Below are 227,580 nucleotides of genomic sequence, written 5' to 3' on the forward strand. Positions count from 1 at the left end.
CTGGGGGTACGCCTGGATCCCGGTCGTGGGCCCGCTGGTCGGCGCCGCCGCGGCCGCGGGTATCTACTCCCTCGCGTTCGCCGGCTGAGCCGAGCCGACCCGACCCGTCCACCGACCTGACGAGGAGCACACCCCATGACCGCCACGATCTCCCACGGCACCGGCCCCTTCATCGCCGCCATCGACCAGGGCACCACCTCCAGCCGCTGCATCGTCTTCGACCGCGACGGCCGCATCGTCTCCGTCGACCAGAAGGAGCACGAGCAGATCTTCCCCAAGCCCGGCTGGGTCGAGCACGACGCCGCCGAGATCTGGACGAACGTCCAGGAAGTCGTCGCCGGCGCCATCGAGAAGGCCGGCATCACCGCCGCCGACGTCAAGGCCATCGGCATCACCAACCAGCGCGAGACGACGCTGCTCTGGGACCGGCACACCGGTGAGCCCGTCCACAACGCGATCGTGTGGCAGGACACCCGCACCGACGCCCTGTGCCGGGAGCTGGGCCGCAACGTCGGCCAGGACCGATTCCGCCGCGAGACCGGCCTCCCCCTCGCCTCCTACTTCGCGGGCCCCAAGGTCCGCTGGCTGCTCGACAACGTCGAGGGGCTGCGCGAGCGCGCCGAGCGCGGCGACATCCTCTTCGGCACGATGGACTCCTGGGTCATCTGGAACCTGACCGGCGGCGCCGACGGCGGCCGGCACGTGACCGACGTCACCAACGCCTCCCGCACCATGCTGATGAACCTGCACACCATGCAGTGGGACGAGAAGATCCTCCACTCCATGGAGGTGCCCGCCGCGCTCCTCCCCGAGATCCGCTCCTCCGCCGAGGTGTACGGGCAGGTCAAGGGCGGCGTCCTGGACGGTGTCCCGGTCGCCTCCGCGCTCGGCGACCAGCAGGCCGCCCTGTTCGGCCAGACCTGCTTCGCCGAGGGCGAGGCGAAGTCCACGTACGGCACCGGCACCTTCATGCTGATGAACACCGGCGACAAGGTGATCAACTCCTACAGCGGGCTGCTCACCACCGTGGGCTACCGGATCGGCGACGAGAAGCCGGTCTACGCCCTGGAGGGCTCCATCGCCGTCACCGGCTCGCTCGTCCAGTGGATGCGCGACCAGATGGGCCTCATCAGCACCGCGGCCGAGATCGAGACGCTGGCCCTGTCCGTCGAGGACAACGGCGGCGCCTACTTCGTGCCGGCCTTCTCCGGCCTGTTCGCCCCGTACTGGCGCTCCGACGCCCGCGGCGTGATCACCGGCCTCACCCGGTACGTCACCAAGGCGCACATCGCCCGCGCCGTGCTGGAGGCGACCGCCTGGCAGACCCGCGAGATCACCGACGCCATGACCAAGGACTCCGGCGTCGAGCTGGCCGCCCTGAAGGTGGACGGCGGCATGACCTCCAACAACCTGCTGATGCAGACCCTCTCGGACGTCCTGGACGCGCCCGTCGTGCGCCCCATGGTCGCCGAGACCACCTGCCTCGGCGCGGCCTACGCCGCCGGCCTGGCCGTCGGCTTCTGGCCCGACACCGACGCGCTGCGGGCCAACTGGCGGCGCGCCGCCGAGTGGACGCCGCGCATGGACGCGGAGACCCGCGACCGCGAGTACAAGAACTGGCTCAAGGCCGTCGAGCGCTCCATGGGCTGGGTCGAAGAAGAGAACTGACGAGGAGAGAACGACATGACCACCCTGCACAGCGTCCCCGCCCTCGGGACGCGCCCGGCTGCCGGCTCCCTGCCGAGCCGCGCCGAGACCCGGGAGCTGCTGTCCAAGGCGACGTACGACCTGCTCGTCGTCGGCGGCGGCATCCTCGGCATCTCCACCGCGTGGCACGCCGCCCAGTCCGGGCTGCGGGTGGCCCTGGTGGACGCCGGCGACTTCGCCGGCGCCACCTCCTCCGCCTCCTCCAAGCTCCTCCACGGCGGTCTGCGCTACCTGCAGACCGGCGCGGTGAAGCTGGTGGCGGAGAACCACTTCGAGCGCCGTGCGGTCTCCCGGCAGGTCGCCCCCCACCTGGCGAACCCGCTCACCTTCTACCTCCCGGTGTACAAGGGCGGGCCGCACGGCGCGGCGAAGCTCGGCGCGGGCGTCTTCGCCTACTCGGCGCTCTCCGCCTTCGGCGACGGCGTCGGCCACCTGCTCAGCCCCGCGAAGGCCGCGCAGGACGTGCCGGAGCTGCGCACCGACAACCTGAAGGCCGTCGCCGTCTACGGCGACGACCAGATGAACGACGCCCGGATGGCGCTGATGACGGTCCGCGCGGCCGTCGACGCCGGCGCCACCGTCCTCAACCACGCCGCCGTCACCGGCCTGCGCTTCACCCGGGGCCGGGTCACCGGCGCCGACCTCGTCGACCGGCTCGACGGCACCGAGTTCGGCGTCGACGCCCGGCTCGTGCTCAACGCGACCGGCCCGTGGGTGGACCACCTGCGCCGGATGGAGGACCCCAACGCGGCCCCCTCCATCCGCCTGTCGAAGGGCGCCCACCTCGTCCTGAAGCGGACCTCCCCGTGGAAGGCCGCCCTCGCCACGCCGATCGACAAGTACCGCATCACCTTCGCCCTCCCCTGGGAGGACATGCTGCTCCTCGGCACCACCGACGAGGAGTACGAGGGCGACCCGGCGGACGTGGCGGTCAACGAGAAGGACACCGCCCAGATCCTGGACGAGGCCGCCTTCTCCATCCGCGACCAGCAGCTCGACCGCGACCTCATCACCTACGCGTTCGCCGGTCTGCGGGTGCTGCCCGGCGGTCCGGGCGACACGGCGAAGGCCAAGCGCGAGACGGTCGTCACGGAGGGCCGGGGCGGCATGCTCTCCGTCGCCGGCGGCAAGTGGACGACCTTCCGCCACATCGGCCGCACCGTCATGGACAAGCTGGCCGCCCTCCCCGGACGGCCGCTCAGCGACGACATGGAGCCGATGGCCCGGCTGCCGAGGAAGCTGCCGCTGCCCGGCATCGCCAACCCCGACGCGGTCGCGCACCGGCTCCTCGTCGACGGCGGCACGCCCGGCCCGCGCATGGCCGCCGACACCGCCCGCCACCTCGCCACGCACTACGGCTCGCTCTCCTTCGACATCGCGCGGATGGCGTACGAGAACCCGGAGCTGGCCGAGCGCATACACCCGGACGCCCCGGAGATCTGGGCGCAGGTGGCCTACGCCCGCGACCTCGAGTGGGCCGAGACGGCGGACGACGTGCTGCGCCGCCGTACGACGCTGACCATCCGCGGCCTGGCCACGGACGAGATCCGCGGCAGGGTCGAGGCCATGCTGGCCGAGCGCTCCTGACCCGCGCGGCGCTCACGAGGGCGGCTCCCCGGGGGGCCGCCCTCCGCGCGTGCCCGGGGTGGGGGCCGCGCGCCCGCCGGGGCGCCGACCGGGTGGCACGGGGGTCGCCCCGCGGGGGCGGGGTGGCGGGTGGCGCCAGGGGGACGCGGGGTGTTCAAGAGGCGCGGCTCGGGTAGTCGTGTGGGGGCCGCGAGGAGCATGCGGACGTCGACAAGTGGCTGCGGGCGGGGGGCTCGAACGCCGTAAGGTTGGTCCGTACGCACGGAACTTCGGAAGGAGGCCTGGGTGATCGAGCTCGAGGGGGTTCCCGAGCTGATCGACCCGGTCATGGTGGCCGCGTTCGAGGGCTGGAACGACGCCGGCGACGCCGCCTCCACCGCGGTCGCGCACCTGGAACGGGAGTGGAAGGGCGAGGTGTTCGCGGCGCTCGACGCCGAGGACTACTACGACTTCCAGGTCAACCGCCCCACGGTGTGGCTCGACGGCGGGGTGCGCCGGATCACCTGGCCCACCACCCGGCTGTCCGTGGTCCGCGTCGGCGGGGAGAAGCCGCGCGACCTGGTGCTGGTGCGGGGCATAGAGCCGTCGATGCGCTGGCGCTCGTTCTGCAACGAGCTGCTGGGCTTCGCCCACGAGTTGGGCGTGGAGATGGTGGTGATCCTGGGCGCCCTGCTCGGCGACACGCCGCACACGCGGCCCGTCCCGGTCAGCGGGGTGACGTCCGACCCGGACCTGGCGCGGCGGATGGAGCTGGAGGAGACCCGGTACGAGGGCCCCACGGGCATCGTCGGCATCCTCCAGGAGGCGTGCACGCACGCCGGTGTCCCGGCGGTCAGCCTGTGGGCGGCGGTGCCGCACTACGTGTCGCAGCCGCCGAACCCCAAGGCGACGCTGGCGCTGCTGAACCGCCTGGAGGACCTGATCGACCTGCGCATCCCGCTCGGCGAACTGGCCGAGGACGCCCGTGCCTGGCAGCTCGGCGTGGACCAACTGGCGTCCGAGGACAGCGAGGTGGCGGAGTACGTGCAGACGCTGGAGGAGGCGCGGGACACGGCCGAGCTGCCCGAGGCGTCGGGGGAGGCCATCGCCCGCGAGTTCGAGCGGTACCTGCGGCGCCGGGACGGCGGCCCGGCCGGGGGCCCGGCGACGGGCCACGCCACGGAGAGCGGCGACGCGTCGTATCTGCGCGACCCCTCGGGCGGGCGGACGCGCCCGCCGAAGCCCCCGGCGCGCGGCACCGACGACCGGGCGGGCGAGGGCGCCGGCCGGGACCGCGACGAGCGGGACGACCGGGACGGCGCGCGGGGCGACGACCGGCGGGAGGCGGGCGCGGACGGAGACCGGGACGGCTCCCCGGGCACCGGTACGGGCGCCGCCGGCGCGGACACCGGTACGGGTGTGGACACCGGTACGGACACCGGTACGGACACCGGTACGGGCAGGGGCCCGGAGAGCGGTGCCGACGGCGGTGCGGAGGGCGGGTCGGGTGACGGCGCCGGGGACGGCCGCCGCGAGGACCCGGGCGAGTAGGAGCGGGCGACCCCCGGGGTCACCGGGTGCCCTGCGGGGCGGCACCGTCACGGCGGAGCCGCCCCGCCGCCGTCTGCGCGGGCCGCGGCCGCGCGGTCGCCTGCGAAGGCCGCCTCGCGCACGACCGGCCGCCCGCGACCTCGTGCGGCACCGGCGTGCGTACGCCCGCCGCGTGCGGCCGCGGCTCGGCGTACGGCCGCGCGAGGCGAAGGGCCGCGCGAGGGGCGCCGCGCGGGCGGGGCGGGGCGGGGCGGGGCGGGGGGCAAACATGCGGCGGCCGCCGCGGGGAGTGGTCCCCTCGGCGGCCGCCGTGATCCGGTCTAGAGCGCCACGCCCATCAGGGCGTCGACGGCGCGCGACACGAGGCCGGGCGCGCTCTCGTCCGTGCCGCCCCCGGCGGCCTGGAGGCCGGCCCAGCGGTCGACGGCGGCGAGCGCCGCGGGGGCGTCCAGGTCGTCGGCGAGCGCCTCGCGGACCTCCTCGACCAACGCGTCCGCGGGGGGACCGTCGGGGCGGGAGACGGCGGCGCGCCAGCGGCCGAGCCGCTCCACGGCGTCGGCGAGGACCTGGTCGGTCCACTCCCAGTCGGCCCGGTAGTGGTGGGAGAGCAGGGCGAGCCGGATCGCGGCCGGGTCGACGCCCTGGCGGCGCAGCGCGGAGACGAAGACCAGGTTCCCCTTGGACTTCGACATCTTCTCGCCGTGCAGGCCGACCATCCCGGCGTGCACGTACGCCTTGGCGAAGGGGTGCTCGCCGGTCAGCGCGTGGGCGTGGGAGGCGCCCATCTCGTGGTGCGGGAAGATCAGGTCGGAGCCGCCGCCCTGGACGTCGAAGCCCATGCCGAGGTGGTCGAGGGCGATGGCGACGCACTCGATGTGCCAGCCGGGGCGGCCGGGGCCGAGGGTGCCGCCGTCCCAGCTCGGCTCGCCCTCGCGGGCGGCCATCCACAGCATCGGGTCGAGCGGGTTCTTCTTGCCCGGCCGGTCGGGGTCGCCGCCCCGCTCGGCGGACAGGGCCCGCATCACCCCGGCGTCGTAGTGGGACACCTCGCCGAAGTGGCGGTCGGCCTCGACGGAGAAGTACACGTCCCCGTCGAGCTCGTAGGCGGCGCCCATGTCGCGCAGCCGCTCGACCAGCGGGACGATGCCGGGTATCGCCTCGACGGCGCCGATGTAGTGCTGGGGCGGCAGCATCCGCAGGGCCGTCATGTCCTCGCGAAAGAGGGACGTCTCCCGCTCGGCCAGGCCGGTCCAGTCGACGCCGTCGCGCGCGGCCCGCTCCAGGAGGGGGTCGTCGACGTCGGTCACGTTCTGCACGTAGTGCACCTGCCGCTTGGTGTCGAGCCACACGCGCTGAACGAGGTCGAACGCGTTGTAGGTCGCCGCGTGACCCAGGTGGGTCGCGTCGTACGGCGTGATGCCGCAGACGTAGATACGGGCGACGGGGCCGGGGTCGAGGGTCACTCGTCCACCGGTCGCGGTGTCGTGGATCCGGAGGTCGCGGCCCTTGCCGGGCAGGGCGGGGACCTCAGAAGCGGGCCAGGCATGCATGCATCGAGCGTAACCGGACGGGTGTTCCGGATACGAACCGGATACGGGTTCATGACCGGTTGCGCACTCTTGCGCGCGGCGCCGCGATGTGCAGGCGGGCGGTCCCGGACGGGCCCGGCCCGCCGGGCGTCACACCGGCGGCCAGGGGATGGGCGGCCAGGTGCCGGACGGCTCGGGGTGGCGGCCCGTGGTGCGCAGGGCGGTGACACGGGCCCGCAGGGCGTCCAGCTCGGCCGGGGTGACCAGCTCCGCCACACGGGTGGCGAGCGGGGCGCCGGGCGCCAGCTCCGCGTCGAGCCGGGCCAGCGCCTCCAGCGCCTCGTCGGGCAGCGGCTCCCCCGCCCAGCCCCAGAAGAGGGTGCGCAGCTTGTCGTCCACGTGGAAGGTGACCCCGTGGTCGATGGCCTGGAGTCGACCGTCCGGGGCGGGCAGCAGGTGGCCGCCCTTGCGGTCGCCGTTGTTGATCACCGCGTCGAGCACGGCGAGCCGCCGCAGCCGCGGGTCGTCGGCGTGCACCAGCAGCGCCGTACGGCCGCCTCCCACGTCGGCGAGGCCCACCGGGCGCCAGCCGTCGCCTGCCTCCTCGCCGTCGACGAGGGTCAGCAGCGGCGGCGCCGCGGGGTCGGCGTCGACCCACAGCTGGACCATGCCGGGGCCGTAGGGGCCCTCCCGCAGGACGGTCGGCGGGACGAGGCCCCAGCCGGTCGCCTCGGACACGGCGTACGCGGCGGCCTCCCGCTGGGCGAGCGTCCCGTCGGGGAAGTCCCACAGGGGCCGCTCCCCCGCGACGGGCTTGTACACGCACCGCGCCTCGGCGCCCTCGTGGGCGACCGAGCAGAGCAGCACCGCGTTGGACGCCTCGGCCACCCGGCCGCGCACGGTGAGCTCGCCCTCGGTGAGCAGCTCCAGCACGTCGGCGGTGGCCGTCAGGCCCCGCGGCGGTATCCGTTCTGGCGCGGACATACGTGTCCTTCCGGGTCGAGCGGCAGGCTGCACAGGGGGCACGGCGGGCGGCCGGCGTTGACGACGTCGAGGGCGCGCTTGGCGAAGGCCCGCGCCTGGGCGCCGGTCAGCCGGACGCGGAGCATCGGCGGGCCGTTCTCCTCGTCCTGGAGGAGACGTTCCTCCGCCTCGGCGAGGTCCTCCTCGGAGTCCGCGTCCAGCTCGACGAGCGCCTGCGCCTCGACCACGAGCCGCTGCTCGTCGCCGTCCCAGGCCAGGGCCATGGTGCCGACGCGGAACTCCTCCTCGACGGGGGTGTCGAGCGGCGCGGTGTCGCTGACGTCGGCGGGGGCGACGGCCGGGACCGGGGCGTTGCCCCCGGTGCGGCGCACGACCTCGTCCAGCAGCTCGTCCATCCGCTCGGCGAGCGCGGCGACCTGGGTCTTCTCCAGGGCGACGCTGGTGACGCGGCCGCCGCCGGACGCCTGGAGGAAGAACGTCCGGCGGCCAGGCAGCCCGACCGTGCCGGCCACGAAGCGCTCCGGCGGGTCATAGAGGAACACCTGACGGGACACGTTCCCTCTCCCTTGGTCTTCTCGATCGTGAGTCCGGCGCTGCGGCCGCCTCGGCGGCCCGTCCAACCCTACTGTGCGCGGCGATCACGGTGCGCCCGCGCCGCCCCCGACCTGCGCCGCGCCCCCGTCCGCGTAGCCGGCCGTGCCGCCGGCCCCGTCGCGCGGGGCGAGCGCGCCGAAGTCGCCGGTGTCGCCGAGCCGGACGAGGAACGGCCGGGTGCGGGTGTAGCGGATGGCCGTCACGGAGCACGGGTCGACGTGGAGGCGCTGGAACAGGTCCAGGTGGAGGCCGAGGGCGTCGGCGACGAGCGCCTTGATGATGTCGCCGTGCGAGCACATCACGTACGCGGCGTCGTCGCCGTGCTCGGCGGCGACGCGGGCGTTCCAGTCCCGTACGGCGTCCACGGCGCGGGACTGCATGGCGCGCATGGACTCGCCGCCGGGGAAGGCGGCGGCGGACGGGTGGTGCTGCACGACGTCCATGAGCGGCTCGTCGGCCAGCTCGGCCAGCTTGCGGCCGGACCAGTCCCCGTAGTCGCACTCGCTGATCCGCTCCTCGGTGTGGAGGGCCAGGCCGGGGCGGGCGGTCAGGAGCGGGGCGAGCGTCTCGCGGCACCGCTGGAGCGGGCTGGTGACGGCGAGGGCGAGCGGCACCCCGGCGAGCCGGCCGGGGAGCGCGGCGGCCTGGCCGGCGCCGCGGTCGTCCAGGGTGACGCCGGGGGTGCGGCCGGCGAGGACGCCGGCGGTGTTCGCGGTGGACCGGCCGTGCCGGACGAGGATCAACGTCGCCATGCCCGCAAGGGTAGGCGGCGGGCCTCGGGAGTGGGGCGGCCGGGCCGGGGAAGAATACGCGCCGTGATCGTGGACTGTGCCATCTACCGGGGCGGGGCCCGCCTCCAGGGCCCCGCCGACGTCGCCGCCGCCCTCGGGGAGGCGCGGGACGCGGTCGACGCGTTCGTGTGGATCGGGCTGCACGAGCCGACCGCCGAGGAGTTCGACCGGGTGTCGGAGGAGTTCGGGCTGCACGCGCTGGCCGTGGAGGACGCGCTCAAGGCCCACCAGCGGCCGAAGCTGGAGGTGTACGACGACTCGCTCTTCCTGGTCCTGAAGCCGGTGGTGTACGAGCCGGAGGGCGACACGGTCACCACGGGCGAGCTGATGGTGTTCATGGGCGACTCGTTCGTGGTGACGGTCCGGCACGGCGAGGGCTCGCCGCTGACGGCGGTGCGGCGGCGGCTGGAGGCGGAGCCCGAGGTGCTGCGGCACGGCCCGACGGCGGTGCTGTACGCGGTGGCCGACGCCGTGGTGGACCGCTACCTGGAGGTGGCGGGCGAGCTGCACCTCGACCTGGAGGAGCTGGAGGCGGAGGTCTTCCAGCCGGCCGGGGGCGACGCCAAGGACACGGCGTCGCGGATCTACCGGTTCAAGCGGCAGGTGCTGGAGTTCCGGCGGGCGACGGTCCCGCTGGTGGCGCCGGTGGAGCGGCTCACGGCGGCCGGGGTGCCGTACGTGGACGAGGGGGCCAGGCCGTTCTTCCGGGACGTCGGCGACCACCTCACGCGGGCGGTCGAGCAGGTGGAGGGCCTGGACCGGCTGGTGACGGACATCCTGGCCGCGCACCTCGCCCAGGTGGGCGTGCGGCAGAACGACGACATGCGCAAGATCTCCGCGTGGGCGGCGATGGCGGCCGTCCCGACCCTGGTCGCGGGCCTGTACGGGATGAACTTCAGCCACATGCCGGAGCTGGGCTACGCGTGGGGCTACCCGGCGGTGGTGCTCCTCATGGCCGCCGTGGTGGCAGGCCTGTACGTGCTGTTCAAGCGCCGCGGCTGGCTGTGAGGCGGCCCCTCGGGGCGCGGGGGCGCCGCGGGTCCTGCCGAGGGGGACGGCGGATCGGCCGGGCCCGTGGGTACGGCGGGGTCCGGTGGCGCACCGGCCGGGGGCCGGTGGGTACGGCGGGGTCCGGGTCCGCCACCGGCCGGGGGCCGGTGGCGGACCCGTGCGCGACGGGCAGGGCCCGCCCTCCGGGTCGTGCCGACGGGCGGGCGGACGCTGTGCGCCCGCCCCTCGGCGCCGGTCAGAGGACGGGCGCGGTCTCGGCGGGGCCGCCGAGGGCGCCCAGCCGCTCCGGCACGGCCAGCCGGACCATGCGCCGCCAGCCGACCGCCCGCTCGTACGCGTAGACCGCGTGGGCGCCGGCCGCGAGGACGGCCGACTTGGCACGGGACCACCCCAGGAGGCGGCCCATGTGGTCCAGGACGGCGAGGCTCACGTCCCGGTGGACGGCGATCTCGGCGAGGGCGCACTCGCGCAGGGTGCGCTGGATGGTGCGGCCGTGTCCGGCGCGGGCGAGGCGCAGCAGCTCCTCGTGGCAGTACGCGAGGTGGTTGTCCTCGTCCTCGCTGATCTGCCGGACCGCCTTGCCGATCTCCGGGTGGCCGCCGAAGTGCCGGACGAGCAGGTCCATCTGCTCGGCGGCGCGCTGCTCGGTGACGCGGCTGTGCGCGAGGTAGACGACGATGTCGTGCTCGGTGAGGGGCTCGTCCCGGCGCAGCTTGTCGTGGGCGAGGCCGATGCCGGCGCGCTCCAGGAGCATCGTGTAGTCGGTCTCCGGCGGGACGGGCACGGGGGTGAGCCCGCGCTTCCTGAGCAGCCCGGTGAAGATCCGGCCGTGCTTGTCCTCGTCGGCGCCGTGCCGGGTGATCTTGGGGGCGAGGTCGCTCAGGGAGGGCGGGACGAGCGCGGCGATGCGGCCGTTCTCCCAGCCTCCCTGGGCCTCGCCGCTGGCCGCGATCGAACAGAACAGCTGGTAGGCCTCGTCGCTGTCGACGATCTCCTGGAACAGGCTGCGGGCCGAGAGCATGGCTGTCACCTCCACGTGTCGGGACGAGTCAACGTCCCGGCGCGGCGGGCGGCAACAGCTGAGAGCCGCCGCTGCGCCGAACGGGGGCGCCGGCGGCCCCGGGCGGGCGGCGGCTCCCGGCAGGGCGGGTGACGGGCCCCCGGCAGCTGCGGTCGGGGTGGGCCGGGTGGGCCCGGTGGGCCCGGTGGGCCGGGCCTCCGCGGGCCGGGCGGGCGGCAGCCGCGGGGTGGTGCGCGGGAACATCGGCGGAGGGCGTAACCGTCGGGCGGGTGGCGCGTTGTGCTGCGTGACGGCCGTGGCGGGGATGACCCCGAGCCCCCACCACGGCCGCAGACCTGTCCGGAGGACCGCCGCGCGGGCACCAGCCCCGCGCGGCGGGGACCCGACCGCCCCGCGCGGGGCGGTCAGTCGGCCAGGCCGGCGCGCTCCAGCGCCTCCGTGCCGGCGCGCAGCGCGGTGATCCGCTCCTCCAGGGTGAAACCGGCGGGGGCCAGCGTGAGCGTGGTGACCCCGGCCTCCGCGTACGCCCGCATCCGGTCCGCGATCCGCTCGACGGAGCCGAGCAGCGTCGTGTCGTCGATCAGCCGGTGCGGCACGGCGGCGGCGGCGCCCGCCTTGTCGCCGGAGAGGTACCGGTCCTGGATCTCGGCGGCCTCCTTCTCGTACCCCATGCGCCGGGCGAGCCGGTTGTAGAAGTTCTGCTCGCGGCTGCCCATGCCTCCGACGTACAGCGCGGTGTACGGGCGGAAGGTGTCCGCGAGGGCGTTCACGTCCTCGCCGACGGCGAGCGGGACGGTGGGGCACACGTCGAAGCCGTCCATGGTCAGCCCGGCCTTCTCGCGCCCGGCGCGCAGGTGCCTCAGGGCGGTCTCCTCCAGGTGGGCGGCGGACGGGAAGATCAGCAGGGCGCCGTCGGCGATCTCGCCGGTCTGCTCCAGGTTCTTCGGGCCGATGGCCGCGATGTAGAGCGGGATGTGCTCGCGCCGCGGGTGGACGGTCAGCTTGAGCGGCTTGCCGGGGCCGCCGGGCAGCGGCAGCGTCCAGTGCGCGCCCTCGTGGGTGAGGCGCTCGCGGGACATGGCCCGGCGGACGATCTCCACGTACTCGCGGGTCCGGGCGAGCGGCTTGTCGAACCTGACGCCGTACCAGCCCTCGGAGACCTGCGGGCCCGACACGCCGAGGCCGAGGCGGAACCGGCCGCCGGAGAGGGTGTCGAGGGTGGCGGCCGTCATGGCGGTCATGGCCGGCTGGCGCGCCGGGATCTGCATGATCGCGGAGCCGACGTCGATGCTCTCGGTCTGGGCGGCGACCCAGGCGAGGACGGTGGGCGCGTCCGAGCCGTACGCCTCGGCGGCCCAGCACACGTCGTAGCCGAGGCGGTCCGCCTCCTGGGCGACGGCGAGGTTGTCGCCGTCCATGCCCGCCCCCCAGTAGCCGAGGTTGATGCCGAGCCGCATGCCGATCCCCTTTTACTGATCAGTAACGTGTGTGGTGTGCGGACTCTAGCGCGCGGGCGGGCGCGGTGGCAGGGGGCCCGCGGGGCGCGTCGTCCACAGGGTGACCGGGCCGCCGGGCGCGGCCAGTAGTGTCGCGGCCATGGAGCAGAGGCATCTCGGCCGCACCGGCCTGCGCGTGTCCCGGATCGGGCTGGGCACCCTGACCTGGGGGCGGGACACGGACGAGCACGAGGCGGCCGAGCAGTTGAAGATGTTCTGGGAGGCGGGCGGGACCCTCGTCGACACGGCCGACGTGTACGGCGGCGGGGAGGCCGAATACCTCCTGGGGCAGCTGACGGAGCGGCTGGTCCCGCGCCGGGACCTGGTCGTGTCCACCAAGGCGGGGAGCGTGCCGGACCCGGACCCGGAGCGCCGCTTCGACGGTTCGCGCGGGCATCTGCTGGCGGCGCTGGACGCGTCGCTCGCGCGCCTCGGCACCGACTACGTGGACCTGTGGCAGGTGCACGCCTACGACCCGTGGACACCGCTGGAGGAGACGCTCCAGGCGCTGGACATCGCCGTGACCAGCGGGCGGGCCCGGTACGTGGGCGTGGCGAACTTCTGCGGCTGGCAGCTCGCCAAGGCGGCCACGTGGCAGCTCGCCGCGCCGGGCACACGGGCACGCCTCGCGGCCACGCAGATGGAGTACTCGCTCCTCCAGCGCGGCGTGGAGCGCGAGGTGCTGCCCGCCGCGCGGGACCTCGGTGTGGGCCTGCTGCCGTCCTCGCCGCTGGGCCGGGGCGTGCTGACCGGCAAGTACCGCGGCGGGGTCCCGTCCGGTTCGCGGGGGGCGACGGACCACATGGCGCCCTTCGTGGAGCCGTACCTGGACGAGTCGGCGCGCCGCGTCGTGGACGCCGTGACGACGGCGGCGGACGGCCTGGCGGTGACGCCGCTGCAGGTCGCGCTCGCCTGGGTGCGGGACCGGCCCGGCGTGACGGCGCCGGTGGTGGGCGCGCGCACGGCGCGCCAGCTCACGGCGGCGCTGTCAGTGGAGGGCCTTAGTCTTCCTGACGAGATCCGCAGGGCGCTGGACGACGTGTCGGCGCCCGTGCACCGCTACCCCGACCAGGACTGGAGCACGCTGTGACCGCGCACCCCCGGGGGGAGCACCCCGACTCCCCGGCCGCCGCCGACGACCCGACCGCCCCGCAGCCGCCCGGCCCCGCGGCCGGGGCCCCGGCGGACGGCGGGGCCGGCGCGGCCCCGGCCGGCGCGGACGAGGCGGGCGAGACCGCGGCGGTGCCGGAGACCGGGCCGGGCACCGACGGCGAGGGTCCCGCGCCGGACGGGTCGGCGGACCGGGCCCGGACCGGGTCCGCGGACGCGCCGGGGGCCGGCGGTCCGGCGACCGGGACGGGCCCGGCGGCGGCAGGCGAGGCGGTGACGACCGGGACAGGACCCGCGACCGCCGACGGGGCGGCGCCGGACGGTGGCGTGACCGGGGAGACGTCCTCCCCGGACGCGGCCCCCGGCGGGACCGGCGCCGGGGAGGCGGACGCGGGCGGCGCCCGCACCGACGCGGACGGCGGCGGCCCGGGGGAGGCCGACGGCGGCCGGGGTGCCGTCCGTGAGGAAGGCGGAGAAGGCTCTGCCGGTGGGGAGGCGGGCGGAGGCGCCGCCGGGGTGTCCGAGGCGGAGGCCGAGCTGGCCGCCCAGCGGGAGCTGCGGGAGCGGATCGAGCGGCGCAAGGCCGAGCGGGCGGAGCCCATCGCGGCCGGCACCAAGCTGAGCGGCCGGGCCGCCGACCTGCTGGCGGCCGTCCGCGCCGTGGAGAGCGGCCGGACGCCGGACGTGGCCTTCGAGGACTCCCCCGCACCGGCCGCCCCTCCCCGCCGGGTCGCTCCCCCGCCGGCGCCGCCGACGCGGACCCCGGTGGCGCCCGCCCCCTCGGGGCCCCGCGCTGCGGCGCCCGAGACGGTGGCGGCCGTACGGACCGTGCTCGGCCGGGGCGGCGCCCCCGAGGCGCTGGCGGTGCGGGTCGCCGGGACGCTCGGCGACACGGCCGCCGAGCGGCTGCGGGAGGACCCGTGGCTGCTCCTCTCGGTGCCGGGCGTACGGCCGGAGCAGGCGGACGCGTTCGCCCGCGCCCTGCTGGGCGCCGACTGCGGTCCGGGCGACGCCCGGCGTACGGACGCCCTGGTCGGCTGGCTGCTGGAGCAGGCCGCGCTGCGCGGGCACACGGCGCTGGACGCGCCGGCCGTGCGCGCGGGCCTGGCGGAGCGTGCCGTGCCCGATCCCGCGGAGGCCGTGCGGCACGCCGTCGCCGAGGGCGCCGTGCTGGTCTTCCACGACGAGGACGACGGGGACGACGCGGACGAGGAGCCCGGCGAGGACGGGGACGGCGCCGCCCCGGAGGCCGAGGGCGGCACCTCGCCGGTGCTGCTGGGGCTCGACCGGTACGCGCTGGCCGAGGAGAGCCTCGCGGACGGCCTGGCCCGGCTGGCCCGCTCGGGGCCCGAGCCGCGCTGGGCGGAGGCGGCGGGGCCGCCGGAGCTGGTCCGGGCGGTCGCCGCGCAGGGCCTGGTGGTCCACACGGGCGGTGAGGCGGCGCGCGCCGAGCCGGTGGCGCTGGCCGGGGCCGCCCGCGCGCTGGGGCTGCGCGCGGCCGTGGCGGTGCACAGCGAGAACGGGCGGCGCAGGCTCGGCCCCGAGGCGGACGCCGTCACGGTGGCGGCGCTGCTGTCGGGCGCCGCCGGGCCGGGGCGGGACGAGGACGGGATGCTCGCCCTCGACCTGCTGGTGGTGCTGGACGCCCCGCAGCTGGACGTGGAGGCCGCCGCGATGCTGGTGGAGTCCGTGCCGGACGGCTGCCGGCTCGTGCTGAGCGGCGATCCGTACGTGCTGCCGTCGGCGGGCGCGGGCCGGGTCTTCGGGGACCTGCTGGCGGCGCGGGTGTGCCCGCAGGTGGCGTCCCGGGTGCCGGACGCGGGCCCGATCGGCGAGCTGGTGTCCGGGATCGGCGCGGGCGAGCTGTCGCAGGTGGACGCGCCGGGCCGGGAGGTCGTGATCGTCCCGGTGCGGGACGCGGGCGAGGCCGTGCACCGGACGGTCCAGCTCGTCGCGGACTCGGTGCCGAGGGCGCTGGGCGTGCCGGTGGAGCAGACGCAGGTGATCACGGTCGGCCACGGCGGCTCGGCCGGTACGCGGGCGCTGAACGCCGCGCTGAAGCAGCGGCTGAATCCGGGGCCGGGACGGTTCGGGGGCTTCGACCCGGGCGACCGGGTGGCGTACGCGCGTACGCCGGGGCGCACGGTCCAGGGCCGGGTCGTGTCGGCGGACGCGGAGGGCCTGCACCTCGACTGCGAGGGGAGGCCGGAGCGGGTGGTCGTCCCCCGGGACCGGGTGGAGTCGGCGGTGCGCCACGGCTGGGCGCTGACCGCGCACCAGGCGGCCGGGATGCGCTGGCCGGCGGCGGTCGTGGTGCTGCCGGGCGACGCGGCGGGCGGACTGAGCCGCGCGTGGGTGTACACGGCGTTCGGCCGGGGCGAGCGGCACCTCTCGGTCGTGCACGGGGTGGACCAGGCCCTGGCGCGGGCGGTCGCCGGTCCGGCGGCCCCGGAGCGGGTGACGCGGCTGCGCGCCCTGCTGGAGGCCGTACCGGCGGCGGAGGAGGAGTAGGGGCGCCGCGGTCCCGCGGATGGGGGCGTTCCCGGCGCCGGAGGGGCGCCGGGGGGCGCTCCGTGCCGGGTGCGGGGCGCGGATTCCCCGGTACCGGCGGGGCGGGCGCGCGCAGGGAGCCCGGGGCGGGTGAGCGGCGGCGGAAGGGCGGGGCGCCGGCAGGCGGCTCCGTACCGGACGCGAGGCGTCGGCTCCCCGGTCCCGGCGGGCGCGCACGGGGTCCGGTGCCGGCGGACGGGACGCGGCGGGCGGGGCCGCCCGCGTCCGGGTCGGGCGGGGCGTCGGCGGGCGGGGGCGGGCGCGGGCGCGGGACGGCCCCGGCCGGAGGGGCCGGGGCCGTCGCGGTCGGGGGTCAGGGGTGCTCGTGGGAGCGGCCCGTGGAGTCCTCCTCGTACAGCTCGTCCTCGTCGAAGACGGCGCTGACGTCGAAGCGGCAGATGACGCGGCTCGGGTCCGCCTGGTCGAAGGGGGTGGCGAGCCACTCCCCCGCCTCGGGCAGTTCGTCCGCGGCGGCGACCCAGAGGGTGGAGTCGCCCTCCTCCAGGCCGAACTCCTTGTGGCGGGAGGCGATCTCGTCCGGCTCGTACTCGCCGAACAGCACCCCGATCGCCGCGTGGACGCTGGAGCCGACCGCGGCGGACGCGCCGGCCTCGCCCTCGTCGTCGCGTTCGGCGTCGGCGATGTGCTGGGCCTGGGCGAGCAGCCGCTGGGCGTCGGCCACCGCGTAGTCGCGGCGGATCAGCACGCTCAGGGCGTTGGGCTGCTCCGGTCCGGCGTACGGCGGCAGGGAGTCCTCCACGCCGGGGATCTCGAAGGGCGTGACCTCGTCGTAGCGGTCGTAGAGCCGCTCGTCGTACGCCTCGGCCGCGGCGGCCAGGTCGTTGAACGCGGCGTAGACCGCCGGGTCGTCGTCACCGGTGCGGTTCTCGACCGCCGCCAGGTGGCGGTCGAGGGCGGCTTTGACAGCCTCGGCGGCGGCGCGTACCTCGGCAGCGGTGGGCTGCGCAGCATCAGACATACCCCAGACGCTATCCGTACCGGGGCCGTGCACGCACAATAGATGCGATGCCGGAATATGAATTCGTCGATGTGTACGTGCCGCGGGGGGTCTCCAGGAAGGAGGCGACGCGGCTGCTGACCGACCACGCCGAGTACGGGCACTGGGAGTTGGACCGTCTGAGCCTGCACCGGGACGGGAGCCGCCGGGTGCGGCTGCGCAGGCGCATCATCCGACAGGTGCGCGCCACCTGGTGACGGACGGGGTGTGACGGAACGGGACGGAGCGGGCGCCGCCGTGGTGCGGGGCCCGCTCCGTCGTGTGCACGGCCGGAAGCGCGGCGCTTACGCGGCCGCGCGGGCGCGGCGGTACAGGATCGTGCCGCCGATGAGGGCCGCGGCGCCGGCCGGGCCGAGCAGGCCGAGCGCGGAGGCGCCGGTCTCGGCGAGCTGGTCGCCGCCGTCCGGCGTCGTACCGCCCTGCGGTCCCGGGGTGTTCGGGGTGCTCGGCGTGCTCGGCGTGCTCGGGGTGCTCGGCGTGCTCGGCGTGCTCGGCGTGCTCGGCGTCGGGGCGGGGGGCTCGCTGGGCTCGCCCGGGTTGCCCGGCTCGCCCGGGTGGCTCGGCGTCGCGCCGTTGCCGCAGCCGTTGCCGAACGTCGGGTTCAGCGCGCCGACCACGTTCACGCTGTTGCCGCAGGCGTTCACCGGCACGTTCACCGGGGCCTGCACGTTGTTGCCGGAGGCGACGCCCGGCGAGTTCGTGGCCGCGCCGTTCGCCTTCGCGCCGCTGGACTCGTTGACGCACTTGTTGCCGAACGACGGGTTCAGCACGCCGACGACGTCGACGGTGTTGCCGCAGGCGTTCACCGGGACGCTGATCGGCGCCTGCACGTTGTTGCCGGACGCGACACCCGGGGAGTTGGCCGCGACGCCGTTCGCCCCGGCGCCCGAGGACGCGTGGGCGTAGCCGCCGAGGGCGAGCACGCCGCCCGCCGCCGCCACAATGGTCAGGCTCTTGCGCGTGACCTGTCGCATAGCTTGTTCCTGCCTTCTTGGCTTCCGATTGCCGCCGCGCACCTCGCGCGGCGGCCGAATGCCCACCGGCCCCGGAACGCGTGGCGCGCGCTCCGAGGCCGGCCGGGCTCTGACCCAGTCGGGTCGGGCCTCAACGTGAGGCGGTGACTCAGGCGTTGACGCAGGTGTTGCCGAAGGCGGGGTTCAGCAGACCGATGACGTTGATCGTGTTGCCGCAGACGTTGACCGGCACGTGGACCGGAACCTGGACCACGTTGCCGGAGAGGACGCCCGGGGAGCCCACGGCCGCGCCGTTCGCCCCGGCGTCGGCGACGGCCATGCCCGCACCGGCCAGCACCAGACCACCGGTGGCGGCCGCGGTCGCGACGATCTTCTTGATCATTGTTCCTCCTATGTTGGCAATGCGGTCCCAGCCGCGGACCGCATCACCTGTAACGAGGAGGAGGCAGGCGGGCTACGAGGCGTGGCGCCCGTTCACCCTTTTCGGTCAGATGTGTACACGCGGACGATTATTGGAGGGTCGTTTCACCTGACTTTCAGCCCGCGCGGGGTGCTGTCGGGTGACGCCCCGGCTCGGGCTCCCGGCTCGGGCGGGGCTCAGCTCGCGTCGATGAACCGGTCGAGGACCCGGACGCCGAACTTCAGGCCCTCCACCGGCACCCGCTCGTCCACGCCGTGGAACATCCCGGCGAAGTCGAGGTCCGGGGGGAGCTGGAGCGGCGCGAAGCCGAAGCAGCGGATGCCGAGGTCGTCGAAGGACTTGGCGTCCGTACCGCCGGAGAGCATGTACGGCACGGCGCGGGCGATCGGGTCCTCGGCGCGCAGCGCCGTCTGCATCGCGTCCACGAGGGCGCCGTCGAAGCCGGTCTCCAGCGCCTTGTCGGCGTGGACGTCCTCGCGCCGCACGCGCGGCCCGAGGAGCCGGTCGAGCTCGCTGAGGAACTCCTCCTCGTACCCCGGCAGGAAGCGCCCGTCGATGTGGGCGGTGGCCTGGCCGGGGATGACGTTCACCTTGTACCCCGCGCCCAGCATGGTGGGGGCCGCGGAGTTGCGCAGGGTGGCGCCGACCATCTTGGCGACGCTGCCGAGCTTGTGGAGGGTGGTGTCCATGTCGTCCGGGTCGAGCGGGGTGCCGAGCGCGTCGGACAGCTCGTCCAGGAAGGTCCGCACGGTCTTGGTGACCCTGACCGGCCAGGTGTGGCGGCCGACCCGGGCCACGGCCTCGCACAGCTCGGTGACGGCGTTGTCGTGGTTGGTCATCGAGCCGTGCCCGGCCGTCCCGTCGACGGTCAGGCGCATCCAGTGCATGCCCTTCTGCGCCGTCTCGACCAGGTAGAGGCGCAGCTGCTCGTTGACGGTCAGGGAGAAGCCGCCGACCTCGCCGATCGCCTCCGTGACGCCCTCGAACAGGTCGGGGTGCTCGTCGACGAGGTAGCGGGCGCCGTACGTGCCGCCGGCCTCCTCGTCGGCGAGGAAGGCCAGGACGATGTCGCGGGGCGGCTTGCGGCCGGAGCGCAGCCGCTCGCGCACGACCGCGAGGGTCATCGCGTCCATGTCCTTCATGTCGACCGCGCCCCGGCCCCAGACGCAGCCGTCGGCGACCTCGCCGGAGAACGGGTGGTGGGTCCAGTCGGCGGCGTTGGCCGGGACGACGTCGGTGTGGCCGTGGATGAGCAGGGCCGGGCGCGAGGGGTCCTCGCCCTCGATCCTCGCGACCGTGGAGGCGCGGCCCTTGTGGGACTCCAGGAGGCGGGGTTCGAGGCCCACCTCGGCGAGCTTCTCCGCGATGTACTCGGCGGCGGCCCGCTCGCCGGGGCCGGAGTGGTCGCCGTAGTTGCTGGTGTCGATACGGATGAGCTCGCTGCAGAGGTCGACGACCTCGCTCTCCGCGGTGGTCTCGGGGCCGGTCCTGACCGGGTTCGGCTCGCTCACGCTGTTCCTCCCGCATTGTCGTACGTCGTGGGGCTGCTGGTCTGGCGCCATCCTGCTACCGACCGGGCCCCGCGCCCAAGGGCGCCACCGGGACACGGGCGCCGCGCCGGGGGGCGGGGGCGGGAGGGCCGGGCCCCGACCCGGTGCGGGCGCCCGGCGCGGGCCCGGCGCGGCGGCGTGATCGGCCGGGGAGCGGGGGCGGTCGGGGACGGTCGAAGGCGGAGGGCGGGTCGGGGGCGGTCGGGGCGGAGGGCGGGGGCGGTCGGGGCGGAGGGCGGGGGCGGTCGGGGCGGAGGGCGGGGGCGTGATCGGGCACGCCGAATGTTTGCTATGGTTTTCCACGTCGGAACGGCCCAGGGCCGCGAGACAGACACCTTGTCCGGGTGGCGGAATGGCAGACGCGCTAGCTTGAGGTGCTAGTGCCCTTTATCGGGCGTGGGGGTTCAAGTCCCCCCTCGGACACCAGTGAAGACCCCAGTCCATCTGGGGTCTTTCTGCTGTTCGGGGTCCCTCCGCCGGGCCGGCGGCTCCCGCGCCTCCGCCGGGCGGGACCCTTCGCTGCTGGGCGACTGCTGCGAGAGGCGATGAAGAACGAGACGGAACCCCTGGAGCCCAAGGCCGACAAGGCCACCGTGCGGCGTCACAACCTCAGCCTGGTGCTGCGGGCCGTGCACGACGAGGGCGAGGCGACGCGCGCCGCGGTGGCCGCGCGCGTCGGGCTGACCCGTGCGGCGGTGTCGTCGCTGGTCGAGCAGTTGCTCGACGGGGGGTTCCTGACCGAGTCGGGCAAGACGTTCAGCGGGCAGGCGGGGCGCCCGGGCACGGCGCTGCGGGTGGCGCGGACCGGGCCCGCCGGGCTCGGCGTGGAGGTCAACGTCGACTACGTGTCCGTGTGCGTGGTCGATCTGGCCGGTACGGACCGGGTGCGGCTCACCGAGCACCTGGACAACCGCGACGTGCCGCCCGGCGAGGTGCTGGCGCGGGCGGCCCGGATCGCGGCCCGCACCCTGGTGTCGGCGGCCGAGCAGGAGCTGGTCCCGGCGGGCGTGCGGCTCGCGCTGCCGGGCCTGGTGTCGGGCGGCACCGTGCGCCAGGCCCCGAACCTGGGGTGGAACCGGGTGCCGGCGGAGGAGCTGTTCGCCGGGGCGCTCGCCGCGCTGCGGCCCGTGCCGGGGGCGCTGCCGACCGGTTCCGACAACGAGGCGAACGCGGCGGCGCTGGCCGAGCTGTGGTTCGGCGGGCGGGGTCCGGGGGCGGCGGCCGGGTCGCCGGAGGGCGGGCCTCGCGGGGGCGGGGCGCCGGAGGGCGGGCGCGCGAAGGCCCGGAGCTTCCTGTACGTGTCCGGTGAGATCGGCGTGGGCGGGGCCGTCGTGGTCGACGGGGAGCTGCTGCGCGGCGCGCACGGGTTCGCCGGGGAGATCGGGCACGTACCGGCGGACGCGGAGGGCCCCCGGTGCCGGTGCGGGTCGCGCGGGTGCCTGGAGCAGTACGCCGGGCAGGCCGCGCTGCTGCGGGAAGCGGGGCTGGCGCCGGACGCGGGCGGGCCGGGCGTGGCCGAGCTGGAGCGGCGCGCCGCCGCCGGGGACGCGCGGGCGGTCGGCGCCCTGGAGCGGGCGGGGCGGATGCTGGGGCTGGTCCTGTCGGGCGCGGTGAACCTGCTGGACCCCGACGCGGTGGTGCTGGGCGGGGTGTACCGGGGGCTGATGCCCTGGCTGGGGCCGGCCGTCGACGCGGAGCTGGCGCGCCGGGTGGTGTCCGGGCTGTGGACGCCGGGTGGCGGGCGGCTGCGGGGCGCCTCGTCGTCGGGGGACGCGGCGCGGGGCGCGGCGGCGCTCGTCGTGCGCGATGTGATCGCGGACCCGGTGGGCCACGCGGCGCGGACGGGCGGGGCGGCTGCGGGCGAGGGCGGGTGAGGGCGGGGGCGTGACGACGTGACCGGCGCTGGCGGGCGTGACCGGCGTGGACCCGGAGGCCGGCCTGGGCGAGGGTGACCACGTGGGCCAGGGAGACCCCCGGGCCGGGGGTGACCACGTGGACCGGGGAAAGCGCCTGGGCCGGGGGTGACCGCCTCGGGCTGGACGTGCCCGCCCGGGCGGGGGCGGCGCTCGGCCGGGAGGGCCGGGGTGGCCGCGGGCCGCGAGGGGCGGGCGGTGACGTCCTGCGGCGGGCCGGGGCGGTTCGCCGGGTGGGAGCGGGCGCGCGGAGTCGGGGCGGCGCCTGCCGGGCCTGCCGCCGGGCCTGCCGGGTGCCTGACGGGCCGTGTCCGCGGGGCGGCGCCCGGGCGCCGCCCCGGGGCGGTCAGCGGGTGGCGAGCAGGTGGTCGAGGGCGAGCTGGTCGAGGTGCTCGAAGGCCATGGAGCGGGCCGCGGCCGCCGCCGGGTCGAACTCCTCGTAGGCCGCCGGGTCGGCGAGGAGGGCGGCCAGGCCGTCCTCGGCGGTGGGCAGCGCCAGTTCGTGGAGGCGGGACGCCCGCAGGGCCTCCTGGACCTCCGGGTCGGCGCGGAAGGCGGCGGCGCGCTCCCTGAGCACCAGGTAGTTGCGCATGCAGCCCGCCGCGGAGGCCCAGACGCCGTCGGAGCCGTCCGTGCGGGCGGGCTTGAAGTCGAAGTGGCGGGGGCCGTCGTAGCCGGCCGTCTCCAGGAGGTCGACCAGCCAGAACGCCTGGCGCAGGTCGCCGGCGCCGAAGCGGAGGTCCTGGTCGTACTTGATGCCGGACTGGCCGTTGAGGTCGATGTGGAACAGCTTGCCCGCCCACAGGGCCTGGGCGATGCCGTGCGGGAAGTTGAGGCCGGCCATCTGCTCGTGGCCGGTCTCCGGGTTGACCCCGACGAGCTCGGGGCGCTCCAGGCGCTCGATGAAGGCGAGGGCGTGGCCGATGGTGGGCAGCAGGATGTCGCCGCGCGGCTCGTTGGGCTTGGGCTCGACGGCGAAGCGCAGGGAGTAGCCCTGCTCGGTGACGTACTGGCCGAGCAGGTCGAAGGCCTCCTTCATCCGGTCGAGGGCGGTGCGCACGTCCTTGGCGGCGCCCGACTCGGCGCCCTCCCGGCCGCCCCAGGCGACGTAGACGGTGGCGCCGAGCTCGACGGCGAGGTCGATGTTGCGGATCGTCTTGCGGAGCGCGTAGCGGCGGACGTCGCGGTCGTTGGCGGTGAAGGCGCCGTCCTTGAAGACGGGGTGCGTGAAGAGGTTGGTGGTGGCCATCGGCACCTTCATGCCGGTGCGGTCCAGCGCCGCCCGGAAGCGCTTGACGGCGCTCGACCGCTCCGCGTCGGAGGAGCCGTGGGGGACGAGGTCGTCGTCGTGGAAGGTGACGCCGTACGCGCCGAGGGCGGCGAGGCGCTCGACGGTCTCGACCGGGTCGAGGGCCGGCCGGGTGGGGGCGCCGAACGGGTCGGCGCCCTGCCAGCCCACGGTCCACAGACCGAAGGTGAACCTGTCCTCGGGGGTGGGGGTGTAGCGATCCGGCATGGTCGGGATCCCTTGTCTCGGCATTTGTTTGCTTTGATTACTAATAGCTTAGGGCGGGCGGTGTTCCAAGGGTCCACGCCCCTTGACCACCTGCCGAATGGGTTTTGTTCTGTGTACGATCAAAAGATGGACACCCTCGTCATCGGCGTGGACAGCTCCACGCAGTCCACCAAGGCGGCCGTCGTGGCCGCCGCCACGGGCCGGATCCTGGCCGTCGGCCGCGCCCCGCACACCGTGACCGGCGCGGACGGCGCGCGGGAGAGCGACCCCGAGCGGTGGTGGGCGGCGCTCGGCGAGGCCGTGGCGGCCGGGCTGGCGCGGGCCGGCGCCGACCCGCGCGCGGTCGCCGGCGTCGCGGTCGCCGGGCAGCAGCACGGGCTCGTCGTCCTGGACCGCTCCGGCCGGCCGCTGCGCCCCGCCCTGCTGTGGAACGACACCCGCTCCGCGCCGCAGGCCGCCGCCCTCACCGCCCGGCTCGGCGCCCGGAGCTGGCTGGAGCGCACCGGCTCCGTGCCCGTGGCGTCCATGACGGCCGCCAAGTGGCGCTGGCTGCGGGAGAACGAGCCGCGCACCGCCGACGCGGCCGCCGCCGTGCGCCTCCCGCACGACTTCCTCACCGAGCGGCTGACCGGGACGGCCGTCACCGACCCCGGCGACGCGTCCGGCACGTGCTGGTACTCCACGGCGACCGGGGCGTACGACCCCGGCCTCCTGGACCTGCTGGAGCTGGACGCCGCGCTGCTGCCCAAGGCCGCCCCGTCCGGCGGCGCCCTCGCCGGCGGGCTCACCGCGCGGGCCGCCTCGGCGCTCGGCCTGCCCGCCGGGATCCCGGTGGCCGCCGGGACGGGCGACAACATGGCCGCCGCCGTCGGCCTGGGCCTCGGCGCGGCCGGGCTCCTCGACCACCCGGCCGTGTCGCTGGGCACGTCCGGCACCGTCTTCGCGGCGACCCGCGAGAGGCCCGCGAACCCGGCGCTCGCCGGGTTCGCGGCGGCGGACGGGCACGGCACCTACCTGCCGCTCGGCTGCACCCTCAACTGCACGCTCGCCGTCGACCGGGTCGCCGCGCTGCTCGGCCTGGACCGGGAGGACGCGGCGCCCGGCGGCGAGGCCGTCGTCCTGCCGTACCTCGACGGCGAGCGCACCCCGGACCTGCCCGGCGCCTCCGGGCTGATGACCGGCCTGCGCCACACGACCACCCCCCGGCAGCTCCTCGGCGCCGCCTACGAGGGCGCCGTCTTCGCCCTGCTGCGCGCCCTGGGCGAACTGCCGGGCGCCGCCTCCGACGCGCCGCTGCGGCTCGTCGGCGGCGGCGCCCGCGGCCGTGCCTGGGTGGAGACGGTGCGCAGGCTCTCCGGGCGGGCCGTGGTCCTGCCCCGCACCACCGAGCTGGTCGCCGTGGGCGCCGCCGCGCTGGCGGCCGGCGCCGCCGGCGGGGGCGACCCCGTGGCCGTCGCGGCCGGCTGGCGGACCGGCGAGGGCGAGACGCTGCCGCCCGTACCCCCGGACCGTGCCACCCTGGACCGGATCTCCGCCGTACTCGACCGGGCCACCGCGCTCCTCACGACACAGGGACACCGATGAAGTTCACCGACGGCTTCTGGCTCATGCGGGAGGGGGTCACCGCCTCCTACGCGACCGAGGTGCGCGATCTCCACGTCAGCGACGACCACTTCACCGCGTACGCGGCGGTCAGGCGCGTCGAGCACCGCGGGCACACCCTCAACTCGCCGCTCCTGACGGTGGAGTGCTTCTCCCCCGCCGAGGGCGTGATCGGCGTGCGCGCCACCCACCACGCGGGCCGGGCGCACCGCGGGCCGGACTTCGCGCTGCCCGGCGCCGGCACGGGCGGCGGGGGCTTCGCCCGCACCCGGCGGGACGGCTCCGTGACGGAGCTGACCAGCGGTCCGCTCACCGTACGGCTGGACCGGGACGGGCCGTGGGGGCTGGACTTCCTGGACGCGGACGGGCGGCGGCTCACCGGGGCCGGGCCGAAGGGCACGGCGTTCGTGGTGGACGGGGACGGGGCGCACCACATGGTGGCGCGGCTCTCCCTGGGCGTCGGCGAGGACGTGTACGGGCTGGGCGAGCGCTTCACACCGTTCGTCAGGAACGGGCAGAGCGTGGACCTCTGGCAGGCGGACGGCGGCACCAGCAGCGAGCAGGCGTACAAGAACGTGCCGTTCCACCTGTCGTCGCGGGGCTACGGCGTCTTCGTCAACCATCCGGGGCGGGTGTCGTACGAGATCGGCTCCGAGGCGGTCGGGCAGGTGCAGTTCAGCGTCGAGGACCAGTCGCTGGAGTACTACGTGGTGGCCGGTCCGACGCCGAAGGAGGTGCTGTCCCGCTACACGGCGCTGACCGGGCGGCCCGCGCTGCCGCCGGCCTGGTCGTTCGGGCTGTGGCTGACGACCTCGTTCTGCACCCCGTACGACGAGGAGACCGTCGCCTCCTTCGTCGACGGGATGGCGGAGCGGAGGATCCCGCTGTCGGTCTTCCACTTCGACTGCTTCTGGATGCGCGAGTACCGGTGGTCGGACTTCCAGTGGGACCCGGAGACCTTCCCCGACCCGGAGGGCATGCTGGCCCGGCTGAAGGAGCGGGGGCTGCGCGTCAGCATGTGGGTCAACCCGTACATCGCGCAGAAGTCCGCGCTCTTCGCGGAGGGCGCGGCGCTCGGGTATCTGGTGCGGCGGCCGGACGGGGACATCTGGCAGTGGGACCTGTGGCAGGCCGGGATGGCGCTGGTGGACTTCACCGACCCGGCGGCCCGCGCCTGGTTCCAGTCGAAGCTGAAGACGCTGCTGGACCAGGGCGTCGACTGCTTCAAGACGGACTTCGGGGAGCGCGTCCCCACGGACGTGGTGTGGCACGACGGCTCCGACCCGGAGCGGATGCACAACTACTACACCCACCTCTACAACCAGTGCGTGTTCGAGCTGCTGGAGAGGGAGCGGGGGCGCGGCGAGGCGGTGCTGTTCGCGCGGTCGGCGACGGCGGGCGGGCAGCAGTTCCCCGTCCACTGGGGCGGCGACTGCTTCGCGTCGTTCGAGGCGATGGCGGAGTCGCTGCGGGGCGGGCTGTCGCTGGGCCTGTCGGGCTTCGGGTTCTGGAGCCACGACATCGGCGGGTTCGAGGGGACGCCGGAGCCCGCGGTGTTCAAGCGGTGGCTGGCCTTCGGGCTGCTGTCGTCGCACAGCCGGCTGCACGGGAACATGTCGTACCGGGTGCCGTGGGAGTTCGGCGAGGAGGCGGTGGAGGTCGCCCGGCAGTTCACGGAGCTGAAGCACCGGCTGATGCCCTACCTGTACGGGGCGGCCGTGGAGGCGCACCGGACGGGCGTGCCGCTGATGCGGCCGATGCTGCTGGAGTTCCCCGCCGATCCGGGGTGCCGGACGCTGGACCGGCAGTACATGCTCGGTCCCGACCTGCTGGTGGCGCCGGTCTTCTCGGCCGACGGGGAGGTCGAGTTCTACCTGCCGGAGGGCACCTGGACGCATCTGCTGACCGGGGAGCGGGTGACGGGGCCGGTGTGGCGGCGGGAGCGGCACGGGTACGACAGCCTGCCGCTGTACGTGCGGCCCGGCGCGGTGCTGCCGCTGGGCGCGGACGACCAGCGGCCGGACGGCGACTGGCTGGACGGGCTGACCCTGCTGGTCCAGCCGGACGCGGACGGCGCGGCGGTGGAGGTGCCGGACCGGTCGGGGGAGCCGGCCGCGCGGTACACCGTGGCGCGGGACGCGGGCGGGGCCGTGCGGGTGGCCGCGCACGGCACGGCCGCGGAGTTCCGGGTGCGGGTGGTCGGGTCGGGGGGCGCGCGGGGCTCGGGCGAGGTGGTGGTGCCGGGCCCGGTGCGGTGAGCGGCGGGTGGGGCGGGGGCCTTGGGGGGCGCGGGGCGTCGTCGGTTAGCTTGAGGGGATGAGGCGTCGGGGTGGTCGCGGGGTCGCCGGGCCGTTGGGTCAGCGGGACGGGGTCGACGCGGTGCGCGTACGGCTGCCCGCCGGCGGGTGGGCGACCGTGCGGGAGCACCTCGTCGAGCGGTACGGGCCGGTCATCGGGGCCGACCGGGTGGACGCGATGCTCGCGCGGGGGGAGTTCGTCGGGGCCGACGGGCGGCCGGTGGCGGGCGGCGAGTCGTACGCGGCCGGGCGGACCCTCTGGTTCCACCGGGAGTTCCCGCCCGAGGAGCGGGTGCCGTTCGACGTGGGGGTCGTCCACCGCGACGAGCGGATCGTGGTCGCGGACAAGCCGCACTTCCTGGCCACGACCCCGCGCGGGCGCCATGTGACCGAGACCGCGCTCGCCAGGCTGCGCCGGGACCTGGGGCTGCCGCACCTGCAGCCCGCGCACCGGCTGGACCGGCTGACCGCCGGGCTGGTGCTGTTCGTCGTCCGGCCCGAGGACCGGGGTGCCTACCAGACGCTGTTCCGCGACCGGCGGGTGCGCAAGGAGTACGAGGCGCTGGCGCCGTACGACCCGGGCCTGGCCCTGCCCGCGACCGTGCGCAGCCACATCGTCAAGGAGCGCGGGGTCGTGGCGGCCTACGAGGTGCCGGGCGCCGAGCCGAACAGCGAGAGCCGCGTCGAGCTGGTGGAGCGGCGGGGCGCCCTGGCGCGCTACCGGCTGCTCCCGGAGACGGGCCGCACCCACCAGCTGCGGGTGCACATGAGCGCGCTCGGGGTGCCGATCCTCGACGACCCGCTCTACCCGCGGGTGCGGCCGGACGGACCCGACGACCACGGGCGCCCCCTGCGACTGCTGGCACGGGCGCTGGAGTTCACCGACCCGTACAGCGGCTCGCCCGTGCGGTTCGAGAGCCGGCTGCGGCTCGCGTGGCCCGCGGGGTGAGCCGCCGCGTGCCGCGGAGCGGACGCGGGGACGGCCGGGCCGTGTAGCGGCGGGTGCCGGACGGGGGTCACACGCCGGTGTGCGGCGCGGTGTCCGGCTCCGCGCCGGCGGGCGCGGCGGACGCTCCCGGTACGGGCCCGCCTTCCGCGCCGCCGGGTGCCTCCGGCCCGGACGCGTCCCCGCCGGTGGGCGCGTCCCCGCCGGTGGGCGCGGCGCCGCCGGTGGGCGCGGCGCCGTCGGTGGGCGCGGCGCCGTCGGTGGGCCGGGGTGCCAGGACGTCCAGCTCGCGGAGGGCGCCGAGCGCGATCTGCCGGGTCAGCTCCTCCGCGCGGGCCGCGTCCCGCCCCCGCACCGCCTCCGCGACCTGGACGTGGAGGGTGACAGCGGCCGGGTCGGGGTCGTCGAACATGACGTGGTGGTGGGTGCGCCCGGCCAGGACCTCCGCCACGACGTCGCCGAGGCGCGCGAACATCTCGTTGCCGGACGCGTCGAGCACGATCCGGTGGAAGGCGATGTCGTGCACCAGGTACGCCTCCAGCCGGCGGCCCCGCGAGGTGGCGACCATGCCCAGGGCCTCCTCGGTCAGGGCGCGGCACTGCTCGGGCGTGGCGTGCAGCGCGGCGAGACCCGCGGCGACCGGCTCGACGGCCGACCGGAGCACGGTGAGCGAGCGGAGCTGGCGCGGACGGTCGGCGCCCGCCAGCCTCCAGCGGATGACCTGCGGGTCGTAGACGTTCCACTCCTCGGTGGGGCGGACCGTCACGCCGACGCGCCGCCGCGAGGCCACGAGGTGCATGGACTCCAGGACGCGGACGACCTCGCGCACCACCGTCCGGGACACGTCGAACCGCCGGGCCAGGTCGTCGGTCCGCAGCACGCTGCCCGGCGGGTACTCCCCCGCCGTGACGGCCAGGCCCAGGGTGTCCAGCACATGCGTATGGAGTCCCCGGGCCTGTGTCGTCATGGGCCCAGCCTATGCGCCCTTGAAGATCACCCCTGAAAAGTATGACTTTTACATCACAGAGTCTTGAATACGTCGTACCCCATGGGTTTCAGTGTTCCGACGCCGCAGCCGGCGTCGTGCAGCGCAGACCTGGACAGTGAGGCACTCAGCCATGGACAAGCCCCTGGTCGTCGTGGTGATGGGGGTCGCCGGGACCGGCAAGACCACCATCGGGCCCCTGCTCGCCGAACGGCTCGGCGTGCCCTACGCGGAGGGCGACGACTTCCACCCCCCGGCGAACATCGCCAAGATGTCGGCGGGCGTCCCGCTGGAGGACGCCGACCGGTGGCCCTGGCTCGACGCCATCGGCCGGTGGGCCGGCGGGCGGGCGGGGCTCGGCGGGGTCGTGAGCAGCTCGGCGCTGAAGCGGGCGTACCGGGACCGGCTCCGTACCGCCGCGCCCGGCGTGGTGTTCCTGCACCTGAGCGGCGACCGGGCGCTGATCGGGGAGCGGATGGCGGGGCGGCGCGGCCACTTCATGCCGACGGCGCTGCTGGACTCGCAGTTCGCGACGCTCCAGCCGCTCGGCGAGGACGAGGCGGGGGTCGCCGTCGACGTCTCCGGCACGCCGGAGGAGATCACCGACCGGGCCGTGACCGCGCTGCGGCGGTGCCCTGCCCCCTCGAACGCGCCTCTCTCCTGAGGCTCCCCCCGGCTCGGCCGCGGCTCTCCTGAGGCTCCTCCCCCCTCGGCCGTGACTCCCTCCTGAAGGCCCCCCGCTCGGCCGCGGCGCTCCCGAGGCATTCCGCGCCTGGCCGTGCCCTCTCCTGAAGGCCCCCACGCCTCTGCTCCGGCCCCTCTCCCACCTACCGGCTCCCCGGAGCCCTCCCTCCCAAGGACTCACCGTGACCAGACTCAGCGTCGAGACGCTGGCAGCGGACGCCGCCGAACCGATCACCTCGGCGGGCGACGCGCAGCTGGGCGCCGCCGTGCTCGGCGGTATCGCCCTCATCGTCCTCCTCATCACCCGCTTCAAGCTGCACGCCTTCCTCGCGCTGACCATCGGGTCCCTGGCCCTCGGCGTGTTCGCGGGCGCGCCGCTCGACGCGACCATCGCCTCCTTCAGCGGGGGCCTCGGGTCGACGGTCGCGGGCGTGGGCGTGCTGGTCGCGCTGGGCGCGATCCTCGGCAAGCTCCTCGCGGACTCGGGCGGCGCCGACCAGATCGTCGACACGATCCTGGCGCGGGCGAGCGGGCGGGCCATGCCGTGGGCGATGGTGCTGATCGCCTCGGTGATCGGCCTGCCGCTCTTCTTCGAGGTCGGCATCGTGCTGCTGATCCCGGTCGTGCTGATGGTCGCCAAGCGCGGCGGCTACTCGCTGATGCGGATCGGCATCCCGGCGCTCGCGGGCCTGTCGGTGATGCACGGGCTGATACCGCCGCACCCCGGCCCGCTGGTCGCCATCGACGCGCTCGGCGCGGACCTCGGCATCACCCTCGCGCTGGGCCTTCTGGTCGCCGTGCCCACGGTGGTCATCGCGGGCCCGCTGTTCTCCCGGTACGCCGCCCGCTGGGTCGACGTCCAGGCGCCCGACGGCATGATGCCGCAGCGGACCTCCGGGGACGAGGGCCCGGTGAAGCGGCCCGGCTTCGGCGTCACCGTCGCCACGGTGCTGCTGCCCGTCGCGCTGATGATGGTGAAGGCGCTCGTCGACATCGTCGTGGACGACCCGGAGAACCCCGTCCAGCGGGTCACCGACACCGTAGGGTCGCCGCTGATCGCGCTGCTCGCGGCCGTGCTCGTCGCCCTCTTCACGCTGGGCCGGGCGGCCGGGTTCACCAAGGAGCGGATCTCCACGACGGTGGAACGGTCGCTGGCGCCGATCGCGGGCGTGCTGCTGATCGTCGGCGCGGGCGGCGGGTTCAAGACGACGCTGATCGACATCGGTGTGGGCCGGATGATCCTCGACCTGTCGCGGGACTGGGCGATACCCGCCCTGCTGCTCGGCTGGCTGATCGCCGTGGCCATCCGCCTGGCGACCGGTTCCGCGACGGTGGCGACGATCTCGGCCGCCGGGCTGGTCGCGCCCCTCGCCGCCGACATGTCCGCCTCGCACGCCGCGCTGCTGGTGCTGGCGATCGGCGCCGGGTCGCTGTTCTTCAGCCATGTCAACGACGCCGGGTTCTGGCTGGTGAAGGAGTACTTCGGGATGGACGTCGGCCAGACCGTCAAGACGTGGTCGGTGATGGAGACGATCATCTCGGTCGTCGGGATCGTGTGCGTCCTGCTGCTGTCGCTGGTGCTGTAGGGCGCCCGGAGCGGCGGGCCGTACCGGGCCGGGGCCCCCGAAAGCGGGGAGCGCCCCGGCCCGTCGGCATGTGAGGCTGCGTCGTACGAGTGACCGGAGGCTGTTCCGCATGAGCGACCAGAGGCTGTTCCGCATGAGCGACCAGAGGCTGTTCCGCATGAGCGACCACGAGGATCTGCCCCCCTTCGAGCTGGCCTTCCCCGGGCCGCTGCGCGACCGGCTGGTGGCGGCCGTGCTGACCGGGGCGAAGACGGCGACGACCGGGCTGCTGGCCGGGTACGAGGCGGAGGGCGAGCCGCTGCCGGAGCCCGGCGACCGGTCGGCGCTGGTCGACTCGGCGGGCCGGGCCGTCGCGGTGGTGGAGGTGACCGGCGTACGGGTGCTGCCGCTCGGCGAGGTGGACCCGCGGCACGCCGTGGACGAGGGCGAGGGCCACCGGACGGTCGCCGAGTGGCGGGACGCGCACGAGCGCTTCTGGCACGGTGAGGCGATGCGGGCCGCCCTCGGCGACCCCGGCTTCACGGTGGACGACACCACCCGTGTGGTGCTGGAGCGCTTCCGGGTGGTGGGGGAGCCCGATCCGGTCACCGCCGCCGTCGCGGGCGAGCTCCGGCTGCTCGAACCGGCGGTCAGGGCGTCGCGGGCGGAGGCGGAGAGGCTGCTGGACCCGGAGTTCACCGAGGTCGGCGCGTCCGGGCGGCGCTGGACGCGCGACGCGATGCTCGCCGCGCTGCCCGGGGACGCCGCCGCCCCGGGCGCGCCCCCCTGCCGGGCGTCCGGGATGGCGGGGGTGCTCCTCGCGCCCGGCCTGGTCCACCTGACGTTCGAGACGGTGGCGGGCGGTCGGCGGGCGCGGCGCTCCTCCCTGTGGCGCCGCTCCCCCGACGGCACCGGGGCGCCCTGGCGGCTCTACCACCACCAGGGGACGCCCGTCCCGGACGGCACTCCGTAGGGCGGGCTCCGCAGGCCGGACGGGCCGGGGGCGGGCCCCCGTGACGCGGCGCGGCCGTCAGGCCACGGCTCAGCCTCCAGCCGGGCCACCGGGGCCCATCGCGCGGGCCCATCGCGCGGGCCCATCGCGCGGGCCGTCCGCTCAGGCCGGCCCGGCCGCCGTCCGCGCCGCCGCGCGGCCGGGCCGTCAGACCGCCGCGCGGCCGGGCCGTCAGGCCACCGCGCGGGCCGCCGCCCGGCCGGCCGCGCGGCCCGAGAAGAGGCAGCCGCCGAGGAAGGTGCCCTCCAGTGCCCGGTAGCCGTGGACGCCGCCCCCGCCGAACCCGGCCGCCTCCCCCGCCGCGTACAGGCCCGGCAGCGGTTCGCCCTCCGCCGTGAGGACCCGTGACGACAGGTCGGTCGCCAGCCCGCCCAGCGACTTGCGGGTGAGGACGCGCAGCCGCACGGCGATGAGGGGACCCGCCTTCGGGTCGAGGAGCCGGTGCGGGGCGGCCGTGCGGATGAGCCGGTCGCCGAGGTACCGGCGCGCGCCCCGGATGGCGGTGACCTGGAGGTCCTTGGTGAACGGGTTGGCGATCTCCCGGTCGCGGGCGACGATCTCGCGGCGCAGCGCGGCCTCGTCGACGAGCGGCTCGCCGGTGAGCGCGTTCATCCCGCGCACCAGGGCGGACAGGTCCCGCTCCACCACGAAGTCGGCGCCCTTCTCCATGAAGGCCCGCACGGGCGCGGGCACGTCGGTGCGGGCGCGGCCGATGACGTCCCGGACCGACCGGCCGGTGAGGTCCGGGTTCTGCTCGCTGCCGGAGAGCGCGAACTCCTTGCCGATGATCCGCTGGTCGAGGACGAACCACGTGTGGTCGTGCCCGGTCCGCATGATGTGCTCCAGCGTGCCGAGCGTGTCGAAGCCGGGGAAGAGGGGCACGGGCAGGCGCCGGCCGAGGGCGTCCAGCCACAGGGACGACGGGCCGGGCAGGATGCGGATGCCGTGGCGGGCCCAGATCGGGTCCCAGTTCTCGATGCCCTCGGTGTAGTGCCACATGCGGTCGCGGTTGACGTGGTGGGCGCCGGCCGCCTCGGCGATGCCCAGCATCAGCCCGTCGACGTGGGCGGGGACGCCGGACAGCATGTGCTCCGGGGGCGTGCCGAGCCGTTCGGGCCACTGGGCGCGGACCAGCTCGTGGTTGCCGCCGATCCCGCCGGAGGTGACGACGACGGCCTGGGCGCGGTACTCGAAGGCGCCGGTGACCTCGCGGCTGCTGGCCGTGCCGCGCGGGGCGCCGGACGGCTCCAGGACCTCGCCGCTCACGGTGTCGACGGCGCCGCCGGTGCGGCCGAGGCCGGTGACGCGGTGGCGGAACCTCGCTGATACGAGGCCGCGGGCGACGCCCTCACGGACGCGGCGCTCGAACGGCTCGACGAGGCCCGGCCCGGTACCCCAGGTGATGTGGAAGCGCGGGACGGAGTTGCCGTGCCCGGTGGCGCCGTAGCCGCCGCGCTCGGCCCAGCCGACGACGGGGAAGAAGCGCACGCCCAGCCGGTGCAGCCAGGCGCGCTTCTCGCCCGCGGCGAAGTCCACGTACGCCTCGGCCCAGCGGCGCGGCCAGTGGTCCTCGGGCCGGTCGAACCCGGCCGTGCCCAGCCAGTCCTGGAGGGCCAGGTCCCGGCTGTCGCGGACCCGCATGCGGCGCTGCTCGGGCGAGTCGACGAGGAACAGCCCGCCGAACGACCAGTGGGCCTGCCCGCCGATCGACTGCTCGGGCTCCTGGTCCAGGAGGATGACGCTGCGGCCCGCGGCGGCCAGTTCGGCGGTGGCGACGAGCCCGGCGAGGCCCGCGCCGATCACGATCACATCAGCGTCGTAGGCCATCGGATTTCCGTCCTTCCGAGGGGATGATCCCAGTGCCCGAATCTTCCGTACGCGGCGGTAACCGCGTCAACCCTTAGAAGAGACCGGAGTGTGAAGGAGAGTGCGGATCGTGAACGCATCGCCCGCCGATGAGCTGCTCGACGTCGTGGACGAGCGCGACCGCGTGGTGGGGCGGCTGCCGCGCGGAGAGGTGTACGCGCGCGGGCTGCGCCACCGCTGCGTGTTCGTCCTCGTGCGCGACGCCGGGGACCGGATCTTCGTGCACCGCCGGACCGCGTCGAAGGCGGTGTTCCCCTCGCTGTACGACATGTTCGTCGGCGGGGTCGTCGGCGCGGGCGAGCCGTACGACGCGGCGGCGCTGCGGGAGGCGGAGGAGGAGCTGGGGGTGACCGGGCTGCCCCGGCCGGAGCCGGTGCTGTCGTTCCTGTACGACGACGGGCCCGGCGGGCGCGGCTCGTGGTGGTCCCGGGTGTACGAGGTGCGCTGCGACCTGCCGGTGGAGCCGCAGGCGGAGGAGGTCGCCTGGCACGCCTTCCTGCCGGAGGCGGAGGTGGAGCGGCGCCTGGGCGCATGGCCGTGGGTGCCGGACGGGCTGGCCGCGTGGGAGCGGCTGCGCGCGGCGCGGGGGCGGGGGCCGGGCCGTGGCTGACCTCGGGCGGAGCCTGCGGCTGTGGTTCTCGCCGCAGCGGGTGCGGGAGGAGGGCGAGACGCCGGACTACCGGTTCTCCCTGGCCAACGAGCGGACCTTCCTGGCCTGGCTGCGGACCGGGCTGGCGCTGGTGGGCGGCGGGTTCGCCGTGGACCAGTTCCTGCCGGACCTGCGGTGGGGGGTGCGGGTCGGGATGGCGCTCGTCCTGCTGGCCGCGGGGGCGCTGTGCGCGCTGCGGGCGGTCAACCACTGGGTGCGGTGCGAGCGGGCGATGCGGCTCGGCGAGGACCTGCCGGTGAGCCGGTTCCCCGCGGTGCTGGGCCTGGCGGTGGGGGTGGTGGCGGCGGCGATGGTGCTGGTGGTGCTGTTCGGGTGGACGGGGTGAGGCCCGGGGGGCGGGGGGCCGGTCGCGACCCGGGAGGCGGTTGCGAAGGCGGGCCTGGTCGCGGCCCCGGAGGCGATCCCGGGCGCCGATCAGGAGGCGGTCCCGGGCGTGCACCCGGGCGCGAAGCCGAGCGCGATCCCGGGCGCGCTGGGCGCGAGCGCGATCCCGGGCTGCAGCCGGAGCGGACCCGGCTGGCGTGGCGACGTACGACGCTGTCGTGCACCGTCGCCGCCGTGCTGGCCGCACGGCAGGCGGTGCACGGCGGCGACGCCGAGACGGCCGGGGTGCTGGGCGCGGGCCTCTCGCTGCTCGTGTGGGTGGCGTTCCTGGTGGTGGCGCAGCGGCGGATCGCCGCGCTGGGACGGCGGGCGCGGCCGGACCCGCTGGCGGCGCGGGCCGCGCTGGCGGCGGCCCTGTGCACGGTGGCGCTGGCGGGTTTCGGGGTGGCGGTGGTGTGGTGAAACGACGTCGCACGTAAGGGCGGGTTCATGCACCATCTCGGAGACACCTTCATCGAGCCGGGAGAACGGAGACGGATGATGGACCAGAGCGAAGCCCTTCAGCTCGCGGTGGCGTTTCTCGCGCGCAGCCAGCGCGATGACGAACCGCCTCTCGCCATCGACACCGCAGGGGTTCGCGAGAGCAACGGTCTCCTGATCGTGCCCTACAACTCCGTTCGGTATCTCGCCTCGCGCGATGTGGGACAGCAGCTCTTGGACTGCTGGCCCATCCTCGTCGACCTTGAGCGCGGAGAAGCGCGGTTCGGGACCCTGGACGAGCGGCACCTCTGGACGAGGCCGACACCTGGCCAAGCCGCGCAGGTCCCCTGGCCACAGTCACCGGCGGTGGGACGAGGGCCGGTCCCCGCCGGCCGCAGGGCGGGGCGGGGCGGTCAGTCCTCGTCGAGGGTGACGACGACCTTGCCGCCCAGGCCCCCGGCCATCGCCGCGCGCTGCGCGTCGGCCGCCCGCTCCAGCGGGAAGGTGCGCGCCACCCGCACCTTCAGCACCCCGCCCTCGGCCAGGTCCGCGAGGGCCGTCAGGTCGTCGGCGTCCGGGCGCACCCAGAAGTACAGGCCGCCCAGGTTCACCACCTCGCCGTCCGCGATGGAGGCGAGGCGGCCCTCGGGGGTGAGCACCTGCGGCGAGCTCCGAAGCGGCTCGCCGCCCACGGTGTCCAGCACGGCGTCCACGCCGTCGGGCGCCAGCTCGCGCACCCGGCGGGCGAACCCCGCGCCGTACGCGACCGGTTCGCCGCCCAGCTCCCGCACCCGCTCCGCGCCGGACTCGCGGACCCCGCCCAGCACCCGGGCGCCCATGTGCCGGGCCAGCTGCACGGCGAGCGAGCCGACCGCGCCGGCCGCCGCGTGGACCAGCACGGTCTCGCCCTTCCGCACGCGCAGCGCCCGGTGGAGGGCCTGGTAGGCGGTGAGGCCCGCCAGGGGCAGCGCGGCGGCCTCGGCGAAGTCCATGGTGCGGGGCTTGCGGGCGAGGGTGCGCACGGGCGCGGCAACGTACTCGGCGAAGGTGCCGTGGCACAGCGCGTCCTCCCGCACGTACCCCATCACCTCGTCCCCGACGGCGTACTCGGGCACGGAGACACCGGGCTGCACGACCACGCCGGAGACGTCCCAGCCGGGGACGACCGGGAAGAAGGCGTCCAGGATCGTGTCGAGATAGCCGGCCTGGCACTTCCAGTCGACCGGGTTGACGGCCGCCGCCCGCACCTTCACCAGGACCTTGTCGGGCCCCACCTTGGGGTCGGGCCGGTCGCCGTACTCCAGGACCTCGGGTCCGCCGTAGCGGCGGTAGCTGATCGCCTTCATGGAACGAGCCTGCCCCCAAGGGATCAATCGGGCAATCAGGGCTAACCTGGGAGTGTCAGCATCCTCCACACAGAGGCTCAGCCATGACGGCCCCGCATCAGGAACACCCCGCGCACCAGCACACCCACGGCCCGGCCTGCGGCCACCGCTCGGTGGTCCACGGCGACCACGTCGACTACGTCCACGACGGGCACCTGCACCGCGAGCACTCCGGCCACTGGGACGAGTGCGAGCCCGGCGAGCACATCGCCCACAGCGGCCACGCCCACGAGCACGGCGAAGGCTGCGGCCACCCGGCGGTCGCGCACGGGGACCACGTCGACTACGTCCACGAGGGACACCGCCACGCCGCCCACGACGGCCACTGGGACGACCACTGACGGTGGGGATCGGCGGTCGCACCGCCCGAGGCCCCACGACCCCCCTCTGTCCCCCGCGTCACCCGACTGGCAGGCTCTGTCCGTCCAGTTCGGTTATGACTCGGGGGGACCGCGGTGCCCGCACACGACCCGTACACCGTCCAGCTCGCGCCTGACGTGCACGCCTACGTCCAGCCGGACGGGGGGTGGTGCCTCAACAACGCCGGCTGGGTCGGCGGCGCCGACGGCAGCGTCCTGATCGACACGACCGCCACCGAGCGCCGGGCGGTGGCCCTGCGCGACGCGCTGCTGGCGCACGGCGCCGCCCCGCCGTCCCTGGTGGTCAACACCCACCACCACGGGGACCACACGTACGGCAACCACGTCTTCCTCCCGGAGGCGACCGTGGTCGGGCACGAGGCGTGCCGCTCCGAGGTGCTGGCGGCGGGGCGGCAGCTCCATCTGATATGGCCGCAGACCGACTTCGGCGACGTCCGCGTGACGCCGCCGTCGGTGACGTACTCCGACCGGATGACCCTGTACGCGGGCGGGACCGAGGTGCGGCTGATCCATCCGGGCGTGGCGCACACGACGGGCGACACCATCGTGCACCTCCCGGAGCGGGGCGTGGTCTTCACCGGCGACCTGGTCTTCCACGGCGGGACGCCGTTCCTCGCGACGGGCTCGCTGCGCGGGTCGCTGCGGGCGCTGGACCTGCTGCGCTCGCTGGACGCCGAGACGGTGGTGCCGGGCCACGGGCCGCTGGCCGACCCGTCCGCGTACGACGCGACGGAGGCGTACCTGCGGTTCGTCGCCGAGCTGGCGGAGGACGGCCACGCCAGGGGGCTGACGCCGCTGGAGGTGGCGCGGGGCGCGGACCTGGGGGTCTTCGGGGAGCTGCGCGAGCCGGAGCGGCTGGTGGCCAACGTGCACCGGGCGTACGCCGAGCTGGAGGGACGGCCGGAGGGGGCGCCGCTGGACGTGGCGGCGGTGTTCGGCGACATGGCGGCGATGAACGGCGGGCGCGCGGTGGCCTGCCACGCCTGAGGCCGCTTCGCGGCCCACGGTGGGGCGGCGGGCGGGCGGTGGGTGCGGTGCGGGGCCGCGGGGGTGTGAGGGCCCGGCGACGCGGGCGCGGTGGCGGTGAGAGCCCGGCGACGTCGCCGGGGTGGGTGAGGGCCCCGGCGCGCGGGCCGCGCGCGGGCCCAGCCGGGGCGGGCGCGGGTCCCGACCGGGACGGGGGACGGGGGTGGTTCCCAGCCAGGCCACGCGGGCCCCGCCGGGACGGGCGCGGGCCCCGCCGGGACGGGCGCGGGCCCCGCCGGGACGGGCGCGGGCCCCGCCGGGACGGGCGCGGGCCCCGCCGGGACGGGCGCGGGCCCCGCCGGGACGGGCGCGGGCCCCGCCGGGACGGGCGCGGGCCCCGCCGGGACGGGCGGTCGCCCGGCCCCGGCGGCAGCGCGGCACCCACGGCCGCGCGGCCACCGGCTGCCGTGCGGCGGCGGGCGGGCGGGCGGACGGGGGCGGTGCCGGGACCTGCCGTCGGCGGCGGGCGCGGCGGGCTCGGGGGTGGACGACATACCGACCAGTCGGTCATGATGCCGGGAGTCCCGTCCCCGCCCTTCGGAAGGTGCGCCCCATGAGCTCTGCCCCGCCGCCAGGCCTCGACCCCGAGCGGTTGCGCGCGCTGCTGGACCGGGAGCTGCCCGCGGGGGTGGCCGGGCCGCTCGACGCCCGGCTGATCGAGGGCGGGCGCTCCAATCTGACGTACGCCGTCACCGACGGCGTCCACCGGTGGGTCGTCCGCCGCCCGCCGCTGGGCCACGTCCTGGCCACCGCGCACGACATGCGGCGCGAGCACCGCGTGCTCAGCGCCCTGCACCCGACGGCCGTGCCGGTGCCCCGGCCGGTGCTGCTGTGCGAGGACGAGTCCGTGCTCGGCGCGCCCTTCTACGTGATGGACTTCGTGCCCGGCACCCCCTACCGCAGCGCCGCGCAGCTCGCCCCGCTGGGCGCCGAGCGGACCCGCGCGGCCGTGCTCGGGCTGGTCGACACCCTGGTCGAACTGCACGCGGTGGACCCGGAGTCGGTGGGCCTCGGGGACTTCGGGCGGCCCGACGGCTTCCTGGAGCGGCAGCTGCGCCGCTGGGGCAAGCAGCTCGCCGCGTCGCGCGGCCGGGAGCTGGCCGGGATCGACGAGCTGCACGCGGCGCTCGGCCGGGAGCTGCCCGTCTCGCCCGCGCCGGCGGTCGTCCACGGCGACTACCGCCTCGACAACGTCCTGATCGGCGACGGCGACCGGATCACCGCCGTCCTCGACTGGGAGATGTCCACCCTCGGCGACCCGCTCACCGACCTCGGGCTGCTCGTCATGTACAGCACGCCGCTGGACGTGCCGGGGTCCGTGGTCGCCACCACCGCGACGGCCGAGGGGCACCCCCCGGCGGCCGAGCTGGTGGAACGGTACGCGGCCCGGTCCGGGCGGGACGTGGAGCGGCTGCCGTGGTACACGGCGTTCGCCTGGTTCAAGCTCGCCGTGATCCTGGAGGGCATCCACCACCGGTACACGCTCGGCCAGACCGTCGGGGCGGGCTTCGACCGGATCGGCGAGCTGGTGCCCCTCTTCATCGAGCACGGCCTCACCACCCTGCGGGAGGGCTGACCCATGGACTTCGCGATGGACGCGCGCACCGAGGAGCTGCGGAAGCGGCTGCTGGACTTCATGGACGCACACGTGTACCCGGCGGAGGCCGTCGCCGAGGAGCAGCGGGCGGAGCTGGCCTCCCCGTGGGACACCCCGCCCGTGGTGGAGGAGCTGAAGGCGGAGGCGCGGCGGCGGGGCCTGTGGAACCTGTTCCTGCCGGACGGGGAGTACGGCGCGGGGCTCACCAACCTCCAGTACGCGCCGCTCGCGGAGATCACCGGCCGCTCCCCGCACCTCGCGCCGACGGCGCTGAACTGCGCGGCGCCCGACACGGGCAACATGGAGGTCCTCGCCCAGTTCGGCACGCCCGAGCAGCGCGAGCGATGGCTGGAGCCGCTGCTGGCCGGGGAGATCCGCTCCGCGTTCGCGATGACCGAGCCGGACGTGGCCTCCTCCGACGCGACCAACATCGAGACGCGGATCGAGCGGGACGGCGGCGAGTACGTCGTCACGGGCCGCAAGTGGTACATCTCCGGGGCGATGAACCCGGACTGCCGGGTCTTCATCGTGATGGGCAAGACCGACCCGGACGGCCCCGACGTGCGCCGCCAGCAGTCCATGCTGCTGGTGCCCCGCGACACGCCGGGCGTGGAGGTGCGGCGCGCGATGCGGGTGTACGGCTACGAGGACCACTCCCACGGCGGCCACGCCGAGGTGGTCTTCGACCGGGCCCGCGTGCCGGTGGCGAACCTGGTGGGCGAGGAGGGCGGCGGGTTCGCCATCGCGCAGGCGCGGCTCGGGCCGGGCCGCATCCACCACTGCATGCGGCTGATCGGCATGGCGGAGCGGGCGATCGAGCTGATGTGCCGCCGGGCGGTGTCCCGTACGGCGTTCGGGAAGCCGCTCGCCGCACAGGGGCAGGTGCACGCGTGGATCGCGGACGCGCGGGTCGCCGTCGAGCAGCTGCGGCTGCTGGTGCTGAAGACCGCCTGGCTGATGGACACGGTCGGCAACCGGGGCGCCCACACCGAGATCCAGGCCATCAAGATCGCCACCCCGCGCACGGTGGTGGACGTCATCGACCGGGCGGTGCAGCTGCACGGCGCGGGCGGGGTGAGCCAGGACTTCCCGCTGGCGGAGCTGTGGGCGGCGGCGCGGACGCTGCGGCTCGCGGACGGCCCGGACGAGGTGCACCAGCGGTCGCTCGCCCGGCGGGAGCTGAGGCGGTACGCCTGAGCGGTGACACCGGGGGCGTACGGCCGTCCGGGGCCCCCGGGGCCGTACGCCCCCGGGGTGCGCGGTCCGGAGGCCGTGCGTCCGAACGGCGCGCGGGACTCCCGAGCCGTACGCCCGGGTGGTGCGGGGTGCCCGAGCCGTACGCCCGGGTGGTGCGGGGTGCCCGAGCCGTACGCCCGGGTGGTGCCGGGTGCCGGGGCCGCGCCCCGCAGGGGCCCCCGGGGCGGGCGGGCTACGGACGCAGGGCGCGCAGCAGCAGGTCCGCGAGGTGGTCGGCGACCTCGCGCGGGCTGAGCGGGCCGTCCGGCCGGTACCAGGTCGACAGGTGGTGCACCGAGCCGAAGTGGTAGTCGACCACCAGGTCGGCCGGGGTGGCCGAGGAGAACACGCCGGAGCGCTGGCCCTCCTCGACCAGGGCGCGGAACCGCTCGTGGTAGCGCCGCCGCTCGGCGCGGACCTGCTTGTTCTTCTCCGGGCTCAGGTGGTGCATGGAGCGGAAGAAGATCGAGGCGTCGTCCAGGTTCTCGATGGTGGTGACGACCACGTCGGCCGCCGCGTCGCGCAGCCGCCGCTCGACGGGCGCGTCCGCGCCGGCGAAGGCGTCGAGCCGCTCCTGCTGGAGGCGCAGCACCCGCGCGTACACCTCGTGCAGCAGGTCCTCCTTGGACCCGAAGTAGTGGTAGAGGGCGCCCTTGGTGACCCCGGCCGCCTCCACGATCTCCTGGACGGAGGTCCGGTCGTAGCCCCGCTCGGCGAAGAGGCGGGTGGCGGCGGCCAGCAGCCTGCGCGGGACGGGCGTGGCGCCGTTCCCGTCCGTCGTCCTGGCCATGGGCCGCCACCTCTCCTCGTCGTCCGTCCGGCTGGTCGTCCCACCGATCTTCCCACTCGCCGGGGCGGGCCTCACCGCCCGGTCGCCTCCCAGGTGCGCTGGACGCGGTTCATCCCGCCGAGCCAGCGCTCCGGCTCGGCGGCGCGCGCCCGGTAGTAGCCGGCGACCTCGGGGTGCGGGAGGATCAGGAACCGGTCCTCCGCCATGCCCGCGAAGAGCGCGTCCGCGACGTCCCCGGGCTCGACGGCGGTGGGGGCGAGGACCAGTTCGCCGGCCGACCCGGCGGCGGCGAGCATGTCGGTGCGCACGCCCTGCGGGCAGATGGCGTGGACCTTGAGCCCCCGGTGGCGGTACGTCAGGGACAGCCACTCCGCGAAGGCGTAGGCGCCGTGCTTGGTGACGCTGTACGGGGCGGCGCCGACCATGGTGAGCAGGCCCGCCGCCGAGACGGTGGACACGAACCGGCCACTCCCGCGCTCCAGCCAGTCGGGCAGCAGGACGCGGGCGGCGCGCACGTGCGCCATCACGTTGACGTCCCAGGCGGCGGACCAGACCTCCTCGCCCGCGGCGGCGTCGCCGGGCGAGGCGAGCCCGGCGTTGGCGCAGTAGACGTCGACGGCGCCGCCCAGCGCGTCGCGGGCCTCCTCCACGACGGCGGAGGCGTCTCCGGGCACGGGCACGGCGCCGATGTCCTCGGCCACCGCCCGTACGCGGGCGGGGTCGAGGTCGTTGACGGCGACCCGCGCCCCCTCGGCGGCGAACCTGCGCGCGAGGGCGGCCCCGATGCCGCCGGCCGCGCCCGTGACGACCACGCGCGCCCCCTGGAACGTGCCCGTGCTGCCCATGTGAACCCCTCTCCGCCGTGCGTCCGCCGGTGGGACCGGCCGCGATGACCGGCCGCGGGGACGGGCCCCGGACCGGCCCCGGACCGGCCGCGGGCCGGCTGCGCGCCGACCGCGAGGACCGGCCGCCGACCGGCAGACTAACCGGTCGGTATGTCCTGCGGGAAGGGGCACCGCGCTAGCCTGCGAGGTCTCGTGCCGGAGCGTGACGGAACGATCACGGAGGTGTCCCATGGGCGTGTCCAGACGGGGTCTGCTGGCGGTGGCGGGCGGTGCGCTGGGGGTGGCGGGGGTGGCGGGGGCCCCCGGCGCCGCGTCGGGCACCGGGGCAAACACCGGGGCGGGTGCGGGGGCCGGGGACGGGCCCGCGTTCGACGGGACCGGGGCCGGGGCCGGGGGGCGCGCGGCGGGGCGGCGGGTGCGCACCGGCTTCGAACGGCTGGCGGCCGACGGGTACGCCCCGCTCGCCGGGCAGCGGGTGGGCGTGGTGACCAACCCGACCGGGGTCACCGCCGGCGTACGGCACATCGTGGACGTGATGCACGCCGACGAACGGGTGCGCCTCGTCGCGGTGTTCGGCCCCGAGCACGGCTTCCGGGGCACCGCCCAGGCGGGCGGCTCCGAGGGCCGGTACGACGACCCGGCGACCGGGCTGCCGGTCTACGACACGTACGGCAAGAGCGGCCGCGCCCTCGCCGACGTGTTCGCCGCGTCCGGGGTGGACACGGTCGTGTTCGACATCCAGGACGCGGGCGCGCGCTTCTACACGTACATCTGGACCATGTACGACTGCATGGTCGCCGCCGAGCTAGCGGGGAAACGGTTCGTCGTGCTGGACCGGCCTAACCCGGTGGGCGGGCGGGCGGCGCTCGGGCCCGTACTGGACCGGGCGTACGCCACGTTCGTGGGCCGGGAGCCGATCGCGCAGGTGCACGGGATGACCGTCGCCGAGCTGGCGCGGCTGTTCAACGGGGAGTTCCTGGCGCGGCCGGTGCGCCTGGAGACGGTGCGGATGACGGGGTGGCGCCGGCGGGACCTCTTCGACGCGACGGGGCTGCCGTGGGTGCCGCCGAGCCCCAACATGCCGACGCCCGACACGGCGCTGGTGTACGGCGGGACCTGCCTGTTCGAGGGCACGAACCTGTCGGAGGGGCGCGGCACCACCCGGCCGTTCGAACTGCTGGGCGCCGAGGGCGTGGACCGGCGGTGGGCGGAGGCGGCGAACGCGCTGGAGCTGCCGGGCGTCACCTTCCGGGAGGCGTACTTCGCACCGGTGTTCTCCAAGTTCCAGGGCAGGACGGTCGGCGGGGTGCAACTGCACGTCCACGACCGGGCGGCGTTCGACCCGGTGCGCACCGGTGTCGGGCTGCTGGTGACGGCGAAGCGGACGTGGAGCGGCTTCGCCTGGCGCGCCGACCACTGGATCGACAAGCTGACCGGCTCCGCGACGGTGCGGACGATGGTCGACGCGGGCGCCGGTCCGGACGAGGTGGCCACCGCGTGGCAGCGGGACCTCGAGGCGTTCCGCGCGGTGCGCGGGGAGTACCTGCTGTACCGCTGAGCCGCTGAACCGAGGGGCGCGCGGGTGGGCGCGCGGCCGCCGACGGACCGTCACCGGCGGTCCCCGGCCCGGCCGGCAGCCGCCCGCCGCCCCGTTCCAGGGAGGGAGGCGGGCGGCCCGTGCGATTTCGATGGAGCCGGAAGGGGCACCCGTACGTCTCTTCAACGACGCCGAAGTACCAGCGACGGAGGTGGCGGAGCGATGGCCGGTTTCCGGAGTCTCGCCAGACAGGTTCGTGACCCCGGGTGCGACGTGGCGCTGCGGCGCTACTCGCTGCGCAAGTGCCTGGAGCGGTTCGCTCCGTACGGGCACCGCGCGACCTGGGACCACCTGTGCCGGCGGCACGGGTTCGGGCACGAGGACCGGGACCTCGATCCGGCGCGGCTGGTGGCCGCGCTCGACGAGGTGGAGGAGGCGCGGGCCGTGTGGCTCGCCTACGAGCGGCGGTTCGCGGAGCGGCGCCGCCGCGAGAAGCGCCTGGGGCTGCGCAGTCCGGGCCCGGTGGACGACTGGCACCGGCGCACCTGGGGCGGCAACGGCGTGGCGCGCTGCGCCGACCCCGCCGTGCACCCCCGGCTCCCGCTGGCCGAGGCGCTGCGGCGGCTGATCGCCGCCCTGGAGGCCGGGCCGGGCGGGCGCTGCCCGGTGTGCGCCGGCGCCCGGTTCGTCTGGCGGTGGGACGGCGGCGACGAGGCACGCGGCCCGGTGTGCGCCGGCTGCGGGGTGCTGGTGCCCGCTCCCGTCCTGTCGGCCGAGGCCCTGGCGGCGGCACGGCCGGGTGCGGGGCGGGCGGACGCGCGGGCGGGGGCGCTGGCCGCCGTGGGGTGAGCACGGCGGGGCGCCTCTGCGCCTACGCCTGCGCCTCGGCCTCGGCCTCGGCGCACTCGGGCGCGCGGCCCTCTCCGGTGCGCTGCCCGGCCCCGCGCTCGGCCGAACGGCCCGGTTCGAGAACGCGCGTGCCGGGGCCCCGCTCCCCCTCGGCGCGCTCGCCCTCCGTGCACTCGCCCTCCGCGGGCTGGCCCTCACGGCGCCCGCTCCGGTCGCGCCCGCGCTCACCCCCGTCCCCGCGGGACCCGTCCCCGCGGGACCCGTCCTCGCCGCGCCGGCGGGGGCGCTCCGGAAGCAGGCGGGAGCCGGCGATCCGCTCGCCGAACACGTCGTCCGGGTTGGACAGGACGCAGGTGTCGAGGGAGAGGCACCCGCAGCCGATGCAGTCGGTGAGGTGGTCGCGGAGCCGGCCGAGCTGCTGGATGCGGGCGTCCAGCTCGGCGCGCCAGGCGCGGGAGAGCCGCGCCCAGTCCTCGCGGGTGGGGGTGCGTTCCTCGGGCAGCTCGGCCAGGGCGTCCCGGATGGTGGCGAGGGGGATGCCGACGCGCTGGGCCGCCCGCACGAAGGCGACCCGGCGCAGTGCGTCCCGGGTGTAGCGGCGCTGGTTGCCGCTGGTGCGGCGGCTGCTGATCAGGCCCTTGGCCTCGTAGAAGTGCAGGGCGGAGACGGCCGCGCCGCTGCGCGCGGAGAGCTGGCCGACGGTGAGCTCGTGGACTTTCCCTGGAATCTGCGGCACCCGCCGAACCCTACTGGTCCGTTGACAAGGGCAACCGCCCCCCGCATGCTAAGCAAGCGCTTGGACACGACCATGGCACACCGGGGACAGGACCAGGGAGCAGGGATGGCGGAGCCGAGGATCTTCACTACCGTCGACGAGCTGAGGGCAGCGGTGGGCGAGCAGCTCGGCCACAGCGACTGGCTGGAGGTGGACCAGAAGCGGATCGACCTGTTCGCCGACGCCACCGGCGACCACCAGTGGATCCACGTCGACCCCGAGCGGGCGGCACAGGGGCCCTTCGGCGCGACCATCGCGCACGGCTACCTCACCCTGTCCCTCCTGCCCGTGCTGACACCGCAGGTGATGCGGGTGGAAGGGGTGCGGATGGGCGTCAACTACGGCACGAACAAGGTGCGTTTCCCGGCGCCGGTGCCGGTGGGCTCGCGGGTGCGGGCGACCGCGCTGGTGAAGGCGGTCGAGGACGTGCCCGGCGGGGTGCAGCTGACGGCGGTCGTGACGGTGGAGCGCGAGGGCGGCGACAAGCCGGTCTGCGTCGCCGAGTCGGTGTCCCGCTTCTACCTCTGAGCCGTCGGCGCGGCGGTCAGGGCCGGGGTCCGGCCGCCGCGCCGGGGCGCCGGTCGCGGGCGCCCACCATGCGCAGGACCAGGCCGGCGTAGAGCGCGCCCACCTCGTCGGGGGTTCGGCTGCCCTGCGCGTTGAACCAGCGCGCCACGTCGATGCACAGGGACAGCACGGCGAGGGTGGTGCCCGGCACGTCCGGTACGTCGAACTCGCCCGCCGCGACGCCCTCGCCGATGATGCGGCGCACCGCCGCGTCGGTCCTGCGGCGCAGGGCGACGATCTCCGCCCGGTGCTCGGGGCCGAGCGCGTCCAGCTCGTACTGGACGACGCGGGCGGTCGTGTGGCGCTCGGCATGCCAGCGGACGAAGGACCGCACGGCGTCGGCGAGCCGCTCGGCGGCGGTGCCGGGGCCGTTCGCCGCCTCCTCCAGGATCTCCAGCGCCTTGTCGTGGCCGATGCGGCTGATCCGGTGGAGCAGCTCCTCCTTGGTCTTGTAGTGGATGTAGAGCGCCGCCGGGCTCATCCCGGCCCGGCCGGCGATGTCACGGGTGGTGGTGGCGTGGTAGCCGCGCTCGGCGAAGGCGTCGACGGCCGCCACCAGCAGCCGCCTGGCCGCGTCGGGGGTGACCTCCCCCCACGGCGTCTCGCCGCCGGCCGTCTCCTCCGCCGCGCCCATCGCTCGCCCCTTCCGTCATACAAGGACGAACACCATACCGCGACGGTGAGCAAGCGCTTAGGGCCATGGGGGCGGAGGCGACCGGGCCGGGCGGCTCAGAGCTTCTGGAAGGGGTCGTGCTCGGCCAGCAGCTTCTCCAGCCGGGCCTGGTCGACGCGGCTGACGATCTGCCCGGCCTCCTGGCGGTCGCGGACGACCTTGGCGAGGGTGAAGGCGGAGGTGGTGAGGTAGAGGACCGCGATGCCCAGGAAGGCGCGGACCCAGACGTCCGCCTCCAGGTTGCCGATGCCGATCGCCACGGCGGCGATGGCGATGGCGAAGGAGGCGACCGCCTGGGCGTAGTAGGCCGCGGTGTTCTGCTGCTTGACCGGTGTGTCACTCATGGCATCGAGAATGCGCCACTGTGGCGTACGCCACCTCCGTCCGCCTACTCAGACCGGGTACTCAGACCGGGCCCCGGAGGAGCCGGGGCCCGGGGTCCGGAGGGGCGCTGAGGGCCGGGGTCCGGAGGGGAGGTGGGAGGCCGGGCGGGCGACCGGGCAGCCGCACCGGCGGCGGTGGTCGGACACGCCCGCCGCCTCGCCCTGGCAGGGCGCCTGCGGCAGTCACTGCGGATAGACGGCAGCACGGATGCGCTCCCGACTCTCCACCACCGTGCCGCCCAGAGGCGCCGCCTTCAGCTCTGCGTCGAGTTCCTGGAGCCGGTCACCGACCCTGGTGGAGCTGACCGAGCCCATCAGGGCCAAAGCTGTGCTCGTCGCGACGTCCGCAGCCTCTGGCTCCCCCGCTCGTACGTAGGCGCGGGCGAGCGCGATGTGGTCGAAGGCCCGGCTGCGGACCCGTTCGGCAGGCCGGTGCCCGGTGCCCTGCGCGATGAGGGTGATGGCACGCTCCGCGCGCGCGGGGACATGCTCGGCGGCTAGGAACTCGCACACCCCGGCCGTGACGTGGAACTCCGCAGCATCGAACCAGGCGGCCCAGCTCGGCGTCGGCTCGCCGCTGTCGGCCGCCAGCGCCGCCTCGGCGGCCGCGGTCGCGCGCTCCATCTCGGCGATGTCGCCCAGGACAGCGTGGCAGCGCGCCTCCAGGGAGCACAGCAGCGCCCGCAAACGCCCCGGCGGCAGCTTCCGTGTGCCGTACTGGGCGGCCTGCACCAGTTCCAGGGCGTCCTCGGCGTGACCAAGGTGGTTGGCCTGCCGGGCGAGGCAGTTCAGCAGGTGCCCACCGATCCCGGCACCGTGCCGCCCGGCCTGCTTGGCGGCTTGCAGGCCCAAGAGCAGGTAGCGCTGCGCCTCGCCGTGGACGCCGGCGTCATGGGTCATCCACCCGGCGACGCTCGCCAGCTCGGCGACGGCCGCGAACAGCGCCCGGCCCGTGTCCTCCGTGAACGTGCACGTACGGGCGAGGTGGGTGACCTCCTGGAGCTGTCCGACGACGGCGAGCCGGGAAAGGGCGCCGCCGTGTTCGTTGTCCAGGCGCCGGAACGCGCTCGTGGTGGCGTGGATGCGGTCGACATCCGACAGGCCCAGCTGGCGTCCGGGCTTGGCGGGCTCCGGGAGTGGCTCGTCGTCGGGCAGGTGCAGCCACGGCTGCACGGCGGTGACGAGTTCGGCGCCGCGCAGCAGGCGGGCGCGGGGCGGGGTCCGGTCATCGGTCACGGCGTCGCTCCGAGTGGTGTCGAGGATGGCGGCTACGACCGCGCGGGCTGACCACCCCTCCCCTGCCCGGCGCGGTCGGCTGCTGGAGAACCCGAGGTCGGCGGAGGTCAGCTCGTACGGCTGGCCGCACAGCTTGGTCAGCGCCTGCGCCAGGTACTCCGGAACCGGCTGCCGGGGCCGCTCCCCCTTGTTGATCCACCGCGATACCCGCGAGCTGTCCGTCTGGACGTCGTGCCGCCCGTGGCTGGCCGCGACCTCGTTCACGGCCTTGGCGACGCGTTCGTAGCTCGCGCCGGACAGGCGCACCCAGTGGGCGAGGGCTTCGTTCGGGCGTCCTGCCGGATGCGACACCGGTGTCCCCCTGGTCAGAGGTGGTGAGGGGTGCTGGCGGCCAAGGTCGTACGTTCCTCCAGGCTACGCGCGAAAGCGCAACGCGGCGCTGCTCAGAGGCAGTTCGCAGCGATTCGCAGCGGCGTCGCAGGACAGCCGGGGTCGGCGGGCGCACGTGAGCGCAGCGGCTTCGCCGTGGAGACGCAGCGACGGCGCGCGGTCAACTGGTCTCAGCCCGGCCGACACGGCGCCGGGAAACGAGACGGAGGAACGGACATGGCCATCAACGCCACCACCCCGATCAACGAGCAGGCTGACGAGAAGGTCGCCCAGGGCTTCGCCCCGCACGTCGCTGCCCACGACGTGGACGAGGTGACCCTCGGCCGGCAGGACTTCAACGACTCGGACAAGACCAACTACTTCGAGGGCTGAGCCTCCGGCTCGTCGTCACCCATCCGGGGGTCCGGGACCCGGCGGCATCGTCCGCTCGGCGCCGGGCCCCCGGCCCGTACCTCGCATCAGCACACAGGGGAGGCACACTATGGAGCAGCAGAACGCGGCGGCCGTCCAGGAGCTGCCGAGGACGCGCGGCGAACCCACCAGGACGGTGTTCGACGGGCCGTGCCGTCTGACCGTGACCGGTGACTGCGGAGCGAGCCGGGACGAGCTGGCGCAGGCCCTGACGGCGGTCGCCTCCCACGACTGGATGCGGCTGACGAACTGGCCCGGCTCGTACTGGGTCAGCGCGCACGCCCCGGACGGCACCCGCTTCATCGGCGGGGACCTCGCCGGCACCCGGCCCGTGTACTACACGCGGCACGAGCATGGCGACCCGACGTGGGCTGTGCACCTGGGCGACCTGGTGGAGCTGACCGGGGCCGCCGCGGACCTGGAGCTGCTCGTGGCCCGACTCGCCTGCGGCGCACAGCACTGGCCGCACCGCACCCTGTACCGGGGCATCAGCCTGGTGCCCGGCGGCTACGGCCTGGTCATCGCCCGCGGCGAAGCGACCGTGGTGGACATCTCCGGTATCCGGCCGGCCGCCGATCTGCCCGCCGCCGCCGCGGCCTTCGGGCACGTCCTCACCGAGGCCGTGCAGCGACCGGTGAGGAACGCGGGCGTGGAGGTCGGCGCGGACCTCTCGGGCGGCCTGGACTCGGCCACCGCCGTCCTCCTCGCGGCCGCCGTCGGCCCGGTTCGCGCGGTCACCTACACCGACGGTCACACCAGCGGCGAGGACGCCTCCTATGCCGTACGCATCGCCGAGCACGCCGGGATTCCGCACGAGATCGCGGCCGGCCGGGACGAGCACCTGCCGTTCCGTCTTGATGGCGTACCGGACACGGACGAGCCGGCCGCCGATGTCGTGAACTGGCACATGGACCGCCTCTACCTCGCCCCCGTCGCGGGCAGCCCGCTGCATCTGACCGGCCACGGCGGCGACGTGGTCCTGGACGCGAGCAGCGCCGCGTGGGTCGGCATGATCCAGCAGGGCGAGGAACGCGCCGCTAAGCGCCACGTCGCGTCATGGGCGCGGCTGCGCGGTCTCGCGCCGCGACCGTACTGGATGGAGCTGCGCCAGACCGCGGCGCTCGGGCGGGCCGGTGTGCTGCTGCGTGCGGCCGACGCCCTGGAGTCCGCTGCGCCGCTGACGGCTGACGGCTCGTCCGGCTGGACGTGGTGCCGCCCGGGTGCGGCGGCGTCCTGGCTGACCCCGTACGCCCGCGTCCGTGCGGCGGCGATGCTGCGGGAGGCCGCCGGCGGCGAGCAGCCCGAGTCCGCGGACGAGGCAGAGCAGTGGGCCGCGCTGCGGGCCACAGGGGAAGCGGCGCGTACGGCGCGGGCGCTGCATGCGCCGATCGGCGTGCGCCCGGTGTATCCGTTCCTCGACAACCAGGTCGTACGGGCTGCGTTCGCCGTGCCGGCGTCAGTGCGGCGCGGGGTGGTTACCTACAAGCCTCTGCTGGCCGCCGCGCTGCCGTCGCTGCCCGACTGGCTGACCTCGCGCCGCACCAAGGGGAGTTTCGCCTCCCAGCGGATCGCCGGGCTGGAGCGGCATCGGTTCGCGCTCGCCCAGCTCATCGAGGACAGCCCCTTGGTGGCCGCGGGCCTGATCGACCCGGCCGCAGCTCGGCGCACGCTGCTGGAGGCGGCGCGGGGGCAGAGCGCGGCCCCGATTGCGGAGTTGCACCAGCTGATCGCCGCGTGCCAGTGGCTGACCGGCCGCGCCCGAAGCGGCCCGGCCGGAGCGCGGGAGGCAGCGTGCTGACCCCGGCGCCGGGCGTGCACTACGCCATCACGTTGGACGGCACGGCCGTGCTGGACACCATGGCAGGGAAGTGGCTCATGCTCGACGCGTCTGCCGCCATGGTGTGGCGGGCGGCTGTGACGACGGGCTCCGTCGCCGGGCTCGCCGACCGGATCGCCATCCCGGCGGGACTCGACCCCGCCGCCGTACGGGACGCCGTGCACGACTGCGTGGCGAGCCTCCTGGAGCGCGGGGTGCTCGTGGACACCGCCCGCCCCCCGGCACCGCGGCGAAGGTGGTGGCGCCGGTGACCGTCGTCGCCCCCGGCGCCCGCCCCACGGCGCCGCTGCACCTGCGCCTGGTCGCCACGGTCGCCTTGGCACTCTCCCTCGCCCTGTGCCATGTGCCTCTGCGCCGACGCATCGCCGTCGTCCGTCAGGCACGCCGCCTGCCCTACGTCTCGGCCCGTCGGCTCGACGCCCTGTACACCGCGACCACGGCGGCCGTGCCGCTGTGGTGGCCGGGCCGGGTCGCCTGCATGGAGATCAGCCTGGCCACGGTCATCGCCGCCGCGCTCACCGGGCGGCGGGCCCGCTGGGTGCTCGGCGCGCGGTTCCGGCCCGACGCCGCCCACGCCTGGGCGGAAGTGCCCGGCCATGCCGTCGGCCGCGACATCGGCGATGCCGTCGACCGGCCGTGGACCGCGGTCATGCGCGTCCCTTGACCGGCCGCGGGTAGCAGACTCCGCGCCCCGGGGGCGACCCTCCCCGCCCCGGGTCGCGGACATGGACAGGTGAATTCGTGGACGCAGGTTGACGGCTCGTTCCGCTGAACTGTGGGTTCACACCGGGCCGCTGGAATACACGTTGCCCCCGCCCGTGCGGGGGCCGCTTCATGTCCGCGTGACATCTCCCAGCACCGCACTGCCCGCGGCACCCGCCGGGCAGGCCCCGCACATGCGCCTCGCCTCCGACCGGCACTACGAGGCCGCCACCGCCCTCAGTACCCTCACCATCGCCAGCCGCTTGCCCCGCACCCTCCGGCAGGCCGCCGCCCTCGCATGGCAAGCCGACCGTACCGCCGTCGTCCTCCTCCTGGCTGGACAGGTCACGGGCGCCGTGCTGACCGCGCTTGCCCTGGCCGCGACCGCGCATGTCCTGGGCGCGCTGATGAACGCCGACGACATCGTTCAGGGCCTGCGGGGCAACCTGTCTGCACTGCTCGTGCTGGCCGGGGCGAGCGCGGGCCGGTACCTCGTGGACGCCTTCGCCCGCGCCGCCGCCGCCCGCCTCGCGCCGAAGGTCACCCGCGAGGCCGACCTCAAGGTCATCACCGCGGCCACGTCCGCCGAGCTCGTCGCCTACGAAGACCCCGACTTCGACAACGCCTACGCCGCCGCCGGAGACGGCGCGGAGAAGACCCGCGACCTCATCCTCGACGCCCAGGCACTCACCTCCGCCCTCGCCCAGCTCGTCGCCGCGGCCGCCGTCGCCTCCGTCCTTCACCCGCTACTCATCCCGCTGCTGCTCCTGGCCGTCGCCCCCTGCGCCTGGGGCGCCGTCCGCGCCGCCCGCATCGAACACGCCGCCCACCACCGCAACCTCTCCGACACCCGCCTGCGCGCCGTGTTCCGCAACTACTCCACCGAGCGCACCACCGCCGACGAAGTCCGCGCCAACACCATGGCCGCCTTCCTCATCCGCCAGTACCGAGTCGTCTCCGGCCGACTGGAAGCCGAACAGCTCACCGCCTCACGCCGCGCCCTGGTCGTGCAGGGCGCCGGCGACGCGCTGTCCGCCGCCGGAATGCTCCTGACCTGGGCTGCGCTCGTCGCCTTCGTCGCAACCGACCGGATGGACCTTGCGGTCGCCGGAACCGCCGCCCTGGCCGTACGGACCTCCGGCAACGCCCTGTCCTCCCTCGTGCGGGCCGGCGCCCGCCTGTTCCGCACCTCGCTCGCCCTGGACGACTGGGCCCGCTTCCTCACACTGGCCGGACAGTGGACCGGCAAACGCGGTACCAGGCAGATCACCGCCGCACCCCAGGTCATCACCGCTCGGACGGCCTCGTTCACCTACCCCGGCGCCGATGCCCCGTCGCTCACCGACATCGACCTGACCGTCCACCGCGGCGAAGTCATCGCTCTGGTCGGCGAAAACGGCTCCGGGAAGACGACGCTGTCCAAGCTCCTGACCGGTCTGTTCCTCCCCACGGCCGGGACCGTCTCATGGGACGCGCACGACCTCGCCGACTGCAACATCGACACCGTCTTGCGGCAGGTTGCCGTCGTGCCGCAGGACTACACCCGCTGGCCGCTCGCCGCCCGCGAGAACATCACCCTCGGCCAACCTCGCCCCGAAGGCGACAGCGCGGTACACGCGGCCGCCGAAGCCGCCGGCGCCGACAGCGTCATCGCCCGGCTCCCCCAAGGTCTCGACACCTCCCTGGCCCGCTCCTGGTGGGGCGGACACGACGTCTCCGGCGGCCAGTGGCAGCGCCTCGCCGTCGCCCGCGCCTTCCACCGCGACGCCCCGGTCCTCGTCCTGGACGAGCCCACCGCCGCCCTCGACGCGCGCGCCGAACACCGCATCTTCACCCGCCTGCGCGAACTGGCCTCCGGCCGCACCACCATCTTCATCACCCACCGGCTGGTGAACACCAAGCTCGCCGACCGGATCTACGTCCTCGACCAGGGCCGCATCGTCCAAAACGGCACCTTTGACGAACTCGTCAGCGAAGGCACCGGCCTGTTCCACGAGATGCTGAAACTCCAGGAAGACCGATGACTCCGCCAGGGGAAACCGGTGGCTTACAGCGACAGCGTGCCAAGCAGCAAGGCAGGAGCCCGAGGTGTAACGGATAACGGCCGTTGACGTTCCGGGAGTGAAGGGGTTGCGGCTTATGCCAACCCGCAGCGATCCGGAGGAACGGTGCTGAGGAGCCGCTCGCGCAGTCGCCCATCGAGTCGGAGCCGGACCTTTCCCATGTGTGGGTTGTCGCCGCGGAGATTGAGGTGGTACCGGGGATCGCCAAGGTGGCCGACTACCGGGGCAGCTTCAGGACGACTGAGGGCCAGCGCATCGAGGCGCTCGAGGTCTACTGCGAGGGCTGCTGCCGCCCGTACGACGAGCTTGCCGGCAAGGACTGCGCAGCAAAGATCGACAACCGGCACCTGATCGGCGGAGACCAGAGCACTCGCGCCAAGCGGAAGATCCCCGCCCCGCCGAAGAACGCCCGCGTGGTCGCCGGGGGGTGCATCCAGCGCCGCGGCATGCGCCACTGTCGGCTACGACGCCTCCGTCCGCCTACTCAGACCGGGCCCGGGAGGGGGGCGCCGGGCCGGCGTCCGGAGAGGCCGGCTCCGGTCCGGGAGGAGGCGGCCGGGGGCGGCAGCACGCCGGCGGGCGGGCGGCGGCTCAGAAGGCGGAGATCCCGGTGAGCGCGCGGCCGATGATGAGCTTCTGGATCTGGCTGGTGCCCTCGTACAGCGTCATCACGCGCGCGTCGCGCAGCAGCTTGCCGACCGGGTACTCGTCGATGTAGCCGTAGCCGCCGAAGACCTGCAGGGCGCTGTTCGCACTGCGCACGGCGGCCTCCGAGGCGAAGAGCTTCGCCTGGGACGCGGCCGTGGCGAAGTCCAGGCCCCGGTCGATCAGGTCGGCGACGCGCCAGGTCAGCAGCCGCGCCGCCGCCACGTCCACGGAGATGTCGCTGATCAGCTCCTGCACGAGCTGGTACGAGGCGATGGGCTTGCCGAACTGCTCGCGCTGCCCGGCGTAGCCGACCGCCGCGTCGAGCGCCGCCTGCGCGATGCCCACGCACCCGGCGGCGACGGACATGCGGCCCTTGGCGAGGGCCGACATGGCCACCGAGAACCCCTTCCCCTCGGGGCCCAGCAGCGCCCCGGCCGGGACGCGCACGTCCCGGAGGACCAGCTCCGCCGTGGGCTGGCCGCGCAGGCCCAGCTTGCCGTGCACCGGGCGGCGGTCGAGCCCGGCGGCGTCGGCCGGGACGAGGAAGGCGGAGACGCCCCGGTGGCCGGGGGCGTCGGAGGTACGGGCGAAGAGGAGGACCACGTCGGCCCAGGTGCCGTTGGTGATGAACATCTTGGAGCCGTTGAGCGTCCAGTCCCCGCCGGGCTCCCGGACCGCCCGGGTGGCCAGCGCGGCGGCGTCGGAGCCGCTGCCGGGCTCCGTGAGGCCGAAGCAGCCGAGCGCCTCGCCGGAGGCGAGGGCGGGCAGCCAGGCGCGCTTCTGCTCCTCCGTACCCCAGGCGGCGACCGTCTTGGCGACCAGGCCGAGGGAGACCGAGACGAGGCCGCGCACGGAGGAGTCGCCGCGCCCCAGCTCCTCGGTGACCAGGCAGTACGCCAGGTGGTCGCCGCCGGAGCCGCCGTACTCCTCGGGGAGGGTGAGGCCGAGGAAGCCGAGCGCGCCCAGGCGGCGCACGACGGCCGGGTCGACGCTCTCCTCGCGGTCCCAGCGGGCCGCGTGCGGGGCGACCTCGCGCCGGACGAAGTCCTCCGCCAGGCGGCGGACGGCCTCCTGCTCCCCGGTCAGCTCCAGGTCCACGGACCCCCCTTTAATTAGCGGCGCTAGTTTTATCGGGCAGCCCTACTATGTGCCGCATGGCCAGACCGCGCAAGCCCCTGCTCAGCCGAGACCGCATCGTCGCGGCGGCGGGCTCACTGATCGACGCGGAGGGGCTGGAGGCGGTGTCGACCCGCCGTCTCGCCGCCGAACTGGGCGTGAGCGGCCCGTCGCTGTACAACCACTTCCGCACCAAGGACGAGATCCTGGAGGCGGTCGCGGACGCGGTCAGCGCGCGGGTCGACCTGTCGATGTTCGACGCGTCCGACGGCCGCGACTGGCGGACGGCGCTGCACGACTGGGCGCTCTCCTACCGGGCCGCCCTCGCCGACCACCCCCACCTCGTCCCGGTGCTCGCCCGGGGCCCCGGCCGCCGGCCCGCCGGGCTGCGGGTCGCCGACGCGGTGTTCGGCGCGATGGTGCGGGCGGGGTGGCCGCCCGCGCAGGCGACCCACATCGGCGCCCTCATGCGGTACTTCATCACCGGCTCGGCGCTGGGCTCCTTCGCGCGGGGCTTCGTGGACGACGAGAGCGCCTACGACCCGGCCGACTACCCGCACCTGGGCCAGGCGCACCTGCTGGCCGAGCGGCGGGAGCAGGTGGACCGGGGCGCCTTCGAGACGGGCCTGCGGGCGCTGCTCGACGGGCTGGCGCTCCAGTACGCCGCGCTGGCGCCGGGCGGGCGGGGCGCGGCGGCCACCGGCGCGGCGGCGCGGGGCGGCGGACAGGGCGGTTAGGGAGCGGCGGGACGCGAGGCACCGGGTGCGCGGCCAGGACGCCCGGCGGGGGCGAGGGCGGATGGCGGTGGGCGGTGGGCGGCGACTCCACGGCGGGCGGCGGGCGAGTGCGTCGGTGCGGGGCCGGGCGGTGGCGGGCGGGCCGGGCGGTGGCGGGCGGGTGCGTCGGTGCGGGGCCGGGCGGTGGCGGGTGGGCGGTGGCGGGCTGCGGGCGGGTGCGTCGGTGCGGGGCCGGGCGGTGGCGGGCGAGTGCGCTGGTGCGGGGCCGGGCGGTGGCGGGCGGCGGGCGGGTGCGTCGGTGCGGGGCCGGGCGGGTGGCCCCGCGGCGGGGGCCGAACGGTGGACGCGCGATGCTGGAGGGATGACGACCCGCTCCCCCGCCGCCCGGGACCTCGCCGCACTCGCCGCGCTGCTGGCCGACGAGACGCGCGCCGCGTTCTGCCTCGCCCTGCTGGACGGCCGCGCCTGGACGGCCGGCGAACTGGCCCGCCACGCGCGCGTGGCGCCGTCCACGGCCAGCGGGCACCTGGGCCGGCTGGTCGCGGGCGGGCTGCTCGCCGAGGAGCGGCAGGGCCGCCACCGGTACGTGCGGCTGGCGGACGCGCGGGCGGCCCGGCTGGTGGAGGGCCTCCTCGCGCACACCGGGCCGGAGGCCGCCGCGCCGCCGCGCACCCTGCGGGAGGCCGGCGCGCGGGGCGCCATGGCGCGGGGCCGCACCTGCTACGACCACCTGGCCGGCTGGCTGGGCACCGCCATCACGGACGCGATGACCGCGCGGGGGCTGCTCGAACGGGAGGCCGGGTTCGCGCTGAGCGGGAGCGGCCTGCGCTGGTTCGCCGGCCTCGGGGTGGAACTGGCCGCCGGGGGGCGGCGGCCCCTGGCGCGCGGCTGCCTGGACTGGACGGAGCGCAGGCCGCACCTGGCCGGGGTGGCGGGCGCGGCCCTGTGCCGGCACGCGCTGGACTCCGGGTGGTGCGTACGCATCGGGACGGAGCGCGCCGTGAAGGTCACCGCCGAGGGCGAGCGGGCGCTGGGCGACCTGCTGGGCATCGCCCCGGCCGCCCTGCGCTGAACGGGGCGTCCGCCCGGGGTGGGCGCTGCTCCGGGGCCACGCCGTTCCCGGGGCGGTCCTGAGGGAACGTTTCGGCCGGGGGCGAACCGTCCCGGCCCTACGGTCGGGCCATGGTCTCCGCTCCCCTTCCCCCCTCCGCCCGTGCGCGGCGCACCGCCCTGGCGGCCGCCGCCGTCAGCGTCGTCCTGTGGGCGTCGGCGTTCGTGTCGATCCGCAGCGCCGGGTCCGCGTACTCGCCGGGCGCGCTGGCGCTCGGGCGGCTGCTCGCCGCGTCGCTCACCCTGGGCTGCCTCCTGCTGGTGCGGCGCGAGGGGCTGCCGCCGCGCGCCGCCCGGCCGGGGATCGCGCTGTCGGGGCTGCTGTGGTTCGGGGCCTACATGGTGGCGCTCAACTGGGGGGAGCGGGAGGTCGACGCGGGGACGGCGGCGCTGGTGGTGAACATCGGCCCGGTGCTCATCGTGCTGCTGGGCGCCCGGTTCCTCGGCGAGGCGGCGCCGCCCCGGCTGGTGGCGGGGATGGCGGTGTCGTTCGCCGGGGCCGTCGCGGTCGGGCTGTCGGTGTCGGGCGGGGGGCGGGCGCCGGTCCTCGGCGTGGGCCTGTGCCTCCTCGCGGCGGCGGGGTACGCGGGCGGGGTGGTCGCGCAGAAGCCGGCGCTGCGGCACGCGAGCGCGCTCCAGGTGACCGGGTACGGGTGCCTCACCGGGACGGTGGCGTGCCTGCCGTTCGCCGGGGCGCTGGTCGAGGAGGCCGGGCGGGCGCCGCTGTCGGCGACGCTGAACATGGTCTACCTGGGGGTGTTCCCGACCGCACTGGCGTTCACCACGTGGGCATACGCACTGGCCCGTACGCCCGCCGGGCGGATGGGGGCGACGACGTACGCGGTGCCCGCGCTGGTGGTGCTGATGTCCTGGCCGGTGCTGGGCGAGGTGCCCGGCGCGCTGACGCTCGCGGGCGGGGCGCTGTGCCTGGCGGGGGTGGCGGTGTCGCGCTCCGGGCCCCGGACGCGGACCGCTTGAGCGGTACGCGCGCCCGGGGCGGGGCGGACCGGGCGTCCGGAGTAGGGCGCCCCGGGCGAGCGGGGTGGGGCGGGGTGGGGCGGTGCGCCGGCCGGGCGGCGGGTCAGAAGACGACCAGGGCCCGGCCGCCCTTGCCGGCGAGCATGTTGGCGAACGCCTCGGGGATCTGGTCGAGGCCGATCCGGTCCGTGACCAGCGCGCCGAGGTCGAGGCGGCCCGCGCGGACGTGCCCGGCGATCACCGGCAGGTCGCGGGCCGGGTCGGAGTTGCCGTACACGCAGCCGGAGAGGGTGCGGCCCCAGTGGAAGATCTCCAGGGCGTTGAACACGACCTCCTGGTCCTTGCCGCCGATCCCGACGACCGTGGTGCGCCCGCCGCGCCGGGTGGAGTCCCACGCGGTACGGATGGTGGCGGCCCGGCCGACGCACTCCACGGCCACGTCGGCGCCCCGTCCACCGGTCAGCGCGCGGACCTCCCGCGCGGTCGTGGCGGAGGCGACGACGAAGTCGGTGGCGCCCGCGGCCTTCGCCAGGGCCTCCTTCTCCGGTGACACGTCCACCGCGACGACGGGCCCCGCCCCGGCGATCCGGGCCGCCTGGAGCGCGGCCAGCCCGACCCCGCCCACGCCGACGACCACGACCGACTCGCCCCTGCGGACCCGCGCCGAGTGGTGCACGGCGCCGTAGCCGGTGAGCACGGCGCAGCCGAGGAGGGCCGCGTCGGTGAGGGGGACGCCCTCCGGCGCGGGCAGGACGCACCGGGCGGGGACCACCGTCTCCTCCGCGAAGGCGGCCACGTTCAGGCCGGGGTGCAGCTCCCTGCCGTCCTCGGTGACGGCGTGCGCGCGGCCGACGCCGGACAGGGCGTCGGCGCACAGCCAGACCTCGCCCGCGCGGCAGTGGTCGCAGACACCGCACGACGGCGCCCAGTTGAGGACGACGCCGTCGCCGGGCGCGACATGGGCGACGCCCTCCCCGACGGAGACGACGGTGCCCGCGCCCTCGTGGCCGAGGACGGCGGGGACGGGCACGCGCATCGTGCCGTCGGACAGGGACAGGTCGGAGTGGCACACCCCGGCGGCGGCGAGGCGGACGCGGACCTCGCCGGGGCCCGGTTCGGGCAGGCGGATGCCGGTGATCTCCAGCGGAGAACCGACGGAGGGCAGGACGGCGGCGCGGACGACCATCGGTTTCTCCCGACGACTGGTGGCGGTCAGGCCCGGAGCGGGCCGGTGGGCGGTACGGAGGGGGCCGGCGGGCGGGGCCGGGGCCCGAGCGGCGCCCGAGGGCCCTGGACGGTGACCCAGGCGCCGGGCGGTGCGGCGGGGCTCGCGGTCAGAACTGGAGGGACTTGGTGTGGAGGTACTCGGCGAGGCCGTGGGCGCCCAGCTCGCGGCCGACGCCGGACTGCTTGTACCCGCCGAACGGGGCGAGCGGGTTGAACCGGCCGCCGTTGACGTCCACCTGCCCGGCGTCCATGCGGCGGGCGAAGGCGGCGGCGGCCTCCGGCTCGCCCCACACGGCCCCGGCCAGGCCGTAGACCGTGCCGTTGGCGATGCGCAGGGCGTCCTCCTCGTCCTCGTACCGCAGGAACGCCACCACCGGGCCGAAGATCTCCTCCTGGGCGATCGTCATGTCGGGGGTCACGTCGGCGAAGACGGTCGGCGCGACGTAGAAGCCGCGCTCCAGCGGCGGCCGGGGGCCGCCCGCGACGATCCGGGCGCCCTCGGCGACGCCCTTCTCGATGTACGCGACGACGCGGTCCCGCTGGGCGGCGCTGACCAGCGGGCCGATCCGGTCGCCCGCCGGGTGCTTCGCGGCGGCCTCGGCGGCGAGGGCGACGGCCTCCTCGTACCGGTCCGCCCGCACGAGGACGCGGGTGAGGGCGTTGCAGCGCTGGCCGGAGTTGGACATGACGCTGGCGACGCTCCCGGCGACCGCCCTCGGCAGGTCGGCGCCGGGCAGGATCACGCTCGCGGACTTGCCGCCCAGCTCCAGGGCGACCCGCTTGACCGAGCCGCCCGCGGCGGCGCCGATCCGCCTGCCGACGGCGGTGGAGCCGGTGAAGGAGACCATGTCGACGCCGTCGTGGTCGACGAGCGCCTGCCCGGCGACGTGCCCGAGGCCGGTGACGACGTTGACGACGCCCGCCGGGAACCCGGCGGCGTGCGCGCACTCGGCGAACAGGCGCGCCGTCAGCGGGGTCTCCTCGGCCGGCTTGACGACGACGGTGCAGCCCGCCGCGAGGGCCGGGGCGACCTTGGCGACGATCTGGTGCAGCGGGTAGTTCCACGGCGTGATCGCGCCGACGACGCCGACCGGCTCCAGCAGCACCGTGGAATTGCCGATCCGCTCCTCGAACGCGTACGTGCGGAGGAGTTCGGCGTACGAGCCGGCCACCGTGACCGGCAGTCCGGCGTGCACGGCGTGGGCGAGCTTCGGCGGGGCGCCCAGCTCGGCGGTGACGGTCGCGGCGATCTCGTCCTGACGGGCGGCGAGCGCGTCGCGGAGGGCGGCCAGCCGGGCGGCGCGCTCCGCGGGCGGGGTGGCGGCCCAGCCGGGGAAGGCGGTCCGCGCGGCCCGCACGGCGGCGTCGACGTCGGCCGCCTCACCGGCCGGGACGGTGGCGAAGGGCTCCTCGGTCGCCGGGTTCACCACGGTGATGGTGCCGGTGCCGTCGGCGGGCCGCCACGCACCGCCGATGTACATCCCGTCGTGGACCTTCATCGCTGTCTCCTTCGGCCTGCCGGCTGCGGTCGTCGTGCGCGTCGCCCACCAAACTAGCGGCGGTAGTTTTCCGCCGCCAGGGGTCGGCGCGTCACACTCCGCCGTCCGCCGCGGGGCGGGCGGGCGCCCGCGGGTGGCCACGATCCTGCCATCCGCCCCGCCCGGCGTCCGGCCCGGCCCACCCCGGCGTCCGGCCCACCCCGGCGTCCGGCCCCGCCCCGCGCGGACACCCGCCCGGCCGGGCGGGTGTCCGGCACTCCGGCGCGGCGGCACACCAGAGGCCGCCCGTCGGGGCGGCGGCACGGTCGGCGGGTACGCGCGCGGAACACCGCCGGCAGGCGCGGCGGCACGACCGGCGGGGGTGCAGGCGGCGCCACCGGCAGGCGCGGGCGCCCGCCTGCGCGGCACGACCGGCGGCGCGGGCGGCGTCCGGGCGGCGCGGTACGACCGGCAGCGCGGGCGGCGTCCGGGCGGCGCGGCACGACCGGCGGCACGGGCGGCGCGGTCCGGGCGGCGCGGCACGACCGGCGGCACGGGCGGCGTCCGGGCGGCGCGGTACGACCGGCGGCCCAGGCGGCGCGGTCCGGGCGGCGGGCGCACGCGCGGCGGACCCGCGTCAGGCGCGGGCCCGCCGGTCAGGCCCCCCGCGGACCGTCCGCCGGGATCGTGTCCGTGAGGTGGGCGAAGACCACGATGTTGGCGGCGTACCCCTTCTCCCTGTCGAAGGCGCCGCCGCAGGTCAGCAGGCGCAGCTCGGGGCGCGGGGCGGGCCCGTACACCTCCTTGTCCGGGAACCGCTCCTTGTCGAAGGTGCGCACGCGGTCGACGGTGAACACCGCGGTGACCCCGTCCTGACGGGTGATGCGGACGGTGTTGCCGGGCTTGAGCACGTCGAGGTTGAGGAACACGGCGGGGCCGGTGCGGGTGTCGCGGTGGCCGACCAGGATCGCGGTGCCCTTCTCGCCCGGCGTCGCGCCGTCCTCGTACCAGCCGGCCACCTTGGGGTTGTCGACCGGCGGGGACGTCAGCCGGCCGCTGCCGTCGAGGCCGAGGCGGACCAGGGGCGCCTCGATGGTGATGGCCGGGACGGCGACCCGTACGGGCGGCGAGGCGGGCAGCGGCGCGGGGGACGGCCTGGCCGGCGGCTTCACCGACGGCCGCGGCGAGGGCTCCTTCGGCGCCGGGGGCCGCGCGGCGGGCCGGCCCGGTCCGGCCCCCTGCACCGGCGGCCCCGCCTCCGCCGCCGCGCCACGGGCCGCCGGCCGGCCGGCCTTGGACTCGGTGGCGGGCGGCGGCGGGGTCACGGGCCCCGGCGGCGCCGCCGCCACCGCCGGGGCGGGCCCGGACGGGTCGCCGTCACGGGCCCACCAGACCCCGCAGGAGACGAGCGCCACCGCCACGACCAGCGTCCGGGTGAGACGGAGGAGGCGCCGCCGCCGGCGGGCGAACCGTGGATGCCGGGGCCTACGCGGCGCCATCGGCGCGACGGCGACGGCGGACGAGGACCACCCCGGCGGTACCCGCCAGGCCGGCCGCGAGCGCCGCTCCGACACCGAACGCCGGCGTCTCGTCGGCGGGCCCGGCGGCCGTGCCGCCGCCGCCCGCGCCCACTCCGCCGTGCGGGCCCTTGCCGTCGTAGTCCTGCTTCTCGCCCTTGTCCTTCTCGGTGTCCTTGCCCTTGTCCTTGTCGCCGTGCTTGTTCTTGTCGCCGTGGCCGTTCGGGCAGTCGACGCGGAAGACCTTCAGGTTGCCCGGCACGGTGGCGCCGGGGAAGGTCCAGGTGAGCCTGTACTGACCCTCGGGCAGCGTCAGTTCGGTGGTCTGGCCGGTGCCGGTCGGCGCCAGGTTGATGGCGCCCGTCAGCGTCGGGTCGCCGGTCTCCAGCGGCTGCGGGGTGATCGTGTACGTGACCTGCTGCAGGCCCGCGAAGTTGAAGGCGGCCAGGTAGAAGCGGCACACCTTGGACTCGCTGCGCTGGTCGAGCGGCGGGGTGTCGGTGTCGTGGATCGCGATGTCGCCGTTGTCGCCTGGTGCGGCGACGGCCGCCGGCGCACCGGCGAAGGCGATGCCGCCGAGGGCGAGTCCGGCGACGGCGGCGCGCAGGAGTGGTCGGGCTGCGGTCATGACGGGTTCCTCCGTGAGGATGTCGTACGGATCAACCGATAATCTGACTATCTGACACGGACTCGGCATATGGCGCATTGCGCGCGGCGCGGCGCAGGCGGTTCGCCCGGTCGGCCCAGAACGCCCGTCACTCCGGCTCCGGGGGCGCGGGCGGCGGCCCTCGAACCCCGAGGCCCCCTCCCCCGGAGCCGGGCATGGCACCGTGGCCCCGGAAGGCCGCCCGAAGGCCGTGACACCGGCCCCGCGGACCGCGATCCGGCGCCCCCACCCCGGAACACCGACGCCCGGAACCGTGATCCGGAAGCCGCCACCCCTCAGGCCCGGACCCGCAGGCCCGAACCCTCAGGCCCGGACCTCGCAGACTTCGCCCCTCAGGCCCGAACCCCGCAGACACCGCCCCTCAGGCCCGAACCCCGCAGACACCGCCCCTCAGGCCCGAACCCCGCAGACCCCACACCGCAGGCCCCGCCGCGGGAACCAGGCCGGCGCCGGCTCCGTCCCATCACCCCGGCCCCACGCCCGGCTTCACCCCGCCACCCCCGCCGCACGCCCCCCGTCGCCCCCACCTCGGCGAGGCGGCGGCCCGAACGGAACGGACCCCGGAACCCCCACCCCGTTGACGCGGGACACCCCGGAATCCTACGGTCATCCATAGGATTTCATGACAGGAGCGTGCGATGGGCATGGGCGGCGCCGCACAGGCGGACGAGCAGGCGAGGAAGACGGCCGAGAGCCTGGAGTACCTGACCGGCTTCGGCAACGAGCACCAGTCGGAGGCCGTCCCCGGCGCCCTCCCGGTGGGCCGGAACTCTCCGCAGCGGGCCCCCCTCGGGCTGTACGCGGAGCAGCTGAGCGGCAGCGCCTTCACCGAGCCGCGAACCCACAACCGCCGCTCGTGGCTGTACCGGGTCCGCCCCTCGGCGGCGCACCCGCCGTTCACCCGCGCGGACAACGGCGCGCTCCGCTCGGCACCCTTCACGGAGACGGTCCCCGACCCCAACCGGCTGCGCTGGAACCCGCTGCCGGAGCCCGCGCCCGGCACGGACTGGCTGGCCGGCCTGTGGACGCTGGGCGGCAACGGCGACGTGACGCAGCGCACCGGCATGGCCATACACCTCTATCACGCCAACGCCCCCATGGAGCGGGTGTTCAGCGACGCCGACGGCGAGCTGCTGATCGTCCCGGAGCGCGGCGGGCTGCTGCTCCGCACGGAGCTGGGCCTGCTGGCCGTGCGCCCCGGCGAGGTGGCGCTGGTCCCGCGCGGCGTCCGCTTCCGCGTACAGCTCCTGGACGGCACCGCGCGCGGCTACGTGTGCGAGAACTACGGGCAGCCCTTCCAGCTCCCCGACCTCGGCCCGATCGGCGCCAACGGCCTGGCCAACCCGCGCGACTTCCGGGCGCCGGTCGCCGCGTACGAGGACGTGGAGGGCCCGGTCGAGGTCGTCAACAAGTACTGCGGGAACCTGTGGCGGGCGACGTACGGCCACTCGCCGCTGGACGTGGTCGCCTGGCACGGCAACTACGTGCCGTACGTCTACGACCTGCGGACCTTCAACGTCATCGGGACGATCAGCTACGACCACCCCGACCCGTCGATCTTCACGGTGCTGACGTCGCCGACCGACACGCCCGGTCTGGCCGGGGTCGACTTCGTCGTGTTCGCGCCGCGCTGGCTGGTGGGGGAGGACACGTTCCGGCCGCCGTACTTCCACCGGAACGTGATGAGCGAGTACATGGGCCTCATCGAGGGCGCGTACGACGCCAAGGCGGAGGGCTTCGTGCCCGGCGGCGGGTCGCTGCACAACATGATGTCGGCGCACGGCCCGGACCGGGAGACCTTCGACAGGGCGAGCGCCGCCGAGCTGGAGCCCCAGAAGATCGACGACGGGCTCGCGTTCATGTTCGAGACGCGCTGGCCGCTGGCGGCGACCGGGCAGGCGGTGGACGCCGACCACCTGCAGCGCGGGTACGACGAGGTGTGGCAGGGTCTGGAGCGCCACTTCCGCCCGTGAGTACGCCGCCGTAGGGTCGTACGCCGCACACCGCAGTACGGAGATGCCGTGTCCGCCTTCGCCCCCGACTCCCTGGTCCTGAACCGGAAGCTCCCCCTCTGGTACCAGGTGTCCCAGTCCCTGCGCGCCTCGATACTGGGACGCTCCCCGGACGCGTCGCTGCGGCTGCCCACCGAGGAGCAGCTCGCGGCGCACTACGGGGTGAGCGTGCTGACCATGCGGCAGGCGCTCAAGGAGCTGGAGCAGGAGGGCCTGATCAGCAGGCACCGGCGGCGCGGCACCTTCATCGAGCCGGGCGCCCGGCGCAGCGCCCCGCGCCGGGTGCTCGGCTCGGTCGACGCGATCGTGGCGCAGCAGTCCGGTGAGCGGACGACGGTCCTCGGGCACGGCGCGGCGGGGGTGCCCGGGGATCTGGCGGAGTACTTCCCCGGCGTGGCGGAGGTCGTCACGTACCGCAGGCTCCGCCGGGACGTGGAGACGGACGAGCCGACGAACTGGGCGGAGAACGCGGTCCGCCCGGAGCTGGCCGACCGGATCGACGTGGCCGACCTGGAGCGCTGGCCGATGACGAAGGTGCTGCGGGACACGGTCGGGGTGCGCATCAGCCGGATCACCGACACGGTCGAGGCGCGGCTGGCCGACCCGGTGACGGCCGGGCTGCTGGACGTGCCGCTGCTGTCGCCGATCCTGCACTACACGGGCGTGACGTACGACGAGGACGGCCGGGTCGTGGACGTGGCCCGCATCCGCTACCGGGGCGACCGCTTCTCCTTCACGGTCACGGTCGAGGCGGACTGACCCCGCCGCCCGGCGGGGTGGGACGTGGCGGAGCCGCGGCCGGGCGTGAGCGGGGGCCCGACGACGGGCCGAGGACGGGGACGGGCCGGAGAGCGGGCACTAGCATGCGGCGCGTGAACGCGGACGTGTCCCCCGACGACGTGTCTCCCCCGGGCACGTCCCCCGACGACGTGCCCCTGCTGGACGACCTCATGCCGTGGTCCGTGCCGCCCCCTCGCTGGGGCCGGGAGTGGGTGGCGGCGCCGGACCGGGGGACGTTGAGGGCCCGGTGGGAGGCGCTGACGGCGGCCGGCGGCGCGGAGCGGGAGGCGCTGTTCCGGCCGAGCCGGGCCCGTACCCCGCGCAGCGCCGTGGCCGCCCTGCCGGGGCAGCGGACCGGGACGGGGCGCCTCGCTCGGGAGGGCGGGCCGTGCCCGGAGCCGGTGCGGATCGCGCACGGGCCGTTCGACACGCGCTGGCTGCTGCCGGACCACCGGCTGCTCGACGCGGCCCGGCCGGAGCTGTGGCGGGTCGCGGACGAGCGGCAGGTCTTCGCCGTGGAGCAGGGGTACGTGCCCGCGGCGGCGGGGCCCGCGCTGCTGGTGACGGCCCCGCTCCCGGACGGCCGCTCCCCCGCCGGGCGGCCCGGCCTTATCCGCCCGCTGTACCGGCGGCCCGGCGGCCGGGAGCCGAACGTCGCGCCCGGCCTGACCGGGCTGCTGGGCGGGCGCCTCGGGTGGGAGCCCGCCGCCGAGGACCTGCTGGCGTGGGCGGTCGCGGTCGCGGTGCCGTCCCCGGCCGGCTGCCGGGTGCCGCTGACGGGCGACCCCCGGCTGTGGGCGGCCGGGGTGGAGCTGGGGCGCCGCGTGGTGGAGGTCCAGCTGCGGGGCGCCCGCGGCGGGCGGCGCCCGAGGCTGCCGGGCGGGCGGCGCCCCTATGTGCGGGCGGCGCTGCCCGTGTGGCCGGACGCGCTCGCGTACGACGCCGGCGAGGAGGTGCTGCACGTGGGCTCGGGGCGGGTGGCTCCCGTACCGGCGGAGGCGTGGGAGTACCGGGTGTGCGGCGTGCGGGTGCTGCCCCTGTGGTTCGAGCGGCGGACGGCGGGCGCCGAACCGGGCACCCTGGAGGCGGTCCGCCCGGCGGCCTGGCCGCAGGAGTGGACGTCGGAGCTGCTGGAGCTGATCACCGTCCTGGCGCTGCTGGCCGCCCTGGACCGGGAGCGCGCCGCCCTCGCGGCCCGCCTCGGGTCCGATCCCGTCACCCGCACCGCCCTGCGGGCCGCGGGGGTGCTGCCGCACCCGCCCGCCGCGCGGCGCCCGGCATCGGTCCTGGACCACCGCGAGGAGGGCCCGGAGGGCCAGTTCGCCCTGCTGTAGCGCCGCCCGCGCCGCGGGCGCACACCCGGCGCACCCGCCGCCCACCCACGGCCCTCACCCCTTATCCCTCAGCCCACAGCCCACAGCCCACAGCCCACACTGCCCGCAGCCCACCAGCCACCAGCCCTCAGCCCTCAGCCCTCAGCCCTCAGCCGACACTGCCCCCAGTCCTCCGCCCCCGCCCCCTCAGCCGAAGCCGTCCAGGACGCGGCTCACCGCCCGCTCGAACAGGACGTCCGGGTCCTCGGGCGCCTCCGGCGCCGTGGCGTACAGCGCGGCCAGCCGCGGGTAGCGGCCCGTGGCGAGCTGGCTCCCCAGGTAGGCGCCGCGCACCGCCGTCTCCTGCTCCGCCGTCCAGGGCACCGCGCGGGCCCGGTCGGCCATGGCGAACTCGTTGACGACGAAGATCATCACCGTGCCGTTCACCATGCCGACGCACTCCATCTTGGTGCCGGGCGGCGCGTCCAGCGGCTCCAGGTAGCCCAGGCACGCCTCCAGGTACCGCAGGGCGTTGGGGCCGGTGGCGTACAGCGTCGTCATCACGCGGTGCAGCCACGGGTGGCGGTGCATGATCGCGCGGGTCTGGCGGGCGGTGGCCAGCATGTCCCCGCGCCAGTCACCGGTCGGCTCGGGCAGTTCGTACTCACCGCTGACCTCGTCGACCATCAGCTCGTACAGGTCCTCCTTGCGCGGCACGTAGTTGTAGAGCGACATGGTGCCGCAGCCCAGCTCGGCGGCGACGCGGCGCATCGACACGGCGTCCACGCCGTGCGCGTCCGCCAGCCGCACGGCCGCCGCCGCGATGTCCGCGCGGCGGTACGCCGGCCGGGGGCCCCGCCCGGTGCGCTCGGGGCGCGCCCAGATCACTTCCGGTACGGCCGCTCGGCCCGCCATGGATCATCACCTCGCCCCCCATCCTAGTTACGTACACCGTACGTAGTGAGCTACAGTCACCCCATGACGACTACGTACGCTGTACTTAGTGAGGGTCTGGACAAGCGCTTCGGCGATGTCCGGGCCCTGCGCGGGCTGGACCTCGCGGTCGAGGAGGGCACGGTCTGCGGGGTGCTCGGGCCGAACGGCGCGGGGAAGACGACCGCCGTGCGGGTGCTGGCGACCCTGCTGGCGCCGGATGCGGGCCGCGCCCGCGTCGCCGGGTACGACGTGGTGCGCGAGCCGGCCGAGGTGCGCCGCCGCATCGGCGTGACCGGGCAGTACGCCTCCGTCGACGGCGACCTGACGGGCGCGCAGAACCTGCGTCTGTTCGCCCGGCTGCTGCGGGCGCCGAAGGCCCGCGCGGACGAGCTGCTGGAGCGGTTCGGGCTCGCGGAGGCGGCGGACCGCCCGGCGCGCACCTACTCGGGCGGCATGCGCCGCCGCCTGGACCTGGCGGCGAGCCTGATCGTCCGCCCCCGCGTGCTCTTCCTCGACGAGCCGACGACCGGGCTGGACCCGCACAGCCGGGGCGGCATCTGGGACGCCGTGCGCGAACTGGCCGAGGAGGGCACGACGGTGCTCCTGACCACGCAGTACCTGGAGGAGGCCGACCAGCTCGCCCACGACATCGCCCTGGTCGACGGCGGCCGGGTCGCGCACCGCGGCACCCCCGCCGGGCTCAAGGCGATGCTCGGCCGGCGGGTGGAGGTCGTCGTCGGCGACCCGGCCGCGCTCCCGGCCGCCGCCGCCGTGCTGGACCGGCTCACCGGCACGGAGCCCGCCCTGGACGCCGCGGCGGGGACCGCCGCGGCGACCGCCGACGACCCGGCGCTGACCCTCCCGCGCGTCGTGCGGGAGCTGGACGCCGCCGGCGTGCCGGTGCTCGACGCGGCGCTGCGCCCTCCGACGCTCGACGAGGTGTTCCTGCGCCTGACCGGCCGCACCGCCCCCGCCGCCCGTGAGGAGGCCGCCGCGTGAACGCGCTCGCCTACGACGGCGCCGCCGTCGTCGGACGCCATCTGCGCCGGATCGCGCACGCCCCGGCGATCACGGTGATGACGCAGACGATGCCGGTGGTCTTCCTTCTCTTCTTCGGGTACGTCTTCGGCAGCGCCGTGGCGATGCCGGGGGCCGACTACCGGGCATTCCTGGTGCCGGGACTGCTGGTGGCCACGGCCGCGAACGGCGTGATGAGCGGCATGTTCACCGCCGCGCAGGACTCCCACCGGGGCGTGATGGACCGGTTCCGCACACTGCCGATGAGCAGGGCCGCCGTACCGCTGGGGCAGGCGGCGGCCGACCTGCTGACGGCGGCCGCGGGCATGGTGCCGCTGATCCTGGTGGGGCTGGCCATGGGCTGGCGGATCGACGGCGGGCCGCTGCGTGCGGCGGGCGCCTTCGGTCTGCTCCTGCTCTTCCGCTTCGCGGCGACGTGGGTGGGGATCTGGCTCGGGCTCGCCTCGCGCAGCGAGGAGGCGGCGGGTCAGTTGGGCAGCGCCACGTTCATGCTGCCGCTGCTGTCGAACGCGTACATCCCGACGGAGGGGATGCCGGGCTGGCTGCGCACGGTCGCGGAGTGGAACCCGATCTCGGCGGTGACGACGGCCGTGCGCGACCTGTTCGGCAACGCCCCGGTCCCGGAGGGCGCCGCCTGGCCGGTCGCGCACCCGGTCGCGGGCGCGATCGCCTGGTCGCTGGTGCTGCTGGCGGTGTCGGCGCCCCTGGCGGTACGGCGGTACGCGCGGCCGGAGGGGTGACAGGAGGGGGCCGTACGCGATAGGCACGGCTCTCATGAGCACCCCACCGCGGTCCCGTCCCCTCGCCTCTCCCCTGCCGCTGCCGCTCGACGGGGTCACCGTCGTCGCCGTCGAGCAGGCCGTCTCGGCCCCGTTCGCCACCCGCCAGCTCGCCGACCTGGGAGCGCGCGTGATCAAGGTGGAGCGGCCGGACGGGGGCGACTTCGCACGCGGCTACGACACGGCCGCCGGCGGGCTCGCCTCGCACTTCGTCTGGTGCAACCGGGGCAAGGAGTCCCTGGCCGTCGACCTGAAGGACCCGCGCGGCCTGGAGCTGGTGCACCGCCTGGTGGACCGCGCCGACGTGTTCGTGCAGAACCTGGCGCAGGGCGCGGCGGCCCGGCTCGGGCTGGACGCGGCGACGCTCTGCGCCGCGCGTCCGCGCCTGGTGGCGGTGGACGTCTCCGGGTACGGGGCGGGCGGGCCGTACGCGCACAAGCGGGCGTACGACATGCTCGTGCAGTGCGAGGCCGGGCTCGTGTCGGTGACGGGCACGCCGGAGCGGCCGGTGAAGGCGGGCATCCCCGCGGCGGACATCGCGGCGGGGATGTACGCGTTCTCCGGGGTGCTGGCCGCGCTGCTGCGGCGGGCGTCGACGGGGCTCGGCGGGCCGGTCGAGGTGTCGATGCTGGAAGCGCTGGCCGAGTGGATGGGCCATCCGCTGCACCACGGGACGCACGGGGGCGAGGCGCCGGCGCGGACCGGGGTCGCGCACGCGGTGATCGCCCCGTACGACGCCTACGCGACGGCCGACGGCGGGCAGGTGCTGCTGTCGGTGCAGAACGACCGGGAGTGGCGGCGGCTGGCGGAACAGGTGCTGGGACGGCCCGAGTTGGGCGAGGACCCGGCGTACGCGACGAACCGGGCGCGGGTGGCGAACCGGGAGCGCACCGACGCGGTGGTCGGCGCGGCGCTGGCGGTACTGGGCACGGCGGAGGCGCTGGGGCGGCTGGAGGCGGCGGGCATCGCCTGCGCGCGGCTGAACACGGTCGCCGACGTGGCCGCGCATCCGCAGCTCGCCGCGCGGGACCGGTGGCGGGAGGTCGGTTCACCGGTGGGGCCGCTGCGGGCGCTGCTGCCGCCGATCACCCTGCCGGGCGGGCCGGAGCCGGTGATGGGCGCCGTCCCGGAGCTGGGCGAGCACACCGACGCGCTGCTGCGGGAGCTGGGGGTGGACGAGCTGGAGCGCGCCGCGCTGCGCCGGGAGGGCGTGGTGGCGTGAGCGGGCGGGGGCGGCCTGGTGGTCCTGCGGTGGCCGGTGGGGGCGGCGGACCGGAGGCGGGGCGGCGCGGGCCGGCGCCGCTCGGGGCGGCCGGCGCTCGCCGCCGGTGCGCCCGCTCCGGCCGCCGGCGCGGGCCCGCCGGCGGCCGAAGGCGTCCCTCGGGGACGCGCCTCAGCCGTGGTTGCCGAAGAGGGAGCGGCGCAGGCGGCGGAGCGGGGCGAAGAGCGAGACGCGCGCGCCCCTGCTGTGGTGCCGGCGGGCGACGTCACGCGTCGTCAGCTCCAGCATCAGGGACGTGGCCTCGGCCACCTCGCACTGCGGGACGGCGGGGCCGCCGAGGACCGCGAGATGGCGGTCGAGGCGCGAGCTGGTCGCGCTGCTCCCGCAGGTGATGGCAGGCACACGTGGCCTGCCGCGCATTGCTATCTGTTCCATGACACTCCCCACCCGTTCAAGGGCACCCGGCCCGGGCCAACGTTAACCCTATCGTCCCCGCATCGCGGGCGTGTATCCCGGTGGCGCGATCCACCGCACACACGGACGGGTCGGTGGTGACTCTTCGAATACGCGCGGTTCCAGGGTGAGTTGGGGCGCTTCGATCCGGTCTTTCGACCCGTTCCCGGAGGGTGCGGGGCGGGCCGCGGGAGGGGTGCCGACGGGGTGCGCCGCAGGCTCGCGGGGCGGTCCCGGAACGGGCGCGGAGCCGTACCGGCCGACGGCCCCGCGGGGACGGCGGGGCGACGGGGCGAGCGGGCGGCGAGGACCGGCGGGGCGGCGGGGCGGCGATCCGGCGGGGCCGGCGGGCGGTGGCGTCCGCCGGCCCCGCCGGGCGCGCTACGCGGCGTTCCTGAAGGCCGGGAGGTAGCCGCCCGACTGGCCGGCGGCCGTGGGGTGGTAGGACTCGCCGATGTTGAGCCAGTTGACGCTGTGCAGCCAGGCCGAGCCGGAGCAGATCTCGTGGCCGGTGAAGTTCGGCACCACGTCGGCCCACGCGAAGCCGTGGTCGGCGGCGCGCTTGGCGGTGGCCGCGTTGAGGTGGTCGGCCGCGCTGTTGATGGCGCGCCGCTCGTTCTCGGTCAGCCCGGCGATGCAGCTGCCGGGGATCGCGTAGAAGCGGGGGTAGCCGAGGACGACGACCCGCGCGGAGGGCGCCTTGCCCCGGATGGCGCGGTAGACCGTGTCGAGGCGGCCGGGCAGGGTCGTGTCGACGTAGCCGCGGGCCTCGTTGACGCGGGCGATGCAGGTGGCCTCGGACTGCAGGACGCAGGTGGTCATGACGTCGGCGAAGCCCGCGTCGTTGCCGCCGACCGTCACGGAGACGAGATCCGTCCCGCTGTTGAGGGGCCCGAGCTGGTTGGCCGTCACATCGGTGGTGCGCGCGCCGGAGCAGGCGGTGAACGCGAACGACGACGGTGCGTTGGCGGCGGCCCAGAGGGCGGGGTAGGCGCGGGGCGTGCGCTTGCACGAGCCGCTGGCGGAGTCGTACGCGCCGGCCCCGACCCCGGAGGAGTAGGAGTCGCCGACGGCGACGTAGTCGACGGCGGCGGCCGAGGAGTCGGCCTGCGCGGCCCCGGCCCCGGCGAGGGTGAGGGCGGCGCCGAGGACGAGTGAGGACGCGAGTGCGGCAACGCGGGACGCTTTCATGGAACCCCCAGTCAGCAGGATCTCTGCGGTGACCTTGGTAGCAGGGTGCCGTGTCCATGCCAATACTTACGACATCGATCGGCGCTCTTTTCCCTCGTACGGAGCCGCGCGTTCCGCGGCGCGCCGAGCGCGGCGCGCAACTCCCGCGCGCGCCGGTGGCGTTCACCCCCACCTGCGCGCTTGTGCCGCGCGCCCGCCGGCCGCCCTCCCGTCGGGAAGGACCGGCCGGGACGCCCGGCACCACGGCCGTTCACCGCGGCGACGGGCAACCTTCCACCGCGCGTACGGCGCCGGGCCGCCCTCACGCGTCGTCACGCGCGGCCCGGCGCGGACGCGGCCCCGCGCGCGGCCCGACCCGACCCGGCCCGACCCGGCCCGGCCCGGCGGCCGAAATGCCGTGCGGGGGCGGCGCGCGTGCCGGATCATGGGCCCATGTCAGCCAACCCGCAGGACGCGCTGCCGATCCGGCTCACCATGGACGACAACGACTCCCCCTCCGACGTGGTGGACGCCCTCTTCCTCGGCCGCTTCGCGACCGGTGAGCAGCCGCACGCGCGCAGCACCAGCCTCGACCGGGTCAGGTCGGGCGCCACGCTCCTCCCGCCCGGCGCGACGGTGCTGCGCTCCGCTCGCGCGGAGGACCGCAGCGCCGTCCTCGCGCAGGGCGAGGGCTGGACGATCCTGGTGTCCCGCTGGAACCGGGGCGCGGACGTCACGGTCACCGCCGTCGACGACGACCTGGCCCGGAGCGTCCTGGCGCAGGCGACGGACGGCGCGCAGGACGAGCCGGAGCCGCGCCCCGAGGACGTCGCCATGGGCTTCTGGTACATGTCGCCGCGGCGCGGCCCGCACCGGACGACCCGCCAGATCGCGGCCGGCACCTGGGACGAGGTGCGGCCCAACTACACGGCGCCCGTCGCCCACGCGCTGGACCGGCTGATGAAGGTCACGCCCGACGACGTCTCGGGCCGGCTGCTGCTCCTGCACGGCCCGCCCGGCACGGGCAAGACGTCCGCGCTGCGCACCCTCGCACGGGAGTGGCGGGACTGGTGCCAGGTGGACTGCGTGCTCGACCCGGAGCGGCTGTTCGGGGACATCGGCTACCTGATGGACATCGCCATCGGCGAGGAGGACGGCACCGGGCAGGGGCGCTGGCGGCTGCTGCTCCTGGAGGACTGCGACGAACTGATCCGCGGGGAGGCCAGGCACACGGCCGGGCAGGCCCTGTCGCGGCTGCTGAACCTGACGGACGGCCTGCTGGGCCAGGGCCGCAACGTCCTGGTGGGTGTCACCACCAACGAGGACCTGGAGCGGCTGCACCCGGCGGTCGTCCGCCCCGGCCGGTGCCTGGCGCGCCTGGAGGTGGGGCCGCTCACCCGCGCCGAGGCGGTCGGCTGGCTGGGCCGGGAGGAGGGCGTGGGCCGGGAGGGCGCCACGCTCGCGGAGCTGTACGCCCTGCGGCGCGGCACCGGCCCGACGACGCTCCCGGAGCCGCGCGGCACCGAGGCGGGGCTGTACCTGTAGGCGCGCGGCGGGTCGTACGCGGGCACCCCGCCGCCCGCGCCCGGCCCCGCGGGCGCCCCGCGCGGCGGCCCCGCACGACGCCCGACCGCGCACGCGGCGGCCCCGCGGGCGCCGCGTGCCCGGCCCGGCGGGCACCGCGGGCGCGCCCGCGCTGAGCCCCGTACACCGCGCCCGGCGCGCCCGCCCTACGCCCCGTACACCGCGCGCAGCGCCTCGGCCGCGGCGGCCTGGGCCTCGGCGCGGGACAGGCCCAGCCGGTGCGCCTCGCGCGCGTAGGCCGCCGCCGCCTCGGCGGCGCGGCGCTCGGCGGCGTCACCGGCCGCCGCGACGAACGTGCCGGCGCGGCCCCGCGTCTCGACGACCCCGTCCGCCTCCAGCACCCGGTACGCCTTGGCGACCGTGTTGGCGGCGAGGCCCAGTTCCTCCGCGAGGCCGCGCACGGTCGGCAGCTTGCGGCCGACGGGGAGCCGTCCGGACCGGGCCTGGTCCGCGATCTGGGCACGCAGCTGCTCGTACGGCGGGGCGGCCGCCTCCGGGTCGATGTCGATCTCCAGCGTCACGGGGCCGATTCTCCCCCACCGGACGGAAATCGGGAGGCGGCGCGGGCGGACGGGCGCGTAGCGTCGGCGCACATGACCGTCATCGTCCGTGAGTTCGTGCCCGACGACGCCCCGGCGGCCGTACGGGTGCGGCGCAGCGCAGCCCCGTACACCGTCACGACCCCCGCCTCCATGCTGAACGAGCGGCGGGCCGCGCCGCCCGCCCGCCGGTACCTGATGCTCGTCGCCGAGCGGGACGGCGAGGTCGTCGGCTACGGCAACGCGGGCCTGGTGCACGAGGCGCCCGAGCCGGGGCAGGCGTTCGTGACCCCGGTCGTCGACCCGGCCCACCGCGGCCACGGGGTGGGCGGGCTGCTGCTGCGCGCCGCCGAGGAGCACCTGGCGGCGCTCGGCGCGCGGGAGGTGTACGCGTGGGTGCGGGACGAGCCGGAGTGCCTGGAGTTCGCCCGGACGCGCGGCTACCGGTCCACCCGCACCCTCCGCTACCTGCGGCTGGATCTGGCCTCGGCGGCCCTGCCGGAGCCGCCGGCCGCGCTGCCTCCCGGTGTGGAGCTGCGCACGGCCGCGGACTTCGCGGCCGATCCGCGCCCGCTGTTCGCTGCGGACTCGGAGGCGACGGCGGACGAGCCGACCGACATCCCGTTCGGCCTGGGCGACTACGAGGAGTGGCTCGCCGACACCTGGGAGGACCCGCTGCTCGACCGGGAGCTGACGGTGGTCGCCCTGGTGGACGGGGCCGTCGCCGCGTTCAGCGCCGCCCACACGGACGGCGAGGGGCGGTACGTGTCGGCGATGACCGGCACGGTCCGGGCCCATCGGGGCCGGGGCCTGGCCACGCTCGCCAAGACCGAGTCGCTGCGCCGCGCCCGCGCCGCCGGCTGCGTGGAGGCGTACACGAGCAACGACTCCGCCAACGGCCCGATGCTCGCCATCAACCGGCGCCTCGGGTACGAGCCCTGCGCGACGGAGGTGCGGCATGTCCGCTCGCTCGGTTGACGTCGTCCTCCTCAAGGCGGGCCGCACGAAGATCCGCTACCCGGCGGAGGTCGTCTCCGACGACGGCACGGTGCTCACCGTCCGGGCCGCGTGGGCGGGCGGCGGCGTGCGCGACTTCGGCTTCGTGCGGTTCGAGCCCGGGGACGTGTTCACCGAGCACTACCGGCGGGACCGGTGGTACTCGGTGAAGGAGGTGCGGGCCGTCGACGGCACGCTGAAGGGCTGGTACTGCGACGTCACCCGGCCCGCCGAGGTGCGGGGCGGCGAGGTGGTCGTGGAGGACCTGGACCTGGACCTGTGGGTGTCGGCGGACCGGCGGCTGGTGCTGCGGCTCGACGAGGACGAGTTCGCGGCGAGCGGGCTGGCGGAGCGCGACCCGGAGGCGGCGGCCCGCGCGGTGCGGGCGCTGGACGACCTGGAGGCCCTGGCCCGCGGGGGCGGCGAACTGCGGTAGTGCCGGCGTGCCGTACGGCTGCGGTGCGGGGCCGTACGGCACGCCGGGCGCGGGTCAGCCGAGGACCGAGGCGCAGGTGGTGGGGGTGGCGCGCGCGGGGTCGAGGGCGTTGGCCACCTCGTGGAAGGCGATCCGGTCGACCAGCCCGATGGCCAGGTGCTCGGAGAGGTCGAGGGGGCACAGGTCCTGGAGGAGCACGTTGCGCACGTTCGGCCCGTCGAGGAACGAGGAGCGGTACGGGGTGACGACCTGGTCGTACCGGGTGGCGATGACGGTGTAGCGGACGCCGGGCACCGTGTCGCCGCCCTCGTTGAGCCGCTGGAGGAAGGGGGAGCCGGCGATCTGGTCGGCGAGGGCGGGGGTCTTCGCGCTGATGAGGTCGGCCGCGCCGGGGAAGTGCGGCAGCAGCCGGGTGAGGCCGTGCAGGGTGGTGCCGTGGTTGTCGGGGGCGATGCCGACGAGCGCGTTCACCTTCTCGGCGCCGCCGAGGAACTTGAGGTAGTGGCGGGGCATCATGCCGCCCTGGGAGTGGCCCACGATGTCCACCTCGCGGGCACCGGTCGCGCCGAGGACCCGGTCGACGTACGCGTCGAGCTGCCCGGCGGACTCGGCGACGGGGCCGAGGCCGTGGAAGAACGGCACACCGGGCAGCTGCCCGTAGTCGAGGGAGAAGACGCAGTAGCCGCGCCGCACCAGGTAGGGGGCGAGTCCCAGCCAGTTGTCGACGGAGTTGCCGAACGTGCCGTGGACGAGGACGACGGGGCGCGGGTGGGCGGCGGAGGGCTTGCAGGCGTAGTCGTTCCAGCCCGCCCCGGACGCCCCGGCCGTGGCGGCCGTGGTGGCCGTGGCGGCGGTCCGGTCGGTGACGGCGGGCGGGGTCGCGGCGTGCGCGGTGGCGGCCGGGGCGAAGAGGAGCGCGGCGGCGAGCAGGAGGAGCGCGGTCAGGGCTCGCAGGGCGCGCCGCGGTGCGGCGGGCGGGCGCGGGGGCAGCATCGAGTGGTCTCCTGGCGGTTGGAGGGAAGGGCGGGGTTGCGCCCCAGCGGCCCGGACCACTGACGGGGATGGCGCGGCGCGCACGGCGTCGCGCGCCCCCTGCCCTCGCGGCTCGCGTGGCAGGGGGAACTCCTCGGCCAAATTACGGAGCGGCCCTCCAGGAGGGAAGTTACGCGTCGGTAAAAACTCGGCGGAGGCGACGCGGGTGTGCCTCGGCGCAGGCGCGGGGGCGTCCTTGGCGGGTGCCCCCGGCGCAGGCGGGCCCCTGGGCGGAGGCGGCTCGGGCGCCTTCCGCCGAGGGGCGCGGGCGCTACGCGGCGAGGGAGCCGGGGATGATCGCGCCGGGGCCGAACCGGGCGCGGGCCCGGTCCGCGACCGCTTCGAGGCGCCGCGCCTTCTCGTCGGCCGGGTCCAGGGAGAGCTGGTGGGCGGCGTGCTCGGCGGGGGCCAGGCCCTCGGCGCGCAGGGTGACGCCGCGCACCCGCGCGCGCTGGAGGGCGAGCCCGTCGTGGAGGGCGTACGCGGCGGAGGTCAGCTCCGCGGAGTGCGCGGTCGGCTCGCGCAGGGTGCGGGTGCGCGTGGTGGTGGAGCGGTCGGCGTACCGCACGGTGAGGGCGAGGGCGCGGCAGACCTGGCCCTCGCCCCGCATGCGGGCGCCCAGCTCCTGGGCGGCGGAGAGCAGGGCGCGGCGCTGCCGGTCGCGGTCGGTCTCGTCGCGCGGGAAGGTCCGCTCGGCGGCGGCGGAGCGGGCGGCGGCGTTGGGGACGACGCGGGAGCGGTCGACGCCGTGCGCCCTCTCCCACAGGTCGCGTCCGGTGCGGGCGCCGGTGACACGCTGGAGCACCGCGAGCGGGGCGTCCGCGACGCGCCCGGCCGTGTCCAGCCCGTACGCGCACAGGGTGCGGGCGGTGGCCGGGCCGACGCCGTCGAGGGCGTTCACCGGCAGGCCGCGCAGGAAGCCGGCCGGGTCGGTGACGACGAGGGTGGCGCCGGGGGCGGCGCGCCGCGCGGCCATGCGGGCGAGCATCGGGTTGGGGCCCGCGCCGATGGCGCAGTCCACGCCGTGCAGGGCGAGGGCGCGGACGCGGATCACGGCGGCCAGCTCGGCGGGGCCGCGCCCGAAGTACCGTACGGCGCCGCGCAGGTCGGCGAGGGCGGCGTCCGGCGGCTCGGCCTGCACGACGGGGGTGAACTCACCGAGCAGGGACAGGAGTTGCGGCAGCAGCGCCTCGTGCATGGGCGCGAGGCGGAAGCGCACGCAGAGGATCTCGGGGGCGGCCGTCATCCCGCGCTCCCCTGGCTCTGGTGCCACAGCCTGCGGCCGGGCGGGGTCGCCGCGCCCTCCCCGGCGGGGCGCAGGTCGGCCCACGGGTGCATCTCGTAGCCGGTGGGCAGGGTGATGCGGCGGCCGGTGCCGGACGCCGCCTCGGACGGGGGGCCGGCCGGCGGCGCCGCGAGGCGGGCGGCGACCGCGTCGAGGCCGCCCTCGCGGCGCAGTTCGACCAGTTCGGCGAGGTTCCAGGCGGCCGAGCCGACGACGCTGAGGCTGCGCGGGCCGCGCCGCTGGACGGTGCCGCGGACCAGCAGCAGCCAGGAGTGGAAGACGGTGTGGGCGCACCGCTCGTGGCTGTCGTCGAAGAACGCCAGGTCGACCAGGCCGGTGCCGTCGTCGAGGGTGGTGAAGATGACGCGCCTGCCGGAGCGGATCGGCGGGGTCTGGGTGGCCGCCTTGGCCCCGGCGACCAGCACGCTCTGGCCGTGCCGGGCGGTGCGCAGCCGCTGGGCGGTGACGACGCCCAGCTCGTCGAGGAAGGCCTGGTGGTCGGTCATCAGGTTGCGGGAGGCGTCCATGGCCAGGACGCCCAGTTCGGCGCTGAGCCGTTCGGCGTCGGTCAGGTCGGGCAGCCCGACGGGCGCGGACCCGCGGCCGCCCGCGAGCGGGAGCTGCTCGCCGTACGAGCCGGTGCCCCGCTGGGCGCGGTGCAGTTCGGCGAGGTGGAGCAGCAGGTCGCGGCGGTTGGCGCCGAACGCGTCGAGCCCGCCGACCTGGGCGAGCCGTTCCGCGACGGGGCGGCTGGGGCGGGCCCGCTCCCAGAAGTCGAGCAGCGAGGCGTACGGCTGGCCGGCCTGGATGCGGGCGGCCTCCGCCTCGCTGATGCCGTGCACGTCGGAGAGCGCCAGCCGCAGCCCCCACGTACCGGGCGAACCGGACACGCGGCCTGACGCGGAACCAGACACCAGTTCGATCCGGTGGGTGGCGCCGGACTTGTTGACATCCAGCGGCAGCACCGGCACGCCCCGCCGCCGCGCGTCCGCCAGCAGCAGCCGCTTCGGGTACATGCCGGGGTCGTGGGTGAGCAGCCCGGCGTAGAAGGCGGCCGGGTGGTGGGCCTTGAGCCACGCCGACTGGTAGGTCGGCACGGCGAACGCCACGGCGTGCGCCTTGCAGAAGCCGTACGAGCCGAACGCCTCCACGATCCCCCAGGTGCGCGCGACCACGTCGTCCGCGTACCCCCGCTCCTTCGCCCGGCCCGCGAACCACGCCTTGATGCGGCCCTGCGACTCGGGGTCGGAGAGCCCGCGCCGCACCGCGTCGGCCTCGTCCCGGCCGCAGCCGGTCATGACGTCCAGGATCTTGATGACCTGCTCGTGGAAGACGACGACCCCGTACGTCTCCGCCAGCGCCTCCGCCAGGTCGGGGTGCGGGTAGCGGACGGGGGCGCGGCCGTGCCGGGCCTCGATGAAGGGCCGCACCATGTCGGCGGCGACCGGGCCGGGGCGGAACAGGGAGATGTCCACCACCAGGTCGTGGAAGGTGGACGGCTGCAGGCGCCCCACCAGGTCGCGCTGGCCGGGCGACTCGATCTGGAAGCAGCCGAGCGTCTCGGCGGACCGGATGAGCCGGTACGTGGCGGGGTCGCCCGGCCGCACCCGCCGCGGGTCGTCGAGGTCGACCTCCTCGCCCGTGGTGCGGGCGATCTCGGCGACGGCGTGCGCCATCGCGGACTGCATCCGCACCCCGAGCACGTCGAGCTTGAGCAGGCCCAGCTCCTCCACGTCGTCCTTGTCGAACTGGGACATCGGGAAGCCCTCGCCGCTGGTGGGCACCACCGGGGTGCGGGAGCGCAGCGAGGCGTCGGAGAGCAGCACCCCGCACGGGTGCATGGCGACGCCGCGCGGCAGCGCGTCCAGCGCCTCGACCAGCTCCCAGAGCCTGCCGTACCGCTCGCGCTCCCCCGCCAGCCGGCGCAGCTCGGGCAGCTCGTCCAGGGCGGCGCGGGCGTCGCGGGCGCGGATGTGCGGGAACGCCTTGGCGATCCGGTCGATGTCGGCCGGGTCCATGGACAGGGCGGCGCCCACGTCGCGCACGGCGTGGCGGACCCGGTACGTCTCGGGCATGGCGACGGCGGCGACCCGCTCGGGGCCGAAGCGGTCGAGGATCGCCCGGTAGACCTCCAGGCGGCGGGCGGACTCCACGTCGACGTCGATGTCGGGCAGCGCGGGCCGCCGCACCGACAGGAACCGCTCCATCAGCAGATCCTGCTCGACCGGGTCGGCGTGGGCGATGCCCAGCAGGTGGTTGACGAGGGAGCCGGCGCCGGAGCCGCGCGCGGCGACCCGGATGCCCATGCCCCGCACGTCGTCCACGACCTGGGCGACGGTGAGGAAGTACGTGGCGAAGCCGAGCCGCTCGATGGTGCGCAGCTCGTCCTCCAGGCGGGTCCAGTACGCCCGCTTCCGGTCGTGGCCGCGCAGCACCATCCCGGCGGCGCAGCGGGACCGCAGCACCCGCTCGGCGGTCCGCCGGCCGGCGCCCACCAGGTGGGGCTCGGGGAAGTGCACGGTGCCGATGCCGAGGTCGTCCTCGGGGTCGACCAGGCAGGCGGCGGCGGTCTCCTCGGTCAGGGCGAGCAGCCGGTGCGCGGCGTCGCGGCGCAGCCCGGCGGCCTGCGCGACGCGCTCGGCGGCGGCGGCCATGGCGGCGGGGTCCTTCAGCCAGCGCTCCCCGCCGTCCAGGCCCCGGCGCGGGTCCACGGGCACGAGGCGGCGGGCGGCGTCCAGCACGTCGGCGACCGGGCCCTGGCCGGGGTCGGCGTACCGCACGGCGTTGCCCAGCACGGGCCGGACCCGCTGGTCGGCGGCGAAGCCCAGGGTGCGGGCGGCCTGCCGGAGCGAGCCGGGCCCGGTGCCGGGGCGGCCGTGGTGGACCACCTCCAGGCGCAGGGCGTCGCCGTACGCCTCGCGCCAGGGGGCGAGGAGCCGGGCGGCGCGGTCGGGGCGCCCGGCGGACAGGGCGCGGCCCACGTCGGAGTCGGGGCCGAGGAGGACGGTCAGGTCGTCGCCGTGGTTGTCGGCCCAGGGCAGCAGGACGGGGGCGCCGGTCGCGGTGGCGGCGGAGGTCCCGGCGGCGGCGTGGGCGGCGGTGATCAGCCGGCACAGCTCGGCCCAGCCGCGCCCGGAGCGGGCCAGGAAGACGGCACGGGGCGCCGACTCGTCGACGAAGGCGCCGCCGCGCACGGGGGCGCGGCGCCGCTCGGTGGGCGCGGCGGGCTCCGCCGCGGCGCGGTCGCCGATCGCGAGGTCGGCGCCGAACAGGGGGCGTACGCCCTCCTTGGCGCACGCACGGGCGAAGCGGACGGCGCCGGCGACGGTGTCGCGGTCGGTCAGGGCGACGGCGTCCATGCCGCGCTCGGCGGCGCGGGCGGCCAGTGCCTCCGGGTGCGAGGCGCCGTAGCGCAGCGAGAAGCCGGAGACGGTGTGCAGATGCGTGAACCGTGGCATCCGCGCCTCCTCGTCGTGTCCGGACCTCACCACCCCCTCACACCCACCATAGACCAAGTTCGAATGGTTGTACGATTTCGTTCGACGGGGCACTCGGCACCCCGGACCGCGGGCACTCGGCACCCCGGACCGCGGGCTCTCCGCACCCCGGACCGCGGGCTCTCCGCACCCCGGACCGCCGTTCCTCCGCACCCGGGCCCCCTGGCGCGGTGGTGCCGGTCTCAGCCATTCGGACCCTCCCCACCTGCGCGGATACCGGTCCGACCGGAGCGTGGGGGGATGACCCTCGCCTCCGAGGTGCGCAGCGCTGTCACGCCCAGGGCCGCCCTGCTGGTCGTCGGCGTGCTCGCGCTCCAGCTGCTGTTCATCGCGTCCTACGTGGGCGCCCTGCACGACCCGAAGCCCACGGACGTGCCCTTCGGCGTGGTCGCGCCGACGGCCGCGGCGGCCGAGCGGACCGCCGACGGCCTGGCCGCGCTGCCCGGCGACCCGCTCGACCCGCGCGTCCTGCCCGACCCGGCGGAGGCGCAGCGGCAGATCACGGACCGGCGGATCGACGGCGCCCTGCTGGTCGACCCGCGGGGGGCCACCGACACGCTGCTGGTCGCCTCCGGCGGCGGGAAGGCCCTGGCGACCGCCCTGGAGCAGATCGTCACCGAGGCCGAGGGGGCCCAGCGGCGCACGGTCCGGACCGTGGACGTGGCCCCGGCGTCCACCGAGGACTTCAACGGCCTGTCCGCGTTCTACCTGGTCGTCGGCTGGTGCGTGGGCGGGTACCTGCTCGCGTCGGTCCTGGCGATCAGCGCCGGGGCCCGGCCCGCCAACACCCGGCGGGCGATCATCCGGCTCGCCGTCCTGGCGCTCTCCGCCCTCCTCGGCGGTCTGGGCGGCGCGGTCATCGTCGGCCCGGTGCTCGGCGCGCTGCCCGGCAGCATCCCCGCCCTGTGGGGCCTGGGCGCGCTGGTGGTGTTCTCGGTCGGCGCGGTCACCCTGGCCCTCCAGGCCCTGACCGGGATCGTCGGCATCGGACTGGCCGTGCTGCTCATCGTGATCGCCGGCAACCCCAGCGCGGGCGGCGCGTTCCCCGGCCCCATGCTGCCCGACTTCTGGCGGGCGATCGGCCCCGGCCTGCCGCCGGGCGCGGGCACCTGGACGGCGCGCTCCATCGCGTACTTCCAGGGCAACGCCGTCTCCGGGTCGCTCCAGGTGCTCTCCGTCTGGGCGGTCGCGGGGACGGTGGTCACCCTGGTGGTGTCGTCCCTGCGCGGCGCCGGCGACGGCGCGGGCCCCGACGGCGCGGGCCCCGACGGCGCCGCCCCCGGCGACCCGGGCCCCGGCGGCGGGGAGCGCCCGGCCGCGGCGGCCGGGACGTAGGGCGGCGACCGGACCGGACGCCCCCGGCCCCGTACGGAGACGCCCCGCCCCGGCCCCGTACGGGCGCACGGGGCGCACGAGCCGGACGAGGCGCACGAGCCCCCGGCGGTGAGGCACCGGGCCGGGGGCTCCGCGCCGCCCACGGACCGGCCGGCCCGGCAGGGGCCCGCCGGGGCCGTACGGTGTCAGCAGCCGTCGCAGGGGCAGCAGCAGTCGCACCCGCAGTCGCAGTTGCCGCAGTCCCGGCAGCAGCCCTCGCGCTTCTTGCGGGACCAGGGGCCCTCGTACTCCTTCGCGCAGCAGATCTGGCACGTGCAGAAGAGGCCGGTGAAGACGGCGCACCCGGCCAGCAGCCCGCGCGGCGGCTTCTTCATCGGCCCCCCGGCCCCTCCGCCGAAGCCGCCGCCCCGGCCCCCGTGGCCCCCGTGACCCCCGTGGCCGCCGTACCCCCCGCCCGGCTGCCCGCCGTGCCCGACCGGCCCCTCGCCGTACCCGCCCGGCTGCCCGCCCGGCAGGCCCGCGTACGGCTGCCCGCCGCCGTGCGCGTTCGGGGCGCCGTACGGCCCCTGGCCGCCCGCGCCGCCCCCGTACGGGTTCCCCGAGCCGTGCGGCGGCCGGGGCGCGCCGGGGGCGCCGTGCCCCCGGTGCGCGCAGCCCGTCGTGGCGAACGCGCGGTCCACGGAGCGCCGCAGCTCGTGCGCGAGGAGCCGGTGCACCAGCCGGTCGTCCACGAACGCGGCGTCCCGCAGCGCGAGGCGCACCCCGTGCACGGCGTCGTCGGCGAGGCGCCGCGCCTCCGCCAGGGAGGTGCCGGTCGCGGTGAGCGGGTTCCAGGCGCCCGCCCCGGTGTCGGCGGCGAGGTCCTCGACGGCGTCGAGCAGGTGGGCGAGGCGCCCGAACAGCCGGCCGGCCTCCGCGAGGGGCGCGGCGTTCCCGGGGCGGCCGGCGAGGACCGCGGTGTGGGCGAACGCGGCGGCGGTGGCCGTCTCGGTCGGCTCGGTCACCGCCAGCAGGGGCGTGCCGGGCCCGGCCAGCGCCTCGACGCCGGCCTGCCGGTCAACCGCGTCGAGCAGGACCGCCGTGTCGAACCCGAGTTCCCGTCCCGTCCTGGCGCCCGCGGCGTCCCAGCGGCGGGCCACCCGGCGGGCCGCCGCGGCGACCGGCCTGCGGGCCAGCAGCCCGTCCCGGTCGGCGACGTGGTCCCGCATCTTCGCCGAGGCAAGCACCAGGGAGACGGCGGCGGCCAGCCGGGCGCCCTCGCCGCGCGCCACGGGCGCGGTCCGCATGGCGCGCAGCGGGCAGGGGCCTGCGGTGCGCCGCGCGGCCGGGGTGCGCTCGGTCTGAGCCTCCGTCAGCACCGAGACGATCAGCCCGTCGTAGTTGGTGGCGATCCGGGCGAACTGGCCGTGGTCGGCGCGCAGCGCGAGGCACAGCCCGCACAGATGGGCCAGCCACTCCTCCCTGAGCCCCTCGGTGAGGCGGTGTGAACAGGGCCTGACGATTCCGAACATGCGCTCCCCCGTGACCTGAAACCCGATGCGCGGGGCATCGTATACAGGGACGGCGTTCACCCGGACGCGCCGCGACGCGCCCGACCGGTGTGAATTTCATATCTGGGGTAGAAGAACGCCGTTACGCAGCAAGAACCCTGACAGATCACCATATCTTCTGCACCAGTACCGTCACGAAACGCTCGCTCGGCGGCTATCCACTTGGCGTGCGATCCGCATCATGGACGACCATAGGGATGCGGAACCACACGTGACCACGTTGAAAGGAGGCGTCCATGGGATCGGTGCGCAAGGCGAGTGCCTGGCTGGGACTCGTCGAGGACAACGACGAGCGCTACTACGACGACGAGTACGCCGAGACTGCCGAGAACGGCGACGCCTGGGTGACCGACCCACGGGTGCGGGTCGCCTCCGAGAGCGCCCACCAGGAGGGCCGCCGGATCGCCACGGTGTCGCCCGACGGCTTCCGCGACGCCCGCACGATCGGCGAGCTGTTCCGCGACGGCGTCCCGGTCATCATGAACCTCACGGCCATGGAGCCCGACGACGCCAAGCGCGTGGTGGACTTCGCGGCCGGGCTCACCTTCGGACTGCGCGGCTCCATCGAGCGCGTGGCCACCCGCGTCTTCCTGCTGACGCCCGCGGACACGCTGATCGTCACCGCCGAGCACGGCGGCCGCGACCAGGACGGCTTCTTCAACCAGAGTTGACGGCCGGGCCGCTCACCGGAAGGCGTCGAGCCCGGTGAGCGCCTTGCCGAGCACCAGCTGGTGCATCTCGACCGTGCCCTCGTAGGTGAGCACCGACTCCAGGTTGGTGGCGTGCCGCATCACGGGGTACTCCAGGGAGATCCCGTTGGCGCCGAGGATCGTCCGCGCCGTGCGGCAGATCTCGATCGCCTCCCGTACGTTGTTCAGCTTGCCGAAGCTGACCTGCTCCGGGCGCAGCCGCCCCGCGTCCATCCGCCGCCCCAGGTGGTGGGCGAGCAGGACGCCCTTGTGCAGCTCCACCGCCATGTCGGCCAGCTTGGCCTGGGTGAGCTGGAAGCCGCCGATGGGCCGCCCGAACTGCTCCCGCGTCCGCGCGTAGTCGAGCGCCGCCTCGAAGGAGGCCCGCGCCGCGCCCATGGCGCCCCACACGATCCCGTACCGGGCGTGCGACAGGCAGCCGAGGGGGCCCTTCAGACCGGTCACACCGGGCAGCACCGCGTCGGCGGGCAGCCGTACGCCGTCCATCACCAGCTCGCTGGTGACGCTGGCGCGCAGCGACCACTTGTGGCGGATCTCCGGCGCGGAGAAGCCCGGCGCGTCGGTCGGCACGACGAAGCCGCGCATCCCCTCGTCCGTCTGCGCCCAGACGACGGCCACCCCGGCGACCGAGCCGTTGGTGATCCACATCTTGCGGCCGGTGAGCACCCAGTCCGCGCCGTCCCGCTTGGCGTGGGTGCGCAGGGCGGCCGGGTCCGAGCCGTGGTCGGGCTCGGTGAGGCCGAAGCAGCCGATCGTCTCGCCCGCCGCCATGGACGGCAGCCACCGCCGCTTCTGCTCCTCGGAGCCGTACCTCCAGATCGCGTACATGGCGAGCGAGCCCTGCACGGAGACGAGGGAGCGGATGCCGGAGTCGGCGGCCTCCAGCTCCAGGCAGGCCAGCCCGTACTGGACGGCGCTCGCCCCGGCGCAGCCGTACCCCTCCAGGGACATGCCGAGGGCGCCGATCGCGCCCAGCTCGCGGGCGAGCTCCCGGATGACGGGCAGCTCGCCCTTCTCGTACCACTCGGCGACGTGCGGCAGCACCCGCTCGGCCGCCCAGGCACGCACCGTGTCGCGGACGGCGAGGTCCTCGGGGGCGAGCAGGTCGTCCAGGCCGAGCGGGTCGGCCGGGTCGAACGGCGGGAGCTTCGAGGGTGCGGGCATACGGGCCTCCGGCGGCTGGCTCACCAGGGATACGGCGGGGTGGGGCTGCTGATCGTCGACTGGGCGCGACGTTACGGCTCAGTGCGCCGCGCGTCCAGAGCCGGCCGGCTCCGCGGGGGCGCACCGCAGGGCCTTCGGCGCGGCGCCGGGGCCGCCGCCCGCGTCCGGCGCGCCGTGCGCCCCGCGCGGGTCGTGCGCCTCGCGCGGCACGGGGACGGTGAGGCCGCCGGGCCCGGAGCGGCCCGCCCCGCCCGGCCGGTCCTCGCCGCGCCGGCCGGCGCCGCGGTCCCGCCCGTCCGCGCCCCCGGGGCCTCCACCGGCCGGGCCCGTCGTCTCGTCGCCGTCCCCGTCGGCGGTCTGCGGGTCCATCACGCGGGGCAGGCGCAGCGCCATGGCCGCGCCCGCGAGCAGGAGGGCGGCGCTGACCACCAGGGTCACGTGCAGCCCGTGGACGAAGGCGTGGCGGGCCGCGTGGTACAGCGCGTCGCCGGCCGCGCCGCCGAGCCGCGCCGCGACCTGGTACGCCTCGCCCAGCGAGTTGGCCGCCGCCCGGCCCGCCTCGGCGGGGACACCGGGCACGCCGGTGAGGCCGGGGGCGTAGGCGGCGTTCATGACGCTGCCGAGCAGGGCGATGCCCATGCCGGCGCCGAGCTGGTAGGACGTCTCGCCGATGGCCGCCGCGCCGCCGGCGCTGTGCGCGGGCGCCTCGCTGAGCATCGACTCGTAGGCCGCGAAGAGCGTGGTCTGCAGGCCGAAGCCGAGCAGGACGAAGCCGGCGGTCAGCAGCAGCGGGCGGTCGTGCTGGCCCATCAGGACCAGCAGCAGCACGGACCCGGCGGTCAGCACGAACCCGCCGGAGACCATCCGGCGCGGCCCGAGCCGGGCCAGGGTGTACGAGCCGGTGGCGCCGGCCGCCATCGCGGCGAAGGTCAGCGGCAGCAGCCTCAGCCCGGTCTCGAGCGGGCTCAGCCCCAGCACGAGCTGGAGGTACTGGACGGCGATCAGCTCCAGGCCGACCAGGGCCAGCATGGCGAGCACGATGCAGCCGACGGACGTGGTGAACGCGGCCCGCGAGAACAGCCGCATGTCGATGAGCGGGTGGGCGTGGCGCCGCTGCCGCCGCACGAACAGCACGAGCAGCACGGCGCCGGCGAGGAGCGGGCCCAGCGTGGCGGCGCTCAGCACGGGGTCGCCCGCGCCGGTCCGCTTCACGCCCAGGACGACGCCGAGGACGCCGGCGGCGGCCATCAGCGCGCCGAGCACGTCCCACGGGCCGTCGCCGTCGCCCCGCGACTCGGGCAGCAGCCACCGGCCGGCGGGCAGGATCAGCGCCATCAGCGGGATGTTGATCAGGAAGACCGAGCCCCACCAGAAGTGCTCGACCAGGAAGCCGCCGAGCACGGGCCCGGTGGCCGCGCCTATCGCGGCGACGGCCGTCCATATGCCGATGGCCGTGGCCCGCTCCCGCCGGTCGGGGAAGACCGCGCGGAGGAGGGAGAGCGTGGCCGGCATGATCATGGCGCCGCCGACGCCGAGGAGCACCCGGGCGGCGATGAGCACCGCCGGGGTGTCGGCCAGCGCGGCCACGGCGGACGCCACGCCGAAGAGGGCGTAGCCGGCGAGCAGGACGCGCCGTCTGCCCACCCGGTCGCCGAGCGTGCCGAAGAGGATCAGCAGCGAGGCGCAGACGAGGGGGTAGGCGTCCACGATCCAGAGCAGGGCGGTGGAGCTGGGCCGGAGGTCCTCGGTGACCGCGGGGACGGCGACGTGGAGGACGGTCGCGTCCAGGGCGACCAGCAGCAGACTCACACAGAGGACGAACAGGACGACCCAGCGGTTGGCACCGCCGCCGGCTGCGCGCGGACGCGCCTCGGCCGTGGTCGTTCCCGACATGTAGATACCTCCCGCGTGGAACGAACTCTCGCGCTCGGCGGGCGCCGGCCGGGGAAGGGGACGTTTCCGCGGGGCGGCCCGGCGTCTGGCGGTCCCCCTGGCCGAAGGCGGTCGGCCCGGTCGGGGGCGGGCGAGCGAGACGTCAGCCTACGTGACGCGGGGCGGGTGGTGGGTGGTCGATCTCTCACCAGGACGCACCCGGACGTGTGGCGTACGCCACGCCCCGCGGGGGCGGCGCGACACGCCGGGACCACCCGAACGGCGTACGAATTTCGGACGGAGAGAAGTGGCGCGGCTATTCCGCGGACCGGCGAGGAGGCTTACGGAAGAAGGTCTCCGGGCATTAGGACCGGTTGGCTCCGCGGTTTATGCATAAGCATCGGATAAACGGCGGCCGAGACCCACTCCACATCACATCGTCATCACAAAGAGACCGGAACGGCCTGACCGGTCGCTCACTCCCTGTAACGTCGATTGGGTGCGTACCGACATCTTTGCCCGACTGGACCGGGAGCCGGAACCGCCGAAGATAGAGATCCCGCGGATGAGCCGCACGCGTCTCGCCCTCTTCGGCGGGACCTCCGTGTTCTACCTGGCGATCGTCGTGGCCGTGCTGGCGTCGACGTGGCTGGTGCTCATCGACTGGAAGGTCATGCTGTTCCGGCCCTACCAGCAGTGGCCCGAGCTGCACGCGCCGCTCGACTACTTCGTGGTGCTCGGCCAGCGCGGCCCGACGGCGGTGATGGTGGCGGCCTGGCTCGGCTGGCGGTCGTGGCGGCAGCACACGCTGCGCCCGCTGCTCGTCCTGGGCACGGCGCTGCTGCTGCTCAACGTCACGGTGGGTGCCGTCAAGATCGGCCTGGGCCGGCTCGGCCCGCATTACGCGACGCAGATCGGCTCCGCCGAGCTGTTCGCGGGCGGCGATATATTCCCGTCCGGGCACACCGCGAACGCCGTGGTGACCTGGGGCATCCTGTCCTATCTGGCCACCACGCCACGGGCGCGCCGCCATCTGTCCGCGCTCTCCGCCGTGGTCGCGCTCGGGGTCGGCCTCACCACGGTCTACCTGGGCACGCACTGGCTGAGCGACGTGCTGCTGGGCTGGGCCGCCGGTCTGCTGATCCTGCTGGGTCTGCCGTGGTGCGAGCCGCTGATCGGGCGGGCCGAGGCCGCGATCCTCGCGGTCCGGGACCGGGTGCGCGACCGGCTGCGGGAGCCCCGCACGGCGCCCGTGGCGCCCGTGGCGCCCGTGGCGCCGCTCCCGGCCGCGGGGCCGCTGCCCGCGGTGGCGCTGCGGCACGCGGAGGGGCTGGAGGAGCCGGTGCGCGAGGCGTCGGGCGCGGCGCCCGGCGGGACGGCGGGCACCGGCGCCGGGGCCCACACCCCGAGCATCCGCACGACGCTGTCCCAGCCGCGTACGCACGCGGTCCTGCGCTCGGAGCGGACGCCGGTCAGCCCCGCGGGGAGCCGGAGACCGCCGCGCTCCCGCCCGGCCACGGGCGGCTGAGCCGCCGCCGCGCGGCGGGAGGGGCCCCGGCCGGGAGAACCGGCCGGGGCCCCTCCATGTGCGCCGCCGGGCCTCGGCCCGGTCCCGTCACGCGCGCCGCCGGACCTCAGCCCACCCAGCAGCGGACGACGACGTGGTCGCGGACCTCGAAGTTGATCCGGCCCTCCAGGTACTCCAGCGTGATGATCGCGCCGGGCGGCAGGGCGCGCACGGTGGTCCAGCCGCGGGAGCGGGCCCGGCGCTCGGCCTCCCGGTCGTCGAGGCCGACGTAGGCCTCGGGTTCGCCGGGTCCGCCGGGTCCGGAGGGGGGTGCGGGGGGTGTGGGAGGTATCGGTGCCATGGCCTCACCGTAGGGGGGTCTACACGGGCGTCGCCATCCGGCGTGTACGCGCTCTGTCACATGTATGTCACAGCGAACCGACCGTCCGCCGCCGAACGGCCTATTCCCCCGGACGGGCGCGGAGCGGGGCCGGCGACCGCCCGGACCAGGGCCTTCCGCAGCCAATTCCCGACGCGGGAGACGCCCGTATCCGGCGGTTCGCGAATTTCCTCGAACGGCCTCACCCGAACGCCGTCCGGCACGTTTGATTCACCGGCCCTCCACATGATTTCCGCATGTCCCGACGGCGTGAACGGCGGCGATAGCGGAAGGCGGCCGGGAGCATCGGGGGACGGCGTCGGCAACGGCGGGAGCCGCTACGGAGGGGCAGTGATGGGCATCGACACCGTCCGGCCGGAGACCGCCGGACGACCGCGGGGCCGGCGGCGCGGCCGGGTCGTCGTGGACTGGCTGACCACCACCGACCACAAGAGGATCGGCCACCTCTACCTGATCACGTCCTTCGCCTTCTTCCTCGTCGCCGGGGTGCTCGCGCTGCTGATGCGGGCGGAGCTGGCCCGGCCGGGCCTCCAGCTGATCAGCAACGACCAGTACAACCAGGCGTTCACCCTGCACGGCACGATCATGCTGCTGCTGTTCGCGACGCCGACCTTCGCCGGGTTCGCCAACGAGATCGTGCCGCTCCAGATCGGCGCCCCGGACGTGGCCTTCCCCCGGCTGAACATGCTGTCCTACTGGCTGTTCCTGTTCGGCGGCCTCATCGTGCTCGGTTCGCTGCTGGTGCCGACCGGGGCGGCGAGCTTCGGCTGGTTCGCGTACGCCCCGCTGAACTCGCGGGTCCACTCCCCGGGGATCGGCGCCGACCTGTGGATCATGGGCCTGGCGCTGTCCGGGTTCGGCACGATCCTCGGCTCGGTCAACTTCCTGGCGACGATCATCGGCATGCGGGCGCCGGGGATGACGATGTTCCGGATGCCGATCTTCACCTGGAACGTGCTCTTCACCTCGGTGCTGGTGCTGATCGCCTTCCCCGTGCTGGCGGCGGCGCTGCTGGTGCTGGAGGCCGACCGGCGGTTCGGGTCGCTGGTGTTCGCCCCGCAGTACGGCGGGGCGCTGCTGTGGCAGCACCTGTTCTGGTTCTTCGGGCACCCGGAGGTGTACATCATCGCGCTGCCGTTCTTCGGCATCGTCACCGAGATCATCCCGGTCTTCTCCCGCAAGCCGATCTTCGGGTACCTGACGCTGGTCGCCGCGACGATGGCCATCACCGGGCTGTCGGTGGTGGTGTGGGCGCACCACATGTTCGCCACCGGAGCCGTGCTGCTGCCCTTCTTCTCGCTCCTGTCCTTCCTGATCGCCGTGCCGACCGGGGTGAAGTTCTTCAACTGGACGGGGACCATGCTGCGGGGGTCGCTCAGCTTCGAGACGCCGATGCTGTGGGCGATCGGCTTCCTCGTGTCGTTCCTGTTCGGCGGGCTGACCGGGGTGCTCCTGGCCTCTCCCCCGCTGGACTTCCACGTCACCGACTCGTACTTCGTCGTCGGCCACTTCCACTACGTGGTGTTCGGCACGGTGGTCTTCGCGATGTTCGCCGGCTTCCACTTCTGGTGGCCCAAGTTCACCGGGCGGATGCTGGACGAGCGGCTGGGCCGGATCCACTTCTGGACCCTCTTCGCCGGCTTCCACCTGACGTTCCTGGTGCACCACTGGCTGGGCGCGGAGGGCATGCCCCGCCGGTACGCCGACTACCTGGCCGCCGACGGCTTCACCGCCCTCAACACGGTGTCCACCATCGGCTCGTTCCTGCTGGGCGCCTCCACGCTGCCGTTCCTCTACAACGTGTGGAGGACCGCCCGGTACGCGCCGAAGGTGGACACCGACGACCCGTGGGGATACGGGCGGTCGCTGGAGTGGGCCACCTCCTGCCCGCCGCCCCGGCACAACTTCCGCGCGATCCCGGTCGTCCGGTCGGAGTCCCCGGCGTTCGACCTGCACCACCCGCGGTACGCGACGTACCAGCGCCCGCAGCGGGACGCCCCGGCGGACCCGGCCGAGCGGCCGAGCGGTCCGGGGCGCGGCCCCGGCGGCGTCGAACCGGGCTGACCCGGCGCCGGCCCTCCCGCGCCCCGCCCCGCCCCGGCGCGGAGGGGGCCGCCGCCGGGGCCGATCGGTCCCGTGCCGCCCGGGGCGGCCCGGTGGGCGCCCTACGCCACCGGGACGACCCGGACGCAGAGCTCGTTGTCCGCGCTGTAGCAGGGCGCCGCCCGGAATCCGTCGCCCTCCGACTCGGGGTACACGAACACGTTCCGGCGGTCCCATACGTCGTCGAGGAGCCTCGCCACCCGCACCGGCTCCGCTCCGGCGGCGGGCCGCAGCCACAGCTGCCACAGCCGCTGCCCGTCCGGCCGGGGCTCGGCGAGCGGCCCGTACGGCAGGGTGAAGGCGAACGCCCCGTCCTCGCCGCCCTCCACGGGCGCCTGCCGCACCTCGCGGCCCCAGCGGGCCTCGGCCACCGCGCCCTCGCCGAGCTCCGCCCCGTACAGCAGCCCCTCGACCGTGCAGCCGCCCCCGCCGAACGTCAGGTCCCCGGCCTCCGCGTGCCGGGGGCGCAGCCAGGCGCGCACGGCGAGGTGCCCGTCCGCCGCCGGGTACGGGACGCGCGCCCCGACCGGCCTCGAGCGGTCGGGCCGCCGGTCGACCAGGGCCCGCACGTCGCGGACGCCGGGCCGCACCGGGCGGCCGGCGACACTCACGTCCCAGTGGCCCTCGGCCAGCTCCACGGTGCTCGGCAGGACCGCGCGGACCCGGCCCTCGCCGGCCGGGGTGAGCGGCAGCCGCACCTCGTCGGCCGGGGCGGCGCCGCGGCGGCTCAGCACGAGGACCGGCTCGGCCGCGCCGCCCGAGTCGTGTCCCGCTATGTCGAAGGTGACGCCGCCCGCCGCGTCCGCGACGCAGTCGGCGCGGGGGTCGGCGAGATGGGTCGAGCCCGTGGTCCCGGTCATGCGGGCTTCCCCTTCCGGAGGACGTCGGCGGCCCTGTAGCGGGCCGTGTACGCGAGGTCGAGCACGGCTCCCCGCGCCCGGTGGAGGGCGTCCCTGCCCCGGCCGCGCGAGCCGGCGCCGCCGCCGCGGGCGACCAGCTCGGCGTAGAGCGCCTCGTGCCGCTCCGCGATCCGCACCGGGTCGAAACGGCTCGACGCCTCCAGCGCGGCCCGCCCGTAGCGGCGGCGCAGGTCGTCGTCCTGGATGAGCGCGAGCAGCGCCCCGGCGACGGCGTCCGCGTCGCCCGGGGGGACGAGCCGGCCGTCGACGCCGTCCTCGATGATCTCGCGGGGGCCGTGTGGGCAGTCGGTGGAGACCACCGGCAGGCCGCAGCGCATCGCCTCCACGATGGTCATGCCGAACGCCTCCAGGCGGGAGGTGACGGCGGCGACGGAGCCCTTGACCCACTCGGGCTCCAGGGGGTTGGCCGGGCCCATCAGGTAGACGTGGTTGTGCAGCCCGTGGCGCTCGACGAGCGCGCGCAGGGCGCCGCGCTCGTTGCCGGTGGCGTCGCCGGAGCCGTAGATCCGCAGCCGCCAGTCGGGGCGGGCGGCGACGACCTTCGCGAACGCCTCGACCAGCAGGTCGTACCGCTTGACCTTGGTGAGCCGGCCGGCGGCGACGACCCACTTGGCGGTGGAGTCGGCCGGTTCGACGGCCGGAGCGGGGACGCTGTTGGGGACGGCGGCGATCCGGACGCCGGGCAGCCTGAGCCGGGTGCGGTACGAGCGGGCGTCGGCCTCGGTGACGGTGGTGACGGCGTCGAGCAGCGGGTAGCGGAAGCCGATCTCGCGGCGCAGCCGGTAGCCGTGGCTGTCGAGGGTCAGGTGCTCCTGGCCGACGCGGACGGGGCCGCGGCGGGTCTGCCGGGCGATGTGCACGTTGAGGCCGGGGCGGGTGCCGACGACGACGTCGGCCTCCACCGTCCGCAGGTGCGCGGCGATCCGCGCGTCGGTGAGGCGGCTGTACTGCTTCCAGCGGCCGTCGCCGCGCGGGAAGACCTGCGCGGGCCGCCCGTAGTCGGGGTGGTCGCCGTCGTAGCCGGGGCTGTGCTTGCGCAGGTCGACGAGGTGCTTCATGGTCACCCCGGCCGGGGCGCCGAGGGTGGGCTCGTCCCGGTGGCGGAAGACGGACACGATGTCGACGTCGTGGCGGGCGGCGAGCGCCTCGGCGAGGTTGAAGGTCGTGCGGATGGTGCCGCCGATCCCGTACGCGTTGTGGAGCAGGAAGGAGATGTGCATCGCGTGGCCGGGTCCCCCAGGTCGATAGGTCGTCAGATGTGGACTGTACTAAGCCTTCACGGGCGGTAGCCGAGCTGGGGCACGGTGGCGCAGTTGTCGTTCATGTCGCCCTGGGTGACCCAGCCCTCGCCGTCCTTCCAGCGGGCCACGGACAGGCAGGCGCGGCGGGTGGCCGGCGGCCGTTCGAGGCGCTCGAACCGCACGGGCAGCAGCAGCCCGTCCGCGGTGTACGGCTCGGGGCGCTCGACATAGCGCTCGACGCAGGCGCGGGTGAGGCCGCGGGGCCCGCCGGCGAGGCAGGAGCGCGCCGCGTCGGTGAACCACATGGCGGCGGCCCACCCCTCCAGCTGCCACTGCGAGCGGATCGCCACGCCCTCGGCGTGGGCGTCCATGGCGGCGCGGAACGCGCGCACGGCCGGGTGGGAGGTGTCGTCGTGGTTGCGGCTGGAGCCGGTCGCCCAGAGGGCGTTGCGGCAGCGCGGGGCCTTCGCGTAGGCGTCGGGGACGGTGGAGTCCCAGTTCTGCGCGTGGGTGACCTTGGCGGTGGGGATCGCGCCGGCCGCGTCCATCGCCTCGCACAGCCGGGCGTTGCCGTGGCCGTCGAGGGCGTCGAGGACGAGGTCGGGGCGGCGGGCGCGCAGGTCGGCGGCGACGGCCCGGAAGTTGGGCAGGGCGAAGTCGACCTGCTCCTCGAAGACCTGGTACCCCTCGGCCCGCAGGCCGCGGCTGACGAGGCGGGCGTACGCGGCGGAGGACGGCTGGTTGTAGGAGACCACGGCGGCGGTGCGGGCGCCGTGGACCTGCTTGAAGTAGCGGTAGACCTCGGTACCGCCGTACAGGACGCCGTTCCAGCCCGGCCGGTCCCCGGTGCGGGGCGCGGAGCTGCCGTAGATCCCGTACAGGTGGGGGTAGGTGTCGTAAGCGGGTCCGATGGGCTGGCCGCCGATGTCGGGGACCTCGGCGCGCGAGACGCGGGAGGCGGCGGCGTAGTCGAGGGCCGTGGTGGCGACCAGGGCGAACACCCGCTTCTCCTCGACGAGTTCGGTGACGCAGGTGTGGTTGCCGGCGCCGCTGCCGCCGTCGTCGCAGGTGACCGGTTCGACGCGGCGGCCGTCGATCCCGCCGCGGGCGTTGAGCGCGGCGAAGTAGGCCAGGGCGCCGTCGCGCGGCCCGGTGAGGGCGTCCCCGCCGACGGGGCTGGTGGCGCTGGCGATGACGCCGACGCGGATCGGCGGCCCGGCGGCGTCCGGCGCGGCGGTGCCGGACGGGCCGGTGGACGGCGCGGTGGTGCCCGGTGCGGTGGGGGGCCGGGTGGTGAAGTCCCGCTCGGGCAGCCGGCTGCCGCAGGCGGCGCTCAGCGCGAGGAGGAGCGCGAGCGCCGACCGGAGGGCGAGGTCAGCAGCCCGGCACATCCGCGTCGCCGCTGAGCTTCACCAGCGCGCACAGGGTGTTGCGGGAGACCTTCCAGATGTCGTCCTGGAGCACGGAGGTGCCCTTGGAGTCGGGCAGGGCGGTCTGGCTGCCGACGACCAGGTCGTAGGTGACGTCGGCCTGCGTGGCCGAGGTGAAGGCGACCGCCTTGACGCGGGCGGCGGACTGGGAGGCGTTGGGGTTCTGCGCGAAGGCCTCCAGCACGGGGCGCAGCTGCTCGCCGTTCTCCAGGAGGGCGACCCGCTCCTCGGTGGAGGTCTGGGGGTCGAAGAACTCCTCCCAGTTCTCGCGGACCTCGCCCTCCGCCTCCTGCGGGTCGGCGGGGGCGGTACCGGTCGCCGTGGGCGACCCGGTGGGCGAGCCCGTGGGGGAACCGGTGGGCGAGGCGGGGGTCCCGGCCTCGGAGGTCGTCTGGATGTCGGGGGACTGGGGGCCGACGCTCGCGTCGTCACCGTCGCCGCAGGCGGCCGCGAGCGGGGCGAGGGCGAGGAGGGCGGCCGTCGCCAGCGCTGCGGTGCGCGTGCGGGCCCTGCGGGGGGTCGCGTGGACCATCTGGGTCACCACCGGGGTCTCAGACTGCACAGGAAAAGGACATTCACCGGCATAGTGCAAGGAATCACTATGTGCCGCCAGCGGAGTAGCGCGAAGGGGTCCGGATGCCGCGACTGCTGTGGTGGGGCGGGCTGACCGCGCTCGCCGTGGGCGCCGTCCTGTGCGTGCTGGGCTGGTACGGCGCGTCGGGCGAGCACGTGGCGGAGCGCCAGCTCCCGTACCTGGCCTCCGGCACGGTGCCGGGCGCCGCCCTGGTCGTGGCGGGCGCGGTCTGGACCGCAGCCGCCCTGGCGTCGCGGGGGTGGGGCGGGGACGGGGGCGGGGCGTGGGGGCGGGGCGGGGGCGCGGTGGGGGGCCTGGGCGCGGGCGAGGGCGGGAGCTCGGGCGGGGCAGGGGCACCCGGCGGAGGGGCGGGGGGCGGGGAGCCGTACGGGTCCGCCTTCCGCCCCGTCTCCGCCGCGCCACCCGTACGGGTGCCGGACGGCACGCTCGCCCACCGCCCCGACTGCCCCCTGGTGGCCGCCCGGCCGGACGCCGTCCCGGCGGGCGACGCCCCGCTGGCCCCGTGCCCGGTGTGCGAGCCGGACGGGGGCGGCGGGGCGGTCGGGACCGGCGGGGAGGCCGGCGAGGCCGGGGGTGCCGCCGGGGAGGCCCGGGAGGCCGGGGGCGGGGCCGCCGAGGACGGGCGCGGGGGCGGAGGCCGGGACGGGAGCAGCGGGGACACCGGGGGCGGGGGCCCGGCCCCGGACGGTGGCGGCGGGGGCTCGGGCGGGGGCGGGGCCGGGCGGTCGTGAACTCGCTGACGTACGAGCTGTTCCTCGCCGGGCTCGCGGTCGGCAGCGCCGCCGCGCTCACCGGCGTGGGGCTGATCGTCACGTACCGGGCGACGGGCGTGCTGAACCTGGCGCACGGCGCGGTCGCCATGGTCTGCGCCTACGTGCTGCGCCAGCTCGTGGTCGAGTGGGGCTGGCCGCTCGGGCCCGCCGCGTGCGTGACGCTGCTGCTGGTCGCCCCGGCGATCGGGTTCGCGCTCGACCGGGTGGTCTTCCGGCCGGCCGCGCTGGCGGACGCCGGGCCGGCGCGGACCCTGGTGGCGTCCATCGGGGTGTTCGTCCTGCTCGTGGGCGGCGCCGCGCTGCTGTGGGGCGGCGGGGCGCGGGACGACGCGCCGGTGCTGCTGGGCGACGACCCGTGGGCGCAGGTGGCGGTCGCCGTCTCGGTGGCGTGCGCGGTGGGCGCGGTGACCCGGTGGACGCGGCTGGGGCGCGAGCTGCGGGCCGTGGTGGACGACCGGGAGCTCGCGGCGCTGGGCGGGATCGCGGCCGACCGGGTCGCGGCGGCGGGCTGGGCGTTCGGGTCGTTCACCGCGGGCCTGACCGGGGTGCTGCTGGCGCCGGTCGTGCGGCTGGACCCGTACGGGCTGCCGCTGCTCGTCCTGGAGGTCATCGCCGTGGCCGTGGCGGCGCGGATGCGGAGCCTGCCGGTCGCGGTCGGGACGGCGCTGGCCATCGGGGTGGCCCAGGCGCAGATGACCCGGTTCCACCCGGAAGGCTGGGCGGGGCCGCTGGTGCGGGCGGTCGGCGCGAACCTGTTCGTGGTCGCCCTGCTGGTGGCCGCGCTGGCGGTGCCCGCCGTGGACGCGGGCGGGCGGGACGTGCTGCCGCGCGGCACGACGGCGGGCGCGCGGGTGCCGCCCGCGCTGTGGGTGTGCGTGGCGGTGCTGCTCGCCCTGCCGCTGGGCTTCGCGGGCCCGGACCTGCGCACGTCGGTGCAGGTGCCCGCGCTGGCCGTGGTGCTGCTGTCGCTGGTGGTGGTGACCGGCCGCAGCGGCCAGATCTCCCTGGGGCAGGCGGGGTACGCGGGGCTGGGCGCTCTGTTCACGGCGCTCCTGGCGGCGGGCCGGCTGCCGGGCCTCCCGCGGCTGCCGGAACTGGCGGCGCTGGCCGCCGCGGTGGTGCTGGTCGCGCCGCTGGGGCTGCTCACCGGCTGGCCGGCGATCAGGCGGCGCGGGCCCGCCCTCGCTCTGGTGACGCTGGCGGTGGGCGTGGCGGTGAGCCGGTTCGTCCTGGCGCAGCCGTACGCGACGGCGGGGCTGGAGGTGGAGCGGCCCGCCGGGTTCCTGACGGACCGCCGGTACTACCTGCTGGAGCTGGCCGTCCTGGCGGCGGCGCTGGTGGCCGTCGCGGCGCTGCGCGCGGGCCGTACGGGCAGGGCCATGGCGGCGCTGCGGGACCACGAGGCGGGTGCGGCGGCGGCCGGGGTGCCGGTGCCCGCGCTGAAGGTCCTGGCCTTCGTGGCGGGCGCGGCCCTGGCGGCGCTGGGCGGCGGACTGCTGAGCATGTCCGTACGGGCGTTCGACGCCGCGGCGTTCGACCCGGTGCGGGCGCTGCTGTGGTTCGCGGCGGTCCTGGTGCTGGGCGCGGACAGCCTGCTGGCGCCGCTGCTGGCGGCGGCGCTGCTGGTCGGGCTGGACGCGGGCGCGCGGGGCGGGGCGGCCGCGGCGGTGATCGGCCTGCTGGCGGCCCTGACGGCCCGCGTCCCGCCCCTGGCGGCCCTCCTCGCCCGGCCACCGCGCCACCCCGTGCCGCCGGACGGGGCGGGCCGGGCGGCGCCGGGCGAGGCGGAGGCGCGCACCCCCGTGCGGGGCGGCCCGGGTGGCCCGGACGGGCGCCCGGCCACGGGTGCGGCGGCCCCGGAAGGCGCGAAGGGCACGGACGGCGGTGTGCCGGACGCGGGTGGCGCGTCCGGCCCCGGCCGCACGCCTGGTGCGGATGGCCCGCGCCGTGCGGGCCGTACCCCCGGGGCGGGCAGCAGCGCAGGGACGCCTGGTGCGGGCGGACCGGGCGGCGGCACGGGCGGCACGGGCGCCGCCACCGGCCGCGCCCGCCCCCCTGCCGGGCCGCAGGGCGCGGCCCCGGTGCGGCTGGAGGCGCGGGGGCTGCGGGTGCGGTACGGCGGGGTGACCGCGCTGGACGGGGTGGACCTGTCGCTCGTACCCGGACGGGTGACCGCGCTCGTGGGGCCGAACGGGGCCGGGAAGAGCACCCTGTTCCACTGCCTCGCCGGCACCGTCCGCCCGGTCGCCGGCCGGGTCACGCTCGACGGCGCCGACATCACCCGCCGGCCCGCCCACGCCCGTACCCGGCTCGGCATCGCCCGGACGTTCCAGGAGCCCGCCGTCTTCGCCTCCCTGACCGTCGAGGAGAACGTCCGCCTCGGCGCCGAGCGGGGCCGCCTCCGCGACGCCCCGGACGCCACCACCGGGCAGGTCCTGCGCCTGCTGGACCTCGACGGGCCCGTGCGGCACCGCCCCGCCGCCGGGCTGCCGACGGGCGTGCTGCGCCGGACCGAGCTGGGCCGCGCCCTCGCGGGGCGCCCCCACACGCTGCTGCTGGACGAGCCCGCCGCGGGCCTGGACGACGCCGAGGCCGCCGCGCTCGCCCGGATCCTCGCCGCGCTGGCCGCCGACGGCACGGCCGTCCTGGTCGTCGAGCACGACCTGGACCTGGTCGCCGGTATCGCCCACACCGTCCACGTCATGCGGGCCGGGAGGATCGTGTCGTGAGCGTCGAGATGGAGCTGTGCGGCGTACGCGTCCGGTACGGGCCCCTGGAGGCGCTGCACGGCGTGGACCTGCCGGTCCCGGCCGGCACGGCGACCGTGCTGCTCGGCCGCAACGGCTCGGGCCGCACGACCGTGCTGCGCGCCCTCGCCGGGGCGGTGCGCCCGTCGGCGGGGCGGGTCCTGTGGCGCGGCGCCGACGTGACGCGGCTGCCCGCGCACCTGCGGGCCCGCCGGGGGCTGTGCTTCGTACCGGACCGGCGCGCCGTGTACACGACGCTGACCGTCGCGGAGAACCTGCGGCTCGCCGGGGACGCCGGGGCCGCCCTCGACGCGTACCCGGAGCTGCGGCCCCTCCTGTCCCGCCGGGCGGGGACGCTGTCGGGCGGCGAGCGGCGGATGCTGGCCGTCTCGCGGGCGCTGGCGCGGCCGCGGCCGCCGCGGGTGGTGCTCGTGGACGAACCGGCGCTCGGCATGTCCCCGGCGGTGGCGGCGCGCACGTACGCCCTGCTCGGCGCGTTGTGCGCACGGGGCACGGCGCTCGTCACGGCGGAGCAGCGCCTGCCGGGCGGGCTGCCGCGCGGCACGCTGGTTCACGAACTGCGGCGCGGGTCGGTCGTGTTCAGCGGCGAGGCCGCGGAGGCGGCCGTGCGGCGGCCAGGAGGGCCTACGGGAGGAGCAGCAGCCGGCCGGGCAGGATGAGGTCGGGGTCGGCGCCGACGGCGTCCCGGTTCGCCTCGTACAGGGCCTGCCAGCCGCCCTCGACGCCGAACCGCCGGGCCACCGCGCTCAGCGAGTCGCCCGGCTCGACCGTGTGGTGGCGGCCCGCCAGACCGTACCGGCGGGAGCAGGTGGGCCAGGCGCTCCAGCCCTGCCGGCGCAGCACGTCCCGCGCGACGGCGATCTGCTGGTCGCGGGTCGCCAGGCCGGCGCGGGGCGCGTACGCGAGGCCGCCGTACTCCTCCCAGGTGGACGGCTTGAACTGCAGCCCGCCGTGGAAGCCGTTGCCGGTGTCCGCGTCCCACCGGCCGCCGCTCTCGCACAGGGCGACACACCCCCAGGGCCAGTCACCGGGGCAGTCGGCCGGGGTCGCCGCGACGAGCCCCCGCCCGGTCGCGGCCTCCGGCTGCGGCGCCGGTACGAGGACGAGGGCGCCGGCCAGGACGGGCCCGAGGAGCGCGGCGCGCGCGGTCAGGGCGGGGGCGCCGCCCCGAGCGGCCCCGGCACGGGAGGATCTCGGCGGCTTGGGCATCGCGCCACGCTAGGCACGCGGCCGCGCCGCCCCCGTACGCCGCCCCGGCCCGCCGCGCCCCCGCGCACCGATCCCACCCGGTCGGCGGACCCGCCCCGCCACCGCCGGCCCCACGGCCGCGCCGCCCGGCCCACGCCCCGGCCCCACACCACCCGGCCCGATCCCCACACGTCCGATCCCGCCGCCCGGCACCACCCGGCCCGGCCGCCCCGCACCACCCGGCACCTCCCGCCGGCACCGCATCGCACCACCCGCCGGCACCGGAGACGCACCGCCCGACGGCACCGGCGACGGGCCGCCCGGGGCGACGCCCGGCCGAAGCGCCACCGCCACCGCGCCGCCCCCTCCGCGCCCCGCCACCACCCGGCCGCCCGCCCCTCCCCCTCACCCGCTCGGGCGCACCGCCCCGCCGGCGCCGCGGGGCGGATTGGGGCGTGACCCCGTCCGGGACTCGCCCGTTGAACTCTTCATGAGATGGGCCGGGAGCCTCCCGGCACCGCACGCACCAACGAGTCCGAGGAGCCCCCCGTGCCGCGCATGCTCGACGTCAGCGAGGACGTACGCGCCGAGATCGGCGACGACGAAGCCGACCGGCTGCTCGCCGGCGAGAACGCCCCGGGCAGCTACGACTGCACCTCCTGCCGCACCCCGGGCGACCCCGAGCAGGAACGCACCAGCACCGTGCTGTTCGTCGGCGACGAGACCGCCGTCCTCGCCTTCGCCCACGCCACCTGCATCCCCTCCCAGGTCGTCCGGGTCGCCGAGGAGCAGCTCCAGGGCGCCGTCCGGTCGATCACCGGCGAGGAGCGGCGGCCGGCCGCGCCGGCGCAGGTCCCGGCGGGCCCCCAGCAGGCCGTCCTGGGCGTGACCAGCGGCCTGGTCGCCATCGACGGCGAGCTGCACCCCGCGCTCGTCGTGGAGCCGACCGCGCCGATCGCCCGCCCCGGCTCGTACGGCACGGAGGACGAGTTCCTGCCGCTCCTCGTCGAGCAGGGCTTCACCCCGGTCCCCGACCTGTCGGCGAAGCCTCCGGCGCTCGGCGGCTGGTCGGTGCTGCTCGCGGTGGGGCAGCTGCACGCGATCCTCCAGCCGAGCCCGGTCGGCGGCCAGCAGGTCGCCTGGTGGCAGGCGCACCAGCCGCTGCAGGTCACCGACGGCTGGCGCACGGCCGCCAACAAGTCGCAGACCGTGCTGGTCTTCGCCGCGCCCGTCGGCTCCATCGGCCAGCAGCCCCGCGAGGACCTGATGCGCGACGCGCTGGAGAAGGCCGCGGCCAACGGCAGGCTGGTCGCCGCCGCCATGCCGCTCGCCGGCACGTCCTGATGGGCTCGTGGCTGCCGGCCCGGTGGAAGGCGAATTCCCCGGGCGGGCCGCATCCCCCGGGCGGCGGGGTCGTTGGCCCCTACGTGCAGCACTCATACGAGCCGCCCCGCCCGCCGTACCAGCACATCCCCGCCATGCGCCCGGCGCAGGACGGGCTGTCCTACTCGGCCACGCCGATCTACGACGCGCTGTACTCCGAGTACCGCCGGTCGTTCCGGGCGCTGCCCGGCGACCGCAGCGGCGAGGAGGACCTGACGTTCCGGGCGTTCGGCGCCCTGCCGCCGGCCCGCCCCGGCGACGCCGGCCACGGGGGCGGCGCCGCCCCGACGACGGGCCACACCACCGGCACCCACGGCTACGGGCAGGGCTGGCAGGCGCAGCAGTACGGGGGGTACGCGGCGGCCCGCCCGCACGGCGGCCCCGCCCACGCGGCCCTGCCCCCGGCGCCCCGCCGGGGACGCTGAGACGGCGGCGGGGCCGGAGGGACGATCGCGTCCCTCCGGCCCCGCCGCCGTGGTGGGGCTACTTCTTGCGGCCGCGCTTCTCGCGGACCCGGACCGAGATGTGGATCGGCGTGCCCTCGAAGCCGAACTCCTCGCGCAGGCGGCGCTCCACGAAGCGCCGGTAGCCGTGCTCCAGGAAGCCGGAGGCGAACAGCACGAACCGGGGCGGCTTCGTGCCGGCCTGCGTGCCGAAGAGGATGCGGGGCTGCTTGCCGCCCCGGATCGGGTGCGGGTGGGCGGCGACCAGCTCGCCGAGGAAGGCGTTGAGGCGGCCCGTCGGGACGCGGGTCTCCCAGCCGGCGAGGGCGGTCTCGATCGCCGGGACCAGCCTGTCCATGTGGCGGCCGGTGCGGGCGGAGACGTTCACCCGCGGCGCCCACGAGACCTGCTGCATCTCGGTCTCGATCTCCCGCTCCAGGTAGTAGCGGCGCTCCTCGTCCAGCTCGTCCCACTTGTTGTAGGCGATGACGATCGCGCGGCCCGCCTCGACGGCCATCGTGATGATGCGCTGGTCCTGGACGGAGATGGAGTCGGTCGTGTCGATCAGGACGACCGCCACCTCGGCCTTCTCCACGGCGGCGGCGGTGCGCAGCGACGCGTAGTAGTCCGCGCCCTCCTGGAGGTGGACCTTCTTGCGGATGCCGGCCGTGTCGACGAACTTCCAGGTCTTGCCGCCCAGCTCGATCAGCTCGTCGACGGGGTCGCGGGTGGTGCCGGCGAGCTCGTTGACGACGACCCGCTCCTCGCCCGCGACCTTGTTGAGGAGGGACGACTTGCCGACGTTCGGGCGGCCGATGAGGGCGATGCGGCGCGGGCCGCCCACGGCGGTGCCGAAGGTCTGCTCGGGCGCCTCGGGCAGGGCCTTGAGGACCTCGTCGAGGAGGTCGCCGGTGCCGCGGCCGTGCAGCGCGGAGACGGGGAAGGGCTCGCCGAGGCCCAGGGACCACAGCATCGCGGCGTCGGCCTCGGCGGACGGGCCGTCGACCTTGTTCGCGGCGAGGACGACGGGCTTGCCGGCGCGGCGCAGCAGCTTGACGACGGCCTCGTCGGTGTCGGTGGCGCCCACGGTCGCGTCCACCACGAAGACGACCGCGTCGGCCGCGTCGATCGCGAACTCGGCCTGCGCGGCGACGGACGCGTCGATGCCGAAGACGTCCTGCTCCCAGCCGCCGGTGTCGACCACCTTGAAGCGGCGGCCGGCCCACTCGGCCTCGTAGGTGACGCGGTCGCGGGTGACGCCGGGCCGGTCCTCGACGACGGCCTCGCGGCGGCCGATGATCCGGTTCACCAGGGTCGACTTGCCGACGTTCGGCCGGCCGACGACGGCGAGGACGGGCAGCGGGCCGTGCCCGGCCTCCTCGATCGCGCCCTCGACCTCATCGGCGTCGAAGCCCTCTCCGGCGGCGAGCTCCATGAACTCCGCGTACTCGGCGTCGCCAAGTGCCCCGTGGTCGTGCTGGTCGTTCATGAAGTCCGTTCCTCGTGCTTTCGTGGTGGTCGGTGGGTGTCCGGCCGGGGCCGGGCCCACTACTCAAGAGTGTCGCTCAGCGCCCCGTGAGGTGCCTGGCGTTTTCCAGGTGCGCGGTGAGCCGCTCCTGGATGCGTACGGTGGCCTCGTCCAGGGCCTTGCGGGTGCGGCGTCCGCTGCCGTCGCCCGCCTCGAAGGCGTCGCCGAAGACGACGTCGACGCGGCTGCGCAGCGGCGGCAGCCCCTTCACCAGTCTGCCGCGCCGTTCGCCGCTGCCCAGGACGGCGACGGGGACGATCGGCGCCCCCGACCGTACGGCGAAGTAGGCGAGGCCGGCGCGCAGCGACGCGAAGTCCCCCTCCCCGCGGGTGCCCTCCGGGAAGATCCCGAGGACCCCGCCGGCGGCGAGCACGTCGAGGGCGCCGGTGATCGCGGTGCGGTCGGTGGACGTCCGGTCGACCCTGAGCTGGCCGATGCCCTCCAGGAAGGGTCCGAGCGGTCCGACGAACGCCTCCTTCTTGATCAGGAAGTGCACGGGGCGGGGCGCGGTGCCCATCAGCATGGGGCCGTCGAGGTTGTGGGCGTGGTTGACGGCGAGGATGACGGGGCCGGAGGCCGGCACGCGCCAGGCACCCAGCACGCGCGGCTTCCACAGTCCGTACATCAGTCCGATGCCGATGCCCCGCCCGACGGCGGCGCCCTTCGCCGAGGGGGTCACTTGGCGGCCGCCCTCTTCTCCGCCACGAGGGTGACCACGCACTCGATGACCTGCTGGAGCGTCAGCTCCGTGGTGTCCACCTCGACGGCGTCGGCGGCCTTGGCGAGGGGGGAGGCCGTCCGGGTGGAGTCGGCGGCGTCCCGCTTGATCAGGGCTTCCCTGGTGGCGGAGACGTCGGCGCCCTTCAGCTCGCCGGCGCGGCGGGCGGCGCGGGCCTCCGGGGAGGCGGTGAGGAAGATCTTGAGGTCGGCGTCGGGGAGGACGGTCGTGCCGATGTCCCGGCCCTCGACGACGATGCCGTTCGGCGCGGCGGCGGCGATGGAGCGCTGGAGGCCGGTGATCCGGGTGCGCACCTCGGGCACGGCGCTGACGGCGCTGACCTTGGCGGTGACCTCCTGGGTGCGGATCGGGCCGGAGGCGTCGACGCCGTCGACGGTGATCGTGGGGTGGGCCGGGTCGGTGCCGGAGACGATCGCGGGCTTGGCGGCGGCGTCGGCCACGGCGGCGGCGTCGGCCACGTCGATCCCGTTGGTGATCATCCACCAGGTGATCGCGCGGTACTGCGCGCCGGTGTCCAGGTAGCTGAGGCCGAGCTCGGCCGCGACGGCCCTGGAGGTGCTCGACTTGCCCGTACCGGAGGGGCCGTCGATGGCGACGATCACGGGATGCACGGTGTCGGACACCTTCCTGCCTGCGTGGGAGAGGGCCGGCCGGTTGCCGAGGGCCCGCCCCAAGGTTACCGACTGTCCCCGCCCCTCCTCGCACCCGTTCGGCCCAGCCCCCCGCGGCCTACTGCCGCAGGGCCCAGCCGCGCTCCCGGAGGGAGGCGGCGAGGAGCGGCGCGGCGGTCGGGGCGACCATGAGCTGCACCACGCCGGCCTGCTGGCCGGTGGCGTGCTCGATGCGGACGTCCTCGATGTTGACGCCCGCCCGGCCGGCGTCGGCGAAGATCCGGGCCAGCTCGCCGGGCTGGTCGCTGATGAGGACGGCGACCGTCTCGTACGCGGCGGGGGCCGTGCCGTGCTTGCCGGGGACGCGGGCGCGGCCGGCGTTGCCGCGGCGCAGCACGTCCTCGACGCCGGTGACGCCCTCGTCGCGCTTGCCGTCGTCGGCGGACTGCAGGGCGCGCAGGGAGCGGACCGTCTCGTCCAGGTCGGCGGCGAGCGCGGCGAGGACGTCGGCGACGGGGCCGGGGTTGGCGGAGAGGATGTCGACCCACATGCGCGGGTCGGAGGCGGCGATGCGGGTGACGTCCCGGATGCCCTGGCCGCACAGGCGTACGGCGGTCTCCTCGGCCTGCTCCAGCCGCGCGGCGACCATCGACGACACCAGCTGCGGGGTGTGCGAGACGAGGGCGACGGCCCGGTCGTGGGCGTCGGCGTCCATGACGACGGGGACGGCGCGGCAGAGCGCGACCAGCTCCAGGGCGAGGTTGAGGACCTCGGTGTGGGTGTCCCGGCTGGGCGTGAGGACCCAGGGGCGGCCCTCGAAGAGGTCGCCGCTGCCCGCGAGCGGCCCGGACTGCTCCTTGCCGGACATGGGGTGGGTGCCGATGTACGAGGAGAGGTCGGCGCCCAGGGCCGCCAGCTCCCGCTGCGGGCCGCCCTTGACGCTGGCAACGTCCAGGTAGCCGCGGGCGGCGCCGGCGCGCATGGCCTCGGCGAGGGTGGCGGCGACGTGGGCGGGGGGCACGGCGACCACGCACAGGTCGACGGGGCCCTCCGGCGGGGCGTCCGTGCCGGCGCCGCGGGCGGCGGCGGTGCGGGCCCGGTCGGGGTCGTGGTCGGCGAGGTGGACGGTGACGCCCCGGTCGGTGAGGGCGAGGGCGGCGGACGTGCCGATCAGACCGGTGCCGATGACGAGGGCGGTTCTCACTGGGCGGTGTCCTTGCGGGCGGCGGGGGCGGTGGGGGCGCGGGCGGTGGGGCGGTCGGTCGGGGGCCGTGCGGGCGGGGGCGTGCGGGCGCGCGTCCAGCCTAGTCAACGGCGGCGGGGCGCCGCGCGGCCGTTCGACGGGTGGGACCGGGCTCCCGAACGGCCGTGCGGCGCCGGGGGCTAGGGTCGTCGCCATGCCGGGCGACTTCACACGGATCACACCGCAGGCGCTGGTGCGCGACCACACGGTCTACTCCTGCGTCATGGGCTCCCGTGCCTTCGGGCTGGCCACGGAGGAGAGCGACACCGACCGGCGCGGGGTGTTCCTCGCCCCGACGCCCGCCCAGTGGGCCTTCGCCAAGCCGCCCACGCACGTGGAGGGCCCCGCGCCGGAGCAGTTCAGCTGGGAGCTGGAGCGCTTCTGCGAGCTGGCCCTGCGAGGCAACCCCAACATCCTGGAGTGCCTGCACTCGCCGCTCGTCGAGCACGCCGACGCGACCGGCCGGGAGCTGCTGGCGCTGCGCGGCGCGTTCCTGTCCCGGCGGGCGTACGACACGTTCACCCGGTACGCGCTCTCGCAGCGCCGGAAGCTGGAGGCGGACGTGCGGCAGCGCGGGGCGCCCCGCTGGAAGCACGCCATGCACCTGCTGCGGCTGCTCGCCGTCTGCCGGGACCTGCTGCGCACCGGCGAGCTGGTCCTCGACGTGGGCGACGGCCGGGAGCGGCTGCTCGCGGTGCGGCGCGGCGAGGTGGCGTGGGCCGAGGTGGAGGCGTGGATGGCGCGGCTGGGCGAGGAGGCGGAGGCCGCGCTGCCGTCGTCGCCGCTGCCGGCGGAGCCGGACCGGGCCCGGGTGGAGGACTTCCTGTTCCGGACCCGGCTGCGGTCAGCCCTCGACGCGCTCTCCCGGGAGGGCGGCCCCTTCCGGGCGGGCGGGTTCTTCCAGGCGGGCGGGTTCTTCCAGGCGGGCGCGTACGACGACGTCGTGGAGCGCGGCGTGCACCGCCCCGGTGACGGCCTCGGGTAGCCGGGAGGCGGATTGGGCGTCGTCGAGCACCCGGTGCAGGGCCTCCACGTCGGCGCGCAGCCGCTCCGGGTCGGTCCCGGCCGCCGGGCCGTGCTCGGCCTCCGCCTTGGCGGCGATCAGGTCGCCGAGGTACGCGGGGGCCTCCCCCACCGTGCCGGTCAGGGTCGGCAGGTGGGCGACGACCTGGCCGGAGCGCATCAGATGGATGCCGGTGAGCAGGGCGCGGAAGGTGTACAGCAGCGCCTTCGGCTCGCCGTTCCCCTCGAAGAGCCGCCACCGGGTGCGGGCGAATCCCCGGTAGTGGTGGGCGTGGTGGGTGGTGACCAGGCCGGGTGCGAGGGCGGCCGGTTCGGCGTGCGTGCCGCCGCTGCGCACGACCAGGGGGGACAGCAGCTGCTCCAGGACGTAGCCGTTGCGGCGCAGCATCAGCCGGGCGAACTTCCGCAGGTCGTGGGTGCCCAGGTCCATCTCCACGCCGTCCCGCAGCCACATGCGGCTGCGGGTCTCCTCCGCCTCGCGCAGCCCGATCAGCGCCTCCACGGGCAGCAGGTGCGCCCCGCGCAGGTCCACGTCGGAGTCGCGGGAGGGGAAGCCGTACAGGTGGGCGCCGGAGACGGTGGCGAAGACCAGGCCGTCGGGCTGCTCCTCGGCCACCGCGGAGAGGTCTAGGTGCTCGATCACCTCTCAAGCGTCCCAGAGCGCGCCGAGGGCGAGGAGGCCGTCGCGGTACTCGACCCGCCGCGCCCACGACTCGGGCCAGGCGGACGCGCCGAGGTGGGCCCCCGCGAAGGCGCCGGCGAGGCAGGCGAGGGAGTCGGAGTCGCCGCTGGTGCAGGCGGCCCGCCGCAGGGCGGTGAGCGGCTCGCCGGGGAACATGAGGAAGCACAGCAGCGCGGTGCCCAGCGCCTCCTCGGCGATCCAGCCCTCGCCGGTGAGCAGGCACGGGTCGGTCTCCGGGTTGGCGGTGCGCAGCGCCGCGGCGACGCGCTCCAGCATGGCGAGGCACTCGTCCCAGCCGCGTGCGGCGAAGTGCGCGGGCGAGGGGTCCTGGGCGCGGGTCCACAGGTCGCCGAGCCACCTCTCGTGGTAGCGGGAGCGGTTCTCGTACGCGTACGAGCGAAGCAGCCCGACGAGGCCGAGGGGTTCGGCGCCCCGCGCCAGCAGGTGCACCGCGTGGGCGGTCAGGTCGGAGGCGGCGAGCGCGGTGGGATGGCCGTGGGTGAGCGCCGCCTGGAGCTGGGCGGCTCCGGCGCGCTGCTCCTCGTCCAGGCCGGGGACGAGGCCGACCGGCGCGACCCGCATGTTGGCGCCGCAGCCCTTGGAGCCGATCTGGGCGGCCTCCTGCCAGGGCCGGTCGGCGGCGAGCAGTCCGCAGGCGACCAGGCAGGTGCGGCCGGGGGCGCGGTTGTTCTCGGGCGAGCGGGCCCAGTCGACGAACTCGGCGCGCAGCGCCCCGGCGAGGCGCCCGGGCGCGAGCGGGCCACCGGCCGCCGCGGCGTCCAGGGCCCGGCCGACGGCGAGGGTCATCTGCGTGTCGTCGGTGACGCGGGCGGGCTCGGGCAGCGGCAGGTCCCGCCAGGGCCCGTACCAACTGGTGATCCTCGGTACGTCGATGAACTCGGTGGGCAGGCCCATCGCGTCGCCGAGCGCGAGCCCGACGAGGGCGCCGGTGGCGGCCCGCTTGGCGGCGGTCCGCCGGGGGGCGGTGGTGCGGGTGTCGGTGGTCATGCGGTGGTCTCCCGTCGTTCCGGCCGTGCCGGGCGCAGCAGGGGTGGGTGGAGGGCGGTCGCGTCGCCCGCCCGGTAGAGGGCGGCGGGCTTCCCCCGCCCGCCGGTGAGCCGCGGCGGGCCTTCGACGGGGCGGACGAAGCCGGGGGTGGCGAGGACCTTGCGCCGGAAGTTGGGGCGGTCGAGCGGGACGCCCCACACCGCCTCGTAGACCTGCCGCAGCTCGCCGAGGGTGAACTCGGGCGGGCAGAAGGCGGTGGCGAGGCAGGTGTACTCCAGCTTGGCGCCGACGCGCTCGTGGGCGTCGGCGAGGATCGCGTCGTGGTCGAAGGCGAGCGGCCCCTGGGTGCCGTGCGGGACCCAGCGGGCGTCCAGGGCGTCGCCGCCGCCGCGCGGCTCGGGCAGGCCGGGGCCGAGCGCGGTGTACGCGACGGAGACGACGCGCATGCGCGGGTCGCGGTCGGGGTCGCTGTAGGTGCGCAGCTGCTCCAGGTGGAGGTGGGCGGCGGTGGCGGCGGAGAGTCCGGTCTCCTCGGCGAGCTCGCGGCGGGCGGCGGCGCCGGCCGACTCGCGCGGCTGGAGGAAGCCGCCGGGGAGGGCCCAGCGGCCCCGGTGGGGGTCCTCGCCGCGGCGGACGAGCAGCACGTGCAGCCGGTTCTCCCGGAGGGTGAAGACGGCGAGGTCGACGGTGACGGCGAACGGTTCGAAGGCGCGCGGGTCGTAGCCGCTCGGCACCTGGGCGGGCATGGCTGCTCCGGAGGACGATCCTTAAGAGTCAGCTTGACTATAAAGGGCCGGGGGGCGGCGCCACAAGCGCGGAGGCCCGCTACGGCGCGGCACGGGCGCCCCGGCCGGCGGGTCCCCGGCCGTCGGCGCCGCCGGACCGGCCCTGCCCGCGCCCGGCCGCCGACGGGCGAGTCCTCCGGGGGCGGAGGGCTGTGCGACGGCGGGAGCCGGTACGGCGCGGGGGCGCCGGTACGGCGACGGCGGCGGTACGGCGACAGGGCGGCGGTACGACGACAGGGCAGCGGTACGACGACAGGGCAGCGGTACGGCGAGGGAGCGCCCGCACGGAGAAGGGCGGCCGGTGGGCGAGGGACGCCGGTTCGGCGAGAGGCGCCGGGGCGGAGGAGGACGGCCGTACGGCGGTTGACGGGAGCGCGGCGCGTGGACGCCGTGGCCGCGAGGTCCGCCGCACGGCGACGGGGGAAGGGACGGCGGCGCGCCGCCGCGCGGTGGACGACGGTCGGCGGTCCCCCGCCTCGCGGCGGGGCGCGGCCTCCCGGCGAGCAGGCGGCCGGCGCCGGCCGGCGGGCAGACGGCGGCGCGAGGGCGGCGGCACGAGGGCGGCGGCGCTGACGGAGGGACCGCGGGGACGCGGGCGCGGGGCCGGCGGCACGGGCGGGCGCAGGGACGCGGGGCTCGGGGCGGACGCGGTGCGGGGCGGCCGGGTGCGGGGCGGACGCGGTGCGGGGTGGCGGGGCGCGGGCCCCCGCGGTGACGAGGAAGCCCGCGGCCGTGGGGCCGCGGGCTTCCGCGTCACCGGGAGGCGGGGGCGGTCAGAGACCGACCTCCCGCATCAGCATGCCGACCTCGGTGTTGGTCAGGCGGCGCAGCCAGCCGGACTTCTGGTCCCCGAGCTGGATGGGTCCGAAGGCGGTGCGGACGAGCTTGTCCACGGGGAAGCCCGCCTCGGCGAGCATGCGGCGCACGATGTGCTTGCGGCCCTCGTGGAGCACGACCTCGACCAGGTAGTTCTTGCCGGTCTGCTCGATCACCCGGAAGTGGTCGGCTCGGGCGTAGCCGTCCTCCAGCTGCACGCCGTCCTTGAGCAGCTTGCCCACCTCGCGCGGCAGCGGGCCGGTGATGGCGGCCAGGTAGGTCTTCTTCACACCGTACTTCGGGTGGGTGAGGCGGTGGGCCAGCTCGCCGTGGTTGGTGAGCAGGATGATGCCCTCGGTCTCCGTGTCGAGCCGCCCCACGTGGAAGAGGCGGGTCTCGCGGTTGGTGACGTAGTCGCCCAGGCACTGGCGGCCGTCGGGGTCCTCCATGGTGGAGACGACGCCGGCGGGCTTGTTCAGCGCGAAGAACTGGTACGACTGCGTGGCCACGGTCAGCCCGTCGACCTTGATCTCGTCCTTGTCGGGGTCCACGCGCAGACCCTGCTCGACGACGATCGACCCGTTGACCTCGACGCGGGCGTCCTCGATCAGCTCCTCGCAGGCGCGGCGCGAGCCGTACCCGGCGCGGGCGAGGACCTTCTGCAGGCGCTCCCCCTCCTGGCCCGGCTGCGGGGACCGCTGGGGCTTGTCCGCGTACCGCTCGCGGTTGCGCTCCTCGATCCGGGCGTCCAGCTCGCGGGGGCGGGCCGGGGTGGTGCGGCCGCCGCCGCGCTGGGGGGACTGGCGGGGGCCGCCCTTGGCGCCCCCCCGGGCCGCCGCGCCGCGCCCGCGGCGGGGCGCCTCGGCGGAGCCGCCGCCCACGTCGTACGAGCGCTCCTCGGGGCGGGGGCGGCGCGGGTTGCCGCCGCCCTGCCTGCGGTCGTCGCGGCTGTCACCGGCTCCCCGGTGGTTGCCGCGGCCTCCGCCACTGCCGCGGCCGCCGCTGTTGCCACCACGGCTCCCGCCGTTGTTTCCGCTGCTGTTCCTGCCGCTGCTGCTTCGCATCACAGTTCCGTCTTGTCGTCTGCGTCTTCGGAATCCGGTGCATCCGGATCAAATGACGGGACCCCTTCCCGCGACTCCGCCTCGACCGCGTCCGCCTCCGGGAGGAAGGGCGCGAGCTCCGGCAGTTCGTCCAGGCCGCGCAGGCCCATCCGCTCCAGGAAGTGGTTCGTCGTCCTGTACAGGATCGCACCTGTTCCGGGTTCCGTGCCCGCCTCCTCCACCAGCCCGCGCTGGAGGAGGGTGCGCATGACCCCGTCGCAGTTCACCCCGCGCACCGCCGAGACGCGCGAACGGCTCACCGGCTGCCGGTACGCGATGACCGCCAGCGTCTCCAACGCCGCCTGGGTGAGGCGGGCCTGGCGGCCGTCGAGGACGAACCCCTCCACGGCGGGGGCGTAGGCGGGCCGGGTGTAGTACCGCCAGCCGCCCGCGACCCGGCGCAGCTCGAAGCCGCGCCGCTGGGCGTCGTACTCGTCGGCCAGCTCGCGCAGCGCGTCGGCGACCTCGCGGCGGGTGCGCCCGAGGACCTTGGCGAGGTGCGCCTCGGCGGCCGGCTCGTCGACGACCATGAGGACCGCCTCCAGGGCGGGCTTCAGCTCCACGGCGTCCGGCACACCCCGTTCGCCGTCCGGGGTGCGGCCGCCGGTCGCGTCCCCGCCGCCGCTCGGGGCGTCGGCGCCCGTCGCGCCCCGGTCGGCGTCCGGCACACCCCGGTCGGCGCCCGTCGCGCCCCGGTCGGCCGCCACGCTCCCGCCGCCCAGCGCGTCCCCATCGTCCGCCGCGTCCCCGCCGCCCGCCGTGTTCCCGTCGTCCGTCACGTCCGCTCCCCTTCCCTTCCTTCCGCCGCCCGGTCGAACTCGTCGGTGACCTCGGCCTCCGCCTCGCCGCCGGTCCAGCGGACCGTGAGCTCGCCCAGCGGGACGTCCTGGTCGAGGGCGACGGCCCTGTCCCGGTACAGCTCCAGCAGGGCGAGGAACCGGGCGACGACGGTGAGGGTGTCGTCCGCGTCCTCGGCCAGCTCGGCGAACCGGGCCTCCCCGCGCTCCCTCAGCCGCGCCACGACGATCGCCGCCTGCTCCCGGACGCTGACCAGCGGGGCGTGGATGTGGTCCACGTACACCTGCGGCTCCGGCCTCGGCCGCATGGCCCGCGCCGCGAGGGCGGCGAACCCCTCGGGGCCGATGGAGAACACCACGTCGGGCAGCAGCTCGGCGTGGTGGGGCTCCAGCCCGACGGTGCGCGGGTGGCGCAGCGCCTCGTCGGCCAGGCGCTCGGCGAAGATCGCGGCGACCCGCTTGTACGCGCGGTACTGGAGGAGCCGGGCGAACAGCAGGTCGCGGGCCTCCAGCAGCGCGAGGTCCGCCTCGTCCTCCACCTCGGCGGCGGGCAGCAGCCGGGCGGCCTTCAGGTCGAGCAGGGTCGCGGCCACGACCAGGAACTCGGTCGCCTGGTCCAGGTCCCAGTCGGGGCCCATGGCCCGGATGTGCGCCATGAACTCGTCGGTGACGCGCGACAGCGCCACCTCGGTGACGTCCAGCTTGTGCTTGGCGATGAGCTGGAGCAGCAGGTCGAAGGGCCCCTCGAAGTTCGCGAGCCGCACGGTGAACCGCCCGCCCCGGTCGCCCTCGCCGCCCGCCGGGACGCCGCTGTCCGGCACCGCCTGGCGGCCCGCCGCCGCCTCACCGCCCGCCGGGACGTCACCGCCCGCCGCCGGGGCGTCACCGTCCACCGGCGTGTCGCCGGCCGCCGTCGCGGCGCGGGCCGTCGGCGTGTCGGGGTCCCGGTTCGCGCCGGGGTCCGCGGGCGTCGGCGTGTCGGGGTCCGCCCCCGTGCCATCGTCCCGCCCCACCGGGCCGCCGGGCCCCACCGGGCCGCCGGGCCCCGCCGGGGCCGCGCGCTCCGCCGGTTCCCGCGGCGCGCCGGCCGGGACTCCGTGCCCCGCCGCCGCGCCCGGTGTCCCGGCCTCCGGAGCCGCGCCCGGGGCCCCCGTGTCCGGCGCTGCGGGCGCGGCGGCGTGGGGCGTGCCGGGGCCGGCCGGGGGCGGCGCGGCGGGGCCGGCGCCCAGGGGGCGGCGGCGTGGGCGGTTCGGGCGCATGGGGGTCCAAGAGCGGGCGTACGGGACGGGCGGCCCCGTAGGGTACCGGGCGCGCCCGCCCGGTCGCGCGCCACGCGCGGCGCGGGTCGCGCTCAGCGGCCCCTGAGCCGCCGTACGAGGATGCTCGCGTCGCCGCGCGACTCCAGGTCCGCCAGCACCACGGCGACGGCCTCGCGGACGATGCGCCCGCGGTCCACGGCCAGGCCGTGCTCGCCGCGCAGGACCAGGCGCGCGTGCTCCAGGTCCATCAGCTCCTCGGCGGACACGTACACGGTGATCTTCTCGTCGTGGCGCTCGCGCCCGCTGGGCCGGCGGCTCGGGGTGCGCCGCCCCCGCCGGGCCGCGGCGGTGCCGGGCTCCGTCCCGGACGCCGCCGCAGCGGCGCGGGGCGCGGCCTTGGGGGCCGTGGCGGGCGGGGCGGGGGCGTCCGCCGCGCCGGGCTCCGCCTCGTCGGCCGCCGTCCGGGCGCGGGTCCGGCGGGGCGCCCGCGCCTCCCCGGCCGCGGTCGCGTGCTCCTCGGGGGGCGGGTCCTGCTCGCCGCCCTGGCCGGGGACCTTGGCGGTCTCCCCGGCGGGCTGGCGTCGGGGCGTCGACGCCTGCAGCGCCGTGCCCCCGGTCGTACGGAACAGCTCGTCGGCTCCGGGCAGACTCACTCGGCGTGACACCGGGCGAGCACCTCCCTGGCGAGCTGGCGGTAGGCGGCCGCGCCGACCGAGTTCGAGGCGTACGTGGTGATGGGCTCGCCGGCGACCGTGGTCTCCGGGAAGCGGACCGTCCGGCCGATGACCGTGTGGTAGACGTGGTCGTCGAACGCCTCGACCACGCGCGCGAGGACCTCGCGGCTGTGGACGGTGCGCGAGTCGTACATGGTGGCGAGGATGCCGTCGAGTTCCAGGTCGGGGTTGAGGCGCTCCTGGACCTTCTCGATGGTCTCCGTGAGCAGCGCGACCCCGCGGAGTGCGAAGAACTCGCACTCGAGCGGCACTATCACCTTGTGCGCGGCGGTGAGCGCGTTGACGGTCAGCAGGCCGAGGGACGGCTGGCAGTCGATCACGATGTAGTCGTAGTCCTGGAGCAGCGGCTTGAGGGCGCGCTGCAGGGTGGACTCGCGGGCGACCTCGCTGACGAGCTGCACCTCCGCGGCCGACAGGTCGATGTTGCTCGGCAGCAGGTCCATGTTGGGCACGGCCGTCTTCAGCAGGACCTCGTCGGCCGACATGCCCCGCTCCATGAGCAGGTTGTAGACGGTGAGGTCGAGCTCCATCGGGTTGACGCCGAGGCCGACGGACAGGGCGCCCTGCGGGTCGAAGTCGACGAGGAGCACCCGCCGCCCGTACTCCGCGAGCGCGGCGCCCAGGTTGATGGTCGACGTGGTCTTGCCGACGCCGCCCTTCTGGTTGCACATCGCGATGATCTTCGCCGGGCCGTGCTCGGTGAGCGGGCCCGGGATCGGGAAGTACGGCAGGGGCCGGCCGGTCGGGCCGATCCGCTCGCGGCGCTGCCGGGCGGCGTCGGGCGCGAGGGTGGCCGCGTACTCGGGATCGGGCTCGTACTCGGCGTCGGGGTCGTAGAAGTGCCCCTCGGGCAGCTCGTCGTAGGCGGCGAAGTGGGTGGACTCTCGGCCACTCTCGTTGCCGGCCATGGCGTTCACGTGTTGGCCGTCCATCATCTTCATCGTGTGGGGTGTCGTCAGGTGCTGGTGCGTGGCGTACGTCCGGACGGCGGCCGATCCGGCGGCCCCGGGCCCGGGTGGCGGGCCGGCGTGGCCGGCCGTCGGCGTTCCTGGTCGCGCGGCCCCGGGAGTAAATGTCGACTCATTCACAAGTCGTCTTACCTCCTTGGACGGGACCAGGAAACTTATCGATAGGTCAGCGTGGCACCATGCCGACGGTTGGCGACTCTATGGCGTGTCACCGCTCCGCAGCAACACAATCGGCCGGACGCGGCGGGATGTGTCGGCGGTCGAACCCCGTTCTGTCAAGGGTGCGGGGGCCTCGATCCCGTCCTTTCACGGGGGCGCGAATCGGTTGAAGGGTTACGTTCGAGGCGACTTGAGGCGGCGTGCGGACGCGGGCGGACACACGTCCGGCCGGACCCCGTCGCCAAGGTCCGGCCGGATGCGTGAGGTTGACGTCGCCCGTTGACCCCGTGGCGCCGATCACCCTGCACGGGCGGGCGGTTGACGGGGTGTCACGGAGCGGCGTCAGCCGATGAGGGAGGCGAGCTCCACGTGGTCGAGGCCGTGCGCCTCGGCGACCTGCCGGTACACGACCTTGCCGTCGTGCGTGTTGAGGCCCTTGGCGAGCGCCGGGTCGCGGCGGAGCGCCTCGACCCAGCCGTTGTTGGCCAGCGACACGATGTAGGGAAGCGTGGCGTTGGTCAGGGCGTAGGTGGAGGTGTTCGGCACGGCGCCCGGCATGTTGGCCACGCAGTAGAAGATCGACTCGTGGACGGGGAAGGACGGGTCGGCGTGCGTGGTGGGACGCGAGTCCTCGAAGCAGCCGCCCTGGTCGATCGCGATGTCGACAAGGACACTTCCGGGCTTCATCCGGGAGACCAGCTCGTTGGTGACGAGCTTCGGGGCCTTGGCGCCCGGGATGAGGACGGCGCCGATGACGAGGTCGGCGTCGAGGACGGCCTTCTCCAGCTCGAAGGAGTTGGACATGACGGCCTTGACCTTCGTGCCGAAGATCTTGTCCGCCTCGCGCAGCTTGTTGATGTCGCGGTCGAGCAGGGTGACGTCGAAGCCCATGCCGACGGCGATCTGCGTGGCGTTCCAGCCGGAGACACCGCCGCCGATGACCACGGCCTTGGCCGGGACCACGCCGGGCACGCCGCCCGGCAGGACGCCGCGGCCGCCGTTGGCGCGCATCAGGTGGTAGGCGCCGACCTGCGGGGCGAGGCGGCCGGCGACCTCGGACATCGGGGCCAGCAGCGGGAGCGCACGGTTCGCGGTCTCGACCGTCTCGTACGCGATCGCGGTGGTGCCGGAGGCCAGCAGGGCGTCGGTGCACTCGCGGGAGGCGGCGAGGTGGAGGTAGGTGAAGAGGGTCTGGTCCTTGCGGAGGCGGTGGTACTCCTCCGCGATGGGCTCCTTGACCTTCAGGAGCAGGTCCGCGGTGGCCCAGACCTCGTCGGCCGTGGGCAGGATGCGCGCGCCCGCGGCCACGTACTCGTCGTCCGTGATCGAGGAGCCGACACCGGCGTTCTGCTCGACGAAGACCTGATGGCCGTTGCGGACGAGCTCGTGCACACCGGCGGGGGTGATGGCGACGCGGAACTCGTTGTTCTTGACCTCGCGGGGGATGCCGACCTTCATCGTCGATCACGGTCCTTGAATCAGGGGTATAAGGGGGGCAAAGCGCGCAGGGCGCTTCAAGGTGACACATACCCGTGTGTTGCAGGACACATCGGGATACACCGCGGTTAACGCGGCGCACCCAGTCTAATGAAGGACTTGCAGCTGTCTAGCCTTGCAAAGCACTAATCTTTCTGAACCTCACTGCGGATTTCGTAGGTAGAGGGCGAGGGGTGACCGCTGGACCCCTGACCTGCGGAACCGGATCCGAGGAGCCCCTCGGCCGCCGCGCGGTGCAGCCGGGCCGCCGTGGGGTCACCGAGGCGGTCCAGGGTGTCGGCGAGGCGGAGCCGCAGCGCGGCGTGGAGCCGCTCGTCGCCCGCCCGCCGCGCCCACTCGACGGCCTCCTCGCAGGTGCGCAGCGAGTCCTCGGGGCGGCCCGCGTACTCCTGCACCCGCGCCGCCTCGCTCAACGCCCGCGCGTGGCCCGCCACATCGCCCAGGCGCCGGTAGGCCGCGGCGGCGGCCCGCCAGTCGCGCAGCGCCTCGCCGTAGCGGCCCGCGTAGGTGTGGACGGCGCCGAGCCTGCCGTACAGCCGCGCCTGGTCCGCCCGCTCGCCGCGGGCCAGCCGCTGCGCCAGGGCCCTGCCGTACCAGTCGGCGGCCCGCTGCCAGTCGCCCAGCTGCTGGTGGGCGCCGCCGACGGATTCCATCGCCCGGCCGGTCGCGTACGGATCGCTCGCCAGCCGCCCCGCGTCCAGCGCCGCCCGGTAGCGGGCCAGGGCCTCGCGGGTGCGGCCGGTGCCGGCGTCGAGGTCGGCGAGGTTGAGCAGGGCGGCGGCGCGCTCGCGGTGCAGACCGCGCCGCTCGGCGACGTCGAGGACCAGCCCGTGCAGCCCGTACAGCTCGGGCGCGGCGGCCTCGGTGCCGCGGTGCGCGGCGAGGGCCCGCACGAGGGCGGCGATCAGGCGGCGGGCCAGCGTGTCCAGCTCCCCGTCGGCCACGGCGAGGCGGGCGCACGCCAGCAGGGCGGGCTGCCGCAGGTCCAGCCAGTCGGCCGCGGCGGCGCGGTGCGGGAAGCGCAGGGCGCGCGGCAGCCCGGCGAGGCGGCGGCGCGCGGGGCTGCCCTCCGGCTCGGTGACCGCGCGGCAGGACTGGAGGAGCCGCACGGTCCGCTCCAGCATCCGCGCCCGCGCCAGCTGCGTCTCACCGGGCCGGTCCTCCGCCGCGAGCCGCTCCGCGAGGAACGGCGCCAGGCAGCCCGGCACCTCGTACTGCCCGTGCGGGGCCCGCCGTACGAAGCCGAGCGCGACGAACCCGTCGAGCAGCACCTCGGCGGCCGACACCGAGCAGCCGGCCAGCGCGGACAGGGTCTGCGGGTCGGCGCTGCCCAGCGGGGCGAGGGAGAGCAGCCGCAGGGCGCGCGCGCCGGGCGCGGGCAGCGCCTCGTACGCCAGGCGGAACGCCCGCGCCAGCGGACGCAGCGCGGCGGGGCGGCCGTCGTCGTCCGGCACCGCCCGCAGCCGCTTGCCCAGGTCGGCGACGGAGGCGGTGGGACGCGCGGCGAGCCAGCCGCCCGCGAGGACCAGCGCGGCGGGCTGGCCCGCGCACAGCTCGGCGAGCGTCTCGGCGGCCTGCGGGTCCACGGTGACGCGCACCGACCCGGCGTACGTCTCCAGCAGCTCGACCGCGGCCTTCACGTCCAGCCCGCCGACCGTGCAGGGGCGCACGTCGGGGATGCCGGTCAGCGGGCCGCGCGCGACGGCGACGACCAGGCAGCCGGGGTTGTCCGGCAGGAGGGCGTCCACCTGCTCGGCGTCTGCGGCGTCGTCCAGGAGCAGCAGGGCGCGCCGCTCCAGGAGGGCGCCCCGCAGCAGCTCGCTGACGTCGTCCTCGCCCGCCCCCGCGGGCGCGGCCACCCCGAGGTCGGCCAGGAGCGCGCGGGCGGCCCGCTCGACCGGTACGGGCTCGCCGCCCGGCTCGGTGAGGCGGACGCGCAGGACGCCGTCGCGGTAGCCGCGCTCCAGGTCGCGCACGAGCCGCTCGGCCAGCGAGGTCCGGCCCGATCCGGGCCGCCCGGCGATGAGCAGCACCCGCGCGCGGGGGGCCTTGCGCCCGGCCAGCGTGTCCAGCCCGGCCCGCGAGATGTCCGCCCGCAACGCCTTGATCTCCCGCGCCCGCCCGAAGAACACCCTGTCCCGCTCCCCCTGCCCCGCAGGGGCGCCCCCCTGCCCCCGGCCGTCCTCGCCGCCCCCCGCCCGCCGCCCGGTGCCACCGCCGGCGGGGGCGGGCGTGCCGCCGGTACGCGGGCCGGGGCCGGGGCCGGTACCGGGGGTGATCGTCGTGCCGGGCGGGGTGCCGTGCTTGGTGGCCGGCCGGGGGCCGTCCGGCGGGGCCGCCGCGTCCGCGGGGCGGCCGTCCGCCCGGGTCGCGGGGCGGCCCTCCCCTGATCGCCGCCGGGTCGCGGGGCGGCCCTCCCCCGAGCCCGCAGGCGTCGCGGGGCGGTCCGTTCCCGAGCCCTCCGGGCTCCCCTCGGCCCGGTCGTCGCCGGCCGCCCCGGCCGGGTCGGCGGCGCGGCCCTCGGGGCCGCCCCCGGCGCGGTCGCCGGGGCGGCGGGACGGGGGCGCCTCGGCCGGGGGCGGGTCGCCGCCCGCGCGGCGACCGGGGGCCGGGGCGGGGACGGGGCGTCCCGCCTCCCGCAGCCCGGACCCGGGGCCCTGCCGGGCCGGGGCGTCCGCGTCGGGTGCGGGGGGCTTGGAATCGCCGATGTTCACCGCCTGGTCCGTCACGGGTCACGCTCCCGTCCGCCTGCGCCAACGTGCTCCTCCCGCCGGGTCTCCGGCGGGTGATCCGAGCGTAGTTCAGCGGCGGGGGCGTTCCGTGCGGAGCGCGGCCCGCACATCACTCGATCGGATCAGCCGATCTTCATACCGAACCCGGGAGCCGGGGCCGGACCGAACCCGGAGCCGGGGACGAGCACGGAGCCCGGAGCGGGGAACCGGGGCCGGGCGGCGAGGCACCCGGCCGGGAGCGCGCCCGGCGTCCGGGGGCGCCTCACGCCTCGAAGGGCCGCGCCGGCCAGGGGGCCTCCGCCGGCCGCAGCGCGTCCAGCCCGTCGCCCGCCCGCGCGGACAGCACCGACAGGACGCCGACGACCAGGCAGTTGTTGTGCAGGTCGCCCGCGAGGACACCGCGCGCCAGCTCGGCCAGCGGCACCCGGGCGACCTCCATGTCGGCCTCCTCCTCGGCCGCCTCGTACCGCTCCCCCTCGGCCTCCGACAGGCCCCGCGCCAGGAAGATCCGTACGGCCTCGTCGCAGCCGCCCGGCGTGGTGTACACGTCGGTCAGGACGCGCCACTCCTCCGCCTTGACGTGCGCCTCCTCGTACAGCTCGCGCTGGGCGGCGCGCAGCGGGTTCTCCCCCGGCACGTCGAGCAGGCCCGCCGGGATCTCCCACAGCTTCTGCCGCACGGGGTGCCGGTACTGCCGCAGGACGAGGACGCGGTCGTCGTCGTCGAGGGCGACCACGGCGACCGAACCGGGGTGGACCTGGTAGTCGCGGCGCACGACCGACCCGTCCGGCATGACGACCTCGTCCGTGCGGACACTCGTCTTGTTCCCCTTGAACGGGGTCTGCGTCGCGGTGACCCGCCACTCGGCCGGGGCGTCCTTGATGGTCATGCGGTCGTCCTCCTCAGCAACGTGAACCGGGGTGCGGGTCCCTGTGGACCCGCACCCCGGTCAACCGTATCGCTCGCGGCTAGGCCGTCACGCGCCGGACTTCGCGGCCCGCTGCCGCTCCACCGCGGCCTTCACCAGCCCGGCGAAGAGGGGGTGCGGCCGGGTCGGCCGGGACCGCAGCTCCGGGTGGGCCTGGGTGGCGACCAGGTAGGGGTGGACGTCGCGCGGGTACTCGACGTACTCGACGAGCTTGTTGTCCGGCGAGGTGCCGGAGAACACGATGCCGGCCTTCTTCTCCAGCTCGGCGCGGTAGGCGTTGTTCACCTCGTAGCGGTGGCGGTGCCGCTCGTCGACGTACGGCTCGTCGCCGTAGGCCTCGCGGACGATGGAGCCCTCCGCCAGCTTGGCCGGGTAGAGGCCCAGGCGCATGGTGCCGCCCAGGTCGCCGGCGCCCTCGACGTACGCGAGCTGCTCCTCCATGGTCGAGATGACCGGGTGGGAGGTGGCCGCGTCGAACTCGGTGGAGTTGGCGTCGGGGATGCCCGCGAGGTTCCGCGCGGCCTCGATGACGATGCACTGCAGGCCCAGGCAGAGGCCGAGCAGCGGGACCCCGTTCTCGCGGGCGTACCGGATCGCGCCGACCTTGCCGTCGACGCCGCGCTCGCCGAAGCCGCCGGGGATGACGATCGCGTCGACGTCGCCGAGCTGCTGGGCCGCGCCGGCCTGGGTCTTGCAGTCGTCGGAGGTGACCCACTTGACCTTGACCCGGGCCTTGTTGGCGAAGCCGCCGGCGCGCATGGCCTCGGTCACCGACAGGTAGGCGTCGGGCAGGTCGATGTACTTGCCGACGAGGGCGACCGTGACCTCGTGCTCCGGGTTGTGGACGCGGTCGAGCAGGTCCTCCCAGACGGTCCAGTCGACGTCGCGGAACGGCAGGTCCAGCTTGCGCACGACGTACGCGTCGAGGCCCTCGGTGTGCAGCACCTTCGGGATGTCGTAGATCGACTTGGCGTCGATGGCGGCGACCACGGCGGCCTCGTCCACGTCGCACATGAGCGAGATCTTGCGCTTGATGGCGGTCGGCACGTCCCGGTCCGCGCGCAGCACGATCGCGTCGGGCTGGATGCCGATGTTGCGCAGCGCGGCGACGCTGTGCTGGGTCGGCTTGGTCTTCAGCTCGCCGGACGGGCCGATGTACGGCAGGAGGGAGATGTGCACGACGAAGACGTTGTCCCGGCCGACCTCGTGGCGGACCTGGCGGACGGTCTCCAGGAACGGCAGCGACTCGATGTCGCCGACCGTGCCGCCGACCTCGGTGATGACCACGTCGACGTCGTCGGTCGCCATGCGGCGGATGCGGTGCTTGATCTCGTTGGTGATGTGCGGGATGACCTGCACGGTGTCGCCCAGGTACTCGCCGCGCCGCTCCTTGGCGATGACCGTCGAGTACACCTGGCCGGTGGTGACGTTGGCGGAGCCGTCGAGGTCGACGTCGAGGAAGCGCTCGTAGTGGCCGATGTCCAGGTCGGTCTCGGCGCCGTCGTTGGTGACGAACACCTCGCCGTGCTGGAACGGGTTCATCGTGCCGGGGTCGACGTTCAGGTACGGGTCGAGCTTCTGCATCGTGACCCGCAGGCCCCGCGCCTTGAGGAGCGCACCCAGGCTGGAGGCGGTCAGGCCCTTTCCGAGGGAGCTGGCGACACCCCCGGTGACGAAGATGTGCTTGGTCGTCGTGGCTGTGCTGTTTCGGAAAGCAGCGGGCGGCATGGCCAAGAGGGGGCTCCCGTGGTCGGTCTGGAGGTGCGTACCGGCTGCCGACCCGGAGGAGCCCTGGGGTGGGACCCGAGGTCTCCGGGGGTGCCGTCGCTGCGGTTCGGGGGCCGCCGATTGGTTCTGCGGCGCCCACCGGTCCACGGGCTACCAGGGTATCAGCGACGGAGGGGCGGCGCGTTCCGGCCACGCGCCCGTCATTTTCGGCCATTGTTCGGTCCTGCGCGGATGCGTGCGGGCCTGTGCGCAACTGAAACGAGCAGGTCCGGTGCACGCCCCGCGTGACGGGGTACGCGCTCACCCGTCCGGAGCATCCGGATGACCAGCGTCTACCAGGAAGATCACACAGAGGGGGCGGGCGCGTCGTATCCTGCTCGGACACCCGTTGCCGAGTCAGGCCCCCACAGAAGGCACCACCCCGCCCGTCGTCCGGGACCCCCTCTCGCGTCAACGATCCTTGACCCTGACCCCAGTAAGCGCCCCACGGGGCGAACGTGGCCGTTCGACTGGAGATTGCACGTGGCCGGGCGCATCGAGGACTACGCACTCATCGGAGACATGCAGACCGCCGCCCTGGTCTGCCGGGACGGCACGGCCGACTGGCTGTGCCTGCCCCGCTTCGACTCGCATGCCGTCTTCGCAGGAATCCTCGGGACCGAGGAGCACGGATTCTGGCGGATCGGTCCGGAGCACGCCGAGGGCACCGAGCCCCCGGCCGCCGACCGCCGCCAGTACCGGGGCGACTCGCTCATCCTCGAATCCGAGTGGGACACACCGCGCGGCACCGTGCGGATCACCGACTTCATGCCGCCCCGCGACGGCGCGCCGCAGCTGGTGCGGATCGTCGAGGGCGTCAGCGGCCGGGTGGAGATGCGCTCCAGCTTGCGGATGCGGTTCAGCTACGGCCGGATCGTGCCCTGGGTCCACAAGGTCGACAACCGCACGGTCGCCGTCGCCGGCCCCGACTCGGTGTGGCTGGACACGCCGGTGGAGACGTACGGCGAGGAGCTGACGACGTACGCCGACTTCACCGTCGCCGCGGGCGAGCGGATCGCCTTCACCCTCAGCTGGCAGCCCTCCCACCACCCGCAGCCCCCGCTGCCCGACCCGGAGGGCGCGCTGGAGGCGACGACCGAGTTCTGGCGCGAATGGGTCGACCACTGCACCTACCGCGGCCCCTACCGGGAGCCGGTGGTCCGCTCCCTGATCACCCTCAAGGCGCTGACGTACGCGCCGACCGGCGGCATCGTCGCCGCGCCGACCACCTCCCTGCCGGAGGACATCGGCGGCGTGCGGAACTGGGACTACCGCTACACCTGGCTGCGCGACGCGGCGATCACGCTCTCCTCGCTGCTGCGCACCGGCTACCGCGAGGAGGCCCGCGCCTGGCGCGAGTGGCTGCTGCGGGCGGTCGCGGGCGACCCGGAGAACCTCCAGATCATGTACGGCATCGCGGGCGAGCGCGAGCTGGGCGAGGCGGAGCTGGACTGGCTGCCCGGCTACGAGAACTCCACCCCGGTCCGCGTCGGCAACGGCGCCGCCGCGCAGCTCCAGCTCGACGTGTACGGCGAGGTCACCGAGGCCCTGCACCTGGCGCACATGACCGGGCTGGCCCGCAACGACTACGCCTCGCTCCTCCAGCTCAAGCTGATCCACTACCTGGAGAAGCACTGGAACGAGCCCGACGAGGGCATCTGGGAGGTGCGCGGCCCGCGCCGCCACTTCGTCCACTCCAAGGTCATGGCGTGGGTGGCCGTCGACCGCACGATCAAGCTGATCGAGTCCGGGGACGCCGACGGCCCGCTGGAGCGGTGGCGCGAGCTGCGCGACGAGATCCACCGGGACGTGTGCGAGAAGGGCTACGACCCGGAGCGCAACACCTTCACGCAGTCGTACGGCTCCCAGGAGCTGGACGCGGCGCTGCTGCTCATCCCGCAGATGGGCTTCCTGCCGCCGGACGACAAGCGGGTCATCGGCACCATCGAGGCGATCCAGCGGGAGCTGTCCACGGAGGACGGCTTCATCCTGCGCTACCCGACGCAGGGCTCCCACGAGGGCGTGGACGGCCTGCCCGGTGACGAGGGCGCCTTCCTGGCGTGCTCGTTCTGGATGGCCGACGACCTGGCGATGATCGGCCGCGTCGACGAGGCCCGCAAGCTGTTCGAGAAGCTCCTGGCCCTGCGCAACGACCTCGGCCTGCTGGCGGAGGAGTGGGACCCGCGCCTCCAGCGCCAGGTCGGCAACTTCCCGCAGGCGTTCAGCCACGTGCCGCTCATCGACACGGCCCTGCGCCTGACCGCGAGCGGGGCGTACGGGGGCTGAGGGGACCGCGCGGCCGGGCGGCCGTGCCCGTCCGACGGGGCGCCTTGCGGAACCCGGCCTCGCCCGCCCCGGTCGCCGGACAGCGCTCGGCCGGTGGCCGGACCGCGCTCGGCCGGTCGCCGGGGCGGTGGCCGGGGCGGTGACGGCCCCGGCCGGCCAGGTCGGCGGGGGTGCCCGCGCGGTGACCGGTTGCGCCCGCTCGGCGCGCCTGGGGCCGGACCCGTGGTACTCCGGCCCGAGCCGCCGCCCGCGGTATGCGACGGCCCCGGTCGGCGGCGTTCCCGGTGGGCGCCGTTCCCGGCCCGCGACGGCCCCGGCCGGCGCCGGCCGGGAGGCGGTAGCGTCCGGGCCATGGAGGAACAGGGCGGGATCACCGTGCGGCGGGCGCTGGAGCTGCCCGCGCTGCGGGGCGGGCTCCCCGAGGTGGTGGCCGGCGCCGGCCGGCTGGACCGGACCGTGCGGTGGGTGCACGCCGGCGAGGTGCCGAACATCGCGTCGCTGCTGAAGGGCGGCGAACTGCTGCTCACCACCGGCATCGGCATCGGCGCCCGCCCGGCCGACCAGCGGGTCTTCGTGCGGCGGCTGGCCGAGCGCGGGATCGCCGCCCTCGTGGTGGAGCTGGGCGCGCGGTTCGCCCGGCTGCCCGGCGCCCTGGTGGACACCGCCCGGTCGGCCGGGCTGCCGCTGGTGCAGCTGCACCGCGAGGTGCCGTTCGTGTCGGTGACCGAGGAGGTCCACACCGAGATCGTCAACGGCCACTACGCGCTGCTGCGCCGGGCCGATGAGGTGCACCGGCAGTGCACCGAGGCGCTGCTGGGCGGCGGCGGGGTGCCGCGTGTCCTGCGCATCCTGGCCGGTTTCGCGGGCAACCCCGTCTTCCTGGAGACCGCCGACGGCCGCCTGCTGTACGGGGCGGACGGCGGTGCGGGCGCTCCGGGCACCGAGCCGCTGCGGGTGTGGGAGGGGCTGCGCGGCAAGGGCGGCGCCGCGCCCGCCGGCGCGGTGCTCGTCGACGTACCGGGCGGCGAGGGGCCGGGCGGGGTGCGGGCGCGGCTGGTGGCGCTCGCGGTGGCGGGCCCGCTGCTGCCGGTGCACCGGATGGCGGCGGAGCGCGCCGCGGGCCTCCTGGCGGTCGTCCTGCTCCAGGCGCGCCAGGAGGAGGAGCTGGCCGCGCGGGGGCGCGGCGACTTCCTGACCGACCTCGCGGAGGGCCGGATCCGGGCGGAGGACGCGCCCGCGCAGGCGGCGGTCCTGGGCTTCCGGCCGGGTGGCGGGCCGCTGCTGCCGGTGGTGATGCGGCCGGCCGCCGAGGGCGCCCCGGCCGGCGGGTGGGCGCTTCCGGCGCGGGCCGTCGCCGAGGAGCTGTCCCGGGCGGGGGTGCCCGTCCTGGTGGGCGTCCGTCCGGTGGAGGGGCGGATCGTCCTGCTGGTGGGGCTGCGCGCGGAGGCGGAGCGCGGCGCGGTCGCCGACCGGGTGGCCACCGCGCTGCGGGCCGGGGCCGAACGGGCGGGCCTGGACCGGCCGGAGGGCCGGCCACCGGTCGTCGTGGTGGGCGTGGCGGGCGGCTGGGCCGCGGCGTCGGCGGGGCTGCGGCACGCCGCCGAGACGGCCGACGCCGCGCGGGGGCTGCCGGAGCGGCCGTGGCACGACGCCCGGCGCCTCGACGTCGACCTGCTGCTGTGGCGGCTGCACCGGCACGACGGCGCCGCGCTGGCGGCGTTCGTGGACCGGGCGATCGGCCCGCTGCGGGAGCACGACGCGGCGGCGCGCGGCCCGCTCCTGCCGACCCTGGAGACGTACCTGGCCCACGCGGGCCGCAAGGCGGAGACGGCGCGGGAGCTGCACCTGAACCGCCAGACGCTCTACAACCGGCTGGCCCGGATCGGGGAGTTGCTCGGCACGGACCTGGACGACCCGCAGACCGTGCTGGCGCTCTCGCTGGCCCTGCGGGCCCGCCGCCTGACCTGACGGCCCGTCACCAGTCCGGGAGGTGGCGGCCCCGCCCGGCGCGCAGCTCGTCGTAGACGCTCAGCACCTGGGCGATGGTCTCCTCCTCGGTCGGCCAGGTCGCCGCCTGCCGGGGCCCGGCCGCCGCGAGCTCCGCGTGCCGCGCCGGATCGGCCAGCAGCCACGACACGGCGGCGGCGAGCCGCACGGAGTCCCCGTACGGTACGAGCTCCGCCGCGTCCCCGACCAGTTCCGGCACCCCGCCCACCGCCGTGGCGACCAGCGGGACGCCCAGCCGCAGCGCCGCCTGCGCGAGCGGCGCCCGCGCCTCCCAGCGGCCGGCCAGCACCGCCACGTCGGCCGCCGCGAGCAGCTGCGCCACGTCGCCGCGCGCCCCGAGCAGCCGCACCGGCAGCCCCTCGGTGTCGACGCGCCGCTGCAGCGCGGCCCGCCGGGGTCCGTCACCGGCGACGGCCACCAGCGGCACCGGGTCGTGGCCCAGCCACCGCCGTGACGCGTCCAGCAGCGCGCCGTATCCGCGGTACGGCTCCAGCGGACCGGCCGTCACCACCAGCGGCCGTCCCACCGCGCCCAGTTCGGCCCGCGCCTTCTCGCCCGGCAGGTCTCCGAGGCCGCTCGGCGGGGGCAGGGTGACCGCGCCCAGGCGGGCGTCGCGGGCGCCCCGCCGCCGCGCCCGGTCGACCAGCTCCGACGACGTGGCCAGCACGACGTCCGCCGCCCGCGCCGCCTTGCGCTCCATCAGCCGCAGCACGTGCCCCCGCGCGCCCTCGGCGTGCGGCCGGGTGTGCCAGGTGACGACGAGCGGCACCCGGTGCGCGGCGAGGGCCAGCGCGGACCGCACGCCGGCGTTGAGGCCGTGGGCGTGGACGACGTCGGCGCCCGCGCAGACGGCGCGCAGCGCGCCCACGGTCAGCGGGTCGTTGCGCGGGGGCATCGGGACGACGTGTGCCCCGGCGCCGAGGAAGTCATGGGTGTGGTCCAGCTCGGCGGGGGCGCACACGGTCACCCGCACGCCCCTCGCCACGAGCCCGGCGGCCAGTGATCTGACATGAGCGCTGCTGCCCGCGCCGCCGCCGCCCAGCACCTGGACCGTACGCAGCTGTGTCACCCGCCAAGGATGCCAGTCCGTACGCACGTTCCGGCACCGCTCGCGGACGGGACCCGCCGCTTCTCGCCACTTTGCCCCGCCGGGGCGGGGCGTCCCGCCACGGACATCACCCACACGGGTGAGCGCACGAGGCGGCTCACCCACTCACCCGCGCACCCGCGCACCCGCGCACCCGCGCACCCGCGCACCCGAGGCCATGCTCACCCGCTCCCCGCTCCCCGCTCCCCCGCGACGGCCGCGGCGACGAACGCGGCGGCGTGCAGGGCCGTCCCGAGCCGCCCGTTCCCCGCGGCGACGGCCACGCCGAGGGCCGCGCCGAGCGCGTGCGCCCCGGTGTCGCCCAGCATCGTCCGCTCCGCCAGGTCGTCGCCGAGCACCACCGCCGCGGCGCCCATGGGCGCCGCGGCGACCGGGACGCCCCGAGCGAGGCCGGGGGCGCCGAGGACCTGCACGGCGAGCCCGGCGCGTCCGGGGCGCACGTCGACGAGGTTCACGGTGTGGGCGGCGCCCGCGACGACGACGGCGGCGAGCAGCCGGTCGACGGGCCGCTCCTTGAGCAGCGCGCCCGCCGCGAGCCCGGCGGCGCCGATCCCGAGCAGCTTGACGGCCCCGCTGGTGACCTCGCCCCGCCGCAGGGCGCCCAGGTGGGCCCGGAAGCCGCGCCGGTGGTCGCCCCGCAGGTCGTCGTAGGCCCCGCAGGCGGCCCCGGCCAGCACGGCCAGCACGGCGGCGCCCCGCTGCCGGGGCGGGCCCGCGCAGAGGGCGCCGAGCACGGTGCCGGCGGCGACGGCGGGGCCCGCGTACAGGTCGACCGGGCGGCCGGCGTGGTTGACCCGCTCCCAGGCGGGACGGCGGCGGCGCCGCAGCCCCGCGTACACGGCGCGGGCGGTCGCGGCGGCCACACCGGAGCCGACGACGGCGGCCCTCGCACCCTGCTCGATCATGATCGCCACCCTATCTCGGGCCCTCCGCGGCGCTCCGGCGTCGCGATGCCCCGCGTCGTCCCGGGCCCCGGCCCCGGGCCCCGGACGGACCGTCGGCCAGGCGGCCACCGGCCACCGGCCACCGGTCACGGGCCACGGGCCACGGGCCGAAGCTGACCGCGAGTCACCCGCCACCCGCCACCCGCCCCCACGCGCCACCGGGGCCCGGCCGCAGGCCCGCCGAGCGGGCGGCCCCGCCGTGCAGCCCCGGCCGGGCCGCCCGCCGGTCAGAGGTCGGCGCGGGCGGTGGCCAGCAGTTCCTCGGCGTGGGCCCGCGCGGTCTCGGAGTCCTCCTGCCCGGCGAGCATCCGCGACAGCTCCCGCACCCGGTCCTCGCCCTCCAGGACGGTGACGCCGGACCGGGTGACGGAGCCGTCGTTGGTCTTCTCCACCAGCAGCTGCCGGTCGGCGAACGCCGCCACCTGCGGCAGGTGGGTCACCACCACGACCTGCGCCGTCTTCGCGAGCTTGGCGAGGCGCCGCCCGATCTCGACGGCCGCCTTGCCGCCCACCCCCGCGTCGACCTCGTCGAACAGGTACGTCGGCACCGGATCCGTACCGGCGAAGACGACCTCCACGGCGAGCATCACGCGGGACAGCTCACCGCCCGAGGCGCCCTTCGCGATGGGCCGCGGCGGGGCGCCCGGGTGCGGGGCGAGCAGCAGTTCCACCTCGTCCGCGCCGGACGGCCCGTAGGCGACGTGCCGCCCGCCGACCTCCACGCCGTCCGGGTCCTCGGTCTGCCGGATGGCGAACGAGACCCGCGCGTGCGGCATCGCCAGCGACGCCAGTTCGGCGGTGACCGCGTCCGCGAACCGGGCCGCCGCCTCCGTCCGCGCGTCCGTCAGGGCCTGCGCCAGCCCGGAGAGCTCGGCGCGCAGCGCGTCCCGCTCGGTGGTCAGCCCGGCGATCCGGTCGTCGTCGCCGTCGAGCTCGGTCAGCCGGGCGGCGCCCTCCTCCGCCCAGGCCAGGACGGCGGCGACGTCCTCGCCGTACTTGCGGGTCAGCCCGGTCAGCGCGGCCCGCCGCTCCTCGACGGCGGCGAGCCGGCGCGGGTCGGCGTCCAGGCCGTCCGCGTACCCGGCGAGCTCCCCGGCCACGTCGGCGAGGAGGATCGAGATCTCCCCCGTCCGGTCCGCCAGCGCGGCGAGCGCCGGGTCGTGCGACCGTACGGCCTCCAGGGCGCGGCCCGCGCCCGCCACGAGCGTCGTCGCGTCGACCGCCTCCGGGTCCTCCGGGTTCCCGGCCAGCGCGCTGTGCGCGAGGGCGGCGGCGGACGCCAGGGCCTCGGCGTGCCCGAGCCGCTCCGCCTCGGCGGCCAGCTCCGCGTCCTCGCCGGGGCGCGGCGCCACCGCCTCGATCTCGGCGAGCCCGAACCGCAGCAGGTCGGCCTCCTGCGCCCGCTCCCGCGCCCGCGTGGTCAGCTCGTCCAGCTCGGCGTCGAGCGCCCGCAGCCGGCCGTAGGCGGCCTTGTAGGCGGTGAGCGGCACGGCCACCGCGTCCCCGGCGTACCGGTCGAGCGCGGCCCGCTGCCGGGCCGGCTTGAGCAGCCCCTGCTGGTCGGTCTGGCCGTGGACGGCCACCAGGTCGTCGGCCAGCTCCGCGAGGAGCCCCACGGGGACGCTCCGCCCGCCGAGGTGGGCGCGCGAGCGGCCCTCGGCCGAGACGGTGCGGCTGATGAGCAGCGCCCCGTCGTCGAGCTGGGCGCCCGCCTCCTCGGCGCGGCGGGTCACGGCGGCGCCGGGGGCACCCACGCGCCCCTCCACGACGGCGGAGGACGCGCCGATCCGGACCAGGGCGGGGTCGGCGCGCCCGCCGAGCAGCAGCCCCAGGCTGGTCACGACCATCGTCTTGCCCGCGCCCGTCTCACCCGTCACCGCGGTGAAGCCGGGCGACAGCTCGACCACCGCGTCGTCGATGACTCCGAGCGACCGTATCCGCATCTCCTCCAACACGTGGAAGACCATACGAGGTCCGGGGGCCCCGATGCGACGAGCCCCGCCCCCGGCGCCGGAACGACCGGGTGGCGGGCCCGTCCGATCACCCGCGCGAGTGGCGCCCGCGGGACGGCCGCGGGCGGCGCCGAGCCGCTCGCCGAAGCCACCGACGGCCGCTCCCGGCCGCGCTCCAGGGCCGCCGGCGCGCCGCTCCCGGCCGCGCTTCCAAGCTTCGACAGCCCCTCCCGGCAGCCATCGGCGGCGTCCCGGCAGCCACCGGCGCCGCCCCGGCTAGTGCGGCGCGCCGCGCCACCCCGACACGGGCAGGGCGAACTTGGCGACGAGCCGGTCCGAGAAGGACGCGTGGTGCAGCCGCGCCAGCCGTACGGGCACCGAGCCGCGCCGCACCTCCACGCGCGCCCCGGCGGGCAGGGAGACCGTGCGCCGCCCGTCGCACCACAGCACGCCGTCCGGGGTGTGCGGCTCCACCTCCACGGCCAGCACCGAGTCGGGCGTGGTGACCAGCGGCTTGGCGAACAGCGCGTGCGCGCCGATCGGCACCATCAGCAGCGCCTCCACCTCCGGCCAGATCACCGGGCCACCGGCGGAGAAGGCGTACGCGGTGGAGCCGGTCGGTGTCGCGCAGATCACACCGTCGCATCCGAAACCGGTCACCGGGCGCCCGTCGATGGCGAGGACGACCTCCAGCATCCGCTCGGGCGCGACCTTCTGCACGGCGGCCTCGTTGAGCGCCCAGTTGGTGTGCAGGACGTCGCCGTTGTCGTAGACGACGACGTCCAGGGTCATCCGCTCCTCGACCTCGTACGCCCGTGTGACGACCCGGTCGACGACCTTGTCCAGGTCGTCCCGCTCGGCCTCCGCGAGGAAGCCGACCCGGCCCAGGTTGACGCCGAGCATCGGCACGCCGGACGCGCGGGCGAACTCGGCGCCGCGCAGCAGCGTTCCGTCGCCGCCGAGGACGATCAGCAGCTCGCACCCGTCGAGGACGTCGGGCGTGGCCTCGGGGACGGTCTCCACGGCCGGCGGCAGCGGCAGGTCGGCGGCCTCCGCGGCCAGTACCCGCACGCCGATGCCGCTGCGCAGCAGGCCCAGCACGACCAGCTCCGCGCTCCGCACGGCGGCGGGCCGCCCGGTGTGCGCGAGCAGGAACACGGTGCGCGGCGCCGCGGCGGGCGGCCGGTCGTCGGGCGCCCCGCCCGCGGGCGCGGGGCCGGCGGGCAGGGGCAGGTCGGCGGGGGGCTGAGCCCCGCCCGGTCGCGAGGTCAACGGGGTCCCTCCGCCACGGCGCGGTCGACGTCGGCCGGATCGAGCGGGGGCGCACCCGCCCGCAGCCACAGGAAGTACTCGACGTTCCCGGACGGTCCGGGCAGCGGGCTCGCGGTCACGCCCAGCACACCGAGCCCCAGCTCGGCGGCGCGCGCCGCCACGTTCCGCACGGCCTCGGCGCGCAGTTCGGGGCTGCGCACCACGCCGCCGCTGCCGAGCCGGTCCTTGCCCACCTCGAACTGCGGCTTGACCATCAGCACGAGGTCGGCGCCCGGCCCGGTCACGCCCGCGAGCGCGGGCAGGACGAGGCCCAGCGGGATGAACGACAGGTCCCCGACGACCAGGTCCACCGGCTCCCCGCCGATCGCGTCGAGGGTCAGCTCGCGCACGTTGGTGCGGTCCTTGACGGTGACGCGCTCGTCGCTCTGCAGCGACCAGGCGAGCTGCCCGTAGCCGACGTCGACGGCGACGACGTGGGCGGCGCCGGAGCGCAGCAGGACGTCGGTGAAGCCGCCGGTGGACGCCCCGGCGTCGAGCGCCCGCCGCCCCTCGACGGCCAGGCCGAGCGGGACGAACGCGGCGAGCGCCCCGGCGAGCTTGTGGCCGCCGCGCGACACGTAGTCGGGGTCGGTGCCGTCCTGGGCGACGACGATGGCCGCGGCCGTCTCGACCTGGGTGGCGGGCTTGGTGGCGGTGGTGCCGCCGACCGTCACCCGCCCCGCGGCGATCAGCTGGCTCGCGTGTTCGCGCGAGCGGGCCAGCTTGCGGCGTACAAGCTCGGCGTCGAGACGGCGGCGTGCCACTCCTGCCACGTTCGGTTCAGCTCCTGTGGTCGTTCGGGGGTCCCGGCCGGGGGTGTGCGTCCAGCGCGGCCAGCGTCTCGCGCAACCCCCGGTGTACATCCTCGTACACCGCCGGGTGTCCGTCCGCCGGGAGGTGATCGGCGTCACCCAGCCGCTCCAGCAGGGCGTCCACGGCTCCGTGCCCGGTCGGCGCCCGCTCGACGCCCAGGGGCCGGGGCCCGTCGCCGCCGCCCGGCACGAGCGGCGCGGCTCCGGCCGGCTCCGGCGACGCACCGTCAGGGCCCGGCGCCATGCCCTCCTCTTCCGGTACGTCCCCCGGCCCGGGGACGGCGGCCGGGGCCGGACCCGCGCCCCCGGCGGGGTGGGCGGCCTCGGGGCGTGGCTGTTCCGGGCGGGGCGTGGCGTCCATGCCCCGACGCTACCGCGAAGCCCCGCGGACCGTCGGCGCGCCGATGCCGTACGCCGCCACCCCGGCCCGCGGGCGCCACGCCACCCCGGCCCGCGGGAGCCGCACCGCGCGGCGCGGCCCCGCACCACCCGCGGGCCCCGCATGCCCTGCAAGGCCCCCGCACCACCCGCAGGCCCCGCGAGCCACCCGCGCCCGCCTCCACGGGCCCCCGACCGCCCGGCCGCGAGCCCGAAACGGCACCACGCCGCCTGTACGCCTCACGGACGCCAGCCCCCCGGTGGCCCACAGGCGCCCCGCCGCGGGCGCGCCGCCGACCCGGCCGCCCTACTTCCGGAGCACCGCCCGTGCCCGCCGGGCCGCCGGGACGATCAGGGGCGTGCCCGTCTCCGGGTCCTCGATGACCTGGCAGCGCAGCCCGAAGACCCGCTCCACCAGGTCGGCGGTGACGATCTCGGACGGCGGGCCCTGCGCCACGATCTCCCCGCCGCGCACGGCGATGAGGTGCGTGGCGTACCGGGCGGCGTGGTTCAGGTCGTGCAGGACGGCGACGAGGGTGCGGCCCTGGGTCTCGTGGAGCTCGGCGCACAGGTCGAGGACGTCGATCTGGTGCTGGATGTCGAGGTACGTCGTCGGCTCGTCGAGCAGCAGCAGCGGGGTCTGCTGGGCGAGCGCCATGGCGATCCACACGCGCTGGCGCTGCCCGCCGGACAGCTCGTCGACGTACCGGTCGCCCAGCTCGCCGACGCCGGTGGCGTCCATCGACTCCCGGACGATCCGCTCGTCCTGCGGCGACCACTGCCGCAGCAGCCCCTGGTGCGGGTAGCGGCCGCGCGCGACGAGGTCGGCGACGGTGATGCCGTCCGGCGCGATGGACGACTGCGGCAGCAGACCGAGGGTGCGGGCGACCTTCTTGGCGGGCAGGGAGTGGATGGCCTGCCCGTCGAGCAGGACCCGGCCCTCGGTGGGCTTCAGCATCCGGGCGAGGGCGCGCAGCAGCGTCGACTTGCCGCAGGCGTTGGGCCCGACGATGACCGTGAACGAGTGGTCCGGTATCCGCACCGACAGGTCGCGGGCGACGGTCCGCTGCTCGTAGGCGAGGGTGACGGACTCCGCGGCGAGGCGCGACCGCACGGGCTGGGACTGCATGGGCGTACTCCTGGCGTTCTGGTCGTCTGCGGGGGTCATATCCGGCCGGCCCGGCGCTCGGTGACCAGCAGCCACAGCAGGTAGCAGCCGCCGACGACGCCGGTGACGACGCCGACGGGGAGCTGCCGTTCGCCGAAGGCGCTGGTGGCGACCCAGTCGGCGACCAGCAGCACCGCCGCGCCCATGAGGGCGGACGCGCCCAGGTTCGGGCCGGGCGAGCGGGTCAGGCGGCGGGCGAGCTGGGGCGCGCTGAGCGCGACGAACGTGATGGGACCGGCCGCGGCGGTGGCGGAGGCGACCAGCAGCACCGCGCAGACGAGCTGCGTCATCCGCACCCGCTCCACCCGCACGCCGAGCGCGTACGCGGCGTCGTCGCCCATCTCCAGCATGCGCAGCGGGCGGCCGTAGGCGAGGACCACCGGCAGCAGCACCGCGGTGACGGCGAGCAGCGGCCAGAACTGCTCCCAGTCGCGGCCCTCCAGCGAGCCGGTCAGCCAGACGACGGCCCGCGTGGCGTCGACCAGGTTGGCCTTGGTGATCAGGTAGTGGATGACGGCGGTGAGCATCGCGGCGAGGCCGATGCCGATCAGGACGATCCGGAAGCCGTGCACCCCGCGCCTCCACGCGAAGGCGTACACGGCGGCGCCGGTCAGCGTGCCGCCGACGAGGCCGCCGGCCGCGACGTCGGCGGCGTCCCCGTGGAACAGCACGATCACGACGAGCGCGCCGACGATGGCGCCCTGGCTGATGCCGAGCATGTCGGGGCTGCCGAGCGGGTTGCGGGTGATGGTCTGGAAGACCGCGCCCCCGACGGCGAGACCCGCGCCGACGAGGGCCGCGACGAGGACGCGCGGCAGCCGCAGGTCGAGGACGACGAACTCCTGCGCGGCCGTGCCGTCGCCGAGCAGCGTCGCCATGACGTCGCCGGGCGCGATGGGGAAGTCGCCGCTGCCGATGAGGACGACCCCCGCGGCCAGGGCCAGCGCGAGGAGCAGCAGGCAGACGAGGACGGAGCGCGGCTCCACCCGGACGGAGACGGTCCCGGCGCGGACGGCCCGCACGGTGCGCAGACGGGCGCCCGCGGGCCCGCCGGGCGCGAGGACGGCGGAAACAGGGGGGCGCGAGGCCGGGCCGGCCGAAGCGGAGACGGTGGTGGCCGAGGCGGCGGGGTCGGCCGGAGCGTCAGGGTGGGCCGCAGCGGCAGGGGCGGTCGAAGCCGCGGGGGCGGTCGAGGCGGCGGGGTCGGTCGAGGCGCGGGGCGCGGTCACAGCTGGGACATCCTCTTGCGGCGTACGAGGTGGATGAAGACGGGCCCGCCGATCAGCGCCGTGACGATGCCGACCTGGAGTTCCGAGGGGCGGGCCACGACCCGGCCGACGATGTCGGAGGCGAGCAGCAGCACGGGCGACAGCACGGCCGCGTACGGCAGGATCCAGCGCATGTCGGGCCCCGTGATCGCGCGGACCAGGTACGGCACCATCAGCCCGACGAACACGATCGGCCCGCACGCGGCGGTCGCCCCGCCGCACAGCAGTGTCACCGCGAGCATGGCGTGCACCCGGGTGCGCGTCAGGTTCACGCCGAGCGCCCGCGCCGAGTCGTCGCCCATCTCCATGGCGTTCAGCGGCCGGGCGACCGCCGCCGCCAGACCCACCCCGACGGCGATGAACGGGGCGACCGCCCCGACGACGGCGGCGTCCGCCCCGGCGAGCGACCCGACGGTCCAGAAGCGCAGCCGCTCCAGCGCCGCCGAGTCCAGCAGCTGCACCGCGTTGACGTAGCCGTAGAGCGCGGCGGTCGCGGCCGTACCGGCCAGCGCGAGCCGCACGGGCGTGGCGCTGCGCCCGCCGCCCAGCACGTACACGAGCACCGACACGACCGCGGCACCGGCGAACGCGAACCACACGTACCCCAGGAACGAGGTCGTGCCGAGCAGGGTGGTCCCGGTCACCACGGCGGCCGCGGCACCGGCGTTGACCCCCATCAGGCCCGGCTCGGCGAGCGGGTTGCGGGTGAGCGCCTGCATCACCGCGCCGGCCAGGCCGAGGGCCACACCGGCGAGGAGGCCGAGCAGGGTGCGCGGGACACGCACGTCGGCGATGAGGACGTCGTTGCCGGCCCCGGTGTACTGGAACAGGCCGTGCCACACATCGCCGAGCGGCACCTGTTTCGCGCCGACGACGACGCTCGCGACGCACACGAGCGCCAGCACGCCGAGGGACAGCAGCAGCCCGGCGGCGCGGTGCGACCCGCGGCCGGCCGGCTTCGCGGCGGCGCGGGGCTCCGCGCCCCGATCGGGAGGACTCTCAACCAGCACCTGGTTAGGTTAGCCTGCCCTAGCCGAAAAGATCAGGGGGGCAGGGGGCCACCGCCCCAGCACGGCCGACCCCACCGCAAGTCCACCACCCGGCAGACCCGGCCCCCGCCGAAGGCCCACCACCCCCGTGCCCGCCGACGGCCCGCCGGACTCACCCCCCATACGGCCGGGCGCAAGCCGGGCCCACCCCGGCACCGCGGGCCCGGCCGAAGGCGCACCGCCCGGCACCGCGGCCCCCCGCCAGGCCCTCACCACCCCGGCGCCCCGAACCCCGCCAGGCCCCTCACTCACCCCGGCGCCCCGAACCCCGCCAGGCCCCTCACCACCCCAGCGCCTCCAGCGCCCGCCCCGCCTCCAGCCCGCACCCTCCGTCCCCGGCGTGCGTCCACGCAGCGGCGCACAGCGCCCGCAGCCCGTCCAGCCGCCCGCCGCTCCCGTCGAGGACCAGCGCGCCCCCGTCGACGCCGGCCCGCCACCCGCCGCACCGGAAGGCGCCGTCCGCCACCGCGGTGACCTCCGGCTGCCCCGTCAGCAGCCCCCGCAGGTCCGCGTCGACGTACGTCGGCCGGTGCTCGGGCCGCGCCGCGAGCAGCACCGCCGGGGTGGTCACCCCGGTGAGGACGAGCAGCGAGTCCACCCCGCCGTTGCGGGCGCCCTCGATGTCCGTGTCGAGCCGGTCCCCCACGACCAGGGGCCGCCGCGCCCCGGTCCGCAGGATCGACTCGCGGTGCATGGGCGGCAGCGGCTTGCCCGCCACCCGCGGCTCGGCGCCCGTGGCGATCCGCACCACCTCGACGGCGGCGCCGTTGCCGGGCGCGATGCCGCGCGCACCGGGGATGGTCAGATCGGTGTTGGACGCGTACCAGGGCACACCGCGCGCGATGGCGTACGCCGCCTCCGCGAACCGGCCCCACGGCAGGTCCGGCCCGCCGTACCCCTGCACGACGGCAGCCGGGTCGTCGTCGGCGGACTCGACGGGCACGAGCCCCCGCTCCCGCAGCGCGACCCGCAGCCCCTCGCCGCCGATGACCAGGACCCGCGACCCGCGGGGCAGCTGGTCGGCGATGAGCCGGGACACCGCCTGCGCCGAGGTGATCACGTCGTCCGGCTCGGCGGGCACGCCCAGGTCGGTCAGGTGCGCCGCGACGGCGTCGGGCGTCCGCAGCGCGTTGTTCGTGACGTAGGCGAGGCGCATCCCCGCCGCACGGGCCTCCCCGAGCGCCTCCACGGCGTGCGGGACGGCCTCGCCGCCCGCGTACACCACGCCGTCCAGGTCCAGCAGCGCCGTGTCGTACGCCGTGCTCAACGCCGCGGCGCTGCCGCCCGGCACCCCGGCGCCCGGCGCGTTCCCTCCGTGCCGCCCCATCAACCTGGCTCCTCACTCGTCCGGTGGATCCCGTGCCCCGATCATCGCTCATCCGCTCGTCCCCCTACGATGCAAGGATGAACACGAGAGGTCCGGCAGCCGACGACGGCCTGCGACTGAAGCCGTTCCGCGGACTGCGGTACGTGCCCGAGCGGGTCCGCAGCCTCGCCGCGGTGACCTCTCCGCCGTACGACGTGGTCGTGCGACCGGACGGGCTGCACCACCTGGAGTCGTCCGACCCGCACAACATCGTGCGGCTCATCCTGCCGCAGGCCCCGACGGCCGACGCCCGCCCCCGCCGCGCGGCCGACACCCTCGCCGAGTGGCTGGCCGACGGCGTGCTCGCCCCCGACGCGGAGCCCGCCCTGTACGTGTACGAGCAGCGCGGCGGCGGCCTGCTGCAGCGCGGGCTGATCGGTGCCCTGGAGCTGTCGTCCCCCGCCGAGGGCGTCGTCCTGCCGCACGAGGACGTGATGCCGCACGTGGTCGAGGAGCGGGCCGCCCTGATGCGCACGACGGGCGCGCATCTGGAGCCCCTGCTGCTGACGTACCGGGGCGACGGCGGGACGACGGGCGCGACCGCCGTGATCGAGCGGGCCGTCGCGGGCGCCCCGCTGCTGGCGACGACCACGGAGGACGGCTTCAGCCACCGCCTGTGGGCGGTGACGGACCCGGCGGAGCTGTCGGCGGCCGCGGCCGACCTCGCCGGCCACCAGGCGCTGATAGCCGACGGCCACCACCGCTGGGCCACCTACCTGCGGCTGCGGGAGGAGCGCTCCTGCCCGGGCCCGTGGAACTACGGCCTGGTGCTCCTGATCGACACGGCCCGCTACCCGCTCCAGGTGCGGGCGATCCACCGGCTGCTGCACCGCCTGCCGGTGGCCGAGGCGCTGGCGGCGCTCGAGGGCTCCTTCCGGGTGCGCACGCTCGACGTCCCGCTGCCCCAGGCCCTGGACGCCCTGGCGGAGGCGGCCGGCGGCGGCAACGCGTTCCTGCTGGCCGGAGACGGCCGGTTCCACCTGGTGGACCGCCCCGATCCGGCGCTGCTGGAGCGCACGGTGCGCCGCGACCGGCCGGAGGCGTGGCGGGCCCTGGACGCGACGGTGCTGCACGCGACGCTCCTGGAGCACGTGTGGCGGGTCCCGGACGCGCCCGAGCACATCGCGTACCTCCACGACACGGAGGCGGCGGTGACCCAGGCCGTGCGGAACGGGGCGACGGCGGTGCTGATGCACCCGGTGCGCGAGGAGGTCGTCCGGGACCTGGCCCGCCAGGGCGTGACGATGCCCCGCAAGTCCACGTCGTTCGGCCCGAAGCCCGCGACGGGCCTGGTCCTGCGCAGCCTGGCCCTGGAGGACTGACCCCTCGGCCGGCGCCCCGGGGCACACGGGAAGGGCGGCCCCGCGAGGGTGCCGCCCTTCTTCCGTCTCTGTACGGTCCGCCCGGCTAGGGGCGCAGGCTCAGCGCTCGGCCCCGCCCCGCCGCTCACCGTCCCCACCGTCGGCGTCCTCCACGGCATCGACGTCGGCACCGGTGTCACCGGCCTCGTCCGCGACGCCCTCGACCGCCCCTGCCGCCTGCTCGTCCTTCCCGCGCACGCTCTCCTCGGCGTCGTCCGCCTCGTCCTCCGCGTCCTCCGCGAAGGCGTCGACGAACTCGACGCCGTCGAGCTCGGCGAGCCGGTCGGAGGCGTCGGTGGTGCCGTCCTTGTCGGACTCGAGTGCCTTGGCGAACCACTCGCGGGCCTCGTCCTCCCGGCCGGCGGCGAGGAGAGCGTCGGCGTACGCGTAGCGCAGGCGCGCGGTCCACGGCTGGACGGAGTTCGAGGCGAGCTCCGGAGACTGGAGGGTGACGATGGCGGCGTCGAGCTGGTCCATGTCGCGGCGGGCACCGGCGGCGACGAGCCGCATCTCGACCTGGCCGGCCTTGTCGAGCTTCTGCACCTCGGGCTCACCGGCCATGGCGAGCGCCCGCTCGGGCCGCCCCAGGCCGCGCTCGCAGTCGGCCATGACGGGCCACAGCTCGACGCTGCCGGTCATCCGCCGCGCGGCCCGGAACTCGGCGAGGGCCTCGGCGTACTTCTGCGTGGCGTACGCGGCGAACCCCGCGGCCTCGCGGACGGCGGCGACGCGGGAGGCGAGCCGGAGCGCGATCCTCGAGTAGGCGTAGGCCTGCTCGGGGTCCTCGTCGATGAGCCGGGCGACCATCACCAGGTTGCGCGCGACGTCCTCGGCGAGGGTCTTGGGCAGGCTCATCAGCTCCTGCCGCACGTCCTTGTCGATCTCGTCGCCGGTCACGTCCTCGGGGATGGGCAGCCGCTTGATCGGCTCGCGGTCACGACGGTCGTCCCGCCGGTCGTCACGGCGGTCGTCACGGCGGTCGTCCCGCCCGCGGAACCCGCCGCGCCGGTCGTCGGAGCGGTACCCGCCCCGGTCGTCCCGCCGGTCGTCGCGGCCCCCGCGGTATCCGCCACGGTCGCGGTCGTCACGGCGGGGCCCGCGGTCGCGGTCGTCCCGGCGGAACGGCGGCCGGTCGTCACTGCGCCGGAAGCCCCCGCGCTCGCCACCCCGGTCATCACGCCGGTCGTCACGGCGATCATCGCGCCGGAAGCCGCCCCGGTCGCCGGCCCGGTCGTCACGACGTGGCGCGCGGTCGTCGCGGGGGAAGCCGCCCCGGTCGTCACGGCGCTCGTCGCGCCGGTCGTCACGGCCACGGAACCCACCGCGGTCGCGGTCGTCACGACGGGGCGCACGGTCGTCACGCGGGAACGGCGGCCGGTCGCCGCCCCGACGGAAACCACCGCGGTCGTCGGAGCGGTAGCCCCCACGCTCACCACCCCGGTCATCACGCCGGAAGCCGCCCCGGTCGTCACGTCGCTCGTCGCGCCGGTCGTCACGGCGGGGGAAACCGCCACGCTCGCCACCCCGGTCATCACCCCGGTCATCACGCCGGTCGTCACGACGGTCATCGCGCCGGTCGTCGGAGCGGTAGCCACCGCCGCCGCGCCGGTCGTCGTCGCGCCGGAAGCCCCCGCCCCGGTATCCGCCACGGTCACGGTCGTCACGGCGGGGCCCGCGGTCGCGGTCGTCCCGGCGGAACGGCGGCCGGTCGTCACTGCGCCGGAAGCCCCCGCGCTCGCCACCCCGGTCATCACGCCGGTCGTCACGGCGGAAGCCGCCCCGGTCGCCGCCACGGTCGGCGCCGCGCTCAGCACCTCGATCGTCACGGCCCCGGTCGTCACGGCCGCCGCGGAAGCCTCCGCGGTCATCGCGCCGGAATCCGCCACCGCCACCGCGGCGGTCGTCGTCGCGGCGAGGTCCGCGGAAGCCGCCCCGGTCGCCGCCACCGTCCCTGCGACGAGGCTCGCGCTCCGGACGGTCGTCGGAGGAGTTGGTGGACATGGGTGTGGCTCCTGTCTTCGGGTACCGCAAGTCATTCTCGCGCAACGGACGTGCCGGCGCGCTTCGGGTGATTCGGTGAAACAAAAAAGGACCCTCGGTCCCAGCATGAACGCTGGGACCGAGGGTCCTGAAAGATTGTTCGGCGGCGTCCTACTCTCCCACAGAGTCCCCCCTGCAGTACCATCGGCGCTGAAAGGCTTAGCTTCCGGGTTCGGAATGTAACCGGGCGTTTCCCTAACGCTATGACCACCGAAACCCTATTGGGTTCGAGCGAACAAGCACACTATTCACTTGAATCATTCGTTGTGTGCCGGTGCGACTGTTCGCAACCCGGGAACAACACAGTGGACGCGAGCAACTGAGGACAAGCCCTCGGCCTATTAGTACCGGTCAACTCCACCCATCACTGGGCTTCCATATCCGGCCTATCAACCCAGTCGTCTACTGGGAGCCTTACCCTCTCAAGGAGGTGGGAACACTCATCTCGAAGCAGGCTTCCCGCTTAGATGCTTTCAGCGGTTATCCCTCCCGAACGTAGCCAACCAGCCATGCCCTTGGCAGAACAACTGGCACACCAGAGGTTCGTCCGTCCCGGTCCTCTCGTACTAGGGACAGCCCTTCTCAATGTTCCTGCGCGCGCAGCGGATAGGGACCGAACTGTCTCACGACGTTCTAAACCCAGCTCGCGTACCGCTTTAATGGGCGAACAGCCCAACCCTTGGGACCGACTCCAGCCCCAGGATGCGACGAGCCGACATCGAGGTGCCAAACCATCCCGTCGATATGGACTCTTGGGGAAGATCAGCCTGTTATCCCCGGGGTACCTTTTATCCGTTGAGCGACGGCGCTTCCACAAGCCACCGCCGGATCACTAGTCCCGACTTTCGTCCCTGCTCGACCCGTCGGTCTCACAGTCAAGCTCCCTTGTGCACTTACACTCAACACCTGATTGCCAACCAGGCTGAGGGAACCTTTGGGCGCCTCCGTTACCCTTTAGGAGGCAACCGCCCCAGTTAAACTACCCATCAGACACTGTCCCTGATCCGGATCACGGACCCAGGTTAGACATCCAGCACGACCAGAGTGGTATTTCAACGACGACTCCACCATGACTGGCGTCACAGTTTCACAGTCTCCCACCTATCCTACACAAGCCGAACCGAACACCAATATCAAACTGTAGTAAAGGTCCCGGGGTCTTTCCGTCCTGCTGCGCGAAACGAGCATCTTTACTCGTAGTGCAATTTCACCGGGCCTATGGTTGAGACAGTCGAGAAGTCGTTACGCCATTCGTGCAGGTCGGAACTTACCCGACAAGGAATTTCGCTACCTTAGGATGGTTATAGTTACCACCGCCGTTTACTGGCGCTTAAGTTCTCAGCTTCGCCCGGACGAATCCAAGCTAACCGGTCCCCTTAACGTTCCAGCACCGGGCAGGCGTCAGTCCGTATACATCGCCTTACGGCTTCGCACGGACCTGTGTTTTTAGTAAACAGTCGCTTCTCGCTGGTCTCTGCGGCCACCCCCAGCTCACACTGCAAGAGTGATCACCAGAAGTGGCCCCCCTTCTCCCGAAGTTACGGGGGCATTTTGCCGAGTTCCTTAACCATAGTTCACCCGAACGCCTCGGTATTCTCTACCTGACCACCTGAGTCGGTTTAGGGTACGGGCCGCCATGAAACTCGCTAGAGGCTTTTCTCGACAGCATAGGATCATCCACTTCACCACAATCGGCTCGGCATCAGGTCTCAGCCTTAACGTGTGACGGATTTGCCTACCACACGGCCTACACCCTTACCCCGGGACAACCACCGCCCGGGCTGGACTACCTTCCTGCGTCACCCCATCGCTCACCTACTACCAGTCTGGGCCACCGGCTCCACCACTCCGTGCTTGTCCGAAGACGCACACGGCGGTTTCACGGGCTTAGCATCGCTGGGTTCAGCGCTGGCGCTTCAAAGCGGGTACCGGAATATCAACCGGTTGTCCATCGACTACGCCTGTCGGCCTCGCCTTAGGTCCCGACTTACCCTGGGCAGATCAGCTTGACCCAGGAACCCTTAGTCAATCGGCGCACACGTTTCTCACGTGTGTATCGCTACTCATGCCTGCATTCTCACTCGTGAACCGTCCACAACTCGCTTCCGCGGCTGCTTCACCCGGCACACGACGCTCCCCTACCCATCACAGCACCCGTTGGGGCTTATGCTGCAATGACACGACTTCGGCGGTACGCTTGAGCCCCGCTACATTGTCGGCGCGGAATCACTTGACCAGTGAGCTATTACGCACTCTTTCAAGGGTGGCTGCTTCTAAGCCAACCTCCTGGTTGTCTCTGCGACTCCACATCCTTTCCCACTTAGCGTACGCTTAGGGGCCTTAGTCGATGCTCTGGGCTGTTTCCCTCTCGACCATGGAGCTTATCCCCCACAGTCTCACTGCCGCGCTCTCACTTACCGGCATTCGGAGTTTGGCTAAGGTCAGTAACCCGGTAGGGCCCATCGCCTATCCAGTGCTCTACCTCCGGCAAGAAACACACGACGCTGCACCTAAATGCATTTCGGGGAGAACCAGCTATCACGGAGTTTGATTGGCCTTTCACCCCTAACCACAGGTCATCCCCCAGGTTTTCAACCCTGGTGGGTTCGGTCCTCCACGAAGTCTTACCTCCGCTTCAACCTGCCCATGGCTAGATCACTCCGCTTCGGGTCTTGAGCGCGCTACTCGATCGCCCTATTCGGACTCGCTTTCGCTACGGCTTCCCCACACGGGTTAACCTCGCAACGCACCGCAAACTCGCAGGCTCATTCTTCAAAAGGCACGCAGTCACGAGACATGCAAAGCATGTCCGACGCTCCCACGGCTTGTAGGCACACGGTTTCAGGTACTATTTCACTCCGCTCCCGCGGTACTTTTCACCATTCCCTCACGGTACTATCCGCTATCGGTCACCAGGGAATATTTAGGCTTAGCGGGTGGTCCCGCCAGATTCACACGGGATTTCTCGGGCCCCGTGCTACTTGGGTGTCTCTCAAACGAGCCGTCAATGTTTCAGCTACGGGGGTCTTACCCTCTACGCCGGACCTTTCGCATGTCCTTCGCCTACATCAACGGTTTCTGACTCGTCTCACGGCCGGCAGACCGTGAAAGAGAGATCCCACAACCCCGCATGCGCAACCCCTGCCGGGTATCACACGCATACGGTTTGGCCTCATCCGGTTTCGCTCGCCACTACTCCCGGAATCACGGTTGTTTTCTCTTCCTGAGGGTACTGAGATGTTTCACTTCCCCTCGTTCCCTCCACACTGCCTATGTGTTCAGCAGTGGGTGACAGCCCATGACGACTGCCGGGTTTCCCCATTCGGACACCCCCGGATCAAAGCTCGGTTGACAGCTCCCCGGGGCCTATCGCGGCCTCCCACGTCCTTCATCGGTTCCTGGTGCCAAGGCATCCACCGTGCGCCCTTATAAACTTGGCCACAGATGCTCGCGTCCACTGTGCAGTTCTCAAGCAACGACCAGCCACCCATCACCCCACCACCGAAGTAGCGAGTTCACTGGGGCCGGCGTGTGAAGGAACAAGACCATACGGCCCGTACCTTCAGACACCCAACAGCGTGCCCGACCTGGTCCCGTCCGAAGATCACGCGTTCCACACCCTTGCGGGTAGTACTTGCGGCCTTCGACCCGTGAACCAGATCGAGTAGTCAACGTTCCACCCATGAGCAACCAGCATCAGACGTTCGCTGATGTACTGGCCTCTGACCAAGCAAGCTTGGTGAGAAGTGCTCCTTAGAAAGGAGGTGATCCAGCCGCACCTTCCGGTACGGCTACCTTGTTACGACTTCGTCCCAATCGCCAGTCCCACCTTCGACAGCTCCCTCCCACAAGGGGTTGGGCCACCGGCTTCGGGTGTTACCGACTTTCGTGACGTGACGGGCGGTGTGTACAAGGCCCGGGAACGTATTCACCGCAGCAATGCTGATCTGCGATTACTAGCGACTCCGACTTCATGGGGTCGAGTTGCAGACCCCAATCCGAACTGAGACCGGCTTTTTGAGATTCGCTCCACCTTGCGGTATCGCAGCTCTTTGTACCGGCCATTGTAGCACGTGTGCAGCCCAAGACATAAGGGGCATGATGACTTGACGTCGTCCCCACCTTCCTCCGAGTTGACCCCGGCGGTCTCCCGTGAGTCCCCAGCACCACAAGGGCCTGCTGGCAACACGGGACAAGGGTTGCGCTCGTTGCGGGACTTAACCCAACATCTCACGACACGAGCTGACGACAGCCATGCACCACCTGTACACCGACCACAAGGGGGCACCCATCTCTGGGTGTTTCCGGTGTATGTCAAGCCTTGGTAAGGTTCTTCGCGTTGCGTCGAATTAAGCCACATGCTCCGCCGCTTGTGCGGGCCCCCGTCAATTCCTTTGAGTTTTAGCCTTGCGGCCGTACTCCCCAGGCGGGGAACTTAATGCGTTAGCTGCGGCACGGACGACGTGGAATGTCGCCCACACCTAGTTCCCAACGTTTACGGCGTGGACTACCAGGGTATCTAATCCTGTTCGCTCCCCACGCTTTCGCTCCTCAGCGTCAGTATCGGCCCAGAGATCCGCCTTCGCCACCGGTGTTCCTCCTGATATCTGCGCATTTCACCGCTACACCAGGAATTCCGATCTCCCCTACCGAACTCTAGCCTGCCCGTATCGAATGCAGACCCGGGGTTAAGCCCCGGGCTTTCACATCCGACGTGACAGGCCGCCTACGAGCTCTTTACGCCCAATAATTCCGGACAACGCTTGCGCCCTACGTATTACCGCGGCTGCTGGCACGTAGTTAGCCGGCGCTTCTTCTGCAGGTACCGTCACTTTCGCTTCTTCCCTGCTGAAAGAGGTTTACAACCCGAAGGCCGTCATCCCTCACGCGGCGTCGCTGCATCAGGCTTTCGCCCATTGTGCAATATTCCCCACTGCTGCCTCCCGTAGGAGTCTGGGCCGTGTCTCAGTCCCAGTGTGGCCGGTCGCCCTCTCAGGCCGGCTACCCGTCGTCGCCTTGGTGAGCCGTTACCTCACCAACTAGCTGATAGGCCGCGGGCTCATCCTGCACCGCCGGAGCTTTCCACCACCATCAGATGCCTGAAGTGGTCGTATCCGGTATTAGACCCCGTTTCCAGGGCTTGTCCCAGAGTGCAGGGCAGATTGCCCACGTGTTACTCACCCGTTCGCCACTAATCCCCCACCGAAGTGGGTTCATCGTTCGACTTGCATGTGTTAAGCACGCCGCCAGCGTTCGTCCTGAGCCAGGATCAAACTCTCCGTGAATGCTTCCCGGTACTCCGGGTGAACACTCGCGTTGAGCGGAACCGGAAGGAGGAATGATCCTTCTGGTTCTCAGCGTCCTCGCTGTGTGTTTCAAAGGAACCTCGTCTCTGAGAGACGGGGTTATCAACATATCTGGCGTTGACTTTTGGCACGCTGTTGAGTTCTCAAGGAACGGACGCTTCCTTTGTACTCACCCTCAGGCTTCCCTGCGGGCTTTCCTCCGGGCGCTTCCCTTCGGTGTTTCCAACCTTACCAGATCCTTTTTCCGCTCCGTTTCCGGTGCGGATTTCGTTTCCGGTGGCCGTTGGAGGGCCTTTGCCTTTCGGCTTCCGCAACTTTAGCGGATTCTCCGCGCCGCTCATAATCGAGCCGCCCGAATGAATTCCGGCACGCCGGAATCCGCCCCTGAAGGGGCTGGATCGCCAAGGTTGTGGAGTGGCCGCCCCCCGGGGGGCTGGTACAGCGGCCCCGGCTCTTGCGGCTCGGTCGACATTAGGCGGTTCCGGCGCCCGAGTCAAGCCCTCCTCCGCGCGGCGTGTGTGCCCGGTACGGCCCGACCGTGGCGTCGCCGTCGATCCAGGGGATCAGGCGCCGGCGGACGGCCTGGCTCTCGGACTCAGCCGGTATGCCGAGACCGTGGGATCACCGGCGAGGTAGAACCGGTGCTGCCAGTCGTGGGCCTTGCTCACGCCCACCCGGGGGCCGATCCGGATGAGCGCGGTGGGCACCGGCTCGCCCTCGGACAGCGTGACCGAGGCACCCGGCAGGAGGTCCGCGCCGTTGTGCTCTCCCGTGATGCCGAGCGCCTGGCAGAAGTTCCCCGGGCCTCGGGCGAGCCGCGCGCTCTCGACCCTCTCCCCCCGCCGCTTGCGTGCCAGGTCCTCCCCCTCGATCACCCTGCCCGCCCGGATGAGGATGGCCGAGGCGATGCCGTCCGTCCCGGTGACGACGTTGGCGCACCAGTGAAGACCGTGGGAGCGGTAGACGTAGAGGTGTCCCGCGGGTCCGAACATGACGGCGTTGCGGGGCGTCCGGCCCCGGTAGGCGTGGGAGGCCGGGTCAGCGGTGCCCGAGTACGCCTCGGTCTCCGTGATGGCGATGCTCACGGTCCCCTCTGGGGTCGTGCAGGCGAGGACGCTCCCGAGCAGCCTGGGGGCGACATCCTCGGCGGGATGGGCGAGAAGATCGACGTTCATGCCGACCGCCTTGCCGTCCCGTGGGTGAAATAGGCGTGGCCGGGTGGGCCGAACATGGCGGCGTCGCGCGCCGTGCGGCCGCGGTGGGCGTGCGAGCCGGGGACGGCCTCGCCCGCGCAGGCCCTCACCTCCGCCAGACGGAGCTCGACGAGGTCGTCGTCCGTCATCCGCGCCGGGGTCCGGCCGAGCAGGTCCGGGGCGGCCTCCGGTACGGGGCGGTCGAAGAGGTCCCGGGGCTGCGGCGTACGGTCGGGGCTCTCGATCATGCTGTACGAGCGTACCGGGGCTCTCCCCGGAACCGGTTACGGTCTTCCGCGCGTACGCGTAGTCGAGGCGAGTAACCGAGAAGGAGTGGACATGGGCTTCAAGAAGCTGCTGGCGAGCCTGGGTGCGGGCGGGGGCAACGTCGAGACGGTGCTGACCGAGTCGAACGTGGTGCCCGGCGGTGTCGTGCAGGGCGAGGTGCGGGTCGAGGGCGGCTCCGTGGACCAGGAGATCCAGGGGCTGTCGCTCGGGCTGCAGGCGCGGGTGGAGGTCGAGAGCGGCGACCACGAGGTGAAGCAGGACCTCGAGTTCGCGAGGACGCAGCTCGGCGGTGCCTTCACGCTGCGGGCCGGGGCGGTGCACGTGGTGCCGTTCGGGCTGGAGATCCCGTGGGAGACGCCGGTGACGTGCATCGCCGGCCAGCAGCTGCGCGGTATGGACATCGGTGTGACGACGGAGCTGGCGATCGCGCGGGCCGTGGACTCCACCGACCTGGACCCGATCACCGTGCACCCGCTGCCGGCGCAGCAGGCGATCCTCGACGCGTTCACCCGGCTGGGCTTCCGCTTCAAGAGCGCCGACATGGAGAAGGGGCACATCCGCGGGACGCGGCAGCGGCTGCCCTTCTACCAGGAGATCGAGTTCCTGCCGCCGCAACAGTACCGGGGCCTGCACCAGGTGGAGCTGTCCTTCGTGGCCGACGGGCGGGAGATGGACGTGGTGCTGGAGATGGACAAGAAGCCGGGGCTGTTCTCGGAGGGCAGCGACACGTACCGCAGCTTCGTCGTCGGCCTGCACGACTTCCAGGGCACCGACTGGGCGGCGTACCTGAACCAGTGGCTCGCCGATGTCGGCGGCCGGCGCAACTGGCTCTAGGCTCGGCAGGATCCGAGACCCGAAGCTATCGAGAGGTTCTGACGTGACCGAGGCGAAGAGGGCACCGCTCCCCCACGACTTCCACCCGCCGGTGCCGTCGTTCACCGTGGTGAGCGAGGACGTCGCGCCCGGCGGTGTGCTGGCCGCGGCGCAGGTGTACGCGGAGGGGAACACCTCGCCGCACCTGCGGTGGGAGGGGTTCCCGGCGGAGACGAGGAGCTTCGCCGTGACGTGCTTCGACCCGGACGCGCCGACGGGCAGCGGCTTCTGGCACTGGGTGCTGTTCGACATCCCGGCGTCGGTGACCGAGCTGCCGGCGGGGGCGGGCGGTGGGACGTTCGAGGGTCTGCCCGAGGGGGCGGTGCACGTCCGCAACGACTACGGGGCCAAGGAGTTCGGCGGGGCCGCCCCGCCGGCCGGGGACGGGCCGCACCGGTACGTGTTCACCGTGTACGCGGTGGACCAGGAGAAGCTGGGCCCGGACTCCGACGCGTCGCCCGCGGTCGTGGGCTTCAACCTGCGCTTCCACACGCTGGCGCGCGCGCATCTCGTCGGGGAGTACGAGACACCCGCGGAGGGCTGAACGTTCGCCTTCCGTTCGCCCGCTCCTGGCCCGCAAGAGGCCGGGGGCGGGCATTTTCGTGGCGCGGATATTGCGTTGTCCCGTTCGGTGCCGCCCCGCCAGAGTTGGTCCAGGCGCGTCAGGGGGACGGCCGGCACACGGAGGTGGGCGCAGATGCGGGACACGCTGGTTCTCAACGCGAGCTTCGAGCCGCTGTCGACGGTGTCGCTGCACCGGGCGGTGGTGCTGGTGCTGCAGGACAAGGCGGTCGTGGAGCAGGCCCATCCGGAGCTCCGGCTGCGGGCGGCGGCGGTGGACCTGCCGGCGCCGCGGGTGATCCGGTTGTGCCGGTACGTGCGGGTGCCGTTCCGAAGACACGCGCCGTGGTCGCGGCGCGGGGTGCTGGCGCGGGACCAGCACCGGTGCGCGTACTGCGGGCGGCGGGCGACGACGGTGGACCACGTCGTACCGAAGTCGCAGGGCGGGGCGGACAGTTGGCTCAACACGGTGGCGTCGTGCGCGGAGGACAACCACCGCAAGGCGGACCGTACGCCGGAGGAGGCGGGGATGCCGCTGCTGCACCGGCCGTTCGTGCCGAGCCCGGCGGACGCGATGCTGCTGTCGCTGCGTGCCCGCGAGCGGTCGGAGCTGCCGCAGTGGCTGGCGTCGCGGGGGGTGGCCGCTCAGGGGGCGGCCCGGCAGGGGGCGGAGCGGCCCGAGGCCGCCGCGGCCTGAGCGTGTGGTGTGGGGGCCTGTCCCGGTGTACGGCCGGGGCGGGCCCCTTCGTCATCGGGTGACGAGCTGGAGGATGGCGGCGCTGCCGATGACGACGATCAGGGCGCGCAGCACCCTGGGGGGCAGGCGCCGGCCGACGCGGGCGCCGAGCTGGCCGCCGATGGTGGAGCCGACGGCGATGAGGGCGACGGCGGTCCAGTCGAACTCGGCGGCGAAGACGAAGAACAGGGCGGCGACGCTGTTGACGATGGCGGCGAGGACGTTCTTGGCGGCGTTGAGGCGCTGGAGGGTGTCGTCGATCAGCGTGCCCATGAGGGAGAGGTAGATGATCCCCTGCGCCGCGGTGAAGTAGCCGCCGTAGACGCTGGCGAGGAGCATGCCGGCGAAGAGGACGGGGCCGCCGTGGCGGGGGGCGCCGTCGGTGCCGTCGCGTTCGCGGCGGGCCTGGACGGCGCGGGTGATGCGGGGCTGGAGGACGACGAGGACCAGCGCGAGGGCGACGAGGACGGGGACGATCGTCTCGAAGGCGGTGGGCGGCAGGACGGTGAGGAGGACGGCGCCGCAGACCCCGCCGACGGCGGCGGCGACGGCGAGGCGCAGGACGCGGTCGCGCTGGCCGGTGAGCTCCGCGCGGTAGCCGATGGCGCCGCTGATGGAGCCGGGGATCAGGCCGAGGGCGTTGGAGACGGTGGCGGTGACCGGGGGGAGGCCGGTGGCCAGGAGGACGGGGAACGTGATGAGCGTGCCCGATCCGACGATCGTGTTGATGGTGCCCGCGCCGATGCCGGCCGCGAGGACGGCGAGCATCTCCCAGTACGTCACAGTGCCCCCGTGCGGATCGGTGGTGGGTGAACCGATCATGCACGAGGGCCGGTGGTCGCGTCGAGCGGGTGTCCGGACAGCGGTCCGGGGTGCGGTTCGGGGCCGAGGTGAAGGCCGAGGTGGGGGCCGGGGGGTGATCTGGGCGGTGGTCCGGGGTGCGGTCAGTCGACGGGCGGGTTCTCGCGGCGCTGGCCCTTGGCGGAGGTGTCGAAGCCGGGGGCGCCGTTGCCGAGGTTGCCGAAGGCGCCGGAGAGGCCCTTGAGCGCGTCGCCGATCTCGCTGGGCACGATCCAGAGCTTGTTGGCGTCGCCTTCGGCGATCTTCGGGAGCATCTGGAGGTACTGGTAGGAGAGGAGCTTCTGGTCGGGGTCGCCGGCGTGGATGGCCTCGAACACCGTGCGGACCGCCTGGGCCTCGCCCTCGGCGCGCAGGGCCGCGGCCTTGGCCTCGCCCTCGGCGCGGAGGATGGCGGACTGCTTCTCGCCCTCGGCGGTGAGGATCTGGGACTGGCGGATGCCCTCGGCGGTGAGGATCGCGGCGCGCTTGTCGCGGTCGGCGCGCATCTGCTTCTCCATCGAGTCCTGGATGGAGGTGGGCGGTTCGATGGCCTTCAGCTCGACGCGGTTGACGCGGATGCCCCACTTGCCCGTGGCCTCGTCGAGGACGCCGCGCAGGGCGGCGTTGATCTCCTCGCGGGAGGTGAGGGTGCGCTCCAGGTCCATGCCGCCGATGATGTTGCGCAGCGTGGTGACGGTGAGCTGCTCGATGGCCTGGATGTAGCTGGCGACCTCGTAGGTGGCGGCGCGGGCGTCGGTCACCTGGTAGTAGATGACCGTGTCGATGTTGACGACCAGGTTGTCCTGGGTGATGACGGGCTGGGGCGGGAAGGGGACGACCTGTTCGCGCAGGTCGATGCGGTTGCGGATGGTGTCGATGAACGGCACGACGATGTTGAGGCCCGCGTTGAGGGTGCGGGTGTAGCGGCCGAAGCGTTCCACGATGGCGGCGCTGGCTTGTGGGATGACCTGGATCGTCTTGATCAGGGCGATGAAGACAAGCACCACCAGAATGACCAGAACGATGATGACTGATGGCATCGTGCTCCCCGTGCCCTTCGCTGCCGAATGGTGTCCGTGATCGATTTTCCCAGACGGCGGGCGGTCATGTGGGCGGTTCGGCCGGTTGTCCCGGCGATTGGCTTTGGCGTGACGGTTGTTGACGTGGCGTCAGCGTGCCCGCGGGGGTGTCACAGCACCACGGCGGTCGCTCCGTCGATGTCGACGACGTCGACCTCCCGGCCCGGCTCGTAGATCTGGTCGGCGCTGTAGGAGCGCGCGGACCAGACCTCGCCGGCGAGTTTGACGCGCCCGCCGTGCGCGTCGACCCGTTCCAGGACGACGGCCTGACGGCCCTTCAGTGCCTCGACACCGCTGGCGTGGCCCGGTTGGCCCGCGCGGTGGCGGGCCGCGATGGGCCGCACGACGGCGAGGAGCGCCACGGAGACGACGACGAAGACGATGACCTGCGCCACCACTCCGAAGCCGAGTCCCGCGGTGACGGCGCCCGCGACCGCCCCGACGGAGAACATGCCCAGTTCGGGCATCGCGGTGATGACGAGCGGGATGCCCAGCCCCACCGCCGCGATCAGCCACCATACCCATGCGTCGATGTCCACATCGTCATGGTAGGTGCGCGGACGGCTCGGGGACAGGGTGCCGAAAGGGCCCGCGGACGCGGGCCCTTGGGGGACGGCTGCCGGCCTGAGCGGTTCGCGGCCTCGGCGGTTCCCGGCCTGCGGGGCTCGTGGTGGGGGCCCGTGGCGGGTGGGGCCGGCGCCCGTGTGCGGGGCCGCCCGTGTGCGGCTGCCGGTTCGGACGGCGGGCGGTTCGTACGGCTGCCGGCTCGGCGGGCGGTTCGTACGGCGGGCGGCTCCGCGGTCCGCCGGGGGCGTCGCGGCCGTCGGCGGGTGCGGGCGGGCGGCGGGTCAGCCGAGGGGGAGGCCCTGGGCGGTGTACCGGTCGCCGACGCGCTCGACGACGAGCGGCAGGCCGAAGCAGTGGCTGAGGTTGCGCGAGGTCAGCTCGGTCTCCACGGGGCCCGCGGCGAGCACCTTGCCCTGCCGGATCATCAGGACGTGGGTGAAGCCCGGCGGGATCTCCTCGACGTGGTGCGTGACCATGATCATGGAGGGGGCGTACGGGTCGCGGGCCAGGCGGCCGAGGCGGCGGACGAGGTCCTCGCGGCCCCCGAGGTCCAGACCGGCGGCGGGCTCGTCGAGGAGCAGCAGCTCGGGGTCGGTCATCAGGGCGCGGGCGATGAGGGTGCGCTTGCGCTCGCCCTCGGAGAGGGTCCCGAACCTGCGGTCGAGGTAGTCGGACATGCCGAGGCGGTCGAGGAAGGCGCGGGCGCGCTCCTCGTCGACGGCCTCGTAGTCCTCCCGCCAGGTGGCGGTCATGCCGTACGCGGCGGTGAGGACGGTCTGGAGGACCGTCTGGTTCTTGGGGAGCTTCTCGGCCATGGCGATGCCGGCCATGCTGACGCGGGGCCGCAGGTCGAAGACGTCGACCTTGCCGAGCCGCTCGCCGAGGATGCCGACGGTGCCGCGGGTGGGGAAGAGGTAGGTGGAGGCGACGTTCAGGAGGGTGGTCTTGCCGGCGCCGTTGGGGCCGAGGATGGCCCAGCGCTGGCCCTCCTTGACCGACCAGGAGACGCCGTCCACCAGAGCGCGTCCGTCGCGGACCACGGATACGTCCACCAGCTCCAGTACATCGCTCATGAGCGCGTTGTCTCCCCTTGCGGTCGTTGCTTCGTCGTCGGTGCGCGCGCGGGTCGCCGCGGTGGGCGGCGGGCGCACGTTCCCAGGGAAAACCTACGCCACCTGTGGAGGGGCCCGTACCCGTGGGGCCGTTACCTAGGCTGGGGACCATGCTTTCGGAACCACGTTCAGGACGGTTGGCCGCATGGGGGAACGCCCTGCTGGCCGGTTTGGTGTCACCCGACGAGGCGGTGGGGGCGATCGTCGGCGGCGACGCGCCGCACCGCGTGGCGGGCCTGCCGGGTGAGGCGGGGCCCGTGGGGCTGACACTCGCGCTGGGGCGGCTGCGGTCGCTGGGGGTCACGGGGTGGCGGGTGGCGCTGCCCGCTCCCGGCCATCCGCTGGGGCTGAGCGGCCCGCCCGACTTCAACGCGCGGGCGCTGGACGCCGGGGAGGCGGCCGTCGGGCACGGGGCCGGGTGGGGGCTCGTACCCGAGGTGAGCGAGGCGGGGCCGGCGGGTGACCTGCACGTGGAGGTGGTGTGGCACTGCCTGCCGGTGCGGGAGGCGCCGCCGGCGGACGTGCCGTCGCTGGGCGAGGCCGAGCGGGAGCTGGCGGAGGCGCTGCGGGAGGCGACGGTGGTGCTGACGCGGCTGGACGTGGCGGCGTCCGGTCCGGTGGCGGAGGCGGCGCTGGACGCGTACCGGGCGCGGGCGCACGCGGGCGGCGCGCCGCTGGCGCCGGGGTATCCGCCGAGGGCGGTACGGGTGCTGGAGCTGGCGCGGCGGGTGGGGCTGCTGGTGTCGCTGGCCTACGGGAACGGCCACGGCGGGGCGGTCGCCGCGTCGGAGATGGCCGCGCGGGCGGAGGCGCTGCGCCCGGTGGAGCGGGTGGCGCGGCGCGCGCAGGTGGCGGCGTTCAACGCGTACGTGGAGGAGCGGGAGCGCGGGCGGCCCTGAGGGGCGGCGGGCGGGGGCCGGGGCTCCGGGGCGCGGGCGGACGGCGCCTGGAGCGGCCCGGACGGGGCGGGGGCGCGGGCGGGGCGCTGCGGGGGGGGCCGGGCGGACGGGGTCTGCGGCGGACGGCTCCTGGGGCGAGGCGGCGCGTGGCGGCGGGGCGGGGGCTCCGGGGCCGGGCGGTGCGAAGGTCTCGGGGGGCCGGGCGAGGGTGCGGCGCGCGGTGCGTACGGCTTCGCACAGGGCCGGGCGCAGGGTGCGGTGCGGGGTGCGTACGGCTTCGCACAGGGCCGGGTGCGTACGCGGACCGACCGCGGTGCGGCGCGGGTGCGTACCCCTCCGCACCGGTGGGGGTACGCCCGGTGCCCGGGGGCACGGGGTGCGGCCGGGGCTCGCCGGGGTGGGCGGTCGCGCGGTGGGGCCGGGCGACCGCCCCCGTGCCGGAGGCCGTCAGGTGGTGAGGCCGTGGCGGACGGCCCAGAGGGCGGCCTGGGTGCGGTCCGCCAGGTCCAGCTTCATGAGGATGTTGGAGACGTGGGTCTTCACCGTCTTCTCGGAGAGGACCAGCGCGCGGGCGATCTCGCGGTTGGAGCGGCCGTCGGCGATCAGGCCGAGGACCTCGCGCTCCCGTTCCGTGAGGGCGCCGCTGCGTCCGCCGGCGCCGCCGTGCTCGTCCTGGCTGAGGAGCACGCCGGCCACCTCGGGCTGGAGCAGGACGTGTCCGGCGTGGACGGAGCGGATGGCCCCGGCCAGGGCGTCCGGGTCGACGTCCTTGTAGACGTACCCGGCGGCGCCCGCGCGCAGGGCGGGGACGACCGTGCGCTGCTCGGTGAAGCTGGTGACGATCAGGACCTTGGCCGGGTTGCCCAGCTCGCGGAGCTTGCGGAGGGCCTCGATGCCGTCCGTGCCGGGCATCTTCACGTCCATGAGGACGACGTCGGGGCGCAGCTCCTCCGTGCGGGCGACGCCCTCGGCGCCGTCGGCGGCCTCGCCGACGACCTCGATGTCGTCCTGGACCTCCAGGAACGTGCGCAGCCCCCGGCGGACGACCTGGTGGTCGTCGACGAGGAGGACGCGGATGGCCCGCCCCTCGCCCGCTCCGGCGGCGGTGCCCTTGCCGTTGTCAGCCACCGGGGACCTCCATCTCGATCGTGGTGCCCGCGCCGGGCGCCGAGTGCACGGTGAGCCGGCCGCCGACGCCGCCCGCCCGGTCCCGCATGGAGACGAGGCCGAGGTGGCGGCCGGCGCGGCGGACGGCCCGCGGGTCGAAGCCCTTGCCGTCGTCGGTGACGGTGAGCCGGGCGCCCTGACCGTGCCGGGCGAGGCGGACGGCGACGCCGCCGGCCCCGGAGTGGCGCAGGGCGTTGTGCAGGGCCTCCTGGGCGACGCGGAGCAGCGCCTCCTCCTGGGCGGCGGGCAGGGCCCGTATCCCTCCGCCGTCGAAGGTGACGCGGGCCGCGTGCGCCCGGTCGAGGACCTGGACGTGCGTCCGCAGGGTGTGGACCAGGCCGTCCTCGTCCAGGCCGGCGGGGCGCAGCTCCACGACGGCGGCGCGCAGTTCGTCGGCGGCTTCGGCGGCGAGGGCGGCGACCTGCTGGAGCTCGCCCTTGGCGCGGGCCGGGTCGCGGTCGACCAGGGCGGCGGCGGCCTGGGCGGTGAGGCGCAGGGAGAACAGCTTCTGGCTGACCGCGTCGTGCAGCTCGTGGGCGAGGCGGGAGCGCTCCTCGGCGATGGTGAGCTCGCGGCTGCGCTCGTAGAGGCGGGCGTTGGTGAGGGCGATGGCGGCGTGCTGGGCGAGGATGCCGAGCAGCTCCTCGTCCTCGGCGGTGAAGCCGCAGCCGCCGCCGGGTGAGGGTGAGCGCTTGTTGGCGAGGAAGAGCGCGGCGATCGTCTCGTCTCCGTCGCGCACGGGCAGGCCCAGGAAGTCGGACATGTCGGGGTGCGTGCTGGGCCAGCCCTCGAATCGGGGGTCCTCGCGGACGTCGTCGAGGCGCTCGGGCCGCTCGCTGTGGAGCATCGCGGCGAGGATGCCGTGCTGCCGGGGAAGGGGGCCGATGGCCTTCCACTGCTCGTCGCTGACGCCGTCGACCACGAACTGCGCGAAGCCCCCGTGGTCGTCCGGGACGCCGAGGGCGGCGTACTCGGCGTCGAGGAGGTCGCGGGCGGAGGCCACGATCGTCTTGAGGACGTCGCGGACCTCCAGCTGCCTGCTCATCTCCAGCAGGGCCGTGCTCACCGCGGCGAGCCCGGAGCGTGGTCGGTCGGTCATGCGCTCACCGTACCGACGGGGGGCGGGGGCCCGTATCGGCCGGTGGACATCGGCCGGTGGACGGTGGTCCTGGTCCGCAGGGCCTAGTACCGCGGTAGCGGGAGGGCGGCCGGTGGCCGGGCGCTTCGGACGCCCCGGAAACGGACCTTACGCAACGCATTGCTGTCGCAACACGCGGTGAGTCCGAAGTAAGCCCGGTGTGAGGCCGCGCATAGGGCCCAGATCACGTACGAGGTCGCCTAGTGGTGTCGCGCCGGAGTGCATCGGTGCTGGTCGCGGCGGGGCGGCTGGCGAGCGGGCGGCTCGCTTCGCGTCTCCTGATCCACTACTCCGGGTCGTAGGTCACACCTTTGCCACGGGTTTTTGCGCCCGCTAAGAATTGCCGTCGTCGCCCGCCAAGCCAGGCGCCGCGCCGCCCGGCGTGCGACTCCCGCGATTCCGAAGAGGTACGACTGTATGTTCCCGTCCAGCACCCCTGGTCTCAGCCGTCTCAAGAAGAACCACAAGCTGTCCCTGGCCGGCGTGGCCGCCGTCAGCGCCGCCGCCGTCTCCTTCTCCCTGGTCCCGAGCGACGCCTCGGCCAAGGCGGAGGTCAAGGAGGTGGCCGCCGCCCCGGCCGCCTGGAGCGGCTACCGGAGCGCGGAGCTGCAGGCCGGCATCGCCGGGCAGAAGTCGGCGTTCGAGGTCCGGGCCGCCGCCGAGGCGCAGCTGAAGACCGAGGCCCAGGCACGGGCCACCGCCAAGGCCAAGGCCGTCGCCGCCAAGGCGAAGGCCGCGGCGAAGGCCCAGGCCGCCGCGAAGGCCAAGGCCCAGGCGGCGGCGAAGGCGAAGGCAGCCGCCGCGGCCGAGAAGCGCGCCGCCGCCGAGGCCGCCGCCAGCCGCGCCGCCGCGCGCAAGCCGGTCTTCGCGAACAACCTCGACGGGTGGATCCGCGAGGCGCTGCACATCATGAAGAAGCACGACATCCCGGGCAGCTACGAGGGCATCCACCGCAACATCATCCGGGAGTCCAGCGGCAACCCGAACGCGATCAACAACTGGGACATCAACGCCCGCAACGGCGTCCCGTCCATCGGCCTGCTCCAGGTCATCAAGCCGACCTTCGACGCCTACCACGTCCCCGGCACGAAGAAGTCGCAGTACGACCCGGTCGCCAACATCGTCGCCGCGTGCAACTACGCGGCCGACCGGTACGGCTCCATGGACAACGTGAACAGCGCGTACTGACCCCGGCACGTGGGAAGGGCGGCACCCCGACGGGTGCCGCCCTTCACGCGCGCGGGGCGCCGGTCACTTGCGCATGACCTCCGGCTCGTGGCGGCGCAGCAGCCGCGCCACGACGACGCCGAGGACGACGGCCATGACGAGCAGGACCGAGACGTTCACGCCCCACTGGCCGGCGCTGTGCTCCCACAGCGGGTCCAGGTCGGTGGGGTTCTCGTGGTCCCACGGCGGCATGAGGCGGGCCAGGTCGAGCGTGGCGCCCGCGCCCGCGATGGCCCAGCGCGACGGCATCAGCCAGGCGAACTGCTCCAGGCCGGGCGAGCCGTACACCTTGAACAGGATGCCGGTGAAGACGACCTGCACGATGGCGAACATGACCAGCAGCGGCATGGTCTTCTCGGCGGTCTTCACCAGGGACGAGATCACCAGGCCGACCATCATGGACGTCAGGCCGAGCGCGATGACGGTGACGCACAGCTCGACGGCGGGCGGCATGAGCAGGCCCTCGGCGGGCAGCTCGCGCGGGACGAAGCCGATGGCGCAGATGATGACGCCCTGGAAGGCCGTGATGACGCCGAGGACGATCACCTTGGACATCAGGTACGCCGAGCGGGACAGGCCGGTGGCGCGTTCCCGCTCGTAGATCACCCGTTCCTTGATCAGCTCGCGTACGGAGTTGGCCGCGCCCGAGAAGCACATGCCGACCGCGAGGATCAGCATGATCGTCCCGGCGTCGCCGTTGAACCGGGACGGCGGCTTCGGCGGGGCCAGGCCGAAGTCGGCGGGGATGACCACGGAGACCGCGCCGAGGACCGCCGGGAGGATGACCATCAGGGCGAGGAAGCCCCGGTCGGAGGCGATCACGGAGACGTACCGGCGGATCAGCGTCCACAGCTGCGCGCCCCAGCTCTGCGGCTTGGGCGGCCGGGCGGCGGACTGCGCCGGCATCTGGACCGGCTGCGCGGCGACGGCGTCGATGTCGGCCGCGTACAGCTGGTAGTGCTGGGAGCCCTTCCAGCGGCCGGCCCAGTCGTAGTCCCGGTAGTTCTCGAAGGCGGAGAAGACGTCCGCCCACGTCTCGTACCCGAAGAAGTTGAGCGCCTCCTCGGGCGGGCCGAAGTAGGCCACGGAGCCGCCGGGCGCCATCACCAGCAGCTTGTCGCAGAGGGCGAGCTCGGCGACGGAGTGGGTGACGACGAGGACCGTGCGGCCGTCGTCGGCGAGGCCGCGCAGGAGCTGCATGACATCGCGGTCCATGCCCGGGTCCAGGCCCGAGGTCGGCTCGTCCAGGAAGATCAGGGACGGCTTGGTCAGCAGCTCCAGGGCGACCGAGACGCGCTTGCGCTGGCCGCCGGAGAGGGAGGTGACCTTCTTCTCCTTGTGGATGTCCAGCTTCAGCTCGCGCAGCACCTCGTCGATGCGCGCCTCGCGCTCCGCGGCGGCGGTGTCGCCGGGGAAGCGCAGCTTGGCCGCGTACCGCAGGGCCTTCTGGACGGTCAGCTCCTTGTGGAGGATGTCGTCCTGCGGGACCAGGCCGATGCGCTGGCGCAGCTCGGCGAACTGCTTGTAGAGGCTGCGGTTGTCGTAGAGGACGTCGCCGTGGTCGGCGGGGCGGTAGCCGGTGAGCGCCTTGAGGAGCGTCGACTTGCCGGAGCCGGACGGGCCGATGACGCCGACCAGCGACTTCTCCGGGACGCCGAAGGAGACGTCCTTGAGGATCTGCTTGCCGCCGTCGACGGTGACCGTCAGGTGGCGGGCCGAGAAGGAGACCTCGCCGGTGTCGACGAACTCCTCCAGGCGGTCGCCGACGAGGCGGAACGTCGAGTGGCCGACGCCGACGATGTCGTTCGGGCCGATGAGGACGGTGCCGGACTTCGCCATCGGCTGGCCGTTGACGTACGTGCCGTTGTGGGAGCCGAGGTCGCGCAGTTCGAAGCGGCCGTCGGGGTGCGCCGTGAACTCGGCGTGGTGGCGCGAGACCTGGAGGTCGGAGACGACCAGTTCGTTCTCGAGGGCGCGGCCGATGCGCATGACGCGGCCCAGGGCGAGCTGGTGGAACGTGGTGGGGCTGCGGTCCGCCCCGTGCGCGGGCGCGGCCGGGGCGCCGGGCGCCTGGTGGGGCGCCGCCGCGCCGCCCTGCTGGTGCGGGATGCGCTCCTTCTGCCAGGGCTGCTGGGGCTGGTGGGCCTGGTGGTTGGCCTGCTGGGCCTGGTGCGGCGGCTGCGGGTGGGCGTGCTGCGGCGGGTTGGCCTGGTGCGGGGGCGCCCCCTGGGCCTTCTGCACCTGGTGGGGTGCCTGGGGCTGGTACTGCTGCTGGTGCGGGGCCTGCTGCGGCGGGACCTGTCCGCCGGGGGCCTGGGGGGCCTGCTGGGCGTGCGGCTGCGGGGCGTGGGCCTGCCCGCCGGGCCAGGGCTGCTGCGCCTGCTGGGCTCCGGCGCCGTACGCACCGCCGGGCGCGGCCTCGGCGGGGGGCGCGGCGGCGGTGGCAGTGGCGGTGAAGTCCAGCCGCGGGCCGTCGGTGGGGTTGCCCAGGTGCACCGTGGCACCCGGGCCGATCTCCATCTGGTGGATCCGCTGGCCCTGCGCGTAGGTGCCGTTGGTGGAGCCGTGGTCCTCGATGACCCAGCCCCGGCCGCCCCGGCTCAGCGTGGCGTGCCGCCACGAGACCCTCGCGTCGTCGATCACCACGTCGCCCTGCGGGTCGCGCCCGAGGGTGTACGACCTGGACGGATCGAGGGTCCAGGTCCTTCCGTTCAGTTGCAGTACGAGTTCCGGCACTCCATGCCCCACGTTGTCTTCCCCCGAGGTGCCCCCGTAGCTGGGAGCCGGGGGATGGCGAACATCGAGGTGGAACTATTTCAGGCCCGGTCGCCCGACCGAAAGCCGGGCGGGGCGTAGACCGCACTTCGCGACCTTCGTCAGGCCCTTTGCTGGCGGACACTCCTGACATGCGCGGTTTGCGCCACCCGCCGCGGGGAGGGCTGTCCGCAGGACGGGACAGGGGCGGTGGGCGTGCGGCGGGGCGGATACGGTGGAGGGACCATGAGCGCATCACTGACCCCAGACGTTCCCACCCTTCTCGTGAAGATCTTCGGGAAGGACCGCCCCGGGATCACCGCCGGGCTGTTCGACACCCTCGCCGCCTTCGCCGTCGACGTCGTCGACATCGAGCAGGTCGTCACCCGCGGCCGAATCGTCCTGTGCGCGCTCGTCACCGAGCCGGCCGGCGGCACCGAGGGTGAGCTGCGGGCCACCGTCCACAGCTGGGCCGAGTCGCTGAAGCTCCAGGCGGAGATCATCTCCGGTACGGGCGACAACCGCCCCCGCGGTCACGGGCGTTCCCATGTGACCGTCCTCGGCAACCCGCTGACCGCGGAGAACTCGGCGGCCATAGCGGCCACGATCACCCGCACCGGCGGCAACATCGACCGTATCTTCCGCCTCGCCAAGTACCCGGTGACGGCCGTCGAGTTCGCCGTGTCGGGTGTCGAGACCGAGCCGCTGCGGACGGCGCTCGCCACCGAGAGCCACGAGCGGGGTGTGGACATCGCCGTCGTGTCGGCGGGGCTGCACCGGCGGGCCCAGCGGCTGGTGGTCATGGACGTCGACTCGACGCTGATCCAGGACGAGGTCATCGAGCTGTTCGCCGCGCACGCCGGGTGCGAGGAGCAGGTCGCGGAGATCACCGCGTCGGCGATGCGGGGGGAGCTGGACTTCGAGCAGTCCCTGCACGCCCGGGTGGCGCTGCTGGAGGGCCTGGACGAGTCGGTCGTCGACAAGGTGCGCGCCGAGGTGCGGCTCACCCCGGGCGCGCGCACGCTGATCCGCACCCTGAAGCGCCTCGGCTATCAGGTGGGGGTCGTGTCGGGCGGGTTCACGCAGGTCACGGACGACCTGAAGGTGCGGCTCGGCCTGGACTTCGCCTCCGCCAACACGCTGGAGATCGTCGACGGGAAGCTGACCGGCCGGGTGATCGGCGAGGTCGTGGACCGGGCCGGCAAGGCACGGCTGCTGCGCCGCTTCGCGGCGGAGGCCGGGGTGCCGCTGGCGCAGACGGTGGCGATCGGCGACGGCGCCAACGACCTGGACATGCTGAACGCGGCCGGGCTCGGCGTGGCCTTCAACGCCAAGCCGGTGGTCCGGCGGGCGGCCGACACGGCGGTGAACGTACCGTTCCTCGACACCGTGCTGTACCTGCTCGGGATCACCCGCGAGGAGGTCGAGGCGGCCGACGTCGCCGAACCGGCCTGACGGCGCCGGCCGCCACCGCCGGCGGGCGGCCGTACAAAACCGGGGACGGCCCGGACACCTGCTGGTGTCCGGGCCGTCCCGTTCGGCGCGCGCGGCGCGGTGCCGGGGCGGCTGCCCGATGGGCGGGCCGGTAGGCGATGGCGGACCGGGGCCCGCCGGTGCCGTCGGGCCGGAGGCTTCGGCCGTGCGGCGACAGGCTTGAGACGTGGGGCACGCCGGGGGGTGCGGGCGCCCGTGCGGATGGTCAGGCCCACAGGATGCCTGCGGAGGGCGTGGGCGGCCGGCGGCCGAAGCCACCGCGAGACGGTCGGGCGGCGGGCTGCCCGCCCTGTTCGTCGAGGTGGCGGCGGGCGGTCAGGCGTCAGGGTCGACCTGGGGGTGCGTGAACCGCACGGGCCTGCCCAGCGACCGGGCGTAGGCGATCTCGGCTCGGGTGCTGTCCCCGATGTAGTCGCCGACGACGAGCACCTCGTCGGCGAGGCGGATCTTCGCCCGGTGCAGCGCGTCGAGTCGGGCCTTCAGCTCCTCGGCCTCGGCGGGATCGGACCAGAGCTCATGCGGCGACTTCATGTCACAGCCCGGTTTGACGACGATCCTTCCGGCTTCGGTCTCCCGCAGGTCGGCCTCGGCCATCTCGGCCATGAAGCGGGTGGAACCGCAGATCACGACGATACGCGGGAGCCTCAGCAGCTTCTTCGCGTCGGCGAGCTTCTCCTCGGGAGTGAGCAGTCGCGGGTGGGGCACCGGTTCCTCCTGGTGGTGTGGTCCGCTTCCGCCGGCGACGGCTGAGCCGTCCCCTATGATCCCGCTCATGGGCAACTTCTCCTGATCAGCCGCGGCGGTTCACAGACATGCGCTCGGCAGGTGCCGGGCCCCGTCAGCACGCCCGCACGCTCACCTCAGGAGACACGACCCCACCATGTCCGTTCACTCTGCCCCCTCCGCCCTGGACGGCCGCATCGCACGCCTGCGACAGCTGGCCCACGCCGACACCCGGCTGGAGGGCGTCCTGCTCTACGGCTCGTGGACCGTGGGCGAGGCCGACGCCCACTCCGACGTCGAGGCGTACCTCTACATCCAGGACGACCACCTCGCCGACTTCGACGGCCCCGCCTTCCTGTCACAGCTCGCACCGCTCCTGCTCTGCTACACCAACATGTACGGCGTCCTCGCCGTCGTCTTCGACGACCTGATGCGTGGCGAGTTCCACCTCACCCCGGCCGGTCCCGGCATCGACGAGGTACCCACCTGGCAGGGCATGGTGCATCTGCCCCGCCCCGACGACGCCGTCCTGCTCGACCGCACCGGCCGGCTCACCCGGGCCGCCCGGCAGCTGGCCGCCTTCCAGCCGCCCGAGCCGGTGGCCACCGCACAGCAGCTCACCAACGAGCTGGCCAACTGGACGCTCATGCTCGCCCACGTCCTGGCCCGCGGTGAGACCGCCCGCGCCCACGCCCTGCTGCACACCGTCATCGCGCCCCAGCAGCTCCGGCTCTGCCGGCTCTTGCGTGACAGCACGGGCCACTGGCTCACCCCCAGCCGCGCGCTCGAACGGGACCTGCCCGACGCCGACCGCCGCCGCTACACCGCCACCACGGCCACCGCCCTCGAGCAGGACGTGCGCACGGCGGCACGCAACAGCTGGCGCTGGAGCCGCGACCTGGCCGCCGAGGCCGCCGACCGCTGGACCGTCCACCTACCGCACGACCTCCACGAGCAGATCGGCAGTCGCTTGAACGATCTTCGCTGACGGCATCCGGCTGAGGCCACCGGACTCGTCCGGTGGCCTCGGACCGGCGGGTTCCGGTCGTCCGGCGCCGCGCGGCGCCAGGCGAGACCGCTCTCAGTGGGGCGTCCAGAAGTCGATGAGTCGGGCGGTGCCGTGCTCCACGGACTTCCACTCGCCGTCGAAGGTGAGGACGGCGAAGGCGGAGGTCGGGAAGCCGCTGCGGTTCATGCGGGGCAGGATGTCGCCCTCCGCCTCGCCGGCGAGGGCGTCGGCGAGGGCGTGGATGCCCGGGTTGTGGCCGATGAGAAGGAGGTCGTCCACGTCCTCGGGCGTCTCGTTGAGCAGGGCGATCAGCTCACCGAGGGACGCCTCGTAGATGCGCTCGTCGTAGACGGTCCTGGGGCGGTGAGGCAGCTCGGTGACGACCAGCTTCCATGTCTCGCGGGTGCGCGCGGCGGTCGAGCACAGGGTCAGGCCGGGGGTGATGCCGGCGTCGGCGAGCCTGCGCCCGGCGAGGGGCGCCTCCTGGCGGCCCCGGTCGGCGAGCGGGCGCTCGTGGTCCGCGTCCTGGGACCAGTCGGCCTTCGCATGCCGGAGCAGCACGATCCTGCGAGGTGTATCGACGCTCATGACCCCAGCTTCGCACGAGACGGCCCCTGCGGCGCCAGGTGTTGGCGCGCCCGCCCTGCGATGGGCGGCGGCTCCGCCGGACCGGGCGCCGTCAGCGCGCGACCGTGTGCCGGACCTGTTCGAGGAAGCGGCCGACGGCGGGCTGGCCCTCCGTCGCGCGGGCCTGGCCGGACCCGGCGAGGAGCAGGAACAGCGCCGTGAAGGCGGCGACGGGCAGGGCTATCGCCCACCACGGCAACCGGACCTCCGCACCGGCCGCGGGCGCGGGTGCGACGGGGTGCGTTCGGGTGGGCGTACGGGCCGGCATGGCCGCCTCCGGGGTCGTCGGGGCTGCGTGGTGTCGTCCACGCACTTCCACGCTACGGACGCGCCCGCGCCCGTCCCATCCGGTGATCCACCCATGCGTCCCTGACCCCACCCCTAGGGGACGAGGGGGGACAGCCCCACCGTCCCGGAGGAGGGGACCTGTCCGGCCGGGGTCTGTCCCGGTCGGGGCCGGGGCGGACGGGTCAGGGGCCGGTCAGGGGCCTTCCGGGGTCTGTCAGGAGGGGGATGCGACGGAGGCGATGATTCCGATCAGTACGCCGATCGCGAGCATGGCGCCGAAGACGTAGAGCAGCTTCTTCTGGCCGTTCTGGGGGTTCGGGTCGAGCACAGGCATGGGCCCAGTCTCGCACCCTCACTTCCCGTCCTCGACGGTGCGGTCCCGTCCGGCCAGCACACCGGCCGCCATCTGCGGCACCATCAGGCCCGCCATCAGGGCCAGCGGTGCGGTCCAGCCGCCGCTGTGCTGGTACAGCGCCCCCACCAGGATCGGTCCGGGCACCGACAGGAGGTACCCGGCGCACTGCGCGAACGCCGAGAGCCGCACCACTCCGGCACCGGTCCGGGCCCGCATGCCGATCATGGTGAGGGCGAGCGGGAAAGCGCAGTTCGAGACGCCCAGCAGGATGGCCCACAACCAGGCGCCGGAGGCCGGCGCGGCGAGCAGCCCGGCGTACCCGGCCAGCCCGGACAGGCCGAGGACGACCACGATCGGGCCCTGCTGCCGCATCCGGCCGGCGACGCGCGGGATCACGAAGGCCAGCGGGACGCCCATCACCATCGTGACGGCCAGCAGCACGCCCGCGGTGCCCGCGGGGACCCCGGCGTCCCGGAAGATCTGCGGGAGCCAGCCCATGGTGATGTAGGCGCCGGTCGCCTGGAGGCCGAAGAAGCAGGCGAGCGCCCAGGCGGTGCGGCTGCGGGTGATGCGCGGCCCGGCCGTCGCGGGGACGGGGGCGGGGGGCGCGGATGCGGGGGCAGGGGCAGGAGTCCGGGGCTCGGAAGCGGGGGTGGGGGCGGTGGGGGACGTGGAAGCGGGGGTGGCCGGGCGGGCGGCGGTGCGGTGGTCCCGTACGACGGGGATCCAGGGCAGCACCGCGAGGACGGCGAGCACCGACCACACCGCCAGTCCGGTCTGCCAGGCACCGCCGAGCGCGGCGGTGACCGGGACGGTGACGGCCGCCGCGAGGGAGGTGCCGAGCGCCAGCGCCATCGAGTAGAGCCCGGTCATGGTGCCGACGCGGTCGGGGAAGTACCGCTTGACGATGACGGGCATCAGGACGTTGCTGAGGGCGATGCCCATCAGGGCCAGCGCGCTCGCGGCGAGGAAGCCGGGCGTGCCGCCCGCGAAGGGCCGGACGGCCACGCCGACCGCGATGGCCGCCATGCCCGCGCAGACCACCGCCGCGGGGCCGAAGCGCCGGGCCAGGCGGGGCGCCGCGATCCCGAACACGGCGAAGCACAGGGGCGGCACGGAGGTGAGCAGCCCGGCGACGCCGCCGCTCATGTGCAGGCCGGTGCGCACCTCCTCCAGGAGCGCGCCGAGGCTGGTGATGGCCGGGCGGAGGTTGAGGGCGGCGAGTACGAGGCCGACGACGAGGAGCCGGGTCAGCCACACCCGGCCGGGGGCATCGCCCTGCCCGGTGGTCCCGGGCCCGGTCGCACCCTGCTCGGCGGCCCCCTGCCCGGCGGTGCCCGGCCCGGTGGCCGCGGACGAGGGCGGGGCCGCCTCGGGCGTCGGCGGGGGCGGGGTGAGCGCCGTTCCGGTGCCGGACGCCTCCGCCCGTGCGGGTCCGGCGGCGGGCCGGGGAATCGCGCGTGCGGGGCTGTGCGTCGGGGTGTACGGCTCGTCGGGCATAGGCCCATCATAGAATCATGGGATGATTGGCTGTCCAATCGTCAACCAGTCAGTCGTCAACCAGTCAGTCGTCGACCGCCCAGTCGTCACACAGCCGGTCATCGGTCATCGATGTCGCCAACCGCCCGAGGAAGAAGCCATGGCGCTCAGCTCGCCCCGCCGGTCCGCCCTGTCCGACCAGGTGATCGCCCAGCTGCGGAACCAGATCACCTCCGGCGAGTGGCCGGTCGGCTCGCGCATCCCCACCGAGCCGGAGCTGGTGGAGCAGCTCGGCGTCGCCCGCAACACGGTCCGCGAGGCGGTACGGGCCCTCGCCCACAACGGGCTCCTCGACATCCGCCAGGGCTCGGGCACCTACGTGGTCGCGACGAGCGAGCTGGCCGGGGTCATGCACCGCCGCTTCGCGGACGCCGACCACCGGCACGTCGCCGAGGTGCGCTCCACGCTGGAGGCGGCCGCGGCGCGGCTGGCCGCCGGGCGGCGCACCGAGCGGGACCTCCGGCAGCTGGAGAGCCTGCTCGTGCGGCGTGACGAGGCGTGGGAGACGGGCGACGCCGACCTGTTCGTGGCGGCGGACACCACCTTCCACCTGGCCGTCGTGGCGGCTTCGCACAACGACGTGCTGACGGAGCTGTACGCGGACCTCGGGCACGTGATGCGCGCCTGGCTCCGCGACGACGTGGGGCAGCGGCTGCGGCCGGAGCACCACATGGACCACGGGCGGCTGGTGGCGGCCATCCGCGCGGGCGACGCCGCGACGGCGGAGAGGGAGGCGGCGAGCTACCCGTTCATGTGCCTCAGGAGCCCGGAGCCGGGGCCTGAGGAGACTGAGGGGCCTGAAGAAGGGGCCTGAAGAAGGGGCCTGAAGAAGGGGCCTGAGGAGCCTAAGGGGCCTGAGGAGCCGGGGCCGGAGCGGGGTCGTGGCTGATCCACGCCGCCGCGACCTCCTTCCAGCACCGCTCGGTCAGCTCGACGTACGCCGTGGGCGGCACCTCCACGGGGGCGCTGTCGGCGTCGACGTCCCACCAGCGGGCGCACTCGACGTGCAGACTCACCCGGTCGGTGCGGGGATAGGGGTTGTGGCAGTACGCGGTGACGCGGGAGCCCTCGGTCACCGTGCGGCACGTCGCCTCCGCGTGCTCCTCCCCCGCCGCGATGACGGCGGGCGCGACGCGCGCGGGCGAGGCCACAGCGGGCGCGGGCGCGGCCACGGCCGCGAGCAGGGCCGGTGCCGCGAGCGCGGCCGGCACGAGCAGCCGGACGGCGCGCCGGGCCGTCCGCCGGTGTCTGGGAAGTCGTACGCCCATGGCCACACCTCCTCCCCGGAGTGCCGGGAAGCGGTGGCCGCCCGGCTCGACCAGTGTGCCGTACACACGGCGAGGCCGCGCGCCGATCGGGTGACGGTCACGCGGCCTCGTCGAGGAAACGCCTGGTCAGGCGCGGTGTGTACGGAGGGTCAGGCACCCATGATGTGGACGCCGCCGTCCACGTGGACGATCTCGCCCGTCGTCTTCGGGAAGAAGTCCGAGAGCAGGGCGACGACACCGCGGCCCGCCGGCTCCGGGTCGGTCATGTCCCAGGCGAGCGGGGAGCGCTCGTCCCAGACCTTCGCCAGGTCGCCGAAGCCCGGGATGGACTTGGCGGCCATCGACCCGAGCGGGCCGGCGGAGACCAGGTTGCAGCGGACGTTGCGCGAGCCGAGGTCCCGCGCCAGGTAGCGGCTGGTCGCCTCCAGGGCGGCCTTGGCCGGGCCCATCCAGTCGTACTGCGGCCAGGCGAACTGCGCGTCGAAGGTGAGGCCGACGACCGAGCCGCCGCCCTCGCCGGGGGCGGCGTCGGCGGGGGCCATCAGCGGCAGGCAGGCCATGGTCAGCGACTTCAGCGAGAACGCCGAGACGTGCATGGCCGTGGCGACCGACTCGAACGGCGTGTTCAGGAAGTTGCCGCCGAGGGCGTCCTGCGGGGCGAAGCCGATGGAGTGGACGACGCCGTCGAGGCCGCCGAGCTCCGCGCGGACGACGTCCTCGACGCGGGCGAGGTGCTCGTCGTCGGTGACGTCGAGCTCGAAGACCTTGGCCGGCTTCGGCAGCTTCTTCGCGATGCGCTCGGTGAGGGTGGGGCGGGGGAACGCGGTCAGGATGACCTCGGCTCCCTGCTCCTGGGCCACCTTGGCGGTGTGGAACGCGATGGAGGACTCCATCAGCACACCGGTGATGAGGATGCGCTTGCCCTCGAGGATTCCGCTCATGTGACTCAGTGACCCATGCCCAATCCGCCGTCAACGGGGATGACGGCTCCAGTGATGTACGAGGCGTCGTCCGACGCCAGGAAGCGCACCGCGGCCGCGATCTCCTCGGGCTGGGCGTACCGGCCCAGCGGGACCTGCGACACGATGCCCGCGCGCTGCTCGTCGGTGAGCACCTTGGTCATGTCGGTGTCGACGAAGCCGGGCGCGACGACGTTGAAGGTGATGTTGCGGGAGCCGAGCTCGCGCGCGAGGGAGCGGGCGAAGCCGACGAGGCCGGCCTTGGAGGCGGCGTAGTTCGCCTGGCCCGCCGAGCCGAGCAGGCCGACGACCGACGAGATGAGGACGACCCGCCCCTTCTTGGCGCGCAGCATCCCGCGGTTGGCCCGCTTGACGACACGGAACGTGCCGGTCAGGTTGGTGTCGAGGACGGAGGTGAAGTCCTCCTCGGACATCCGCATGAGCAGCTGGTCCTTGGTGACGCCCGCGTTGGCGACCAGGACCTCGACGGGGCCGTGCTTCTCCTCGATCTCCTTGTAGGCGGTCTCCACCTGCTCGGAGTCGGTGATGTCGCACCGGACGGCCAGGCAGCCCAGCTCGGCCAGCTCGGCGGGCGGCTCGCCGGACCGGTACGTGTACGCGACCTTGTCGCCGGCGTCGGCGAAAGCGCGGGCGATGGCGAGGCCGATGCCCCGGTTGCCTCCGGTGACGAGAACCGAGCGGCTCATCGGATCACCCTTTCGATAGCGGTTCTTCCCCGCCCGGACGACCGGACGACAGGCGGCGGTGACGGGCGGCTCACCCGGAAACCTATCGGTCGCCGCCCGCCGCGGGACATCGGGGCACCGACAGTGGCTCTCGGGGCCTCCTGTCGGGTTCCTACAGTCCGGGCCCTGGCGTCAGTCCGACATGCCGGGGGGCCTCAGCGGACAGTCCCTCCACACGGGCCGTCTCAAGCATCCTGCGGTCGTAGCTCACCAAGCAGGTGAGTTCGTCTCGCAGGGAGAGCGCGCTGGCCACATGGATCGCGTCCAGCGTCCTCAAGCGCCCGACCAGCAGAGCCGCCGCGTCGCGCACCTCACGCGTGAGAAGGATCTCGGTGATCCGAGCGTCCAGGTCCTCCATAGCCTTGGGGAAGTGCCCTCCGAGACCCAGAGTCCGAACGGTCTCCACGAAGCCGAGCGTGCTGATGACGAGCGGCTCCGTGGCCCGCTCCCGCAGGAAAGCGTCCAGTGCGCCCCAGTGTCAGCCGCCAGCGACGCCCGCCCTGGGGCTGGCCCTGACGAGGTGTTACTGACGGCTTCGCTGCCCCCTTGCAGGGCGTCGCGCACGGCCTCCGCTCAGCCCTCGTGCAGCTCCAGACTTGGGGCAACTCTCTCCTACAGCTTCTCGAAGACCATGCCGTACTGCGGCACGCGAGGACGGTCACGGCGGTGTGCATGGCTCGAACGACGACGGTCATGGTGCTGGGCACGGCTTTCCCCCCTCGCAGGTACACGGGGCCGCGGCGCCCGAGATCAGTCCAGGCCAACCGGGGTGATAGGTGTGACCGTGCTGCCGTCGGGACCGTTCGTCTGAACGAGCAGGAGGTCTCCGACCGTCGCGTCACGGCCGAGGCCGAGGCGGGAAACGGGGACCGCGCCCGGAGCCTTCGCCGTACCGACCGGCTGGAGCCGTAGCTCGCTCTCGGCTCCCTGAAAGGCGAGGACCGCCCACACCTCGTCGTGACCGATGCGGGACACTACGCTGCTCAGCCGGTCGGTGAGGACCGCGCACACGACGGTAAGCCGCTGCCACTCCGTCCTGGGCACGGGGAATGCGGAGATCCGCTCCAACACGCCAGGCAACGCCAGCGTGCCCTCCAGCAACCGCTGGACGGTCTCCCGCTCCTCGTCACGGCCGTCCCCGGTCTCGGCGGCGGCGAAGTGCACTAGGGGCAGGCCGTCATCTAGGGTGCGCTGCCATTTGGGCAGCAGGTAGTCGATGGTCAGGGCTTCTTCACGGGTGGGTGGCCGCACCTCGTCACCCTCGCCGAACATGGCGAGCCAGGCATTGACATCTCCCCAGCGCCAAACCGGTGAGCGTCCGGCGATCCCCTCGGGGTCCGGGAAGGGCGGCTGGTCCTGCCGCCGCTCGCCGTTCACCCACTGCTGGACGTTCTGCCGTGTACGACCGACACGCTCCGCGATGTCCGAGACCCCGACCAGGTCAGGGTCGGTACGCACCAGCTTGAGGGCGGGCAGGGATCTGCGTAGCCGTACGACGATGCGGTGGGCAGCCTCGATCGCGTTGACCCCACTCTCGGAGACATCCAGGAAGTGCCGACCCCGATGGCAGGTCAATACCCCATCGAAGGTTTCGTGGACGATGGCGACGGCATCGTCGTCATCCACCTCGATTCCGTCCACGACAAAGTGAAACTCATACTCCATGACGCCCCAGTCCCCCATGCGTATGCCTGTCTGCTCTTCCTGGCTCCGCTATCCGCGCCTCTCGCTCCAGGGAACGCCCCCTACTGCAAGCTTCGCCGAGCCCGATGTCGTTGTCAATTGCCAACGCCACCACGGAGGGCCGAACGCGGGTCGTCAGGCGGCAGCGGGCACCACCTGGCCTTGCGGGCTATTCGGCGGGCCTCCTGGCTGGGATTCCTCGGCGTGCCGCCAACCCGAATCACCGTGCAGCGGTCCCCGCACGGGCAGTACAACGTGCCCCAGTGAGCCTCCGACGCGAGCTTCCACCCTTCGGCGACGAGCCGCTTGAGGACTGCCCTGACCTCCTTGCTCGGATGGTCCGCCGCAGCGACCTCACGTCCGACCACGCACGCCTCCACAAGCCTTCGCCCGCACCTGAGTTGACCGTCAACTCGAACAGGTCGACAAGCGTACCCGTCCCGACTGACACCGGCCCCAAACACAACTCAACTGACAGAAACGGTCGTTGCGGAAGATGATCATCAACTACCGTCGAACGGGACACGCGTCGCCCGAATCATGGACCGGGCACTCGGCCCACACGGTCTTGCCGGGCCCCGTCCGCTCGGCAACGCCCCAGCGGTCGGCGACGGCCGCCACGAGGAGCAGGCCCCTGCCGCCCTCGGCGTCCGCGGCCGGTTCGGGCGCCGGCTCGGGCGCCGCTTCGGGCGGTTGCGGGCGCGCCGGGTGGGTGTCCGACACCTCGACGCGGACCAGCCCCGCCGACCGGTCGTACGTCAGCCGCAGCTCGAAGTCGCGCCCCGGCACGCGGCCGTGGAGGACCGCGTTGGCCGCGAGCTCGGCCACGACGAGGGTGACGGTGTCGGAGGCGCGGCTGCCGTAGGGCAGGTGCCACCGGTCGAGCCGGTGCGTGGCGAGCCGGCGGGCGAGGCGCGCGCCGCGGCGCGTGGCGGAGAAGCGCTGGACGAACACACTTACGGTTACGGCCGCTTGGGCTTGTGGAGCTGGCATGCGCCCCAGCGTTCCGGCGCGCTCCCGGCCCCCGACAGGGACGACACCGGTACAACCGCCGCTGTATCGGTGCACACTCTGGACTGGGTCGGTGACTGCCCGTGACCCTGGGCGGGGTGGGCGGGGTTGGGTACGGCGTGAAAGCGCGGACACGGGAGGCACGCGGCGATGAGGGCGGAGCACGGCGGGGGCGGGAACGGCGGCGCGAACGGCACGGAGGCGGAGCTGTCCGACAGCCTCAGGACCTTCGGCGCGGTCCTGAAGGCGCTGCGCGAGGAGGCCGGCCTGACGCAGGAGGAGTTCGCGCCGCGGGTGCGGTACTCGGCCGCGTACGTCGCCAAGATCGAGCAGGGGAAGCGGTTCCCCCCGGCGGACCTGCCCGCGCGGGCGGAGGAGGTCCTGGGCCCGGTCGCCACCAAGGTCCTCACGGCTGCGGCGAGAAGTCTCACGCGGAGGGCGGTGCTCGCCTCTTGGTTCCGGCAGTGGGCGGAGATCGAGGAGGACGCGATCTCCTTGTACGCCTACGAATGCCGCGCGATTCCGGGGCTGCTGCAGCCCGAGGCATACATCCGGGCAATCTTCGACCGGCGATTGCCGCCTGCCTCTGAGGAGCAGATCGAACGTGAGGTCGCGTCCCGACTGGATCGGCAGCAGCTCATCTCCGCCAACCAGAACACCGCGTTCAGCTTCGTCATCGAGGAGTGCGTCGTAGCCCGGCGCATGGGCGGTCGCGACGTCACCAGGCAGGTCATTGACCGCCTACTTGAGATGAGCGCGCGGCGCAACGTCGAGATCCAGATCATGGCCACCGTCCAGGAGGACCACTGCGGCATCGACGGTCAGATGTACCTCGCGGAGACAGCAGCTCATCAGTGGCTCGGCTACACCGAAGGCCAGCGGTCGAGCAGCCTCATCTGTGCACCCAAGGATGTAAGTGTCCTGCTCCAGCGCTATGGCAAGCTGCGTTCCCAAGCCCTGGACTGTCGGGCTACCGTGACGCTGCTGGAACGGATGCGAGGAGCGCTATGACTACCGCCCACGAGCTGAACTGGGTCAAGAGCAGCTACAGCGGCAGTGAGAACGACAACTGCGTCGAGGTCGCCGTACGCCCCACGGCCGTCCACATCCGGGACTCCAAGGACCAGCGCATCCGCCCGATCGCCGTCACACCGACCGCCTGGGCCGCCTTCACGGCACTCGCGGCCCAGGAGACCCCGCACGGCTGAACCGCGTCGTACGCGACACCGGCGGGCGGGTACGGGGAGCTGTTCCCGTGCCCGCCCGCCGGTCTGTGTCCGCGCGCCCGCGCGCCCGTGTGTGGGCTTCGCCGCCGGGATGGCCGTCGCCGGGGGGCGGGGCGTGGTTCACTGCCTGCGATGGTCGTCAACGGCAAGTGCGCGAAGGGATCTCCACCCGTGCCCCATGACATCGATGAGGCGTTCCTCGCCCTGCCCCTGCGGGCGCTCGCGGACGCGGCGCTCGCGCGGGCGCGGGCGCTGGGCGCCGAGCACGCCGACTTCCGGTTCGAGCGGGTGCGCAGCGCCTCGTGGCGGCTGCGGGACGCCCGGCCCGCCGGGTCGTCGGACACGACGGACCTCGGCTACGCGGTGCGGGTGGTGCACGGCGGCGCCTGGGGGTTCGCGTCGGGCGTGGACCTGACCATGGACGCCGCCGCGAAGGTCGCCTCCCAGGCGGTGGCCATGGCGAAGCTGTCGGCGCGGGTGATCGCGGCGGCGGGCAGTGACGAGAGGGTGGAGCTGGCGGACGAGCCGGTGCACGCGGATCGGACGTGGGTCTCGTCGTACGAGATCGACCCGTTCGACGTGCCGGACGCCGACAAGGCGGGGCTGCTCGCGGAGTGGAGCGCCCGGCTGCTGCGGGCGGACGGGGTGGCGCACGTGGACGCGTCGCTGCTGACCGTCCACGAGAACAAGTTCTACGCCGACACGGCCGGCACGGTCACCACGCAGCAGCGGGTGCGGCTGCACCCGCAGCTCACGGCGGTCGCGGTGGACGCGTCGAGCGGTGAGTTCGAGTCGATGCGGACGCTGGCGCCGCCGGCCGGGCGCGGCTGGGAGTACCTGACCGGCACCGGCTGGGACTGGGACGCCGAGCTGGAGGAGATCCCGGCGCTGCTGGCCGAGAAGATGCGGGCGCCGAGCGTGGAGGCGGGCCGGTACGACCTGGTCGTCGACCCGTCGAACCTGTGGCTGACGATCCACGAGTCGGTCGGGCACGCCACCGAGCTGGACCGGGCGCTCGGGTACGAGGCCGCGTACGCGGGCACGTCGTTCGCCACCTTCGACCAGCTCGGCACCCTGCGGTACGGGTCCTCCGCGATGAACGTGACGGGCGACCGCACGGCCGAGCACGGGCTGGCGACGATCGGGTACGACGACGAGGGCGTCGAGGCGCAGTCGTGGGACCTGGTGAAGGACGGGGTGCTGGTCGGCTACCAGCTGGACCGGCGGATCGCGCGGCTGACGGGTCTGGGGCGGTCCAACGGGTGCGCGTTCGCGGACTCGCCGTCGCACGTGCCGGTGCAGCGGATGGCGAACGTGTCGCTGCTGCCGGAGCCGGGCGGCCTGTCGACGGAGGACCTGATCGGCGGCGTCGAGCGGGGCGTGTACGTGGTCGGCGACCGGTCGTGGTCGATCGACATGCAGCGGTACAACTTCCAGTTCACCGGGCAGCGCTTCTTCCGCATCGAGAACGGCCGGCTCGCCGGGCAGCTGCGGGACGTGGCGTACCAGGCGACGACGACGGAGTTCTGGGGCTCGCTGGAGAAGGTGGGCGGGCCGCAGACGTACGTCCTGGGCGGGGCGTTCAACTGCGGCAAGGCCCAGCCGGGCCAGATCGCTGCCGTCTCGCACGGCTGCCCCTCCGCCCTGTTCCGGGGCGTGAACATCCTGAACACGGCCCAGGAGGGCGGGCGATGAGCGGGCGGAACACGATCTGCCAGGGACCTGGGGGCCGCCTCCCGGGCCAGTACAGCACCGCGCAGGAGGCCGGGCGATGAGCCGTGTGAGCAAGCCGTACGAGATCGTCGAGCGGGCGCTGGAGCTGTCCCGCGCCGACGGGTGCGTGGTCCTCGCGGACGAGCACTCCTCCGCGAACCTGCGCTGGGCGGGGAACGCCCTGACCACCAACGGTGTGACCAGGGGCCGCACCCTGACGGTCGTCGCGACCGTCGACGGCGCCGAGGGAACGGCCTCCGGGGTGGTGTCCCGCTCGGCGGTGACCGCCGGGGAGCTGGAGCCGCTGGTGCGCGCGGCGGAGGCGGCGGCGCGAGCGGCGGGGCCCGCCGAGGACGCGCAGCCGCTGGTCGGCGGGGTGCCGGAGTCGGCGGGCTTCCGGGAGGCGCCGGCGGAGACGTCGTCCGCGGTGTTCGACGCGTTCGCCCCGGCGCTGGGCGAGGCGTTCGGCCGGGCCCGCGCCGGGGGCCGGGAGCTGTACGGCTTCGCCAGCCACGAGCTGACCTCCACGTACCTGGGCACGTCGACGGGGCTGCGGCTGCGGCACGACCAGCCGAACGGGACGCTGGAGCTGAACGCCAAGTCGCCGGACCGCGGGCGGTCGGCGTGGGCGGGCCGCGCGACGCGGGACTTCGCGGACGTGGACCCGCTGGCGATGGACGACGAGCTGGCGCGCCGCCTGGAGTGGGCGCGGCGCCGGGTGGAGCTGCCCGCGGGCCGGTACGAGACGCTGCTGCCCCCGACGGCCGTGGCCGACCTGCTGATCTACCAGCAGTGGTCGGCGGCGGCGCGGGACGCGGTGGAGGGCCGGACGGTCTTCTCCCGGCCGGGGGGCGGCACCCGCGTCGGGGAGCGGCTGGCGTCGCTGCCGCTGACGCTGCGCAGCGACCCGGCGGAGCCCGGCCTGGAGTCGGCGCCGTTCGTGATCGCCCACGCGTCGGGCGACGACGCGTCGGTGTTCGACAACGGGCTGCCGGTGGAGCCGGTCGACTGGATCAAGGAGGGCCGGCTGGAGCGGCTGGTCACGACCCGGCACACCGCCGCGCTGACCGGTTCGCCGATGGCGCCGGGCGCGGGGAACCTGGTCCTGGACGGCGGGGGCGGCCGGTCGCTGGAGGAGATGGTCGCCTCGACCGGGCGGGGGCTGCTGCTGACGTGCCTGTGGTACATCCGCGAGGTGGACCCGGCGACGCTGCTGCTGACCGGTCTGACCAGGGACGGCGTGTACCTGGTCGAGGACGGCGAGGTGGTGGCCGAGGTGAACAACTTCCGGTTCAACGAGTCGCCGGTGGACCTGCTGGGCCGGGCGTCGGAGGCGGGGCGCACGGAGCGGACGCTGCCGCGCGAGTGGGGCGACTGGTTCACGCGGGCCGCGATGCCGCCGCTGCGGGTGCCGGACTTCCACATGAGTTCGGTGAGCCAGGGCGTGTGACCCGCCTAGACTGGCGGAGCTGTCAGACACGCAATCGAGGAGGCAAGGGACCCGTGACGGACATCGTCGACGAGCTCAAGTGGCGCGGGCTGTTCGCCCAGTCCACCGACGAGGACGCCCTGCGCAAGGCTCTCGCGGACGGTCCGGTCACGTTCTATTGCGGCTTCGACCCGACCGCCCCCAGCCTGCACGTGGGCCACCTGGTGCAGGTGCTCACCATGCGCCGGCTCCAGCTCGCGGGGCACCGCCCGCTGGCGCTGGTGGGCGGGGCGACCGGGCAGATCGGCGACCCCAAGCCGACCGCCGAGCGGACGCTGAACTCTCCGGAGACGGTCGCCGCGTGGGTGGAGCGGGTGCGCTCGCAGATCGAGCCGTTCCTGGTCTTCGAGGGCGGCAACGCCGCGACGATGGTCAACAACCTCGACTGGATCGGCGGGATGTCCCCCATCGAGTTCCTGCGGGACGTCGGCAAGCACTTCCGGGTCAACAAGATGCTGAACAAGGACTCGGTGGCCCGGCGCCTGGAGTCCGAGCAGGGCATCAGCTACACGGAGTTCTCCTACCAGCTCCTCCAGGGCATGGACTTCCTGGAGCTGTACCGGCGGCACGGCTGCGTCCTCCAGCAGGGCGGCAGCGACCAGTGGGGCAACCTCACGGCCGGGCTCGACCTGATCCACCGCCTGGAGCCGGACGCGCACGTGCACGCGCTGGCGACCCCGCTGATGACGAAGGCGGACGGCACCAAGTTCGGCAAGACCGAGGGCGGCGCCGTCTGGCTGGACCCGGAGATGACCACGCCGTACGCGTTCTACCAGTTCTGGCTGAACGTGGACGACCGGGACATCTCGCGCTACATGCGCATCCTCAGCTTCCGGAGCCGCGAGGAGCTGGAGGAGCTGGAGGCGGTCACCGAGGAGCGCCCGCAGGCCCGTACGGCGCAGCGCGCGCTGGCCGAGGAGCTGACGACGCTGGTGCACGGCGCGGAGCAGTGCGCCGCCGTGATCGCGGCGTCGAAGGCGCTGTTCGGGCAGGGCGAGCTGGCGGAGCTGGACGAGGCGACGCTGGCGGCGGCCCTGTCGGAGCTGCCGAGGGCGCGGGTCGCGGAGGCCGGGCTGGTGGTGGACCTGTTCGCCGAGACCGGTCTCGCGCCGAGCAAGTCGGCGGCGCGGCGCACGGTGAAGGAGGGCGGCGCCTACGTGAACAACGTGAAGGTGACGGCCGAGGACGCCGCGGTCGCGGCCGGTGACCTGCTGCACGGGCGGTGGCTCGTGCTGCGGCGCGGCAAGAGGAACCTGGCGGCGGTCGAGGTCGCGGCCGGCTGAGCCGCCGCGCGTACGCAGGAGGGCGGCCCGGAAGCCTCGCGCTTCCGGGCCGCCCTCCGTTCGCGGGGCCGCGGGGCGGTGGGGTCAGGCGCGTTCGCGTTTGCCGCGCAGGGACACGTAGAGCATGTCGCCGAGCGCGACCAGGACCACGGCGGCGATGACCTGGAGCGCGTGCCGGCCCCAGTCGATGCCGGGGGTCGACTCGATGCCGAAGGCGCCCGCCAGGGCGTTGCCGACGAGGCCGCCGATGATGCCGAAGATGGTGATCAGCCAGAGTGGGCTGTGCTGCTTGCCCGGAAGAATGGCCTTGGCCAGCAGGCCCAGCACGAATCCCACGATAATCGCCCACAACCAGCCCATGGCTGCCTCCTCGGTACGGATCGACGTGAGCAGTCCCTGACAGTCTCGGGCCCGGCGCCGTGCACCGCATGTCGAGGGCGCCCGGACGGGTGGGCGGGCCCGGTACGGGACGGGGGGGCGGCCTGGGGCGGGCCCCGCGAGGAGGGGCGGGCCGGGCGACGGGCGGCGCGGGTGCGGGCGTAACGTGGTGGGGAGGAGGTCCGGCCCGGGAAGCGGCCGGCGCGCAGGGTCGGTGGTGGAACGCGATGCGGAAGCACGGCGGCGCCCAGGTCTTCACGATCACGGGCGCCCGGCAGGGGCTGGCGGACGACGTCCGCGGCCGGCAGCGGCGGTACGTGATCTCGATGTCGGTCCGCACACTGTCGGTGATCGCGGCGGCGGCGCTGTGGAACGTCGAGCGGCACGTGGCGATCGTGGCGCTCGTGCTCGGCGCCGTCCTGCCGTACGTGGCCGTGGTCATCGCGAACGCCGGACGGGAGACCACCCCGAAGCTGCCGTCCACCTTCGTGTCGACTCCCCCGGTGGCGTACCGGGCGCTGGAGGCGCCGGGGTCCGGAGCCGACGACGGGACGCCCGGACCCGAGGAGGCCGGGGCCGGTGCCGGGCCCGCGTCCGGGGAGCCCGAGGGCGGGTCCCGGGAGCCCGGAGGCAAGGCCCGGGAACCGAGGAGCGGGGGCGGCGGAGCCGGGAAAAGCTCGGATCAATAGTGAGGTTCCTGTGCACCTCACCGGGGTGTGCGTGACATACTGCGTTAGCGCTCCGCATCCCCCGTCGGAGCGACGGACCGACGCCGGGCAGCTCCCCCCGTGGCTGCCCGGCGTCGCCTTTGTCCGTACGTGGTTGTTGGGAATGGGCCGTGAGCGACGAGAACCACCCGATCTGTTCCGCCAAGGGCTGCCGGGCCGCCGCCGTGTGGGTGCTGGCGTGGAACAACCCGAAGCTGCACACGCCGGAGCGCCGCAAGACGTGGCTGGCCTGCGAGGAGCACCGGGAGCACCTGTCGCGCTTCCTCGGCGTACGGGGCTTCCTGAAGGACGTCGTGGCGCTCGCCGAGTGGGAGGCGCCCTCCGGCCCCGGGTCAGCCGCCGATCGCTGACATCGGCCGGTCGGGCTGGAGGAACTCCGGGTCGTCCAGCCCCGAGCCCGCCTTCTTCCCCCACATGGCCTGCCGCCAGAGACGGGCGATCTCCCCGTCCGGGGCGCCGGAGCGCAGCGCTCCGCGCAGGTCGGTCTCCTCACGTGCGAACAGGCAGGTGCGGACCTGGCCGTCGGCGGTGAGCCGGGTGCGGTCGCAGGCCCGGCAGAAGGGGCGCGTGACGGAGGCGATCACGCCGACGCGGTGCGGTCCGCCGTCGACGACCCACCGCTCGGCGGGCGCGGAGCCGCGCTCCTCCCCGGCCTCCGGGGTGAGGGTGAAGCGGGTCCGCAGGGACGTGAGGATGTCCCCGGCGGTGATCATGCCGTCGCGCTTCCAGCCGTGCTGGGCGTCGAGCGGCATCTGCTCGATGAACCGCAGCTCGTAGTCGTGGGCGACGGCCCAGGCGAGCAGGTCGGGTGCCTCGTCGTCGTTGAGTCCGGGCATCAGGACGGTGTTGACCTTGACCGGGGTGAGCCCGGCGTCGCGGGCGGCGGCCAGGCCCTCCAGCACGTCGTGGTGGCGGTCGCGGCGGGTGAGGGCCTTGAAGACGTCGGGGCGCAGCGTGTCGAGGGAGACGTTGACGCGGTCGAGGCCGACCGCCTTGAGGGCGGCGGCGGTGCGCTTGAGGCCGATGCCGTTGGTGGTCAGCGACATCCTCGGACGCGGTGCGAGGGCGGCGCACCGCTCGACGATGGAGACCAGGCCCGGCCGCAGCAGGGGCTCGCCGCCGGTGAAGCGGACCTCGGTGACGCCGAGGTCGGTGACGGCGATCCGGACGAGGCGGACGATCTCGTCGTCCGTGAGGAGGTCGGGCTTGCCGAGCCACTGCAGGCCCTCCTCGGGCATGCAGTACGTGCAGCGCAGGTTGCACCGGTCCGTGAGCGAGACCCGGAGGTCGGTGGCGACACGGCCGTAGGTGTCGATGAGCACGGTGTACGCCCTCCCGGTTCGACCGGCTGCTCGTGTGCGGTCCTCTGTCGAGCCTACGTGAGAACGGGTGGCGGACGTCGCGGCTGTTCACCCCCTGGGAAACGGCGGGGCCGTGCCGCGGGTTCCCCACGACACGGCCGCCGGTGGTCGCCGGGGTCCGCGGGTCAGTGCGCCCCGACACCGGTGAGGGACTTGACCTCCAGCTCCGCGTACTTGCCCTCGTCCGGCCGCTCCTTCGACAGCAGGGAGCCGAGCCAGCCGAGGAGGAAGCCGAGCGGGATGGAGACGAGGCCCGGGTTCTCCAGCGGGAACCACGCGAAGTCCACGGCCGGGAACATCGAGCCGGCCTTGCCGGAGACGACCGGGGAGAACAGGACCAGGACGACGGAGGTGGTCAGGCCGCCGTAGATCGACCACAGGGCGCCCCGGGTGGTGAAGCGCTTCCAGAAGAGGCTGTAGAGGATCGTCGGCAGGTTGGCGGAGGCGGCCACCGCGAAGGCGAGGGCGACGAGCCCGGCGACGTTGAGGTCGCGGGCGAGGGCGCCGAGGGCGATGGAGACGACGCCGATGAGGACGGTCGCCCAGCGGGCGGCGCGCACCTCCTCCTGCTCGGTCGCCCGGCCCCTGCGGATGACGTTGGCGTAGATGTCGTGGGCGAACGACGAGGACGAGGCGAGGGTCAGGCCGGCGACGACCGCGAGGATCGTGGCGAACGCGACGGCCGAGATGACGGCGAGCAGGATGGCGCCGCCCGCCGAGTCTGCGCCCCCGACGTGCAGGGCGAGCAGCGGGGCCGCGGTGTTGCCCGCCTTGTTGGAGGCGGTGATCTCGGCCGGGCCGACGATGGCGGCGGCGCCGAAGCCGAGCGCGATCGTCATCAGGTAGAAGGCGCCGATGATGCCGATGGCCCAGTTGACCGACTTCCGGGCGGCCTTGGCGGTGGGGACCGTGTAGAAGCGGATGAGGATGTGCGGCAGCCCGGCGGTGCCGAGGACCAGGGCGATGCCGAGTGAGATGAAGTCCAGCTTCGAGGTGGCGCTGACGCCGTACTTGAGGCCGGGCTCCAGGAAGGCGGCGCCCTTGCCGCTGTTCTCGGCGGCCTTGCCGAGCAGCTCCGAGATGTTGAAGCCGTACTTCATCAGGACGAGGAAGGTGATGAGCAGGGTGCCCGCGATGAGGAGGACCGCCTTGACCATCTGCACCCAGGTGGTGCCCTTCATCCCGCCGATCGTCACGTACACGATCATCAGGACGCCGACCAGGGCCACGATGGCGATCTTGCCGGCGTCGCTGGTGATGCCGAGCAGCAGGGACACCAGGACGCCCGCGCCGGCCATCTGCGCCAGCAGGTAGAAGATCGACACGACGATGGTGGAGGTGCCGGCGGCGGTGCGGACGGGCCGCTGGCGCATCCGGTACGCGAGGACGTCACCCATCGTGTACCGGCCGGAGTTGCGCAGCGGCTCGGCGACGAGCAGCAGGGCGACCAGCCAGGCGACGAGGAAGCCGATCGAGTAGAGGAAGCCGTCGTACCCGAAGAGGGCGATGGCGCCGGCGATGCCGAGGAACGAGGCGGCGGACATGTAGTCGCCGGAGATGGCGAGGCCGTTCTGGAAGCCGGTGAACTGCCGCCCGCCGGCGTAGAAGTCGGCGGCGCTCCTGGTCTGCCGGCCGGCCCACACCGTGATGATCAGGGTCGCGACGACGAAGAGGCCGAAGAGGGTGATGATCAGCGGCCGGTGCTCGCTCGCGGCGCCGGAGGCGGCGAGCGGGGCGGTCAGGGCGAGGGGGGTGCTCATGCGCCGGCCTCCGCGTGCTGCTCGTTCTCCATGCGGCCGCGGATGGCGTCGGCGCGCGGGTCGAGCTTCGCGGCCGCGTGCCGTGCGTAGAACCAGGCGATGAGGAACGTCGTCGCGAACTGGGCGAGGCCCAGCACGAGCGCCACGTTGATGTGGCCCACCACCTTGGTGCCCATCAGGCCGCCCGCGTAGTTGGAGAGCAGCACGTAGAGCAGGTACCAGGCGATGAAGGCGACGGTGAGGGGGAAGGCGAACGAGCGGTGGGCGCGGCGCAGTTCGCCGAACTCCTCGCTCCGCTGGGTCCTCACGAACGACTCCGTCGACGGCTGGACGGGGGCGGTGCCGGCGCCCTCGGTGGGCGGCGGTGCTTCGATGGCCACGGGAACTCTCCTCGCTGGTGCGGATGCCGGGGGCGGGAAGGGGTGGGGGGGAAGGGGGACAGAGGGACAGAGGGACAGTGGGACAAGGGGAAACGGGGACACGGGGACACGGGGCGGACGGGCCAGGGGGCGGGGCTGAGGCGGGGGCACCTCGCGGGTGCCGGGGAGCCGTCGGGGCTCCCTCCTCTGACAACGGCACGGAGGCCGGTACGAAGCGGTTCACCGCACGTCTTCTTTCCGCCCGATTTCTTCACCGAACTCATTGCTGAGCGGGGATGATCAGCGATAGCTTCGCTGGTCATGTACCCGCCCAACCCTGAGGTGGGCGGACGACACGGATGATGTGGAGAACCCATGGCTCATCTGGGAACCAGGCGCGGGCGCGCACTCGCTCTGCCCGTCGGTCTGGCGCTCACGGCCTCGCTCGGCTTCCTGCCGGTCGGTGCGGCGTCGGCCGCCCCGGCCGAGGACGTTCCGGCCGCCGTCGCCGCGGACGGCCCGAACCTGTCGTACGTGGTGAACACCGCGGGCGGCAAGCACACCGCCAAGGTGAAGAAGGCGATATCCGAGGCCGGGGGCACGGTGGTGACCTCGTACGACGCCATCGGCGTCATCGTGGTCCACTCCGAGAACCCGGCCTTCGCGGAGACCATCCGCGCCGTCAGGGGCGTGCAGTCGGCGGGTGCCACGCGCACCGCGCCGCTCACGCCGCTCGCCACCACCGAGGTGGACGAGGCCGCCGAGCCGCTCACCGCGGCGGAGGCCCGTTCGGCCGCCGCGGCGGCCGAGGAGGGCCAGGACCCGCTGGAGCCGCTGCAGTGGAGCCTGCCCGCCATCAAGGCGGACAAGGCGCACGAGATCAGCACGGGCAGCAGCAAGGTCACCGTCGCGGTCATCGACACCGGTGTCGACGACACCCACCCGGACCTGGCGCCCAACTTCGACCGCGCCGCGTCCGCGAACTGCGTGACCGGCAAGGCCGACACGACCGAGGGCTCCTGGCGTCCCGCGCCGGGCGAGAGCGACCACGGCACGCACGTGGCCGGCACGATCGCCGCCGCGAAGAACGGCGTCGGCGTCACCGGTGTCGCCCCCGGCGTGAAGGTGTCCGGCATCAAGGTGTCGAACCCGGACGGGTTCTTCTACACCGAGGCCGTCGTCTGCGGCTTCATGTGGGCGGCCGAGCACGGCGTCGAGGTCACCAACAACAGCTACTACGTCGACCCGTGGATGTTCAACTGCAAGAACGACCCGGACCAGGGCGCCCTGGCCGAGGCGCTGCAGCGGGCGACCCGGTACGCGGAGCGCAAGGGCGCCGTCAACGTCGCGGCGGCCGGCAACTCGGCGTTCGACCTGGCGTCGGACGCGATCACGGACACCACGAGCCCGAACGACACCACGCCCACCGAGCGGGTCATCGACCCGAAGGTGTGCCCGGACGTCCCGACGATGCTGCCCGGCGTGGTCACGGTCTCCTCGACCGGCGCCAAGGACCTGAAGGCGTCGTACTCCAACTACGGCCTGGGCGTCGTGGACATCGCCGCCCCCGGCGGTGACCGGACCGAGTACCAGACGCCGGACGCCCCGGCCGTGAACGGCCGGATCCTGTCGACCACGGTCAACGGCGGCTACAACTACAAGGCCGGCACCTCGATGGCCTCGCCGCACGCGGCGGGCGTCGTGGCGCTGATCAAGTCGAAGCACCCCCGCGCCACCCCGGCGATGGTGAAGGCGCTGCTCTTCGCGCAGGCCGACAAGCGGGCGTGCACCAACCCGTACGACATCAACGGCGACGGCAAGGTCGACGCGGTGTGCGAGGGCGGCAAGGGGTACAACGCCTTCTACGGCACCGGCCTGGTCGACGCGCTGGACGCCGTGCGCTGGTGACGCACGGCTGATCTGATCGGGGAGGGAGAGCCCGGGCGCGCGAGCCGCGCCCGGGCTCTTTCACGTCCGGAACTTCTCACACATGGCACTCGGTGCCATGATCGAAGGATGGACCAGACCATCACTCACGCCTGGGCGGCACTCGGTGCCGATCCCGGGCTGCTGGAGCGTGTCTCGTACGAGCGGGTGTCCGGGACGCTGCCGGCGCGGCTGCCCGTACGGGAGTCGGCGCGAGCCGCGGTCGCGGTGTGCGCCCTGGCCGCGGCCGAGCTGGCGGCCGAGGTCGCCGGCGGGGCGGCGGCCGGACCGACGGCCCAGCGCGCCGGAGGGCCGGGGGCGGAAGGGCCGGGCGCCGGAGGGCCGGGCGCCGGAGGGCCGGGGGCCGGAGGGCCGGGGGCGGGGCGGGTGCGGGCGGTGCCGCGGGTCCGGGTGGACGACGGGGCGGTGGCGACCGCCTTCCACAGCGAACGGTTCGCGACGCTGGACGGCAGGCGGTGGGACGGGTTCGCGCCGCTGTCGCGGTTCTGGCGCACGGCCGACGGATGGGTGCGCACCCACGCCAACTACCCGCACCACGAGGCCCGTCTGCTCGCCGCGCTCGGGCTGCCGGCCGGGTCGGACGCGGACGCGGTGGCCGGGGCGCTCGCCGGGTGGGGAGCGGCGGAGGCGGAGGCCGCCGTGTACGCGGCCGGCGGCCTGGCCGTCGCCGTGCGGGAGGCCGCCGAGTGGGACGCCTCCGAGCAGGGCGCCCTGGTGGCGGAGCGGCCGCTGCTGGAGCTGGAGCGGCTGGGCGACGCGCCGGGGCCGGGGCGGCGGACGGGCGGGGACGGCGACGGGGCGGCGGGGGCCGGGGCGGGCGGATCAGGTCCGGACGGGCTCGGTCCGGACGGGCTCGGGGCGCCGTGCGCCGGGGTGCGGGTGCTGGACCTGACGCGGGTGCTGGCCGGGCCGGTCGCCACGCGCACGCTGGCCCTGCTCGGCGCGGACGTGCTGCGGGTGGACGCGCCGGGCCTGCCGGAGAGCCAGGAGGCGCACAACGACACCGGACTCGGCAAGCGGTCGGCGCTGCTGGACCTCGCGCACGGAGCCGACCGCCGGATCTTCGACGAACTGCTGGACGCCGCCGACGTGGTGGTGACCGGCTACCGGCCCGGCGCCCTCGACCGGTTCGGGCTCGCCCCCGAGGCGCTGGCCGAGCGCCGGCCCGGCCTGGTGGTCGCGCGGCTGTCGGCGTGGGGCGCGTACGGGCCGTGGGGCGGGCGGCGCGGCTTCGACAGCCTGGTCCAGGCGGCGACCGGCATCGCCCTGCTGGAGGGCGACGAGGGGCGGCCGGGCGCCCTCCCGGCGCAGGCGCTCGACCACGGCACCGGCTACCTGGTGGCCGCGGGCGTGCTGCGCGCCCTGACGGAGCGCCGGCGCGGCGGCGGCACCTGGCGGGTGGAGGCCGCGCTGGCGCAGACCGCCCGCTGGCTGACGCACGGCACGGAGCCCGAGGCGCCGCGGGCCGGTGAGCGGCCGGGCCGCCCGTACGAGCCCGGGGCGTGGCTGGTGGAGCGGGACGCGCCGCTCGGCCGCCTGCGCCACGCCCTCTCCCCCGTCAGCTACGAGGGCGGCCCGGCGGACTGGGCGCGGCCACCGGGCCGGTGGGGTGCGGACGAGCCGCGCTGGACGGCCTGAGCACCCCGGTCACCAGCAGGTACTGCGCGGCCCCGTAGGTCAGCATGATCCAGAAGTCGGGTACGGGCGGCTGCGGCCAGTCGGCGACCCCGGTCGCGATGAGGGTGTCGGACAGCAGGAACAGCGCGCCGCCCGCCGCCGCGACCGGGCCGAGGCCGCTCGCCCGGTACGCCGTCGCCGTGAGCAGCAGCGAGTAGCCGGCCACCGGCACCCGCAGGTCCGCGGGGAGGGACGGCCACAGCAGCGCCACGGCGGCGACGAGCACGGCGGCGTAGCAGGCGCCGAGGAGCGGGGACGTACGGGCGCGGCCGAACAGCAGCAGGTAGCAGACGTGCCCGGCGGCGAAGGAGCCCATGCCCGCGAGGAACGCCCACTCGGCGTCCACCAGCAGGAACACGTCGCCGCCCCAGCCGAAGGCCAGCGCGGCGAGCAGCAGCCGGGGCGCGCCGCGCACGGCCGCGTACGCGGCGAGGAGCGGCATCAGCAGCGGCTTGGCGAACAGGTGGCCGGTGGCGGATCCGGCGAGCAGGGCGAGCAGGTCGGCGGCGAGGGCCGCGGCGAAGGCCGCCCGCAGGAGCCCGGCCAGGCGCTCGCGGCTCACGCGGCCCGCTCCCGCGCCCCGGCCCGACCCGGCTCCGCCCCCGAAGGCGCGGGCGGATCGGACGGCACGGGCGGATCGGACGGCGCGGACGGGACGGACGGCGCGGGCTGCCAGCCCGGCCCCCGGAAGACCCGGCCGGCGCGCTCCCGCCAGGTCCGGGCGCGGCGCAGGTCGCGGGCGATGGCGACGTACTCGTGGGTCGCGACGCGCAGCGGGTTGTACGTGTCGATGTTCTTGGTCAGGCCGTACACGGGCCGCTCCGCCTCGGCGGTGAAGGAGCCGAACAGCCGGTCCCAGAGGATGAGGATGCCCCCGAAGTTCCGGTCGAGGTAGCCGCCCTGGGAGGCGTGGTGGACCCGGTGGTGGGAGGGGGTGTTGAAGACGTACTCGACGGGGCGGGGCAGCTTGCCGACGCGCTCGGTGTGCACCCAGAACTGGTACACGAGGTTGACGGAGTAGCAGAAGAACACGGCGGCCGGAGGCACCCCGCAGGCGACCATCGGCAGGTAGAACGGCCAGACGGTCAGCGAGGTCCAGGGCTGGCGGAGCGCGGTCGTGAAGTTGAACCTGCGGCTGGAGTGGTGGACGACGTGGCAGGCCCACAGGACGCGCACGACGTGGTGGCCGCGGTGGGACCAGTAGTAGAAGAAGTCCTGGGCGAGCAGCATCAGCGGGATCGTCCACCAGGTGACGGGGACGCGCGCCGGGGTGAGCTCGTACACCGCGGTGAACAGCGCGACGGCGGGGATCTTCCACAGGAGGTCGAAGCCGATGCTGCCGAGGCCCATGCCGACGCTGGTGGCGGCGTCCCTGGCGTCGTACCCGGCGGCGTGCTCGTCGGGACGGAGCCGGTAGCTGACCATCTCCACGACGGTGAGCAGCACGAAGGCGGGGATCGACCACAGCACGGCGTCGGGCAGGTTCGGCGACATGCGAGCACGGTAGGGCCGGGTGCCGGGCGAGGGCTAGAGGTTGTTACCGACAAGTATGCGAGACGGTCTGTCAACGGGCCCCGGCGGGACCGTCCGACCCCGGCGCGGGCCGGGCCGCGGCCGACGCCCCCGCTACACCCCCGCCGCCCCCAGCAGCGACCCCACCCCGTACGTCACCGCCATGGCCACCGCTCCCCCGCCCACCACCCGCACCACCGCCGGCCGGGTGGGCGCCGCGCCGAGCCGGGCGCTCCACCAGCCGGTCAGCGTCAGCGCGGCGAGGACCGAGACGACGGTCACCCACAGCCGGGCCGGGGCGGGCGGCACCACGATGGCGAGCAGCGGCAGCAGGGCGCCGACCGTGAAGGCGAGGAAGCTCGCCCCGGCGGCGTGCCACGGGTTGGTCAGGTCGTCCGGGTCGATGCCCAGCTCCACGCGCGCGTGGGCCCGCAGCGCGTCACGCTCCGTCAGCTGCACGGCCGCCTCGCGCGCCACGTCCCGGCTGAGCCCGCGCTCGGCCAGCAGGTCGGTGAGCTCGTCGAGTTCGGCCTCCGGCTGATCCCGCAGCTCCCGCCGCTCGAGGGCCAGGGCGGCCTTCTCGGAGTCCCGCTGCGTGGAGACGGAGACGTACTCGCCGACCGCCATCGACATGGACCCGGCGAGCAGCCCGGCCAGTCCGGCGGTCAGCAGGGCGGAGCGCTCCGAGGTGGCGCCGGCGACGCCCACGACGAGACCGGCGGTGGACACGATGCCGTCGTTCGCCCCGAGCACGGCGGCCCGCAGCCAGTTGAGCCGCACCCCGAACCCGTCCCCGTGGGGCTCCCCGTGCGCCTCGCGCGCCGTCGCTTCCGTCACGCGCCGAGCGTCTCACCCGCGCGGGCGGACGGCCGGAAACGGCACGCGGGTCCGGGCGGGGCGCCGCCCGGGCATGCCCGGGGGCGGGGGGTGTCGGTGCGGGGCTCTATTCTCAATGACCATGCTCGACGACCGTACGACAGCAGCAGCGTGGCCGCCCGCCTACCCGCAGGGGTACGCGGTCGTCGATGTGGAGACCACCGGGCTCTCCGCGCACGACCGGATAGTCTCCGCCGCCGTGTACCGGCTGGACGCCCGGGGCCGGGTGGAGGACCACTGGTACACGCTGGTCAACCCGGAGCGCGACCCCGGACCGGTGTCGATCCACGGACTGACCAGCGAGGTGCTGGAGGGGGCGCCCCTCTTCCCCGAGGTGGCCGCCGAGTTCGCCGAGCGGCTCGACGGGCGCGTGCTCGTGGCGCACAACGCGTACTTCGACTGGTCGATGATCGCCCGCGAGTACGCCCGCGCGCGCGGCACCGCGCCGGTGCGGCAGCGGCTGTGCACCATGGCGCTGGCCAGGGAACTGGCGCTGCCGCTGCCCAACATGAAGCTGGAGTCGCTCGCCGCCCACTTCGGCGTCCGGCAGCGGCAGGCCCACAACGCCCTCGACGACGCGCGGGTGCTGGCCGAGGCGTTCCGGCCGAGCCTGCACGCGGCGGCCAAGCGGGGCGTGCGGCTGCCGCTGCTGGAGTGCCGGCCGCTCACCGAGTGGTCGGCGGCGCCCGGCGGGGGCGCGTCCCGGATCGGCCGTCAGGCCGGTGCCCGGTCCGGCGGCTGGCGCCCGTCGCGCAGGCGTCCGGCGTGCCCGTACCCCAACCCCGGCCGGTACGAGCCGGACAAACCACTCAAGCAGGGCATGCGGGTGGCCTTCTCGGGTGACACCTCCGTGGAGCGGGAGCTGCTGGAGGACCGGGCCGTCGAGGCGGGCCTGCACGTCGCGACGAGCGTCTCCCGGCTGACCAGCCTGCTGGTCAGCAACGACCCGGACGCGGTGACCTCGAAGGTGGCCAAGGCGAAGGCGTTCGGCACGCCCGTGGTGGACGAGGTGGCCTTCACCCATCTGCTGCGGGACGTCGCCCCGGCCGACGGCTGACCGGCCGGGGTGGGGGCGCGAGCCGGGGGCGCAGGCCGGGCCGGCGCCCACCGCACACCGCCGCCCACCGCACACCGGCCCGCCACCCGGCGATCGCCGTTCGACCGGTGGCCGGCGACCGGTGGCCGGTGGCCGGTGGCCGGTGGCCGGTCGAACGGACTGAACGAAGGTCGAACGGGTGACGGTCTGGCGTGCCGTGCGCCGCCGCGCGCACCGCGCGCCGCACGCTGTGGCGCATGGCACGTTGTGAGGTCTGCGGAAACGAGTACGGCATGTCGTTCGAGGTGCACGCGCAGGGCGCGGTGCACGTCTTCGACTGCTTCGCCTGCGCCATCCACCGCATGGCGCCCATCTGCGAGCACTGCCGGGTCCAGATCATCGGGCAGGGCGTGGAGGCGGAGGGCCGCTGGTACTGCGGCGCCCACTGCGCCCGCGCGGAGGGCAAGGTGGGGATCGTCGACCGGGCCTGACCCCGTCCGAGGGCCCCGCGCGGTCCGCGCGGGGCCGGGCGGACGCCCCCGGCGGACGGTCGTCCCCACGCGCGGGGGAGCCCCGGAGGCGGGGCCCGGCGACGGCGGGGGTACCGTCGTGGGGTGTACCGCTTCCTGTTGTCCCGGCAGTGGGTGATCCTCACCCTCCTCGCCCTCGTCCTGATCCCGGTCATGGTCGAGCTGGGCTTCTGGCAGTTCCACCGGCACGAGCGCCGGGTCGCCCAGAACGAGCTGATCGCGGCCAACCTGGCGGCGAAGCCCGTCCCGGTGGCCGAGCTCACCTCCCCCGGCCACACGGTCCCGCGCTCCGACTACTGGCGCCGGGCGACCGCGACCGGCACGTTCGACACGGCCGACGAGGTCGTCGTCCGCCGCCGGACCAACGCGGACGACCGGGTCGGCATGCACGTCCTGACCCCGCTCGTCCTCGACGACGGCCGGGTGGTCCTGGTCAACCGCGGCTGGATCCCGGCCGCCCCGGACCAGAAGGCGTACCCGGACGTACCGGCCGCCCCGAAGGGCCGGGTCACGGTGACCGGCCGGCTCATGGCCGACCAGACGACCGGCAGCAGCGGCATCAAGGACCTCCAGGGGCTGCCGCCGCGCCAGGTGATGCTGATCAACAGCGAGCAGCAGGCCGAGCGGACGGGCCGCGAGGTCCTCGGCGGCTACCTGGAGATGACGGAGCCCGCACCGGCCGGGGACACCCCCGAGCCGATCCCCGACCCGGACCACGACTCGATCGGCGCCCACATGGCGTACGCGGTGCAGTGGTGGCTGTTCGCGGCGGGCGTCCCGGTGGGCTGGGTCGTCCTCGTACGCCGCGAGCGCCACGACCGGGCGGCGCAGGCCGCCTCCGGGTCGACCAGCGCCGACGGCTCCCCGCACGACGGCCCCTCGGACACCGCCCCGCCGGACACCGCCCCGCCGGGCGGCGGAGCGTCGGGCGGCGAGGCCGGGGGCGGCGCCACCGGGGGCGCGCAGACCACCCGCGAACCCGCCGACGCGTAGCCCCGGTCCGTCGCCGGCACCCGCCCGCCCCGGTGGTACGCGGGCACGCCGGCGAACGTCACGGCGCCGGGGGCCGGACGGTTGATTGGCGCTTCTCCGCTGAGGGAACACGCCAAACGTGACCCAACGCATCGAGGACTATGCCCTCATCGGCGATCTGCAGACCGCCGCTCTCGTGGGCAGGGACGGTTCGATCGACTGGCTCTGCCTGCCCCGCTTCGACTCCGGCGCCTGCTTCGCCGCGCTCCTGGGCGACGAGAACAACGGCCACTGGCGGATCGCGCCGGCCGGGGCCCGCACCTGCGCGCGCCGGGCCTACCTGGGCGACTCCCTGGTGCTGGAGTCCGTGTGGGAGACCCGCACCGGGACCGTCCGCGTCCTCGACTTCATGCCGCACCGCGACCGGGCCCCGGACGTGATGCGGATCGTGGAGGGCGTCACCGGCCGGGTCGAGATGTCCTCCGTGCTCCGGCTGCGCTTCGACTACGGGTCGGTCGTGCCGTGGATGCGCCGCGCCGACGGCCACCGGGTCGCCGTGGCCGGTCCCGACTCGGTGTGGCTGCGCAGCGAACCGCGCGTCAAGACGTGGGGCCAGCAGTACAGCACGTGCTCGTCGTTCACGGTCGACGCGGGCGAGAAGGTCGCGTTCTGCCTCACCTGGCACCCCTCGCACGAGCCGCGCCCGCCGCTGGTGGACCCGTACATGGCGCTGGAGCACACCCTGGAGGACTGGAAGGCCTGGGCGGCGCAGTGCACGTACGAGGGGCCCTACCGGGACGCGGTGATGCGCTCCCTGGTCACCCTCAAGGCCCTCACCTACGCGCCGACCGGCGGGATGGTCGCCGCCCCGACCACCTCCCTGCCCGAGGAGCTGGGGGGCGTGCGGAACTGGGACTACCGCTACTGCTGGCTGCGCGACTCGACGCTGACCCTGCGGGCGCTGCTGTCGGCCGGGTACCTGGACGAGGCGGCCTCCTGGCGCGACTGGCTGCTCAGAGCCGTCGCGGGCGACCCCGCGGACCTCCAGATCATGTACGGCCTGGCGGGCGAGCGGCGGCTCCCGGAGGCGGAGGTGCCGTGGCTGCGCGGCTACGGGGGTGCCAGCCCGGTGCGGATCGGCAACGCCGCCGTGCAGCAGCTCCAGCTCGACGTGTACGGCGAGGTGATGGACTCCCTGGCGCTGGCGCGCGAGGTCGGCATGCCGCCGCAGCGGCAGGCGTGGGCGGTGCAGCTGAGCCTGCTGGGGTTCCTGGAGTCCACGTGGCGCCAGCCGGACGAGGGCCTGTGGGAGGTGCGCGGGCCGCGCCGGCACTTCGTCCACTCCAAGGTGATGGCGTGGGTGGCCGCCGACCGGGCGGTGCGCACCCTGGAACGGGACCCGTCGCTGCCGGGGGACGCGGCCCGGTGGAAGGCGATGCGCGACGAGGTGCACCGGGAGGTGTGCGAGCGGGGCTACGACCCGGTCCGCAACACGTTCACCCAGTCGTACGGCTCGGCGGAGCTGGACGCGGCGGTGCTGATGATCCCCCGGGTGGGCTTCCTCCCGCCGGACGACCCGCGCGTGGTCGGCACGGTGGAGGCGGTGCGGGCGGAGCTGGGCCACCGGGGCTTCATCCGCCGGTACAGCACGGACGGGATCGCGGTCGACGGGCTGCCGGGCGGCGAGGGGACGTTCCTCGCCTGCTCCTTCTGGCTGGCGGACGCGCTGCGCATGATGGGCCGCGAGCACGAGGCGCGGGAGCTGTTCGAGCGGCTGCTGGAGGTGCGCAACGACGTGGGGCTGCTGGCGGAGGAGTACGACCCGGTGTCACGGCGCCAGCTCGGCAACTTCCCGCAGGCCTTCAGCCACGTCGGGCTGGTGGCGACCGCCCTCGCGCTGGCGGCCGACGACCCGGCAGGATAGGCGCATGGATCTCGGACTGAAGGACCGCGTGTACGTGGTGACGGGCGCGTCCCGCGGGCTCGGGCACGCGGCGGCGAAGGCCCTGGTGGCGGAGGGCGCGAAGGTCGTCCTGTCGGCGCGCGACCCGGAGGCGGTGGAGGACGCGGCCACGGAGCTGGGCCCGGCCGCCGTCGGGGTGGCCGCGGACAACGCCGACCCGCAGGCCGCGGAGACGCTGATCGCGGCCGCCCGGTCGAACTTCGGTGGCTTCGACGGCGTGCTGGTCAGCGTCGGCGGACCGGCGCCGGGCTGGGCCGCCGACAACACCGACGAGCAGTGGCGGGCGGCGTTCGACTCGGTGTTCATGGGCGCCGTGCGCATGGCGCGCGCCGCGGCGGCCTCGCTCACCGAGGGCGGGGTCATCGGCTTCGTGCTGTCCGCCTCGGTGCACGAGCCGATCGCGGGGCTGACCATCTCCAACGGCCTGCGCCCCGGCCTGGCCGGGTTCGCCAAGTCGCTGGCCGACGAGGTCGGGCCGCGCGGCATCCGCGTCGTGGGGCTGCTGCCCTCGCGCATCGACACCGACCGGGTGCGGGAGCTGGACGCCCTGTCGGGCGACGCGTCGGCGGCGCGGGCCGCCAACGAGTCCCGCATCCCGCTGCGCCGCTACGGCACGCCCGAGGAGTTCGGCACGACGGCGGCGTTCCTGCTCTCCCCTGCCGCGTCGTACCTGACGGGTGTGATGCTGCCGGTGGACGGCGGGGCCCGCCGGGGCTTCTGACCCGCGGCGGACCACCGCCCCGGTACGGGACCGGCGGGCCGCCGCCCCCGCACGGGGGTGGGCGGTCCGCCGGGCGCCCCGGTCAGTCGGAGAGGCCGGCCAGGTCCCGCAGGCGACGGGTCTGCGCGGCCCGCTCGGCGGCGCGCTGCTCCTCGTACGTACGCCCGGCGGCGCCCCGCAGCAGGGTCTTGGTCTCCACGACCGCGTCGCGCGGCGCGGCCAGCAGCGCGGCGGCCAGGTCCCGCACGGCCGCGTCCAGCTCGCCGCCGGGCACCACGAGGTTGGCCAGGCCGACGCGCTCGGCCTCCTCGGCGTGGACGAAGCGCCCGGTGGCGCAGATCTCCAGGGCGCGGGCGTAGCCGACGGCGGCGACCAGGGGGTGCGTGCCGGTCAGGTCGGGCACGAGGCCCAGGCTGGTCTCGCGCATCGCGAACTGCACGTCCTCGGCGACGACCCGCAGGTCGCAGGCGAGGGCGAGCTGGAAGCCGGCACCGATAGCGTGGCCCTGGACGGCCGCGATCGACACGATGTCGTTGCGGCGCCACCAGGTGAACGCCTCCTGGTACTCGGCGATGAGCGCGTCGAGGTCCTCGTCGGAGCCGCGCGCCATGTCGAGGAAGGACGGCTCGCCGTCGAACCCCTCCGGCGTGAACGCCTGCCGGTCGAGCCCGGCGGAGAACGACCTGCCCTCCCCGCGCAGCACGACGACCCGCACGGAGCCCGGCAGGGCGCGCCCCGCCTCGGTGAGGGCCCGCCACAGGGCGGGCGACTGGACGTTGCGCTTCGCCGGGTTGGTGAGGGTCACCGTGGCGACGGCGTCCTCGACGGTGAGACGTACACCGTCCTTGTCGAGCACGACGAGGGCAGGGTCGAGCGAGGTCATGGGACGCCTCCGGATCCGGTGCAGCGGTCGGTCGGCGCGGCCGTGCGGCCGCGCCGACCCACAAATTACTGCACAGTAACCATCCGGTCGACCGCCTGACCGTGGTGGACCACGGCCGGGACCGGCCGGACGGCACCGCCGGAACCGCCGGGACGCCTCGCGACCCGCGCGCGGCGATCAGGCCGAGGGGGCCTTCTTGCCGCGGGTCGCTCCACCGCGTCCGCGCAACACGACTCCGGACTCGGTGAGCATCCGGTGGACGAATCCGTAGGACCGGCCGGTCTCCTCGGCCAGGGCGCGGATGCTCACGCCGTCGTCGTACTTCTTCTTCAGGTCTGCCGCGAGCTTCTCGCGCGCGGCGCCGGTCACCCGGCTGCCCTTCTTCAGAGTCTCGGCCACCCGTGCCTCCTCATGGGAAGTGCGCTCTGGACTTCTCATGATCACCCCTCCGGAGCCACATGGCCAGTGATTCGACGAGGGATCTGGACGCGGGTTTCCCCGCGCGGCGTCGGCGCGGACGCCGGACAAGGCGGGCGAGAAGCCCGTCCGGCGGTGAAGTACCAGGTCAGCGCGGTACGGAAGGGACGTGCGCGGCGGGGCGCCGGGGCCGGGGGAGCACCCGGTGCCACGCCGCGGTACGAGATCCGCTCACTCAGATGAAGGATCACGGCTAGGCCGAACGATCCAGGAGGACATGATCAGGAGCGGTCAGGCGAGCGAGACCAGGTCCGCGTAGTCCGCTCCCCACAGGTCCTCGACCCCGTCCGGAAGGAGGATGATCCGCTCCGGCTGGAGCGCGTCGACGGCGCCCTCGTCGTGCGTGACCAGCACCACCGCGCCCTTGTAGGTGCGCAGCGCGCCGAGGATCTCCTCGCGGCTCGCCGGGTCGAGGTTGTTCGTCGGCTCGTCGAGGAGGAGGACGTTCGCCGAGGAGACGACGAGGGTGGCCAGCGCGAGACGGGTCTTCTCGCCGCCGGAGAGGACCCCGGCCGGCTTGTCCACGTCGTCGCCGGAGAACAGGAACGAGCCGAGGACCTTGCGGACCTCCACCAGGTCCAGGTCGGGCGCGGCCGAGCGCATGTTCTCCAGCACCGTGCGGTCCGGGTCGAGCGTCTCGTGCTCCTGGGCGTAGTAGCCGAGCTTCAGGCCGTGGCCCGGGGTGACCTCGCCGGTGTCGGGCTTCTCCACGCCCGCCAGCAGCCGCAGCAGGGTCGTCTTGCCGGCGCCGTTGAGGCCGAGGATGACGACGCGGGAGCCCTTGTCGATGGCGAGGCTCACGTCCGTGAAGATCTCCAGCGAGCCGTAGGACTTGGACAGCCCCTCCGCGGTCAGCGGCGTCCTGCCGCAGGGCGCGGGCTCGGGGAAGCGGAGCTTGGCGACCTTGTCGGACTGGCGGGTCTCCTCCAGTCCGGAGAGCAGCTTCTCGGCGCGGCGGGCCATGTTCTGCGCGGCGACCGTCTTGGTGGCCTTGGCGCGCATCTTGTCTGCCTGGGCGTTGAGCGCGGCGGCCTTCTTCTCGGCGTTCTGCCGCTCGCGGCGGCGGCGCTTCTCGTCGTCCTCGCGCTGGCGCTGGTAGAGCTTCCAGCCCATGTTGTAGATGTCGATCACCGAGCGGTTGGCGTCCAGGTAGAAGACCTTGTTGACGACCGTCTCGACCAGGTCGACGTCGTGGGAGATGACGACGAAGCCGCCGCGGTAGGACTTGAGGTAGTCGCGCAGCCAGGTGATCGAGTCGGCGTCGAGGTGGTTGGTCGGCTCGTCCAGGAGCAGCGTGTCCGCGTCGGAGAACAGGATGCGGGCCAGCTCGATGCGGCGGCGCTGGCCGCCGGAGAGGGTGTGCAGGGGCTGGCCGAGGACGCGGTCGGGCAGGCCGAGGGCGGCGGCGATGGTGGCCGCCTCGGCCTCGGCCGCGTAACCGCCCTTGGTGAGGAACTCGGTCTCCTGGCGCTCGTACTGCTTGAGGGCCTTCTCGCGGGTGGCGCCCTTGCCGCCCGCGATGCGCTCCTCGTTGAGCCGCATCTTGCGGATCAGCACGTCGAGGCCGCGGGCGGAGAGGATCCGGTCGCGGGCGAGGACGTCGAGGTCGCCGGTGCGGGGGTCCTGCGGCAGGTAGCCGACCTGGCCGGAGCGGGTGATGGTGCCGGAGGCGGGGATGCCCTCGCCCGCGAGGCACTTGGTGAGGGTGGTCTTGCCGGCGCCGTTGCGGCCGACGAGGCCGATGCGGTCGCCCCTGGTGATGCGGAACGAGGCGGATTCGATGAGGACGCGGGCTCCGGCGCGCAGCTCAAGGCCGGTGGCGGTGATCACGGACAGACTCCAGGGCGGGGGGACGACGGGCGGACGGCGGCTGCGGTGGCGTCGGCACCGTCTAATGCGCAGGGAGAATGGCCATGGGGGCCAGTCTAACGGGCCCGTGCAACTGGTTTTCCGGCGCTCGGCGGGCCCGCGGCGGCCCCGGCGCAGGGCCGTCGCGAACCCGGTCCCGACGCGCTCGCTCCGGCCGTCCGCGCGGCCCGAGCGCGGCCCGAGCGCGGCCCGGTGCGACTCCTTCGGGCGCGGTCGGCGGGCGGTGTCGGTGGTCGGTGCCAGACTGGGAGGCGTGGGTGATCCACGTCACAGCACTCCGTACCAGAGCGAACCGAGGTGATCGGCATGGCCGCCGGACCCAGCATCTGCCCCACGCTCCTGTACCGGGACGCGCATGCCGCGATCCGGACGCTGACGGAGGCGTTCGGCTTCCGGAAGGACGCCGTCCACGAGAACGAGGACGGCCTCGTCGTCCACGCGGAGCTGTCCCACGGCGACGGGACGGTGATGCTGGGGACCAAGGGCGGCGACAGCTTGTACGCGAAGCTCATGGCGGACGCCGGGCCGGTCGGTGTGTACGTGGTCGTGGAGGACCCGGACGCGCACCACGCGCGGGCCGTGGAGCACGGCGTCGAGGTGCTGATGCCGCCGACCGACCAGGACTACGGCGCGCGGGACTACATGGCGCGCGACGCCGAGGGGAACGTCTGGAGCTTCGGGACGTACGTCCCCGGCACGCCGGCCGGGTGACCGGGCCGGCCGGGTGGGCGGCCGTACCGCTCCCCCGGCCGGGCGGGCGGCCGGGGGCGTCGGCGCGCGGGTCAGGAGCCGCCGGTGTGGACCTGGAAGGCCGCGCGGCGGACCGCCTTGGCGAGCGCCGGGTCCGGGTGGGCGGCGGCCAGGGCGACCAGCACCTGCACGGTGCGCGGGTGGCCGACCCGGCGGACCTCGTCCAGCAGTGCGGGAACGGTGCCCTGCACGGCCGACTCCAGGTGCCGTACGAGCAGGTCGCTCTCGCCGTGGTCCACGACGGCGGCGGCCGTGTCGACCCAGAGCCAGGTGGTCTCCTCGCGGGTGAGGACGTCGGGCGCCTCGTCCGGGTCGGCGCCCTCGTGCTCGGCGAGCCAGAGCAGGGCGTACGGGCGCAGTGACGGTTCCCCGGCGGCGGCGCGGACCTCGGCCTCGGCGGCGGCGCCCACCACGCGAAGGGCCTCGAAGGCCAGCCCCCGCAGGAGGGCGTCGTCGCCGCGGGCGACGGCGAGCAGCTCGGTCACGGCCTTGCCGGCGGGGCGGGCGGCGAGCCACGCGCGGTACTCGGCACGGGCCGGGCCGGGGGTCAGCCGCACGCAGCCGCGCAGCATGTCCTCGGCGGACTGCTCGATGTGCCCCGCGGGGCTCTGGGCGGCGACGCAGATCTGCTCCAGCTTAACCCACACCGCCCAGTTGCCGAGCGGGGTGAGCGTCGCCTGGCCGTCGCCGAGGGTGAGGGCGCCGACGGAGGCGAGGCCCTCCAGCGCCCAGTCGAGCAGGCCGGGCAGGGCGTCCGGGGCGGGCGGCTTCGCCGTGCCGTCCGGGGCGGGGGCGGCCTGGCCGGCGCCCGGCCCGGCGTCGGGCCCCGCGTCCGGCCCGGCGTCGGGGTAGGGCACCTCGCAGCGCTGTTCGCGCAGTTCGGCGACGCGCTGCCGGAGGAGGTCGAGCAGGGCCGGCACGAGGACGGGGCCGGCGGAGAGCTGGAGGAGGGACAGGACCTGCGGGACGGCCTCCACCACCTCCGCGACCGCCGCGGGCTCGGCGCCGGGCGGGGCGGGGTGGGCGAGCGACCAGGCGTCGAGGAGGGCGACCCAGCCGCGCAGCGCGGCGGAGTCGTCGCGGTCCCAGGCGCGCAGCCGCCAGCCGGGGCGGACGGTGTCGCCGTGGATCTCGACCAGCCCCGCGAGGCGGGCCCGGTCCCAGGCGGTGTGGACCTGCGGCGGGGTCAGGCCGAGCGCGGCGGCGGCCCGCTCCCGGGCGGTGCCGGGGCCGGTGACGGTGGAGCGGTCCACTGCGGCCCAGCGGGCGACGCGCACGGCGTCGGCCAGCACCTGCCGGGCCTGACGTGCCAGCTCCGCTCGCGGCGGCGTGCCCTCCGGCGGGCGCGGGGCCGGCCGCGTGCGCCGGTCGGCCACCGCCCGCCGGGCGGTCGTCGCCAGCGACCGGGGCCGGACGAGTCGGAGTCTGGAGTTGCGCGCCAGTTGCTCATCAGGCTTTCGAGACGTCACGGGGGCAGTCTTCCCGTTGACGGCCCGAAAGCCCAAACGGAGTGCGGTCGTCGGCTCACAGGAGCGGGGTGAGGAAGCGGCGCATGGCCTCCTCGTACCGCTCGGGGTCGGCGTTCCACATGGCGGCGTGCGGGGCCTCGCGGACGGTGTGGAGGGTGACGAGGCCGGGGCGCCGCTCGGCGAGGGCGCGGGTCGCCGCCCAGGGCGCGACGGAGTCGCCGGGGCCGTGGAAGACGAGGGCGGGGACCGTCAGGGCGTCGGGGTCGGCGGTCTGGCCGGGGCCCTGGCCCTGCAGCCCGGTTCGGCCCTGGGCGGCGCGGACGGCGAGCGGCAGCAGGGCGGCGGGGACGCGGCGGGCGGCGGCCAGCGCCCGGAGGGTGGCCTCCCAGTCGAGGACGGGCGAGTCGAGGACGACGCCCGCGATCCGGTCGCGCAGCGGGCTGTGCGCGGCGGTGTGGAGGGCCATCGCGGCGCCGGTCGACCAGCCGTGGAGGATCACGCTGCGGGCGCCGTGGCGGACGGCGTGGTGGAGGGCCGCGTCGAGGTCGCGCCACTCGGACTCGCCGAGGTGGCCGAGGCCGTCGGCGGGGCGGGGGGCGCCCGGGTCACCCCGGTAGGCGAGGTCGAGCACGGGGAAGCGCAGCCGCCGGCTGAGGAAGCCGAGCACGTTCAGCGGGTGCTCGCGGGTGGTGCCCAGGCCGTGCGCGGTGATCACCCAGGTGGCGCGGGCGGCCGGGACGTACCAGGCGGGCAGCGGGCCCAGCTCGCCCGCGATCTCGACGTCCTCGTACGGGATGCCCAGCGCGGACTCGGGGGTGCCGGAGTACAGGCGCGGAGTGAGGCGGACGCGGGTGCCGGCCGCCAGGGTGCCGTGGTCGACGCGTTCCAGGCGGCGCACGACCGTGTCGGGGGCGTGCGGGACGTCGGCGAGGACGGGGCCGACGACGGCGTGGACGCCGGGGCCCTCCAGCCCGTACACGCCGGGGCGCAGGGAGGGCAGGGCGCGGGTGAGGGTGATCCGGCCGGGGCCGGTGGCGTGCACGGTGAGGCGCGGCTCGCCGGGCAGGGGCCGTCCGGGGCGCGGGCGGAGCGCCACGCCGCTGGCGTGCCGGCCGGCCGCCACGGCGGCTGTCCCGGCACCGATCACTGTGGCGGCGGCCACCGCCGCGGCTGTAGCGGAACGCACCCGTCCAGTGTCGGCGCGTGGGCCCGCTCGTGCCAGCCGGCGCTCGCGGGAGGGTGACGGGCGGCGGGGCGGCGGGGCGGCGGGGCGGCGGGGCGGGGCTTGCACCGGTCGGCGGACCGGGGGCGGGGCCGGGGTCGTGGGCGGACGCGGGACCCGGCGACGCGGGAGCGGCCGGTGCGGACACCGGGGCGGGGGCGGTGCGGGGCGGTCGGGGACGGCCCGGGACAGAACAGCTAGGGCCGGGGGCCGTAGGTGCGCAGTTTGCGGGACGCCTCGGCGAGATCGGCCGAAGTGAGGAGGGACGGGGTGCGGGTGGGGTGGGAGGAGGCGGTCAGCCAGACCCGGCACATCCACTCCAGCTGGGCCGTCCGGTCGTACGCCTGGTCGAGCGTGGCGCCGTGGGCGACCGTGCCGTGGTTGCGCAGCAGGCAGGCGGAGCGGTCGGTGAGGGCCTCCAGCATGTGGTCGGCCAGCTCCCGTGTGCCGTAGAGGGCGTACGGGGCGACGCGGACCGGGCCGCCCAGCTCGGCGGCCATGTAGTGGACCGGCGGCAGCTCGTCGACGAGGGTCGAGACGGCGGTGGCGTGCACGGCGTGGGTGTGGACGACCGCGCCCGCGGCGGTGGAGCGGTACACGGCCAGGTGCATCGGCAGTTCGCTGGTCGGGGGGAGCGAGCCGCGCACCCGGCGGCCCTGGAGGTCCACGGCGACGACGTCGTCGCCGGTCAGCCGGGTGTAGGGGACGCCGCTGGGGGTGACGAGGACCAGGTCGCCGACCCGTACGGACACGTTTCCCGAAGTGCCGACGACCAGTCCGTCCGCCACCGTCCGGCGGGCCGTGGCCACCAGGGCGTCCCACGCCTCCGCCACGGGGTCGGGGTCCTGCGCCTCCGCCGCGGGGCCGTGGGCCGCGGCCCTCCCAGGGTCCTTCGCCATGGCGTCGATCATGCCAGGGGGCGAAGCGGGCGGAAAGTGACGAGTGTCTCCGGAGCGGGCCCCAGGGGCTCCGAGGGGCCCGTTTTCCTGGGGCGGGGCGTAACCGGAATGCCCACCCACAGGTTGGGACACCGGGCGGCCTGGCCCAGTTCACCTTCCGTTCACCCAGGTTGCCTACGTTCAGCGAGCCACTGACGTCGAACGATTGCCTGGGTAAATGGAACACATCACGCTGCTGCTCGCCATTGTGGTCGTGACAGCTCTCGTGTTCGATTTCACAAACGGTTTCCACGACACCGCCAACGCGATGGCCACGACCATCTCGACCGGCGCGATGCGGCCCAAGGCGGCGGTGGCCATGTCGGCCGTGCTGAACCTCGTGGGCGCGTTCCTCTCCGTCGAGGTCGCCAAGACGATCTCCAAGGGCCTCGTCGACGAGACGGGCATCCAACCGGAGGTCATCCTCGCCGCCCTCGTCGGCGCGATCCTGTGGAACCTCCTGACCTGGCTGGTCGGCCTGCCCTCCAGCTCCTCGCACGCCCTCATGGGCGGTCTGATCGGCGCGACCGTCGCCTCCATCGGCGTCAGCGGCGTCAACGGCGGCGTCGTCCTGACCAAGGTCCTGATCCCCGCCATCGCCGCCCCGGTGGTGGCCGGCGTCGCCGCGATGGTCGCCACCCGGTTCACGTACAAGGTCGACGGGAACATCGACGAGAAGACCGGCCGCAAGGGCTACAAGGCCGGCCAGATCGCCTCCGCGGGCCTGGTCTCCCTCGCCCACGGCACCAACGACGCGCAGAAGACCATGGGCATCATCACCCTCGCCCTGGTCGCCGGCGGCGCCCTCGCCCCCGGCTCCAACCCGCCGGTCTGGGTCATCGTCTCCGCCGGTCTGGCCATCGCGCTCGGCACCTACCTCGGCGGCTGGCGCATCATCCGCACCATGGGCAAGGGCCTCACGGACCTCCAGCCGCAGCAGGGCTTCGCCGCCCAGACCGGCGCCGCGACCGTGATCCTCGCCTCCTCCCACCTGGGCTTCTCGCTCTCCACCACGCACGTCTGCTCCGGCGCGGTGATGGGCGCGGGCCTCGGCCGCAAGGGCGGTGTGGTCCGCTGGTCCACCGCGACGCGGATGTTCGTCGCCTGGGGCCTGACCCTGCCGGCCGCCGGCCTGGTCGCCGCGCTCGCCGAGCTCGTCGCCCGCCAGGGCGACTGGGGCGTCGCCGTCGTCACCGCCTTCCTGGTGGCCTCCTCCGCCGCCATCTGGCTCATCTCGCGCCGCCAGGTCGTCGACCACACCAACGTCAACGAGGTCGAGGAGGGCGCCGCCGCCGGCACCGGGCCCGCCGCGTCCGCCGAGCCCGCCGCCGAGCCCGCCGGGGTCGTCACCACCGCCATCGCGGCCGTCACCCCGCCGCCCGCCGGCACCCTCGCCGCCGACCCGGTCGCCCCGGTCGGCGCCGACCCCCTCAAGACCACCATCCCGGCCCCGGCCGCGGCCCCCGACGCCGCCCCCACGGCCACGGTGTAAGGAAAGGACGGCATCGCCATGGACATCGACTGGGCAGCCCTCGGCTCCGTCTTCGGCGTGGGCCTCGTCGCCACCGTCGCACTCGTCGGCCTCTTCACCCTCGGTCTCATCGGCCTCTCCAAGCAGGAGCAGGCCGCCGCCCAGGGCGGCTCCGCCGCGCTGGCCCGCAGCGGCGCCTACGCGTGCTTCGCGCTGTGCACCGCGGCCGTCGCCTACGGGGTCTACCTGATCGTGGCCTGACCAGGGCAGAACCTTCCGGCCGGGCCGGCCGTACCCCCGCGGTACGGCCGGCCCGGTCGTTCGCGCTGCGCCCCGCCGCCGACCGGGCCGCACCGCTCCGCCGCAGGTCAAGGGTGAGTTGACGGGCCTTCGCGGGCCGTGGTGGACTGCCCAGGCCATATCCGGCGGCAGGAGAGGAAGCCCGGTGCGAATCCGGCGCGGTCCCGCCACTGTCACCGGGCACCGCGCGGCACGGCCGCGACGGGAGCCCGGGAGCCAGGAACTCTCACCGCCGGTCACGTCGAGCCAGGGCGCGGACCCTGAGTGAGGACCTTGCGCATGCCCGGCTGCGTTCCCCGCCGTACGTCCAGAACCACCCCGAGCCCCGGCTCGCGGGCCCGTGGCCGATCCGGCGCACCGGTCTGCTGAGCCGATGATGCGGGACGAACGAGTCTTCGCGTACGGCGCCACCGCCGGGCTCATCGGCGACCTGATCCTCGCGGACCCCCGCCGCGGCCACCCCGTCGCCGCCTTCGGGCGGGCCGCGGGCGCCGTGGAGCGCGCGCTCTGGCGCGACCACCGGGGATGGGGCGCGCTGTACACGGCCGTGTGCGCCGGAGGCGCCACCGCCGCCGCCGCGCTCGCCGCGCGCGCCGTGCGGAACCGGGACGCGGCCTCCGTCGCGCTGACCGCCGCCACCGTGTGGGCCGTCGTCGGCGGCACCTCCCTGGGACGGGAGGCGCGGGCCGTGGGCGCCGCGCTGGACGCCGGGGACCTTCAGGCCGCGCGCGAGCGGCTGCCGCACCTGTGCGGGCGCGACCCGCAGGCCCTGGACGGGCCGGGCGTCGCGCGGGCCGTGGTGGAGTCCGTCGCCGAGAACACCTCCGACGCCGTGGTCGGCGCGCTCGTGTGGGGCGCCCTCGGCGGTGTGCCGGGCCTGGTCGCCTTCCGGGCGGTCAACACGCTGGACGCCATGGTCGGCCACCGCTCGCCGCGCCACCGCCGCTTCGGCTGGGCGTCGGCGCGCCTCGACGACGTGGCCGGGGCGCCCGGGGCGCGGCTGACGGCCGCGCTCGCCGTCGTCGCGGGCGGCGACCCGCGCGGGGCGGTGCGGGCGTGGCGGGCGGACGCGCACCGGCACCCGTCGCCCAACGCGGGCCCCGTCGAGGCCGCCTTCGCGGGCGCCCTGGGCGTACGGCTCGGGGGCACCCTCTCGTACGGGGGGCGGGTCGAGCACCGGCCGGTGCTGAACGGGCCGGGGCGGGCCGTCGAGGTGGCGGACATCGAACGGGCCGTGCGGCTCTCGCGGCGCGTCGGCGGGCTGGCGCTCGCCGTGTGCGCGGGCGGGCGGCTGCTGTACGGGGCGTGGAAGCGGAGGGGCGCGTGAGCGGGGGGCTGCTGGTCGCGGGGACGACGTCCGACGCGGGCAAGAGCGTGGTGACGGCCGGGATCTGCCGCTGGCTGGTCCGGCAGGGCGTGAAGGTGGCGCCGTTCAAGGGGCAGAACATGTCCCTCAACTCGTTCGTGACGCGCGAGGGCGCCGAGATCGGGCGGGCGCAGGCCATGCAGGCGCAGGCCGCCCGCGTCGAGCCGACGGCGCTGATGAACCCGGTGCTGCTCAAGCCCGGCGGCGACCGGTCCAGCCAGGTCGTGCTGATGGGCAGGCCGGTCGGCGAGATGAGCGCGCGCGGCTACCACGGCGGGCGGCAGCAGGCGCTGTTCGGCACGGTCCTGGAGTGCCTTCAGGAGCTGCGCGCCACGTACGACGCGGTGATCTGCGAGGGCGCAGGCAGCCCCGCCGAGATCAACCTGCGCCGCACCGACATCGTGAACATGGGCATCGCGCGGGCGGCGGGCTTCCCCGTCGTCGTGGTCGGCGACATCGACCGGGGCGGGGTGTTCGCCCAGTTCTTCGGGACGACGGCGCTGCTGGCGCCCGAGGACCAGGCGCTCGTCTCCGGGTACCTGGTGAACAAGTTCCGCGGCGACGTGAGCCTGCTGGAGCCGGGGCTCGACATGCTGTACGGCCTGACGGGGCGGCGGACGCTCGGGGTGCTGCCGTACGCCCACGGGCTCGGCATCGACGAGGAGGACGGGCTGCGGGTCTCCCTGCGGGGCGCCGTGCGGGAGTCGGTGGTGGCGCCGCCGGTCGGCGAGGACGTGCTGCGGGTGGCCGTGTGCGCCGTACCGCTGATGTCGAACTTCACAGACGTGGACGCGCTGGCCGCCGAGCCGGGGGTCGTCGTGCGGTTCGTGGACCGGCCCGAGGAGCTGGCCGACGCCGACCTGGTGGTCGTGCCGGGCACGCGCGGCACGGTGCGGGCGCTGGCGTGGCTGCGGGAGCGCGGTCTGGCCGGCGCGCTGGCCCGGCGGGCCGCCGAGGGGCGGCCGGTGCTGGGGATCTGCGGCGGCTTCCAGGTGCTGGGCGAGCACATCGAGGACGACGTGGAGTCGCGGGCCGGGGCCGTGGAGGCGCTGGGCCTGCTGCCGGTGCGGGTGCGGTTCGCGCCGGAGAAGACCCTGGCGCGGCCGGTCGGCGAGGCGCTGGGCGAGGCGGTGGAGGGGTACGAGATCCACCACGGCGTCGCGGACGTGCGGGGCGGGGAGCCCTTCCTGGACGGCTGCCGCGTCGGTGCCGTGTGGGGGACGCACTGGCACGGCTCGCTGGAGAGCGACGCCTTCCGGCGGGCGTTCCTGCGGGAGGTCGCCGCGGCGGCCGGGCGGCGCTTCGTCCCGGCGCCCGACACGTCGTTCGGCGCGCTGCGCGAGGAGCAGCTGGACCGGCTCGGGGACCTGATCGAGGAGCACGCGGACACGGACGCGCTGTGGAAGCTCATCGAGTCGGGCCCGCCGGGCGGGCTGCCGTTCGTCCCGCCGGGGGCGCCGTGAGCGGCCTGTGCCGGGCCGGGGCCCGGTCCCCTGAGTCGCCCCGGCAGTCGCCCCCGGAGTCCGCGTCCCCCGACCGGACGGACGTGCCCACCCGCAGCAGTTCCCTTGAAAGGGGTGCCCGTTAATGGCCTCGGTTCCCTACCCGTTCACGGCCGTCGTCGGCATGGACGACATGCGGCTGAGCCTGCTGCTCAACGCCGTCAGTCCGGGGATCGGCGGTGTGCTCGTGCGGGGTGAGAAGGGCACCGCCAAGTCCACGCTGGTGCGTTCCCTCGCCGCGCTGCTGCCCGCCATGGACGTCGTCCCCGGCTGCCGCTTCTCGTGCGCGCCCGAGGCGCCCGACCCGGGGTGCCCGGACGGGCCGCACGAGGCGGCGCCGGGCGTCCGGCGTCCGACGCGGCTGGTCGAGCTGCCCGTCGGCGCCTCGGAGGACCGGCTCGTCGGTGCCCTGGACATCGAACGGGCCCTGTCCGAGGGCGTGAAGGCGTTCGAGCCGGGGCTGCTCGCGCGGGCCCACCGCGGGATCCTGTACGTCGACGAGGTCAACCTGCTCCACGACCACCTCGTCGACCTGCTGCTCGACGCCGCCGCCATGGGCGCCTCCCACGTGGAGCGGGAGGGCGTCTCCGTACGGCATGCCGCGCGCTTCCTGCTCGTCGGGACGATGAACCCCGAGGAGGGCGAGCTGCGGCCGCAGTTGCTGGACCGGTTCGGGCTCACCGTGGAGGTGGCCGCGTCGCGGGACCCGGAGCAGCGGGTCGAGGTGGTGCGGCGGCGCCTGGCGTACGACGACGACCCGGCGGGCTTCGCGGCGCGCTGGGCCGGCGACGAGGCCGCGCTGCGCGAGCGGATCGCGGCGGCGCGGGACCTGCTGCCGCACGTGCGGCTCGGGGACGGCGCGCTGCGGCGGATCGCGGCGACGTGCGCGGCGTTCGAGGTGGACGGCATGCGCGCCGACATCGTGATGGCCCGCACGGCGACGGCGCTGGCCGCGTGGGCGGGGCGCACGGACGTGGCGGTCGAGGACGTGCGGCGGGCGGCGCTGCTGGCGCTGCCGCACCGGCGGCGGCGCTCCCCCTTCGACGCGCCGGGCCTGGACGAGGACAGGCTGGACGAGGTGCTGGAGCAGGCCGGCGGGGACGACGAGCCCGAGCCGGACCCGCAGGGCCCCGGTGACGGCGGCCCGGACGGCGGCGGTCCGGACGGGGGCGGCCCCGGCGACGGCGGCCCGGACGGCGACGGCGGCCCCGGCGGGGGCGTCCCGCCGCAGCCCGCCGGCCGCGAGGCCGAGACCGCGCCCGAGCCGGACGCCGCGCCGGAGACGGACGCCCTGCCCGAGCCGCAGGGCGACCGGCCGGAGACGGAGCCCTCCCCCGCCGCGGGGGCCGCGCCGCGGCCGGGCGCGGGACCGGCCGGCGAGCAGTCGCCGGTCGGGGCCGCCGAGCCGTTCCGCGCCAGGGTCCTGACCGTGCCGGGGGTGGGCGACGGCGCCGCCGGGCGCCGCTCCCGCGCGCGCACCGAGCACGGGCGCACCACCGGGGCGCGGCGGCCCCGGGGCGCCCTGACCCGGCTCCACCTGGCGGCGACCGTGCAGGCGGCGGCCCCGCACCAGCGGGCGCGCGGCCGGTCGGGCGCCGGGCTGGTCGTACGCCGCGACGACCTGCGCCAGGCGGTGCGGGAGGGGCGCGAGGGCAATCTGGTGCTGTTCGCGGTGGACGCGTCGGGGTCGATGGCGGCGCGGCAGCGGATGGGCGCGGTGAAGGGCGCCGTGCTGTCGCTGCTGCTCGACGCCTACCAGCGGCGGGACAAGGTGGGCCTGGTGACGTTCCGGGGGCGGGACGCCGAGCTGGTGCTGCCGCCCACGTCGTCGGTGGACGCGGCGGCCGCCCGGCTGGAGCGGCTGCCGACGGGGGGCCGTACCCCGCTGGCGGCGGGCCTGCTGAAGGCGCGCGAGGTGCTGCGGGTGGAGCGGCTGCGCGACCCGGCGCGGCGTCCGCTGCTCGTCGTGGTGACGGACGGGCGGGCGACCGGCGGCCCGGAGCCGCTGCGGCTGGCCGCGCGCGCGGCCGGGCTGCACGCGGCGGACGGGACGGCGTCGGTGGTGGTGGACTGCGAGGCCGGCCACGTACGGCTGGGGCTCGCGGCGGGGCTCGCGCGGGATCTGGGCGGTACGGCCGTGACGCTGGACGAGCTGCGCGCGGACGCGATCGCCGGGCTGGTCAAGGATGTTCGTTCTACGAGGAGGGCCGCATAGTGCCGCAGGGACAGCCGACCGTCGTTCCGGACGACGGTCTCACGACCCGCCAGCGCCGCAACCGCCCGCTGGTGATGGTCCACACGGGTGTGGGCAAGGGCAAGTCGACCGCCGCGTTCGGGATGGCGCTGCGCGCCTGGAACCAGGGCTGGCCGGTCGGGGTCTTCCAGTTCGTCAAGTCGGCGAAGTGGAAGGTCGGCGAGGAGAACGCGCTCAAGGCGCTCGGCGAGACCGGCAAGGGCGGCCCGGTCACCTGGCACAAGATGGGCGAGGGCTGGTCGTGGATCCAGCGCGAGCCCGCCGAGGGCGAGCTGTCGCACGAGGAGAAGGCCCGGCAGGGCTGGGAGCAGGTCAAGCGGGACCTGGCCGCGGAGACGTACCGGTTCTACGTGCTCGACGAGTTCGCCTACCTGCTCCACTGGGGGTGGATCGACACGGCCGAGGTGGTCGAGGTGCTGCGCGCCCGGCCCGGACAGCAGCACGTGGTGATCACGGGCCGCAACGCCCCGCAGGAGCTGGTGGACTTCGCGGACCTGGTCACCGACATGTCCAAGGTCAAGCACCCGATGGACGCCGGTCAGAAGGGCCAGCGGGGCATCGAGTGGTAGCACGTCTCGTCATCGCCGCGCCGTCGTCCGGCGCGGGCAAGACCACGGTCGCGACCGGCCTCATGGCCGCGTTCGCCGGCCGTGGTCTCGCGGTGTCGCCGCACAAGGTGGGCCCCGACTACATCGATCCGGGGTACCACGCGCTGGCGACGGGCCGTCCCGGCCGCAACCTCGACGCCTTCATGTGCGGTACGGAGCTGGTGGCGCCGCTCTTCGCGCACGGGGCGCGCGGCTGCGACCTGGCCGTCGTCGAGGGCGTGATGGGGCTGTACGACGGCGCCGCCGACCGGGGCGAGTTGGCGTCGACGGCGCAGGTGGCCAAGCTGCTGCGGGCGCCGGTGGTGCTGGTGGTGGACGCGTCCTCGCAGTCCCGGTCGGTGGCCGCGCTGGTGCACGGCTTCGCCTCGTGGGACCCGGAGGTGCGGATCGGCGGGGTGATCCTCAACAAGGTCGCCACCGACCGGCACGAGCACCTGCTGCGGGAGGCGCTGGGCGAGTCGGGCGTGCCCGTGATGGGGGTGCTGCGGCGGGCCCCGGCGGTGTCCACGCCCTCGCGGCACCTGGGCCTGGTGCCGGTCGCGGAGCGGCACGCGGACGCGGTGGACGCCGTACGGGCGCAGGCGGAGCAGGTGCGGGAGGGCTGCGACCTGGAGGCGCTGCTGGCGCTGGCCCGTTCCGCGCCGCCGCTGCGCGCCGAGGCCTGGTCGGCCGGGGCGGCGCTGCGGGCGGCGGGGGCGCCGGGGGGCGCGGTGGCCACGGGGGCGGGTGCCGGTGGGGTGGTGTCCGGTACCGGCGCGGGGGCGGGTACCGGTGGGGTGGTGTCCGGTACCGGCGCGGGTGCCGGTGCGGGTGCGGTGTCCGGGGCGGGGGCGGTGTCCGGTGCGGGTGGCGGTGGCGCTGTCGGCGCGGGGGCGGGTGCGGGTACCGGTGCGGGTGCGGGTGGCGGTGCCGGGAGGGGCGCGGCCGGGCGCGGGGAGCGGCCGGTGGTGGCGGTGGCCGCCGGGGCCGCGTTCACCTTCTCGTACGCCGAGCACGCCGAGTTGCTGACGGCGGCCGGCGCCGAGGTGGTGGCCTTCGACCCGCTGCGGGACGAGAAACTGCCGGAGGGCACCCGCGGGCTGGTGATCGGCGGCGGGTTCCCCGAGGTGTACGCGCCGGAGCTGTCGGCGAACGAGTCGCTGCGGGACGCGGTGTCCGCGCTGGCGCGGTCGGGTGCCCCGGTCGCGGCGGAGTGCGCCGGCCTGCTGTACCTGGCGCGTTCGCTGGACGGGCGGCCCATGTGCGGGGTGCTCGACGCGGACGCGCGGATGTCGCAGCGGCTCACGCTCGGCTACCGGGACGCGGTCGCGGTGAGCGACAGCCCGCTGGCGGCGGCCGGTACGCGGCTGCGGGGCCACGAGTTCCACCGCACGGTGATCGAGCCCGGCGCCGGGGCGAGCCCCGCGTGGGGGCTGCGGCAGCCGGAGCGGCGGGTGGAGGGTTTCGTCCGGGACGGCGTGCACGCCAGCTACCTGCACACCCACTGGGCGGCGCTGCCCGGGGTGCCGCTGCGCTTCGTGGAGCACTGCCGGCGGTGAGCCTGGTGGTGGGCGTGGGCGCCCGGCGCGGGGTGACCGCGCGGGAGGTGTGCGACCTGGTCGCGGCGGTCCTGCGGGAGGCCGGGCGGGGGCCGGGGGACGTGGTGGCGCTGGCGACCGTGGCCGCGAAGGCCGGTGAGCCGGGCCTCGTGGAGGCCGCGGCCCGCCTCGGGGTGCCCCTGCGCGCCCACCCGGCGGACGTGCTGGCCCGCGTCCGCGTGCCCCACCCGTCGGACGCCGCGCTGGCCGCGACGGGCACGCCGTCGGTCGCGGAGGCCGCCGCGCTGGCGGAGGCCGTGGCGGTGGCGAGGACCACGGGACCGGACGGTCCGGGTGGGACGGGCAGGACGAGCGGGACGGACGGGGCGGACCGGGCGGACGGGGCGGACGGGGCGGATCGGCTGACGGGGGGTGAACTGCTCGTCCCCAAGCGGAGGTCCGCTTCGCCGGGGGCGCGTGTGACCTGCGCGGTGGCGGTGGCGTACCGGGGCGAGCGGTTGCCCCCGGAGGGCTCGGGGTACCACCGTGGGGACGCGGTGTTCGACTTACCGGGCGCCGTGTCGAACCGCTGACCCCCGCGCCGGATCCCCCATCCGGCGACCGGAGCCCCCCGGTGGGCCGCCGACGCCGTCGGCCCGCCCCGAACCATCCCCCCACTGTCCCCCACCCCGGCTGGCGGCCATGTATACCCACACAGACAGCGACAGACCGTTCCCCGGCCCCCGCGACTCGGACGCGTACGACCTGCGGCACCACGGCGACGTGGAGGTCCGGGACGGGAAGCTGACCGACCTCGCGGTCAACGTCCGGACGAACACCCCACCCGCGTGGCTGCGGGAGCGGCTCGTCGAGTCGCTCTCGGGGCTCGCCGCCTACCCGGACGGGCGGGCGGCGCGGGCGGCGGTCGCCGAGCGGCACGGGCTGCCGGCCCGGCGGGTGCTGCTGACGGCGGGCGCGGCCGAGGCGTTCGTGCTGCTCGCACGGGCGCTGCCGGTGCGGCGGCCGGTGGTGGTGCACCCCCAGTTCACCGAACCGGAGGCGGCGCTGCGGGACGCGGGCCACCAGGTGCGCCGGGTGCTGCTGCGCGAGGAGGACGGCTTCCGGCTGGACCCGGCGCGGGTGCCGGCGGACGCCGACCTGGTCGTGGTCGGCAACCCGACGAACCCCACGTCCGTCCTGCACCCGGCACAGACGCTGGCGGCGCTGGCGCGGCCGGGGCGGGTCCTCGTGGTGGACGAGGCGTTCATGGACGCGGTGCCCGGCGAGCGGGAGGCGCTGGCCGGGCGGACCGACGTACCGGGCCTGGTGGTGCTGCGGAGCCTCACCAAGACCTGGGGCCTCGCGGGACTGCGGGTCGGCTACGTGCTCGCCGCGCCGGACACGGTGGCGATGCTGGAGCGGGCGCAGCCGCTGTGGCCGGTGTCCACGCCCGCGCTGGTGGCGGCCGAGGCGTGCATGTCCGGGGAGGCGCTGGCGGAGGCCGAGGAGGCCGCGCGCCGCACGGCGGTCGAGCGGGCCCATCTGCTGGCCGGGCTGGCGGAGTTCGAGGAGGTGCGGGCCGTGGAGGCCGCCGAGGGGCCGTTCGTCCTGATCCGGGTGGAGGGCGCCGACGTCGTACGGGAGCGGCTGCGGGGCCTGGGGTTCGCGGCGCGGCGCGGTGACACGTTCCCGGGGCTCGGGCCGCAGTGGCTGCGGCTCGCGGTGCGGGACCGGGCCACGACGAATCGGTTCCTCCAGGCGCTGGACCAGGCCCTGGTGATGGCGGGCTGCTCCCGCCCCGGCTGACCGCGGCGCGGTGCCGCCGGGCGCCGGGCCCTGCCCGGCCGGTTGCGGTCCGGCCGGTTGCGGTCCGGCCGGTTACGGTCCGGCCGGTTACGGTCCGGCCGGTTGCGGTCCGGCCGGTTGCGGTCCGGCCGCCCGGTCGGGCGGTCCGCCCGGTTCCGCCTCGGGCTCTCCCGCTCCCGCTCGCCCCGCCCGGAGGCGGACGACCGGGCGGTCCGGTGGGGTCACCCGGCACCGCGGAGGGGCGTGCGTGCCGCCTTGGCGGCGGGACCGGCCGGTCGTCCGGTGCCGGAGCGCGTACGGGAGGCGGGCGCCGCCGGTCCGGGCGTGCTTCCGCGGGGCCCGGCCGGGCGGCCGGAGCGCGCCGGGGCCGTCCCGCCCGGGCGCGCGCGGGCCCGTCCGCGCGCCCGTGGCCCCGCCGGGGGTGTCCGGCGGGGCCGGCGGCGCCGGCGGGGCCGCCCACGGAAGACGGCGGGCCGTCAGGCGCCGGTGCGCGAGGCGCGGGCGCGGCGGGCGAGGACGAGTGCCCCCGCCCCGGTGGCGAGCAGGGCCGCCGCCCCCGCGGCGAGGTACGGCAGGCGGGAGTCGCCGCCGGTCTCGGCCAGGTTCGCGTCGGGCGTGCGCGGCGCCGTCCCCCCGGCCGGGGACGGGTCCGGGGCGCCGGTGGCCTCGGACGGGCCGGGGTCCGGGGCGGTGGTGGCCGGCGGCGTGGCGGGCGCGGAGGACGCCGGCGGGGCGGCGGGCACCGGGGAGGCGGAGGAGTCCTGGGGCGCCGAGCAGCCCGCCTCGGCGAGGGTGACCGTGCCGGTGACCTTGGCGACGTTGAGGTCGAGCGGGTTGACGGCGACCCGCAGCCTCAGGGCCGTGGCGGCGGCCGTGGTGGACGTGGTGGTGCGGTGCGACAGGTCGAGGACGACCTCGCCGACGCCGGGGACACTGACCGTGCTGCTCTCGCCCGGGGTGAGCGTGACGCGCTTGCCGAGGACGGTGACGCCGCCGAGCAGGTTCGCCTCGGCGGTCGGCGGGGCGCCGGCGGAGCAGACCGCGCGGGCGCTGACCTGGTCCGCCTGGACGACGGACAGCAGGGGCAGGCCGGGCAGGTGCACCCGGGCCTTGACCAGCTTCACGGAGCCCTCCGCGCGCGCCGCGTCGGCGGTGGCCTTCGCCGACGCCACGTCGGCCCGCAGCAGGTGGACGGGCCTGCCCCGGTCGACGCCGTCCAGCGTGACGGTGAGCGCGGTGCGGTCGGCCGTCGCCGGGGCCCGCACCTCGTTCAGCACGGCGTTGACGGGGACGCGGACGCCGCCGTCGAGGAGGGAGACGTCCAGACCGGTCCGCAGGACCGCGGCGTGCGCGGCCGGCGCCTCGGGGGCGGCCGGGGCCGCGGCGGGCGCGGCGGGCGCGGCGTACGACGCCGGTGCCGTGCCGGCGGCGAGGGCCGCCGCGGCGGTGGCGGTCGCGGCCAGGGCGGCGGCGCGGGTGCGCAGGGTGGTGCTGTTCACGGTGGTGGGACCCCTACGGGAAGACGGAAGACGAAAGGCCGCCGAACATCCGCGCACAGGGACATGTGTGCGGTGGCGACCGGGGACACCCGGAATCCTGGCGCACGGAGCGTGAACACGCCTGCACCTGAAGTGAGTTCACCCCAAAGGGGAGTTACCGGCCATCCGTTCGATTCTCGGGCGCCGTGGATTGCTTTCACGCCACCCCTGACTTAGGTTAGGCCAGCCTTACCTAAAGAGATCGGGACGACAGTGAGCATCGAGGTCTTCCGGGACGCCTGGGGCATCCCGCATCTGCGCGCCGGCGACCCGCTGGAGCTCGCCCGCGCCCAGGGCCGCGTCACGGCCCTCGACCGGGCGTGGCAGCTGGAGGTCGAGCGGCACCGCGCCCAGGGCACCACGGCCGCGTTCCTCGGCCCGGACGCCGTCGAGTGGGACGTCTTCGCCCGCCGCGTACGGCTCGCCGACACCGCCCGGCGCTGCCTCGCCCGACTGGACGACGCCACCCGCGCCTGGGTCGCGGCGTACACCGACGGGGTCAACGAGGGGCTCGCCGAAGGCGCCCGCCGCAGCGGCGAGTTCGCCGCCACCGACCTGGAACCGGGCGTCTGGGAGCCCTGGGTGCCGCTGGGCGTCTGGCTGTCGACCCACATCCTCTTCGCCGGCTTCCCGACGAAGCTGTGGCGCGAACACGTCGCCCGCACCCTCGGCGACGAGGCGACCGAGCTGTTCGCGACGGACGGCCCCGGCACCTCCGGCAGCAACGGCTGGCTGGTCACGGCCGACCGGACCGCCACCGGCGCCGCGCTGCTCGCCGGGGACCCGCACCGCTTCATCGAGGCGCCCGGCGTCTACCAGCAGATCCGCCTCGCCTGCCCCGGCTACGACGTCGTCGGCCTCGCCGTGCCCGGCGTCCCCGGACTGGCGCACTTCGGCCACACCGGCAGTGTCGCCTGGGCCATCACCAACGCCATGGCCGACTACCAGGACGTCTACCGCGAACGGCTGCGCCGCCGCCCCGACGGCACCCCGGAGGCCCTCGGCCCCGACGGGTGGCGGCCCGCCCGCGCCCACACCGAGACCGTCGAGGTCCGGGGCGCCGACCCGGTCCCCGTGGAGGTGGTGGAGACCGAGCGCGGGCCGGTCATCGTCCCCGACGACGGCGAGGGCGGGGCGCTGAGCCTGCGCCACCCGCCGCGCGTCACCGGCGACCTGGGCTTCGCCGCGCTGCCCGCGCTGCTCGCCGCGCGGACCGTCGGCGACGTCGACCGGGCCTTCGACCGCTGGGTGGAGCCCGTGAACGTCGTGCAGGCCGCCGACACCGCGGGCGGCACGCTCCATCGGGTCGCCGGGCACGTCCCCGTACGGCCGCGCGCCAACCGGCTGCGGGTCGTACCGGCGTGGGAGGCCGCGCACGCGTGGCGGGGCCGGTACGAGCCGCTCCCGCGCGCCGACGTGGACGGCTTCGCCGTGATGGCCAACGAGCGGGGGCTCGCCGGGCCGCTGGGCGTCGAGTTCGCGCCGCCGCACCGGGCGGAGCGGATCACCCGCCTGCTGGAGGCGTCGCGGGAGTGGACGGCGCCGGACATGGCGGCCGTGCACACCGACACCCGACTCGCCTCGGCCCGCCCGCTGCTGGACCTCGCCTCCGGGCTCGACGGCCTGACCGCCGAGGCCGCCGCCGTGCGCGACCGGCTGCTGCGCTGGGACCTGCGCATGGCCGCCGACAGCGAGGACGCCGCGCTGTACGCCGCCGTGCGGGCCGGGGTCGTACGCCGGATCGCCGCGCACCCGGTGTTCGCCGGGCTCGCGGACCTCCCTGCGTACCCGGCGCTGTTCGCGCCGTGGCTGGCGCCGCTCCCGCGCGTCGCCTACGCCCTGGAGACGCTGCTGACGGCCGGGCCCGTGCCGCCCGCCGACCGGGCCGGGGCCGTGCGGGGCGCGCTGGAGGAGGCCGCCGCCGCCCCGCCGGCCGGGCCCTGGGGCGCCACGCACCGGCTCGCCCCGTGGGCGGCGCTGCCCGACGGGGACGACGACGCCCGGTGGCCCGGCCTGGACGGGGACCACGACTGCGTGCTCTCCACCTCCAGCGTGCCCGGCGTCACCGACCGGAGCGCCCGCGGCCCGGCCGCCCGCTACGTCTGGGACCTGGCACGCCGTGAGGACAGCCTGTGGGTGGTGCCGTTCGGCGCCTCGGGCGTCCCCGGCGACCCGCACCGGCGCGACCAGCTGCCGCTGTGGCTGCGCGGCGGACTCGTCCCCGTGATCACCGACTGGAACCGGCTCAGCAAGGAGCACCCCGCATGACCCCCGACAACCACGGCCCCGCGGCTTCCGCCGAGGCCGCCGGCTCCGTCGCCTCCGCCGGGGCGCCCGGCGCCAGGGCGGGCGCCGCCGCGTACGCAACCGCCGCGTACGCAACCGCCGTGTACGGAACCGCCGTGTACGAGCGCACCGTGGACGGCTTCGGCACGGTCCGCGTCGTCCCCCTCGACCCGGACCGGGACGCCCCGCTGGTGCACTCCTGGGTGAGCGAGGAGCGGGCCCGGTTCTGGGGCATGCGGGGCGCGAGCGTGGAGGACGTCCGGGGCGTCTACGCCCACCTGGACACGCTGACCACGCACCACGCGTTCCTGGCGCTCCGCGACGGCGTCCCGGTGGCGCTGTTCCAGACGTACGACCCGGAGGCGGACCGGGTCTCCGAGTGCTACGAGGCGCGCCCCGGCGACATCGGCGTCCACCTGCTGCTGGCGCCCGCCGCCGCCCCGGAGCCCGGTTTCACCGGGCACGTGCTGGGGGTGCTCACCGCGTACTGCCTCTCCACCCACGAGCGGATCGTGGTCGAGCCGGACGCGGCGAACGACAAGGCCGTGGCGCTGTTGGCCCGCAGCGGCTTCGAGGTGGGCCCGGAGGTGGTCCTCCCGGAGGTCGTGCTCCCGGAGGTCCACCTCCCGGCGAAGCGGGCGCGACTGGCGTTCCTCACCCGCTGATCCCGCCGGCCTGGCGGCCCGGTGGCCTGGCGGCTGGGTGGCCTGGTGGCCCCGCGGCCCGGTGGCGTGCCCGGCCGGCGGGTCAGAGGACGACGCGGCCGTTGAGGACGACCCGGCGGGGCGCCGCCAGGACCCGCACGTCGGCGCGCGGGTCCTCGTCGTAGACGACCAGGTCGGCGGGGGCGCCCTCCTCCAGCGCGGGGCGCCCCAGCCAGGCGCGGGCCGCCCAGGTGGTCGCGGAGAGCGCGTCGAGCGGCGGGATGCCGGCCTTGGCCAGTTCGGCCACCTCGGCGGCCACCAGCCCGTGCGGGAGGGAACCGCCCGCGTCGGTGCCGACGAACACGGGGATGCCCGCGTCGTACGCGGCGCGGACCGTGTCGTAGCGCCGCTCGTGCAGCCGCCGCATGTGGCCGGCCCAGCGCGGGAACTTCTCCTCCCCTCCGGCGGCGAGACGCGGGAACGTGGCGATGTTCACCAGGGTCGGCACGATCGCGACCCCGCGCTCCGCGAACAGCGGGATCGTCTCCTCGGTCAGGCCCGTGGCGTGCTCCACGCAGTCAATGCCCGCCTCCACCAGGTCCCGCAGCGACTCCTCGGCGAAGCAGTGGGCGGTGACGCGGGCGCCGAGCCGGTGCGCCTCCGCGATGGCCGCCTCCACCTCGGCGCGCGGCCAGCAGGCGGCCAGGTCGCCCGCGTCCCGGTCGATCCAGTCGCCGACCAGCTTCACCCAGCCGTCGCCGCGCCGCGCCTCGCGGGCCACGTACGCGACGAGGTCGGCGGGCTCGATCTCGTGCGCGTAGTTGCGGATGTACCGGCGGGTGCGGGCGATGTGCCGCCCCGCGCGGATGATCTTCGGCAGGTCGTCGCGGTCGTCGATCCACCGGGTGTCCGCGGCGGACCCGGCGTCGCGCAGCAGCAGGGCGCCCGCGTCGCGGTCGGTCAGGGCCTGCTTCTCGCTGGTCGCCTCGTCCACGGCGCCGTGCGCGTCGATGCCGACGTGGCAGTGCGCGTCCACCAGGCCGGGCAGCGCCCAGCCGGTCACCGTGCGGACGTCGGCCGCGAGGGGCCCGGCGGGCCGGGTGTAGGTGACCCGGCCGTCCACGACCCACAGTTCGTCGCGGACGTCCTGCGGACCGACGAGCACCCGCCCCTTCACATGCAGTACCACCATGCGATCGCTCATGTCCGGCACTGTACGAGGCGCTGGGTACGCTCGGCTGGGCGCCCCCGCGGCCCGTACCGGGCGGGCGGGCGCCCGAGGACCCCCGAGAACGTGAGAGAGCGACCGCCGTGACCCAGCCCCACCCCTTCCTGGACCTGCCCCCGCTGACCGCGGACCGCTTCGCCGCGATCGAGCGGCGCGTGGCCGACCTGCTCGCCACCGGGCAGGACGTGGTGATCACGCAGGGCGAGGCGCTGCTGCCGCTGGAGGGGTGCGTGCGCGGCGGCGCCCGGCCCGGCTCGACCGCGCTGAACGTCGTCACCGGCCCGTACGGGCAGACCTTCGGCGGCTGGCTGCGCGACTGCGGGGCGACCGTGGTGGACCTGGAGGTGCCGTTCCACCGGGCGGTCACCGCCGAGGAGGTCGAGCGGGCGCTGGCTGCGCACCCGGAGACCGACTTCGTGTCGCTCGTGCACGCCGAGGCGGCGACCGGCAACACCAACCCGGTCGCCGCGATCGGCGAGGTCGTACGGGCGCACGGGGCGCTGTTCATGCTGGACGCGGTGGCGTCGGTGGGCGCGGAGCCGCTGCTGCCCGACGCGTGGGGCGTCGACCTGTGCGTGATCGGCGCGCAGAAGGCGCTGGGCGGCCCGGCGGGCGTGTCGGCCGTGTCGGTGAGCGGCCGGGCGTGGGAGCGGTTCGCCGCCAATCCGCGGGCGCCGCGCCGCTCGTACCTGTCGCTGCTCGACTGGAAGGAGCGCTGGATCGACGGCGGCCGGCGCGCGCTGCTGCACGCCCCGGCGCAGCTGGAGATGCTGGCGCTGGAGGCGTGCCTGGAGCGGGTCGACGCGGAGGGCGGCCTGCCCGCGCTGACGGCCCGCCACGCGTCGGCCGCGGCGGCGGTGCGGGCCGGTGCGGTGGCGCTGGGCGGCGGCCTGGAGCCGTACGTGCACGACGCGGCCGACGCGGCCCCCGTCGCGACGACCCTGCGCACCCCGGAGGGGGTGGACGCGGCGGCGCTGGTGGCGAAGGCGCTGGCCGCGGACCCGTCGGCGCCGCTCGCGGCGGGCGGTGGGGCGCTGGCCCGCGAGATGGTGCGGGTCAACCACTACGGCCCGGCCGCGACCCCGGAGGCCGTACGGGCGTCCCTCGCGGCCCTCGGCGCCGCGCTGGCGTCCCTGGGCCGCCCGGTGGCCCCGCAGGCGGCGCTGGAGGCGTCCGCGGGCGCCTGGGGGTGACCTCGCGGGTCCCCCCTTCCCCCTCGCGCCCGTCCGGGCGTGCCGGGAGGGTGCCCGCCGGGGGCGGGCGGGTACCGGACGGGCGGATGCGGGGGCGGGCGGGTACCGGACGGGTGTGTATCGGGGCGGGCGCGCCCCGGACGGACGCGTTCCGCTCTGGGCAGGTGGGCGCCGAGGCGGGCGCGCCCCGGGCGGGCGGGCGCCGGACGTCGGGCGGGCGCCGGACGTCGGGTGGGCGCCGGACGTCGGGGGGGCGCCGGACGTCAGGTGGGTGTCGCCCTCGCCGTGCACGGTGGCGGGGCCTGGGCCGGCGCCGGGCGGGGCCGCGGGGTCCGGTGCGGCGGCATGGGGTCCGCCGTGGCGGTGAGCGCCTCCAGCAGGGCCGCGACCGCCGGGGCGAGCCGGCCCGGCCGTACCGCCAGGGAGACCGGCACGCGGGGCGCCCGCAGCGGCCGGAACGCCAGGCGGCGGTCGCGCGGCAGCGGGACCACAGGGTGGAACACCGTCCAGGACGGTTCGGCCGCGGACGCCAGGTCGTCGAGCGTGGCCGCCAGGGTGGTGAACGGCGGGCCCGGCGTCCAGCCCGGGACGGCGGCCGTGACCAGGTCGTGCAGGGCCGGATTGGCCTCGCGCGGCGCCAGCCGCAGCGGCAGCCGGGCGAGCCGGGCCGGGTGCGGCTCGTCCAGCGCGGCGAGCGGGTGCCCGGCCGGCAGGGCGGCCAGCAGCGGCTCCGTCCACACCGGGTACAGGGCGATCCCGTCCGCCCGGCACACCGTCCGGACGAGCGCCGCGTCGAAGGTGCCCGAGCGGACCGCCGCGAGCCGCCCCTCCTGCGGGGCGCGCTCCAGCCGCACCCGGAGCCGGGGCCGCCGCTCGGCGAGCGCGCCCAGCGCCCGGTACACGCGGTCGGCGAAGGCCCTGCTGGTGCCGAGCCGCACGATGCCCTCCGTACCGGCCGCGATGCCCTCCGCGGTCTCCCGGACCCGCTCGGCCGCCGCGACCGCCGCCCGCGCCTCGGGCAGCAGTCGCTCCCCCGCGGCGGTGAGCCGTACGTGCCGGGGAGGCGCCCCGCGCTCGAACAGCCGCAGGCCCAGCTCCTTCTCCAGGGCGTCGATCCGGCGCCCCACCTCTGCCTCGGGGGCCTCCAGCCGCTCGGCCGCCCGCCCGAAGCCGAGTTCCTCGGCCACGGCGACGAAGTGCTCCAGCTGACGCAGTTCCACTGCCGCCCCCACCCGCCCTCACTGTTCGCTGCCCGACCCGTGCGCCCGTCCGCCCGGCTCCCCGGTTCCGGTCGCTCAACGACCGGGCGGGGGCGGACTCTTCCCCATGTGTACGGGCAGACGGCGAAGAGCGCGAGCACTCCACGCGGCGGGGACGGGGAACCGGCCGCCGGGCCCGGCGAAGGTGCGGCGGCGGACGGCGGACAGCAGAAGGCGGCGAGCGGAGGGCAGAGGACAGAGGGCGTGGGGCGGACGATCGCGATCGGGCCGCGCCCGCGAGCGGCGAGCGGCCACGGGCAGGGACGGGGGGCGGGGACGACTTGCTTTTCCCCCGCCGTAGGCGGGATATTCCCCGGATGAATTCCCTGCGTTTCCCGTGGTTCACCATGGGCAGCTTCCCGCATTCTCCTGCCCGGTTTCCGTGATCCTAAACGCAGGGTTTCCAGAACGATTCCGCACCGATCTGACGTCGTGTCAAGCGCCTTTCCCGGGTGTGACGCACTCCACACAGCGCCCGGATTGTCCGGACATGTACGGGCGTAACGCCCGCAACTGCGGCACCTTTCACCGCGTCCCGCGCACGCGTGATAACACAGCATTCCTTTGCACCCAAGACCTCGCACCGATGCAATCCAAGGAATTGCTGGGTAAGTTTCATCCGCATGACCGCCGCACAAGCAGAAGTTGCACGTGCCCGTTACGAATTCATCGAAAGTCCGCGCGTGGAGGACGGAGCCGCGATCTGGCGCATCGCCCGGGACTCGCGGGTGCTGGATCTCAACTCCTCGTACAGCTACCTCCTGTGGTGCCGCGACTTCGCCGCCACCTCCCTGGTCGCGCGCGGTGACGACGGCGAGCCGATCGCCTTCGTCACCGGCTACCTGCGCCCCGACCGGCCCGGGACCCTCGTCGTCTGGCAGGTCGCCGTCGACCACGCGCACCGGGGCCGGGGGCTGGCCGCCACGCTGCTCGACGAGCTGACCGCGCGGCTCGCGGACCGGGGGGTCCACACCGTCGAGACGACCGTCACCCCGGACAACACGGCCTCCGACCGGCTGTTCACCTCCTTCGCCGAGCGGCGGGGCGCGTCCCTGGAGCGCGAGGTGCTGTTCGACGGCGCGCTGTTCCCCGAGGCGACGCACGAGCCCGAGGTGCTGTACCGCATCCAGCCGGTGACCGGCGCCGTACGCCCGGACTGACCCCGGTCCGCCCGGCCGGGCGAGCCGCGGGCGCACGCCGGGCGACACACGCCGGCACCGCGCCCTTCGCACCGGCTCCACGCCGGCCCGCGACCGCGCCGCGCACCGGCCGGCCGCGCACCGGCCGGCGACCGCGCACCCACCCCCGCGCCGGCCCGGCACCGGGCCGGGCGGGCCCGTCGCACCGCGGCCGGTCAGAGCCGCCGCCCGTACCGCGGCGGCCGGCGCGGGAGCCGCCCCGGACCGGCTCGGGGGCCGCCCCCGACCGGCTCGGGAGCCGGCCCGTGAGGCGCCGGCCGGGACCGTGCGCCACCGGTGCGCCCGCCCCCACACGTCTTCCACTTCACGCAGGAGTGATCAACCATGACCATCACCCCGTCCGCAGGCCCCTCCCCCGCCCCCGCCGCGCCGTTCCCCGGCGGCGGCGCGGGCTACGGCGACGCCCCCGCCGCCCCGCTCGGCGTCTTCGAGGCCCTGGAGTCGGAGGTGCGCAGCTACTGCCGCGGCTGGCCCGTCGTGTTCGACCGCGCGCAGGGCGCCCGTCTCACCGACGAGGACGGCCACACGTACCTGGACTTCTTCGCCGGGGCCGGCTCCCTCAACTACGGCCACAACAACCCCGTCCTGAAACGCGCCCTGCTCGACTACCTGGAGCGGGACGGCATCACGCACGGCCTCGACATGGCGACGACGGCCAAGCGGGCGTTCCTGGAGACGTTCCACGAGCTCGTGCTGCGCCCCCGCGACCTGCCGTACAAGGTGATGTTCCCCGGCCCGACCGGCACCAACGCCGTGGAGGCGGCGCTGAAGCTGGCCCGCAAGGTGAAGGGCCGCGAGGCGATCGTGTCGTTCACCAACGCCTTCCACGGGATGTCGCTGGGCTCGCTCGCCGTGACCGGCAACGCCTTCAAGCGGGCCGGCGCGGGCGTCCCGCTGGTGCACGGCACGCCGATGCCGTTCGACAACTACCTGGACGGGCAGGTCCCCGACTTCCTGTGGTTCGAGCGGCTGCTGGAGGACAGCGGCTCCGGGCTCAACCACCCGGCCGCCGTCATCGTGGAGACCGTGCAGGGCGAGGGCGGCATCAACGTGGCCCGCCCCGAGTGGCTGCGGGCCCTCGCCGACCTGTGCCGCCGCCGCGACATGCTGCTGATCGTCGACGACATCCAGATGGGCTGCGGCCGCACCGGCGCGTTCTTCTCCTTCGAGGAGGCCGGGATCACCCCGGACATCGTCACGGTCTCCAAGTCCATCAGCGGCTACGGGCTGCCGATGTCGCTGTGCCTCTTCCGGCCGGAGCTGGACGTGTGGGGCCCGGGGGAGCACAACGGCACGTTCCGGGGCAACAACCCGGCGTTCGTCACCGCGACGGCGGCGCTCGGCACGTACTGGGCGGACGGGGGCATGGAGCGGCAGACCCGGGCGCGCGGGGAGCAGGTCGAGCAGGCGCTGCTGACCATCTGCGACGAGAACTCCGCGGACGGCGCCCGGTACCGGGGCCGGGGCCTGGTGTGGGGCCTGGAGTTCACCGAGAAGGAGCGGGCCTCGCGGATCTGCGCGCGCGCCTTCGAGCTGGGCCTGCTGGTGGAGACGTCCGGCCCGGAGAGCGAGGTCGTGAAGCTGCTGCCGCCGCTGACGATCACGCCGGAGGAGCTGGACGAGGGCCTGCGGGCGCTGGCCCGCGCGGTGCGCGAGACGGCCGCGCGCCCGGCCTGAGGCGCGCCGGCCCCCGGCCCCGGCTCCGTACGAGCGCTACGGGCCGGGGGCCGGGCCCGGCCGTAGCGTGCCCCTTCCCGGGCCGCCGGGCCCGAGTGCCGGCCGCGTAACCACTGGTGCCGGCCGCGTACCGACCGGTACTCGGCCACGCACCGACTGGTACCGGCCGCGTACCGAACGACCGAGAACGAACAGACGAACGAGCACGAAACGAGAGGTGCGGTCACCGTGATCGTCCGATCCCTGCAGGAGATCGAGAACACCGAGCGCCATGTGAAGGCCGCGTCGGGCACGTGGGAGAGCAAGCGGCTCGTCCTCGCCCGCGAGAAGGTCGGCTTCTCCCTGCACGAGACGGTGCTGTACGCGGGCACGGAGACGTCGATGTGGTACGCGAACCACATCGAGGCCGTGCTGTGCGTGGAGGGCGAGGCCGAGCTGACCGACCACGAGACGGGCGAGGTCCACTGGATCCGGCCCGGCACGATGTACCTCCTCGACGGCCACGAGCGCCACACGCTGCGCCCCAAGACCGACTTCCGGTGCGTGTGCGTGTTCAACCCGCCCGTGACCGGCCGGGAGGACCACGACGAGAACGGCGTCTACCCGCTGCTGACGGAGGAGGACTGAAGTGACGGAGGACCTGTATCCCACGCGCGGCACGACCGAGGTCGTCACCCCCCGCCGCGACCCGGTCGTCTGGGGGCCGCTCGACCCGGAGCTGGAGGCGTTCGAGCGGGACGGCTTCCTCCCGGTGGAGGAGCTGCTGACCGACGAGGAGGTGGCCGTCTACCGCGCCGAGCTGGACCGCCTGGTCGCGGACCCGGCCGTACGGGCGGACGAGCGGTCCATCGTGGAGCCCCGGTCGCAGGCCGTGCGGTCGGTGTTCGAGGTGCACCGGATCAGCGACGTGTTCGCGAAGCTGGTGCGGGACGAGCGGGTCGTCGGCATGGCGCGGCGCATCCTCGGCTCCGACGTGTACGTCCACCAGTCGCGGATCAACGTGAAGCCCGGGTTCGGGGCGTCCGGGTTCTACTGGCACTCGGACTTCGAGACCTGGCACGCGGAGGACGGGCTGCCCCGGATGCGGACCGTGTCGGTGTCCATCGCGCTCACCCGCAACCACGACACCAACGGCGCCCTGATGATCATGCCGGGGTCGCACCGGACGTTCCTGGGGTGCGCCGGGGAGACCCCGAAGGACAACTACAAGAAGTCGCTGCAGATGCAGGACGCGGGCACCCCGTCGGACGAGGCGCTGACCCGCCTGGCGGACGCGCACGGCATCCGGCTGTTCACCGGGCGGGCCGGCTCGGCCACCTGGTTCGACTGCAACGCCATGCACGGCTCGGGCGACAACATCACGCCGTACGCGAGG

194 protein-coding genes, 1 tRNA gene, 3 rRNA genes, 6 pseudogenes and 1 riboswitch (2 of these 205 cut by a window edge) are annotated in these 227,580 nt (G+C 75.1%); of the genes and pseudogenes, 96 read left to right on the plus strand and 108 right to left on the minus strand.

Annotated features, from left to right (window positions below; all coding sequences use genetic code 11):
* The 4 genes from CP974_RS04645 to CP974_RS04660 all read left to right on the plus strand — a co-directional run.
* On the plus strand, window positions 1-88 hold the 3' portion of the coding sequence (locus CP974_RS04645; RefSeq protein ID WP_031136055.1) for an MIP/aquaporin family protein. 674 nt of this gene lie to the left of the window's left edge; the window shows 88 of its 762 coding nt (coding positions 675-762); its start codon lies beyond the left edge, outside the window; the stop codon is at window positions 86-88.
* A gap of 47 nt (window positions 89-135) precedes the next feature.
* The gene (gene glpK, locus CP974_RS04650; protein WP_031136053.1) at window positions 136-1,668 is read left to right on the plus strand and encodes a glycerol kinase GlpK; all 1,533 of its coding nucleotides are present in this window, start codon (window positions 136-138) and stop codon (window positions 1,666-1,668) included.
* 15 nt (window positions 1,669-1,683) lie between these two features.
* On the plus strand, window positions 1,684-3,294 hold the full coding sequence (locus CP974_RS04655; protein WP_031136052.1) for a glycerol-3-phosphate dehydrogenase/oxidase: 1,611 nt from the start codon (window positions 1,684-1,686) through the stop codon (window positions 3,292-3,294).
* 285 nt (window positions 3,295-3,579) lie between these two features.
* A complete protein-coding gene (locus tag CP974_RS04660; protein ID WP_078915875.1) occupies window positions 3,580-4,824 on the plus strand; it encodes a PAC2 family protein in 1,245 nt (414 codons plus the stop codon).
* Window positions 4,825-5,144: 320 nt separating this feature from the next.
* Here CP974_RS04660 and mshC read toward each other — a convergent pair whose 3' ends face one another.
* The 4 genes from mshC to CP974_RS04680 form a co-directional block, all read right to left on the minus strand.
* Window positions 5,145-6,374: a cysteine--1-D-myo-inosityl 2-amino-2-deoxy-alpha-D-glucopyranoside ligase gene (gene mshC / locus CP974_RS04665; protein ID WP_031135060.1), complete on the minus strand. Its 1,230-nt coding sequence runs from the start codon at window positions 6,372-6,374 to the stop codon at window positions 5,145-5,147.
* 129 nt (window positions 6,375-6,503) lie between these two features.
* Window positions 6,504-7,337: an SCO1664 family protein gene (locus CP974_RS04670; protein WP_031135062.1), complete on the minus strand. Its 834-nt coding sequence runs from the start codon at window positions 7,335-7,337 to the stop codon at window positions 6,504-6,506.
* Window positions 7,301-7,891: a DUF3090 domain-containing protein gene (locus tag CP974_RS04675; protein WP_031135064.1), complete on the minus strand. Its 591-nt coding sequence runs from the start codon at window positions 7,889-7,891 to the stop codon at window positions 7,301-7,303. Before CP974_RS04675 ends, CP974_RS04670 begins: the two co-directional genes overlap by 37 nt.
* A gap of 84 nt (window positions 7,892-7,975) precedes the next feature.
* Window positions 7,976-8,683 carry a histidine phosphatase family protein gene (locus CP974_RS04680; RefSeq protein WP_031135066.1) on the minus strand — a complete coding sequence of 236 codons (708 nt, stop codon included), beginning with the start codon at window positions 8,681-8,683 and terminating at the stop codon, window positions 7,976-7,978.
* A gap of 54 nt (window positions 8,684-8,737) precedes the next feature.
* Between CP974_RS04680 and corA the strand changes: the two genes are divergently transcribed.
* Window positions 8,738-9,730 (plus strand): magnesium/cobalt transporter CorA, encoded by a 993-nt coding sequence (gene corA / locus CP974_RS04685; RefSeq protein WP_031135068.1) that lies wholly within the window; start codon window positions 8,738-8,740, stop codon window positions 9,728-9,730.
* A gap of 238 nt (window positions 9,731-9,968) precedes the next feature.
* On the opposite strand, the gene CP974_RS04690 is transcribed toward corA, so the two are convergent.
* Entirely contained in the window at window positions 9,969-10,754 is a 786-nt protein-coding gene (locus CP974_RS04690; RefSeq protein WP_031135070.1) for a hypothetical protein, read from the minus strand.
* A gap of 404 nt (window positions 10,755-11,158) precedes the next feature.
* A complete protein-coding gene (locus CP974_RS04695; protein WP_031135072.1) occupies window positions 11,159-12,211 on the minus strand; it encodes an LLM class F420-dependent oxidoreductase in 1,053 nt (350 codons plus the stop codon).
* 139 nt (window positions 12,212-12,350) lie between these two features.
* Here CP974_RS04695 and CP974_RS04700 point away from each other — a divergent pair, with 139 nt between their 5' ends.
* Window positions 12,351-13,340, plus strand: coding sequence for an aldo/keto reductase (locus CP974_RS04700; protein WP_031135074.1), 990 nt, complete (start codon window positions 12,351-12,353; stop codon window positions 13,338-13,340).
* Window positions 13,337-15,871: an ATP-dependent DNA helicase gene (locus CP974_RS04705; protein ID WP_085921244.1), complete on the plus strand. Its 2,535-nt coding sequence runs from the start codon at window positions 13,337-13,339 to the stop codon at window positions 15,869-15,871. The genes CP974_RS04700 and CP974_RS04705 overlap by 4 nt, the downstream gene beginning before the upstream one ends.
* Before the next feature lie 352 nt (window positions 15,872-16,223).
* On the opposite strand, the gene CP974_RS04710 is transcribed toward CP974_RS04705, so the two are convergent.
* Window positions 16,224-16,889 carry a hypothetical protein gene (locus CP974_RS04710; protein ID WP_031135848.1) on the minus strand — a complete coding sequence of 222 codons (666 nt, stop codon included), beginning with the start codon at window positions 16,887-16,889 and terminating at the stop codon, window positions 16,224-16,226.
* A 47-nt stretch (window positions 16,890-16,936) separates the two neighbouring features.
* On the opposite strand from CP974_RS04710, the gene CP974_RS04715 reads away from it, so the two are divergent.
* Entirely contained in the window at window positions 16,937-17,125 is a 189-nt protein-coding gene (locus CP974_RS04715) for a DUF5703 family protein (RefSeq protein ID WP_005319466.1), read from the plus strand.
* Window positions 17,126-17,212: 87 nt separating this feature from the next.
* On the opposite strand, the gene CP974_RS30815 is transcribed toward CP974_RS04715, so the two are convergent.
* From CP974_RS30815 to CP974_RS04730, 3 genes are all read right to left on the minus strand, one after another.
* Window positions 17,213-17,902: a chaplin gene (locus CP974_RS30815; RefSeq protein WP_031135853.1), complete on the minus strand. Its 690-nt coding sequence runs from the start codon at window positions 17,900-17,902 to the stop codon at window positions 17,213-17,215.
* Window positions 17,903-18,050: 148 nt separating this feature from the next.
* Complete coding sequence (gene chpH, locus CP974_RS04725) at window positions 18,051-18,284, minus strand: chaplin ChpH (protein WP_031135855.1); 234 nt, start codon at window positions 18,282-18,284, stop codon at window positions 18,051-18,053.
* Window positions 18,285-18,499: 215 nt separating this feature from the next.
* A complete protein-coding gene (locus tag CP974_RS04730; RefSeq protein WP_031135857.1) occupies window positions 18,500-19,834 on the minus strand; it encodes a M20/M25/M40 family metallo-hydrolase in 1,335 nt (444 codons plus the stop codon).
* 377 nt (window positions 19,835-20,211) lie between these two features.
* On the opposite strand from CP974_RS04730, the gene CP974_RS04735 reads away from it, so the two are divergent.
* Both CP974_RS04735 and CP974_RS04740 read left to right on the plus strand, forming a co-directional pair.
* A tRNA-Leu gene (locus CP974_RS04735) sits at window positions 20,212-20,299 on the plus strand.
* A 119-nt stretch (window positions 20,300-20,418) separates the two neighbouring features.
* Window positions 20,419-21,747, plus strand: a complete 1,329-nt coding sequence (locus CP974_RS04740) for an ROK family protein (RefSeq protein ID WP_031133604.1) — start codon at window positions 20,419-20,421, stop codon at window positions 21,745-21,747.
* Between the two features lie 385 nt (window positions 21,748-22,132).
* Here the strand turns inward: CP974_RS04740 and xylA are convergent, their stop codons facing one another.
* Complete coding sequence (xylA, locus tag CP974_RS04745) at window positions 22,133-23,302, minus strand: xylose isomerase (protein ID WP_031133602.1); 1,170 nt, start codon at window positions 23,300-23,302, stop codon at window positions 22,133-22,135.
* Window positions 23,303-23,428: 126 nt separating this feature from the next.
* Between xylA and xylB the strand changes: the two genes are divergently transcribed.
* Genes xylB through CP974_RS04760 form a run of 3 tightly spaced genes read left to right on the plus strand, consistent with a single transcriptional unit; the run spans window position 23,429 to window position 28,150 of the window.
* Window positions 23,429-24,886 carry a xylulokinase gene (gene xylB / locus CP974_RS04750; RefSeq protein WP_031133600.1) on the plus strand — a complete coding sequence of 486 codons (1,458 nt, stop codon included), beginning with the start codon at window positions 23,429-23,431 and terminating at the stop codon, window positions 24,884-24,886.
* Window positions 24,883-27,162 (plus strand): alpha-xylosidase, encoded by a 2,280-nt coding sequence (yicI, locus tag CP974_RS04755; protein ID WP_031133598.1) that lies wholly within the window; start codon window positions 24,883-24,885, stop codon window positions 27,160-27,162. The genes xylB and yicI overlap by 4 nt, the downstream gene beginning before the upstream one ends.
* A gap of 58 nt (window positions 27,163-27,220) precedes the next feature.
* The gene (locus CP974_RS04760) at window positions 27,221-28,150 is read left to right on the plus strand and encodes a pseudouridine synthase (protein WP_031133597.1); all 930 of its coding nucleotides are present in this window, start codon (window positions 27,221-27,223) and stop codon (window positions 28,148-28,150) included.
* 265 nt (window positions 28,151-28,415) lie between these two features.
* On the opposite strand, the pseudogene CP974_RS04765 reads toward CP974_RS04760, so the two are convergent.
* Window positions 28,416-29,114: pseudogene (locus CP974_RS04765) on the minus strand (FadR/GntR family transcriptional regulator); the annotation flags it as partial.
* A gap of 151 nt (window positions 29,115-29,265) precedes the next feature.
* Between CP974_RS04765 and CP974_RS04770 the strand changes: the two are divergent.
* The 4 genes and pseudogenes from CP974_RS04770 (at window position 29,266) to CP974_RS30650 (ending at window position 32,354) form a co-directional block, all read left to right on the plus strand.
* On the plus strand, window positions 29,266-29,796 hold the full coding sequence (locus CP974_RS04770) for a gluconokinase (protein WP_031133593.1): 531 nt from the start codon (window positions 29,266-29,268) through the stop codon (window positions 29,794-29,796).
* Window positions 29,797-29,998: 202 nt separating this feature from the next.
* Complete coding sequence (locus CP974_RS04775) at window positions 29,999-31,402, plus strand: GntP family permease (RefSeq protein WP_031133591.1); 1,404 nt, start codon at window positions 29,999-30,001, stop codon at window positions 31,400-31,402.
* Between the two features lie 157 nt (window positions 31,403-31,559).
* Window positions 31,560-31,970, plus strand: a pseudogene (locus CP974_RS30645) (ASCH domain-containing protein); the annotation flags it as partial.
* Window positions 31,968-32,354, plus strand: a complete 387-nt coding sequence (locus tag CP974_RS30650; RefSeq protein ID WP_506403410.1) for a nuclear transport factor 2 family protein — start codon at window positions 31,968-31,970, stop codon at window positions 32,352-32,354. The pseudogene CP974_RS30645 and the gene CP974_RS30650, both read left to right, overlap by 3 nt.
* Window positions 32,355-32,564: 210 nt before the next feature.
* Here CP974_RS30650 and CP974_RS04785 read toward each other — a convergent pair whose 3' ends face one another.
* Window positions 32,565-34,220, minus strand: coding sequence for an FAD-binding dehydrogenase (locus tag CP974_RS04785; protein ID WP_031135953.1), 1,656 nt, complete (start codon window positions 34,218-34,220; stop codon window positions 32,565-32,567).
* A 109-nt stretch (window positions 34,221-34,329) separates the two neighbouring features.
* On the opposite strand from CP974_RS04785, the gene CP974_RS04790 reads away from it, so the two are divergent.
* From CP974_RS04790 to CP974_RS04800, 3 genes are all read left to right on the plus strand, one after another.
* A complete protein-coding gene (locus tag CP974_RS04790) occupies window positions 34,330-34,869 on the plus strand; it encodes an NUDIX domain-containing protein (RefSeq protein WP_031135955.1) in 540 nt (179 codons plus the stop codon).
* Window positions 34,862-35,254 carry a YidH family protein gene (locus CP974_RS04795; RefSeq protein ID WP_031135957.1) on the plus strand — a complete coding sequence of 131 codons (393 nt, stop codon included), beginning with the start codon at window positions 34,862-34,864 and terminating at the stop codon, window positions 35,252-35,254. Before CP974_RS04790 ends, CP974_RS04795 begins: the two co-directional genes overlap by 8 nt.
* Window positions 35,255-35,424: 170 nt before the next feature.
* A complete protein-coding gene (locus tag CP974_RS04800; protein ID WP_031135959.1) occupies window positions 35,425-35,715 on the plus strand; it encodes a DUF202 domain-containing protein in 291 nt (96 codons plus the stop codon).
* Window positions 35,716-36,146: 431 nt separating this feature from the next.
* Here the strand turns inward: CP974_RS04800 and CP974_RS04810 are convergent, their stop codons facing one another.
* On the minus strand, window positions 36,147-37,079 hold the full coding sequence (locus CP974_RS04810) for an NADP-dependent oxidoreductase (RefSeq protein WP_031135961.1): 933 nt from the start codon (window positions 37,077-37,079) through the stop codon (window positions 36,147-36,149).
* An 83-nt stretch (window positions 37,080-37,162) separates the two neighbouring features.
* On the opposite strand from CP974_RS04810, the gene CP974_RS04815 reads away from it, so the two are divergent.
* The 4 genes from CP974_RS04815 (at window position 37,163) to CP974_RS04830 (ending at window position 41,318) form a co-directional block, all read left to right on the plus strand.
* The gene (locus CP974_RS04815) at window positions 37,163-37,459 is read left to right on the plus strand and encodes a hypothetical protein (RefSeq protein WP_031135963.1); all 297 of its coding nucleotides are present in this window, start codon (window positions 37,163-37,165) and stop codon (window positions 37,457-37,459) included.
* A gap of 114 nt (window positions 37,460-37,573) precedes the next feature.
* The gene (locus tag CP974_RS04820) at window positions 37,574-38,485 is read left to right on the plus strand and encodes an MBL fold metallo-hydrolase (protein ID WP_031135965.1); all 912 of its coding nucleotides are present in this window, start codon (window positions 37,574-37,576) and stop codon (window positions 38,483-38,485) included.
* Window positions 38,486-39,077: 592 nt separating this feature from the next.
* Window positions 39,078-40,100, plus strand: a complete 1,023-nt coding sequence (locus CP974_RS04825; protein ID WP_031136509.1) for a phosphotransferase family protein — start codon at window positions 39,078-39,080, stop codon at window positions 40,098-40,100.
* Window positions 40,101-40,103: 3 nt separating this feature from the next.
* Entirely contained in the window at window positions 40,104-41,318 is a 1,215-nt protein-coding gene (locus tag CP974_RS04830; protein ID WP_031136507.1) for an acyl-CoA dehydrogenase family protein, read from the plus strand.
* A 232-nt stretch (window positions 41,319-41,550) separates the two neighbouring features.
* Here CP974_RS04830 and CP974_RS04835 read toward each other — a convergent pair whose 3' ends face one another.
* Together CP974_RS04835 and CP974_RS04840 are read right to left on the minus strand one after the other, a co-directional pair.
* A complete protein-coding gene (locus CP974_RS04835) occupies window positions 41,551-42,147 on the minus strand; it encodes a TetR/AcrR family transcriptional regulator (protein ID WP_031136505.1) in 597 nt (198 codons plus the stop codon).
* A 71-nt stretch (window positions 42,148-42,218) separates the two neighbouring features.
* Complete coding sequence (locus CP974_RS04840) at window positions 42,219-42,992, minus strand: SDR family oxidoreductase (protein WP_031136503.1); 774 nt, start codon at window positions 42,990-42,992, stop codon at window positions 42,219-42,221.
* 229 nt (window positions 42,993-43,221) lie between these two features.
* On the opposite strand from CP974_RS04840, the gene CP974_RS04845 reads away from it, so the two are divergent.
* Window positions 43,222-44,550 (plus strand): exo-beta-N-acetylmuramidase NamZ family protein, encoded by a 1,329-nt coding sequence (locus CP974_RS04845; protein ID WP_150485770.1) that lies wholly within the window; start codon window positions 43,222-43,224, stop codon window positions 44,548-44,550.
* A 201-nt stretch (window positions 44,551-44,751) separates the two neighbouring features.
* Entirely contained in the window at window positions 44,752-45,378 is a 627-nt protein-coding gene (locus CP974_RS04850) for a hypothetical protein (protein ID WP_031133137.1), read from the plus strand.
* Between the two features lie 253 nt (window positions 45,379-45,631).
* Here the strand turns inward: CP974_RS04850 and soxR are convergent.
* Window positions 45,632-46,114: pseudogene (gene soxR / locus CP974_RS04855) on the minus strand (redox-sensitive transcriptional activator SoxR); the annotation flags it as partial.
* 105 nt (window positions 46,115-46,219) lie between these two features.
* On the opposite strand from soxR, the gene CP974_RS04860 reads away from it, so the two are divergent.
* Window positions 46,220-46,681 (plus strand): MaoC family dehydratase, encoded by a 462-nt coding sequence (locus tag CP974_RS04860; RefSeq protein WP_031133133.1) that lies wholly within the window; start codon window positions 46,220-46,222, stop codon window positions 46,679-46,681.
* A 16-nt stretch (window positions 46,682-46,697) separates the two neighbouring features.
* Here CP974_RS04860 and CP974_RS04865 read toward each other — a convergent pair whose 3' ends face one another.
* The 3 genes from CP974_RS04865 to CP974_RS04875 all read right to left on the minus strand — a co-directional run bounded on the left by CP974_RS04865 (window position 46,698) and on the right by CP974_RS04875 (window position 49,363).
* The gene (locus CP974_RS04865) at window positions 46,698-47,354 is read right to left on the minus strand and encodes a TetR/AcrR family transcriptional regulator (protein ID WP_037938287.1); all 657 of its coding nucleotides are present in this window, start codon (window positions 47,352-47,354) and stop codon (window positions 46,698-46,700) included.
* A gap of 95 nt (window positions 47,355-47,449) precedes the next feature.
* Complete coding sequence (locus tag CP974_RS04870; RefSeq protein WP_031133129.1) at window positions 47,450-47,737, minus strand: YiaA/YiaB family inner membrane protein; 288 nt, start codon at window positions 47,735-47,737, stop codon at window positions 47,450-47,452.
* Window positions 47,738-47,959: 222 nt separating this feature from the next.
* Window positions 47,960-49,363: an NsdA family TPR-like regulatory protein gene (locus CP974_RS04875; protein ID WP_140160781.1), complete on the minus strand. Its 1,404-nt coding sequence runs from the start codon at window positions 49,361-49,363 to the stop codon at window positions 47,960-47,962.
* Window positions 49,364-49,618: 255 nt separating this feature from the next.
* On the opposite strand from CP974_RS04875, the gene CP974_RS29440 reads away from it, so the two are divergent.
* From CP974_RS29440 to CP974_RS04890, 5 genes are all read left to right on the plus strand, one after another.
* Window positions 49,619-49,774 (plus strand): hypothetical protein, encoded by a 156-nt coding sequence (locus tag CP974_RS29440; protein WP_158100705.1) that lies wholly within the window; start codon window positions 49,619-49,621, stop codon window positions 49,772-49,774.
* A gap of 109 nt (window positions 49,775-49,883) precedes the next feature.
* Complete coding sequence (locus CP974_RS04880; RefSeq protein WP_051839609.1) at window positions 49,884-51,611, plus strand: asparagine synthase-related protein; 1,728 nt, start codon at window positions 49,884-49,886, stop codon at window positions 51,609-51,611.
* A complete protein-coding gene (locus tag CP974_RS29445; RefSeq protein ID WP_031133123.1) occupies window positions 51,605-51,901 on the plus strand; it encodes a PqqD family peptide modification chaperone in 297 nt (98 codons plus the stop codon). Before CP974_RS04880 ends, CP974_RS29445 begins: the two co-directional genes overlap by 7 nt.
* On the plus strand, window positions 51,898-52,314 hold the full coding sequence (locus tag CP974_RS04885; RefSeq protein ID WP_158100706.1) for a lasso peptide biosynthesis B2 protein: 417 nt from the start codon (window positions 51,898-51,900) through the stop codon (window positions 52,312-52,314). The genes CP974_RS29445 and CP974_RS04885 overlap by 4 nt, the downstream gene beginning before the upstream one ends.
* 178 nt (window positions 52,315-52,492) lie before the next feature.
* Window positions 52,493-54,376, plus strand: coding sequence for an ATP-binding cassette domain-containing protein (locus CP974_RS04890; protein ID WP_223844668.1), 1,884 nt, complete (start codon window positions 52,493-52,495; stop codon window positions 54,374-54,376).
* A gap of 630 nt (window positions 54,377-55,006) precedes the next feature.
* On the opposite strand, the gene CP974_RS04900 is transcribed toward CP974_RS04890, so the two are convergent.
* Window positions 55,007-56,161, minus strand: coding sequence for an acyl-CoA dehydrogenase family protein (locus CP974_RS04900; protein ID WP_031133114.1), 1,155 nt, complete (start codon window positions 56,159-56,161; stop codon window positions 55,007-55,009).
* 56 nt (window positions 56,162-56,217) lie between these two features.
* On the opposite strand from CP974_RS04900, the gene CP974_RS04905 reads away from it, so the two are divergent.
* From CP974_RS04905 to CP974_RS04915, 3 genes are all read left to right on the plus strand, one after another.
* A complete protein-coding gene (locus tag CP974_RS04905; RefSeq protein WP_051839603.1) occupies window positions 56,218-56,916 on the plus strand; it encodes a TetR/AcrR family transcriptional regulator in 699 nt (232 codons plus the stop codon).
* Between the two features lie 361 nt (window positions 56,917-57,277).
* Complete coding sequence (locus CP974_RS04910; protein WP_031136394.1) at window positions 57,278-57,988, plus strand: ArsR/SmtB family transcription factor; 711 nt, start codon at window positions 57,278-57,280, stop codon at window positions 57,986-57,988.
* Between the two features lie 110 nt (window positions 57,989-58,098).
* A complete protein-coding gene (locus tag CP974_RS04915) occupies window positions 58,099-59,004 on the plus strand; it encodes a DMT family transporter (RefSeq protein WP_051840042.1) in 906 nt (301 codons plus the stop codon).
* 103 nt (window positions 59,005-59,107) lie between these two features.
* Here CP974_RS04915 and CP974_RS04920 read toward each other — a convergent pair whose 3' ends face one another.
* The 4 genes from CP974_RS04920 to CP974_RS04935 all read right to left on the minus strand — a co-directional run bounded on the left by CP974_RS04920 (window position 59,108) and on the right by CP974_RS04935 (window position 63,854).
* Window positions 59,108-60,190 (minus strand): Zn-dependent alcohol dehydrogenase, encoded by a 1,083-nt coding sequence (locus CP974_RS04920; RefSeq protein ID WP_031136390.1) that lies wholly within the window; start codon window positions 60,188-60,190, stop codon window positions 59,108-59,110.
* Window positions 60,191-60,338: 148 nt separating this feature from the next.
* Entirely contained in the window at window positions 60,339-61,730 is a 1,392-nt protein-coding gene (locus tag CP974_RS04925) for an aldehyde dehydrogenase family protein (protein ID WP_031136388.1), read from the minus strand.
* 635 nt (window positions 61,731-62,365) lie between these two features.
* Window positions 62,366-63,208: a class F sortase gene (locus CP974_RS04930; protein ID WP_031137140.1), complete on the minus strand. Its 843-nt coding sequence runs from the start codon at window positions 63,206-63,208 to the stop codon at window positions 62,366-62,368.
* Entirely contained in the window at window positions 63,195-63,854 is a 660-nt protein-coding gene (locus CP974_RS04935) for a hypothetical protein (RefSeq protein ID WP_031137142.1), read from the minus strand. The genes CP974_RS04930 and CP974_RS04935 overlap by 14 nt, the downstream gene beginning before the upstream one ends.
* Before the next feature lie 677 nt (window positions 63,855-64,531).
* Here CP974_RS04935 and hmgA point away from each other — a divergent pair.
* The 3 genes from hmgA to CP974_RS04950 all read left to right on the plus strand — a co-directional run bounded on the left by hmgA (window position 64,532) and on the right by CP974_RS04950 (window position 68,019).
* Window positions 64,532-65,866, plus strand: a complete 1,335-nt coding sequence (gene hmgA, locus CP974_RS04940; RefSeq protein ID WP_174887819.1) for a homogentisate 1,2-dioxygenase — start codon at window positions 64,532-64,534, stop codon at window positions 65,864-65,866.
* A gap of 48 nt (window positions 65,867-65,914) precedes the next feature.
* Entirely contained in the window at window positions 65,915-66,664 is a 750-nt protein-coding gene (locus CP974_RS04945) for a GntR family transcriptional regulator (protein WP_031134115.1), read from the plus strand.
* Between the two features lie 104 nt (window positions 66,665-66,768).
* A complete protein-coding gene (locus CP974_RS04950) occupies window positions 66,769-68,019 on the plus strand; it encodes a type ISP restriction/modification enzyme (RefSeq protein ID WP_158100720.1) in 1,251 nt (416 codons plus the stop codon).
* Window positions 68,020-68,205: 186 nt separating this feature from the next.
* Here the strand turns inward: CP974_RS04950 and CP974_RS04955 are convergent, their stop codons facing one another.
* Entirely contained in the window at window positions 68,206-68,913 is a 708-nt protein-coding gene (locus tag CP974_RS04955) for a TetR/AcrR family transcriptional regulator (RefSeq protein WP_031134119.1), read from the minus strand.
* Window positions 68,914-68,976: 63 nt separating this feature from the next.
* On the opposite strand from CP974_RS04955, the gene CP974_RS04960 reads away from it, so the two are divergent.
* The 3 genes from CP974_RS04960 to CP974_RS04970 are packed head-to-tail and all read left to right on the plus strand — an operon-like array spanning window position 68,977 to window position 71,973.
* Window positions 68,977-69,933 carry a daunorubicin resistance protein DrrA family ABC transporter ATP-binding protein gene (locus CP974_RS04960; protein WP_031134121.1) on the plus strand — a complete coding sequence of 319 codons (957 nt, stop codon included), beginning with the start codon at window positions 68,977-68,979 and terminating at the stop codon, window positions 69,931-69,933.
* Window positions 69,930-70,712: an ABC transporter permease gene (locus tag CP974_RS04965; protein ID WP_031134123.1), complete on the plus strand. Its 783-nt coding sequence runs from the start codon at window positions 69,930-69,932 to the stop codon at window positions 70,710-70,712. The genes CP974_RS04960 and CP974_RS04965 overlap by 4 nt, the downstream gene beginning before the upstream one ends.
* 34 nt (window positions 70,713-70,746) lie before the next feature.
* Window positions 70,747-71,973 carry a CaiB/BaiF CoA transferase family protein gene (locus CP974_RS04970; protein WP_031134125.1) on the plus strand — a complete coding sequence of 409 codons (1,227 nt, stop codon included), beginning with the start codon at window positions 70,747-70,749 and terminating at the stop codon, window positions 71,971-71,973.
* Window positions 71,974-72,144: 171 nt separating this feature from the next.
* Here the strand turns inward: CP974_RS04970 and CP974_RS04975 are convergent, their stop codons facing one another.
* Both CP974_RS04975 and CP974_RS04980 read right to left on the minus strand, forming a co-directional pair.
* The gene (locus CP974_RS04975) at window positions 72,145-72,408 is read right to left on the minus strand and encodes a hypothetical protein (protein WP_031134127.1); all 264 of its coding nucleotides are present in this window, start codon (window positions 72,406-72,408) and stop codon (window positions 72,145-72,147) included.
* A 399-nt stretch (window positions 72,409-72,807) separates the two neighbouring features.
* Window positions 72,808-73,617 (minus strand): SGNH/GDSL hydrolase family protein, encoded by an 810-nt coding sequence (locus CP974_RS04980; RefSeq protein WP_031134129.1) that lies wholly within the window; start codon window positions 73,615-73,617, stop codon window positions 72,808-72,810.
* Window positions 73,618-74,049: 432 nt separating this feature from the next.
* Here CP974_RS04980 and CP974_RS04985 point away from each other — a divergent pair, with 432 nt between their 5' ends.
* Entirely contained in the window at window positions 74,050-75,141 is a 1,092-nt protein-coding gene (locus tag CP974_RS04985; RefSeq protein ID WP_031134131.1) for a DUF5925 domain-containing protein, read from the plus strand.
* A 185-nt stretch (window positions 75,142-75,326) separates the two neighbouring features.
* On the opposite strand, the gene CP974_RS04990 is transcribed toward CP974_RS04985, so the two are convergent.
* Window positions 75,327-75,701, minus strand: coding sequence for a GntR family transcriptional regulator (locus tag CP974_RS04990; protein WP_031134786.1), 375 nt, complete (start codon window positions 75,699-75,701; stop codon window positions 75,327-75,329).
* 72 nt (window positions 75,702-75,773) lie between these two features.
* Between CP974_RS04990 and CP974_RS04995 the strand changes: the two genes are divergently transcribed.
* Window positions 75,774-76,697: a GNAT family N-acetyltransferase gene (locus CP974_RS04995; protein WP_031134784.1), complete on the plus strand. Its 924-nt coding sequence runs from the start codon at window positions 75,774-75,776 to the stop codon at window positions 76,695-76,697.
* Window positions 76,678-77,151, plus strand: coding sequence for a ribonuclease FAU-1 family protein (locus CP974_RS05000; RefSeq protein WP_031134782.1), 474 nt, complete (start codon window positions 76,678-76,680; stop codon window positions 77,149-77,151). The genes CP974_RS04995 and CP974_RS05000 overlap by 20 nt, the downstream gene beginning before the upstream one ends.
* 54 nt (window positions 77,152-77,205) lie before the next feature.
* On the opposite strand, the gene CP974_RS05005 is transcribed toward CP974_RS05000, so the two are convergent.
* From CP974_RS05005 to CP974_RS05015, 3 genes are all read right to left on the minus strand, one after another.
* Complete coding sequence (locus tag CP974_RS05005) at window positions 77,206-78,144, minus strand: esterase/lipase family protein (protein ID WP_031134780.1); 939 nt, start codon at window positions 78,142-78,144, stop codon at window positions 77,206-77,208.
* Between the two features lie 310 nt (window positions 78,145-78,454).
* Entirely contained in the window at window positions 78,455-79,429 is a 975-nt protein-coding gene (locus CP974_RS05010; RefSeq protein WP_031134778.1) for a DNA polymerase Y family protein, read from the minus strand.
* Complete coding sequence (locus CP974_RS05015; protein ID WP_031134777.1) at window positions 79,426-82,926, minus strand: DNA polymerase III subunit alpha; 3,501 nt, start codon at window positions 82,924-82,926, stop codon at window positions 79,426-79,428. The genes CP974_RS05010 and CP974_RS05015 overlap by 4 nt, the downstream gene beginning before the upstream one ends.
* Before the next feature lie 279 nt (window positions 82,927-83,205).
* Here CP974_RS05015 and CP974_RS05020 point away from each other — a divergent pair, with 279 nt between their 5' ends.
* The gene (locus CP974_RS05020) at window positions 83,206-84,300 is read left to right on the plus strand and encodes a YhgE/Pip domain-containing protein (RefSeq protein ID WP_223844402.1); all 1,095 of its coding nucleotides are present in this window, start codon (window positions 83,206-83,208) and stop codon (window positions 84,298-84,300) included.
* 185 nt (window positions 84,301-84,485) lie between these two features.
* Here the strand turns inward: CP974_RS05020 and CP974_RS05025 are convergent, their stop codons facing one another.
* Window positions 84,486-85,811, minus strand: coding sequence for a DUF5685 family protein (locus CP974_RS05025; RefSeq protein WP_031136686.1), 1,326 nt, complete (start codon window positions 85,809-85,811; stop codon window positions 84,486-84,488).
* 275 nt (window positions 85,812-86,086) lie between these two features.
* On the opposite strand from CP974_RS05025, the gene CP974_RS05030 reads away from it, so the two are divergent.
* Window positions 86,087-86,521: a cell division protein SepF gene (locus CP974_RS05030; protein WP_031136684.1), complete on the plus strand. Its 435-nt coding sequence runs from the start codon at window positions 86,087-86,089 to the stop codon at window positions 86,519-86,521.
* 12 nt (window positions 86,522-86,533) lie between these two features.
* Here CP974_RS05030 and CP974_RS05035 read toward each other — a convergent pair whose 3' ends face one another.
* A complete protein-coding gene (locus CP974_RS05035; RefSeq protein WP_031136683.1) occupies window positions 86,534-87,724 on the minus strand; it encodes an acyl-CoA dehydrogenase family protein in 1,191 nt (396 codons plus the stop codon).
* 78 nt (window positions 87,725-87,802) lie between these two features.
* On the minus strand, window positions 87,803-89,617 hold the full coding sequence (locus tag CP974_RS05040) for an MFS transporter (protein WP_069975755.1): 1,815 nt from the start codon (window positions 89,615-89,617) through the stop codon (window positions 87,803-87,805).
* A 478-nt stretch (window positions 89,618-90,095) separates the two neighbouring features.
* Between CP974_RS05040 and CP974_RS05045 the strand changes: the two genes are divergently transcribed.
* A complete protein-coding gene (locus tag CP974_RS05045) occupies window positions 90,096-91,124 on the plus strand; it encodes a phosphatase PAP2 family protein (RefSeq protein ID WP_031134454.1) in 1,029 nt (342 codons plus the stop codon).
* A 106-nt stretch (window positions 91,125-91,230) separates the two neighbouring features.
* On the opposite strand, the gene CP974_RS05050 is transcribed toward CP974_RS05045, so the two are convergent.
* Window positions 91,231-91,464: an I78 family peptidase inhibitor gene (locus tag CP974_RS05050; protein WP_031134456.1), complete on the minus strand. Its 234-nt coding sequence runs from the start codon at window positions 91,462-91,464 to the stop codon at window positions 91,231-91,233.
* A gap of 372 nt (window positions 91,465-91,836) precedes the next feature.
* Here CP974_RS05050 and ctaD point away from each other — a divergent pair, with 372 nt between their 5' ends.
* A complete protein-coding gene (ctaD, locus tag CP974_RS05055) occupies window positions 91,837-93,567 on the plus strand; it encodes an aa3-type cytochrome oxidase subunit I (RefSeq protein WP_031134458.1) in 1,731 nt (576 codons plus the stop codon).
* A 101-nt stretch (window positions 93,568-93,668) separates the two neighbouring features.
* Here ctaD and CP974_RS05060 read toward each other — a convergent pair whose 3' ends face one another.
* Genes CP974_RS05060 through CP974_RS05075 form a run of 4 tightly spaced genes read right to left on the minus strand, consistent with a single transcriptional unit; the run spans window position 93,669 to window position 97,759 of the window.
* A complete protein-coding gene (locus tag CP974_RS05060; protein WP_031134460.1) occupies window positions 93,669-94,466 on the minus strand; it encodes a hypothetical protein in 798 nt (265 codons plus the stop codon).
* Window positions 94,463-95,746, minus strand: coding sequence for a glycosyltransferase family 4 protein (locus CP974_RS05065; protein WP_031134463.1), 1,284 nt, complete (start codon window positions 95,744-95,746; stop codon window positions 94,463-94,465). The genes CP974_RS05060 and CP974_RS05065 overlap by 4 nt, the downstream gene beginning before the upstream one ends.
* Before the next feature lie 56 nt (window positions 95,747-95,802).
* Window positions 95,803-97,158: an ABC transporter substrate-binding protein gene (locus CP974_RS05070; protein WP_031134465.1), complete on the minus strand. Its 1,356-nt coding sequence runs from the start codon at window positions 97,156-97,158 to the stop codon at window positions 95,803-95,805.
* On the minus strand, window positions 97,142-97,759 hold the full coding sequence (locus CP974_RS05075; RefSeq protein ID WP_176605650.1) for an MTB12 C-terminal domain-containing protein: 618 nt from the start codon (window positions 97,757-97,759) through the stop codon (window positions 97,142-97,144). Before CP974_RS05075 ends, CP974_RS05070 begins: the two co-directional genes overlap by 17 nt.
* A gap of 74 nt (window positions 97,760-97,833) precedes the next feature.
* Between CP974_RS05075 and CP974_RS29450 the strand changes: the two genes are divergently transcribed.
* From CP974_RS29450 to CP974_RS05090, 3 genes are read left to right on the plus strand one after another with little or no spacing between them, the layout of a single operon-like run.
* Window positions 97,834-98,523: a hypothetical protein gene (locus CP974_RS29450; RefSeq protein ID WP_224354500.1), complete on the plus strand. Its 690-nt coding sequence runs from the start codon at window positions 97,834-97,836 to the stop codon at window positions 98,521-98,523.
* The gene (locus CP974_RS05085; RefSeq protein WP_031134537.1) at window positions 98,520-101,294 is read left to right on the plus strand and encodes an ABC transporter permease subunit; all 2,775 of its coding nucleotides are present in this window, start codon (window positions 98,520-98,522) and stop codon (window positions 101,292-101,294) included. Before CP974_RS29450 ends, CP974_RS05085 begins: the two co-directional genes overlap by 4 nt.
* Complete coding sequence (locus CP974_RS05090; protein ID WP_037938754.1) at window positions 101,291-101,992, plus strand: ATP-binding cassette domain-containing protein; 702 nt, start codon at window positions 101,291-101,293, stop codon at window positions 101,990-101,992. Before CP974_RS05085 ends, CP974_RS05090 begins: the two co-directional genes overlap by 4 nt.
* Here CP974_RS05090 and CP974_RS05095 read toward each other — a convergent pair.
* The gene (locus CP974_RS05095; protein ID WP_031134533.1) at window positions 101,958-102,542 is read right to left on the minus strand and encodes a LysM peptidoglycan-binding domain-containing protein; all 585 of its coding nucleotides are present in this window, start codon (window positions 102,540-102,542) and stop codon (window positions 101,958-101,960) included. The two genes, CP974_RS05090 and CP974_RS05095, sit on opposite strands and share 35 nt — an antisense overlap.
* A 528-nt stretch (window positions 102,543-103,070) precedes the next feature.
* Here CP974_RS05095 and CP974_RS05100 point away from each other — a divergent pair.
* On the plus strand, window positions 103,071-103,865 hold the full coding sequence (locus tag CP974_RS05100; protein ID WP_031134531.1) for a DUF8842 C-terminal domain-containing protein: 795 nt from the start codon (window positions 103,071-103,073) through the stop codon (window positions 103,863-103,865).
* Window positions 103,866-103,948: 83 nt separating this feature from the next.
* Window positions 103,949-104,329, plus strand: a complete 381-nt coding sequence (locus CP974_RS29985; protein ID WP_031134529.1) for a hypothetical protein — start codon at window positions 103,949-103,951, stop codon at window positions 104,327-104,329.
* 58 nt (window positions 104,330-104,387) lie between these two features.
* On the opposite strand, the gene der is transcribed toward CP974_RS29985, so the two are convergent.
* From der to CP974_RS05125, 4 genes are all read right to left on the minus strand, one after another.
* Entirely contained in the window at window positions 104,388-105,836 is a 1,449-nt protein-coding gene (gene der / locus CP974_RS05110) for a ribosome biogenesis GTPase Der (protein ID WP_031134528.1), read from the minus strand.
* Window positions 105,837-105,912: 76 nt separating this feature from the next.
* Complete coding sequence (locus tag CP974_RS05115; protein ID WP_051839806.1) at window positions 105,913-106,596, minus strand: lysophospholipid acyltransferase family protein; 684 nt, start codon at window positions 106,594-106,596, stop codon at window positions 105,913-105,915.
* The gene (gene cmk / locus CP974_RS05120; RefSeq protein ID WP_031134525.1) at window positions 106,551-107,237 is read right to left on the minus strand and encodes a (d)CMP kinase; all 687 of its coding nucleotides are present in this window, start codon (window positions 107,235-107,237) and stop codon (window positions 106,551-106,553) included. Before cmk ends, CP974_RS05115 begins: the two co-directional genes overlap by 46 nt.
* Window positions 107,238-107,343: 106 nt before the next feature.
* Entirely contained in the window at window positions 107,344-108,429 is a 1,086-nt protein-coding gene (locus CP974_RS05125; RefSeq protein ID WP_031134523.1) for a prephenate dehydrogenase, read from the minus strand.
* Window positions 108,430-108,691: 262 nt separating this feature from the next.
* Between CP974_RS05125 and CP974_RS30930 the strand changes: the two are divergent.
* Window positions 108,692-109,231, plus strand: a pseudogene (locus CP974_RS30930) (nucleotidyltransferase domain-containing protein); the annotation flags it as partial.
* Between the two features lie 81 nt (window positions 109,232-109,312).
* Here CP974_RS30930 and CP974_RS05135 read toward each other — a convergent pair.
* The 12 genes from CP974_RS05135 to pyrG all read right to left on the minus strand — a co-directional run bounded on the left by CP974_RS05135 (window position 109,313) and on the right by pyrG (window position 124,687).
* Window positions 109,313-110,134 carry a nucleotidyltransferase domain-containing protein gene (locus CP974_RS05135; protein WP_078915916.1) on the minus strand — a complete coding sequence of 274 codons (822 nt, stop codon included), beginning with the start codon at window positions 110,132-110,134 and terminating at the stop codon, window positions 109,313-109,315.
* A 3-nt stretch (window positions 110,135-110,137) separates the two neighbouring features.
* Window positions 110,138-111,181, minus strand: a complete 1,044-nt coding sequence (locus CP974_RS05140; RefSeq protein WP_031136638.1) for an ADP-ribosylglycohydrolase family protein — start codon at window positions 111,179-111,181, stop codon at window positions 110,138-110,140.
* Window positions 111,178-111,927, minus strand: a complete 750-nt coding sequence (locus tag CP974_RS05145; protein WP_031136640.1) for an NUDIX hydrolase — start codon at window positions 111,925-111,927, stop codon at window positions 111,178-111,180. The genes CP974_RS05140 and CP974_RS05145 overlap by 4 nt, the downstream gene beginning before the upstream one ends.
* 812 nt (window positions 111,928-112,739) lie before the next feature.
* Window positions 112,740-113,846: a pseudouridine synthase gene (locus CP974_RS05150; RefSeq protein ID WP_031136864.1), complete on the minus strand. Its 1,107-nt coding sequence runs from the start codon at window positions 113,844-113,846 to the stop codon at window positions 112,740-112,742.
* The gene (scpB, locus tag CP974_RS05155) at window positions 113,846-114,415 is read right to left on the minus strand and encodes an SMC-Scp complex subunit ScpB (protein ID WP_231717371.1); all 570 of its coding nucleotides are present in this window, start codon (window positions 114,413-114,415) and stop codon (window positions 113,846-113,848) included. The genes CP974_RS05150 and scpB overlap by 1 nt, the downstream gene beginning before the upstream one ends.
* Window positions 114,416-114,660: 245 nt before the next feature.
* Complete coding sequence (locus CP974_RS05160) at window positions 114,661-115,695, minus strand: segregation and condensation protein A (RefSeq protein ID WP_234327596.1); 1,035 nt, start codon at window positions 115,693-115,695, stop codon at window positions 114,661-114,663.
* A 338-nt stretch (window positions 115,696-116,033) separates the two neighbouring features.
* Window positions 116,034-116,594 carry a hypothetical protein gene (locus CP974_RS05165; RefSeq protein WP_031136150.1) on the minus strand — a complete coding sequence of 187 codons (561 nt, stop codon included), beginning with the start codon at window positions 116,592-116,594 and terminating at the stop codon, window positions 116,034-116,036.
* A complete protein-coding gene (locus tag CP974_RS29990; protein WP_028964422.1) occupies window positions 116,591-117,616 on the minus strand; it encodes a ParA family protein in 1,026 nt (341 codons plus the stop codon). Before CP974_RS29990 ends, CP974_RS05165 begins: the two co-directional genes overlap by 4 nt.
* Window positions 117,617-118,144: 528 nt before the next feature.
* On the minus strand, window positions 118,145-119,260 hold the full coding sequence (gene ald / locus CP974_RS05175) for an alanine dehydrogenase (RefSeq protein WP_031136153.1): 1,116 nt from the start codon (window positions 119,258-119,260) through the stop codon (window positions 118,145-118,147).
* A gap of 164 nt (window positions 119,261-119,424) precedes the next feature.
* Complete coding sequence (locus tag CP974_RS05180; protein WP_078915883.1) at window positions 119,425-121,431, minus strand: tetratricopeptide repeat protein; 2,007 nt, start codon at window positions 121,429-121,431, stop codon at window positions 119,425-119,427.
* Between the two features lie 862 nt (window positions 121,432-122,293).
* The gene (locus CP974_RS05185) at window positions 122,294-122,920 is read right to left on the minus strand and encodes an NUDIX domain-containing protein (RefSeq protein ID WP_031130923.1); all 627 of its coding nucleotides are present in this window, start codon (window positions 122,918-122,920) and stop codon (window positions 122,294-122,296) included.
* Window positions 122,921-123,007: 87 nt separating this feature from the next.
* The gene (pyrG, locus tag CP974_RS05190; RefSeq protein WP_031130925.1) at window positions 123,008-124,687 is read right to left on the minus strand and encodes a CTP synthase; all 1,680 of its coding nucleotides are present in this window, start codon (window positions 124,685-124,687) and stop codon (window positions 123,008-123,010) included.
* 522 nt (window positions 124,688-125,209) lie between these two features.
* Here pyrG and CP974_RS05195 point away from each other — a divergent pair.
* Window positions 125,210-127,012, plus strand: a complete 1,803-nt coding sequence (locus CP974_RS05195) for a glycoside hydrolase family 15 protein (protein ID WP_031130927.1) — start codon at window positions 125,210-125,212, stop codon at window positions 127,010-127,012.
* Between the two features lie 351 nt (window positions 127,013-127,363).
* Window positions 127,364-128,980, plus strand: coding sequence for a PucR family transcriptional regulator (locus CP974_RS05200; RefSeq protein ID WP_031130929.1), 1,617 nt, complete (start codon window positions 127,364-127,366; stop codon window positions 128,978-128,980).
* 7 nt (window positions 128,981-128,987) lie between these two features.
* Here CP974_RS05200 and CP974_RS05205 read toward each other — a convergent pair whose 3' ends face one another.
* The 10 genes from CP974_RS05205 to CP974_RS05250 all read right to left on the minus strand — a co-directional run bounded on the left by CP974_RS05205 (window position 128,988) and on the right by CP974_RS05250 (window position 140,336).
* On the minus strand, window positions 128,988-130,088 hold the full coding sequence (locus CP974_RS05205; RefSeq protein ID WP_031130931.1) for a glycosyltransferase family 4 protein: 1,101 nt from the start codon (window positions 130,086-130,088) through the stop codon (window positions 128,988-128,990).
* 200 nt (window positions 130,089-130,288) lie between these two features.
* On the minus strand, window positions 130,289-131,032 hold the full coding sequence (locus CP974_RS05210; RefSeq protein WP_031130933.1) for a hypothetical protein: 744 nt from the start codon (window positions 131,030-131,032) through the stop codon (window positions 130,289-130,291).
* 266 nt (window positions 131,033-131,298) lie between these two features.
* Window positions 131,299-133,038 (minus strand): DNA repair protein RecN, encoded by a 1,740-nt coding sequence (gene recN / locus CP974_RS05215; protein ID WP_031130934.1) that lies wholly within the window; start codon window positions 133,036-133,038, stop codon window positions 131,299-131,301.
* Window positions 133,039-133,299: 261 nt separating this feature from the next.
* Window positions 133,300-134,256: an NAD kinase gene (locus CP974_RS05220; protein ID WP_373276784.1), complete on the minus strand. Its 957-nt coding sequence runs from the start codon at window positions 134,254-134,256 to the stop codon at window positions 133,300-133,302.
* A 35-nt stretch (window positions 134,257-134,291) separates the two neighbouring features.
* Window positions 134,292-135,107 (minus strand): TlyA family RNA methyltransferase, encoded by an 816-nt coding sequence (locus tag CP974_RS05225; RefSeq protein WP_031130938.1) that lies wholly within the window; start codon window positions 135,105-135,107, stop codon window positions 134,292-134,294.
* A 7-nt stretch (window positions 135,108-135,114) separates the two neighbouring features.
* Complete coding sequence (locus CP974_RS29995) at window positions 135,115-135,507, minus strand: hypothetical protein (RefSeq protein ID WP_223844657.1); 393 nt, start codon at window positions 135,505-135,507, stop codon at window positions 135,115-135,117.
* 324 nt (window positions 135,508-135,831) lie between these two features.
* On the minus strand, window positions 135,832-136,653 hold the full coding sequence (locus CP974_RS05235; protein WP_031130942.1) for an ABC transporter ATP-binding protein: 822 nt from the start codon (window positions 136,651-136,653) through the stop codon (window positions 135,832-135,834).
* A 35-nt stretch (window positions 136,654-136,688) separates the two neighbouring features.
* A complete protein-coding gene (locus tag CP974_RS05240; protein WP_031130944.1) occupies window positions 136,689-137,723 on the minus strand; it encodes a FecCD family ABC transporter permease in 1,035 nt (344 codons plus the stop codon).
* Between the two features lie 194 nt (window positions 137,724-137,917).
* Window positions 137,918-138,877: a FecCD family ABC transporter permease gene (locus tag CP974_RS05245; protein WP_174887817.1), complete on the minus strand. Its 960-nt coding sequence runs from the start codon at window positions 138,875-138,877 to the stop codon at window positions 137,918-137,920.
* 412 nt (window positions 138,878-139,289) lie between these two features.
* On the minus strand, window positions 139,290-140,336 hold the full coding sequence (locus CP974_RS05250) for an HAD-IIA family hydrolase (protein ID WP_051839324.1): 1,047 nt from the start codon (window positions 140,334-140,336) through the stop codon (window positions 139,290-139,292).
* 77 nt (window positions 140,337-140,413) lie between these two features.
* On the opposite strand from CP974_RS05250, the gene CP974_RS05255 reads away from it, so the two are divergent.
* On the plus strand, window positions 140,414-141,697 hold the full coding sequence (locus CP974_RS05255; protein ID WP_031130950.1) for a DUF1015 domain-containing protein: 1,284 nt from the start codon (window positions 140,414-140,416) through the stop codon (window positions 141,695-141,697).
* Window positions 141,698-141,796: 99 nt separating this feature from the next.
* Here CP974_RS05255 and CP974_RS29455 read toward each other — a convergent pair whose 3' ends face one another.
* The 7 genes and pseudogenes from CP974_RS29455 to CP974_RS05285 all read right to left on the minus strand — a co-directional run.
* Window positions 141,797-142,606 (minus strand): tetratricopeptide repeat protein, encoded by an 810-nt coding sequence (locus CP974_RS29455; RefSeq protein ID WP_031130952.1) that lies wholly within the window; start codon window positions 142,604-142,606, stop codon window positions 141,797-141,799.
* 23 nt (window positions 142,607-142,629) lie between these two features.
* Window positions 142,630-143,604, minus strand: a complete 975-nt coding sequence (locus CP974_RS29460) for a hypothetical protein (protein ID WP_181018854.1) — start codon at window positions 143,602-143,604, stop codon at window positions 142,630-142,632.
* Window positions 143,605-143,874: 270 nt separating this feature from the next.
* Window positions 143,875-143,991: ribosomal RNA gene (rrf, locus tag CP974_RS05265) — 5S ribosomal RNA — on the minus strand.
* Window positions 143,992-144,097: 106 nt separating this feature from the next.
* A 23S ribosomal RNA gene (locus tag CP974_RS05270) occupies window positions 144,098-147,216 on the minus strand.
* A 317-nt stretch (window positions 147,217-147,533) separates the two neighbouring features.
* Window positions 147,534-149,061: ribosomal RNA gene (locus CP974_RS05275) — 16S ribosomal RNA — on the minus strand.
* The 16S, 23S and 5S rRNA genes sit together here, the layout of an rRNA operon.
* Before the next feature lie 584 nt (window positions 149,062-149,645).
* On the minus strand, window positions 149,646-150,257 hold the full coding sequence (locus CP974_RS05280) for a DNA-3-methyladenine glycosylase (protein ID WP_031135276.1): 612 nt from the start codon (window positions 150,255-150,257) through the stop codon (window positions 149,646-149,648).
* 17 nt (window positions 150,258-150,274) lie between these two features.
* Window positions 150,275-150,523 (minus strand): annotated as a pseudogene (locus tag CP974_RS05285) (DNA-3-methyladenine glycosylase); the annotation flags it as partial.
* Window positions 150,524-150,614: 91 nt separating this feature from the next.
* On the opposite strand from CP974_RS05285, the gene CP974_RS05290 reads away from it, so the two are divergent.
* The 3 genes from CP974_RS05290 (at window position 150,615) to CP974_RS05300 (ending at window position 152,694) form a co-directional block, all read left to right on the plus strand.
* A complete protein-coding gene (locus CP974_RS05290; protein ID WP_031135272.1) occupies window positions 150,615-151,397 on the plus strand; it encodes a sporulation protein in 783 nt (260 codons plus the stop codon).
* 43 nt (window positions 151,398-151,440) lie between these two features.
* Window positions 151,441-151,980: a YbhB/YbcL family Raf kinase inhibitor-like protein gene (locus tag CP974_RS05295; protein WP_031135270.1), complete on the plus strand. Its 540-nt coding sequence runs from the start codon at window positions 151,441-151,443 to the stop codon at window positions 151,978-151,980.
* A 153-nt stretch (window positions 151,981-152,133) separates the two neighbouring features.
* On the plus strand, window positions 152,134-152,694 hold the full coding sequence (locus tag CP974_RS05300) for an HNH endonuclease (protein WP_051839887.1): 561 nt from the start codon (window positions 152,134-152,136) through the stop codon (window positions 152,692-152,694).
* A gap of 51 nt (window positions 152,695-152,745) precedes the next feature.
* Here the strand turns inward: CP974_RS05300 and CP974_RS05305 are convergent, their stop codons facing one another.
* The 4 genes from CP974_RS05305 to CP974_RS05320 form a co-directional block, all read right to left on the minus strand.
* Window positions 152,746-153,516, minus strand: coding sequence for a sulfite exporter TauE/SafE family protein (locus CP974_RS05305; protein WP_031135266.1), 771 nt, complete (start codon window positions 153,514-153,516; stop codon window positions 152,746-152,748).
* Window positions 153,517-153,677: 161 nt separating this feature from the next.
* The gene (locus CP974_RS05310) at window positions 153,678-154,613 is read right to left on the minus strand and encodes an SPFH domain-containing protein (RefSeq protein ID WP_031135264.1); all 936 of its coding nucleotides are present in this window, start codon (window positions 154,611-154,613) and stop codon (window positions 153,678-153,680) included.
* A 149-nt stretch (window positions 154,614-154,762) separates the two neighbouring features.
* Complete coding sequence (locus CP974_RS05315; RefSeq protein ID WP_031135262.1) at window positions 154,763-155,191, minus strand: NfeD family protein; 429 nt, start codon at window positions 155,189-155,191, stop codon at window positions 154,763-154,765.
* A 309-nt stretch (window positions 155,192-155,500) separates the two neighbouring features.
* A complete protein-coding gene (locus CP974_RS05320; RefSeq protein WP_031135260.1) occupies window positions 155,501-156,292 on the minus strand; it encodes an ABC transporter ATP-binding protein in 792 nt (263 codons plus the stop codon).
* A 149-nt stretch (window positions 156,293-156,441) separates the two neighbouring features.
* On the opposite strand from CP974_RS05320, the gene CP974_RS05325 reads away from it, so the two are divergent.
* Complete coding sequence (locus CP974_RS05325) at window positions 156,442-157,230, plus strand: Rv1486c family protein (protein ID WP_031135258.1); 789 nt, start codon at window positions 156,442-156,444, stop codon at window positions 157,228-157,230.
* Window positions 157,231-157,677: 447 nt separating this feature from the next.
* Here the strand turns inward: CP974_RS05325 and CP974_RS05330 are convergent, their stop codons facing one another.
* Window positions 157,678-158,358, minus strand: a complete 681-nt coding sequence (locus CP974_RS05330; RefSeq protein ID WP_051839095.1) for a response regulator — start codon at window positions 158,356-158,358, stop codon at window positions 157,678-157,680.
* Window positions 158,351-159,496, minus strand: coding sequence for a GAF domain-containing sensor histidine kinase (locus tag CP974_RS05335; protein ID WP_031129488.1), 1,146 nt, complete (start codon window positions 159,494-159,496; stop codon window positions 158,351-158,353). The genes CP974_RS05330 and CP974_RS05335 overlap by 8 nt, the downstream gene beginning before the upstream one ends.
* A 456-nt stretch (window positions 159,497-159,952) precedes the next feature.
* Here CP974_RS05335 and CP974_RS05340 point away from each other — a divergent pair, with 456 nt between their 5' ends.
* The gene (locus tag CP974_RS05340; protein WP_031129489.1) at window positions 159,953-160,723 is read left to right on the plus strand and encodes a transglycosylase SLT domain-containing protein; all 771 of its coding nucleotides are present in this window, start codon (window positions 159,953-159,955) and stop codon (window positions 160,721-160,723) included.
* Window positions 160,724-160,786: 63 nt separating this feature from the next.
* On the opposite strand, the gene CP974_RS05345 is transcribed toward CP974_RS05340, so the two are convergent.
* Window positions 160,787-163,498, minus strand: coding sequence for an FHA domain-containing protein (locus tag CP974_RS05345; RefSeq protein ID WP_078915406.1), 2,712 nt, complete (start codon window positions 163,496-163,498; stop codon window positions 160,787-160,789).
* Window positions 163,499-163,762: 264 nt separating this feature from the next.
* Between CP974_RS05345 and serB the strand changes: the two genes are divergently transcribed.
* A complete protein-coding gene (gene serB / locus CP974_RS05350; protein ID WP_031129491.1) occupies window positions 163,763-164,971 on the plus strand; it encodes a phosphoserine phosphatase SerB in 1,209 nt (402 codons plus the stop codon).
* Window positions 164,972-165,325: 354 nt separating this feature from the next.
* Here serB and CP974_RS05355 read toward each other — a convergent pair whose 3' ends face one another.
* Window positions 165,326-165,715, minus strand: coding sequence for a hypothetical protein (locus tag CP974_RS05355; protein WP_031129492.1), 390 nt, complete (start codon window positions 165,713-165,715; stop codon window positions 165,326-165,328).
* Between the two features lie 175 nt (window positions 165,716-165,890).
* Here CP974_RS05355 and CP974_RS05360 point away from each other — a divergent pair, with 175 nt between their 5' ends.
* A complete protein-coding gene (locus tag CP974_RS05360) occupies window positions 165,891-166,721 on the plus strand; it encodes a hypothetical protein (RefSeq protein ID WP_031129493.1) in 831 nt (276 codons plus the stop codon).
* A gap of 93 nt (window positions 166,722-166,814) precedes the next feature.
* On the opposite strand, the gene CP974_RS05365 is transcribed toward CP974_RS05360, so the two are convergent.
* The 4 genes from CP974_RS05365 to CP974_RS05380 all read right to left on the minus strand — a co-directional run bounded on the left by CP974_RS05365 (window position 166,815) and on the right by CP974_RS05380 (window position 169,512).
* Window positions 166,815-167,330: a SixA phosphatase family protein gene (locus tag CP974_RS05365; RefSeq protein ID WP_031129494.1), complete on the minus strand. Its 516-nt coding sequence runs from the start codon at window positions 167,328-167,330 to the stop codon at window positions 166,815-166,817.
* A gap of 91 nt (window positions 167,331-167,421) precedes the next feature.
* Complete coding sequence (locus CP974_RS05370; protein ID WP_308425548.1) at window positions 167,422-167,568, minus strand: hypothetical protein; 147 nt, start codon at window positions 167,566-167,568, stop codon at window positions 167,422-167,424.
* Between the two features lie 303 nt (window positions 167,569-167,871).
* A complete protein-coding gene (locus CP974_RS30655) occupies window positions 167,872-167,991 on the minus strand; it encodes an SGM_5486 family transporter-associated protein (RefSeq protein WP_085921322.1) in 120 nt (39 codons plus the stop codon).
* Between the two features lie 18 nt (window positions 167,992-168,009).
* Window positions 168,010-169,512, minus strand: coding sequence for a CynX/NimT family MFS transporter (locus CP974_RS05380; RefSeq protein ID WP_223844556.1), 1,503 nt, complete (start codon window positions 169,510-169,512; stop codon window positions 168,010-168,012).
* Between the two features lie 139 nt (window positions 169,513-169,651).
* Between CP974_RS05380 and CP974_RS05385 the strand changes: the two genes are divergently transcribed.
* Window positions 169,652-170,365, plus strand: coding sequence for a FadR/GntR family transcriptional regulator (locus tag CP974_RS05385; RefSeq protein ID WP_031129498.1), 714 nt, complete (start codon window positions 169,652-169,654; stop codon window positions 170,363-170,365).
* Between the two features lie 31 nt (window positions 170,366-170,396).
* Here CP974_RS05385 and CP974_RS05390 read toward each other — a convergent pair whose 3' ends face one another.
* The 6 genes from CP974_RS05390 to CP974_RS05420 all read right to left on the minus strand — a co-directional run bounded on the left by CP974_RS05390 (window position 170,397) and on the right by CP974_RS05420 (window position 175,200).
* A complete protein-coding gene (locus tag CP974_RS05390; protein ID WP_037936982.1) occupies window positions 170,397-170,819 on the minus strand; it encodes a hypothetical protein in 423 nt (140 codons plus the stop codon).
* 149 nt (window positions 170,820-170,968) lie between these two features.
* Window positions 170,969-171,760 (minus strand): enoyl-ACP reductase FabI, encoded by a 792-nt coding sequence (gene fabI, locus CP974_RS05395; RefSeq protein ID WP_031129500.1) that lies wholly within the window; start codon window positions 171,758-171,760, stop codon window positions 170,969-170,971.
* A 5-nt stretch (window positions 171,761-171,765) separates the two neighbouring features.
* Window positions 171,766-172,485, minus strand: a complete 720-nt coding sequence (gene fabG, locus CP974_RS05400) for a 3-oxoacyl-[acyl-carrier-protein] reductase (RefSeq protein WP_031129501.1) — start codon at window positions 172,483-172,485, stop codon at window positions 171,766-171,768.
* A 151-nt stretch (window positions 172,486-172,636) separates the two neighbouring features.
* On the minus strand, window positions 172,637-172,930 hold the full coding sequence (locus tag CP974_RS05405) for a PIN domain-containing protein (RefSeq protein WP_231717389.1): 294 nt from the start codon (window positions 172,928-172,930) through the stop codon (window positions 172,637-172,639).
* A gap of 344 nt (window positions 172,931-173,274) precedes the next feature.
* Window positions 173,275-174,165 (minus strand): helix-turn-helix transcriptional regulator, encoded by an 891-nt coding sequence (locus tag CP974_RS05410; RefSeq protein ID WP_223844557.1) that lies wholly within the window; start codon window positions 174,163-174,165, stop codon window positions 173,275-173,277.
* Window positions 174,166-174,714: 549 nt separating this feature from the next.
* On the minus strand, window positions 174,715-175,200 hold the full coding sequence (locus CP974_RS05420) for an ATP-binding protein (RefSeq protein WP_031129504.1): 486 nt from the start codon (window positions 175,198-175,200) through the stop codon (window positions 174,715-174,717).
* 168 nt (window positions 175,201-175,368) lie between these two features.
* On the opposite strand from CP974_RS05420, the gene CP974_RS05425 reads away from it, so the two are divergent.
* The 5 genes from CP974_RS05425 (at window position 175,369) to tyrS (ending at window position 180,929) form a co-directional block, all read left to right on the plus strand.
* On the plus strand, window positions 175,369-176,229 hold the full coding sequence (locus CP974_RS05425; protein ID WP_031129505.1) for a helix-turn-helix domain-containing protein: 861 nt from the start codon (window positions 175,369-175,371) through the stop codon (window positions 176,227-176,229).
* A complete protein-coding gene (locus tag CP974_RS05430) occupies window positions 176,226-176,426 on the plus strand; it encodes a DUF397 domain-containing protein (protein ID WP_031129507.1) in 201 nt (66 codons plus the stop codon). Before CP974_RS05425 ends, CP974_RS05430 begins: the two co-directional genes overlap by 4 nt.
* 189 nt (window positions 176,427-176,615) lie before the next feature.
* The gene (locus CP974_RS05435) at window positions 176,616-178,139 is read left to right on the plus strand and encodes a TldD/PmbA family protein (protein ID WP_031129509.1); all 1,524 of its coding nucleotides are present in this window, start codon (window positions 176,616-176,618) and stop codon (window positions 178,137-178,139) included.
* 76 nt (window positions 178,140-178,215) lie between these two features.
* A complete protein-coding gene (locus tag CP974_RS05440) occupies window positions 178,216-179,607 on the plus strand; it encodes a metallopeptidase TldD-related protein (RefSeq protein WP_031129510.1) in 1,392 nt (463 codons plus the stop codon).
* Window positions 179,608-179,660: 53 nt separating this feature from the next.
* Window positions 179,661-180,929 carry a tyrosine--tRNA ligase gene (tyrS, locus tag CP974_RS05445; protein WP_150485771.1) on the plus strand — a complete coding sequence of 423 codons (1,269 nt, stop codon included), beginning with the start codon at window positions 179,661-179,663 and terminating at the stop codon, window positions 180,927-180,929.
* 84 nt (window positions 180,930-181,013) lie between these two features.
* Here the strand turns inward: tyrS and CP974_RS05450 are convergent, their stop codons facing one another.
* Window positions 181,014-181,289, minus strand: coding sequence for a GlsB/YeaQ/YmgE family stress response membrane protein (locus CP974_RS05450; RefSeq protein WP_031129512.1), 276 nt, complete (start codon window positions 181,287-181,289; stop codon window positions 181,014-181,016).
* A 245-nt stretch (window positions 181,290-181,534) separates the two neighbouring features.
* Between CP974_RS05450 and CP974_RS05455 the strand changes: the two genes are divergently transcribed.
* Together CP974_RS05455 and CP974_RS05460 are read left to right on the plus strand one after the other, a co-directional pair.
* Window positions 181,535-181,996: a DUF3099 domain-containing protein gene (locus CP974_RS05455; RefSeq protein ID WP_051839103.1), complete on the plus strand. Its 462-nt coding sequence runs from the start codon at window positions 181,535-181,537 to the stop codon at window positions 181,994-181,996.
* 149 nt (window positions 181,997-182,145) lie between these two features.
* Entirely contained in the window at window positions 182,146-182,385 is a 240-nt protein-coding gene (locus CP974_RS05460) for a hypothetical protein (RefSeq protein ID WP_031129514.1), read from the plus strand.
* Here the strand turns inward: CP974_RS05460 and moaA are convergent.
* The 3 genes from moaA to CP974_RS05475 form a co-directional block, all read right to left on the minus strand.
* Window positions 182,368-183,357, minus strand: coding sequence for a GTP 3',8-cyclase MoaA (moaA, locus tag CP974_RS05465; protein ID WP_031129515.1), 990 nt, complete (start codon window positions 183,355-183,357; stop codon window positions 182,368-182,370). The two genes, CP974_RS05460 and moaA, sit on opposite strands and share 18 nt — an antisense overlap.
* A 164-nt stretch (window positions 183,358-183,521) precedes the next feature.
* Window positions 183,522-185,156 carry a monocarboxylic acid transporter gene (locus CP974_RS05470; protein ID WP_031129516.1) on the minus strand — a complete coding sequence of 545 codons (1,635 nt, stop codon included), beginning with the start codon at window positions 185,154-185,156 and terminating at the stop codon, window positions 183,522-183,524.
* Window positions 185,153-185,536 carry a DUF485 domain-containing protein gene (locus CP974_RS05475; RefSeq protein WP_031129517.1) on the minus strand — a complete coding sequence of 128 codons (384 nt, stop codon included), beginning with the start codon at window positions 185,534-185,536 and terminating at the stop codon, window positions 185,153-185,155. The genes CP974_RS05470 and CP974_RS05475 overlap by 4 nt, the downstream gene beginning before the upstream one ends.
* Before the next feature lie 354 nt (window positions 185,537-185,890).
* Here CP974_RS05475 and CP974_RS05480 point away from each other — a divergent pair, with 354 nt between their 5' ends.
* Window positions 185,891-187,423, plus strand: a complete 1,533-nt coding sequence (locus CP974_RS05480; protein ID WP_031129518.1) for a S8 family serine peptidase — start codon at window positions 185,891-185,893, stop codon at window positions 187,421-187,423.
* Between the two features lie 108 nt (window positions 187,424-187,531).
* Window positions 187,532-189,100: a CoA transferase gene (locus tag CP974_RS05485; RefSeq protein WP_223844558.1), complete on the plus strand. Its 1,569-nt coding sequence runs from the start codon at window positions 187,532-187,534 to the stop codon at window positions 189,098-189,100.
* Here the strand turns inward: CP974_RS05485 and CP974_RS05490 are convergent.
* The 3 genes from CP974_RS05490 to CP974_RS05500 form a co-directional block, all read right to left on the minus strand.
* Entirely contained in the window at window positions 189,021-189,701 is a 681-nt protein-coding gene (locus CP974_RS05490; protein WP_051839565.1) for a lysoplasmalogenase, read from the minus strand. The two genes, CP974_RS05485 and CP974_RS05490, sit on opposite strands and share 80 nt — an antisense overlap.
* Entirely contained in the window at window positions 189,698-190,633 is a 936-nt protein-coding gene (locus tag CP974_RS05495) for a sterol desaturase family protein (protein WP_031132709.1), read from the minus strand. The genes CP974_RS05490 and CP974_RS05495 overlap by 4 nt, the downstream gene beginning before the upstream one ends.
* 132 nt (window positions 190,634-190,765) lie before the next feature.
* Window positions 190,766-191,488, minus strand: a complete 723-nt coding sequence (locus CP974_RS05500; RefSeq protein WP_031132711.1) for a VIT1/CCC1 transporter family protein — start codon at window positions 191,486-191,488, stop codon at window positions 190,766-190,768.
* A 115-nt stretch (window positions 191,489-191,603) separates the two neighbouring features.
* On the opposite strand from CP974_RS05500, the gene CP974_RS05505 reads away from it, so the two are divergent.
* The 5 genes from CP974_RS05505 to CP974_RS05530 all read left to right on the plus strand — a co-directional run bounded on the left by CP974_RS05505 (window position 191,604) and on the right by CP974_RS05530 (window position 196,749).
* A complete protein-coding gene (locus CP974_RS05505) occupies window positions 191,604-192,584 on the plus strand; it encodes a DEDDh family exonuclease (RefSeq protein ID WP_031132713.1) in 981 nt (326 codons plus the stop codon).
* Window positions 192,585-192,820: 236 nt separating this feature from the next.
* Window positions 192,821-193,054: a metallothionein gene (locus CP974_RS05510; protein ID WP_051839568.1), complete on the plus strand. Its 234-nt coding sequence runs from the start codon at window positions 192,821-192,823 to the stop codon at window positions 193,052-193,054.
* A 123-nt stretch (window positions 193,055-193,177) separates the two neighbouring features.
* Window positions 193,178-194,086, plus strand: a complete 909-nt coding sequence (locus CP974_RS05520; protein ID WP_078915670.1) for an SURF1 family cytochrome oxidase biogenesis protein — start codon at window positions 193,178-193,180, stop codon at window positions 194,084-194,086.
* A gap of 118 nt (window positions 194,087-194,204) precedes the next feature.
* Window positions 194,205-195,989 carry a glycoside hydrolase family 15 protein gene (locus CP974_RS05525; RefSeq protein ID WP_031132719.1) on the plus strand — a complete coding sequence of 595 codons (1,785 nt, stop codon included), beginning with the start codon at window positions 194,205-194,207 and terminating at the stop codon, window positions 195,987-195,989.
* 4 nt (window positions 195,990-195,993) lie between these two features.
* Window positions 195,994-196,749 (plus strand): SDR family oxidoreductase, encoded by a 756-nt coding sequence (locus CP974_RS05530; RefSeq protein WP_031132721.1) that lies wholly within the window; start codon window positions 195,994-195,996, stop codon window positions 196,747-196,749.
* 82 nt (window positions 196,750-196,831) lie between these two features.
* Here the strand turns inward: CP974_RS05530 and CP974_RS05535 are convergent, their stop codons facing one another.
* From CP974_RS05535 to CP974_RS05545, 3 genes are all read right to left on the minus strand, one after another.
* Entirely contained in the window at window positions 196,832-197,632 is an 801-nt protein-coding gene (locus tag CP974_RS05535) for an enoyl-CoA hydratase/isomerase family protein (RefSeq protein ID WP_031132723.1), read from the minus strand.
* Window positions 197,633-197,809: 177 nt separating this feature from the next.
* Window positions 197,810-198,031 (minus strand): helix-turn-helix domain-containing protein, encoded by a 222-nt coding sequence (locus tag CP974_RS05540; RefSeq protein WP_031132724.1) that lies wholly within the window; start codon window positions 198,029-198,031, stop codon window positions 197,810-197,812.
* A gap of 309 nt (window positions 198,032-198,340) precedes the next feature.
* Window positions 198,341-199,939 carry an ABC-F family ATP-binding cassette domain-containing protein gene (locus CP974_RS05545; protein WP_031132726.1) on the minus strand — a complete coding sequence of 533 codons (1,599 nt, stop codon included), beginning with the start codon at window positions 199,937-199,939 and terminating at the stop codon, window positions 198,341-198,343.
* A 345-nt stretch (window positions 199,940-200,284) separates the two neighbouring features.
* On the opposite strand from CP974_RS05545, the gene CP974_RS05550 reads away from it, so the two are divergent.
* Window positions 200,285-200,689, plus strand: a complete 405-nt coding sequence (locus CP974_RS05550; RefSeq protein WP_031132728.1) for a VOC family protein — start codon at window positions 200,285-200,287, stop codon at window positions 200,687-200,689.
* Between the two features lie 71 nt (window positions 200,690-200,760).
* Here CP974_RS05550 and CP974_RS05555 read toward each other — a convergent pair whose 3' ends face one another.
* The 3 genes from CP974_RS05555 to CP974_RS05565 all read right to left on the minus strand — a co-directional run bounded on the left by CP974_RS05555 (window position 200,761) and on the right by CP974_RS05565 (window position 204,318).
* Window positions 200,761-202,197: a hypothetical protein gene (locus CP974_RS05555; RefSeq protein WP_373276762.1), complete on the minus strand. Its 1,437-nt coding sequence runs from the start codon at window positions 202,195-202,197 to the stop codon at window positions 200,761-200,763.
* Window positions 202,198-202,252: 55 nt separating this feature from the next.
* Window positions 202,253-203,383 carry an alpha/beta hydrolase family protein gene (locus tag CP974_RS05560; RefSeq protein ID WP_031132731.1) on the minus strand — a complete coding sequence of 377 codons (1,131 nt, stop codon included), beginning with the start codon at window positions 203,381-203,383 and terminating at the stop codon, window positions 202,253-202,255.
* 233 nt (window positions 203,384-203,616) lie between these two features.
* Window positions 203,617-204,318 carry a class II aldolase/adducin family protein gene (locus tag CP974_RS05565; protein WP_031135713.1) on the minus strand — a complete coding sequence of 234 codons (702 nt, stop codon included), beginning with the start codon at window positions 204,316-204,318 and terminating at the stop codon, window positions 203,617-203,619.
* A gap of 217 nt (window positions 204,319-204,535) precedes the next feature.
* On the opposite strand from CP974_RS05565, the gene CP974_RS05570 reads away from it, so the two are divergent.
* From CP974_RS05570 to cobC, 9 genes and pseudogenes are all read left to right on the plus strand, one after another.
* Window positions 204,536-205,849: an inorganic phosphate transporter gene (locus tag CP974_RS05570; protein WP_031135715.1), complete on the plus strand. Its 1,314-nt coding sequence runs from the start codon at window positions 204,536-204,538 to the stop codon at window positions 205,847-205,849.
* Window positions 205,850-205,867: 18 nt separating this feature from the next.
* Window positions 205,868-206,089, plus strand: coding sequence for a hypothetical protein (locus CP974_RS05575; protein ID WP_031135717.1), 222 nt, complete (start codon window positions 205,868-205,870; stop codon window positions 206,087-206,089).
* A gap of 174 nt (window positions 206,090-206,263) precedes the next feature.
* Window positions 206,264-206,353: riboswitch (cobalamin riboswitch) on the plus strand.
* 151 nt (window positions 206,354-206,504) lie between these two features.
* The gene (locus CP974_RS05580) at window positions 206,505-207,455 is read left to right on the plus strand and encodes a cobalamin biosynthesis protein (RefSeq protein ID WP_031135719.1); all 951 of its coding nucleotides are present in this window, start codon (window positions 206,505-206,507) and stop codon (window positions 207,453-207,455) included.
* Window positions 207,452-208,954: pseudogene (locus CP974_RS05585) on the plus strand (cobyric acid synthase); the annotation flags it as partial. The gene CP974_RS05580 and the pseudogene CP974_RS05585, both read left to right, overlap by 4 nt.
* Window positions 208,955-209,081: 127 nt before the next feature.
* On the plus strand, window positions 209,082-211,211 hold the full coding sequence (locus CP974_RS05590) for a putative cobaltochelatase (protein WP_085921271.1): 2,130 nt from the start codon (window positions 209,082-209,084) through the stop codon (window positions 211,209-211,211).
* Window positions 211,211-211,819, plus strand: a complete 609-nt coding sequence (gene cobO, locus CP974_RS05595; protein WP_031137083.1) for a cob(I)yrinic acid a,c-diamide adenosyltransferase — start codon at window positions 211,211-211,213, stop codon at window positions 211,817-211,819. Before CP974_RS05590 ends, cobO begins: the two co-directional genes overlap by 1 nt.
* The gene (locus CP974_RS05600) at window positions 211,813-213,396 is read left to right on the plus strand and encodes a cobyrinic acid a,c-diamide synthase CobB (protein WP_085921272.1); all 1,584 of its coding nucleotides are present in this window, start codon (window positions 211,813-211,815) and stop codon (window positions 213,394-213,396) included. Before cobO ends, CP974_RS05600 begins: the two co-directional genes overlap by 7 nt.
* Complete coding sequence (locus CP974_RS05605; protein WP_308447184.1) at window positions 213,393-213,968, plus strand: cobalamin biosynthesis protein; 576 nt, start codon at window positions 213,393-213,395, stop codon at window positions 213,966-213,968. The genes CP974_RS05600 and CP974_RS05605 overlap by 4 nt, the downstream gene beginning before the upstream one ends.
* Window positions 213,969-214,077: 109 nt before the next feature.
* Window positions 214,078-215,181: an Rv2231c family histidinol phosphate aminotransferase CobC gene (cobC, locus tag CP974_RS05610; protein WP_031136892.1), complete on the plus strand. Its 1,104-nt coding sequence runs from the start codon at window positions 214,078-214,080 to the stop codon at window positions 215,179-215,181.
* A 476-nt stretch (window positions 215,182-215,657) separates the two neighbouring features.
* On the opposite strand, the gene CP974_RS05615 is transcribed toward cobC, so the two are convergent.
* Window positions 215,658-216,680, minus strand: coding sequence for an SCO1860 family LAETG-anchored protein (locus tag CP974_RS05615; protein WP_069975856.1), 1,023 nt, complete (start codon window positions 216,678-216,680; stop codon window positions 215,658-215,660).
* Window positions 216,681-216,932: 252 nt separating this feature from the next.
* On the opposite strand from CP974_RS05615, the gene CP974_RS05620 reads away from it, so the two are divergent.
* Entirely contained in the window at window positions 216,933-218,987 is a 2,055-nt protein-coding gene (locus CP974_RS05620) for a penicillin acylase family protein (protein WP_031136166.1), read from the plus strand.
* A complete protein-coding gene (locus tag CP974_RS05625; protein WP_174887793.1) occupies window positions 218,984-219,670 on the plus strand; it encodes a GNAT family N-acetyltransferase in 687 nt (228 codons plus the stop codon). The genes CP974_RS05620 and CP974_RS05625 overlap by 4 nt, the downstream gene beginning before the upstream one ends.
* Before the next feature lie 82 nt (window positions 219,671-219,752).
* Here the strand turns inward: CP974_RS05625 and CP974_RS05630 are convergent, their stop codons facing one another.
* A complete protein-coding gene (locus CP974_RS05630; RefSeq protein WP_031136162.1) occupies window positions 219,753-220,853 on the minus strand; it encodes an amidohydrolase family protein in 1,101 nt (366 codons plus the stop codon).
* Between the two features lie 107 nt (window positions 220,854-220,960).
* On the opposite strand from CP974_RS05630, the gene CP974_RS05635 reads away from it, so the two are divergent.
* Window positions 220,961-222,070 (plus strand): aminotransferase class V-fold PLP-dependent enzyme, encoded by a 1,110-nt coding sequence (locus CP974_RS05635; protein WP_031136160.1) that lies wholly within the window; start codon window positions 220,961-220,963, stop codon window positions 222,068-222,070.
* A gap of 263 nt (window positions 222,071-222,333) precedes the next feature.
* Here the strand turns inward: CP974_RS05635 and CP974_RS05640 are convergent, their stop codons facing one another.
* Complete coding sequence (locus CP974_RS05640; protein WP_078915937.1) at window positions 222,334-223,290, minus strand: LysR family transcriptional regulator; 957 nt, start codon at window positions 223,288-223,290, stop codon at window positions 222,334-222,336.
* 662 nt (window positions 223,291-223,952) lie between these two features.
* Here CP974_RS05640 and ectA point away from each other — a divergent pair.
* The 4 genes from ectA to thpD form a co-directional block, all read left to right on the plus strand.
* Entirely contained in the window at window positions 223,953-224,489 is a 537-nt protein-coding gene (gene ectA / locus CP974_RS05645; RefSeq protein WP_069975864.1) for a diaminobutyrate acetyltransferase, read from the plus strand.
* Between the two features lie 363 nt (window positions 224,490-224,852).
* Entirely contained in the window at window positions 224,853-226,205 is a 1,353-nt protein-coding gene (gene ectB / locus CP974_RS05650) for a diaminobutyrate--2-oxoglutarate transaminase (RefSeq protein WP_031134619.1), read from the plus strand.
* A 228-nt stretch (window positions 226,206-226,433) separates the two neighbouring features.
* Window positions 226,434-226,832, plus strand: coding sequence for an ectoine synthase (locus tag CP974_RS05655; protein ID WP_031134621.1), 399 nt, complete (start codon window positions 226,434-226,436; stop codon window positions 226,830-226,832).
* Window position 226,833: 1 nt separating this feature from the next.
* Window positions 226,834-227,580: the 5' portion of an ectoine hydroxylase gene (thpD, locus tag CP974_RS05660; protein ID WP_031134622.1), read on the plus strand. 114 nt of this gene lie beyond the right edge of the window; only the first 747 of its 861 coding nucleotides appear in the window; the start codon lies at window positions 226,834-226,836; its stop codon lies beyond the right edge, outside the window.

Source organism: Streptomyces fradiae ATCC 10745 = DSM 40063, from assembly GCF_008704425.1.
Lineage (GTDB): Bacteria > Actinomycetota > Actinomycetes > Streptomycetales > Streptomycetaceae > Streptomyces > Streptomyces fradiae.

What these genes read in the sequence shown, in the direction of transcription:
- CP974_RS05320 (WP_031135260.1), bottom strand. Translation starts at nt 156,292, where the DNA reads ATGAGCGATGTACTGGAGCTGGTGGACGTATCCGTGGTCCGCGACGGA.
- CP974_RS05060 (WP_031134460.1), bottom strand. Translation starts at nt 94,466, where the DNA reads ATGACCGGGACCACGGGCTCGACCCATCTCGCCGACCCCCGCGCCGAC.
- CP974_RS04815 (WP_031135963.1), top strand. Translation starts at nt 37,163, where the DNA reads ATGACGGCCCCGCATCAGGAACACCCCGCGCACCAGCACACCCACGGC.
- CP974_RS05575 (WP_031135717.1), top strand. Translation starts at nt 205,868, where the DNA reads ATGGACATCGACTGGGCAGCCCTCGGCTCCGTCTTCGGCGTGGGCCTC.
- CP974_RS04905 (WP_051839603.1), top strand. Translation starts at nt 56,218, where the DNA reads ATGGCCAGACCGCGCAAGCCCCTGCTCAGCCGAGACCGCATCGTCGCG.
- der (WP_031134528.1), bottom strand. Translation starts at nt 105,836, where the DNA reads ATGAACGACCAGCACGACCACGGGGCACTTGGCGACGCCGAGTACGCG.
- pyrG (WP_031130925.1), bottom strand. Translation starts at nt 124,687, where the DNA reads ATGCCGCCCGCTGCTTTCCGAAACAGCACAGCCACGACGACCAAGCAC.
- CP974_RS05185 (WP_031130923.1), bottom strand. Translation starts at nt 122,920, where the DNA reads ATGACCATCAAGGACGCCCCGGCCGAGTGGCGGGTCACCGCGACGCAG.
- CP974_RS04785 (WP_031135953.1), bottom strand. Translation starts at nt 34,220, where the DNA reads ATGGCCTACGACGCTGATGTGATCGTGATCGGCGCGGGCCTCGCCGGG.
- CP974_RS04825 (WP_031136509.1), top strand. Translation starts at nt 39,078, where the DNA reads ATGAGCTCTGCCCCGCCGCCAGGCCTCGACCCCGAGCGGTTGCGCGCG.
- scpB (WP_231717371.1), bottom strand. Translation starts at nt 114,415, where the DNA reads ATGGTCGTCGACGAGCCGGCCGCCGAGGCGCACCTCGCCAAGGTCCTC.
- CP974_RS30815 (WP_031135853.1), bottom strand. Translation starts at nt 17,902, where the DNA reads ATGCGACAGGTCACGCGCAAGAGCCTGACCATTGTGGCGGCGGCGGGC.
- mshC (WP_031135060.1), bottom strand. Translation starts at nt 6,374, where the DNA reads ATGCATGCCTGGCCCGCTTCTGAGGTCCCCGCCCTGCCCGGCAAGGGC.
- serB (WP_031129491.1), top strand. Translation starts at nt 163,763, where the DNA reads ATGAGCGCATCACTGACCCCAGACGTTCCCACCCTTCTCGTGAAGATC.
- CP974_RS04680 (WP_031135066.1), bottom strand. Translation starts at nt 8,683, where the DNA reads ATGGCGACGTTGATCCTCGTCCGGCACGGCCGGTCCACCGCGAACACC.
- CP974_RS05310 (WP_031135264.1), bottom strand. Translation starts at nt 154,613, where the DNA reads ATGCCATCAGTCATCATCGTTCTGGTCATTCTGGTGGTGCTTGTCTTC.
- CP974_RS05065 (WP_031134463.1), bottom strand. Translation starts at nt 95,746, where the DNA reads ATGCACATCTCCTTCCTGCTCCACAACGCGTACGGGATCGGCGGCACC.
- CP974_RS05430 (WP_031129507.1), top strand. Translation starts at nt 176,226, where the DNA reads ATGACTACCGCCCACGAGCTGAACTGGGTCAAGAGCAGCTACAGCGGC.
- fabI (WP_031129500.1), bottom strand. Translation starts at nt 171,760, where the DNA reads ATGAGCGGAATCCTCGAGGGCAAGCGCATCCTCATCACCGGTGTGCTG.
- CP974_RS05235 (WP_031130942.1), bottom strand. Translation starts at nt 136,653, where the DNA reads ATGCAGTCCCAGCCCGTGCGGTCGCGCCTCGCCGCGGAGTCCGTCACC.
- CP974_RS29450 (WP_224354500.1), top strand. Translation starts at nt 97,834, where the DNA reads ATGCCGCGACTGCTGTGGTGGGGCGGGCTGACCGCGCTCGCCGTGGGC.
- CP974_RS05630 (WP_031136162.1), bottom strand. Translation starts at nt 220,853, where the DNA reads ATGAGCGATCGCATGGTGGTACTGCATGTGAAGGGGCGGGTGCTCGTC.
- CP974_RS04985 (WP_031134131.1), top strand. Translation starts at nt 74,050, where the DNA reads ATGTCAGCCAACCCGCAGGACGCGCTGCCGATCCGGCTCACCATGGAC.
- CP974_RS05510 (WP_051839568.1), top strand. Translation starts at nt 192,821, where the DNA reads ATGGCACGTTGTGAGGTCTGCGGAAACGAGTACGGCATGTCGTTCGAG.
- xylA (WP_031133602.1), bottom strand. Translation starts at nt 23,302, where the DNA reads ATGCCGGATCGCTACACCCCCACCCCCGAGGACAGGTTCACCTTCGGT.
- CP974_RS05380 (WP_223844556.1), bottom strand. Translation starts at nt 169,512, where the DNA reads ATGCCCGACGAGCCGTACACCCCGACGCACAGCCCCGCACGCGCGATT.
- ectA (WP_069975864.1), top strand. Translation starts at nt 223,953, where the DNA reads ATGACCGCCGCACAAGCAGAAGTTGCACGTGCCCGTTACGAATTCATC.
- CP974_RS04930 (WP_031137140.1), bottom strand. Translation starts at nt 63,208, where the DNA reads ATGGCGCCGCGTAGGCCCCGGCATCCACGGTTCGCCCGCCGGCGGCGG.
- CP974_RS04655 (WP_031136052.1), top strand. Translation starts at nt 1,684, where the DNA reads ATGACCACCCTGCACAGCGTCCCCGCCCTCGGGACGCGCCCGGCTGCC.
- CP974_RS05140 (WP_031136638.1), bottom strand. Translation starts at nt 111,181, where the DNA reads ATGACCACCGACACCCGCACCACCGCCCCCCGGCGGACCGCCGCCAAG.
- CP974_RS04995 (WP_031134784.1), top strand. Translation starts at nt 75,774, where the DNA reads ATGACCGTCATCGTCCGTGAGTTCGTGCCCGACGACGCCCCGGCGGCC.
- CP974_RS05495 (WP_031132709.1), bottom strand. Translation starts at nt 190,633, where the DNA reads ATGTCGCCGAACCTGCCCGACGCCGTGCTGTGGTCGATCCCCGCCTTC.
- CP974_RS29460 (WP_181018854.1), bottom strand. Translation starts at nt 143,604, where the DNA reads ATGACCGCGGAGGCTTCCGCGGCGGCCGTGACGACCGGGGCCGTGACG.
- CP974_RS04845 (WP_150485770.1), top strand. Translation starts at nt 43,222, where the DNA reads ATGGGCGTGTCCAGACGGGGTCTGCTGGCGGTGGCGGGCGGTGCGCTG.
- CP974_RS05070 (WP_031134465.1), bottom strand. Translation starts at nt 97,158, where the DNA reads ATGTGCCGGGCTGCTGACCTCGCCCTCCGGTCGGCGCTCGCGCTCCTC.
- CP974_RS05390 (WP_037936982.1), bottom strand. Translation starts at nt 170,819, where the DNA reads ATGGGCGTACGACTTCCCAGACACCGGCGGACGGCCCGGCGCGCCGTC.
- CP974_RS04865 (WP_037938287.1), bottom strand. Translation starts at nt 47,354, where the DNA reads ATGGGCGCGGCGGAGGAGACGGCCGGCGGCGAGACGCCGTGGGGGGAG.
- CP974_RS04835 (WP_031136505.1), bottom strand. Translation starts at nt 42,147, where the DNA reads ATGGCCAGGACGACGGACGGGAACGGCGCCACGCCCGTCCCGCGCAGG.
- CP974_RS05455 (WP_051839103.1), top strand. Translation starts at nt 181,535, where the DNA reads ATGCGGAAGCACGGCGGCGCCCAGGTCTTCACGATCACGGGCGCCCGG.
- CP974_RS04910 (WP_031136394.1), top strand. Translation starts at nt 57,278, where the DNA reads ATGACGACCCGCTCCCCCGCCGCCCGGGACCTCGCCGCACTCGCCGCG.
- CP974_RS04860 (WP_031133133.1), top strand. Translation starts at nt 46,220, where the DNA reads ATGGCGGAGCCGAGGATCTTCACTACCGTCGACGAGCTGAGGGCAGCG.
- CP974_RS05325 (WP_031135258.1), top strand. Translation starts at nt 156,442, where the DNA reads ATGCTTTCGGAACCACGTTCAGGACGGTTGGCCGCATGGGGGAACGCC.
- CP974_RS04770 (WP_031133593.1), top strand. Translation starts at nt 29,266, where the DNA reads ATGGACAAGCCCCTGGTCGTCGTGGTGATGGGGGTCGCCGGGACCGGC.
- ald (WP_031136153.1), bottom strand. Translation starts at nt 119,260, where the DNA reads ATGAAGGTCGGCATCCCCCGCGAGGTCAAGAACAACGAGTTCCGCGTC.
- CP974_RS05010 (WP_031134778.1), bottom strand. Translation starts at nt 79,429, where the DNA reads ATGACGGCCGCCCCCGAGATCCTCTGCGTGCGCTTCCGCCTCGCGCCC.
- CP974_RS05290 (WP_031135272.1), top strand. Translation starts at nt 150,615, where the DNA reads ATGGGCTTCAAGAAGCTGCTGGCGAGCCTGGGTGCGGGCGGGGGCAAC.
- CP974_RS04700 (WP_031135074.1), top strand. Translation starts at nt 12,351, where the DNA reads ATGGAGCAGAGGCATCTCGGCCGCACCGGCCTGCGCGTGTCCCGGATC.
- ctaD (WP_031134458.1), top strand. Translation starts at nt 91,837, where the DNA reads ATGGGCATCGACACCGTCCGGCCGGAGACCGCCGGACGACCGCGGGGC.
- CP974_RS05590 (WP_085921271.1), top strand. Translation starts at nt 209,082, where the DNA reads ATGGCCTCGGTTCCCTACCCGTTCACGGCCGTCGTCGGCATGGACGAC.
- CP974_RS05470 (WP_031129516.1), bottom strand. Translation starts at nt 185,156, where the DNA reads ATGAGCACCCCCCTCGCCCTGACCGCCCCGCTCGCCGCCTCCGGCGCC.
- yicI (WP_031133598.1), top strand. Translation starts at nt 24,883, where the DNA reads ATGAAGTTCACCGACGGCTTCTGGCTCATGCGGGAGGGGGTCACCGCC.
- CP974_RS05210 (WP_031130933.1), bottom strand. Translation starts at nt 131,032, where the DNA reads ATGATCGAGCAGGGTGCGAGGGCCGCCGTCGTCGGCTCCGGTGTGGCC.
- CP974_RS05625 (WP_174887793.1), top strand. Translation starts at nt 218,984, where the DNA reads ATGACCCCCGACAACCACGGCCCCGCGGCTTCCGCCGAGGCCGCCGGC.
- CP974_RS04695 (WP_031135072.1), bottom strand. Translation starts at nt 12,211, where the DNA reads ATGCGGCTCGGCATCAACCTCGGCTACTGGGGGGCGGGCATGGACGGC.
- CP974_RS05200 (WP_031130929.1), top strand. Translation starts at nt 127,364, where the DNA reads ATGGAGGAACAGGGCGGGATCACCGTGCGGCGGGCGCTGGAGCTGCCC.
- CP974_RS05485 (WP_223844558.1), top strand. Translation starts at nt 187,532, where the DNA reads ATGGACCAGACCATCACTCACGCCTGGGCGGCACTCGGTGCCGATCCC.
- CP974_RS04850 (WP_031133137.1), top strand. Translation starts at nt 44,752, where the DNA reads ATGGCCGGTTTCCGGAGTCTCGCCAGACAGGTTCGTGACCCCGGGTGC.
- CP974_RS05360 (WP_031129493.1), top strand. Translation starts at nt 165,891, where the DNA reads ATGTCCGTTCACTCTGCCCCCTCCGCCCTGGACGGCCGCATCGCACGC.
- CP974_RS05420 (WP_031129504.1), bottom strand. Translation starts at nt 175,200, where the DNA reads ATGCCAGCTCCACAAGCCCAAGCGGCCGTAACCGTAAGTGTGTTCGTC.
- CP974_RS05255 (WP_031130950.1), top strand. Translation starts at nt 140,414, where the DNA reads ATGAACACGAGAGGTCCGGCAGCCGACGACGGCCTGCGACTGAAGCCG.
- CP974_RS05365 (WP_031129494.1), bottom strand. Translation starts at nt 167,330, where the DNA reads ATGAGCGTCGATACACCTCGCAGGATCGTGCTGCTCCGGCATGCGAAG.
- CP974_RS05450 (WP_031129512.1), bottom strand. Translation starts at nt 181,289, where the DNA reads ATGGGCTGGTTGTGGGCGATTATCGTGGGATTCGTGCTGGGCCTGCTG.
- CP974_RS05530 (WP_031132721.1), top strand. Translation starts at nt 195,994, where the DNA reads ATGGATCTCGGACTGAAGGACCGCGTGTACGTGGTGACGGGCGCGTCC.
- CP974_RS05000 (WP_031134782.1), top strand. Translation starts at nt 76,678, where the DNA reads ATGTCCGCTCGCTCGGTTGACGTCGTCCTCCTCAAGGCGGGCCGCACG.
- CP974_RS05340 (WP_031129489.1), top strand. Translation starts at nt 159,953, where the DNA reads ATGTTCCCGTCCAGCACCCCTGGTCTCAGCCGTCTCAAGAAGAACCAC.
- CP974_RS05015 (WP_031134777.1), bottom strand. Translation starts at nt 82,926, where the DNA reads ATGCCACGGTTCACGCATCTGCACACCGTCTCCGGCTTCTCGCTGCGC.
- CP974_RS05025 (WP_031136686.1), bottom strand. Translation starts at nt 85,811, where the DNA reads ATGTTCGGAATCGTCAGGCCCTGTTCACACCGCCTCACCGAGGGGCTC.
- CP974_RS04710 (WP_031135848.1), bottom strand. Translation starts at nt 16,889, where the DNA reads ATGTCTGATGCTGCGCAGCCCACCGCTGCCGAGGTACGCGCCGCCGCC.
- CP974_RS05035 (WP_031136683.1), bottom strand. Translation starts at nt 87,724, where the DNA reads ATGCCCGCACCCTCGAAGCTCCCGCCGTTCGACCCGGCCGACCCGCTC.
- CP974_RS05250 (WP_051839324.1), bottom strand. Translation starts at nt 140,336, where the DNA reads ATGGGGCGGCACGGAGGGAACGCGCCGGGCGCCGGGGTGCCGGGCGGC.
- CP974_RS05095 (WP_031134533.1), bottom strand. Translation starts at nt 102,542, where the DNA reads ATGCCCAAGCCGCCGAGATCCTCCCGTGCCGGGGCCGCTCGGGGCGGC.
- CP974_RS05145 (WP_031136640.1), bottom strand. Translation starts at nt 111,927, where the DNA reads ATGCCCGCCCAGGTGCCGAGCGGCTACGACCCGCGCGCCTTCGAACCG.
- CP974_RS04950 (WP_158100720.1), top strand. Translation starts at nt 66,769, where the DNA reads ATGCGGCGCGTGAACGCGGACGTGTCCCCCGACGACGTGTCTCCCCCG.
- CP974_RS04690 (WP_031135070.1), bottom strand. Translation starts at nt 10,754, where the DNA reads ATGCTCTCGGCCCGCAGCCTGTTCCAGGAGATCGTCGACAGCGACGAG.
- CP974_RS05030 (WP_031136684.1), top strand. Translation starts at nt 86,087, where the DNA reads ATGGGATCGGTGCGCAAGGCGAGTGCCTGGCTGGGACTCGTCGAGGAC.
- glpK (WP_031136053.1), top strand. Translation starts at nt 136, where the DNA reads ATGACCGCCACGATCTCCCACGGCACCGGCCCCTTCATCGCCGCCATC.
- CP974_RS05300 (WP_051839887.1), top strand. Translation starts at nt 152,134, where the DNA reads ATGCGGGACACGCTGGTTCTCAACGCGAGCTTCGAGCCGCTGTCGACG.
- CP974_RS04920 (WP_031136390.1), bottom strand. Translation starts at nt 60,190, where the DNA reads ATGGTCGTCCGCGCCGCCGTCCTGCCCTCCGTCGGTTCTCCGCTGGAG.
- ectB (WP_031134619.1), top strand. Translation starts at nt 224,853, where the DNA reads ATGACCATCACCCCGTCCGCAGGCCCCTCCCCCGCCCCCGCCGCGCCG.
- CP974_RS04880 (WP_051839609.1), top strand. Translation starts at nt 49,884, where the DNA reads ATGGAGCAGCAGAACGCGGCGGCCGTCCAGGAGCTGCCGAGGACGCGC.
- fabG (WP_031129501.1), bottom strand. Translation starts at nt 172,485, where the DNA reads ATGAGCCGCTCGGTTCTCGTCACCGGAGGCAACCGGGGCATCGGCCTC.
- CP974_RS04715 (WP_005319466.1), top strand. Translation starts at nt 16,937, where the DNA reads ATGCCGGAATATGAATTCGTCGATGTGTACGTGCCGCGGGGGGTCTCC.
- CP974_RS04970 (WP_031134125.1), top strand. Translation starts at nt 70,747, where the DNA reads ATGAGCACCCCACCGCGGTCCCGTCCCCTCGCCTCTCCCCTGCCGCTG.
- CP974_RS04740 (WP_031133604.1), top strand. Translation starts at nt 20,419, where the DNA reads ATGAAGAACGAGACGGAACCCCTGGAGCCCAAGGCCGACAAGGCCACC.
- CP974_RS04935 (WP_031137142.1), bottom strand. Translation starts at nt 63,854, where the DNA reads ATGACCGCAGCCCGACCACTCCTGCGCGCCGCCGTCGCCGGACTCGCC.
- CP974_RS29440 (WP_158100705.1), top strand. Translation starts at nt 49,619, where the DNA reads ATGGCCATCAACGCCACCACCCCGATCAACGAGCAGGCTGACGAGAAG.
- CP974_RS04760 (WP_031133597.1), top strand. Translation starts at nt 27,221, where the DNA reads ATGAGGCGTCGGGGTGGTCGCGGGGTCGCCGGGCCGTTGGGTCAGCGG.
- CP974_RS05020 (WP_223844402.1), top strand. Translation starts at nt 83,206, where the DNA reads ATGACCCTCGCCTCCGAGGTGCGCAGCGCTGTCACGCCCAGGGCCGCC.
- cobC (WP_031136892.1), top strand. Translation starts at nt 214,078, where the DNA reads ATGTATACCCACACAGACAGCGACAGACCGTTCCCCGGCCCCCGCGAC.
- CP974_RS05480 (WP_031129518.1), top strand. Translation starts at nt 185,891, where the DNA reads ATGGCTCATCTGGGAACCAGGCGCGGGCGCGCACTCGCTCTGCCCGTC.
- CP974_RS04980 (WP_031134129.1), bottom strand. Translation starts at nt 73,617, where the DNA reads ATGAAAGCGTCCCGCGTTGCCGCACTCGCGTCCTCACTCGTCCTCGGC.
- CP974_RS04840 (WP_031136503.1), bottom strand. Translation starts at nt 42,992, where the DNA reads ATGGGCAGCACGGGCACGTTCCAGGGGGCGCGCGTGGTCGTCACGGGC.
- CP974_RS05280 (WP_031135276.1), bottom strand. Translation starts at nt 150,257, where the DNA reads ATGAACGTCGATCTTCTCGCCCATCCCGCCGAGGATGTCGCCCCCAGG.
- xylB (WP_031133600.1), top strand. Translation starts at nt 23,429, where the DNA reads ATGGACACCCTCGTCATCGGCGTGGACAGCTCCACGCAGTCCACCAAG.
- recN (WP_031130934.1), bottom strand. Translation starts at nt 133,038, where the DNA reads ATGGTCTTCCACGTGTTGGAGGAGATGCGGATACGGTCGCTCGGAGTC.
- CP974_RS30655 (WP_085921322.1), bottom strand. Translation starts at nt 167,991, where the DNA reads ATGCCTGTGCTCGACCCGAACCCCCAGAACGGCCAGAAGAAGCTGCTC.
- CP974_RS04960 (WP_031134121.1), top strand. Translation starts at nt 68,977, where the DNA reads ATGACGACTACGTACGCTGTACTTAGTGAGGGTCTGGACAAGCGCTTC.
- CP974_RS05150 (WP_031136864.1), bottom strand. Translation starts at nt 113,846, where the DNA reads ATGCGAAGCAGCAGCGGCAGGAACAGCAGCGGAAACAACGGCGGGAGC.
- CP974_RS04810 (WP_031135961.1), bottom strand. Translation starts at nt 37,079, where the DNA reads ATGAAGGCGATCAGCTACCGCCGCTACGGCGGACCCGAGGTCCTGGAG.
- CP974_RS05570 (WP_031135715.1), top strand. Translation starts at nt 204,536, where the DNA reads ATGGAACACATCACGCTGCTGCTCGCCATTGTGGTCGTGACAGCTCTC.
- CP974_RS04670 (WP_031135062.1), bottom strand. Translation starts at nt 7,337, where the DNA reads ATGTCCGCGCCAGAACGGATACCGCCGCGGGGCCTGACGGCCACCGCC.
- hmgA (WP_174887819.1), top strand. Translation starts at nt 64,532, where the DNA reads ATGGGCATGGGCGGCGCCGCACAGGCGGACGAGCAGGCGAGGAAGACG.
- CP974_RS04830 (WP_031136507.1), top strand. Translation starts at nt 40,104, where the DNA reads ATGGACTTCGCGATGGACGCGCGCACCGAGGAGCTGCGGAAGCGGCTG.
- CP974_RS04915 (WP_051840042.1), top strand. Translation starts at nt 58,099, where the DNA reads ATGGTCTCCGCTCCCCTTCCCCCCTCCGCCCGTGCGCGGCGCACCGCC.
- CP974_RS05040 (WP_069975755.1), bottom strand. Translation starts at nt 89,617, where the DNA reads ATGTCGGGAACGACCACGGCCGAGGCGCGTCCGCGCGCAGCCGGCGGC.
- CP974_RS05005 (WP_031134780.1), bottom strand. Translation starts at nt 78,144, where the DNA reads ATGCTGCCCCCGCGCCCGCCCGCCGCACCGCGGCGCGCCCTGCGAGCC.
- CP974_RS29995 (WP_223844657.1), bottom strand. Translation starts at nt 135,507, where the DNA reads ATGGACGCCACGCCCCGCCCGGAACAGCCACGCCCCGAGGCCGCCCAC.
- CP974_RS05535 (WP_031132723.1), bottom strand. Translation starts at nt 197,632, where the DNA reads ATGACCTCGCTCGACCCTGCCCTCGTCGTGCTCGACAAGGACGGTGTA.
- CP974_RS04975 (WP_031134127.1), bottom strand. Translation starts at nt 72,408, where the DNA reads ATGGAACAGATAGCAATGCGCGGCAGGCCACGTGTGCCTGCCATCACC.
- CP974_RS05565 (WP_031135713.1), bottom strand. Translation starts at nt 204,318, where the DNA reads ATGGCGAAGGACCCTGGGAGGGCCGCGGCCCACGGCCCCGCGGCGGAG.
- CP974_RS05050 (WP_031134456.1), bottom strand. Translation starts at nt 91,464, where the DNA reads ATGGCACCGATACCTCCCACACCCCCCGCACCCCCCTCCGGACCCGGC.
- CP974_RS05440 (WP_031129510.1), top strand. Translation starts at nt 178,216, where the DNA reads ATGAGCCGTGTGAGCAAGCCGTACGAGATCGTCGAGCGGGCGCTGGAG.
- CP974_RS04955 (WP_031134119.1), bottom strand. Translation starts at nt 68,913, where the DNA reads ATGGCGGGCCGAGCGGCCGTACCGGAAGTGATCTGGGCGCGCCCCGAG.
- CP974_RS05505 (WP_031132713.1), top strand. Translation starts at nt 191,604, where the DNA reads ATGACCATGCTCGACGACCGTACGACAGCAGCAGCGTGGCCGCCCGCC.
- CP974_RS29990 (WP_028964422.1), bottom strand. Translation starts at nt 117,616, where the DNA reads ATGAAGATGATGGACGGCCAACACGTGAACGCCATGGCCGGCAACGAG.
- CP974_RS05335 (WP_031129488.1), bottom strand. Translation starts at nt 159,496, where the DNA reads ATGACCGACCGACCACGCTCCGGGCTCGCCGCGGTGAGCACGGCCCTG.
- chpH (WP_031135855.1), bottom strand. Translation starts at nt 18,284, where the DNA reads ATGATCAAGAAGATCGTCGCGACCGCGGCCGCCACCGGTGGTCTGGTG.
- CP974_RS04925 (WP_031136388.1), bottom strand. Translation starts at nt 61,730, where the DNA reads ATGAAGGTCCACGACGGGATGTACATCGGCGGTGCGTGGCGGCCCGCC.
- CP974_RS05385 (WP_031129498.1), top strand. Translation starts at nt 169,652, where the DNA reads ATGGCGCTCAGCTCGCCCCGCCGGTCCGCCCTGTCCGACCAGGTGATC.
- CP974_RS05550 (WP_031132728.1), top strand. Translation starts at nt 200,285, where the DNA reads ATGGCCGCCGGACCCAGCATCTGCCCCACGCTCCTGTACCGGGACGCG.
- CP974_RS04870 (WP_031133129.1), bottom strand. Translation starts at nt 47,737, where the DNA reads ATGAGTGACACACCGGTCAAGCAGCAGAACACCGCGGCCTACTACGCC.
- CP974_RS05425 (WP_031129505.1), top strand. Translation starts at nt 175,369, where the DNA reads ATGAGGGCGGAGCACGGCGGGGGCGGGAACGGCGGCGCGAACGGCACG.
- CP974_RS05580 (WP_031135719.1), top strand. Translation starts at nt 206,505, where the DNA reads ATGCGGGACGAACGAGTCTTCGCGTACGGCGCCACCGCCGGGCTCATC.